The following is a 227,325-nucleotide window of genomic DNA, read 5'->3' on the forward strand; positions in this document are numbered from 1 at the left end:
TCTGGTTTATTGTCTGCATTGGCTCCTAAATCTAACATGTCAAACCCTTTGTCTGGTTCTCCCATGACAGGTAAAGTTGACATCAAACCGGGACGTTCCACATTTTTGATGCGGCCGACAATGAACAGACCCGCTGCTAATAGCGCTCCGGTGTTGCCTGCAGAAAAAATCGCATCGGCTTCCCCATTTTTAACTGCTTGCGCTGCTAAAACCATGGAAGCAGTTTTCTTACGACGGATTGCTTTAACTGGCTCATCGTCACTAGCAATTTTTTCATCGGTATGAATAATCGTAATGTTTTTTTCATCGGTGATGTATTTTTTTATTTCGGCTTCTTTTCCATATAATTGAAATTCAATGTCTGGGAAGTCTTGTTTGGCTAGCATAACCCCTTCAACAATTGCTTGTGGGGCGTTATCTCCACCCATTGCATCTACAGCAATTTTCATGAGTGATTCCCTCCTACTTTTTTGTTTCCTAACAAGTATAACATATTTTTTTCAAAGAAATACGCATTGGCTTTTACTTTCTGGCTTCAAAAATTACCTCTTCTAATCGAAAAATTGGGCTGCCTCATCTTGGGGTTTCACTCGATTGGCTAAGCCTTGATAAGCAGGATATTGCCACCATTCTTTCACTTGCCATAGGGCACTTGCTTCTTGGCGCGCAACTTCTAAAATGTTAAAGTCCGTCACGATATCTCCTACCGCAAATTGAGGCACCCCTGATTGCCGTGCACCGAACACTTCCCCAGGTCCGCGAAGTTCCAAATCACGCTCACTCAAGACAAAACCATTGGTGGTTTCTGTCATGATTTTCATACGCTCAACGCCCATTTCATTTTTCGGATTGGCTACTAAAATACAATAAGAAGCACTGGAGCCACGCCCAACACGGCCCCGTAACTGATGTAACTGTGCTAACCCAAACCGGTCCGCATCCATAATTAACATCACCGTGGCATTTGGTACATTCACGCCAACTTCAATAACGGTGGTAGAAACCAATAATTGCAGCTGATTGTCTTTGAACTCCTGCATAATGTCATCTTTTTCTTGGTTTTTCATTTTACCATGTAGTAATCCCACTTGATATCTTGGGGAATAAAAGCTTTGCATATGTTCAAAAATTTCTGTTGCGTTTTTCACATCTAAGGCTTCTGATTCTTCAATCAATGGACAAATAATATAGGCTTGATGTCCTCGAGCCAGCTCTTTTTCCATCCATTCTAAAACAGTATCTAACTGCGGCGGCCGAATCCAACGTGTTTCGATTGGAATCCGTCCAGCTGGCATTTCATCAATGATTGATACATCCATTTCGCCATAGGCTGTAATTGCTAACGTTCGAGGAATCGGAGTGGCCGTCATAAATAGAACATCTGGTTTTAAGCCTTTTTCTCTTAATATTTTTCTCTGATTCACACCAAAACGATGTTGCTCATCGGTGATTACCAAACCTAATTGATGAAAACAGACATCTTGTTGTATCAAAGCATGGGTCCCTACCACAATGTCAATCTCGCCATTGGCCAGTTCTTCGAGAATTAGACGACGTTCTTTCGTTTTGGTGGAACCTGTTAATAAGGCCGTTCGAACTTCTAATGGATCAAACAACTGCTGTAAGCTTTCCATGTGCTGTTGCGCTAAAATTTCAGTCGGAACCATTAACGCCCCTTGAAAGCCAGCGGTCATGGTGGCGTATAGCGCAATCGCAGCCACTACCGTTTTCCCACTCCCCACGTCACCTTGAAGCAATCGTTGCATATGCTTCGGACTTCGTAAGTCTCGACAAATTTCATTGGTCACTTTTTTTTGGGCGCCTGTCAATTCAAACGGCAGTCCTTGGGTGAACGTTTTTAAGCAATCCACATCATATTGAATGGCTAAGCCATTTTTTTCCGCTTTTTCTTGTTTCTTCAGTCCTTGCATTTTAAGTTGAAAAAGGAAAAACTCTTCAAAGACTACTCGCCGTTTGGCTTGATGGCTTTCTTCTGGATTACCGGGAAAATGCATCGCCCACATTGCTTCTTTTCTAGGCATCAAGCGGTACTTTTCTAATAAATCATTCGGTAAAATCTCTTCAATCAGTGAACCATACTCTTCAAAAGCAGTGCGGATTAACTGAACCAACGTGCTTTGGCGGACTTTTTTATTCACATGATAAATGGGGGCGAAATCTTCATTGTCTCCTTTAGAAGCTAAGATTTTCATGCCATTTAATGATTTTCTCTTGGCGTCCCACTTGCCATAAACAGCAATTTCTTCGGAAAGAACTACTTTGTCTTTTAAAAAAGGTTGGTTGAAGAAGGAAACATTAATGACCGCATGTTCCTGCATCATTCGAAACGTTAACCGGCTCTTTTTATAACCGTACCGACTAACGACTGCTTCCGAAACCACTAGCCCTTTTAGCGTAACTTTTTCCTGATCCTGAATCTCACTTAAATCCTTTTCTTGGATATCATCGTAGCGGAAGGGATAATACGTCAATAAGTCTTCAATTGTAGCAATCCCCAGTTCTTGTAAATTTTCAGCACGTTTTGGGCCAACACCGGGCAATACGCTGACTAAATCTGTGATGTCCATAAAATCCCCTCCTCATTAATATACGCAAAAAAATGGATCATTCATTAAATAGGCTGGTTCATTAGCCCTAACTAATGAACCAGCCTATTCGTTTTTATTTTTTCATCACGAAAACCTATTCTGCTGAGAATAAGTATGGATACACAGGTTGTCCACCTTCATGAAGTTCTGTTTCTAGTTCATCGTTTTCAGAAACTAAAATAGCGATTAGCTTTTCAGCTTCTTCAACCGAACCATCTTCGCCGACAATAATTGTCACGATTTCAGTGTCTTCATCGATCATGCGGTTCAACGTGTCTAATGATGCATTAAAACGATCTGCTTCAGAAACGACGATTTTACCATCAATCATTCCTAAGAAGTCATCTTTTTTAATTTCAACGTCATCAATGGTTGTGTCACGAACAGCTGTGGTTACTTGACCACTCACAACGCTGTCTAACATTTCCGTCATACTTGCTTTGTTTTCTTCTAATGATTGTTGATCATTGAAAGCTAACATTGCTGTCATTCCTTGAGAAATGGTTTTAGATGGAACAACCGCTACTGGTACATCGGCAACTTCTGCTGCTTGATCAGCCGCCATAAAGATGTTTTTGTTGTTTGGTAAGATAATGACTTGCTCTGCATTCACTTCTTTGACTGCTTTTAAAATATCTTCCGTACTTGGGTTCATTGTTTGGCCACCACTAATAATGTAGCTTGCACCTAAACTTCGGAATAATTCTTGAACGCCTTCACCGGCTGCAATAGCAATCACAGCAAACGGTACGCGAACTTTTTCAGTCAACGCTTCTTGCTGAGCATCGCGTTCAACTAACGTTTCATGTTGTAAACGCATATTGTCTACTTTTATTTTTACTAACGAACCAAATTTTTGGCCGTAGTTCATCACTTCACCTGGATGCTCAGTGTGTACGTGAACTTTGATAATTTCGTCATCGTTAACGACTAATAGAGAATCGCCTAATTCATTTAAGTAGTTTCTGAATGTTTCATAATCAAAAGCGCTGTCCACGGTTGGGCCTTCGCCGATACGAACCATAATTTCTGTACAATAGCCAAATTTAATGTCTTCTGTCGCAACGTGGCCACTAACACCACGATGATGTTCAGCATTAACCATTTCGTCCATTTCGGCAGGACTTGGTTCATACGTCTCAGTTGGTAAAAATTCACCACTAAGCGCTTCTAAAAATCCTTCATAGATAAATAGTAGTCCTTGACCCCCACTATCTACAACGCCGACTTCTTTTAGGACAGGTAATAAATCAGGTGTTTTCGCTAAGGCACGTTTAGCACCTGCTACAACAGCTGTCATAACTTCGATACAATCATCTGTTTCTTTCGCTTTACGTTCACCAGAACGCGCCGCTTCACGAGAAACAGTTAAGATTGTTCCTTCAACGGGTTTCATCACTGCTTTATACGCTGTTTCTACACCATGTGTAAAGGCAGCGGCCAAGTCTTTGGCATTTAATGTTGTAACCTCAGGAATTTGTTTTGAGAAGCCGCGGAATAATTGAGATAAAATAACCCCAGAGTTTCCACGAGCACCCATTAATAACCCTTTGGATAACGCACCTGCTAATTCTCCTACTTTTTCAGAGCGAGAATCGGCCACAGCCTTTGCACCACTGGTCATTGATAAGTTCATATTTGTTCCTGTATCACCATCGGGTACAGGGAAAACGTTTAATGAGTTGACATATTCTGCATTTGTGTGCAGACGAGTCGCACCTGCCTGGACCATTTCCTGGAACTGACCTGCGCTGATTTCTGTTACATTCACCTAAAAAATCCTCCTTCAGATTTACCGCTAACGGCAACACACGACTTCCTTGTGCAATTGCATCGTTGACAGTACACTACCTCTAATCCGGTAATACACGAACTCCTTGAACAAAAACGTTAACTGAATTCGCAGTGACACCTAATAATGTTTCAAGATTATATTTTACTTTTTCTTGGACGTTACGAGAAACTTCAGAAATTTTTGTACCATAACTAACAATCGTGTAGACATCCACTGCGATTCCGTTGTCTTCTTGACGAACAACGACACCACGTGAGTAATTCTCACGACGTAAAATATCGTTTAAGTTATCTTTAATTTGATTTTTGCTTGCCATTCCGACAATTCCGTAAATATCTGTCGCAGCTCCGCCAACTACTGTAGCGATCACATCATTGGTAATCTCAATGGTACCTGCGGGTGTTTGAATTTTTACAGCCATTGATGAAAGCCTCCTTATAAGAGCACATTCGCCCTATTTTCTTCCATAACATTTTATCATATCCAGCCTTTAATTAAAAGGAAGTTCGTCAGATATTTTCATTCTTCCACTTCTAAGTGAACATTCTAGCAAGATTTTAATTTACTCTTTTTGATTGCTAAAGTCAAATCATAGAAAAAAATCTTCTTGCAAATCAGTGCCTAATATGATAAATTAAGTTAGTATGAGCTGAATATTATCGCTCCAAGATCAAGGCAAAGGAGGAAACTTAAAATGGCAAAAGTATGTTACTTCACTGGTCGTAAGACTTCAAGTGGTAATAACCGTTCACATGCGATGAACTCAACAAAACGCACTGTGAAACCTAACTTACAAAAAGTTCGCGTATTAATCGATGGTAAACCTAAAAAAGTTTGGGTGTCAACTCGTGCTTTGAAATCTGGTAAAATCGAACGTGTTTAATAAACTTAAATAAGCAAAGCTGGACGTTCGTTGTTCGGCTTTTTTTATTGCATAAAAAAAGAGGTTGGACCTTCATCGCATTGATGAAGGTCCAACCTCTTTTTACTTGTCTTTACTTTGAATAACCGCAATCATCCCTGCATCGAAGGAAAAAGCAGCGGCTTCTTCGATAAATTCATTACTTGCATACGATGTTGGGTAAGGAACATCTTGATTGGTTAATAAATATTTACTGCGTCGTAGCGTCAAGTTTTCTACAGGCGTCAAACAGCAGTAGGCCAGATATTCTTTATCTGGCTCTTTCGGTACGATATACGAACCAGGGGCGTAATACTGGATGCTATTTTGACGATCGCATAGACGGATTTGACGAAGTACGCCTTGAAATCGTGGTTCAAAGGGTAACCAAAGATTGGCTAACAGGTGGTCAATTCTGCCCCCTGTCGCACCGATAATCGTCATCTCTGCTTGTGGAAATCGTTGTAAAGCTTCTTGAAGCGCTAATTGTGTGTCTGTATCATCTTTTTCAGCAGGTGCTTGAATGAGTGTTTCGGCAGTTTCTTGGACAAAATGGTATTCTTCTCGTGATAATGAATCAAAATCGCCCACCGCTAATTGTAACGGTAAATCGGCCTCTAATAAATGGAGACAGCCGCGATCAATACCTACGAAATAATCATACGTAGCTGGTTCAATGGTTGGCCAATCACTTGGATTGCCGCCAGCTACCAGTAAGACACGACTCATTTGTCTAGCACTGCTCTCAGTGCATCGATTCGTTCTTGAGGATTTTCAGCATTATAAATGTAGGAGCCTGCAACAAACACTTCCGCACCAGCTTCTTTACAGCGTGCGGCAGTTTCAGGAACAATCCCGCCATCGACTTCAATTTCATAGGTGTATCCTTTTGTTTCTTTCCATTCTTTTAATTGAGCAATTTTTTCTAGTGAGTTTTCAATAAATGATTGTCCGCCAAAGCCTGGATTGACAGTCATTACCAAGACTTGGTCTGCTAAGTCTAATACATTTTCAATCATCGAAAGTGGTGTCCCAGGATTGATGGTTACGCCAGCTTTCACACCCGCATTTTTAATCATTTGTAAGGCACGATGAATATGGGGTGTTGCTTCTTGATGGACGGTAATAATATCCGCACCGGCTTCCGCAAAGGCATTGATATAGTTTTCAGGTTGTACAATCATCAAATGAACATCCAATGGTAGTTTTGTCACTGGACGAATCGCTGAAACGATATTCGGTCCTAAGGTAATGTTGGGCACAAATTGACCGTCCATAACATCAACATGAATATAATCTGCTCCTAATTCTTCTACTAAACGGATATCTCTTTCTAAATTGGCAAAATCGGCACTTAAAATGGATGGTGCTAGTTTCATTTGGCTCGCTCCCTTTATATTTGCTATGATTTTTTCTTATAAACAGGTCGTCGATTCTCGATTTCCATTAAAAACTGTAAATAATTTTCGTAACGACTCGTCGCAATGGTTCCCGCTTCCACTTGACGTTTCACTTCACAACCAGGTTCTTTGTGGTGCATACATTCACGAAACTTACAGTGAGAGGCCGCGGCAACAAATTCAGGAAATTGCTTTGGTAATTCCACTGCTTCCATCTCCAAGAAATCGATGGCACTAAATCCTGGTGTATCAGCAACCAAACCGTCGTATAACGGAATCAATTCCACGTGACGGGTCGTATGCTTGCCCCGTCCTAAAGATTGGGAAATTTCCGCAGTTGCTAGTTGTAATTCTGGTGAAATTTGATTCAACAATGTTGATTTTCCAGCGCCTGATTGTCCCATAAAAACAGTCAACCGTTCTGGGAAAAAGCGTTCTAATTCTTTGGTGGCTTCTACGTCTTCCGAAGCGATCACCGCATAACCTAACGCTTCATAAATCTGTTTAATTTCAGTGACTTCTTGACGTTGCGGCTCATCTAATAGATCAACTTTCGTTAAATAAATAACTGGTTCTATATCCTTATACTCTAAGCTGACTAAGAAACGATCCAACAAATTAAACGAAAAATTTGGCGAAACCATACTCATGACAACCACACCTAGATCCACATTTGCAACAGGCGGGCGCACTAATTCATTTCGTCTTGGTAAAATTTCCAACACATAACCATCTGTTAAATTATCGCTTTCAAAAAGTACTTCATCTCCCACGAGTGGCGTAATTTTTCGATTACGAAAATTCCCTCGCGCTCTTGTTTGATATGTTTCTCCATCTGCGTATACATAATAAAAACCGCTTAACGCTTTTCTGATTTGACCTTTCAGATAAACCACTCCTAACTACTTTCGAATATACAGGATAGTGGCAGAGAAATCAAGGGAGCCTCTCGATTCTATTAATTAAAAAGAGCCTAGGACATAAGTCGAAATGACTTACCTTCCTAGACTTAAACCTTAAGATAAACTGCGGGACAGGAGCAGCTTCTTCTTATTGCTGAGAAACACTATTTGAAAAGCAAATAAATGTTAAACAGTACCTACTTGGTTCTTGAAGCTAAACGCTCCTGTCCCAACCTCTTGTCTTAATTACTCGTACTACTTTCACTAGTGGTGCTTTTTGAATCATTTGCTTTTGAATAATAAACCGTAACAGCGTCGCCTTTTTTGACTTTGCTGCCAGCGGATGGGCTAGTTCGTTCAACGACTTGGCCATCGCCAGAGCCAGATAATCCTTGTTCATTGATTTTAAGGCCAGCGTTATTGATGCTGTCTTCTGCAGCTTTTGGCGAATAACCTGAAATATCGGGAACAGTTACTGAGTCGCTGCCTTTGCTGACATGTAAAGTAATCGTGTCATTTTTCGGATCAACAGCGGTACCAGAAGCTGGTTCTTGACTAATCACGGTATCTTTTTCAACTTTGTCGCTTTCTTCGTCCACTCGTTTAATTTGAGATTCTGGGATACCTAAAGCAATTAAGCGACTTACCGCATTATCATAAGAAATTCCGCTATAATCAGAAAGTGTCACTTTGTCGCTACCTTTACTTACATATAATGTCACTTGACCATTTTTAGGTACTACGGTGCCCCCTGGTGCGGGGTCTTGCGTAATGACTAAACCTGGTTCTACCGTATCGCTTGCTTGGTCGACACGCGTAATTTGAGATTCAGAAATACCTAATTGTGCCAGTGCATTTACTGCATTTGTGTAAGAATAACCGGCGTAACTAGGCAAAGTAACCGCTTCTGGTCCTTCACTGACCGTTAAAGTGACGTTGTCTTTTTTCGGATCAACTTTTTTACCTGCAGCTGGTTTTTGTTTAATAATGTTATCTGTAGACACAGAATCACTGTATTCTTTTTTCGTTGTAATTTGGTCTTCTGAAAACCCTAGTTTTTTCAAGGCTTCGACAGCAGATTCATACGATTCCTTTGTATAATCGGCCATCTCAATTTTTTCTGTTCCAGAGCTGATATATAAAGTAACAGATCGGCCTTTTTTCACAGATGATTTTGCTTCGGGGTCTGTTTTGACCACCTTGCCTTCTTCAATCTTATCGTCGGGAATTTTTTTGGTTTCACTATCGACTTTCAGCCCGGCACTTTGTAGCGCTTGTGAAGCGGCCGCTTTCGTTTCATTTGTAACATCAGGAACTTCAACGTCTTTACCGCCCGACATTGCAAAGGCTAAGCCACCTATTGCTAAAGCAATTAATGCCGCAATTGCTAAGCCAATCCACAATTTTTTGCGGTTTTTCTTCGGTGGTTGTTCAGCTAAAATGTCATCTGCGATATCTTCTGGAACTTCGACAGGCGTTGTCTCTTCCGGTTCAGCGATGTCTTCGGGAATCGGAGTTAATACTTTCGTTTCTCCTAATAAAGCCGTTGGTTCCCACGCAGGTTCGTTTAAACGACTGGCTGACAAGGACGTGTATAAGTCTTCTGCCATCTCATTCGCTGTTTTGTAGCGATCGCTTGGGTCTTTTGCGGTTGCGTGACGAACCACATTTTCCAATGATTGAGGAATCCCTGGATCAAACATTTTGACAGAAGGAATTTCTTCTTGAAAATGTTTTAAGGCAATCGTTACGGCTGATTCACCATCAAACGGTACATTCCCCGTTAGCATTTCATAGAGAATAATTCCCACAGCGTAAATATCTGATTGGTTGGTCGCCATGCTTCCGCGCGCTTGTTCTGGCGATAAGTAATGCACCGAACCTAACATTGTGTTCGTTTGCGTAATTGACGTTTCTGACAAGGCAATCGCAATCCCAAAGTCAGTAATTTTGACTGTGCCGTGTTCGTCAATCAGAATGTTTTGCGGTTTTAAATCCCGGTGAATAATTCTATGTTCATGTGCCATTGCGACAGCAGATAAAATTTGTTGCGTAATGTCCACAACTGTGGAATAAGGAATTGGGAAATGCGTTTGGATGTAACGTTTTAAGTCCATTCCTTTCACATATTCCATGACTAAATACTGTAGTCCATCTTCTTCGCCTACATCGTACACACTGACGATATTCGGGTGAACCAGCTCAGTTGCGGCTAGTGCTTCACGCTGAAAACGTCGGATGGCGGCTTGATCGTTTTGGAAGTCAAAGCGCAAGACTTTTACTGCAACGTCTCGGTCTAAAATTAAATCGTGTGCTAAATAGACGTTGGCCATGCCGCCACTTCCGATGCTGCCAATAATGTGATATCGACCATTCAGCTTCTTGCCGATTTCTATCATTGGTTTTCCTCCTTCTGTTCGTCAAAGTGTATCACTAACACGGTAATGTTATCTAAACCACCCGCTTCATTTGCTTGAGCAACGAGTTGGCTCAATTTGGATTCTAAGGGATCTGACGTCTCTAAAATTTCTAAAATTTTTGTCTCAGGAACCATATTGGTTAAGCCGTCCGAACATAACAATAAATAGTCATTAGGCAGCCATTCATGATTGGTTACATCGACTTCGACAGTACCAGGCATTCCCAAAGAACGTGTTAGGACATTTTTTCGTGGATGATTTGCAGCCATCTCACGAGTAATCTCCCCTGATTTTACTAGTTCATTCACTAAGGAATGATCTTCTGTTAATTGTAACATGTGTTGGTCACGAACTAAATAAGCACGACTGTCCCCCACATTTGCTAAGACAAATGAATCCGGTAAAAGAATGGCACCAACCACGGTTGTCCCCATTCCTAAATACTCTGGTTTCGATTGTCCGCGTTCATAAATTTTTTCATTTTCCTTTTGAATTGCTTGAATTAACCACTGTGCAGATTTTTCAGCTGAGTCGACAGACGCATTGGACCAACTCTCACCTAAATTATTGACTGCCATTTGGCTAGCGACATCACCTGCTTGGTGGCCACCCATGCCATCTGCTAAAACAGCAAAGGTTATGTGTTGCTGGTTCTCAAAAACGTTGGCATAATCTTGGTTCGTATTTCTTTTGCGACCGACATCTGATTGAACGTTGATTTCCAAATTATTTCACCTCATTTGAACTAACTTTCCGCATACAGCAAATAAAGAAGCCATCTGTCATGTATTGATGGGGATACAGAACCAGTTCTTGCTCTTTTACTACTGCTTGGACGTTTTCATTTGCAACAATTTCAATTTTTTCAAATTCAGGGTGTTTGGCTAAAAAGGCTGCCACTACTTCCTGATTTTCTTCTGGCGTAATAGTACAAGTGCTATAGACCATTATACCCCATTGTTTTAGTGTTGGGGCAACACTTTCTAAGATTTCTAACTGAATTTTAGGTAAATTTTGAAAATCATTGGCCGTTTTATGATATTTAATGTCTGGTTTACGGCGCATTAGCCCTAAGCCTGAACATGGTGCATCAACTAAAATCCGATCAAAGGTTTCTGCGGGAAATTCTTCGGCCACTTGTCGCGCATCAAGCTTTTCTGCTTGGACGACATCCGCCACGTGGAGGCGTTGCGCATTTTCATTAATTAGCTTAATTTTGTGCGCATGAATATCTAAAGAAGTCACACGACCACCTGCTTCAGCCTCTAAAAAAGTTGCGATATGAGTCGTTTTGCCACCAGGAGCCGCACAAGCATCCAAAACACGATGATGCGGTTCAATTTGCATCGCTGGAGCCACGAGCATAGAGCTTTCATCTTGAATGGTTAAACAACCGTTAATAAACAGTTCACTGCCAGCTAAGTAGCCTTTTTCAGCGACAACACCATAAGGGGAAAGTTGACTTTCCTTCGCGGCAATCCCTGTTTCTTGTAATTCTTCCAGCGCTTCTTCTCGTGAAATAAACCGTGTGTTTACTCGGCCACTCGCATGACTTTTTTCAAATAATGACAAACCTAACTGCCGTGTTTCTTCTTCGCCTAATTGGGCAAGTAATTTTTCTGTTAACCAACGTGGCATGCTAATTTCCGTGGCTAAACGATCAACTGGATCGCTAATTGCGGCCAAACTAGGTGCTCCATTTCGTTGGAACGCCCGCAGCACGCCATTCACGAATTTACCAATCCCAGGATTGCCACGACGTTTGCCAATTTCAACCGCTTCATTAATGACTGCATGATCGGGCACTTTATCTAAATAAAGTAATTGATATAACGATAAAATCAATAAATTTTTCACCCAATTATCGACTTTTTGCGGTTTCTTAACAAATGGTGTTAAGTAGTATTCCAACAATAATTTGCGACTAATTGTGCCGTAGACAAGTTCTGTAAACAAGCGGCCATCTTTCTCGCTTAGTTCTGATTTTGTCATCATTTCATTAAGTAAAAGATTGGAGTACGCCCCACCTTTATCCACACGTTCGATGGTTTCTAAAGCAACGTATCGAACAGAACGTTTTAATTTCTTGGGGATTTTTTCAGCCATTTTTGTTAGTCCACCTTATCTTTTTCTGCGACATTTTGACCAACGCCATTTAAAAATTCTTGAATCGTTAATTGACCTTTACCTGCTGGTTGCAGGCGATCAATTTGAAGAACTGTCCCTTCGCCACAAGCAATCCATAGCGCTTTTTTACTACGTTGGATAATCGTTCCTGGGGCGCTGGTTGTTGTTTCAGTCAGTGGTGTCACTGCCCAAATTTTCCAGTTGGTCCCTTGATAGGTTGTGAACGCTGTTGGCCAAGGACGCATACCACGCACTTGGTTATCAATTGCCTCAGCAGTTTTTTGCCAGTCAATTCGTTCTTGTTCTCGAGTAATATTTGGTGAAAAAGTAGCCTCTTCTTCCACTTGTGGAATAGGCGTGATTTCGCCAGCAATTAGCTTAGGTAACGTCTCTAATAAAAGTTCTTTTCCTAGAATGCTTAATTTTTCAAACATGGTGCCTACATCGTCTTGTTTCGTAATCGGAATTGCACGTTGCGCTAAAATCGCGCCAGCATCCATTTTTTTCACCATTTCCATAATCGTGACGCCTGTTTCTTTTTCTCCTTCAATAATCGAGTAATGTACAGGTGCGCCGCCACGATATTTTGGTAAAAGTGAGGCATGGACATTAATCGCACCTAGTTTGGGCGCTTTTAAAATTTTCTCTGGTAAAAATTGTCCAAAGGCTGCTGTCACAATTAAATCTGGTGCTAAGTCAATCACTTTTTCCATTTCAGGAGAACCTGAAATTTTCTCTGGTTGTAAGACTAATAAGTTATGTTTTAAAGCTGCTTCTTTGACAGGCGTTGGGGTAATCACTTTTTTTCGGCCAACTGGTCGATCTGGTTGCGTGACAACCGCTTGAACGTCATAGCCTGCCTCGATTAAACTTTCTAAAATCGGAACAGAAAAGGCTGGTGTGCCCATAAATACAATTTTAGTCATCAAAATGTTCCTCCATATACGCTTCTAAATCTTCTGGTGCAATTTTCTCAATCATTTTGTCGATAAATAACTCGCCATTCAAATGATCAATTTCGTGTTGAAAAGCTCGAGCTAAATAGCCGTAAGCCGTAACTTCCATTTCTTCACCTTCACGGTCAAAATAACGGACAGTCACTTCATCTGCTCGTTCAACGGTTCCATATGTTTCTGGAATACTTAAACAGCCTTCCACATCAATACTGGTTCCTTTTTTTTCAATAATCACAGGATTAATTAGTTCAAAACGACCAGATTCTTCATCGATTTCAATCACTGCCATTTGCAAATTTTTCCCAATTTGCGGGGCTGCTAAGCCAATCCCATCATGGGCCAGCATTGTTTCATACATGTCCTCTAGTAACTGCACAATTTCATCGGTAATAATCGTCACAGGTTGAGCCTTCATTTTTAAGTGTTCGTTCGGGTGAATCACAACTGGATAGCGCATAAGTGCTCCTTTCAAAGCTGTATTTTTTAAATAAAATTCATGGGTTCTGCATCAATGGAAAGTTTTAAACCACGAGCCGTTGCTCGTTGTGTATCGGTTAAAATTTCTTTCAATAATGGTTGAAGCATTGGTTCTTGTTTATACTTGATAATCACTTGATAAAAGTACCGATTATTGACACGCATAATTGCGTTGGGCGTTGGTCCCAACAAAATAGCTTGCGGCGATAAGCCTTGTTTTAATTTCGTCGCAATTTGAAACATTTGTTTCGCTGCTTCGTTTTCTTCAGGATGGCTGGCCGTAATTTGGACCGTAAAATAGTACGGCGGATAATTCCCACGATGACGAATATACATTTCTCTTGTATAAAAATCTTCATAATCTTGGGCTTTTGCCAATTGTATCGCATAATGCTCGGGGTTAAAAGATTGAATGATGACTTCTCCCGGTTTTTCAGCGCGACCAGCGCGGCCGCTGACCTGTGTCAATAATTGGAAGGTCCGTTCACTGGAACGAAAATCGGGTAAATTCAAGGCGGTATCAGCATTTAAGACACCGACTAACGTCACATTTGGAAAGTCCAGTCCTTTGGCAATCATTTGTGTGCCTAATAAGATATCCGCTTGTCCTTCACCAAATGTTCGCAAAATCTTTTCATGCGCACCTTTGCGACGGGTCGTATCAACATCCATTCGGAGAATACGACTGTCTGGTAACAACGTTTGTAATTCTTCTTCTACTTTTTGTGTGCCTGTTCCGTAGTAACGAATTTTATCTTGGCCACAGTTAGGACAGCGATAAGGAATCCGCTCTTCATGCCCACAATAATGACATTTCATTGTTTTGCTATCCATATGCAAAGTTAAGGAAATATCACAATTCGGACACGGCAACACATAGCCACAATCGCGACACATCACAAATGACGAATAGCCACGGCGATTAAGCAGGAGAACACTTTGTTCGTTTTTCTCTAAGCGTTCTTGGAGTTTTTCTTGCAACGACATGGAAAAAGAAGAGACATTGCCATTTTCTACTTCTTGACGCATATCCACTACATCAATCGTGGGCAAGGTTGCCGCTTGATTGGCACGCTGTGTTAATCGTAACCGCTGATAAACGTTTTTTTGCGCACGAGCGCGTGATTCCAAGGATGGCGTGGCACTGCCTAAAACAACAGGGCAATGATGATACTCCGAACGCCAAATCGCTAAATCTCTCGCGTGGTAGCGGGGGGTTTCTTCTTGTTTATAACTTGCCTCGTGTTCTTCATCAATAATGATCACACCGATGTTTTCGATTGGCGCAAAAATGGCAGAACGCGCGCCAACCACCACTTCCGCTTCTCCTCGTTCAATCTTCCGCCACTCATCGTATTTTTCACCTTGCGATAAGCCACTATGCATTACAGCAACATGTTCGCCAAAGCGACTTTTAAAGCGTTGCACCATTTGTGGAGTTAAAGAAATTTCAGGAACAAGCATAATGGCTGTTTTGCCTTGGTTAAGAACTTCTGCAATGACCTGTAGATAAACTTCTGTTTTCCCGCTTCCTGTAATACCTTCCAATAAATAGGTTTGACTTTGCTGTTCTTGGACCGATTGTAAGATTGTTTCCACAGCCACCTGTTGTTCTGCGTTCAAAGATAACGCAGTCGTTTTTTCAAACGTCTGATTAGCAAACGGATCACGATACGCTTCTTTTTCAATGAACGTTAACCAGCCGTTTTTGGCCGCTTCATTTAAAAGCGCGGTACTGAAACCTAATTCTTTCATTTCCTTCACAGCGGTGACTTTTTCAGTGCCTAAGCGTTGTAAATAGTAAAGAAGTTGCTCTTTCTTCTTAGCTCCCTTGCGTAAACCCAAACGAATTTCCTCTAATTGTTCAAATTCCTTAGCGGCTTGAATGAAGCGGACCATTTTGACTTTATTTCTCGTCGTAACTTCGTAGCGAATATCGACTTTTTGCTGTTTACGCAACGCCATTAGTTGAGGCAAAAGCCCACGTTCTTGCGCTTGGTCCCACGAAATTTCCTCTAAACCATAAAATAACTGATCTTGTAATTCTTCAGAAAGCTCATCCGTTAAATAAATATATTTTTGGTAATCGGCACGCATTACGCTAGGCAACATGGTTTGCAAACAAGTGATTTTAAAAGCAAACGTTTTTTCCTTCATATAATCAGCTAAAGCCAACATTTCTGTATTTAAAACAGGTTTTAAATCCAACACCGCCACTAGTTCTTTCAACTGAACATTGGTTTCGTCAAGAACCGTTGCAGCCACTGGTTCAACGGCTAGAACAAACCCTTGAACATGCCGATTACCGTTACCAAAAGGCACTTCTACACGCATGCCGACAGCCAATTGCTCATTTAAATTTTCAGGAACTAAATAAGTGAATGGTTGATCGGTTTGCATCGTTGGTACATCCACAATAACTTTGGCTACTTTTTGCATGGTGCGTCCTCCTTTTTATGTAAATTCTCTTTGCCTATTGTACTAAAGATTGACTGATTTGTCTTGTGTGTCTCGTTGGCACCTTTCAGAATAAACGAAGAGAAAGCCTCTGAAATAGACAGACGGCTTTCTCCATTCGTTGACAATCATTCAATTAATTTTTTTCGTCACGTAAACGGTTTTCTAATTCTTTTTGTTCTTGTTCACGTTGGCGTTTGCGTTCTTCACGTTCAATGCGTAGACGTTCGCGTTTTTCTTCAGGATTTGGATCACTGATCACTGTTCCTGCTTCGATTTCTTCTAACGCACGACCCACACTTTTTACAGAATCAAAGGATTCAACGGTTGGTTGAACACCTTCATCTAATTCATGCGCACGTTTGCTTGCTAAAATAACCAAAGAATATTTTGAAGGGACTTCTTTTAACAATGAGTCAATTGACGGTTTTAACATCATAAGGCTACATCTCCTCTAACATTTTAATATATTTTCCAATTACACGGTCAACACGGAAGTGCTCACTCGCGATAATGTCTTTAATTCGTTGCACGGCTAAAGGAACTTCATCATTCACTACCGCATAATCATACAGCGCCATCATTTCGATTTCTTCTCTGGCCACAGCCATTCGTTCTTCAATCACAGACATTTCGTCTGTTCCGCGGCCAATAATTCTTGATTTTAATTCCGCTAAATCGGGAGGTGTCAAAAAGATAAATACGCCATCAGGCACTTTGTCTTTGACTTGTTTAGCCCCTTGGACTTCGATTTCTAAAAAGACGTCTTTGCCTTCATCTAGCGTCTGGTTAACATACGTTAATGGTGTCCCATAATAGTTACCAACATATTCCGCATATTCCAACATTTCTCCAGCTTCAATCATCGCTTCAAATTCTTCTCTTGAACGGAAATAGTAATCTACTCCATCCACTTCGCCTTCTCGCTGTTTCCGAGTGGTCATTGAGATTGAATATTGAAAATCATTTTCTTCACTGTCGAAAATAGCCTTTCTTACAGTCCCTTTCCCCACTCCTGAAGGACCTGACAATACGATTAATAACCCGCGCTCTGACATAACGACTTCCTTTCAAAACATAATTTCACAGTATTAGTTCTATTTTGCACTTTTTTTCTGCAATTTTCAAGACTTTCTTGGAGATTCACTGAAAAAATAACATTTCTTCTTTAATTTGGCTTTCATAACTTGTTCTTTTTTTAAACAAATTACCTAGAATTCCTATACAGGCAGCCATTTTTTAAGTAAAATGAAGTGATGACTCCTTTAGGATGAAAAAACGTGAATAAGAAAGGACTGAGAAACATCGCACGAATTAAACCATTTACATTGTTTCTGCTAGGCTTAGTTGTCAGTTGTGGGGCCTTTTTTGCCCAACCTACTGTGACTCACGCAGAAGAAGATATTACCGCAATTGCTAAAAAAATGGGAACGACCCTGAAAGCGGATGGCATTCCCAAAGCAGCCATCGTTGTTGATGCTGATTCTGGAGAAATTCTCTGGTCGCAGCAACCAGATTTAGCGTGGAATCCTGCCAGTATTGCCAAAGTGATGACCATGTACTTGGCCTTTGAAGCAATGGAGCAAGGAAAATTTACAATGGATACGACTGTGACTGCTACGCAAAAAGATGTCGATATTTCTAAAATATATGCCATTAGTAATAACAAAATTACGTTAGGTGTTGCTTATCCAGTCCGTGAACTGTTAAAAATGATTGCTGTCCCCTCTTCTAATGTGGCGACTCTCATGTTGGCAAACTTAATTTCAGGGAACCAGCCTACTGACTTTGTTCATTTAATGAATCAAAAAGCGGCTGAATTAGGGATGACAAATACTACCTATTACAACTGCAGTGGAGCGCAAGCAAGTGCCTTTAACGGCCTGTATCAAATGCAAGGAATTGACCCAAATGGCGATAACGTCTCTACAGCTAGAGATTTAGCTTCACTAACCTATCATTTTCTGAAAAATTATCCAGAAATTTTAGAAATCACCAATAAACCAGTGGTGAAAACAATGGTCGGCACGCCTTACGAGGAAACGTTTGAAGCGTACAATTATTCTTTACCAGGCGCTAAGTATGGTTATCAAGGCGTGGATGGTTTAAAAACAGGCTCTAGTCCAACAGGCGGCTTTAACTATATTGCGACTGTCAAACAAGGAGATTTCCGTTTAATTGAAGTCATTTTAGGCGTTGGTAATTGGCAAAACCAAGATGGTGAATACGAACGGCATGTGGCTGGGAATGCTTTGCTGGACTATGCCTATACGACATACGAACGCAAAAAACTTTTAGACAAAGGGCCACAAACCATTGATCATAAAAAAGTCACTTTGGCTAACGATTTATACGGTGTCATTCCCAAAGGCAGTCAGCCTACTTTTAAATTAGTAGCAGGGCAGGTGCAAGTCGACACGCCTTTGACATTGTTAAATAGTACTGTTCAAGCGCCTAAAGTGGCTTACCAAGAAGTTAAGCCAAAACAAACAACAGCTGAAGCTGCGGAAGAATCAAACGAACATTCTGGGGATACCACCGTTGCAGAACCGAATCATTTTATTCCCAAATCGATTGCCACAAGTGTTTTAGTCCTTTTCGGGCTGATTTTCTCAGTAATTACCCGTCAGCTTCAAAAACGTTTAGAACGTCAGAAAAAACACGGCAAAGAAAGCAGTAAAACTGCATCCATGCGGACAATCTTTTTAAGTGCCGCAGTTCTTTCTTTCCTATGCGCCGTTGGCTTGTTTCTTTTATTCTAATTAAAAAAATACCACCAAGCGTGAAATGCTTGGTGGTATTTTTTATAAGCCCATATTAGAAAGCGTATTGACCACGTTCATCAATTCATCGCGACGACGAACTTGTTTGTCGACAGGGCCGTCAACTTCTTTCACGTCAATGCGCACAACAAAGTGACGATTCAAAGTAACAAACGTGTCTTCGTTAATTTGGATATTTAACTCTGTTTCAGAATAGCTTGCACAAGCATCTTGCCAGACGTCAAATGGTTCTCTGTCTGAAGCGACTTCTGTTTTTACCACAGAACGACCACTTAATTCTTGAAAGGTTACATCATAAAATTTAGTCATTGCTTTCACCTCTGTCATTTATTCGTTACTTCTATATTATAGCGTTTTCTGGAAAAACACGAAACCATTTTCTCTATTCGACATTTTGAATTTGTTCCCGAATCTTTTCTAAGGTTGTTTTCATTTGAACGACACTATTTTTTATTTCAATTGGACTTGATTTCGAACCAATCGTATTGACTTCACGGTTCATTTCTTGAATTAAGAAATCTAGTTCTCGGCCCACTGGTTCTGTTTCGTCAAGCAACTGATGCAACTTATCAATATGGATATCCAAACGATCCAATTCTTCATGAATATCGCCTTTTTCCAATAAAATGGCCATTTCTGTTAATAAGCGTGTTTCATCCACTTGGCTCCCTAACCATTCGTTTAATTTCGCTTCAAAACGTTGACGGTATTCTTGTTCAAAAACACCCACAAACGCTTGCAGCTCTTGAATTGATTGGGTCAACACTGCTACATAGTCAAGCAGGACTTGTTTAATTTGCGTTCCTTCTTGCACACGGCTTTGGTCAAGACTAGCGATGGCTGCTTCAAATGCTTGAACAAGAAATGGTTCAAATGTCTGATCAGCAATTTCTGCTTCCACTATTTCGACAAAATCATTTTGCTTTAATAAATGGTTGACCGTGCTCCCTGCATCAAACGTTGCTTCCGGATAGTTTTCCTTTAAATGTTGATCTACCGAAGTTAATAATTGATCAATTAAGTCCCACTGCACGCGCACTTCTTTTTGATTGTTGCCGATTTTTTGGAGATTTACATAGACTTCCACACGCCCACGTTTTAACGTGCGTTTGATTACTTGCCGAATCACCAGTTCATAGGCATTCAGTTCCTTTGGCATACGCAACTGAATATCTAAAAACCGCTGGTTGACACTTTTGACTTCGATATCCAATTGATAATTTTCATTTTGAATGGTCTTTTTTCCAAATCCAGTCATACTTTTCATTGACAGGGTGCTCCTTTTACATGGATTTAATTGTTTTGCTTAATTCAGCAAATTCTTCGTTGGTTAAGGTGATGCCTTTACCCATTTTTTCGTGATCAGGGGCCCACTCACGCAAATCAAATTTTGGTGGACGACCATTCCAACTAATTAAATTCAATTCTTTACGCCAGCCACGAGCATTCTCAGATAACACAGCGACTTCTTCTAAAATTTCATATGAAAATTCTTCTTTCATAACATTCACTCCTTGTTAGTATTCCTTAGGTTATTGTACCATCTTTTCCTCGACACTTAAAATACACATCTTTTTTCTATCACCCTGTCTATATAAACATACGCAACTTTTTCAAAAAATCAGTAAAAAAAAGCGACAACTGCTCGTTTCAATCGTGTCAGTCACCGCTTCTCTGTCTATTCTTTTTCTGTATAAAGATCCACCACTTCAAAACTTTGGCAAACTAATAACATGTCGGGATAAAATTGTAACTGATAGGGGGACAGTTCTTCTTTAAAGAACCGCGCATGCTCTTCATACCAATAATCCAACGTCAAATCTCCTTCACCTTCCGCTTGCGCAAAAGATTCTGAGACCTTATTCATGGGCATAATTTCAACTTTGGTTGTTCGAATAATAGCCAGAGGTTGAGACTGACCATCTAAAATTATGTCGTATTGACCAGCTTTAGGGAGTTGTTCTTCTTCCATTTTATAAATATCTAAAGAAGAACATGTCGCTGTCTTACGACCAGAAACAACCAATTGACCCAAACGATTACCCATCTCAGAAGAGCCATCACCAAACATCCACACATCGGGCATCAACATATCTAATTCATGTTTATCTAAAAAGTTTTGCCAGAACACTTCTACATTTTTTAACATCCTTTGCTCTCCTTTTTATTTTTACTTCACGCAACCTTCTTTCACTAATTATACATAACTGATTGCTTTTCTCCTATACTATTTTTACAAAATGAAAACTAAAATAATGTCAGTAACATTTGGACAAAAAAAAGAGGACTAAGTAACAAAACTTAGCCCATCTTTTTATTTTGCTTGTCGTTCTTTGATTTTCGTGAGTAAAGATTGAACATGCTGGCGTGCCGAAGCTTCATCTTCTTGAAGCATCTTTTCTGATAAAATAAAGGAGCCGCCCACTGCTAATACTTCTTTTGCTTCCACATACTCTATAAAGTTTGTTTCATCAATCCCACCAGTTGGTAAAAATTGAACATCATAAAACGGACCGCTTAAACTTTTAATGGCTTTTAACCCGCCATAAATATCGGCTGGGAAAAATTTAACCACTCGTAAGCCATACGCCAGCGCTCGCTGAATCTCCCCAGGCGTAGCTGTTCCTGGAAAAATAGGCACCTCATTTGCCAGACAAAAATCAATGACTTCTGGAACAATCGCTGGTGAAACAATGAACTGTGCACCGTTCGCTACTGCCTCTTGGGCTTCTTTCAAGGTTCTAACAGTTCCTGCACCCACAATTAAATTCCCTGAAGCAGCAAGTTGTTTGATGGCAGGCAAGGCCAGCTGACTCCGAAAAGTGACTTCAATAAACGGTAATTCGTTTTCTACTAAGACTGATTCTACTTGTGGCAAATAGCGTAAATCTGTTGCAGTGTATAGTGGTAAAAGTTTGCATGTCGCTAATTGTTGATACAGTTGATTTTTTTCAACTTTTGTTTCCATTCTGTCACTTCCTATTTTGTTTGGCTTTGGTTGCTTCGTACAGTCCTTGAATATAGGTCAACCCCATTGCTCGATCATATAAACCATAACCAGGCATCGCTTTTTCATCCCAAATTGCCCGCCCATGGTCAGGGCGAATAACGCCTTCATACCCTACGTCTACCAGTGCTTGCATTAATTCCGCCATATCTAACGAACCAGCGACACTCGGATGCGCCGTTTCTTCAAAACGATGCTCGCCTAAATACTTCACATTGCGGAAATGAACAAAATTAATTCTGTGACCTATTTCACGAATCATAGTAGGCAAATCATTCGTCGGGTCCGCACCGAGGGAACCTGTACAAAATGTAATCCCATTTGCTGGTGAGTCCACTAAGGAAAGGATCCGTTTTAAATCTGCTAAATTTTTAGTGATTCTTGGCAAACCAAAAATTTCCCAAGGTGGATCATCAGGGTGAATCCCCATTTTGATATTTTCTTCTTCACAGACAGGAATCACACGTTCTAAAAAGTAGCGCAAATTTTCGACCAAATCTTCTTCCGTTACGCCGGCATACATGGCTTTCAATTCTTGAAATTGTTGCAAACGCTCCTCTTCCCAACCTGGTAACCGGAATCCTTTTGACTGACTGTGAATTAATTGATACATGTCTTCTGGCTGCATGTTCTCTACCACAGCTTGATCAAATAACAACGATAAGCTGCCATCTTCATTCTCATACGCCAAGTCCGTTTTAGCCCAACCAAAAATAGGCTTGAAACTATAGCACACTAAGGAAATTCCGCATTTCCCCAAGTTACGCAACGTCTGGCGATAATTATCAATATAGTGGTCTCGTTGATCCGTCCCCGCTTTAATGGCGTCATGAATAGCGACACTTTCAATTCCTAAAAGTGCTAATCCTTCTTGTTCCACCGATTGTTTAAGTGCCTGAATTTCGGCTACTGTCCAAACATCACCTGGTAGTTTATTTAACAAGGTACCGACAACGCCAGTAATTCCTGGAATCTGTCGAATATGTTTTAACGGAATGGCATCGCCTGCCGCTCCGTACCATCTAAATCCCCATTTCATTGCTTTCACCCTTTACTACATTCTTAAAAATCATCGTCCTCATCCTCTTCGTCCTCAAAGGAAGTCATAGAAATATCCCATGCTTGCACACTTTCTTTGCCTTGCGCAACAATCGCTTGCGCCGCTTCAGCAATCGGTGTGCCCAATAATTGATGGTTTATCGCTTCTAAGACCATTGGTAGGTTGGTACCACTCACCACAAAGATTTTCTTTTGTAGTGCTGGTTCGAGTTCGTTAATCACTAAAACTGCCTGATTGTAAGGACTCGCACTTAATAAGTCAACCATGACCAACACGCCATCCCCTTGTTGGACGTTCTCAATCGCTGTTTTAATTTGTCCGCCTAGTGCTTGGACATCGTCTCCACTATTTAGATTAACAGTTTCGATATTTTCGGTTGCGCCCATAATCACGGTAGCTGCGTCTTTCGCACCGTCACTTAGTGCACCGTGTGTAGCAATCACAATCCCTAACATAAAAGTTCCTCCTTCAATTCAGTGGCTTGAGTCATTACTTCAAACAGTCATGCAATGACTCAAGCGACTGGCCTTTTTATAAATTAAATTTGCCTAAAACCTCTTTTAAACTAGTTTTTGGTGCAGAAGGCGTTGCTTGGAAATAAATATCTTCTACGCCATACACCTCATGTAGTTCTTTTAATTTTTCAGCATCTTCTTTGTTTAAATAAACAGATTTGGTTACTAATAAATCTTTTTCTGGATTCTTCTGTGCAATACCGCCGATGTTTAACTCCTTCATAGGGACTCCGTGTTTTACTAAGTCATAAATTACAGAGACGGTTTTAGCGATTAAAATACAGTTGTACTCTTTGAATTGGTATTCATCCCAATAAAATTTGGCTTTTTCCGGCGTAATGACAATGGTTTTTTGTCCTGTCCGACTGCCTGCACTTTTGTATAAATCACGCATAAATTTATCCTTTGCCACCACTTCATCGACAACGAAAATGGAATTAACGCCACTTTTTTGGGACAAGGTCACCATCACTTGTCCATGAATTAATCGTTCATCTACTCTTGCTAAATTTACTACGCCCATCTGATTCACGTCCTTTTCTTTTTATAAAATACCGACTGTTGCTAAGACAATTAAAATACCTGTTAACCACAATAATGCTTGCGTAACTTTCAAGCCTTTTTTCGTATAGAACCAATACACGCCCATTACAACAGCTAGCGGTAAGAGTCCTGGGACAATCTGATCAAGGATATCTTGGACCACAAACTCACGGCCAGAAAGTTTAAATTGAAGAGTTGAAGAAACTTTGACATAATTACCAGCTAAAATCCCCATCATGAACAACCCTAAAACAGATAACATTTCAATGGCTTTTTGAATCCCCGCACTTTGCATTAAGCCTGTGGCATTCCGCCCCATTTTAAAGGATTGTCTCGCAAAAAACACGCCTAACAGTACTTGATAAAGGGCAAACGCGACAAAGGGGAAAATCGCACCTAATGCGCTACCTTGTTGCGCCCACGGCACCGCAATCGCAATAAAAATATATTGAACCGTACCTGAGTCAATCGCATCACCAATCCCAGCTAACGCGCCCATCAATCCAGCTTTGGTGTTATACATTAAATCATCTTGCATCATGATTTCGCGGCCTTCATGTTCTTCTTTGGCCCGCTCTTGTTCCATAGAAGCCATCAACCCAGTAATGACCCCGCCGCCCCAACTTAATTGCGTATTGAAAAACAGCAGTTGACGCATATAAGCGGCTTTTAATTGTTCATCGTCTTTATATAATTTCTTTAAAAGCGGCATCATTGCGTACAATAACGAAGGCGCCAAGTAACGTTCAAAGGAATGGGGAATTTCATTGGCAAAATGCCAACGGAGATAGGCTTTTGTAACATCTTTATTGGTAATTTCTTCTGGTGCTAAATTCGTTGTTTTCGGCACGACTTTTTCTGTTGTTTCCGTCATTTCAGTTCCTCCTTTTTCTTTTAAAACCCGTCATCGTAATCGTCATCATCATCAAAATCAGTGGTGGCACTGGCGGAACCAGCACTTTCTGCTACAGGTTTGCCTTTTTGGACTTGCACAAAAATTAACGCAATAATTACGCCAAAGATGGCATACGTTACCATGGTAATTTCCAATGACTTAAAGACGATACTCATGAAGTATGCAAGGAAAAAGAAAACCAAGAAATCTTTTCGACCAATGACATAGACCGTTGTCGCAATCCCAATTGCGGCTAAACCACCACCGACTACTTCTAACACGTGAATCACAACGGTTCCTTCTAATGCTTTAATAATATCGGCAATGACTGGTGCCCCTAAATAAAGAGCAAAAAAGACTAATGGAACGAATAAAATAAATGAGGCAATCGTTGGATACCAGATAATTGAGCGGGCAATTTTTTTAGAATTTAATTCAGCCACCGCACGATCGGTATACTTCCCTAAAAACGTGTTAATAAAGAAACGGAATTGATATAAATAACTTCCTAAAAGACCGACAGGAACCGCTACGGCGATAGCCGCTTCCGGCTTCAAATTCCCTAGCAACGCAACTGGCACAGCAATCGCTGCCGCAATTGATGGTTCTGCTGGCATAGAGCCACCTGGTGAAAAAACACCCATGTAAATCATTTGTAATGCTGCGGTGACAATCATCGCTTTCGGGACATCGCCCATCACTAAACCTGCTACTAACCCTGTCATTAAGGGCGAGAAACGCAACGTTAACGTTGCTCCTCCTCCAAGCCATCTGGACATAATTGCTGCCACCCAAAGCGCCATTATCAAACTTTGTAAAACACTTAACGTTTCCATAGTTCCTCCTTCTTATCCTTGGTTTTGGATATACTTTTCTAGCTCTTCAATCCCTTGACGTAAACGTTCTTCCGAAATCTCAATAGGAATTAAATGAACCTTTTCTTTTGAATCAATAAATTGAACCATTGCATCGAGTACTGCTTCTTCTGGGTAAAGGCCCATTTGTCGTAACGACATGGGCAAGTTTAGCTCTTGATAAAAGGGGATTAATGCGTCTATGATGGCCCACCTTTTTTCCAATGCTAATTGATAGAAGATGCCGTAAGCTACTTTTTCGCCGTGTAAATAGTCATGACTTTTGGATAAAAATTTACTCATAGCATCATGCATGGCGTGTGCTGCTGCATTGCGGGCGTATTTGTCACCGAAGCCGCCGACTAATCCGGAAACAGCGAAAACAATTTCTGAAAGATGGACAAATTCAGGCGTGAGTTTGCCCTCGTCCATCGCTGCTAAGGCTGCTTTTGAGTCCCGCATAATCGCTTCTTGCGAAAGCTTGGCGGTCGCTCCCGCTAATTGTAAAAAGGGTTCCCCTTGCAAATGGGCTTGGCGTAAAATGGTCTCTGATTCATACCATTTCGCTAACGTATCAGCTAAACCAGCGACAAAATAATCACGGGGCGCATCAAGAAGCAACTTAGGATCGGTGATTAAAAACGCAGCTTGGCGAAAGAAATGTTCCGTTTTGCCTTCGGCCGCGCCGTTTTCTTGATACATCACAGCTAACGGTGTCCACGGCGCACAGTTACTAGCCAAAGTGGGGACCAAGCCAAAATTCAGATTGTTTAAGTGGGCGCTGTAGCCCACTAAATCGGCTAACTTACCGCCGCCGACTCCCAGAAGAAAGTCAATCTGGTGTTCCTTTATTTGCTGTGAAATTTGTTCGGCTCCAAAATAACTACATTCTCCTGTGTAAGTGTGATAGAAGAATTGATACTCTGAATCTGCCAAGAATGGTAAAAATGGCTGAGCTTTTTCAAAGGATACGGTGCCATGCACCACCAAAATTCGTTGGGCGTGATATTCCTTGAAAAGTGACGGCACCGAAGCTAAGGCGCCTTCGTGGTAACGATAAAATTGCGGTCCAACTTTCACTTTTAAATCAGTTAACATGCTCCTCCTCCTTCTTAACTAACGTAACGACTGACTTCTTGCACTGCCCGTTGAGGTAAAATACCTTGCACCACGTCTTCCACATCTTGCACGCATTTTTCTCCCATCGCTTGCAGGCATTCCATGGTATAAGCGGAGGTGTGCGGCGTCATTACTACATTTTCAAACGCAAGATAAGGATGATTTTTCCGACCTGGTTCCTCTTCTAATACATCTGTCCCAAGCCCAGCAATTTTGCCCGATTGCAAGCCGGCAATCATGGCTTCTTCATCAATCAAGGCGCCTCGTGCGCTATTGGAAAGATAGACGCCGTCTTTCATCTTGGCAATTTCCGCCGAGCCAATCATATGATAACTTTCTTCAGTTAAATTGGCACATAAACAAATGATGTCTGCTGAAGCTAGCAACGTATCTAAGTCTACTTTTTTGGCTCCATAACTTTGCAGATAAGTGGCGGATTTATAGGGATCATATGCTAACACGTCACAGCGAAATCCGTTTCGTAACGTCTCCACGACACAACTTCCTGTGTTCCCAACACCAATGACACCCACAGTTTTGTTAAATAACGTCCGACCGACAAAATTCGCTCGTTTTTCCCATTGATCCGCTTTAACGCTGGCATCTGCAGCCACGGTTTGTCGTAAAACAGCTAGTAAATTTGTGACATTGTTTTCCGCCACGGCATCTCGTTCTACTAAAGCTGGGATGATGGAAACAATTGTGTCATGCTGTTTTGCAGCGTCTAAATCGATGTTGTTATACCCAATACCATGGCGAGAAATCAGCAATAATTCATCTTTATGTTCAAAAAATTCTTTCGTGAAAAATGGCGTCACGCTAGCAATAATAATCGTATATCCTTGTAAACGTTCCGCTAACTCTTTGCCACCAATTTCACTGTCGACTGTAAAATGCTTCACGGTGCCTATCTTTTCTAAGCGCGTTAAGTGTTCAGGAAAAATTTGACCAAAACTACTGGAATTCACTATGGCAATTTTTTGTTTTTTTAACATGACTAAACTCCTTTACTGACTTTTTACGACTTCATGCCCGCCAAATCCTTGTCTCAAAGAAGCGACCACTTTGTTTGAAAAATGATTTGCTAGCATACTTTCATTTCGAGTAAATAAGGACAACGCCGTAGTTGGGACGGGCATCTCCAAACGTAATGCTTCTTCAATCATCCATTTGGCTTCGCCATTTGCTGCAACTTTCCCTTCTAGATTGGCTAACGTAGGATTTTCCGCAAAAACCTCTTTCGCTAAGCCCATCAAGCGAGCTTCAATAATCGAGCCGTGATTCCACACATCGGCTACTTTCTCCAACGCAAAATCATATTCGGCAGCTTCTAATAAATTGAATCCTTCGCCCATGGCTTGCATCATGACGTACTCAATCCCGTTATGCACCATTTTCAAATAGTGACCAGCTCCTGATTTCCCAGCATAAAGATACCCTTGTTCACAAGCTAAATCTTCAAAAAATGGGGTTAACACTTTGACAGCTTCAGGCGCACCGCCAACCATTAAACACGCTCCTTCCCGCGCTCCTTTGATGCCACCAGAAGTACCACAATCAATAAAATAAATTCCTTTTTCCTTGGCAAGTTGAGCATTCGCGACACTATCATGAAAATTTGAATTGCCACTATCCACAATGATATCCTCTGGTGCTAATTGCTCTACCAATTCTGCCACTAATTGATTGGTAATCTGACCAGCGGGGGTACTTAAAAAAATCACCTTCCTTTTATTAAGCGCTTTCAATAATTCCGGCAACGAATCTACAACGGAAAGACCCTGTTCTCTAGCAGTCGCTCTTGCTTCCTTTGTTACATCAAAGCCAATAATGGGCCAGCCTTGTTCGTGAACATTTAATGCCATGTTCAAACCCATTTTCCCAAGTCCAATAAAGCCAATGTCCATTTTTCTTTCACCTGCCTCTTTTGATACTTCAATCATAAAGGATAAAAAAAATAATGTAAACGATTACACTAATTAAAAAATATTTTTTATTTTTTAGCAAAAATCTTGCCTACTCAAAAGGTAAAACGTTTTTATTTTTAAGGAGCTTTCATACAAAAAACACAAGTAAATCTCTTGGTATCACGTTCTTTTTACTGGCTACTTTCTTTAGTTGAGAGAAGTCTTTTCAAGACCCCTTCATTTTTCAGAAAAAAGATTATTTATTTTTTTTTGGCTTTTTTTAAAGAATTTCTTTTTTGTGGAGAAAAAGAGAAATTGTATTTGTCCTCTTTTTCCACTATAATCAGTCTATACCAACAATGAAAAGGCATTCATTTTATTTTAAAAAAATAAGATTGGAGGAACGTGTTAATGAAAAACCACTATTTGGATCAACGGATTCGGATCAAAAAACCGAATTTGAGCCTCACAGAAAAGAAAATTTCCGATTACTTTGTTCATTCTGAATCATTATTGACACAAATGACGTTAGAAAGTCTGGCCAACGAAATTGGCGTCTCCCAATCTTCCGTGTATCAATTTGTAAAAAAGATTGGCTATTCTGGGTTCCAAGAATTTAAAATTGATATCGCCAGAAATTCTAATTATCAGCCGACTTTTCAAAACGTCAATAGCGTGAATGGCGCCGATGATATTTCACCAGATGATGATAGTATTACCATTGCTAAAAAAGTCTTACAAGCCAATATTTATTCCCTCAGTAACGCCACACAGTTCTTAACAAAGGAGCTGTTAGATAACGTGTTGGCTTTGATGTACTCTGCCAAAACACTTCACTTTTTTGGGCAAGGCGGCTCCTCGATTGTGGCTTTTGATAGTTTCCATAAATTCATTCGGACCAACTATCGATGCAACTACATTTTTGATTACCACATGCAGTTAAGCTTTGTCACAAAATTAACCAGTGAAGATTGCGTGTTTATTTTTTCCCATTCAGGCAAAACCAAAGAATCAATCAACCTAGCACGACAAGTAAAAAAAACCAACGCAAAAATGATTACGTTAACCGGTAACAGCGGTTCAGAGTTGGCAGGCTTGTCCGATGAAGCAATTATTGTCGTCACCGAAGAAGGCTTGTTTCGTGCGGAATCCTTGGCTTCACGGATTAGTTACTTAACGGTAATGGATATTTTATATACAAATACGATGTATCACAATTTTGATCAAAATGCCGATTCCTTGAAAAAAATCCGTGATAACATTAGCACAACTAAGACCGATCCGCATTATTTGTCGTAAAGAAAAGTCTTGTTTGTTAGTAGTTGCTTCTGCTCCCACCCTTTATCATTTTTAAGCCTGGAACAAAAATCCAAAATGATTGATGTTCCAGGCTTTTCCTTTGAAGTTTTAATCCTTTGCTTTCTCAGTGCAACTACTCAGGATTTATATTTTTTATCCTTACGAACAGTATCATTAGAATCATCCAGATATCGACTACTCTGAAAAGTAGATTATACTCATACAGCCAAGTTGCTTGCGAACAGACAAGAAAGACTGAAAATATAATGGGTAGGCAAAATAACCTATCTTCTTTTTCCGTTATTGAAATAATTAATAGCGTTAATAAAAATAAAGGAATAAAGAGGAAGTGCATAACCATTTGAGTAACAACTATCGATACAGTAATCGTGTGCTTGTCAAATAGCTGAACTAGTATTGGATTAAACCAAACAATGGCGACTATTACTAACGAAAAATATTTAGTCACGCTTTCCAGCCTTATTACATACAACAATCCAAAGAAAATTAGTAAACTAATAATGATATCTTTATAAGTAAAAAAATGTTCATAATTCATAATTTTTTTCGTTTCATCTCCACTCAACTTGCTTAACTATTCAAGGTTTAGGTAAATCACGTTTCCCATTTTCTCACATGATCGTTCAAAGAAACAGAACGTTGTTTGGTGTTTTAAAACGTAAAAGTTGAGCAACATATCCTGTCTAAACATTTACTTGGCAGTTTATTTATAGAAAAATTGTTACTTTCCAAATTTTTGTATGCTTTTTAGAAATGAAACCAAGCTTATGTTTTAATGCTTCTTATGCAAATCATTAAAACGAAATCCCCCAAATTTCGCAACTCTTATCATTTCAGATTGTGATGTTCGTCCAATTAAAAAGTGATAGTACTTCTTAACGTATCGTTATTAAATTTTAAATTCAAAGGGGCTACTCTCTTTAATTTTGTTTCTGATTTTTTCTAAAAGTACTGTTATGTAAGTAATAAGTTCTATACTGGACTTGTAATAGAAAATAAATTTAATTCTTTACAAAAATTAGTATAAGAGAACCCCTTTTTTCATTCTACGACATCATTAGCTGACGATATATAGCAAATTACAAACTAAGTTAATGACGTAATCTTACTTTTTTCTTACTTTTTTCTGCCTGTATTTTTTTAAAAAATTCTTGCCTATCTTCTAATTTCCAAGTACCCTGTTCTGTTCTTTCATATATCCAAATTTTTGTACACCGACAGGCGTTACGAAACGAGGTATGTTGTTTCGCTTCTTTATCCTGAGCAAGATTTAAACAAGAACGAGGAATTGAGAATTCTGGATGATCATGATATAAGCCAATCCCTAAACCAATCTTAGGCGTACTGATTGTGTTCGTCATAGGAATTGTTCTTAATTGTCCGTCAGCGCCTATTCTGACCACATCTGTCTTTATGCTTTTAATGTATTTCAATACCTGAAGCTTATCTTTTACTTTTCTTGTACTTTCTACCCAACATTTTGAAAAGTTCAATTTATTTCTTTTAAAGTCTCTATAAAATTCAATAGCATACTTACTTTTCATTCTTGACTTAGAGGTTTCTCTTTCATTAATATCATAATAACTTATCCCAATTAAGTGCAGAATACTCTCTCTAGTAAAACAAACTTCTAATTTTTCTTGTTTACTTTTCACGTTTCTTTTATAGAAATAAACTATTTTTTTATTAACAACTTCTACATCTAAAATTTCTAAAACGGCAATAAGTTCATCAAATAAATCTTTACAACTTAAATCACTTGCCACTAATTCTGTTAATCGGAAAGTTTTAGTTACTTTAGCTTCACCCATTCCATCCCTCCTCTACGTTTTCATTTTGATAAAAAAAAAACAAACGTGCAAAAAGCACGTTTGTTGAAATATCTCATAAGAGGGTGCATTATTTTCAGCTTTCGCCTAGGCTCCTTCTAAGCCTTCGTACTTTAAATAAATATGCTGATAGTTTATCAACCCTCTGGCTACTAAATGTATCAGCCTCTAGATCCTTTGTTCATAACGACTTGAAACAGTCAGCTATGAATTGAGAAGTATCATTGGAGTGTCATGCACCGTGACACTGAAAGTAAGTTTTCGATGATTGGCTCTATCATCACTCCAGATAATCTGGTACCCTTTCAGGTGAGTTTTACCTCCAGAAATTCTATATGAGCCATAAGAATTTCTGACTTCTTTCATCCACATTATAGCTAAATCATAGCCTCTTGTCAAATAAAAGCAAACAATTGTTCTCTAAATTCAAACAAGATATCTATTCCCACTGAACAGAAAAAAGATTCACCAATTTTACCTTTGAACCTTTTTTCATTTATGCTTTTATCAAGCAATTTTTTTATATGGTTACATCGAACCTTTAAAAACATCTTTATTCTTAGCAAAATAATCAACACCAGAGTAAATGGTGAAAATCAAGCAGGCATATAGCATGATTTGATCTAGTGGTAGATGAAGTGCTGAAAATGGAATGTTGTTAATGAATAGTAAAATAATTGCAACCATTTGGGTAGCTGTTTTTACTTTTCCTGGCCAAGCTGCTGCCATTACTTCGCCATGTTCGACTAATAACAACCGTAAACCAGTTACTGCCAATTCACGACAAACAATAATTGCTACAATCCAAGCAGGTACTTTGCCTTGACCAACTAAGACGATAAAAGCGGTCATCACTAGCATTTTGTCCGCTAATGGGTCCGCAAATTTTCCGAAGTTCGTCACCAAGCCTTGTGCACGGGCAATTTTGCCATCCAACCAGTCTGTAAAACTAGCAACTGCAAAAATAATCGCGCCCACTAATTGGGTAACGGCTAACGTTGTGTCGCCAAAACTAATCGTTCCCCAGTCCATCGGCACCGACACAATAATAATAAAAATCGGAATCATAAATATTCTTAAAACTGTTAATTTATTTGGTAAATTCACTTCAATTGCCCCTTCCTTCTCCTGTTCTATTTTACGTTATCTTGCTGGCAGTGTCACGAAAAAAAGAAAAGAATCTGGAATAATTGCCGTTTGACCGTTTATTCAGAAATATTCTTGCCTTTTTTTAGAAAGAGCTGGTAATAGCCTAAACCTAAATTAATCATTCCAATCAATGTGATACTGTCTAAAAATTTAGAACCATAGATAAAGTAGAAATACAGTTGTAAGCCAACAATCAAGAAGCCCATGACCAACAGAGCGATTGAAAATATGGTGATAAGATTAAATTTTTTATTAACTATTTTAAGCATTGATAACCCCTTCTCTCTTGAATTATTATTGTCGTCTTTTTTAACTATTCGCTGTTAATTATACTTTATCATAGAAACGTTTGTAAAAAGAGCGCTGTTAATTATAAAAGAAAAGAATCTGGAATAATTGCCGTTTGACAGTTTATCCAGATTCTTCTTACACCATTTCTAACGATACGTAATCCCTAATGTAACATCCTTACGAATTAAAACTGGCGTTTTTTCCAGTGTTAAATCGGCGCCATCGACTTGAATGGCGACGTTATTTGAGGCGCCTAGAATCAGTGTTGCATTGGCGGCATTCGCAGGTAAAGCTGTTGTTTGGGTCTCTCCTGCTTGCAGGGTGTGTTGGTACGTATAGTTGCCATCGACCATCACGCCAATCCAGCAAGAGCCTTCAGTCCCTTTAAAGGTAATGTTGATTGGACTATTCGCATCTTTAACCGTTGCAGTTACTTGATTGTTGGCATCGCTCACCACAGCCACAGCTGTTTTCTTCTCTGGTTCGCTTGAAGAAGACGGCGGTGTACTACTTTGTGTGCTACTTTCTGGGGCTTGACTTGATTCTTTGGGTTTTTCCACACTGGCACTAGTTGCCGGTGTTTGAATAATCGGTTCGGCTTTTTGATCTTGCCACATAATGTACAGCACTACGACCGCAATGGCTAAACCAATTAACGAAAAGGCAATGGCTGGTAAGTTCCGCAGTAACCAACTGGATTGCTTTTCTTCGTCATGCAATTGCTTACGTGATCCTTCAAGCTCTTCATACACTGGCTTGGGTTCTTCGACAATTGCTGGTTCTTTGCCATCATAGATATCTACCAATTGATTGCCATCTAAGCCGACCGCACTTGCATATTGGCGGATAAACGCCCGCACATAAAAGGTGCCTGGTAAGGACTCAAAATCGTTTTGTTCAATAATTTCTAAATATCTTTTTTGAATTTTTGTCATTTGTTGCAGTTCATCAATTGAGATGTTCTTCTGCAATCTTGCTTCTTTTAGTGTTTCTCCAATATTTACGCTGGCCACTCGTCCATCTTCTCCAGTCTATTTTGTTAATTTATCGATTGTCTCATCAGTCTTTTTCAATTGCCAAGGAAAACATTCCCGTCCTTTAAGAATACCACAAAAGAAGCCAACTGAGGATAACAAAATTGAAAGATTTCAAAGATTTTTCTTTTTCTTAAACAGTTGGTTTATTGCTCGGTTTCTCCTTTAGGATACATGTAGAAACGGCTCAATCCTTCTTCACGAACAAAGGTCTCTGCTACTTGGCGGACGTCGGCTAATTGAATGCTTTCAATGACTTCAATCTTATCAAACAGCGTGGTTTCCCCAAACAATGATTGTGAAAATTGGTTGGCGATATACTCTAAAGAGTTTAAGGATTGGAAATATTTACCAATCATTTTTTTCTTCAATAAGGACAAATTTTCTTCCGTTAATTCTGGACTTGTTGTGGCAGATAATAAAATAGCTTCAATTCGTTCTGCTAAGACTTCTGGTTGCTCACTATCGCCGCCAATATCCGCAAAATGGAAACTGCGATCTAAATTAAAGTCATAACTAAAACTATCATCTAACAAGCCTTCATCATAAAGAGCCAAATAGTTTTGAGAGGTATTACCAAACAATAATTGTAACAACAAGTTCACGGTGACTTGATATTTCATTAAGTCACGACCCGTTGTTGGCACTTCATCTAAGCCTTTCAAGCCAACAAGCACTTTTGCCCGTGTGACTGCCATTTCAATGGCGCTCTCTTTGACAATGTCAGCAGCTGTTTCTTCAGGAAAATGCCGACGAATAGGTTGGGCGGCAGGAAACTCTTTCGCCGCTTGGTTTTCACGAATGAAGGCCATTAACGCTTCAGGGTCCATTTTCCCTACCACGAATAAGGTCATATTACTTGGATGATAAAACGTATTGTAGCATGTATACAAATCTTCTGCGGTAATCTCCGCAATACTTGCCACTGTGCCGGCAATATCAATATGCAATGGATGTTTCGGATAAAGGTTGCCTAAAATGCCAAAGAACAAGCGCCAGTTAGGATCATCTAAATACATTTGAATTTCTTGTCCAATGATGCCTTTTTCTTTTTCGACCGTTTCCTTCGTAAAATACGGCGATTGCACAAAATCAAGCAACGTTTCTAGATTTTGTGTCACTTGATCCGTCGTTGAAAACAAATAACTCGTCTTCGTAAAACTGGTAAAGGCATTCGCTGAAGCCCCTTGTTGCCCAAATTTTTGGAAGACATCGCCATCTTCTTTTTCAAACATTTTATGTTCTAAAAAGTGGGCGATTCCGTCAGGTACTTCAATCATTTCCTCTTGACCAATTGGCACGAACGTATTGTCAATGGAACCATAATCGGTCGTAAACAAGCCATACGTTTTTTGGAAATCATTTTTCGGTAATAGGTAAACCTTTAACCCATTCGCCAGTGTTTCTGTATACAATGTTTCTTTAATTTGTGCATAGTCTTTTTTAATCATTTTCCGTTTCTCCTTCCAAAAAGAAGATCGCTTGAAGTTCCAAGCGTTTGGCTACTTCTTGGATTTCTGGAATAGTCACGGCATTAATCCGCGCAATCCATTCCTCCGCCGTCAGCATCGTCTGCGGCATTAATTGGTTCAAGTATTCTTTTTCCAGCCACGCGCCTGCATTATCTAACGCTAAGATATACTGATTTTTTAGCATTGCTTTCGTTTGTTCAATTTCTAATTCGCTAATCTTACCTAAGCGAATATTTTCCAATTCTGTCGAAATCAAACGCAAGACCTGATTCCGATTTTTGCCATCGATCCCTGTTTGAACCGTCATGAAGCCACGGAAAGTGTCGATACTACTAGAAGCATAATACGCTAAATGCTCTTTTTCACGGACATTCATAAATAATTTAGAATGCGGGAAACCGCCAAAAATCCCATTAAACACTTGCAACGCAAAATAATAGCTATCGCCATAATAAATATCCGTGTTGTAAGCCAAGTTTAATTTTGATTGGGCTAACACCTCACGCTCGGTCCGCTCTTCAATCACGTTGCGAATTGGTTGATTGTAGAAAATCGCGGCTTTGCCTTCTTCACGAGGCGTAAACGGTAATTGCTTGAATAATGGCACTAACTCCGCCTCATTGACATCGCCTAAGACAAAAATATCCACTTGATCTTCCGCCAGCATTTTTTGATAATACGCTGCTAATGACGCCGCTGTTTCCTCAGCTAACGCCGCGACGGTCCCGAAACTAGGGATTTTTTGATCCTCTGATTGATTAAAATAGACACTTTGAAGCGCCAAAGAAGCATAGGTTTGCTTATCCTCCACAATACTTTCCAAGTACGCTTTCAAATTCTCTTTCTCCCGTTGGAAGGTTTCCGCCTCGAATTGGCCCGCTTGAATATTGGGGGCAAAAATAATTTCCTTCAAAAAGTCCACCGCTTCGGCGAGAACCTGACTATCCTGTAAATAATGATCATTGACAATGTTCATAGAAATATTAAACCAATGTTGATTGCCTTTTTTGGAAACGCCAATCCCGAAGCTGGCGCCGTAAAGTTCCGCCAAACGCTCACTTAACTTGACTTGATTCGGGTAATTCAAGCTGTTGGTTTCCATCAAACTGGACAACAGCGTTCTTTTTGTAATGGTTTCATGATTTAATCGTGTATTAAAGCGGACTAAAAGACGCACCGTTTTATATTTTTCTGTAGGAATGACGTGTAAATTCACGCCTTTAACTAATTGAACAGACATTGCCGCATCGCTCCTTCATTTGCTTCATCTTACCTAAAGAATGCTGTGAAATATATGTATCGCGTAAATTCTAAAGCATTTTTTAATGTTTTTTCCAATAGCTCCATTATAACACAGCTTCAGGTGCTTTCTGAATGATAAGAGTTTTTCAGTTCAAATTTTCAAGAAGATTCGGTATACTGTTTTTAAAGTGAGGAGGGAAAAAAGAATGATTAAAGAATTTAAAGAGTTTATCATGCGCGGGAGTGTCTTAGACCTAGCCGTTGGTGTTGTCATTGGTAGTGCGTTTACAGCGATTGTGACACAAGTGGTGGAAGGCTTGATTACCCCGTTAATTAGTCTGATTTTTGTCTTGACGACTGGGAAAAAGAGCGCCGACGATGCATTGGGTGCCCTTGTCTATAAAGTCGAAGGCGTTGAATTCAATATTGGTAGCGTGATTAGTGCACTTATTACATTTTTAATTACGGCCTTCGTCCTCTTCTTGATTGTCAAAGCGGCCAACAAAATGAAAAACCGTGGCAAAAAAGAAGAAGCGGCAGAAGAAGAAGTAGTACCAACGAGCGAAGATTACTTAAAAGAAATTCGCGACTTATTAGCGGCGCAAACACCGCCTGCTGAAACTGTCAAAACAGACAGCACCGTCACAGAGAAATAAGCAAAAAGTCATCCTAAAGGGATGACTTTTTTGTTTGGACTTACACAGATGGTCCTGCGACGAGGTTCCATGTGATACTGCCTGTGTAGGCCCCTGCTTTAATATTGTTGGCTGGTGTTGTGATGTTTAAAGACGTATTAAACAGTGAAAATTTCCATAATCCTTGGCCTTGACCAGCTGCTGCGTTGGCCATTAATTGGGCTTCCCCGCCTAAATCAAGGGTCCAATTTTGCGGAGCAGCCAGTTGTGGTCTGACTTCTGGCGCAGAGACGGCTGTCGTCAGAGCTACATAGCTATTGTTTGTTGCCTCGTATTCCAAATCAAGTTGAGTAATCAGCGCCACTTTAATGTTGCCTTGTAAGCTTTCAGTGCCTAATTTTAGGCCATTAGATTGGGCTGTTAAATGCCAGCCTTCTTTGCCGCCGCGTACGTCACCGACACCAATCATTTCTGTATGGCCGTTGACGGCCTCTGGGTCTCTTTGGTTAAGAATTGGTTTCGTTAAATCATCAGAAATTGATAATTTCCCAAAATTAAATTCGCGAGGAATAAACAGTAAATCAAAGTTACTGTTTGAGCCATTCGGGTCTGGATCAACGGTATTGGCATCGCCGTTGCCGTCTGGCAACGTGCCGCCTTCAAATGTTGCTGTGACTGGTGTATTCCCAGTGGTCACCGCTTGTGCTGAAAGAGGTGCTAAACTTGCGCCTACCACTGCGCTACCAACTAATAAACTTGCCATCATTTTCTTTTTCATTTGTGTTCTTCTCCTTTACGATTGAATGATTATTAGAGGGCAGACCAATAGCCGTTATCCGCTGATGGTCCGTCCTCTGTTCTTTTGTTGCTTGTGCTTAGATTGATGGTCCTGCGACGAGGTTCCATGTGATGTTGCCTGTGTAGGCACCTGCTTTAATTTGTTGGTAAGGTGTAGTAACTTCAAGATTCATGGTACGAATACGCGAATACCATATGCCTTGTCCTTTTCCTGAACCTGCTGTCGCAATTGCAATAGCATCCCCACTTAACGGAATATTCGTTCCCAAAAAATCAGGTGTAGTTGGATCGGCTTCATAATTAGCTAAACTTTCAGCATCATTTAAAAAGACATAGCTTTGTTTTGTTTCATCAAATTTTGAATAATATCCGTTTTGGCTAAAATTAATGTTTCCAGCTAAAGCTTCACTCCCATTAGCCAAAGTTGCTGAAGCTGTGACATGCCAACCTTCTTTCGTTCCTCTTACATCTCCGATTGCATAACTAAGATATTGTTGTGTAGAGCTAATATTTTGTAGGCTATCGCTAATTTTTGTGGTATTAAATGTAACTGTTTTCGGTATGCTTAGTAAGTCAAAATTAGTATTAGGTACTGCAGGGTCCTCGCTATCTAACGTCCCGCCTTCAAATCCAACCGTTACTGGTGTATTCCCTGTCGTTACGGCCTGTGCCGAAAGGGGTGCTAAACTCGCTCCAACGACTGCGCTACCAACCAATAAACTTGCCATCATTTTCTTTTTCATATTATGTACATCTCCTTTAACTGTTCTGAATTTCCAGAGCGCGCGGTTCTTTTTTCTGCGCTTCCGAAGCTATAGCCTTATTATACAAGAATCTGCCCTCTTCGTAATTTTAAATATTTAACAGCCATTCGTAAAAATTGATGATTCCTTTAAAACCAAGCGTTTCTCTTGATTTCAAGCTTTAATTTCAGCACTTTTTGATATTCACAAATGTTATTTAATGATTTTTTCGTCAAATTCGTTTAAAAAACAAGGAGAAAACGTCAAAAAGTAAGAGTTAGACCTCTACTTTTTGACGTTTTCTCCTAAAATCTTATACATTTACCGGCGGTTCTTGCGAAAAAACCGTCAATTTTCATTTAATGACAGCCGTTTTTGTATTTGTTCGTTACTAAGACTTACAATTTACGGCGACGAGCGAATTCCACAAACTTAAATTTGTTTAAGCGGTGACGAGATTCCGTATAGCCAAAACAGCGGGTATCTTCCAAGTTCATGATACTACGGACCACGACGACATGATTGCCTTCGACTTCACCAATCAGTTGCTTGTCCATCTCTGTGAGCGGTTCCACGGTAATCTCTTTCTGGGCATAACTAATCGCCAAGCCAAGGTCGTTTTCCAGATAATCGAAAATCGAATCTTCGGCACGGTGCTTCGGCAGTTCAGGGACAATCTCTTTAATCAAGTAATCAATATCTAAAATATCGACTTCCCCTTCAATCTCCCGTTGCCGAACTAAGCGCCACACAGGGGCCCCTTCCGTCCAGCCAGTCAACTGAGCCAAGTTGCGCTCCACAGGAATTTCTTCTAAGGAAACCACATGGGTATGACTTTCAATATGTTGCGTTTGTTGTAACTCCTTGTAACTGGTCACCCCTGAAATAGGAAAATTAAACTTTTTAAAGTTGAGCACAATCGAGCCTTTGCCTTGTTTTTTCTGAATGTAGCCAGCGTTAATCAGTAAATTCAAGGCTTTCCGAATTGTTTCACGGGAAACATTGTAAGTTTCCACTAATTGATTTTCACTAGGTAATAAATCGCCTGGCTGATAGTCGCCTTGGACAATTTGTTGTTCTAATTCTAAAAATATGTCATGAAACTTGTTCATGCCGATCCTCCTCTACCAACAATTTCTTTTCTAAAAGCATAGCATATTCCCTCCGAAAAACCTAGAGCTGGTCTGAAAAATCCCCCGCACTTTCTGCCCTGCTTACGCCACTGACTCCCCCAGCCAAACCACTGCTTGACCGCCTTTTTTCGGACCCAGCGCAGTCTGTTACAGCCCCCTTCTGGAAAACTTTTCCCAAGAATCTAGGGAAAATCCTTGTAATTCTGATTCGTTCATACTATACTGTAGTCAAACACAACATGTCTATACAAGTTTGCAAGGAGGCGCCAAACATGACCATTTTAGAATTAACATTCGCAACGAACCAACTAACGACGACTTTTTTTAACCATAAATTGGAACCGCTTCACCAAAAAACATTCCCTTTTGAAGCCTTGACTATCGAAGAAACGGTTCCTGAACTGTGCCAATTGATTTTGGCAGAGGCGGCACCGATTCTGGGGGGGATTGTGGCTGATTTCCCAGCGGACTTCTTTTCGCCAGAGGAAACGTTGGCGCTGGTTCCGCAAGCGGTGATTCAAGCATTCGCGGAACAGTTGAACACGCCACTTTTAACGGCAGCCGAACAAGCGGCGGCACCGAATCTGCTGGCAGCATTTGAAGAAAAACGGCAGTATCTGGCTTGGCATTTGGACTATTATGGCTACGTGCCTGGGAAAAATGAATATGCGGTGGAGTCCCTGTTAACTGTCGGCAATGGCTTTTTAGGCTTGCGCGGCACGACACCTGAGATGACGATTTCTGATGATCATTATCCAGCGACCTACATTGCGGGACTTTATAATACAGCGGCTTCGGAAGTTGCGGGTCAAGTAGTGGAAAATGAAGATTTCGTCAATGCTCCTGATAACCAACACATCGCTTTAAAAATTGGCGATGCCACTGACTGGTTAACGATTTCCCCAGACACGCTACAACAATTACATCGTCAATTGAACTTGAAAACGGGGTTGTTTGTCGCAGAAATGATTTTGAAAGATGCGGACAATCAGCAAATTAAATTAACGACGAAAAAAATCGCCAATATGGCGCAGCCGAATGACTATCATCTGCAATATACGTTTGAGCCGTTAAACTTTTCGGCCCCGATTACTTTGAAAACCGTCACGGATGGCAGTGTCTACAACTATAACGTGGCGCGGTATCGTAACTTAACAGCGAAACATTTTCAGGTGACAGCATTAAGTGCGCAGGAAAACAAAACCGTGATGGAGGTTTGTACCAATCAATCCAACTTAAGCGTCCGAGAAACGGCCTTGATAACCGGTGATTTTTTTGAAAAAGAGGCCATTATGATTCAAGAAGAAGCGGAAAAAATCGCCCAAGTGGTGACCGTGATGGCGCACCAAGGAACGCGCTATACGCTAGAAAAACAAGTCTTTGTGCAAGCCAGCCACGCCGAACAAAGTTGGCAGGTACCGTTTACGCCGAAGGACTCTTTTGCGGCCGCCGCTCAGGAAAGCGCCCGCGCTTGGCAAACCCTTTGGCAACAAGCCAACATTACCGTGACAGGCGATTTGATGTCTCAAAAACTTTTACGGATTCACAGTTATCACTTGCTGGCTTCGGCTTCGCCTTTTAGTAACCAAGCGCAAGCATTGGACGTCTCGATTACCGCCCGAGGCTTGCATGGTGAAGCGTATCGTGGACATATTTTCTGGGATGAAATTTTTATTTTACCTTTTTATATTCAACATTATCCTGACACAGCGAAACAATTGTTGCTGTATCGCTACCATCGATTAGAGAAGGCGAAGGAAAATGCGGCGGCCAGCCAGTATCGTGGTGCAATGTATCCGTGGCAATCAGGACGTGACGGGCGTGAAACCACGCAAAAACTTCACTTAAATCCGTTGAATGGACATTGGGGCGAAGATCATAGTATTCTGCAACGGCATGTGTCCCTAGCGATTGCTTACAATGCTTGGTTGTATTGGCATAGTACACAGGATCATGAATTTATGAAACAATATGGCGGCGAAATGTTGTTAGAAATCGCTCAATTTTGGAACAGCGCTGCGACGTTAGATGACGCAACAGGACGGTTCTTTATTGATAAAGTGATGGGACCTGATGAGTTTCACGAGGGCTATCCAGACCAAGCGGAAAGCGGCTTGAAAAACAACGCCTATACGAATTTGATGGTGGTTTGGCTATTCGAAGAATTAACCAACATTTTGGCACTTTTCTCTGAGGAAGAACAGGCACAACTTTTTGCCAAAACGCAGACCTCTTCGGCTGATCTAGCCCGCATGCAGCAAATTCAAAATTCACTGGAAATTGAAGTTAATTCTGACGGTATTATTGCGCAATATGAAGGGTATTTCGGCTTAAAAGAGATTGACTGGACAGCGATGAAAGAGAAATACGGCAATATTTACCGCATGGATCGAATTTTAAAAGCCGAAGGAGAATCTCCCGATGATTACAAAGTGGCGAAACAAGCCGACACGTTAATGTTGTTCTACAACTTAGACAAAACTCGGGTGGATCAAATTTTAGAAGATTTAGGGTATCAATTGCCTGCGGATTATTTGGAAAAAAATCTTTTGTATTATCTAAAACGGACGTCTCATGGTTCGACTTTGTCACGAATTGTTCATGCCCAATTGGCAGAAATGGCGCAATTCCATGAGCTATCTTGGCAACTTTATCAAGAAGCGTTGTATTCCGATTATCGTGACATTCAAGGTGGCACGACCGCTGAAGGGATTCATACAGGGGTCATGGCTGCGACGATCCACGTTACTTTAGCGACGTATGCAGGCGTTGACACGCGCCAGAACGAGTTATCAATTTGTCCAAACTTACCTGAACATTGGCAAGCGCTGGCCTTCCAGTTTATTCATCAAGGCGTGACGTATCAATTTTCATTAACACAAACCAGTGTCACGATTACAGCAGATAGAGACACACAATTATTGGTTCAGGGCGCGTTGATTCCGTTAACCGCCGAACGACCAAAAGAAGTACATTATCAATAAAGGAGCGAACCACAATGACGATTGGATTTATTTTTGATTTGGATGGTGTCATTACTGACACCGCCAAATTTCATTATCAAGCTTGGAAAGCGTTGGCCGATTCGCTAGGTATCCCCATTGACGAAACCTTCAACGAAACATTAAAAGGCATTAGTCGGATGGATTCCTTGGACCGTATTTTAGTCCATGGCCACCGCGAAAATGCGTTTACTCCAGCAGAAAAAGAAGCCTTAGCTCAGCAAAAAAATGACCACTACGTTCAATTATTAGAACAATTAACAACAGAAGATGTTTTACCTGGTGTCGTGCCATTGCTACAGCAAGCCCAAGCACGTCACATTCCCTGCGCCGTGGCTTCGGCTTCAAAAAACGCGCCCCTGATTTTGGAAAAATTAGGCGTGCGCGCGTACTTCGCCACAATTGTCGATCCCGACTCGTTAAGTAAAGGCAAACCTGATCCTGAAATCTTTTTAGCCGCCGCTGACAGTATTGGCGTGCTACCGCAAAACGCCATTGGCTTTGAAGATGCACAATCAGGCATTGACGGCTTGAAAGCCGCGGGCATCTATGCCGTCGGCTTGTCGGCCAGCCAACCCTTAATCGGAGCCGACATGCAAGTTTCTGAAATGACTGAACTAAGCGTTGATGCACTGCTCAATCGCTAAAGAATGACAAGAACCTTTAGCAGCAGGCACCTCTTTTCATCTACATTGTATCTATGCTAGAATGTAGATGAAAAGAGAGAGATGCGTCAACATACCTCTCTAGTGTAGAGCCGTTTGAGACGGTGACCAATTTAGTTATAAAAAATAACCGTACCGGTCAAAGTAGACGGTTATTTTTTATTGTCATTACACTCCATTATTGGATTAAAAAGGATTGAGTTGAACGTGGTTCTGTGGTAGACTTTTATTAGAAACAAGTAGATGTTTCTTGATGATCAGGCATCATAATAACTCAATACTGAAATCGGAAGTAATAGCCGATAGTTGGCGAGCAACAGAAAAACTCGATATAGAATTGGACGTAGAGCCAATAGTTGGTGAGCAACAGAAAAACCTGAATTATATTTGAAGTTTAAAGAAGGCAAGCTAAGCTTGGCTTCTTTATTTATAGGAGAAACTAATGATTGAGAAAAAAGATTTTGACACAATTAGAAAGGCGTTCTTAATTTATGACACCAACTTCAATAATCATATGTTCACTTATACATATCAACATCGGAAAACAAAGAAATTGTTAGAAATGAACGTTCAATTTGAAGCTGGGAATTTTATGCATTTATGCGGAGTTGACTATTATCAAATAGATAAACAAGGGAGCTGTAAATTTCGTTTTAAGGCTACTCAATTTTACAGAGCTTTAAAAAATAATAAAGTTTCACTGCGCGGGATTAAACCTAAAGATGATGGAACCACAGGCCAAAAATTACAAGTAATTCCTCTATTAGAAATGCTTATTTCTCCAGGTGTACGAATATGCGATGGAGGAAAATTTTATAATTTACAGTATGAAAAAGCAATTCGTTCAGGCAAAATGATTGTGGCGTTAACATGTAAAGAGAATAACAAAAAGTACGTTCCACAATCTTTATTATCGTTAATAAATCAGCCACGAAAGAGCCAATCGAAATCTTTAACTGAATCCCATGAAGTAATTAAGATAAGTAAGTCTGAGCTGAATAGCACCTCAGTAATTGAAGTTTACGATAAATTTTAACAAAAAAGCGGGCTAAACAGACTATAGGCAAAGAGAAAAAGCCCAGAGGTTTTTCTCCTCTTTAACAGCTTTTAGGATTTCACGGATTAACGCTAAATTTATTCGTACTTTTCGGGAAAATGCGCTATAATGAAAATGAAAAGAGAGATATGCTTCAACATACCTCTCTGATGTAGAGCCGTTTAAGACGGTGACTTTTTGAATTATTTAAAAATAACCGTACTCGGTCAAAGTTGACGGTTATTTTTTATTGTCATTTTTAACAGCTTTTTAGTTTCCAAGGACCAATACTTTACTATTAGCAACGAAGTTCACGGTCCTTTGTGCTTGTCTCCACGTTCATTTCTTTTGCTTATTGTTTAAATCCTACTAACGGAAAAATGAAATCAACGAATTTTATCCCCGCATAAAAACATAGGGCAAACATCAAAATCTTAATTAAGATTTTGACAATTGGTCGTTCAGTTATCTTTTTCATTTGTATACTCCTTTCCAATATTTTTAAAGCTCCAACCTTTTTAATCTTTTTGACATCTATATTTTATCTAATTATAATAAAACTCACAATAGAGGAAGCATCATTTTTTCATTTCCTTTTTATTCCTTGATTAGTAGTTCAATTTGTAAACATATCATTCTGACAAAATAGAAAAGGAGGTTGTTATAGTATCGAAACAAAATTATCTACAAAGAAAAAAACACTTCTTTATCTCCTGTTCACTTTTTTGACAGCCCTACCCAGCATAGAAGCATTAACCGGAATGAGCTTAATAGCTATAAAAAATAACGAAAAAGCCTTGATTATCTTTGATAGTGTACTATCTTTAATTATTATTATCGTGCTGTCAGTTTTCTATAAAAAAATAGTAAAGAAAAAAAAGCAAGCTATCTTTAAAAGTCTATTACTAGCTATTGGCATGTTCTTATTTTCTATTATTCTAAATTTACTTTTCTCACGCATTCCTACTCCAGAAAATCAACATTATATTAATGAAGTCCGAAATGTAGCACCTGTTTTAATGGCCCTTCATACTAGACTCTTTTCACCTATAATAGAAGAACTCCTGACTCGTGGCATTTTTATGAACTTATTTTTTATAAAAAACACCTCTCGAAGTGTCTTATGTAAAATATTTTTTTCTGGTCTTTTTTTTGGTCTTAGCCATGGACTATTACCATCAATTTCCATGCTTTTTTATTGTGGAATGGGCTGGGTTTTAGCCTCTACCTATTATTTCTGTAATAACAATCTCACGTATCCTCTTGCTATTCATTTGCTATTAAATAATTTATAATACACAAAAAACCCGCCCACATCAGAAAAATGATGTGGGCGGGTTTTATAATTATTTATTTTTTGTTTCAAATAACGGACTAACTGGTTTGTTTTCGTGGATACGTTTAATCGCATCTCCGATTAATTCACCAACGCTGACTTCGTCAATTTTAGCAATTTTACGATCATCAGATAGGTAAATAGAGTCTGTTACAACTAAGCGTTCAATTGCTGAATCTTCAATACGTTGTAAGGCTGGTCCTGATAAAACGGGATGTGTACAAGAAGCGTAAACGTCTTTTGCTCCGGCTTCTTTCAATGCGTTTGCAGCAAGAGAAATTGTCCCCGCTGTGTCAATCATGTCATCAATTAAGACACATGTTTTGCCTTCCACATGACCAATGATATTCATTACTTCTGCTACGTTCGCTTTTGGACGACGTTTGTCAATGATCGCAATTGGTGCTTTTAAGAATTCTGCCAATTTACGCGCACGCGTTACACCACCATGGTCAGGGGAAACAACAACGACGTCATCGCCTTGAATGCCGTGTTCGATGAAGTAATCGGCAATTAATGGTGCACCCATCAAATGATCCACTGGAATATCAAAGAATCCTTGAATTTGGACCGCATGTAAGTCCAATGTCAACATTCTTGTTGCACCAGCTTTTTCAATCATGTTTGCAACAAGTTTAGCAGTGATTGGTTCCCGGGCACGTGCTTTACGGTCTTGACGTGCATACCCATAATAAGGCATAACCACGTTAATTGTTTTAGCACTCGCACGTTTTAACGCATCAATCATGATTAATAGTTCCATTAAGTTATCGTTAACAGGGCTACTTGTTGATTGAATGACGTAAACATGTGCACCACGAATACTTTCTTCAATATTCACTTGAATTTCGCCATCACTAAATTGTGTTACAGAGCACTTTCCTAGCTCCACACCCACAGCATCCGCAATTTTTTCTGCTAAGGGACGATTAGAGTTCAAAGAAAAGATTTTCAATCTTGGATCAAAATAATGTTTCGACATTAGAACCTCCACTTTCTATTTCAGCCAATTCGTTAAAACTGAACAATACTTTCCTTCTAAAATAATAGTAGTCCTAGCCAAATAAATCAAGAGATTTTCTGTATTTCATACAAGATATTCATCAAAAGTCGCTTTCTTCTAACTATTTTATCGTATTTGTCTAAAAAATGAGGATTATTTGAATAAAGAAAGGTACTCGCCATAGCCTTCTTTTTCTAAATCTGCCACTGGCACAAATCTCAAAGCTGCCGCATTAATGCAATAACGTAAGCCACCTTCTTGGAGTGGGCCATCAGTGAAAACATGCCCTAAATGTGAATCCGCTTCTTGACTGCGAACTTCTACTCGGTGCATGCCGTGACTAAAATCAGCTTTTTCTTTGACGCCACGTTTTTCAATTGGTTTGGTAAAGGATGGCCAGCCGCAACCAGCATCGTATTTGTCCAGGGAGCTAAACAACGGTTCGCCACTAACAATGTCTACATAGATTCCGTCTTGGTAAAAGTCATCATATTCTCCTGAAAAAGGGCGTTCTGTTGCGTTTTCTTGTGTGACGGCATATTGAAGATCCGTCAAGGTTTGTTTTAATTCTTCTTCTGTTGGTTTTGTCATTCTGTCCACTCCTTTTCTTCTGTTCAATTTATTGGGTTCAATGATACCACGTTTGCCAAACAGGCACCTAATAGTTTGCATAGTAAAAGACAGTCCTTTCTCTTTTTGACGAATGAAAAGGACTGTCTTTTATTAGTTGAATTCTTTTAGCAGTCGAGCTACTTTGGCAATTGGTAAGCCCATAATGGCGTAATAATCGCCAGCGATTGCTTCAATTAGTAATGCTCCTTGTCCTTGGATACCATAAGCGCCTGCTTTGTCGGCATATTCTGCGGTGTCTAAGTAAGCATGGATTTCCGTGTCTGTCAGTGGATAAAACGTCACGGTTGAATGAACTGTCGCGGAGCGCTCTTTTTCCCCTTGTTTCAACGTCACACTTGTATACACGTCATGTGTTTTGCCACTTAGGAGGCGCAACATGCGATAACCGTCTTCCCGAGAAGTGGGTTTGCCGAGGATCTCTCCCGCCAATGCCACAATTGTATCGCAGCCAATGACTAGTGCTTCGGGGGATTGCTCTGCTATAGCCGCTGCTTTTTGGGCAGCCATTTGCGCCACATATTCTGCTGGTAAGCCGTCTTTGCCAACAGTTTCATCGATGTCGGCTGGTGCAATCGTAAAAGTTGGAACCACACGCTTTAATAACTCCTGACGGCGAGGAGATTGGGATGCTAAAATAATTTGCATAAATTGATGACGCCTCGTTTCTTTTTAATGGGGGTCTTGAATGCGTTTAAACATTCGTTCCATATCTGAATTCGTAAAATGAATCAGCACCGGACGTCCATGCGGACAATTAAACGGATTTTCGCACAAGGCTAAATCTTTTAATAGCACGCGTGCTTGTTGCTCATTGAGGTAATGATTGGCTTTGATGGATCGCTTACAGCTCATCATAATGGCAGTTGCTTCACGGAATTTTTTCACGCTGACCGAGCCAGTTGTTAGCAACATGTCAATCATCTCGCGAACAATGCTTTCCTCTTCGCCTGCAGGATACCAAGTTGGGTGCGCCCGCACAATGAAACTATTTTGTCCAAAGTCTTCCAAATGGATGCCAACTTCCGCAAGGGTTTCTTTCTGCTCTTTAATTTTCAAGGCATCGCTATTTGGATAATCAATAACGATTGGTACCAATAGTTCTTGTAAATCATCACTGACTTCGCCAATTTTTTCACGGAAGTACTCGTATTTAATTCGTTCTTGGGCAGCGTGTTGGTCGATAATAAACAGGCCATCTTTGCTTTGTGCGAATAAATAAGTTCCGTGCATTTGACCGAAGTATTCTAGCTCAGGAAAACGCTCTGTCGGTCGTTCTTCTTCCAACTTGTTCAGGGCTTGTTTCAGTTCTCTTTGACTCGCAGCGCTATTGGCATCGAATTCTGGGTGAAGTTTCATTTCTTCTTGGAAAACCTCGTCAGCAGCCTCTGATGAACGCAGAGAAGGTTCTGAATCAGGCACTTCAGTTATTTTCGTTTCTTCGGCTATTACCTGTTGCTCATTACTAGCTGTTTCCCAATGATTTGCGGAATCAGCAGCTGCCGAAGAGGTTTCGTAAGCTGACGTTTCTTCCGCTACACTCGTTGATTCTGGCACTGGCGGCGCAAATGGATCGTCCATTGGGTCCACTGCTCTTTCTGTCTGGTTGACAGCTTCAGGGGCGCTTGAGGCTGGTGTTTCGTCTGTCGCATGTTCCGCATAGAAGCGGCCTGTTGCGGGATTATAGCTTAAGCTGCCCGGTCGTTGTTTTACCGCAGGTTGTTCAGTCGATAAAGGAATTTCCATTTGTTCGGCTTTAGGTTCTGGCGGTAGTTTCTTTTTAAAACGCAAATTGTCTGCCGCATTGGGAATCAACTGTTCTTGGCTCAACACTTCTTGAATCGCCTGTTCAATTAATGCCATTAAATCTTTTTCTTTACTTAAACGAACTTCTTGCTTAGTAGGATGGACATTGACATCGACTAACAGCGGATCCATTTCAATTTCTAACACAGCAATTGGAAAACGCCCCACCATTAGTTTCGAACCATAGCCGGCTACAATTGCTTTATTTAACGCGAAATTTTTAATATAGCGACCATTGATAATCGTTGATAAATAGTTGCGGCTGGCCCGTGTGACTTCTGGCAATGAGACATACCCTGTCAAAGTAAAATCAAGGTCTTTTCCTTCAATTTTCAACATTTTCTTTGCGGTGCTAATGCCATAAATCCCCGCAATCGTTTGTTTTAAATCACCATTGCCTGTTGTACTCATCATTTTGTGGCCATCATGAACTAAGCGAAAAGCAACTTTAGGGTGGCTTAACGCCAGACGATTGACAATGTCACCGATATTGGCCAATTCCGTTTGGATCGTTTTGACGTATTTCAAACGAGCGGGCGTATTATAAAATAAATTAGAAACGGTCATTTTTGTGCCTTTACGGAGGGCTGCTGGTCGGTTTTCTTCGACCTTGCCCCCTTTTAGAATCACATAGCTGCCTTCTTCTTCCTCAGCTGTGGCAGTTTCGACAATCATTTCAGAAACTGAGGCAATACTTGGTAAGGCTTCGCCTCGGAACCCCAAGCTGCGAATTCGGAACAAATCATCTCTTGTATGAATTTTGCTTGTGGCATGGCGCTTGAAGGCATTCAGTACATCTTCTTTGGCAATTCCTTCACCATTATCAATAATTTGAATGGTTTTTAAGCCAGCTTCTTCAATAAAAATATCAATTTGAGTGCTTCCTGCATCCAGTGCATTTTCCACCAATTCTTTGACGACAGAAGCGGGACGTTCAACAACTTCACCAGCAGCAATCTGGTTGGCTAGTTGTTCGGATAGTTCTTGAATTTTCCCCATTTCACGACCTCCTAACCGGTTCGGTTCCTAATTAGATACGTTTTTGCAATTGATGAAGCATGTTTAACGCATCTAGTGGTGTCATTTCTAATAGATTCATTTTCTTCAATGTGTCAATGACACTTAATTCTTCTGTTGAAACTTCTTTAAATAATGAAAGTTGCTCGGTTTCTTCATGTACTTCTGAAACTTCTTCATGATGAACTGAAATTGGAATCGTTGTTTCTTCCGCTTCTAAAGCGGATAAAATGGTGGCTGCTCGTTCTAAAAGCGGGCTTGGTAAACCAGCGATTTTAGCAACATGTATCCCATAGCTCTTATCAGCAGGTCCTTCCATCATTTTATGAAGAAAGACCACTTCGCCATCTTTTTCGACAGCGCCCACGTGAATATTCTTCAAGCCTTTTAAGGTTTCATCTAGAACAGTTAGTTCATGATAATGTGTAGAGAATAGCGTTTTGGCTTGTACTTCACGATGGATATATTCAATGATGGCTTGCGCTAGCGCCATTCCATCATAGGTTGCCGTGCCGCGTCCTAATTCATCAAATAAAATTAGGCTGTTAGGCGTGGCGTGCCGCAGTGCTTGGTTGGCTTCCATCATTTCTACCATAAAGGTACTTTGCCCTGCAATTAGATCATCAGAGGCCCCAATCCGTGTAAAAATTTGATCGAAAATTGGCATTTCAGCACTTTCCGCTGGTACAAAACAGCCAATTTGCGCCATGACCACCGTCAAAGCCAATTGACGCATGTAGGTACTTTTCCCTGACATGTTTGGTCCAGTAATCAAGAGAATATCTGTTTCTGGGTTCATGCGGATACTGTTTGGAATGTATTCTTGATGCCCTAAAACTTTTTCCACGACTGGGTGTCGTCCTTCGACAATCGCCAAATTTTTCGTGTTACTTCTTAACGTTGGTCGAACGTATTGATACCGTTCACTAATTGTTGCAAAAGATTGTAAAACATCAACCGCACTAATGGTTTTAGCCAGTGTTTGCAACCGATCAATGTTCGTTTTCACTTGTTCTCTCACGGCCAAGAACAATTGATATTCTAGTTCAACTGATTTTTCTTCGGCTTCTAAGATTAAACGTTCTAATTCTTTTAGCTCTGGCGTAATAAAGCGCTCCGCATTAGCTAATGTTTGCTTACGCTCGTATTTTCCTTCTTCTAAATTCGCTAAATTTGACTTAGTGATTTCAATGAAATAACCAAAGACCCGATTGTAGCCAATCTTCAAGTTTTTAATCCCTGTTTCTTGGCGTTCTTTCGCTTCTAACTCCGCTAACCATTGCTTACCATTGCGCATGGCATCACGGTATTCATCTAATTGGTCGTTATAGCCGTCTTTAATAACCTTTCCTTCAGTAATTTGTAAAGGGGCTTCTTCATTAATCGCCGTCGCAATCAATGCCACTAAATCTTCAACAGGGTTTAAGTCGACTAACAAATCATCCCATTCCCCTTGATTGATCCCGACAATTAACTGTCGAATCGTTGGTACTTGTTCTAAAGAGGTCCGTAATTGAATTAAATCACGCCCATTCACACTGCCGAATGCCACGCGTCCTGCTAACCGCTCTAAATCATAAACGTTCGTCAATGCTGCTTGCAAATCCAAGCGTTCAAAATAGGCATTTAATAAGGATTGCACCATTTCTTGACGCGCCTTAATTTGACGTTCCTGAATCAGCGGACGATCCAACCATTGTTTTAATAAACGGCCGCCCATAGCTGTTTTCGTTTCATCTAATAGCCACAATAGAGTCCCTTTTTTCTGTCCTGTTCGAATCGACTGACTCAATTCTAAATTGAATTTAGAATAATGATCCATTTTCAAGAAATGATCTGGCTGATATTCCACAGCTTTCTGAATATGGGACAAGCTCCGCTTTTGGGTAACGGATAAATAAGATAATAATTTGCCTGTAATTTCAATTTCTAATGGATTAATCAGTTCATTGGTTAAAAAACTAAACTCGGCATTTTCTTCCACCGTTTCTTGTGTCGAAAAGATGATATTTAAACGTAAACTTAAGTTCTCTTTTAACGATTCAGGGATCCCTGAACCTAGGACCATTTCTTTTGTTTGCAACGCAGAAGCTTCGTTCAAAACGCCCTCTTCATCAGCCAAGACTGCTGTTTTTAATTCGCCTGTACTCAAATCTACATAGGCAAAACCGAACTGATTACCATCTGTTAGCACAGCGGTTAAGTAATTATTGTCTTTGGCTTCCAAGCCTTTACTATTCATCACCGTTCCTGGCGTTACCAACTGGACCACTTCTCGTTTGACCATGCCCTTGGTAGTCTTTGGATCTTCCACTTGCTCACAAATCGCTACTTTATAGCCTTGCTCAATCAACGTATCAATATAGCCTTGCGCGGCATGATAAGGAACGCCACACATAGGAATCGGATCATCCGCATTGCGGTTACGACTGGTTAACGTCAATTCTAAGATTTGCGCTGCATTGATAGCATCTTCATAAAATAATTCATAAAAATCACCTAAGCGATAAAATAAAAACGCATCCTTGTATTGGGCCTTAATGGATAAATATTGTTCCATCATGGGTGTATTTTTTGTCTTTTGTGGCATTTAATTCCCTTCCTTCTCTAGCTCTTCGTTCACGCGGTATTGAATGAGCGCCGTGACATGTTGGACTAAGTCATTGGCTTCGATCAGTTGTTCGCGGTAGGCTACAACGAGTGGGTGCTCATCAAATTCTTTTGTTTTCGCATCGGCTCGTTGAATGGCTTCTTTTTCAGCAGTTGGTTTGCCATAGTGAGCAAATTGAACCGCATCTTTTTGCGCAGCTTTAATTTCTTCCACTAATTCTGTCAGCTTTTTGTTTTTCTTTACCTTTTCTTCAATCGCTTGGTAGCGCTGAATGACTTCATCTTGTCCAATTAAATGTAACAATTTTTCTAATTCTTTATTACTTTGTGCATCTAAATTCAACGGCTCCATTTTTTTCACCTTCATCTTTCACCGGCACTTTTTCTATAAGAGCAGAAAAAGTTAACCTCTTAATTATCCGAGATTAACTTTTCTTCTATTATTCTTGAAACGGGCGATCTTCGCTAATCTGAATCGGCTCAATCATTTTCGCTTGGCCCGTTTGGTCATCAATCTCTAAAATACAGGCAGATAAAATTGTCCGCCCTGTTTCGACTACCTCAAAGCGCTTCGGCAATGCTGTCATAAACTTCTCAATAATCGGTTCACGCTTCATTCCTAAAATCCCATCATAAGGACCGGTCATACCGACATCACTTAAGAAGGCTGTCCCTTTCGGTAAAATCCGAGCGTCATTTGTTTGAACATGCGTATGTGTTCCAACAACGGCTGAAACTTGGCCATCTAAAAACCAGCTCATGGCTTGTTTTTCACTCGTCGTTTCGCCATGAAAATCCACAAAAATGAGCGGTGTCCGTTTGCGAGCGATAGCTACTAACTCGGCGGCTTTCTTGAAAGGATCTTCCAATGGCACCATAAATGTGCGGGCCTGTAAATTAATCACCGCTAGTTCCAATTGATTGACTTTCACAAAAACCATTCCTTGACCAGGCACATCTTCTGGAAAGTTCGCTGGACGAACCATTTTCTTCGCATCATCAATGAATTCAAAGATATCCTTGTTGTCCCACGTATGGTTACCCATCGTAACAACATCGACACCATCTTGCAAAAATTTCTTATAAATCTTGCCAGTAATTCCCCGACCAGATGCCGCATTTTCACCATTGGCAATGGTCACTTGTGGACGATATTTTTTCTTTAATTTAGGGACATACGTTGCTAAGGCTTCTCTTCCTAAAGAACCGACAACATCTCCTATAAATAATATACGCAAAAAGGTTCCTCTTCTCTTTTTAACATCTCTTGTTTATTATAGTTGTTTTCGCTTTGAAAAGAAAGTTTTGGTTTTAAAAGATTAAAAAAAGTGTCTCAACGAACAATCCTTGCAATTGTTCGTTGAGACACTACACGCGATACTTATTCGCTTTTTATTTTATTTCGCATAGTCTACGGCACGTGTTTCACGGATAACCGTTACTTTGATATGTCCTGGATAATCCAAGTCATCTTCAATTTTCTTCCGAATGTCTCGAACTAAACGAACAGATTCTAAATCAGAAATTTCTTCTGGTTTCACCATGACACGAACTTCACGTCCTGCTTGAACAGCAAAACTTGAATCAACGCCTTCAAAACTATTAGAAATATTTTCTAAGTTTTCTAAGCGGCGAATGTAGTTTTCTAACGATTCACTACGTGCACCTGGACGGGCTGCAGATAACGCATCTGCGGCTGCCACTAAAACAGAAATAACTGAGGTTGCTTCCACATCACCATGATGCGAGGCAATGGCATTAATAACTACTGAATTTTCTTTATATTTCGCAGCTAATTCTGCGCCAATCTCAACGTGAGAACCTTCAATTTCATGATCCAATGCTTTCCCAATATCATGTAGTAAACCTGCACGTTTGGCTAATTGAACATCTTCGCCTAATTCGGCGGCTAAAACGCCAGCTAGTTTTGCTACTTCGATTGAATGGTTCAAGACATTTTGACCATAACTTGTTCTGAAACGTAAACGGCCTAAAATTTTAATTAAATCAGGATGTAACGTATGAGCACCTACTTCAAAGGCTGCTTGTTCTCCGTATTCACGAATCCGTTCATCCATTTCTTTACGTGATTTTTCTACCATTTCTTCGATACGAGCGGGATGAATCCGACCATCTTGGATTAATTTTTCCAAGGTCATTCGAGCGATTTCTCGTCTGATTGGATCAAATCCGGATAACACAACCGCTTCTGGCGTATCATCAATGATTAAGTCAATCCCTGTTAATGTTTCCAATGTACGAATATTACGTCCTTCACGACCAATAATGCGACCTTTCATCTCATCATTTGGTAAAGTGACCACGGAAACAGTTGTTTCAGAAACAGAATCGGCGGCGCAACGTTGAATTGCTAGGGAAAGCAAGTTCTTCGCTTTGCGATCAGATTCTTCTTTGGCACGTTGTTCTGACTCCTTGACCATCAAGGTTAGTTCATGATTCAACTCTTCTTCTGTTGACTTCATAATAATCGATTTTGCTTCTTCTTTTGAAAGGGAAGCAATTCGTTCTAATTCTTGATGTTGCTGATTAATTAAGTTTTCTACTTCTTTTTCTCGCTCATCAATTAATTGCTGTCTAGCACCAAGTTTCTCTTCTTTTTCTTCCAGTGAGCCTTCACGTTTTTCAAGAGAGTCATCTTTACGATCCAACGTTTGTTCCCGTTGAATTAAACGATTTTCTTGAGATTTAAGTTCTAATCTGCTTTCTTTCAACTCACTTTCAATTTCTGAACGATACTTCTGGTTCTCTTCCTTAGCTTCTAGCAATGCTTCTTTTTTCAGTGTTTCTGATTCTTTCCGAGCGTTCTCGAGAATACTCGACGCTGAAATTTTTGCACCATTTATTGCTTTATCGTGACGTGACTTTGCAATAACAAATCCTAAACCAAGACCGACAATCAAACCGACGATAGCGAGGAGAATATTTAAAACCATATTTCCACCTCCATACTATCTTTTTGTTAATTCATATCTTGTAGTTTTTTGATAAACTAAAATCAATTATCAATATGCCTACTTGCATATTTGTGCATACACACAATTTTATTCTAATGTTTGTCGTGAAAGGTGTCAACTTAAAAAAGCCCTTTCTTTTGGAAAGGGCAGCAAATATTAGACAACGTCACATTTTTAGGTTTCCGCCGTCACGAATTGTTTAAATTTTAGAACAAACGCCGCATAGTCTGCTGTTTGACTAAGCTGCTTGATGTGGATGGGTTCGGACATGGACAACAGTCTATTTAACAATTTAGTTCTAAACAAAAAAAGACAACACCTGTCCTGTTCAGTAAGTGTTGTCTTTCTTCTTAACGAGTCGTATTCACTCGTTATCTATTCATCTAAGGGTAATTCTTCTTGACCTTCTGCTTCTTCTGTAATGGTTGAACCGTCACCGATGCCGTATGCATCACGGACCAATTTAGACACTTCTGCCATCATTTCAGGATGATCCGCCATGTATTGTTTGGCATTTTCACGGCCTTGGCCAATTCGTTCTTCTTTGTAGCCATACCAAGCACCACTTTTACTGATAAGGTCTTTTTCCACAGCCATATCTAGTAATTCGCCTTCTTGGGAAATACCTTGGCCATACATGATATCAACTTCTGCCACTTTAAATGGTGGCGCCACTTTGTTTTTAACGACTTTAATTTTTGTGCGGTTACCGACGATGTCTGTTCCTTGTTTTAACTGTTCTGCACGACGGACTTCTAGACGAACCGTTGCGTAGAATTTCAATGCACGTCCACCAGGAGTTGTTTCAGGATTTCCGAACATCACGCCAACTTTTTCACGAATTTGGTTAATGAAAATAGCAATTGTTTTTGTCTTATTAATTGAGCCTGATAATTTACGTAGTGCTTGAGACATTAGTCGAGCTTGTAAGCCGACATGGCTCGCTCCCATCTCACCATCAATCTCTGCACGAGGAACTAACGCAGCAACCGAGTCGATGACAACGATGTCAATCGCACCACTTGAAACTAAGGCATCGGCAATCTCTAAGCCTTGCTCGCCCGTATCTGGTTGAGATAAAAGTAATTCATCGATGTTAACGCCTAGTTTCTCCGCATATTGAGGATCCAATGCATGCTCAGCATCGATAAAAGCGGCTGTTCCACCATTTCGTTGCACTTCTGCAATTGCGTGTAAAGAAACAGTTGTTTTACCTGAACTCTCAGGACCATATACTTCAATAATTCGGCCACGTGGATACCCACCTACGCCCAATGCAACATCTAACGCTAAAGAACCACTAGGGATAGTTGAAATTTTTTGATCAGCTTTTTCGCCTAATTTCATAATAGAACCTTTCCCAAAGTTCTTTTCAATTTTTTTCAGTGCGGCATCTAAAGCCACTTTACGATCATCTGCCAATGGATAATCCTCCTTTAATTTATATAAACTTATTTTTCATTTCCTGTTAGTAGGTCTATCATATCTCTTTTGTACCAAAAAAGCAAGAAAAAACCGAACAAACATTCGCATATTTATTTTTTATTAATGATTCGGCGCCGCAAAAGATCTAATCCTCGCATAACCGCACTCTGTCTAATATAATTTCGGTCACGGTTAAAATGGAAACATTCTGCAACGGTTGGTTGGCCTTCTTCCGCCAGCCCAATCCAAACAGTGCCTGTCGGTTGACCTTCGAGTGGGTCACCAGCGACCCCAGTAAATGATAAACCATAGTTAGATTTAGCTAACTGACGCGCTTTCTCTGCCATTTCTTTGGCACACGCTTCACTTACCGTGCCATGTTCTTCTAAAAGTTCATGAGAAATTCCTAAAAAGTTCTCTTTTGTTTCTTGCGAATACGTCACGAAGCCTCCCTTAAAAATCTTCGAAGCACCCGCAATTTCCCCCAGTGTACTTTGGAATAGGCCAGCGGTGAGGCTCTCAGCAGCCGTAACGGTTTGTCCGTTTTGTAATAACAAATCCACTGTTACCTTGGCTAAACTATTGTCATCCCCATACCCATAAAAATAGTCTCCCACTTTAGCTAAAACCTTTTCTTCCGTCGCTGTTAATAATTCTTCGCCAGCTACTAAGTCTTTTGTTTTAACTGTTAAACGAAGTGTCACTTCATTAGGCTTAGCATAAGGCGCAATGGTTGGATTCGTTTGGTGCGCAATCAACGATTGAATCTCGGTCACCAGCTGGGATTCACCAATGCCATAAAAACGCAAGACTCTCGAAATCAATTGTTCTTCTTGTGGAAACGCATCAATCAATAAAGGTCGTGCCGCTTGTTGGAACATCGGAATTAATTCATTGGGTGGTCCTGGTAAGAGCAAATAGCTTGTTGTGCCTTCTGTTACAAAAGAACCAACCGCTAATCCTGTCGGGTTTTGAAGAACTTGTCCACCTTCGATGGCTAACACTTGTCGTAGATTATTTTCCGTCATTGGCCGCTTAGACTGTTGGAAAAACTGGTGCAAGCGGTTCAATCCTTCTTGATCTTCTACTAATGATTTATGGAGATGTTGTGCGACAACTTGCTTGGTTAAATCGTCTTCTGTAGGTCCTAGCCCTCCACAAAGGACAATTAAATCACTTCTTTGTTCTGCTTCTGTTAGTAGCGTTTCTAAGCGGCCGCCGTTATCACCAACAACGGTCTGATAGTAAACATCGATGCCTAGCGCAGCTAACTCTTCTGATAAAAAGGTGGCGTTGGTATTCACTACTTGTCCCAGTAATAACTCTGTTCCGACTGCAATGATCTCTGCTTTCATTGATTTCCCCTTCTCTAATAACATACGTAGTTAAACTCACTTTCCATTTTAGCACAACAAAATTTTTACAAAAGAATTTGAGCTCAGGAAATAATTTTTTTATCAGGAAATTTATTAATTATTACGAAAAAAATGTTCATTTTCTCACAATACATTGTATAATAACGTTATATCGAAAGGAGAGAAATGAATGAGTGTAGTATTAGTACTTTTGGGTCTATTAGGGTTACTTGTCAGCGGGGGACTGACTATCAAAGCATTAATTAAGAAACAACCGAAAAAACAATATGGCTATGCCGCGTTAGCAAGTGCCGCTCTATTTATTGGTGGGGTTGCCACGACAGATTCTTCCCCGACACTTTCACTTGATGCAGAGAGTGTTGAAACCGATGCCAATGGCTCAGCCACCATCAAAGGCGAATACGACGGCAACAGCAAACTAACGGCCAATGGCAAGGAAGTAAAAACGAAAGACAAAACGTTTGCTTACAAAGTAAAACTGTCCGATGAAAAAACGCAAAAAATCACTTTTGTTGCTGAGAAGAAAGATACCAAAGTTGAAAAATCAGTCGAAGTCACACCGTCAAAAGAATTTATTGCGAGCATCACAGATTCTGAGCAAGAATTGGCCAAAACAGAAAAAGCCTTAGCTTACGCTGAAAAACAACCTTCTCAGAAAAACTATGATGAAGCCGCAACCTTAGTATCTTCATTAAGTCAAGAATACGAGGAATACAATGATCGCCTTGAAAAAATCAAAGAAGCAGTACCTGTTGATGAAGCAGTTACAACTGCTGAAAAATCTAAAAGTAAAAGCGATTATCAAGCAGCTGAAAAATTAGTAGCTGCTGCCCCAGTTGGCAAAGAAGGATTTCAACAACGATTAACGACTGTTCAAACCGCTATCGCTGAAAAAGAAAAAAATGAACAATTAGTCGCCAGTGCAACTGCCGCTGTTGAAAAAGCTGAACAAGAACCAACCAATGAAGCTTACTATAATGAAGCGGTCAAACAAATTGACGCTTTAAACTCCCCAAATCAAGCTTTAACAAAACGGGTAGCCGTTGTTAAAACTCAATTAGATGCCCACAAAGAAAAACAACGAAAAGAAGCAGAAGCTCAGAAACTAGCCGCTGAAAAAGCGCAAAAAGAACAAGCCGAAGCGGCAGCAAAAGCGCAAGCTGAAGCAGAGGCGCAACAAGCCGCACAGGCGCCGGCGGAAGTCGAGACGGCTGCTGCGGAAGCACCAAGCGGTAACGCCTTAATTAAAGGGTCACGTAATGGAATTTATCATGTACCTGGAAGTAGATATTATAATAGAACTACGAATCCAGTAGCTTGGTTCTCTACTGTTGAAGAAGCAGAAGCAGCAGGATACCGAGCACCCAAACAGTAAATACATTAGCAATAATTAATCAAACAAGAAAATGGGGCCTCCGTTGTTTTAACGGAGGCCCCATTTTTCTTGTTTCTTTTATTGATACACACTAATTCGTTGATTTGGGTGTGCATTACTTTCCACTTCATCTAACATGGCAACGGCGTAGTCTGCGTAACTAATGTAGCTGTCACCTTGACTATTGGTTGTTAATTCTTCGCCAGCGACTTCATAATGGCCTGTCGCAGGACCATCAGCATCAAACATGGCTGCAGGACTAATATAGGTCCAGTGGATGTTTTGAGCTTCTTTCAATAAGTTTAAAGCTTCGCCCATCGCCGAAGCTAATGGCTGAATTTCTGCTGGGAATGATGGTGTATCTTTTAATTGAGTTGTGTGTTCTGGGTCCACATACAAGGTTCCAGCGCCCCCAACGACAAACAAGCGCGTTTTTTGATTGGTTAAAATCTCAATCAAATGCTGGGTAGATTTTGGGAAATCTTGCACATCAGGGAATCCTAAGGCACTAATTAATACATCAAACGCTTGAATATCTTCTGTTGTTAATTGATAAACATCTTTTTCAATGGTCGGTGTGCCATCTGTTATTTTTGAGGCATTACGAACGATGGCTGTCACGTCCATCCCGCGACGTTTAGCTTCTGCTAAAAGTAATTGTCCTTCTTTTCCTGTTGCTCCTAATACTGCTACTTTCATGTAAATCATCCTTTCATTTTTAAATAGAACTAAAATAGTTACATTTAATACTTTAAAAGTAGAGAGATTACTTATCTCTCTTAACTTCTATTTCATGAATCACATCTGCTAAGGTGATACTTTTCAATTCTTCTTCCATTTTTTGTTGCACTTTAGTAAATTCAGTTTCTAGTACCGATTGGATATTTGCCCCAACGGAACAGTTTGGATTAGGATTTTGATGAATATTGAAAATCTCTCGTTCCAATTCAACCGCTGTATAAATTTCATACAGTGAGATCTCTTCTGGTTTCTTTAATAAGGTATTTTTATTGGCTCCACGCATGGAATGAATCAAGCCGGCTTTTTTTAACTGGCTCATTAGTCGTCGAACAACGACTGGATTCGTATTCACGCTCGAAGCAATGTATTCAGAAGTCACTTGTTCTTGAGGACCTGTTTCAATCAAACTTAAAATATGAATCGCAACACTTAATTTCGTTGACATGGCCATGTCTAATCACTCCAAACTAAATGTAACGTTATTTATTACATTTACAGAATACGCTGTTTCGTTTTATTTGTCAATGAGAAACCTCTGACTATTCAAAATAAAAATCATTTGTTGAAACAACACGGGCCCCAAACGGCATTAACGCTAATTTCGCCAATTTAAAGGATTGTTGCCCAAACGGAATACCGATGATTGTCAGACAAAGCAACAAGCCACTAATACAATGCCCAATTGCTAATGGTAGTCCACTGATAATCAGCCAAATAATGTTTACCACCAAAGATACGCCGCTATCACTATACACGACTCGCTTTTTAAACGGCCAAAAGCTCAATCCCGCTAATTTGAAACATTGTAAACCAATCGGAATACCAATGATTGTAATGCACCAAATCACGCCTGCGAATAGCCACGATAAGCCACCAAAAAAGCCGCCAAAGATGAACCATAAAATATTGCCAAGTGTTTTCATTCTTGTTCCTCTACTTTCCTCATTAAAAATTATGCATGTGAGTAAGTATACCATGAAAGCTTCTTTTTGTTTCAAACAATATTGTAAGGTTGCTGACTCGTTAAAAGACGAAGACGGTGTTTCATGATACAATGAAGAAACTAACGATAAAGGAGTAGACTTCATGGACTTACATTTAACCGTTGATTTAAAAAAAACAAAGACACTCATTGATTTAGCCGATCAGGCCCACTTAATCATTGAACAAACAACTAAATTACCGAAAAAAGAGGCAGCGATTCTTTTCTTGCTAAGAGATAACCAACTAGTTGCTTTAGGACTTGCTGAAGAAAAAGCTACATATAAAGAAGTTTCTTTTGATCACTCGATTTTATTGAAACCGAATTGGGACACAGAACTTGCCTATTTAGCGCAAGCTTTCCTAGATGATGCGAAAGAAAGTGGTTTAACATTGGAAGCAACCCCAACGACAGTCAAAATTCCGAAAAGTGCGGTAGCGACAGTGACTAACTATAAAGAAACAGTCACCTTTATCTTGGAACGTTTTGGCTACTCTCTGTTTAAAAAACCGGCGCCGAAGAAAGCCAGACCAGCCAAAGCACGCCACAAATGGACAAAAGAAGTTAGCCAAATTCCTTTTTATATTGATACTCGACAAAGCAAAGCAACTGTTTTTTGGCAAAAGCGCAATGAAATGCTTATTAAAGCTGGCGCGACAATGATGCCAGAAGCCCCTTTAAATAAAGACGGGTCTGTCGGTTTCTCCGCTAGATTTGGTGAAAAACTTCGTGATGAACGCAAGGGCCAATTTAAAGACTTTGTCACAACGGAAGATATCATCTTAAAAAGCGTTAATGAAGTCGGCTTGTTTCTCTATTTTGCTGGAACAAACAGCTGGTTAGAGCTAGTTGATGAGAACGGCAAAACCTTAAATGAATGGACTGTGGTGGAATAAACCTTATAAAAAATGTCGCACCTGATTTTTATGATTCAGGCGCGACACTTTTTTAATTTAAATAACTTTTTGCTATCGCTTGATACTTATCAATCATATCTAAATAATTATCAATTTCGACATATTCGTCGACTTGGTGTGCAGTAGTGGTCACACCTGGTCCAAAGACAACGCAATCAAATGTATTGTCTGATTTAGTAAATTCAGCTAAGTCTGTGGTCCCAGCGCTTGTCACTAATGGTAATGGTTGATCAAATTGGGCTTGAATGGCTTGAATTAACGCAGAATCTTTCTCAGCTTTTACAGGAATTTTATTGTAATCAATCGTTAATTCTAACTGATGTTTTTCTTTTTTGTTCAATTCATCGACAATTTTTTGTAATAATGCAATGACTTGGTCGTTGCTGAATTCTGGAATTGAACGGATATTCCCTTGCAAGGCTGCTTGACCTGGAATACTGTTCACTTGTGTGCCACCTTTAATGACGGTTACATTGTGAATCGTTCGACCTAATTCAGGATTTTCATAGTTTGCTGTGACTTCCGCCATTTGTTGGTTTGCTTCTGTAATAAATTCGTTCAAATTATTAATCGCGTTAATGCCTTCTTCTGGCATCGAACTGTGGGCTTCTTTTCCGTGTGACACAACAGAATAGTTAATTGAACCCATGTGCGCATACATCAAGTTATAATTGGTTGGTTCTCCAATGACTAAGGCACTTAAATCATCCGCATAGCCTTTTTCAGTTAATTGGCCAGCACCTAGCTCACCGACTTCTTCACCAACTGTACCTAAAAATTTAACCGCTCCATTTAATGGAACTTCCTTTTCTTTTAATTCAATCATTGCTAAAACCATTGCGACTAAGCCGCTTTTCATGTCCGTTGCGCCACGGCCATACAATTTATTTCCTTCAATATGGGCCGCAAATGGCGGGAAAGTCCATTGACTTTCGTCCCCTTCAGAAACCACGTCCATGTGGCCACTAAACCCTAAGACTTTTTCTCGGTTTTCACCTAAATAAGCAACCAAACTACTACGATTTGGTGCATAAGAAACAAGTTCAGAAGGGATCTCATATTTTTTCAAAAGATTTTGTAAATAGATTGCCACTTCTTCTTCGTTTCCATTTACAGATTTAATTTTAACCACATCTTGTAAAATACTAATTTTTTCTGATTTTTCCATTGCCATTCGCCCTTTCTTGTTATGCTTAATTCTAGTGTACGCTTCTCTCAGTAAAACCGCAACTGACTTGGTTAGGTCAGCAAAAAACACGCGACAGTTTTAAGAAATGTCGCGTGTTTTTTACTGAGTTTATTTTAAATAATTAGGCGCTGCCAATTCATTCTCAATGACTTGATTAGGGATCACAAATTCAGGGGTGCCCATATAGTAAGGCGCAATCTCTCCTTGAGGAAACACAATCACTAATTGGTGTTTTTCATTGATATAGAAAGGTTGGTCCTTTTTAATTTTTTTGAAGGGTTGAACATCACTGGGGGCATCCTCTTTTTCGGACCAGTATATTTTATTGCTATCGTTCTTCATTTGGTCTGCTATTTGTTGTTTAATTTCACTACTAATGACATCAATGTAAAAATCATTTTTAAAAATTAAGGGGAGTGAAACGACAACATTGGCTCGTTTGTCGATGGTGTCATATTTCGTTGTCGTCGCAGAGCTGCCTTTAATTTCTGTGAAGGTTCGTTTGACCACTAGGAAGCGACGGTCGTCCACAACTTTTTCATAATCTCCAGTGACTGAAACACGAGAACCATCAAACAATTGCCCTTTGACTTGTTGAAATTCTGTTTGGGCTTCTTTCAAGTATTTTTTGTTGAGCGTGTCGGCTACTGAAGATTCTTGGGATGTTTGGATTTTAGGGACATCGATGTTTACTTCACTTTCCTGTTTTTTCGCTGTCAACGTTTTGATGGTGACTAATTGAACAATTTTATCTAACACAGGAATGTTGCGGGCTGCTTCACTAAAACCTGGAAACAAATTGACTGATAAGACAAAGCCACAAGCCACTACTAGACTACTTTGCAGTGAGCGGTTTCTAAAACGAAGCCAGGTGTACCGCTTTTTCTCTTTATGAAAACGCGCTTTGATTTCCGCTTGTAGATTCGTTGGCAACGGTTGTTGGCGGTATTCTTTTGAAAAGTTTTTAACAACACTTTTTACAAAATCTTCCATTATTTTTTCGCTTCCTTTCTTTTACTAATTCAATAGACTTCGGAGTTCATTCAAACTGCGGTACATCTTCGTTTTAATCGTGTTTTCGTTAATATCCAGGATCAAGGCGATTTCTTTTAGCGTAAATCCTTCAAAAAATTTTAATAGAATAATTTCACGATTGGGACTATCTAATTGATTAATAATTTCTTCAATTTCTAAAAAACTGCGTTGGGGATTATTTAAAAGGGCTAACACATGTTCATCTTTTTCAATATGAACAGCTTCTCGTTTCTTTTTACGCCAATAATCTGTCGCTACAGAAAGCAGAATTCGAAAGAACCACGCTTCAAAATCCTTAATATCGGGTCCTTTTTGGATGGCCTTCAGTGCCTTTTCAAAGCTTTCTTGAATCACATCCAAGGCATCTTCTTTCGAATGTGTATAGTTAAAGGCAATGCGATACATTTTTTCATATTTGGTATCCACAAGCGTTTCTAACGCGCGAATTTGTTTTTTTCTTTTCCAACCATCGAAAACCATCGATTTCTGGAACCTCCTTTCCTGTACACTTATATAGACGAATCACAAGCATAAAAAGTTTCAACTTTTTTATTATTTTTAATTTTTATATTCTAAAAGAAAAAGCGTGGTACAAAAATCACTTTGGATTTTTGCTTCACGCTCAAAATCTGATAAACGGCGGGAACAGAACCAGCTCCTTCGGAAATAAGCCGAAATTATCCAAAAATTAAAGAACAATTTCCGGAAATTTCTTCTTATTTCTCGGAGCTAAGCGGTGCTGTCCCGACCTTGTTTTCTTCTCCCGAGTGCGGTCTTAGTGCACTCAGCGTTTTAATAAAATGCGACCAATCAACAGGACGTGGTGGCGCTAACCAAATAATTTGAGTAATCTCAGGCCAATCGACAAAATGAATATCCGATAAAATTAATTGTACACTTTCATCTACATGTGCTTTGAAAATGATATTCCATTCCGTAATTTTTTCAATATTTTTTTGTATCATACGATTATAGGCTTCACCAAAGGAAAAGTCGACACACAATGTAATCGGAGCCAAAACTTTTTTCAATGGTAACGCATCCACCATTAACAACAGATACCGATAAAATAAAAACTGTCTGGCATCCCAAACAGCGGGATTCGTTTTTTGTTCTTGAATAAATTGTCGACTAGCAGAAAAATACTCTGTATACGTTTCTGCAAAGTAGGTTATATCCATTTTGCGATAACTATAGTTTGCTTCTATTGGAAAATGGAACAATTTAAAATGTACGATTGTTACTTTTTGTTCAAAACCTTGCAGGACTTCCTCAGAAAGCTGAAATTGTATTTTTAAATAGCTTAACAAGTCACGATTCAATTGTTGAATTTCTGCAAATCTTTGGCAAAGTGCTGCTGAAGCTACTTGAAGCCACTCTTCAGCAATTAAAAATAAGAGTAAATAATTGCCTTCGTTTGTTCGTTGTGGTTCTGGGATTTGAAGACTCTCTAACCAATCGAAAACATTCTGCTGATTGTCACCGGCTAATTGTTTTAACACTTGCGAATCTACTTTTTTCTCTACATAAAACTGTTGCTGCGTTCGTACTAAAGAAACCGCCAAAAAATGAAAACATTTAGCTTGTGCATAGCCTGCACGCTGATTAAGATGAACCTTCTCAGAAAAAAATAGCTCAAAGTTCCGAATCTGCTCTAAAACTTTTTTACCGTACAATGAAAAATCACGTTGGTATAATTGTAAAAAAACCAGTGTTGTTACTTCGCGTAAATTGGTTTCATTTCCCACTAAGTGAAATTCTTTATTAATTGTAATTTGATAATTTTCCAGCATTTTCTTTAATTCCTTGAACTCCTTATAAGCCAATGTGTGACTAACAAAGTGTTCTAAAGCAAACTCATTTACAGAATCAAAACGCTGAAAAAAGAAATCTTGAAACATAGCAAAACGTAACGACTCTTTAATATAGCAATCAATCAAAGTAGCGGAAGTTTCCGTTCCTGATTCATTAAGCGTTAAGAAAATACCATCGCTCACAATTTGAAAATCCTCTGATAAACCAAATTCAATAAAATCGGCATTTAATTCAGCGACCGTTTTGTTCACGATAAATTCAGATAATTCTAACTCCTGCATTACGGTTTCTTTTGACTCTGTTAACATCGGTGCATTTTCCAGTAACTGAAATAAGGCGATTTTTCTTTTATCCACTTTATTTAAAAACATCATCAATATCATAGACTTCTCTCACATCCATTTTTTTCCCATACAATCCATTTCCTGAAAGAAAGTACCCAACCGCTGCTAAATAGCTTTCAGATTCTTCATCGCCGCCTGCACCAAGTCCGTTAGGAAAGACAAAATCTTTATTCACTTGTAAGGGATGAGCCGTTGTTTCTTTTGTTTGTTTCTTTTTTTCTTTTGACATTGCCGGTTTCTCCACAGGTTTGTCTTTTTTCTTGGGTGAAGGCTTTTTTTCTTCAGAAGGAACCGTAGTTTTTTGATCTTCCGGAGGGGTCGGCGCAGGTTGTTCCGGTTCTGACTTTTCCTGAGGGGTGATTGATTCTGGTTTTGGTTGAATTTCTTCCGTTGGTTCTAAGGGATTATAAATAGGTGTCGCCAATGTTTGAATTGGTTCTATTTCGACAGCCGTAAAAATTAGCAAAGAACTAAATAAAAAAAGATACTTTTTTCTCATGGCTTCTCACTCTCTCTACCTCTACTTTATGGGAAGCAATTCCTTGTAAAAGTACCTTTACTTTTACAAGGAAAACCCTTTTTGTCAATAGATAGCCCTTTTTATTACTCAGATTGTTGTTCTTCCTCTTTTTTCTTTTTACGATACAAGAAGAAAATCAATAAGAGCAGCGCTAGAATGATGAATGCAATCAGTAGATACAACCACCAATTGGTTCCTTTAATGGTTACGTCTTTTTCATTTAATTCTTTAGCGACGTCCCCAGAAATAGTAAATTCTTTTGTAAATTCCCATTTGTACAGGTACCGTTCTTCACCATTGGCGCCTTTGACTTGATAGGTGCCCTTTTCATCTTTTACACCATAGGCCGTTGATTTCAAGACATATTTTCCTGGCGTTAATCGTTCCCCTTTTAAAGAAATTGGGTAACTAAAGTTAGAGTTTGGCGCCACTTGCATATCCTCAGTATCGGATTGGTAAAGCGTTTCGCCTCCTTTTGAAACAGTGTTGATTAAATGTAATTGGTTTAAGTAGGCCGCTTGTGGGTTTTGTAAAGAAACATTGATGACGTTTCGCGCGTTGACTTGGCCTGGTTTAACCCCTAGTAATTTTAAATCTGGTTGAACCTTTGTCTCATTTTGCTGAAGAATAATAGCCACAACATAGGAGTATTCATTATTAATAGCTAACCCTTTTGATTGATCCGCAGAAGTCGTGGTTTCTTTCTTTTTCTCTTTTAGTGTTATACCGCCAGCCATCACGCCATCAAAAGAATCTTTAGGCATTGTGATGGTTAAAGGTAAGGTCTTTTGGGAATGCTTCGGCAAGATGATTTCTTTCGGTGCTTCCACATAATCTTTTAAGTTAAAGCGTAAAGTTTTGTCAGGTTTGATCCCGTTTTGGCCATATTCTACTACGCCATTTAAATTTGTTGTCGCTGAGTTCACCGTATTTTCAATGGTAATGTCTTCATCTGTATCATTGCGTAACTGAATTTCTACGGTTTGTTTGGTACCAGGCGCCATTTTTAAGTCAAAGTAGGTTTTTGATTTATCCACTTGATTTTCGGGAATTGTTGGTGTAACCGCAAAATTAAATTCAGAAGCGTGCGCCTCCACGCCAATCCAGCCAAATAACATACAAGCGATTACCGTTGCATATACTTTCCATCTGTTCATATTCATTCTCCTATGTCTGTCATTCTTTGTTGTATTATAAGCACCAAAAGACCGAAAGATAAGCCAAAAATTTTTGACTTATATCCCGATCTTGCGTGTATGCTGTCGTTCTTAGTTTCCTGTGTTAGCAGGTGTATCTGTCAAAGTCCAAGTAAAAGTTGTCGTGTATTTTTTCGCATATTTTGTGGTTGAACCAGGTACTTCTAATGAAATACTTGTTTTAGCGGCATCTACACTATCGCCCCAGCTCATTAAGTACGTACCCGCACCTTCTTTATCGCCAGCAGCCATGACCACTGATTCAGCCCCAGTTGGGTTTAATTCAATCGTAGCTGGCGCTGTCGTTGGTTTTGCAGATTGTGAAGCTGAAACCACGCGTCCGTTGCTTAAAGTTACTTTGGCCGCTGTTAGTTCTTGATTGGCTTCAGTTTTGAATTGACCATTTTGTTTTACTTTTAGCGTCCAACCTGTTTCAGTCCCACGATTATCTGAGACTTGAACAAAGTTCGGGCCTTCTTGGTCGGCACCAGCATTATCTTTGTATTTTTGTGTTTCTGCATAGTAGGTCATATTTTTTGAGGTAATCGTTTGTTCCCCAAAAGATAAGCTAGATGCATAGTCAATGGATAACGGACCTGCTGTCCCTGGCTTAGGCCCTGTCGGATCAGTTGGATCAACTGGCGTAATTGGTTTATCTGGGTCTGGATTCGTCGGATCAACTGGATTCGTTGGGTTCGTATTTGGTGCAAATTGAATCGCTCCGTTTGTTTGGTATTCACCACCGTCGACTGCTAATGCACTCATTGGTACAAGTGCCAGTGCGCCTAAAGTTGTGGTTGCCATCAATGTCATTACTTTTGTCTTTTTCATTTATTTCCCTCCATTATTTACTGGTACATCTGAAAGTAGCCAAGTCAATGTTGTTTTATATTGTACTGCATCCTTAGGGGTTTTCCCGGGAACAGTTAGTGAGATTGCCCGTGTGATTGTGGCATTTACTTGCTGTCCTTGTTGATTTTTTTCGGTCACTTTTTCTGCTTGCCCCCACAGCGTGATCCACGTTCCGGCGCCGGTCTTTTCTGGGGCTTGCATGACAACAGTTTCTGCGCCCGCAGCATCTAATTGAATGTTTGCGGTAGCAGTTGGCGGCAATACGTCCGTCGCATTTGAGCGCACACTGGGCTCAGTAAAGGCGACGGTGGCGCCTGTTAATTCTTTGTGTAATGTTTCTGCATTACGAAATTGACCATTTTGTTTCACTTTTAAAACCCAGCCAGCATTGGTTCCCCGTAAATCACTTACTTGTACATAATTAGCAGTTGCTAATTCACTTGCTGAACCATCTGGATTTCTATAGGTTTGCGCTCTGGCAAAATACGTTTGATCCTTATTCGATATCTCATTACTCCCAAAATCCAAACTTGAGGCATAATCGATGGAAAGTGGACCAGGGGTACCTGGATTAGGTCCATCAGGATTCGTTGGATCGACTGGTCGAACTGGTTTTTCTGGATCGGGATTTTCTGGATTTACTGGATCCGTCCCATCTGTGCTTGGGGTAAAAACAATCGACTGTTCGCTATCAAAAACGACCGTCGCCGCTTCAGCAGGAACAGTGGCGCCAAGCAACATTGTTCCGAATAACAAGGAGTAGACGACTGTTTTTTTCATTTACTTAGCCTCCAACATTCGTTGGTACAGATTTCAATGTCCATGTTAAGGTCGTACGATATTCTTTTGCTAATTTAATCGCTTTACCTGGGACATTTAATTTCACGGCAGTAGCACCTTCTGTCGCATCTTTCCCAAAACGATAGACCCAAGTCCCCATTCCTTTGCCATCTTCTGCTTTGACTAATTCTACTTCTGTTCCAGGAACAAAGGTATGTGCTGCTGTTGGTGTTGGCGCGTATGCGGCATCAACAATCGATGTCACACCTGCATTGGCAATCGATAAAGCGGCCCCCACTAATTCTTCATTTTGGGCTGTTTTGAATTGCCCATTTTGTACAGCGCTTAACGTCCAGCCTTCTTGTGTCCCACGTTTATCCGTTACCTGAACATAGTTGGGACCTGTTGTTCCATCTTTAAATGTTTGAATTTGTGCGTAATAATCTTTCGTATCGGAAGTGATTTTTTGGGCGCCAAATTGAAAGCTTGAAGCATAGTCAATTGATAAGGGGCCTGCAGTCCCTGGTTTTGGTCCAGTTGGGTCAGTTGGATCTTCTGGTTCAACTTTTTCATCTGGATTGGTTGGGTTAACTGGCTTCGTTGGATCTGTATCTGGTTCAAATGTAATGGCGCCATTACTTGTATAGTTCACGTTAATGTCTTCCGCAAATGCTTGTTGTGTCGCTAGGACACCGCTAAATCCTACAATCCCTACTACTGCTAATACTGTTTTTTTCATCTTCTCTTCTCCTTTTAATAAATAATATGCCTATAGTGATAAGGCTGATTCCCAAATAAATAAATGGTGCTTGATTGGTGGTACCTGTCGCTGGTAATCTTCCTTGTCGCGATCCATATACGCCAGAAGAAAGGACGGATGAAGCGCCTCCGTCAGCTGGCTTGGTGGGTTCGGTCGTTGTGGAAGAATTACTAGTCGCTGTTGTCGACTCTTCTGTGGGATATTCATACGTTCCATAAAAGGAGACAACACCACTATTTTCATAAGCTGCTTCTCCAAACGCAGTGTCTGAATGACAGAAGCTGAAAAGACCTAAAAAACAACTAAGCAAAAGGTATTTTTTCATCTCACTTCTCTCCTCCTTGTTATGGTGCCATGACTAATGACCATGACAATGTCCCTTTGAATTCGCCAACTTTTTGTTTCTCGACTGGCACAGATAGTTTAAGTCCCCGTTGGTTTGCCGCACCCCAACCTTGGTTAATTGTATAACTACCTGAACCTGAGCCTTCATTTTCTGTAACAACCGTATCTCCTTTATTGAGTAAAAATTCTCCTTTGTCTGTAACCAATGACAAATCTTCCAATTGATCTGTGCCGTTCGTTAAGGGATTAGTTACCTGAACATTCAGTTTCCAAGGCGTACTTTCTGACCCGCGTGTGTCTTGAACGACTAAATCATCTGAAAGAGTTGGCCAGTAAACTTCTGGCTTGGCAGAAATTTTTTGTTTGCCAAAATCAATTGTTTTAGGTACTTTTTCTAACGTTAATTCACCTGAAATAGACACATTGACTTTTTTATTTAACGTTTCACCAGCTTCTGTAAATTGATAATTGGCTGGCACCGTTTTGGCTAATTCTTCTGGTTTCGCTTGCTGAATGGCTTGGAAGGTTGCGGCATCAAGACTTGGTGTTTGATTGGCCCGACCATCTGCGAAAATCACCGTTGCTTGTGTCCATTGTGCCAACTCGTCTGAATTCGTTAAGCCATTTGCTTCTTTTAATTTCAAATGCGCACTTGTCGCATACAAGGCAAACGAACGATCTTTGGCAAGGACACTTTCATTTTTCACAACAACTAAATGAACCGTTTTGTTTTGCAAATTATCTCCTGACGTCCCTGCTTCTAATTGAATATCATGTGTCCGCGATACAGTTTTTTCTGCTAACGGCGCTTGAATTTGTGGTAAATCCGTCTCTTTTAATGAGGTCTTGAAAAACGGCCGACCTTTTGCGCCGAGCATTTCCACTACCTTATCAACAGTTGTTAGCTGTGCTGCCTCATCTTCTGTGACAATCACCGATTGCCCCGAAAGTTCCACTTTATTTGAAAATTGAACTTTCACCTGATAACTGTAGTTCATATTCGTCGCTTTCCATGAAAGCGGGGTGGTATCTTTTTGCTCTGGAATTTGCTCTATCGCGCTCCCAACTTCACTAGACTTAACCGTTCCTTGGTGCAACCAAGAACCTGTTACTTCGTCAGGAAGGAAGCTTAGGGTTGGTGTTAAAGCACTTGAGGTCGGAATCATCAAACGTCCTTTTTGAACTTTTTGTCCAGCTACTTCGGTGCCCCACGCTTGTAAGGTTAATGGCGCATTGCCGGCTTTGACCTCTTTTACATCATGAGAAATAGTACCTGCACCTGCCACAATTCCAGGCGTTTCCACTTCGTAATCGATGATGGAGCCAGGAATTGCTATCCCATAGCCATTGGCGCCCTTGGTCACATCGTTATCGCCAATAAATGTTTTTCCAGTCGCTTTTTCAATCCCATGAAACGTTGTTGGCGTAAGTTTTGTAGCATTATTGACCGTTGGATTAATCGTCAAGACCTGATAGGCTTTGACATTTCCAAACCAAGTCCCTGTGCTATCCACCAAAGCAGTTGTATCTGTCGTTGGTTTAATCCATAAAAGTTCATCTTTTGTTGGATCGACAGCTTCAAAATCCGCAATGTTTACTTTACCTGTACCAGGAATTGTTTCTAATGTTGCATGATCCTGAACCGTTAGTTTGCTAGCTGAGATTAAATTGGCTGTGTTGGTGATCCCAATTCCAGCGTTTTTAGATAGATGAATTGATCCGAATTCATTGTAAGTCGTACTGTGGTTCGCGGCAGTAGCAGAAACGCCATTTTTGATGTTCCCACCATTAGCCATTAATTTAATGCCATTGGTGACATTTAATTCCGTAAAGTTGACAACGCCTAAGCCTGTCGCATTTAGTGGTTCTGTTTGATAGTTATTGGTGCCGTCAACGTTAGTCCCAAAGTTAAAGGCCACTTTATTTGAACTAGCATTCACAATTGCATTAGTGAAATTATCTGTTGATGAACCACCGGATAAACCGTTAATACTAACTGCACCTTGAACATTTGCGGTAACATCACGTAAGATTTTTCCGCCACTGATATTGGAATACTGTGTCGCATATAAATTTCCAATACTAGAACCCGCTGCTTGAATATTCATTGTAATCTTGCCGTTCTTGGTATACGCAGCATTGGTTCCACCATCACCGTAAATGCTGGCCCCATTTAGAGATTCCACACCTGTTTTAGTGAAAATATTTAAAGTAATTGTGTTTGATTCATCCGTTCCTAGTGTCGTATTTTGACCATAGGGCCGACCACCAGTAATGTAGGTATTACCAGGCAACTTAAACTCTCCGTTGTAATTTCTTAAATCAATTAAGAGTTTGGCATTTCCAAGAAGTGAGCCCGCATTGGTAATCCCACCTGAAAAACCGTTCGCGCCTGTCCGAGGAGTTCCTGAGAAATTTCCTCCGTAGATGCGATTGTCTGAATTACCAGTAATTGTATGGCCACCGCTTGCTCCATAAGAAGCACCCATCGAAGCATTAATTACTCCTTCATAAACCGTTACACCGACATTCCCAACATTTTTGGCATCATTCCAGCCACCGCCTGAAAGAAACCAATCGACTTGACCATTATTAACGATTGTTTGACCGTTTCCATAAACTCGAGCTGCTTGATAGCCTGTTCCTTCTAATGTGTCAGCAATCCCGCCATTCAATGTGTTAGAAGTATTGCCTTCAACGACACCTGAAAAAGAGCCACCATATGTCCAGCGAGCAATGGTATTATTTAAAACAGTCTTAGTATCTCCTTTTATATAGATATCCCAAGTATCATTACTAGCAGGATAGCCGCCGCCACCAACAATATCCCAACCTGAACTATACCCACGACTTTTATCGGTCGTTGAATAATCTAAGCTTGTCGGTTTTGCGCCTGAATAAGCCATACCATCGCCACCTAAGGACCCATCACCATTCGCTGTTCCCACTTCAATTGTTGTATTTCCTTCGATATAACCGCCGCGGCCAGCTGCAGTTGAGTAAATTGCACCATTATTAAACGAACCGCTGACTAATTTAGAAGAAATATTTCCAAAAACTTTAAAAGCTGCTGCTGATTTGGCTAATTCTGCTCTTTGTTGTGGTGTATAAGCATCATACGTTGCTTCATTTGAGGCCCCAATTTGACTCTTGTTAAATTTCGAAACATTGTTACCAGCACCGCCGTTAAAATCATTAATACCACCAGCGGAATTCGTTCCTGCTGTAACCACATTCGTAATATCTCCGATGATCGTTCCAGAATATTGGTTGCCTCCTTCAAAATCTGCACGACCCGCACTATACAACTGTGTATTTAAATTTGTAGTAATTCCATCAGTCGCACGATTCGTTCCTATATCGCCGCGGGAAGAGCCACCAATAAAACGTTGACCCGCTGTATACCAACGGCCATATCCAGAAATATCGTTTGTTACTTTTCCACCAATATTTCCGTATTGAACACCGCCATAATACGTACTTAATTGGAAACCTGTAGCAGCATTCGTAATCGCAACCTTTGTTGAGACGTTACCAGTAACATTCGCTGTGTTGGTTGCGTTGGTCCCATAACCGCCCCCATAAATTGAAGCAATTCTGCCACCAGAATCATTGACAACCAATGAAGTATTCCCAGTCACTGTCCCAATATTGGCGCCCCCACTTAATGTATTTAGTCCGCTCCGTGTATTGTTAATAACAATCGTAGGATTTCCAGCTAAATTACCACCATTTTGGTTTCCGCCATAGAAATTCCATGTCCCTGTACCTGTACTATTTACTGTTAAAGTTGGGTTTCCTGAAACATCTCCTGTATCCGTTCCACCGTATACGGTCAGACCGTTTCCACTAGAGCCGCCATTCAGGTTCAAACTGTAACCATTTAAATACATATTCGTACCTGTATAGTTTAGATTTCTCAAAGTGATGTTTGAGCCAAAATAGATATTTTGATTAAATCCTAACGTCTTAGAACCCGTTGGCGCCGTTTGATCCATACTAATCGGATCCGCGCTGTTTCCAGTAATCACTAAATGATTGACCTTACCTTGCAAGGCGTAAAAGGTCATATTACTTGCCGTAACGGTGTCAGGAATCACTTTAGCGGTGGTCGCCGCACTCGTCGTAATATTGTTTCCTATATAAAGAGTGAAATCGCCATTGTTCCCCTGTTGATACAAATCAAACAAGGCTTCTTTCAAGCCAGCCTCTGTCGATGCATATTCTTTGTACGCTGCTCCATCTCCTGCAGGACTTGGCACAACAATCACTTTTGTTTTATCTGCAGGAGCAATTGTGTCCGCAATGGACTGATCAATTGAAACAGCTCTGGCCATGCGTGTCAGTTTCTGTTTAAAGACAGCCGTAAGTTGTGTATCTTCTGAAAACTCTAATTGAAGAAGTTCTTCATTTGTATATGTTTTGCCTTGATAAGACCAGCCAACGAAAGTCGCATTTTCCTCACTATTCGCCCATTTTGGTAATTCTTCTGTCCGAAGTGGCTGATTTTTTTCTTTTACCACTTGATAACTTTTGGCATCATTTAGAAACAAAGCTTGATCCGTTGTTTCAAAGGTCAACGTGATTTGCTTCTGCTCTTCGCTTGGTTTTGTTTCTGTGGAAGAGGTGGTTACTTTTTCTGTGATAGCACTAGATTCAGTCATTGATGACTGTTCTGTAGAATGTGCGCTGCTTTCTTTTGTTGCTTCACTTGTACTGGTTTCTGCTGTTTTTGGCTGTGTCTGCGTACGTTCTGTTTGTTGCTCCCCTTCAATCGCCCACGCTGAAACAGATAAAAATGGTTGTACAAGTAAACAAGTTGCCAATAAAACAGCGATTTTCTTTTTCATTAACTTCATCACTCCTCCCTCGAAGTAAACTTTCCACAACCAACCTATGGCTCAAGTATACGAAGTTTTCTTCTGATTTTTTTAAAGATATTTTCTTAATTTCAAAAAAAAAATTTATTTTTTAATTTTCTTTTTGTTAACTAAACGAATTTTTTGCTGTTTTTGTAAGATAAAAATATTAATTTGTTCACAAAAATAACAAAAACGTTGTTTTTAACATTAAAATTAACAAACGAGTTCGTAGTATAGCACGGATTTTTTCTCATGTAAACATCATTAAATAAACATTTTTGTTTAATTTATACATATTTCTCAGCTGAAAAAATGACAAAAATAAATAAACAGAGGCCTTAGAAATATTTCTAAGGCCTCTGTTTATTTATACGTATTCACAAACTGGACTGTTTCTTGGTAACATTGTTTAGCTTCTTTTGTTTGATAGTCGAATTGATATTCGTGGGTGATCGTTGCTTTCTTATCTTTGAAAAAGAGAGCTGAAACTGGAACATTTAAAGTTTTTAACCGCTGAACCAAGGCTAGTCCTTGCTCTTGGAATGAAAAGCTATTGCCATCTGTTAGATACGTCGGGGGAAATTCTTTGGTGACTTTATCCACTAAACTCACTTCTTGCAGTTCTGCACTCGTCTGCCAGTCTTTAGTGCCGAGCAAGGACCAAGCCACTGTTTTAACGAAAAATTTCATAAAACGATTATCACTTTGTTGGTTGGCCATTTGTTTCAAATCCACCGGACCACAATACGAGAGCGTGCCTTTTAAATGGCTAGCCGGCAATGCTGCAGTCATCCCTAGTTCTTTGGCATAGTTGGCATTGGTTTGAACTGTTGCATATTGTAGAGCAATCTGTGCACCCGCACTGTCCCCGCCAATAAAAAGCTTAGATAAATCTAACATGGGATACGCTTGTTTCTTTTCTAATAAAAATTGAACAAGTTCATTGACCTGCTGGAGCTGGCTTGGATAAGGTGCGTCTGGTGCTAATTCATAATTCATTGAAATAAAGGCAACTGAGGAATCAGCCACTAAACGTGTCGCAAACTCTTTCATCCCAGACTTATCTCCTCCCACATAGCCACCACCATGGACCCATAAAACGACTGGTACCGCTTGTTTTGACGTTTGGGGATAATACAAATCAAAGGTATTCTTTTTTCTTGAAGAAGGGTATGTTTGATTTTCTTGCAATTGGACATTGGGCAATGCTTTATCATAGGAAGCTGAATCTTTTATTTCAACTTCGCCTGCGAATAACTGGTTGATGACCCAAGCGCCTGGCTTAGGGGATAATTGAAAGGCGAGAAACACGCCTAAGCAAATAACCACAATGATTCCTAACAACCAAAGGATAAAACGTACGATTTTTCTTTTCACTCTATTCACCTGCTTTAATTTGTAGCAAAATTATAGCATGTTTTTTAGCCAAAGCGTTTATTTTGAAACAGCTTTTTTAGAATTTGATGTACTTTTATCATTTGAAATGCTTTCTTAAAAGCTGTAAAATGAACAAAATGACTTTAACCTTTAGGAGGTTGCCAAATGAAAGCTCTGATTTCCATTGATTATACGAATGATTTTGTCGCCACAGACGGAAAACTAACCACTGGTGCCGCTGGGCAAGCCATTGAAACGGCCCTTGTTCAACAAACAAAGCACTATTTTGACAATGGCGATTTTGTGGTTTTTGCCATTGATGGGCATGACCCCCTAGATCGCTATCATCCTGAAAATAAACTTTTCCCGCCCCACAATGTCTTAGGAACTGACGGGCGTAATCTGTTTGGCTCGCTAGCTGATTTTTATCAAGCTCACAAAAATGAGGCAACCATTTATTGGATGGACAAACGGCACTATTCTGCTTTTAGTGGCACGGATTTGGACATTCGATTACGAGAACGAGGAATTACAGAGCTTTGTTTAACTGGTGTTTGTACAGATATTTGCGTGTTGCATACGGCTGTCGATGCCTATAATTTAGGCTATCAATTAATGATTCCTGAACGCGCCGTTGCTAGTTTTGATGAACAAGGACACGAATGGGCGTTACGCCACTTTAAACAAACTTTAGGAGCAACCATTCTATAAAAAGACTGGTCAATCCGACCTATCTATATTCAAAAAATCCTGTGAACAACGCAAAAGCCAACCTTACTATGGATAAGGTTGGCTTTTTTACACTCATTTTAACTCCGAGCCTACGGATTAGTGATAACTAGCATTCACAGAATAAGCAGAGACTGTTAGCTGATAGAAATTAGCTACTCATAAAAAGTGAGGAAGCCCACTTTTTTATAGACCAATGACCGTTGCAAAGAAAGGAACTACTAAAACAGTAACTACGCCAACCACTACGACAGAAATACTAGCCATAGCAGCCTCTGTTTCGCCCATTTCTATGCCAACTGCCACACCTAGGGCATGTCCGGCCGCACCTAAAGCTAAACCTTTGGCGATTGGATTGTTAATCTTAAACCATTTCAATGCAATTCGACCCAAGGCATAGGTTAGTACACCATTGAAGATTACAGTAAACGCCGTAATGGAAGCAATGCCGCCAACAGTTTGAGAAATAGGTACGGCAATCGCTGTTGTAGCTGCTTGTGGTAAGATTGAGGCCACTAAATGATTATCCATGCCAATCACTTTTCCTGCAAAATAAACAGCCACTAGCGAACCAAAAGAACCAATTGTTAACGCCGTTAAAATTTCTAACCAATATTTTTTCAACACGTCTCTCTTTTTATATAAAGGAATCGCAAACGCTACTGTCGCAGGCTCTAGAAAGAAGCTGATATATTTGCCACCTTCATTGTATTGCTCGTAACTAATTCCTGTTACTTTTAAAACGACAACGCCTAAAATCATCGCAACGAATAATGGCGTAAATAAGAAGAAACCTTTACTTTTTTTAAACAACCAAGTACCTATGCCAAATACAGCTAATGAAATAATAATGCCAACATACGGATTCATGCGCGAACCTCTCCTTTCGCTTTCTTCGTTGCTGCGGGTTCTTTTTCTTTTCGAGCATCTTTCATATGCAATAAAAAGGCGCCCGTCCAACCAGTTGTTGCTAGTAACGCTAATGTTGCTACTAAAATAACAAAAATAATTTGAACGCCAAATTGTTGCATAATCCCTAAAGAATTAACTAAGGAAATCCCTGAAGGAACAAATAAAAATGTAATAACCGTTGATAAGCTATTACCTAGCCCTTCCACTTGCTCCAATTTAACAACTTTTGTACATAAACCAATGAACAATAACACCATGCCAATTACTGAAGCAGGCATTGGTATTGGGGAAATGAACGCCAAGCCGTTGGCGATTAACATAATAATGGCAAAAACTGCTGCTTGTTGTAAAAATGAATATACTTTCTTTTCCATTCTTCTTCGCTCCCTTTTGTCTGTTTTCTATGGGTTAAGTATATAAAGAAAACGTTTTTTTAAGGGCTTTTTTTCATGAAATGCCAGAATTTCTTCACCAAATGCAAAAATCACCACTTGAAATGCATTCGACATTTCAAGTGGTGATTTTTTAACTTAAGCCAAGTTTTTCTTTAAATTCTTTGACGTATGAACGGCTAACAGGTACTTTTGAGCCGTTGGTTAAAATTACTTGCAACGTGTTATTAAACCACGGCTGAATTTCTTGAATTTTTGTTCGATTCAAGATGAAACTTCGATGCGTTTTAATAAAGAGCGTGGCAGGTAATTTTTGTTCGATACTGTTGAGGGTCCCTGTCATCTTGTAGACCTGTTGATCTACAAAAATGCTCAGTTGCCGTTCTTCGACAGAAACGAGGTAAATATCTTCTGGCGCCACAAGATAAATGCGGTCTTCCCCTTGAATAGGTATTGCTTCAGATTTTGGTCCTTTTTCGGCAGTGTTTTCTGGGACAGCTTGACCCATTTCTTTCGATGCTTTTTCAATGACTTGTGTTATTTTTTCTTCTTCAAAAGGTTTCAAAATATAATCTTTTGCATTCACTTGAAAGGCCTTTAACGCATATTGATCATAGGCGGTTGCAAAGACCAAGTAGGGCGCTTTTTTAAGATGGGTTAATTTTTCCGCTAAATCAAACCCGCTTTCATCGGTCAAATGAATATCTAAAAATAACAAATCTGGCTTTTGATCCATCATCTCTTCCATTGCCTCCGCCACAGAATCCGCTTCTGCAACGCTCGTCACTTGCGGATGTTGGGAAACAAGATAGCTCAATTCTTCTCGTGCTAAGGGCTCATCATCAACGATTAATACGTGCATCTAATTCCTCCTGTTCCATCGGGATTTCTAAATGAACATGGCTCCCGCCTGTCTCTAAATTTTCAATTAAAAAACAACCTTCTGATCCATAAAGGTTCGCCATTCTGCGGGACAAGTTTTCCAGTGCCGTGCCGGTGCCTTTTTCCGAAGTCACTGTCGTCTTTCCTAATAGCAAGCGGCGTTCTTCAGGAATCCCTTGCCCATTGTCATACACATCCACATGTAATTTGTGTTGTTTTGCTTTGACCACTACCCGGACTTGATTGTTCTCCTTCCGGCTGCCAAATGCATGCTTGATGGTATTTTCCACTAACACCTGAATCGCATACGGCGGTACTTTTTCTGAAGCAACCGCTTCTTCCACGTCAAATGTTACTTGATAACGATTCGGAAACCGTGCTTGTTCTAATGACAAATAGGCTTTTACTTGTTCTAGTTCTTGTGAAACTGGGATCGTAGTTTGCACGGCTCCCTGCAAGTTGCCTCGAAAGTATTTGCTTAATTGGAGCAATAGTTTCCGCGCTTTTTCACTGTCTTTCCGCATTAATGCGGAAATAGTATTGATGGCATTAAAGAAGAAATGCGGGTTCACTTGCGCTTGCAAGGATTTAATTTCAGCTTCTTTAAGTAATTTTGATTGTACTTCCGCTTCACCTAATTCAATTTGTGAAGAAAAGATTGTCCCAAGACCTTCTGCTAACTGCTCCTCGACATGCGTTAACTGCGCTGGATCTGTAAAGTACATTTTTAAGGTGCCAACAATTTGCTGATGGGAAAATAATGGAATCACAATCGCCGCTTGCAACGGACAATTAGGGTCCGAACAACCAACTTCTTCTTTGGCATGCGCGATGGTCATTCGGCCCGTCCGTAACACTTCCCGAGAAAGCTCCGTAATGACTTCTAGCTCTGGAATATGATGATCGCTTCCTGCGCCAACATGAGCTAAAATTTGATGACTGTTTGTCATGCTAATCGCACTGACTTTTGTATAATGCTTAATAATCTCCGCAACTTTTTTGCTGGAATTTTTATTGAGGCCTTCTCGAAAATATGGCAGTGTTTCCGCTGCTAATTCCAAAACATCGTGCGTCTGAACCGCTTTGGCCTGCTCTTCTTGTTTCAATGTCGTCGTTAGAATCGACATAAAAATGAACGTTCCTACGCTATTTAACAAAATCATCGGCAGCGCAATAAAACGAACCAACGTGGCCCCATCCGATAGATCACCGCTGAAAAAGAAAATAAAAATCATCTGAATCATTTCCATGCACGCTCCGACAATGGCAGAAAAGCCGGCAGACGGAAAAACAGTTTGCTTTGCCATGCGGCTCCCTAAAAAACCGGCAATTAAGCCAACAATTAAAGAAGCAGGCACATAAAAGAAACTATGCCCCCCGCCTTGAATAACCCGATGAAAGCCAGCAATTAAACCAACCGCACTGCCGACAATCGGACCACCCACTAATCCAGAAACGCCAATTACTAACGTACGCGTATTCGCAATGGAAGCATTGCTGCTTAAATAGGTTAGTAAATTATTGGGAACAATCTGATTCTTAGCGATTTCGATACCTGTAAAATTAGAAATAATAGCAAATAAACCAAAAATCAAAATCAACTGAACTTTTGAAGACATTTTTTCACGACTTAATAAAACACGCTTAAAATAAGGCACATTCACTAAAAGAAAGGCCAGTAAAATAATTAAGCCCACCCGTTCCATCATTAAAATAAATAATTCGACCACACCGGCACCTCCTTCCTATTAACTATACTATAAATCAAAGAAAAGAAAAAAATGAAGCTTCTCAAAAAAGAGGCTTCATTTTTTCTATTCATTAAAACGCAGGAATATTGGCGCCTTTAGAATTTTTCTTGATGTATTCAGCAACTTCTTTTGTTGTCATCGCTTCTTTTAAAACCTTGATTTTTTCGCTATCTTTTTCGCCTTTGCGTGTCACAACTTGCAATGCGTAATGTTTACTTGCTTCTTTATCTTCTAACAAGATCGCATCTTTCGTTGTTAAACCAGCAGGTTCTAAGTAGGCTGGGTAGCAGAACACCATAGCGATGTCTTTTTCATCATAGGCTTTAGCTAAATTCAGTAAATCAATGCTTTCAAAAGTGATGTTTTTAGGATTTTCCACGACATCTGCCACCGTGCCGTTAAAGCCGACACCTTCTTTTAATTTAATCACGCCGTTTGCATTTAAAATTGCTAAAGCACGACCTTCATTGGTTGGATCGCTAGGAATCCCCACTTTGGCATTTTCAGGTAAATCTTTCGCATCTTGGTATTCTTTTGAATAGAAACCACCAGCAAAATAATAAATCGGTTGCACAGCCACTAAATCAGCTTTTTTCTCTTTGTTAAACATTTCCATGAAGGGTTGATGTTGCGCAAAATTAGCATCCGCTTCGTCATGTTGCACGGCATCGTTGTAGGCAACATTGTCGCTCACTTCCATAATGTTAATTTTGTACCCTTTTTTCTCAGCTTCTTTCTTGGCAATCTCCAAGATATCTTTTGAAGATTCCAATTGCACGGCCACGGTAATCTCCTTGTCTTCTTTCTGATCTGCTTGTTTATTTCCCCCACAGGCAGCTAAAATAACTGTTGCAATAACAGCGAATGTTGCTAAATAAAACTTCTTCATTCTTTTGTCCTCCTACTTTCTTTTGTCTAGTTTTTGGGCAATGAAGTTCCCAAGCATTTGTAAAATGAAGACCAGTGCAATCATAATCACAATGGCAACATACATAATACCGTATTCATACCGTTGATACCCGACACGAACTGCAAAATCGCCAATCCCGCCGCCACCAACAACACCCATCACCGTGGAATATGAAACCATACTCACTGTCGTGGTTGTGTAAGCAAGGACCAATCCGCTACGTGCTTCCACCAATAAAAAGTGCCAAATGTATTGGACTTTCGAGGTGCCTAACGAATTAGCTAAAAAATAAATTTCTTCTGGAACATCCAACAGCACTTGTTCAACCAAGCGAGCAAAAATCGCGATCGCAACAATACTCAATGGCACAGATGAAGGAATTGGGCCAAACGCCTTTCCTAAAACAGAACGAGTAACTGGAATCAACGCAATCACAAATAATAAATAAGGAAACGAACGAATAACAGTTACAATGAAATTTAAAACCCAGTATAGCCAAGGTTGATGCCCTTTGACTTTCGGATTAGCCAAAAATAGTCCTAAGCCTAAAGGCAAGCCGACAAGCAAACAGATAGCCATCGAAATCGACATCATAATCCCTGTTTCTTTTAAGCCCACCAGCATAGATGGCCAATATTCGGCAAAGGTTTCTGAAAAAGTCATGGGCGCAAACTCCTTTCCACTTTTTCTAAATAGGAAAGCGGTTCTTCCTCATATTGCTGAGGATTATTCAGAAATTCGCCAATTAACTGACCTTTTTCCATCACTAAGATACGATTACATAAGCGCTTCACGGTTTCTAATTCGTGACTGACAAAGAAAATAGTCGGTCGGAATTCCTGATGCGTCTTATGTAATAGTCGAACGACACTTTCTGTATTTTCTTCATCTAATGAACTCGTTGCCTCGTCACATAATAACCATTTTGGATTACGGCTCAACGCTCGAGCAATAGAGACACGCTGTTTTTCCCCACCAGAAAGCTGAGCAGGATACGCTTCTGCCTTATGGGCCATATCAACAAACGTTAATAAACGCTCAATTTTTTCAGGCTGTTTCTCTTTTAAAAGTTTCAAAGGCAACGCAACATTATCATAAATTTTCAAATTTTCTAACAAATTGTAATGCTGAAACACCATCCCCATTTGTTGTTGCTGCTGGCGAACTTCTTTTTTAGAGAAGGTTTGAACATTTCTGCCATCAATGCGAATTTCCCCTTCACTCGGTTGTTCCATTAAATTCAACAAACGTAACAACGTGGACTTGCCAGAGCCACTTTTCCCAACAATCCCAACGATTTCTCCTGGTTGGACAGAAAAGTGAATATTTTTTAACGCGTGTGTCTCTTGATAGACTTTCGACACATTCACTAACTCAATCATGATTACCTCCTAAAGGCCGACAAACAAACTATAACAACTAAAAAAACTGTATAACAATTAAAGTAATTCTGTGAAACGATTTAAAAAAACTATTACGAATTAAAAAATAACACACGTTTCGAAAAACAGCGTTATATCAGAGATGTAACTACTTACATCATCTACTAAAACAGAAAAAAAAGCAACCTTTTTTTTTGTGAAAAAAACACTATCTGTTTTTTGTCTGTATTATTTTGTACAAATGAATTAAAAAATTCCTGTTTCTACAGCTATTTCCCTACGCTCCTCTAAAAAAAGACATTCTCAGAAACGAGGCATCCAAAAAGGGAAAAGCGCTCGTAACGATAATGTCTCTAATGGTTTACTTTTTAAAGACAACTGTTTCTTCGACAGTAATTCTTTCAGCCAATGATTGAATCACTGGACAGTTTGGGGAGACAAGCTTCAAACACCGTGTCGCCCGTTCTTGAAAGGCTTCTGGAACAGACACATAAAAGAGAATCGTCACCTGTTTTAATGGTTGTGCGCGTCTCTCTACTTCTCTTGAATACGTGACTTCTATTTTTTCAAACTCAAAGGGAATGTGCGAATTTTCCAAAACGGATTGATACACGTACCCCCCACAAGCGCCAATTGCCGAAACGAGCATTTGAACTGGCGAGTATCCCTCTTCTTTTGATAACACCCAGCGCGCTGTTTTCGTTTGTAATTCAAATTTTTCCACACCACGAATAATCGTCAAACGTTCTACCATTGCCATCTTCACTCCTTTTTACTCTTTCTTAAAAGATACTACAAAACAGCGCTAAAACAAACATTTCTAACTTCTCAACTTAGCAAGTCCTAAAAAAAACGAAATTCTCACTTGACAAACAACCCAACACCTGATAATATACTTCCGTTCAAATCGTAACCATTACGATTTAGATTTTATAAATCCAAAAAGAAAGGAAGTGCCTTATGGCTAAAAAATCAAAAATTGCTAAAGCAAAAAAACAACAAGCAATGATTGCAAAATATGCACCTATTCGCCAAGCCTTAAAAGAAGCTGGCGATTATGAAGGTCTTAGCAAATTGCCAAAAGATGCTCATCCAAGTCGCTTAAAACTCCGCGATCAAACAGATGGGCGCCCACGTGGCTACATGCGTAAATTTGGCATGTCTCGGATTCGTTTCCGTGAATTGGCTCACCAAGGCTTGATTCCTGGCGTCAAAAAAGCAAGCTGGTAACTCATTATTTCGATAAAGACAACTAGCGAGGACGGTCGCATTTGGGCTGACCTCGCAGCCCCCTTTATCTTTTATACGCAATTAAAAAAATCAAATTGGAGGACGGTACTATGCGCCAAACCATTACGTTAGCTTGCGCTGAAACTGGCGAGCGCCTTTACTTAACAAGTAAAAACAAACGAAATACACCAGAAAAATTACAGCTGAAAAAATATTCACCAAAATTACGGCGCCGCGCACTTTTCACTGAAGTCAAATAACAGGAGGAAAACTTGATGGGCATTCCAATCACCATTGTTTCTGGCTTTTTAGGCGCAGGAAAAACAACCTTAATTAACCATGCGCTTGCGCAGTCACCGTTTCCTAAAGAAGAAATTATTATTATTGAAAATGAATTTGGTCAAACAGGCGTTGACCACGCATTACTTTTACAAACCACGGAACGAATTATTCAATTAAATAACGGTTGCATGTGCTGCAGCTTACGAGGAGATCTTCTTGCCTCTTTATCAGCAATCTTAGAAGTGTACCAAGAAGAACAACAACCCATTGCCCAAGTCATTTTAGAAACAACGGGCATTGCTGATCCGCAACCAATCATTCAAACAATTTTAACGACCCCGCACATCAAAAATCATTTCTATATAGACAGTCTCTTAACGGTCGTTGATGGGCATCATTGGCAACAACAGCTTCAAGAAGCCGAAGCCATCAAACAACTGGCCTTAGCAGATCGCCTCTTTTTTTCTGTCAAGGAACCAGCAGACAGCACTCAGCTACCAACGTTCCAAGAAACCCTTCGTACCATTAATCCTTTTGCTGATATTTTATCCTTTCAAGCCAACGAGCCTCTTTTGGCTAGTGACTTTTTTCAATTAAATAAGTTTACGGCAACACTTACAGAACACGAAATGACTCATTCCCCGCATGAGCACGCCCATGAGCATCATCACCATACCTTTCACTCCCTTACGTTAACGGCGTCCTCAGCCCTCAACGAACCTCTTTTCACTCGTTGGCTTGATTGGTTAATGTATACACATCAGGAAAAGTTATACCGTTTCAAAGGGATTCTCGCCTTACAGGAGCATGACTTGGCCATTGCCATGCAAGGCGTCAACCAGCAAGTGGCCTTTCAAATGACGAATCAACCCCCTCAAGAAACGACAATTGTTCTGATTGGCAAAGAATTAGAGACAAAAAAAATCCAAGAAACCTTTCAAACCCTCAACAAAATAGCTACTCCGTAAATTAATTTTTTACGAAATGGAGGTCCTATATATAATGGAAAAAACTGACTTATCTAGCGCTTATCGTCGACTGAAAAGTCCCAACATCAAAACACGAAAACGCGCACTTAAAATCATTAAAGAACATAAGCGCAATAAACAAAAGAAAATTGCGTAATTCACTAAAGGAGCACACCTATGAAAAAATTTACTCTTCCCCTGTTAGCCGCCTTATCGCTAATTCTTTTCGGCGCTTGCGGCAGAACAAACACTTCTGATAAAACAGCTGACGGTAAAGAAAAACTTTCCATTGTCACGACTTTTTATCCTATGTACGATTTCACTAAAAATATTGTAGGCGATGAAGGAGACGTCAAATTGTTAATCCCTGCTGGTTCTGAACCCCACGATTATGAACCATCCGCCAAAGATATGGCTACCATCCATGATGCGGATGTTTTCGTTTACCACAATGAAAATATGGAATCTTGGGTACCAAAAGCTGCTAAAGGCTGGAAAAAAGGAGCCCCGAACGTCATTAAAGGTACCGAAAACATGGTCTTACTTCCTGGCAGTGACGAAGACGGACACGACCATGACCACGAACATGGCGAAGAAGGCCACCACCATGAATTAGATCCGCATACTTGGGTTTCGCCCCATCGTGCCATCCAAGAAGTTACAAACATCAAAGAACAATTAGTCAAACTTTACCCTAAAAAAGCCAAAACATTTGAAACAAACGCAGAAAAATACTTAACAAAATTAACAGCCTTAGACAAAGAGTTCCAAACAGCTTTGAAAGACGCTAAGCAAAAAAGTTTTGTTACCCAACATGCTGCATTTGGTTATCTTGCCTTAGATTACGGCTTAAAACAAGTGCCAATAGCTGGTTTAACACCTGAACAAGAGCCAACAGCAGGGCGCTTGGCAGAGTTGAAAAAATATGTCACAGACAACCAAATTCGCTATATTTATTTTGAAAAAAATGCCAACGATAAAATTGCTAAAACGTTAGCTGACGAAGCGAATGTTCAATTGGAAGTCCTAAACCCGCTAGAAAGTTTGACACAAAAACAAATGGACAATGGCGAAGATTATCTTTCTGTAATGAAAGAAAACTTAACTGCTTTGAAAAAAACAACAGATACAGCCGGGAAAGAGGTTCAGCCAGAAACCTCTGAAAAAACAGAAAAAACCGTGGCTAACGGCTATTTCAAAGACAGTGAGGTGGCTGAGAGAACACTGGCAGATTACGCTGGAAATTGGCAATCCGTCTATCCTTTATTAAAAGATGGCACATTAGACCAAGTCTTCGATTACAAAGCGAAACTGAAAAAAGATAAAACACCAGCCGAATACAAAACCTACTATGATGCCGGCTATCAAACTGATGTCGACCACATCAACATCACTGATTCCACCATTGAATTTCTGGTCAATGGCAAACCACAAAAATTCACCTATAAAGCAGCCGGTTATAAAATTTTAAACTATGCAAAAGGCAACCGTGGCGTCCGTTTCCTTTTTGAAACAGACGATGCCAATGCTGGGCGGTTTAAATACGTCCAATTTAGCGACCACAACATCGCACCAACGAAAGCCGCTCATTTCCACATCTTCTTCGGCGGCGATAGCCAAGAAAGTCTGTTCAATGAAATGGACAACTGGCCAACGTATTATCCAAACGACTTAAGCAAACAAGAAATTGCCCAAGAAATGATTGCGCATTAAGCATTCAAAAGAGAGGAGGTAGCATTAGCTAAAATGCTACCTCCTCTCTTTTTTTATTTAGTCAAGCACACCATGTTCTGCTTCAAACGTCGCTAACAACTGGCGCACTTCATCCGTTGATTTTGTATTCATTAATTGTGCTCTTAAATCACTGGCACCTGGAAAGCCTTTGACATAAATTTTGAAGAAGCGATGCAGCCCAACGATGGAGCGAGGCACCAATTCTGCATACTTGTCTTGCAAATCCAATTGTAAACGTAACAAGCCCAGTAATTCTTGTGGCGTATGTGTTTTGGGTTCTTTTTCAAAGGCATAAGGATTTTTAAAAATCCCCCGACCAATCATGATGCCATCTACACCATATTGTTCTGCTAATTCTAGGCCCTTTTGACGATCGGGAATATCCCCATTAATCGTAATTGTCGTTTGCGGTGCGACACGGTCCCGAATAGCCATAATTTGCGGAATGACCTCCCAATGGGCATCCACTTTGCTCATCTCTTTTCGTGTTCGCAAATGAATGGATAGATTCGCAATGTCTTGCTCTAATAAATGCGTGATCCACGCCTCCATTTCCGCCATTTCAGTAAACCCAATGCGTGTTTTGACACTAACAGGTAAGCCACCTGCTTTGGCAGCGTCAATCAATTCAGCCGCGACTTCTGGGCGCAAAATTAGCCCGCTGCCTTTTCCACGCTCAGCCACGTTAGGCACAGGACAGCCCATATTTATGTCTAACCCTTGAAAGCCCATCTCCGCTACGCCGATACTCATTTCACGGAAAAATTCCGGTTTATCCCCCCAAATATGTGCCACCATCGGCTGTTCATCTTCTGTAAAAACGAGGCGCCCGCGTACACTATCTTTTCCTTCAGGATGACAATAACTATCCGAATTAGTAAATTCTGTAAAAAACACATCTGGTGCCCCAGCTTCTTTCACGACATGACGAAAGACCACATCAGTGACATCTTCCATCGGTGCTAAAACAAAAAAGGGCTTTGGCAATGTTGCCCAAAAATTCTTGCTCATCTTCATATACTCCGTTTCTGATTTTTTCTTTATTTTCAACGACAATTGTCGACATATTCTGGTGCGAAACATTGCTATTATACAGGGAAATGCACGAAGAATCAAAAAAGGCATACTTAGAAACAAGAAAACTGTCTGAATCTGCTCGCTAGAATGAGTGATTCAGACAGTTTAATCTTTTTACGGCTTTAACTACGTAAGCCACGCCCTGTTTCTACAAGGTACCAACAAATGCCATATAAAACGACAATAAATAAGATTAAAATGGTCATAGAAATACCAATTGGCACATCTTGAACCCCTAGGAAACCGTAGCGGAACCCAGAAATCATGTAAACAATCGGATTAACTTTTGAGACAGCTTGCCAAAATGGCGGCAACATGGAAATGGCATAGAAAACCCCACCCAAATAGGTTAAAGGCTGTAACACAAAGGTTGGCACAATCGATACATCATCATAGGATTGCGCAAAAATACCATTTAACAAACCAGCTAAAGAAAAAAGAATCGCTGTCATCAATAAAGTCATGATGACCATCAGCCAAGAAACAACGTGCAATGGCACAAAAAATAGAGAAATGATGGTGACTAACGCACCGACCAAAATACTACGACCAACGCCCCCAATCACAAATCCCCAAATAATCACATGAGTTGGAACTGGCGCCACGAGAATTTCTTCGATATTTTTCTGGAATTTTTGTGAGAAAAAGGAAGATGAAACATTGGCGTACGAACTTGTAATGGCTGACATCATAATTAAACCTGGCACGATAAATTCCATATAAGAAAAACCGCCCATGTCGCCAATTCGCCCGCCAATCATTTTCCCGAAAATCACAAAATATAAGGACGTCGTAATTACTGGCGGTACCAGTGTTTGGACCCAAATCCGTAAATAACGGTTGGTTTCCTTCACAGCTAAACTTTTTAAAGCAGTAAAATACAGACTAAACATGTTGATCCTCCCTTTGGTACGTATCCTCGGTAATCTTCAAGAAGAGCTCTTCCAAACGGTTGGACTTATTCCGCATTGACAATACTTTGATTCCTTGTTGACTTAGCTGTTCAAACAAGTGATTGACTCCTTGGTTTCGTTCCACTTCCACCGCTAACGTTAACTCGTCCTCAAATACGCTTTGATAGCCTTCAATAACTGGCGCCTGCGTATAAGGTGCTAAATCAAAAATAAACGTTTCAAATTGTAATTTTGCTAACAAGTGCTTCATGCTGGTGTTTTCAATCAATTCACCAGACTGAATAATCCCAATGTTGCGACACAACATCTCAGCTTCTTCTAAGTAATGGGTCGTCAAAATAATCGTGGTTCCCTGCGCATTTAACTCTTGTAAAAAGGCCCACATTTCACGGCGCAATTCAATATCGACACCTGCAGTTGGTTCATCTAAAATCAATAACTTCGGCTCATGCATCAGCGCGCGAGCAATCATCAAGCGACGTTTCATTCCGCCAGAAAGCATTCGCGCCCGTTCGTTCCGTTTTTCCCATAAATTGGATTGTTTTAAATACTTTTCACTCCGTTTCATGGCTTCTTTACGAGACACCCCATAATAGCCCGCTTGATTGACCACAATCTGCTGGACCGTTTCAAACGGATTGAAGTTAAACTCCTGCGGAACTAACCCAATCTGTTGCTTCGCCCGCACCATCTCCGTATCTAAATCATACCCAAAAATTTTGACTTTCCCCGAAGTCTTATTAACTAACGAGGTCACAATCCCAATCGTCGTTGATTTTCCTGCGCCATTCGGTCCCAAAAGAGCATAAAAATCGCCTTCTTCGACTGTTAAATCAATCCCCCGCAACGCTTCAACACCTGAAGCGTACACTTTGCGTAAATCTTGTATCACAAGAGCATCAGTCATTCGTAACTCTCCTTAATGTATAAATATTCATGAATATTATTGTAACACTTCTCGATAAAAACGGGGGTTATTTTGATTAAATTTTACAGTTTTGCTTAGCTATTTTTCAACAACAAACTAGCCAACGATTAACGTGTTTATTTTGATTCAAAACTGTTTAAACAGTTTCAAGAGCGTTAAAACCCTTTCAAATCAAGGATTTAGAGTTCTCTTTTTTTGGCACAGAACTTGCTTTATATAAAAGTGAGGTGAAAAGAATGAAAAGAAAATTTTTAATTGCTAGTCACGGAAACTTAGCGAAAGGCTTCCAAAGTTCCTTGGATATTCTCGCAGACAAAGGAAAAGAGCTGGCGGTCATCAATGCCTATGTGACTCCTGAGGACTACACGCCAATTATTCAAACGTTTCTTCAGTCCCTTGGCGCAGAAGAACAAGCTATTATTTTAACAGATTTATATGGTGGTAGTGTCAATCAAAAAATTGTTCAAGAAGTCATGACGACAAAACCAGACAATGTTTTTATCATTTCCAATGCCAACTTAGCCATTGCCTTGTCGCTGATTTTCTTAAAAGAAGGCGAAAAGCTAACCAAAGAAGATATTCAAGCAGCAATTGCTGAAGCACAAATTCAATTCGTTGAATTAAACCCATCAAATGAAGAAGAAAACTTTTTTTAGGAGGAAATTAAAATGATTACACAAGTACGAGTAGACGACAGATTAATTCACGGCCAAGTAGCCGTAGTTTGGACCAAAGAATTGAATGCCCCCTTATTAGTTGTAGCGAATGATGAAGCAGCCAAAAACGAAGTAATGCAAATGACGTTAAAAATGGCGGTCCCTAATGGTATGAAACTATTAATTCGCTCAGTCGATGATGCGATTGATGTCTTCAATGATCCTCGGGGCAAAGACAAACGAATTTTTGTAATTGTGAACAGTGTAGCGGACGCTACTAAAATTGCGAAAAACGTGACAGATATTGAAAGTGTGAATGTTGCCAACGCTGGCCGCTTTGATAAATCAGATCCAGCCACCAAAACAATGGTTTTCCCAAGTGTCCAATTAAACCCTGAAGAGTTAGAAGCTGCCAAAGAATTAGCCAGTTTGACTCACGTGGAAAGCTATAACCAAGTCCTGCCAACCAACTCAAAATTAAGTCTAAAACAAGCCGTCAATTAAAAGGAGGAAATGAACAATGCTTATGCATGCAACAATGGCAGCCTTAGCTGTATTTATCTGTTTTGCTGGGAATTATTTAACTGGTCAAAGTATGATGGAACGTCCCTTAGTCGTTGGATTAGTCACAGGAATTTTAATGGGCGACATGAAAACAGGGGTCTTAATGGGGGCCTCTTTGGAAGCAATTTTCTTAGGAAATGTTAATATCGGTGGTGTTATCGCAGCGGAACCTGTAACTGCGACTACTTTAGCCACAACGTTTGCAATTATTTCAAATGTCGAACAAAAAGCCGCCATGACGTTAGCCGTACCAATTGGGATGTTAGCCGCTTTCGTGGTGATGTTTTTAAAAAATGTCTTTATGAATATCTTTGCTCCTTCTCTTGACAAAGCAGCACGTGAAGGCAACCAAAAAATGGTTGTGACACTGCATTACGGAACGTGGATTATTTATTATTTAATCATCGCTTCGATTTCATTTATCGGAATTTTAGCAGGAAGCGGGCCAGTAAATCTGTTTGTTGAAAGTATTCCACAAAATTTGATGAACGGCTTAAGCGCAGCTGGCGGACTTTTACCTGCCGTTGGGTTTGCTATGTTAATGAAACTGTTATGGGATAATAAATTAGCCGTCTTTTACATTTTAGGCTTTGTTTTAACCGCGTACCTACAATTACCAGCCGTTGCGGTAGCGGTCATCGGGACAGTAATTTGTGTCGTGAGTGCCCAACGGGATGTAGAATTTCGCGACATTCTAAAAAGAAAACCTGCGGCGTCTTCTGCGGTTGAAGGCAGCGCGAAAGAAATCGAAGAGGAGGACTTTTTCGCATGAAGTTAAAAGAGAATTTATCTAAAGAAGAGAAAAAAATGATGCGCTCTGTTTTCTGGCGTTCTTGGACGATGAACGCTAGCCGGACAGGAGCTACACAATACCACGCAGTGGGTGTCATGTACACTTTACTCCCAGTTATCAATCGTTTTTATAAAACCAAGGAAGAACGGGCCGAGGCATTGGTGCGTCACACCACTTGGTTCAATGCAACCATGCATATCAATAACTTCATCATGGGGCTCGTTGCTTCGATGGAAAAACAAAACAGTGAAGACGAAAATTTTGATGCTAGCTCTATTACAGCAGTTAAAGCCTCACTAATGGGGCCACTTTCAGGCATCGGTGATTCCTTCTTCTGGGGCATCTTGCGTGTCATTGCTGCCGGTATTGGGATTTCATTAGCCAGCACTGGTTCGCCATTAGGGGCGATTGTCTTCTTACTTTTATACAACGTTCCTGCGTTCCTGATTCACTATTATGCGTTGTATAGCGGCTATTCAATCGGTGAAAGTTTTATCCAAAAAATGTACGAATCAGGCGGAATGAAGATACTCACAAAAGTATCAAGTATGCTAGGCTTAATGATGATGGGCAGTATGACTGCTTCAAATGTAAAATTCAAAACGATTCTTGAAGTTTCCGTTAAAGGAAGCAAAGACGTAGTTAAAATCCAAGACTATTTGGATCAACTATTCGTCGGTATCGTACCATTAGCCGTGACGTTACTTGCTTTCTGGCTATTACGCAAAAAAGTCAATGTTAACGTAGTGATGTTTGGCATCATGTTCTTAGGCATCTTGCTAGGATTACTAGGCATCTGTTAAAATTGAAACAATAAACATTTAATTATTAAACACTTAGAGCCTGAGACAAAAATCCAAAGTGATTTTTATCTCAGGCTTAAAAGCTGATAAACGGCGGGAACAGAAGCAACCCCTGTCCCGACCTCTCTTTTGGAAGGACGATGAATCATGCGCTTGGAGACCTACCAACACTTAGTTGATATTTTAGAAACCAGCAACACCCCGATGAGCACACAAGAAATTGCCACAAAAATTCAATTAAGCCGCTCGGTAACCAGCTTATACTTAAATAAATTATTGGAAAAAGGTGAAGTCCAACAAACGGGAAAAAAACCCGTTTATTGGCAATTAACCCGTGCAACAACCCCCACTACCGATGTGTTTCGACAATACATCGGTAGCCAAGGCAGCGCCAAAAAAGCCATCGAACAATGCAAAGCCGCTATGTTGTATCCCCCATTGGGTATGCCTTTATTAATCCATGGAGCCAGTGGCGTCGGCAAAAGCTTTTTGGCAAAGCTGATTTATGAGTATCTGAAAAATGAACAAATCATTGGCCTGGAAAAATTCTACACCTTTAACTGTGCCGATTATGCCAATAATCCCGAATTGCTATCATCCATTCTCTTCGGCCATACCAAAGGCGCATTCACTGGGGCTGAATCAGAAAAACAAGGACTCTTGGCCCAAGCTAATAATTCCGTACTCTTTTTAGATGAAGTACATCGATTATCCAACGAAAACCAAGAAAAACTCTTTCAGTTTATGGATACAGGGACCTTCCGCCCTATTGGTGAAGAAGGAAAAATGGTGCATTCCAAGGTCCGGCTACTATTTGCGACCACCGAAAACCCGAAAAAAGTCTTATTACCAACCTTTTATCGCCGAATTTCCGTAATCGTCTCACTTCCGAACTTCAAAGAGCGCCCCATTCGAGAACGGATTGCGATTTTGAAAAACTTATTTCACCGAGAAGCGAAACGAATGACCAAAGACATCAACGTGGACGAAGAAATCTTTACGGCATTATTAGAAAATGACGAACCTGGCAACGTGGGAAGTTTATCCAACAAAGTGCAGCTCCTTTGCGCGTCGCAATTACGAAAAACTTTGCCCAATCAACCCGTCGTCATTGGCGATGCGACTCAACCAATGATTGCGATTCCTTTAGACAAAGAAGTGTTAGAAGAAGACACACTTTCTTCCGATATTTTCGCAACATTTGAAGCCTTATTTACAAAAGAAAAAACACTGGCCCACTTAAAAACTGAACTGACACAATTCATTAAATATTGTTTAGACGATGAAATAACCTTAGAAAATGATTATTTTTTACAAAACCTAGTCACGGAAGTCCAAACCAAAAACAAACTAATTATTAACCAACCTGAACAAACTGAAAAACCGATGAAAGATGTTGCCAAATTGCTGAAAATTTTACCGCCAACATTTAACGAAACAATGCTCCTTCCAGTCCAAGCACAGTTAAAAGAACACTATCCGCGAACGGTTTCCCTCGTGAAAAACTTAGTCAGTCCGCTGCCAGAAGAATACCGTTTCTTGACAGAGGTACTCTTATCTGTATTACTTAGCGGAGAAATTTCTGAAACGATTCCTTACCAAGCGCTCCTCGTGGCGCATGGTGAATCGACTGCCACAAGTATTCAAGCCGTTGCCAACAAATTATGTGGTACCTATATTTTCGATGCGATTAACATGCCCTTAACCTCCTCCGTCCGAGATATCGTCGCCGAAGTTAAAGACTGGCTTTCTCAGCGGGACACATCACAAGGCGTCATTATGCTCGTCGATATGGGTTCCCTGACACAACTTTATAAAAGTTTGAAACCGCAAATTCTTGGAGAACTCTTGGTGATCAATAACCTGACCACTGCCTATGCGTTGGAAATTGGTCATCAATTAATGAACGAACAACTTTTCTATGGTATTGCTAAAACCGCTGAAAAAAAATTTAAAACCGATGTACAGTACTTTGAAGGCTTTTCAGTGGAAAAAAATATCATTGTCTCTAGTATTTCAGGTCTGGATATTGCCAAGCAAATCAAACAAATCTGTCAAAAATACCTGTATACTGATATTAAAGTCATTACTCTAAAATACAAAGATTTGGTAAACACGTTAGACATTGCCAACGCCGAAGAAAATTATTTAAAAGAAACCTCGCTCATTTTGACGACGTCCTACTTAGACAATCATACGAATGTTGCTAGCGTGAATCTCTTAGACATGTTAGACGAAGATGCAGGAACCCAGTTGATGGAACCTTTCCAAAACTTGATGCATCCCAATAACATCGATAGCATGATTAACGAATTTGTTCACTTCTTCTCGAAAGAAGGCTTGTCAGAAAAACTAGAATTTCTAAATCCTGACGTCATTATTAAACAAGTCGAAAACGTTACAAAAAACATTGAAAAACGCTTCGACCTCACACTCAGCGGCAAAATGAAATTTAACTTAATGATGCACAACGCGCTCATGGTAGAGCGAACCATGCTCGGCGTTGAAGACTATGAAATCCCTGCTAACCTCGAGGAACTAACCATTAACCAAAAACCATTTTTCCAAAATGCTAAAAACATTTTCTATACCCTAGAACAGTTTTATCGAATAGAGATTTCCAACTGGGAACTCTATGTGATTTATGAAATTTTGTCTTCTCGGTGAGGGGGATGGGAAAAGCCACTTTCCAGAGGAAAGTGGCTTTTTTTAGTTTGTGTTCTGCGTTAAAAATTCATACATATTAGGTTCTACAGGGGTTTCTAAGGTAAAGTCTAATTTAACGACGCTTTTTTTCTTACCCTCTTTGTCTTGTTTTTCGACTTGTTGGATAGTTTCTTGAAGAGGGACTACTTCGCCTAGATAATAGAAATCTGTTTCGTTCTCTTTTTGATTATATTTCCGTTTCACAAATAAATGAAATTTATATTCCCCAGGATTCCGCAAAAGTTGAACTTCTGGCGAGCGTAGATTTCTAGGCGCTTTTGTATACCAATGGAATGTTCGTTCATCAATAAATTCATCCTCATAAGCAATACGTGCAGCTTTAAAATCTTTGCCTTTATCCAAAGTTACAAAAATAGCAAAATGATTATTACTGTTTGTATAGCCACCAATACTTTGTTCATTTTGATTAAAGTTCATATTTAATAATCGTAAAACATCTTTACGACGATATTTTTTGTATAAATTTAACGGTTGGGATAAATCATACTCCATAGATTTGTTAATCCCTGTATGGATTACATCTAACATCAAATTGATGAAATAAGAATTCTTTTTAAACTCTCTGAATTTTTCTGTTATTTGTAAACAATTTTCTTTCATCTTAAACATTTGTGATAACAAATAACGTTTTCTAATTGTTGATTCGTAAAAAGATAAATCTAAGACTTTAACAACAGATGCTAGAGTATCTGTCGTATACGTCAGGTTAAACGTATCAAACAGCGCTGTGATTTCCTCTAAAGATAACTGTTCTTTATCTGTCATTAAAAATTCTTCAATAACATAAAGTTCATGCGGGCGAATTCCTGATAGCAATTCTACAGAAACAAATTTTAGTGCACTGTTTTCTTCTTCACTTAATTTAGCTTCTGTTTCCCCAATCCTCTCCAAGAAATTATAGTATGTTTTTTCTTTACCTATAATCAACAATGGATCCACGCCATCTAACACTTGAAAATCATTCAGGTAAGGAACCCTATTCAACCGATTTTTCAACTTAAAATAACTAGCTTTTAGTTCTGACATCGCATCTAATTTAGCTTGATCAATTGATTTAAAGATACGTTCACGAGCAACTTTTTCAAAATTAATTGAAGATAAACCACTGATATACGTCACATCAATTGTATCGCGACGTAAACTATTCTTAGTTTGAGAACTATCTCCAGATAAAGCCATAGGAATCATATAGTTATTTTTATAATTACCAATAAAATCAATTACCGTAACAAATTCTTTTGATGGGTCTTTTCTTAGCCCCCGACCTAATTGCTGAATAAAAATAATACTAGATTGCGTATTTCGCAGCATAATTACTTGATTTACTTTAGGGATATCAATACCTTCATTAAAAATATCAACCGTGAAGATATAATGAATCTCTCCAGTATCTAAACGCTTAATTTCCTTTTCTCTTTTATCAAAATTATGGTCACCTGATAAATAAGCACTCGGAATTCCACGATCGTTAAACATCTCTGCTAACTGCCTTGCTTCGTCTTTACGACTACAAAACACCAAGCCTCGAGGACTATCTCCCGAATAACCATAATAGTTAATTTTTTTTATTAAAAAATCAACTCGTTCTTCCTGTAGCAAACGTTTTAAATCGGTTGTTTCATCAATGATTTCACCATCTTTTTCATAATCAGTTACGCCAAAATAATAAAATGGACAAAGCAGTTCTGCTTCTAAAGCGGCTTGCAAACGTATTTCATACGCTACCTTATAATCAAATAGCTCAAAGATATTAAAATTATCTGTTCTTTCAGGTGTAGCCGTCATTCCCAATAAAAACTTGGGATTGAAAAATTCAATGGCTTTAATATAAGATTTCGCTCCAGCTTTATGGACTTCATCAATCAAAATATAGTCAAACGCTGCTTTTCCTAAACGCTCTTGATATTCACTTTTAGATACTGTTTGAATTGTTCCAAATAGATATTTTGCATCAAAATTCTTAGAATTCCCTGATAAAACACCATAATCATCATCTTTTCCACCTAAAATCAATTTGAATGATTCTAATGCTTTCATTAAAATTAGCTCACTATGAACAATAAATAATACACGTTTAGGATTGAATTGCTGCACATCAAATGCTGCTAAATACGTTTTCCCTGTACCAGTTGCAGAAACAATCATTCCCTTAGTTGCGCCCATTTCTCTAAGCGCTTTTAACCTTCTAAGCGCTTCTTTCTGCATAGAGTTCGGCAAAATATATTGCGTATCTAAACACTCGTTTTCAGAAACATCTTGTACTAACATCTTTCTATTAACAATAGGATGATAATTTTTTTCAAATGCATCGACCCATTCTAGGGTTAACGACTGTGCCTCGTGCCATTCTTGAATGAGATGCTTTTGAATAGAAGAAACCATCTCGCCATTCTCTCTTGAAGTTAATCTAACATTCCACTCATAGTTAAGTTTCAAAGCAGACATTGTTAGGTTTGAACTACCAATAACGAAGCTTTGATAATCCTCCATCTCAAATAAATATCCTTTTGAATGAAAACCTTCTTTTTTAGAAACTCGTACTTCTACATTTGGAATATTCAACAATGCTCGAAATACGTGTGGATCATTAAAATTTAAGTATGTTGATGTTAAGATTTTTCCAGAGATTCCACGCAAAGCCAGATCAGCCAGTTGTGTTTTTATTGCATTTAAACCACTAGGTGTTATAAATGCGACGGCTATAAAAAAAGTCTTACAGCTTTTCAAATCTTTACTCAATGTATTCAATAAATAATCATGTTTTTTGGGATTGTTCACAATAAATTTAGGTGTAAGTTCGTCACCTAGAGCTTCCTTATTAATAAATGCCTTTTGTAACGCCAATTCTAAATTATCCATTTTGTTCAGTTCCCACACCTTTTTCTACTAATTTTTCCACAGTAGGAATATCAGCAGGCGCCCACTCAAGTTGGTTTAATTCATTTGGCGTTAGCCATTTAATTTGTAGATGTTCTGTCAACTGAGGTTCACCTGATTCTAAATAACAGATAAATGTAGTTAGATTAACGAAACCAAAATCATACTCATATCGACAAAAAGCATACTCTTCCTTGACGATCGTTACTTCTATTTTTAATTCTTCTTGCAATTCACGTTCAAGCGCTTGAACTTTCGTCTCACCATTCTCGATTTTTCCACCAGGAAATTCCCAAAGATTTGCTAATGCACGTTTAGGTCCTCTTTGACAACACAAAACTTTCCCGTTCTCCACTATGATTGCTCCTACTACGTGAATTTCTTTTTTCATATATTTTAACCCTCTAATCTAATTGATTTTGTTAGTTTTATTATATTTAGGATCGCATAAATAAGCTAGGGTTGCAATATTAGTGGCGTAAATTTCATTTATTATATTTGTTTTTTTGATTTACTATACTTTAATTACTTAATAACTCTTCAGTTTAAACATACTAATCTCTCAAAAAACCGCAACTTACTCCCTCCAAAACGCAAGAGAGAAAAAGTTAATAAAGAAATATCTCCCAAAAACGTATGATGAATTCAAAGAAAAAAGAAATAGCGGCGATCAAAATGAGGAAATCAACTAAAAAGAAATGTATCATTTGCGTAAGTGCGTTATTCGTAATGAGTATACTTGCTGAAATCGGAATCAATTATTCTATTGGTAAGCGAACATGTTCGCAACGACTCCAAATAATTAACGTTTTGAGAACTGTGAAGCTTTACGGGCTTTTTTAAGACCTAATTTTGTGACAGAGATTTTGAAATAGTTGAAGAATCCTTTAACAGCAACAGATTAAACAATTTTTCAAAATGAATTTCAGCACATTTTAAGACCATCATACCTCAAGACGTACCCAAAAATATGCGTGAATCAGAACAATAATAAAATAAAAATCAGAAGATATATTTCACGTTTTTATCGTTCATTTTTAGTAACTAAAACAGAGATTTAAAGAGTATCATACCTATATATTTATCTCAAATAGTCCGACAGAAGTTCTTTTTCTTTTTGTTTTCTAAGTGAATCTATCCTTGTTGTAATAACTAAAGCATGTGAAATATATTTTATACCTTCAAAAATATCAAGCAAGCTATTCAAGAAATTAATTTCTTTATCCAATAAAGGAACTAAACTACCTGTCCAACTATGTGTACGCATGGTTAAATATAATTTTTCAACAAAAGGAGCGTCAATATCTTTATCTTTGAGCAATTCGAATAACTGTAGTAATACCTCATCATCAAATATTTCAAGAGACAGATTGTACAAATTAACCAATCTATTCTCATCCTCAGTATCAAGCACTTCTGCTTTTACAAACTCTAAAGCACGTTCAGTATTTGCTTTGAATATTCCTTCCAAATATGGGTCTACTCCAACATAAATCACACGATTTTCTCGGATTAAAAAGTCTAAATACTTTCTAATCCCATCCTCTGCAACTTCGGATGTCCATATGCGCTCTAATTGAGCATCATATTTGGCAAAACTTAAACTTCCTCTTAAAGCATTTAGTTTCACAAGAAATAAATAAATAAAATTAATATCTTGCTCTTCTAATAAACTCTTGAAAATTTCTCCTGATTTATCAACTTCTTCACTACCTAAAATATCTAAATATATTTCTTTTAAATCTTTGTAGCCCACTATATTTATAATTCTTTTTGCAATATCTTCAAAAACATAATCAGGTATGAAAAATCGTCCCAATATTTTTCCTTCTCCAAGCTTATTCCTTAAAACATCTAAAATAGCTCTATCTTTTTCAATATAATTTTCAAAAGATAAAATATTAAAAGTATTTATTTTCTCATAATTTTTAAGTTCCTTTAAAAATAAGATAAGCTCTTGTATCCTATCTTTATTAATACTTTTACATGTTAACAGATTGGAAAGATACCATCTTTCATCAAGTTCTTTTTCAATGCTACTTAAAATATTTTTACCTTCTTCAAATGATAACTTTTCCATGTAAAAGTTAAAGTTGTAATACGAGAGAACGAAATCACTATTCAATAGAACTGTTAACATTTTCACTTTATCTTCTAAGTTCAATTTTAAGTACAATAAAAGTAGTGATTCTTCCAACTCATATTTATTTAGTAATTCATCTGACTGGTATTCCGCAAGTACATTAAACAACCATAACCAGTCATTAGAATGTTCGTCAAAAACTTCACTAAGATTTTTTATTCTTAATTTTTGAATCTTTTCATAGTCAAATTCCTCTGCCATATAATCTAGCCCATTAGATGAAAATATCTCATAAATTTTTTGCCTAATTGATGGTTCATATTCAAAGAATGGCTGAGATTTCAGTTTTAGCTTCTTTGCTTCTGAATTCAATTTGAATACTATCGCTTCTTGTCTAACACCTGGCTTACTCAAATCTTTAAAAAAAAGATTTTCTATACATTTTAAATCCGAACTAACTGTTTCTAAAAAACAGTTCTCCACTTCATAGACTGGATAATTAAATAATAGTTTATCTATATGGTTATTAACTTCTACATATTCCAAATTAAAAATTTCAAAGAGCATATAAAATATTTTTGTATGAAGTTCAATTAGGTAATCTCCATCAACTAATCTGTAGTGCCTAAAGCCCCCTGCTTGACCATAAGAAATTAACTTTTCCCCAGAAAACTCTAAAAATTTTTCAGCAATATTAACAATTAGCAATGCTGTCAACTCATTAATAGTTTCTTGTTTTGAGAAAATTTCAAAAATACAAAATCTTTTTTCTAGATAAGAATTCCGATCCTCTTCAATATCAAAATTCGATTTGATCGCTGAAAAAACTTCATAAACTTTATCCTGTCTCCTTCTTAAGTATTCCATAAGAAGTATACCAGCATCATTAAATCTTTCACCGCTTGACAATGAACAAAGAATCTCAATAATCGGATCATCGACTCGATTATTTCTTTTTTTCTCTTCAAATTCTTTTTGAGATATTTGATACTCACTAGGGTTAGCAGATTGTATCTTCTCGTTAACGTAGGCAAGTGCTTCAATAGGTATTAATACCCCGTATTGTGTTAGAAAACGTTCTTTATCCACATCTATAATACCTTCATTATAGACATACTTTATCTCAGCTGTTAAGTAATCTATCCAGTCATTTGAGGATTTAAAATTATTAACAAGTACAAGCATCTCAACAATCTCTTTTGCATTTTCAGGGAACAAACTGATGAAAAAGTCTCTTACTTTAAAAACTTTGTTATCTGCAATAAAATCTATTATCACAAAATCAGACAAACTTTGGTCACTGATCTTAGCCGCTTTATCTTGAAATATGTCACATAACTCTTTATCGTGTAATTGCCTTATTGCAAGTAAAAAGCTATCAAAATCTATTTTAAAAAATTTCAGCAATTCTCCCAAAGATTCTTTATCAGTCAAATTCAACTTATGTTTAAAACTCAAAATAAACAAACTGATTTTCTCATTTGGAGAAAGAGAATTTTCTTTGATAATTTGATTATAATAACTACCTAATACCTCTTTTTCATTATCAATAAATTCATACTTTTTTTCTTTCGTCATAATAGCTGCAATTACTGCTATTCTAGGATTATTATGAGATAATTTCATTATTTTTCTCAAGTTACTAGTAGAAACTTTATTTATACTGTTGATTAGTAACTCAATCTGTTTATCACTCATTAAAGTCACTTTTTGTATTTTTGTTTTAAAAGACTTTAACTGATTAATAATTCCTGAAAGTGCATAGTCTCTTACAGTAATAATAATTTTCAACTTCTGTTCATACTCTTCTAATCTCAACAAATTAACAATTGCATCGAAATTAGTGATCGTATTGGCATCATCTAAAAATAAGTAATTTACTTTATTGCTATCTAATGCATCCTTAACATCTTGATAAACAGGCATACTATTGCTTTTAACACAAATCACATTACTATTTAAAGGCAATCTTTTGCATATCTCAATAGCTAGCTTCGTTTTTCCCGTTCCAGATACTCCGGATAGTAAAAGAATCTGATAATCATTTAGGCCTTCTATCAATTCTTCAATTGTTTGTGTTTCATCAATATAAGAGGTATTTAGAGGAGCATTAGTTTTACTTTTATCATGAACGGAAATAAATTGTTCTATATTCCAAACTTGCTCCGTTGATTCTATTATTCCAAGAAATTCCTTTGTAATATCTTGATATTTAAACTGAAGAAGGTCGTGGGATAATGTGTCTATACCAATGAGAGTTAGCTCTATTGAACCAGCCAACTCTCTGAGCTCTTTATCTTTTGCTACAGTTAAATTAGAAGAGGTGTGACAACAAATTATTTCTTGAATATCTTTTTTGCTAATTTTTGTTTTTTCAATTGCTTCTTTAATATCTATCTCTAACTTAGCTGTAGAGTCTGCTCTCGTACCATACATAACTAAAACGTATCTATTAATTTGATTATCAAAGAAGTATGTATCAGGTATTCCTTTTGTTGTCTTATCAGTCCCCTCCATAGAACCTAGAGATACGATATTTCCCCAACTTCTTTTACGATAAAGATAACTATCACATAATTTTTGAAATTTTCCTCCCTCTAGTTGTTTGATTTCATTTTGAATTCTATTCAACCTTGACATTTTCCCCCTCCTAATCTATCTACATCAAAACTGCTACTGGAATAGCTCATAGTACTTCGTTTGTAACAACTTTCTATATCATTATATATTTTATTGTGTACTTTCCCTATAAAATATAGTTTATCATATTTTCATTGAACAGAAACCTTATAACATCAACTAAAAATTTGATTCATTTTACAGTTTGCCTACTTAAGTTACAGTTTTAATTTTTTTCTTCTTTTGCTAAACTCATTTTGAGGTGATGAATATGTATAAAAATAGACTGAAAGATTTAATGCTAGAAAGAAATATTAGTAACCACAAACTAGCAAAAGAAACTGCAATATCTCGGCAAGCTATTAGTAAGATTAAAAACAATGAATTTCATGATATTTCCGTTAATGTATTAACTGAGTTGTTAGAATATTTTGACGTATCTTTTGATGAATTTGGAACAATATATACCCGTGAAGAGTGCTTACAAGCATTCCTACCTAATAAAGGTTTTAATCATGAAAATTTGGATCTATTAGAATCTTTACTTTCTAAAAACCTTCATATTTCATGCAAGTATCATCCTTATTCGTCAAAACAATGCTTGAATATTTATTCCAAAGGATATTTCAAAAAGTTTTCTTTTTCAGGAAATATGCGAATCAATACTACTTTATATGGATTAACATTTGAGATAACAGATTTTGATTTATATAAAAAAAGTGAAAATTTTCACTTTGATGATTTCTATAATTTCTATAAAAAATTCATTATTCAACTAGAGAACTATGCTTTAATATTAGGATTTACTCAAATAGTTATAAATATCAACTCTTATACGGACAAAGATTTACAAACATACTTAGAGCCTAGAGCAGTAAATTTAAAAGATTTACAGTTTTTAGTAAATAATTACAAATATTCTAATAGAGAAAATGAATTAATTAAAACATCAATCATTAAGAATCGAGGTTACATAGAACATAGCAGCAATAATTCCTATCAAAAAATAAAATCTGAAAAAGAGAGGATAAATAATTATGTAGACTGCCTAAACCAGTTGACATTTTTTGAAAAAGAACAAAAACGTATTTCTATGTTTTCAGAAGGAAATATATATTCCAACCACGATACAAAAAAATTTATCAAACAACTAAATACAGAAATTATCCCCAAAGAAAAGCTCGAAAAGGATGTCAAAAGACGATGGGGGTGGTGATGTTCTCATTTTCTTTCATCTTTCTCTATGCTATACTAATCTCGGCAACTTGCCCCTAAGGGGGGGTGTAATATTGGATGAGCTTCTATCGTTAGTCATTGCGCCTATATTTGTAGGTATTGTTATTAAACTTTTTTCTCACTGGTTAGATGAGAACGACAATGACTAAAAGCAGGTTGCCTTCTAACTCACACATTCGTCGTCGCAATGAATGTAAAGAAAAACCACTCTATTCGCCGTAGAGTGGTTTTTGTGTAATATTGATAAAGCGACTATCGTTTCGCACCATCATAGTACCAAAAATAGAGTGAAAAAGCAACAATCCTATTTCATTAAACGTTTCAATAATATTTTACCATATTCTTTAATATACCTTGGAAGTAAGAAAAACAGCTTGCTACTCTTCTCATTTAATACAAAGCTATAAGTAAATATATTAATATAATCTATATTTTTTAGTCAAGTCTTCGTAATTTCATAACCTTGGATATATCATCAATCTCCAAAGCATCTGCAATACGTTCAATGTGTTCCAAATAGATTCTTTTTCGTTTGCCATTCGCAAGATTACTGAGATTAGATGGTTCAATACCTGACAATCTCGCTAGTTCTCTCAGAGACATATTTCTTTCAGCTAGTAAGTCATTAATCAATATTTCTACTTTAACCGATGTTTTTTCTTGACTCATAGTCATTTTCTCCTTTTCAACCGTTGTCTATATAAACATCGTATAGTAAACTATTTTTATAGTGTTGTTCGTATAGACATGCATTTTATAAAAAAGGAGTGTATTTATGAGTAAAGTAGAAAAAGCAAATTTCGTCAGTTCTATCCATGTATATAGAGCAATTCATCGCATGACTCAACAAGAACTTGCAGAAAAGGTCGGTGTTTCGAGACAAACCATTCTTCAATTAGAAAAAAACCGCTATAATCCTTCTTTATTATTAGCTTTTAGGATTGCTAAATTTTTCCATGTGAGGATTGAGGATATATTCGTTGTTAAGGAAAGTTAAACAGAAAAATAGGTAGGTGAACAAAATTAGAAAATTAACTAAAAAGAAATTTATCCTTGCATAAGTGCGTTTTTAGGAGGCGTATAATTTTGAAATCAGGATCAGTCATTTTATTGGTAATAAAGATAAGTGTGTAATCAGTCTATAAGACTTGTATACTGGTCTATAGCAGAAATAACACTGTAATTACTACAACAAAAAAAAGACACTTTCTCGCAACGAGAAAGTGTCTTTCAAAATGATAATTGAGTGGCACTCGATTTCCAAGGAAATCTTCGTCCCTGATTGTTTTCGTAAGCGAACATGTTCGCAACGACTCCAAATAATTAACGTTTTGAGAACTGTGAAGCTTTACGGGCTTTCTTAAGACCTGGTTTTTTACGTTCAACCATACGTGCGTCACGAGTAAGTAACCCAGCGCGTTTTAAAGCAGAACGGAAGTCAGGATCTACTTGTAACAATGCACGAGCGATTCCGTGACGGATAGCTCCTGATTGTCCAGCATAGCCACCACCGTTTACGTTTACGATTACATCGTAAGCGCCTTTTGTTTCAGTTACGCCAAATGGTTGGTTGATAACTTCACGCAAGTCAGCATGTGGAATATATTCTTCTACGTCTTTTTTGTTTACAGTAATTTTACCAGTACCTGGTACTAAGCGTACGCGGGCAACTGCATTTTTACGACGGCCTGTGCCGCTATATTGTACTTGTGCCAATGAATTTCCCTCCTTAAATTAAGTTCGTGATATCTAATACTTCTGGTTGTTGTGCAGCATGTGGATGCTCAGCTCCACCGTATACGTTCAATTTAGTAAATTGTTTACGTCCTAAAGTGTTTTTAGGTAGCATACCTTTTACAGAAGTTTCGATAAGACGGCGAGAGTTTTTGTCGCGTAATTCACCAGCTGTCACTGATTTTAATCCTCCAGGATACATTGAGTGACGGTAGTAAATTTTGTCTGTAGCTTTTTTACCTGTTAATTTTACTTTATCAGCGTTAATTACGATTACGAAATCTCCAGTATCCACATGTGGTGTGAATGTTGGTTTATTTTTACCACGTAGTACAGAAGCAACAACTGCTGATAGACGTCCTAAAGGAACATCTGTTGCATCTACTACGTACCATTTACGTTCTACTTCGCCAGCTTTGGCCATATATGTTGTACGCACGTTTCTTTCCTCCAATTTTGTTTTCGATGTTTGACATACACTTGAGTTTCCGGGGCTCATTGTGGGGCAAACAATACCATTTAATATTTTACCTTCAATCACTGATAAAGTCAATGTTTTTCTGCGCTTTCAGAAAATAGATTTTCACTTATTTTTTTGTGCCTTTTAAACAGAAAAAAACCGCCAACGTCAACGTCAGCGGCTTTGGGAGTTGTTTTAAATTATGCGTCAATACCAGGCGCTTTGCCAAGTTTGGCTTGTAACATCCAAATATTTTTTTCGATGTCTGTTTTGTTTGCGATGAAAATGTCTTGTGTGCAGTCGTCGCCTTCTTCACCAGAAACTTCGATTCCTTTTGCGTAAAGGTCTGCTAAGTAACGGTAGCCTGCTACTAATTTTTCCATACGTTCTGGAATGGTGCGGTCCCAGTTACCAATTTCATCTTCAATTTTTGTATTTTCTGCGAATTCACGCAATGTTGAGAATGGAGAGCCGTCCAATGTGATTAAACGTTCTGAAACAACATCTAATTGCTCATTGATTTGATCCATGTATTCATCCATTTGTGGGTGAAGTGTTAAAAATTCAGGTCCACGCATATACCAATGTGTTTGATGAATTACCACGGAAAATTGGCTTAAATCTGCAACGAGTTGGTTCAAAATTTCTTTTGTTTTTTCAAATTTCATTCTTTGTCATCCTCCTAAATATTATTTCTACACTCTTAGTGTAATATGAATTGTGAAAAAAGTACACTGAAAACCTTTCTTTTTTAAAATTATTATCAAATTATAATAATTACAATTAAGAATCTAATTAATTTCCTGAAATCGCTGTTTTTTCATCCGCAGTGACGACTTTTTGTTCCGCTTGAGTAAGGATCGTGTCGAGTGCCTCTGTCAACTGGTCAGTATCTTCTTTTCCTGTGACGAAAGCTAAAAAAAACTGATTCAGTCTCAGTTGCTCCGCTGCCGGCAAGTACCATTGTCCTTCTACTTGCTTAACCGTTAATGGCAGTTCAACTGGCTCATGGCTGACATTGATTTGTTGGATTTCTTTTTTTAAAACGGCTAACGTGTGCTGCATGTCTAGCGCTTGTGTTGCCTGTTGCGTTTGCTGAAGAAGAGCAGTGGTTGTATCTTCAATCGCCGTCACAAAATCTAAGCCCTTAATCTGAAAAGTGATTGTCGCTTGCCCATTCAATTCTTTCGTGGCTACTAGGTGATATGACGCTTTTTTCTTCACTTGAGCCAGTAATTCTGCGCTAAGCTTCTGGGCTTCAGTCTCGGTGACTTCAGCGTTCATTTCTTTTAAGCTATTGAAAAATTGCTTCTGGAACTGTTGACGGCTCGTCTGCAAATGCTCCGCTAAGACTTTCGGTTCACGAAAAGTTTGAGAGAATGTCGCTGGCTTTTCTTGATAAATAAAGTAATCTACCAACTGTTGCGCTGCTTTTTCGCCGGAACGAGACGGTGCACTGCAGCTTGCTAACGCCCCAATGAATAACAGAAATAGTGATAGTAGCTGCTTCTTCATTCCTCATCCTCATTTCCTCAAGTCTTCGTCTCTCTTCTAGTTAAGCAACTTCTCAGCCATTTGTCAAAGCTATTTACTATCAATTATTTGCGGAATTCTGCTAATTTTTGATAACTTTGTGCTAAAACTTGTTGGGTTTCTTGAAAAACAGGATACAGTTCTTGATAAACTAGCAATTGATCCGCTCGTGGCGTGACCGTTTCATGAATCAGCACCTGTTGCGCCGCTGCTTGTAAATTTGGTAACTGCCCTAAGCCTTGCCAACCTAGCAAAACAGCGCCTAATGCCGAAGCTTCGGTGCTATCAGTGAACGATAACGTTTCTCCCAGCACATCAGCCATAATTTGACGGAACACAGGGGAATCAGCAAAGCCGCCTGTCGCCCGAATCTCCTGAACGGGTCCACCGAGTTGTTTCAAATCTTCTAAAATGGTTTTTAAATTGAAACAGATGCCTTCCACCACCGCTCGAGCTAAATGTCCAGCATGGTGATTTTTGCGCAAGCCAATAAAACTTGCGCTCGCCTCTGCATTCCACAGCGGTGCTCGTTCACCAAGCAAATAAGGATGAAACAGTAAGCCATTTGCCCCAGCTGGCACGGTTGCAATTTTGGCCATAATTGGGTCATAGAGATTGGTCCCGTTTTGGATAGCTTGCTGACGTTCTTCTGCAAAAATCGTTTGGCTCGCCCAATCTAACGCAACTGCACCATTACTACTTGCGCCACCAATCACCCAGTGCTGTTCATCTAGAGCAAAACAAAATGTTTCACCTTGCGGATGCAAAAAAGGTTCTTCGACAATATACCGAAGTGCGCCGCTCGTACCAACGGTCAAAGTCGCTACACCCATTCCTAGCGCTCCCAAACCTAAATTAGACAACGGGCCATCCGCGCCACCAAGAACTAAAACCGTTTCCTCCTCAACACCAAGCATCTCTTGCCAAGAAGGCGCTAATGCTGGAAAAATGAACGTTGACGGGGCAACTTTTGGCAACTGTTCCTCCTCAATAGATAAATACGCTAAAATCGACGATTCCCATTGCCGCGTGTGAATATTAAATAAACCCATCCCCGAAGCACTACTATAATCTGTCCAGTATTCGCCAAAGAAACGGTAAAAAATGTAGTCCTTAATCCCAATAAACTTGGCCGCGCTCTGCGCAACGGCTGGCTGATTTTCCTGCAGCCAGCGAATCTTGTACAAAGGCGCCATTGGATGAACTGGCATGCCTGTCAATTGATAAAATAATTGGGCCGCTGGCGTTTCTTTTAACGCTTCCGCATAATCAGATGCTCGTGTGTCAGCCCAAGTAATCACTTGGGTCAATGGGCGTCCTTGCGCATCCATGGCAATTAAGCCATGCATCGCTGAAGCAAAAGAAATGAGCCCAATTGGTTGATTCTTCACTTGTTGTGTGACGGTTCGAATACAGTTCACCACAGCTTGGAACAGCGTTTCTGGGTCTTGCTCCGCCATTCCTTCAGTCTCTTGAATTAATGGATAACGCACATAGCTAGAAGCTACGACTGTGCCATTTGCTTGAAAAGCCACTGCTTTGGCTTGCGTAGTGCCAACGTCGACACCAATCGCTAATTTTTCCATTTGATTCCCTCATTTCTTGTTTCTTTTATTATTCCTAACAAAAAAAGATTTGTCTAGTCAAACGAAAAAGTTTAAAAAAAGCGTAGTTTATTTTTAAGGAGGTAACCTATGTTTTTCTTAAGTCTCTTTTTGATTGGTGCCTGTTTCGGTTCTTTTTTATGCTTAGTGGCGGAGCGCTTACCAGTAGGGCGTTCTTTGTGGTGGCCCCCTTCCCACTGTCAAGGTTGCCACCAGCCTCTACATCTCTATGAATTAATTCCAGTTGTTTCGATTTTGCTGCAGCGCTTTCGTTGTCGAAAGTGTCAACAGCCAGTAGCTAAGAGTTATCTTTTAGCAGAACTTGTCATGGGCGGCTTAACCGCAAGTTGTTTTTTTGCTGGCCTGACGATTGATGCTTTGATTCTCTGGTGGTGGCTGACGAGCGCTTTCATATTATCCTTGATTGATTACTGGTATTTAGTGGTTGAACCGAAGATTCTTTATCCTAGTTTTTTTGTGCTTTGCTTGCTGAAAATTGCGGGTCAGCATTCGTTTTACTTACTGACTGGTCTTTTTTGTTTTTGTTTTTTCCGAGCCGTCTTACATTATTTTCCGGAAGCCATGGGGCGAGGGGATCTTTTGTTACTGGGTTTGTGGGGCTGTTTTTTACAGGTACCTCAGTTGCTGATGCTACTATTTTTTGCCAGTAGTTATGGCCTAATCTATGGCTACAGCTGTAAATTTTTGGGGTATCCAGTTGAACAGACACTTCCCTTTGTCCCCTTTTTAAGTTTGGGCTTACTCACAATCAGTTGCTTATAGCAAAAAAAAAGCCGCAAGGAGCATGCTCCTTACGGCTTTTTAGGGTTTATTTATTGATGTTTTTCATCGCATCTTCAGCAGCCATTTGTGCTTCAATGTCTGAAATACTATAAACGTTTTCGCTAGCTACGCCAACTTCTTTTGGTTCCATGTTACGGTAACGAGCCATACCAGTACCAGCTGGGATGATTTTACCAATGATAACATTTTCTTTCAATCCAAGTAATGGATCTTTTTTGCCACGGATAGCAGCATCTGTTAACACGCGTGTTGTTTCTTGGAAGGATGCAGCAGATAAGAAGCTGTTTGTTTCCAATGACGCTTTGGTAATACCAAGTAAGACTGGACGACTAGTAGCAGGGACGCCACCAGCAACTAATGTGTCGTAGTTACGGTCTTTAAATTCTGCGATGTCCATTAATGTTCCTGGAAGGATTTCAGTGTCACCTGGATCCATTACGCGGATTTTACGTAACATTTGACGAACCATTACTTCGATATGTTTGTCGCCGATTTCTACCCCTTGCATACGGTAAACACGTTGTACTTCACGTAATAGGTAGTTTTCAACAGATAAAACATCACGAACTTGTAATAATTGTTTTGGATCAATTGAACCTTCTGTCAACGGTGCACCACGGTGGATGATGTCGCCTTCAGCAACTTTCATACGTGCAGTGTAAGGGACAGTATAGGTACGTGTATCTGTTTTTCCTTTGATGGTTACTTCTTTTTGACGTGTGGCAGGATCTTCAGAAATATCGATAACTTCACCGGTTACTTCTGTAATCACTGCTTGTCCTTTCGGATTACGTGCTTCAAAGATTTCTTGGATACGAGGTAAACCTTGAGTGATATCGTCACCGGCAACCCCACCAGTATGGAACGTACGCATGGTTAACTGTGTACCAGGTTCCCCGATAGATTGAGCGGCGATTGTACCAACTGCTTCTCCGACTTCAACGTCAGAACCAGTTGCCAAGTTACGTCCGTAACAGTGCTTACATACACCATGTTTTGTGTTACATGTAAAGACAGAACGGATGGTTACTTTTTCAATACCAGCGTCCACGATTTCTCTGGCAAGATCTTCAGTGATTAATTGATCCGCACCAATGATGATTGCACCAGTTTCTGGATGAACAACTGATTTACGTGTATAACGACCTAATAGACGTTCGTCTAATGGTTCGATAATTTCATTACCTTCACGAATTGCTTCGATTTCAAGACCACGGTCAGTGCCACAGTCGTCTTCACGAATGATTACGTCTTGGGCAACGTCAACTAAACGACGTGTTAAGTAACCTGAATCGGCTGTCTTCAAGGCCGTATCGGTCATCCCTTTACGAGCCCCGTGAGTTGAGATAAACATTTCTAAGACAGAAAGTCCTTCACGGAAGTTTGAGATGATTGGTAATTCCATGATTCGTCCATTCGGAGCGGCCATCAAACCACGCATACCAGCTAACTGTGTAAAGTTGGAGATGTTACCACGGGCTCCAGAGTCAGACATCATGAAGATTGGGTTACGAGCTTCCATACTTTCGATCAGTTTTTGTTGGATTTCGTCTTTGGCACCGTTCCAAACGCCGATTACACGTTCATAACGTTCGTCATCAGTAATTAAACCACGACGGAATTGTTTAGTAATTGTTTCAACTTGTTTGTGGGCAGCGTCAATGATTGCTTGTTTTTCATGAAGAACCATGATATCGGCAATCCCTACCGTCATCCCAGCATAAGTTGAGTGTTTGTAACCTAAGTCTTTCATGCGGTCAAGCATTTTAGAGGTTTCCGTAATGTGGAATCTCTTGAAGACTTCAGCAATGATATTTCCAAGATTTTTCTTCTTGAATGGTAAAACTAATTCTTGCTCTTTAATGTGTGCAGGAATGTCTGTACCAGCTTCTACGAAGTATTTATCTGGTGTTTGAACAGTTAAGTTATAGTCTGTTGGTTCGTTCAAGTAAGGGAACTCAACAGGCATGATTTCGTTAAAGATGATCTTACCAACTGTGGTGATTAAGATTCGTTCTTTTTGCCAATCAGTAAATGGTTTGTCACCTAAAAGTGTTGTTTGAACCCCAATCCGTGAGTGTAAATGTACGTAGCCATTTTGCCATGCTAAAACAGCTTCGTTCATGTCGCGGAAGATCATGCCTTCCCCTTCACGGCCTTCTTCTTCCATTGTTAGGTAGTAGTTACCTAAGACCATATCTTGAGATGGTGTAACAACTGGTTTACCATCTTTCGGGTTCAAGATATTTTGGGCAGCAAGCATTAACATACGAGCTTCTGCTTGTGCTTCTTCATTTAGAGGCACGTGAACCGCCATTTGGTCTCCATCGAAATCGGCATTGTAGGCTTCACATACTAATGGGTGAAGACGAATCGCACGACCTTCAACAAGAACAGGTTCGAAAGCTTGGATTCCTAATCTATGCAACGTAGGTGCCCGGTTAAGTAAAACTGGGTGTTCTTGGATAACTTCTTCTAAGATATCCCAAACTTCATCTTCGCCACGTTCGATTTTACGTTTCGCATTTTTAATGTTTGTCGCAATTTCACGTTGTACTAATTCACGCATTACAAATGGTTTGAATAATTCAATCGCCATTTCTTTTGGTAAACCACATTGGTACATTTTTAAGAACGGACCAACGACGATTACGGAACGACCAGAATAGTCAACACGTTTACCTAGTAAGTTTTGACGGAAACGACCTTGTTTCCCTTTCAACATGTGAGAAAGAGATTTCAATGGACGGTTACCTGGTCCAGTAACTGGACGGCCACGACGACCATTATCGATTAAAGCATCGACCGCTTCTTGTAACATCCGTTTTTCGTTTTGAACAATGATGCTTGGCGCATTTAAGTCTAATAAACGTTTTAGACGGTTGTTACGGTTGATAACACGGCGGTATAAGTCGTTTAAGTCACTTGTTGCAAAACGACCACCTTCCAATTGAACCATCGGACGTAAATCTGGTGGAATAACTGGGATAACATCCATTACCATCCAGCTTGGTTGGTTACCAGAAGCACGGAAGGCTTCTAAGATGTCTAAACGACGGATGGCACGTGTCCGTTTTTGACCAGAAGCTGTTTTTAATTCTTCTTTTAATTGCGCAACTTCGCCATCTAAATCGACGTTATCTAATAATTGTTTCACGGCTTCGGCACCCATAGCAGCTTTGAAGGCTTGGCCATATTGTTCACGTTTTTCACGATATTCGCGTTCCGTTAACAATTGTTTTTTCTCTAATGTTGTGTCACCTGGTTCGATGACAACGTATGAAGCAAAATAAATGACTTCTTCCAATGCACGAGGGCTCATGTCTAAAACAAGACCCATCCGAGATGGAATTCCTTTAAAGTACCAGATATGTGAAACTGGTGCGGCTAATTCAATATGTCCCATACGTTCACGACGTACTTTTGAACGAGTGACTTCAACGCCACAACGGTCACAGACAATACCTTTATAACGGATACGTTTATATTTACCACAAGCACATTCCCAGTCTTTGGTTGGACCAAAAATGCGTTCACAGAATAACCCTTCACGTTCGGGTTTTAATGTACGGTAGTTAATTGTTTCGGGTTTTTTAACTTCCCCATAAGACCAACTTCTGATCTTTTCTGGTGAAGCAAGCCCTATTTGCATACTTTCGAATTTATTTACATCGATCAAAAGGAATTCCCTCCATTTCCTTATTTAGAGAAGCTGAGTCAGCAACTTGTTAGCAAATGGCAAGCATCACTTGAAAGAAGGTCTGACGACACTTGGAACAAGTAATGGCTTGCGCAGTTGCAACAAAGTCGCAGTTGAATCAACTCATCAGAGTGGTAGCGACAAATTAGTCTCTGTCTTCGGCTGTTTCAATTTCTTGAACAACGTCTTGTGCTTCTTCTTTCACGACTGATTCTGCTTCTTTTTCCAGCTGTTTCGCTGATTGTTGTTCCGCAAATTTGGTTAGTGCGTCAACGGTGATTAAATCATCATCGTCATCGTCCATATCGCGTAACTCAATCTCAGCTTCCTCAATGTCCAAGACACGCATGTCTAAACCAAGTGATTGTAATTCTTTCACTAATACTCGGAATGATTCAGGCACACCTGGTTTTGGAATTGGTTCACCTTTAACGATGGCTTCGTATGTTTTCACACGTCCGACAACGTCATCAGATTTGTAAGTTAAGATTTCTTGTAATGTGTAAGCAGCACCGTAAGCTTCCAGTGCCCAAACTTCCATTTCCCCGAAACGTTGTCCACCGAATTGAGCTTTACCACCCAACGGTTGTTGCGTAACAAGAGAGTAAGGTCCGATTGAACGAGCATGCAATTTGTCATCAACCATGTGGGCTAATTTAATCATATACATGACACCAACGGAAATACGGTTATCAAATGGTTCACCTGTACGTCCATCGTAAAGAACTGTTTTAGCATCGCTAGCCATACCAGCTTCACGAACAGTTTCCCAAACGTCTTCATCGGTTGCCCCATCGAAAACAGGTGTTGCGACGTGAATGCCTAATTGGCGAGCAGCCATACCTAAGTGTAATTCAAGTACTTGTCCGATATTCATACGAGAAGGTACCCCTAATGGGTTCAACATGATATCAACAGGTGTTCCGTCAGGTAAGAATGGCATATCTTCTTCCGGCATAATACGGGAAACAACCCCTTTATTTCCGTGACGTCCCGCCATTTTATCTCCTTCGTGAATTTTACGTTTTTGAACGATATAGACACGAACTAACATGTTGACACCTGGTGATAATTCATCGCCAGCTTCACGAGTAAAGATTTTCACATCGTGAACGATACCGCCGCCACCGTGAGGTACACGGAGAGACGTGTCACGAACTTCGCGGGCTTTTTCCCCGAAGATTGCGTGTAATAAACGTTCTTCTGCAGATAATTCTGTGACCCCTTTAGGTGTGACTTTACCAACTAGTAAGTCGCCATCTTGAACTTCAGCACCAATGCGGATAATCCCCATTTCGTCTAAGTCTTTCAATGCGTCTTCCCCAACGTTTGGAATTTCACGGGTAATTTCTTCAGGTCCTAATTTTGTATCACGTGCTTCTGATTCATATTCTTCAATATGCACAGAAGTGTAAACATCGTCTTTAACTAAACGACGGCTCATGATAATGGCATCCTCGTAGTTGTAACCTTCCCATGTCATGAAGGCAACTAAGACGTTTTGCCCTAAAGCCATTTCGCCTTCTTCCATAGAAGGTCCATCCGCTAAAGTATCGCCTTTTTCAACTTTTTCACCTAAGTGAACAATTGGGCGTTGGTTGTAGCTTGTTCCTGAATTTGAACGACGGAATTTAGTAACCATATATTTGTCTAATGCGCCATTGTCGCGACGAACGCGAATTTCTTTTGCATCGACGAATTCTACGACACCGTCATGTTTACATAGTAAAGCAGCACCTGAGTCATGGGCTGATTTATATTCCATCCCTGTACCTACCCACGGAGAGCGTGGTTGAATTAACGGCACCGCTTGACGCTGCATGTTGGCACCCATCAAGGCACGGTTGGAGTCATCGTTTTCTAAGAAAGGAATACATGCTGTTGCGACTGCGACTACTTGTTTTGGTGAAACGTCCATGTAGTCAACTTTGTCTACGGCAACTTCTAAGTTTTCACTTTGTAGACGCGCCATAACAACATCATTGGCAAATGTGCCATCTTCATTTAAAAGTGAGTTCGCTTGCGCTACGATATAATGGTCTTCGATGTCTGCTGTTAAGTAATCTACTTGATCAGTAACACGGCCTGTCGCACGATCAACACGGCGATAAGGCGTTTCGATGAAACCAAATTTATTCACTTTTGCGTAACTAGATAAACTATTGATCAACCCGATATTTGGTCCCTCAGGCGTTTCAATTGGACACATACGACCATAGTGAGAGTAGTGAACGTCACGAACTTCATAACCGGCACGGTCACGAGTCAAACCACCAGGCCCTAAGGCTGATAGACGACGTTTATGGGTTAACTCACCTAATGGGTTTGTTTGGTCCATGAACTGTGATAACTGTGAAGAACCAAAGAATTCTTTGATACTTGCTACCACTGGACGGATGTTGATTAATTGTTGTGGTGTCAATGTTTCTGTGTCTTGAATAGACATTCTTTCACGAACCACACGTTCCATACGGGCTAAGCCAATACGGAATTGGTTTTGTAATAATTCACCTACTGAACGGATACGACGATTACCTAAGTGGTCGATGTCATCGACATTGCCGATATCTTCCATTAAGTTGAAGAAGTAGCTCATTGAAGCAACGATATCTGCTGGACGAACTGTTTTTACGCTGTCGTCTGGATAGCCGTTACCAATCACATTTACGATACGTTCAGGATCTTTTGGTGAAAGAACTTGAATCACTTGGATTGTCATTGGTTCAGTTACTACAGCATCTTCACTTGGATAGTAAGTTACGCTGTTTAAGCCGTTGTCAATGTATTCGCCTAATGTTTCCATGATTTGGTGTGTTAAAACCGTGCCTTTTTCGACAATGATTTCACCAGTTTCTGGATCAACTAGCGTTTCCGCTAAGGTTAAGTTTAATAGACGTGTTTTTAAGTCTAATTTTTTGTTAACTTTGTAGCGACCAACGTTTGCCAAATCATAACGTTTTGGATCAAAGAAACGTGCAGTTAACAAGCTACGTGAGCTATCTGCTGTTTTTGGTTCGCCTGGGCGAAGACGTTCATAAATGTCTTTCAAGCCTTCTTCTGTACGAGAATCACTTGCATTTTTGTGTAAATCTTTTTCAATTGTGTTGCGTAAGCTTTCGCTGTCGCCGAAAATTTCGAAGATGGTATCATCTGAACCGAAACCTAAAGCACGAACTAACACAGTTAAAGGAATTTTACGTGTGCGGTCAATCCGAACATAAGAAATGTCTTTCGCATCTGTTTCCATTTCTAACCATGCACCACGGTTAGGAATGACTGTTGAGCCAAAACCTTCTTTGCCGTTTTTGTCCACTTTTCCATGGAAGTAAACACCTGGAGAACGAACTAATTGGGAAACGATAACACGTTCTGCCCCGTTGATGATGAAGGTACCCATTTCTGTCATTAATGGGAAATCGCCGAAGAATACTTCTTGGGATTTAATTTCACCTGTTTCACGGTTGGTTAAACGTAATGTTACATGTAATGGCGCAGAATAGTTGGCATCATGTGCGCGGGCTTCTTCTACTGTGTACTTTGGTTCTTTTAATTCATAGTCAACAAATTCTAAGGATAAGTTTCCTTGGAAATCATCAATTGGTAAAATGTCTTCAAACATTTCACGAAGTCCCTCATCTAAAAACCATTGATAAGAGTCTGTTTGGATTTCAATTAAATTTGGTAATTCCAATACTTCACTGATACGTGCGAAACTTCTACGTTCGCGATGCTTTCCGTATTTTACTACGTGTCCAGCCAAGCTCTTCACCCCTCTAGTTATAAGTCTATCAAAACACCGATCCGAAAAATTACATTTACGTTACATATATTAAATATATGTAACAAAAAGCATTTTTTGCAGTTTTTAAGCAAAAAAAAACCAAAAATAGAACATGCTTCCGAAAAATTTTCTGGCGTTTCTACTTTTGTTTTCCTATAAAAAACCGGAACGGACAATATTTCGCTCCTGCTTCGTCACTTTCAGATAGTTTTTGCTCTATAGATTCTACTACCTTTGTCTAGAAAAGTCAAGGGTTTCTTTAAGGTTTTCTTTTTCATAAAAAGGAGTTTTTTTGTAAAGGGTTTTAATGAAAAAATGCGTAATAAATAATTACGCATTTTCCCCTATCTTCCTCTTCACACAAAAAAACGAATGCAAAGATGCATTCGTTTTTGACTAACCGCCACCTAATAAAAAGTCTAGGACATTCATGCCGCCGCTTGTTTGGCTGCGGTAAAGTTCGGTGTAGCCGCATTGGGTACAGCTAATTGTAATAAATTTTTTATTTTGAACATCAAAAATTTTCGCAAAGTTCCCACCTGTTGCTTGAAATTGGTCCGACACATAGTGCATGTTGCCACATTTCTCACAAACATATTGTTGCTTTTCCATTCCCCTCACTCCTTCTCAATAAAACAAGTATAGCAAACGCCTGCTTCATTTTCCTCCATCCTAAGATGGATTTTTTCACTAGTTGACCAAGCCTTTTCCTTTCCGCTACAATAAGCATAACGAATCGGAGGAAAAAATATGTCGACAAAAAGCCAAGTCCTAACTTTATTGATGAAACAAACGCCCGCATTCCTTTCGGGCGAAGAGATGGCACAACGTCTGTCCTTATCTCGCACAGCTATTTGGAAAGCGATTAATGAATTGAAAAAAGATGGCTATCAAATTACTAGCGTGCAAAACAAAGGGTATCGCCTTGAAAAATCAGATGTCCTTTCTGCAGAAGGCATTCAGTTGGCATTATGGCCACAAACACCGCCTTTAACAATTACCGTCCTAGAAACATCTGAATCTACCATGACCGATGCTAAGCGGGCGATTTTAGACCAGACGCCCGACAATACTTTGATTGTTGCTGACATGCAAGAAATGCCTCGGGGCAGGTTCGGCCGGCCGTTTTTCGCTACGCCAGGTAAAGGGATTTACATGAGCATGGTGCTTCAACCGAACCAAAATTTTGAAGAAATCGCTCAATATACTGTGATTATGGCCGTAGCGGTCGCTCGAGCAATGGATGCTCTGGCAGGCGTTCACACAGAAATTAAATGGGTCAACGATCTTTATTTAAATGGCAAAAAAGTTTGCGGGATTTTGTCTGAAGCCATGAGCAATGTGGAAACAGGGCAGATTTCTAATGTTATCATCGGCATGGGGATTAATTTTTCAATTACAGAAACCGAATTCCCTGAGGACATTCGGCAGAAAGTGACTTCCCTTTTCCCAGATGGTGAACCGACGGCGACGCGAAATGAATTAGTCGCCAACATTTGGAATCATTTTTACCAAATTTTAGACGAACGTTCAACGAAAGACTTTTTAGAAGAATACCGGCAACGCTCCTTTGTGATTGGCAAAGACGTCGCTTTTACCCAAAACGGGCAAGACTTCCGCGGCGTTGCGACAACCATTAATGGAAATGGGGAATTGATTGTCCAGTTGCCTGATGGCACGGCCAAAACATTGTCTTCTGGAGAAATTAGTTTGGACCAGATTGGTGAATGGCGTCGAGGATAAGTGGGGAAGTTTAGAAAAAAGCAAGAAAGCACCTGTCTAAATTTAAACAGATGCTTTCTTGCTCTTTAAAAATCAACTTCTTTTTGTGCTAACATTTCGCACAATTCTTTGGGGAAATTCGTATAGGGATTTTCATTGATTTTCATTTCTTCTAAAGGAGACAACCAGTTTTTATTCGTATTCTGAAAAGCAATAGCTACTTTTTCTTCAAGATACTTACATACTTCTGCGCCTTTAAAATTTCGATAACTGTCTTTTAAATGCAGAACTTTCTCTAATCTCCCATATAAATTTTCTCTAGTCATGTATCGATTGACTTCCTCAAAGTGAAGTAGTAACCAGAGTTCAAAGCATTCATTTGAAAAAATTGTCTTGATTTCAGGACGATGTCGTTGTGCACATCTTACCGCGTTTTCAATCGATTCTGTGGTTTGTTCGTCCTTGTCATACATAACATAAAACAAATCATAATTATCCCGCTCCGCTTTTCCCATACTCCGAATACAGGAAACGGCGTATTCGACCAACGCCTCTCCTTGACGTCTACATGTTTTTACTTTGAGTTTACTTTTAATATTGACTGCAGAATATTTTCGTTTAATCAATCTAAGGTAAGCTTCTTCTGTTTCTCCTTCGCAAAAAATCATGACATTTGGTTTTAATTTCTTTCCTTTTTTTACCCTTTTTATTTTTGGCATACCAACTTCTACTCCTTTACCTTCACTGCCTGAACGATTTCACTTCGATCAATATGAGGAACACCACCGAACAGACCATTTAAATAACGGCGATAATATGTGATATCTCCGCGACCTTTTTTTGGGTCTGCTTCAAAGTCATACAAAGCGTATAATTCGCTGGCGCCACGATAATTCTTATCTGTGAAGTAAATTTGATCCTTTCTCAATTGATTATCCATCAAATGAAGTTCATGGGAGGTCAAGATAAATTGTGTATTCGTCTCCATGGCATTGAACGCTTCTAACAATGTTCCTGACAACTCTTGATGAAATGCATCATCAAATTCATCAAAAACAAAAACTTTTTCTTCTGGATTAAATAAAATATTTAGCGCTAAGCCAATTAATTTTTTCGTCCCAGAAGATTCCAAATCATAATGAATACGTTCTTGTCCGACCACTTGATTCATTTCATCATATTGGTTATAAACAGAGTACAGCGAATACAGACTTTTCTTGACTCGACCAATTTCAATGGTCGGGTCTTTTTCTTGGATAATTCGTTCTAAAACAGCGGCTAATTTTTCTTGTTTCGAGTAATCTTCCTCTTTGTCTTTCACAGGAACCAGGTCAACCATGTTCATATCCGCAAGTTTCAAAAAGTTCAAGAATTTCTCTTTGTCTTTTTCATTGCTCAGCCGTTCAATATTCCGTAAAGACCCATCAAAAATAACTAACTGATTGGCAAACCAACGAACGACATTCGTAGCGTGCTGATCATTTTTTGATTCCAACGTATGGATAACTAACGAATTAGACTTAATTTGTGTTTGGTATTCTTGATATTTTTCTGGAAAAACGGAAGATTCCGCACCGTCTCTTTTAAAATAATAAACAAAATCATCCTGCGTTTTGTCATAAATCTCTAAAGATTCCTTAACTACTTCGCGCGCTGTGTTAGCTAACGAATAGCGATACAAGACACTGTCATTAATAAATTCAATGGTCATAACAGATGGGCTCTGTTTAGTGAGAGGGTCTAACGCAAAAGGTTCATATAATAAAGCATCATTAATCGAAGCTTGTTCTCTTAAAACTAATGTTTTTAATGCATTTAACCCACTCACTAAATTTGATTTTCCTGAACCATTTCCCCCAAAAACAATGGCACTCTTCAGTAACCTTAGTTTTTCTGGGTAATTTTTAGGTTTCACTTCGAAACGATTATTGACATACTTTCGTAAATACGCACCTGTTTGTAGGGAAAGTGTTTGTTCCTCTTTAAAAGATAGAAGATTTTTGACTGTAAAATTAACTAGCATGCTGTTCACCTCCTCGTTTTTTCATCTATTCTTTTATTATATCGTTAAAGACTGATACTGTAAAACGTTTTTCCGTTTTTAAAATAAATTTCTCGAAATAACGCTTTTCCCCCACACCTTTAAATTTATTTAAAAAACAATAAATTTTCTTAAACTTCATTGTGAGAACCGCTGCATAAATTCTATACTTCTAGCGTTAGATAAAATAACCTTGTTAGGTGAGGCTCCTATCCAAACATAGGCTATTGCGCAGAAATGTCGAAAGACACCAATGTGTAAAACAGGAATGGTCGAATTAAGGCTCTTCTAAAAATAGCTAAGAGAAATCTTTACGTTGGATAGTGCTAAAGCTCAGACGATGAGAACCGATTGGCTTGCTGTGTCCTGTTTAGTCACAAGCGCTTATTTACGATCGATGCTGGCTTAGTCTACTCTTTCAAGGGAAAAAGAAAGGGATTCTCATGCAAACATCGAATAAAAAATTTCCACTTTATGCCCTAACAACGCTTTGTTTTACTTTCCTCACTTTGTTAGTGGCGGCTAGTCCAAATTGGTTTCAACAAATGGACGAAGCTATCTATCACATCAAATGGCAATTAAATGCCCCACTTTTAACAGCGGTCAATCTGTTAGCAAAAACAGCCACGATTGGACCAATGCTGCTATTCTTCTTATTATTGATGGTATACCTTTTACGCAAAAAAGAAAAAATTCTAGCCTTGTGGGCTGTCAGTAACCTATTAGCTGTCGGCTTTTTAGGGAGCGTTTTTAAACATGTGGTGGGTCGGGCTCGACCAAACCTAGGCGCTTTAGCTGACCGGAGCTCTGCTAGCTTTCCCAGCGGACATTCATTATTAGCAATGGCACTAGTCTGTACGATTTTGATTATTTTGGCCTATCTTCATGTCGAAAAAACCAAAGGCATCAAAATTTTCTTACTCACTTATTTAGTTTTGATTGTGTTAGGTCGTTTAATCTTACGCGTTCATTATCCTAGTGATGTCATCGCTGGGATGCTCCTAAGTTATAGCTGGATCAACTTTTCATTTCAAATTGTTCAACGTTATTTGCCGGCACCTGAACCAGAGGAAGCAGAAGTACCGACACAACGCCGGTGCCGCCATTCTCGTAAAAGAAAAAGTTTATTCGTGGTCTTTAGTTTAACCCTTTTATTTTTAGGCACACTTTCTGTTTCGGCTTACGGCGTCAGCATGTATCGCAATTTGCAAAAAACGGCGAACACCATGTATAAACCAAGAAAATCTTCCACGAAGAGCCCCGATTTAGCCAAAGGTGAGCCGGTTAGTTTCTTAATTATGGGAATTGCGAATGACTCAAAACGCAAAACCGATTACCGCTCCAACGCCTTAATGGTGGTTACAGTGAATAATCAATTACAAAAAACTACCATCACCAGCATCCCGCGCGACTACTATGTGGAAATGGCTGGCACCAATGGCGAATACAATAAAATCAATGCGGCCCACGTTTTCGGTGGTGCCGATATGCAAATTAAAACGGTTGAAAATGTCTTGCACATCCCAATCAATCATTACTTTTCAATTGATATGGATGCTATGAAGGACCTTGGCGATGCGGTGGGCGGCGTCACTGTTGACAATGCCTTTGCTTTTGACGCTGAAGGGATTCATTATCCGAAAGGCAAACAGCATTTAGGTGGCTGGGAAGCTTTACAATACGCGCGCATGCGTTACGAAGACCCCGAAGGCGACTATGGTCGTCAACGCCGCCAACGAGAAGTTTTAATCGAATTAACCAACAAGCTACTTTCTTTTAACAGCTTGCTAAAATATCAAGAAATTCTGGACGTAATCGGCGAACATGGCGAAACCGACTTATCCTTTGACCAAATGATGGCAATGCTAAAAAAATACACCCCCGCACTAAAAACGATTGAAACCGATCAATTAAAAGGCTACGATTACACTGGCGATGGCGTGACAGGGATTGAAGGTATTTCTTATCAACTTGTGGAAGAGAGTGAACGCCAACGTGTCGAAAATGCCATCAAAGAACAAATGAACCTCTCTACAAAAGACACTGAACAATCGCAATAACGACTAAAAAGCAGCGCCCCTTAATGAAAGGGGCGCTGCTTAACTTTGCCTAGTTAGACGGTCATTTCAAAAATATTAATTTTTGTCACCGTTAGTAACGGCTCTACATCAGAGAGGTATGTTAGCGCATAGCTCTCTTTTCATTACCATTATAGTACAATTGCCTAAAAAATATATTGGAAACTAATTATTTTTTGTTTTACATAGTATACTCTAAGCGTAGAGAAGTTATGGCGGCGGCAAGCGCACAGGAACATGCGCTTTGCAACAAGAATCGCAACGTTAATCTTCGGAATCCTAAAAGCTGTTAAAGAAGACAAGAAAAAATAACCGTCTACTTTGACCAAGTACGGTTATTTTTAAATAATCCAAAAGGTCACCGTCTTAAACCTCTCTTTTCATTGCTATTATAGCACACTTACCTAAAAAAATATATTGAAAACTAATTATTTTTTAGCCCCACATGGTATAATGTATGTGTAGAGAAGTTATGGCGGTGGCTATCCAATCTGAAAGAGAGGTGATGCGTATGCACGTATTTCCGAAATTCACAGAAAGGAGAGGCCTTTTGTCAGCATATGAAACAATTCAGACAATTCTTGGGTTTGGTATGTTTACCATTGCTTTGATTGCGCTGATTGTGAAATTGCTTAAAAATGACAAGAAAAAATAACCGTCTACTTTGACCAAGCACGGTTATTTTTAAATAATAAAATTGGTCACCGTCTTAAACGGCTCTACATCAGAGAGATATGTTGGAAGCATATCTCTCTTTTCTTTATCATTATAGCACAACAACCCTAAAAAGACCATCAATAAAAAATGCCTGAGCCTCCTATTTCAAGGCTCGGGCATTTTTATTTTAGGGACCAGTCACCAAATTCCGAGTGACCGCAGCATTGTACTGTTGTCCTTTGGTTCCTTGGTTGGCTGGTACTTCTAATTTAATGTTCTCAAACGTAAAATCCAGTTGGTAGACGTCACTACCTGTGAACTGTTGGTTTGCGACAACACTGGTTGCCACATTATTCGCCGTTAAGCTCAAAGAACTAGTCTTACCAACTGCTTTGATTTGTTCGGTTGCTTCGTTATAATTTGTAAAACTTGAAACATTCGCTGGACCTAACAATAAACGAGTCGCTGTTGGCAGACTATCTGTGGTTGCTTTCGGTTGAGATAGTTGCGCTGTCATCTGCCAATTCGGTTGATTTTTCTTAATTCGCAAGTAAGGATTGCGTGTACCATTTTCGTAGTAATCGGCCGCTTTTTTCAAGCCTGATTGTTGCGTTTTACTAGCAATATTCATTTTTCCAAAATCAAAGGTTGGCACGCTGATAAAGCCTTCTGTTGGTGTAATTGTTCCTTGGGTTGTATCTGTCAGACGTACCGCATCCGCGGCGCTCACTGTCGCAAAATTTCCTGTAACATCAAGGGTTGCCGTCAAGCGTTGGTCTGATGTTCCTGAAATTTTGGTGCCAACAAGCGTCACGTTGGCTGTTTGACCTGCCGGTATTTCAAGACCTGTTAAGCTGATTCCTTCAGACCAAGTAGTCGCCGTTACTGGATAAATTTTCGGTGCTTGTCCGTCCAATTGGACAGAAAGTGACGTCGGCGTACCAATTCCTGCAGGCCAAGTAGTCGCTGGTTTCACTGTCAGCGTTTTAAGTGGTGCCAGGCTAGTATTTTTCAGTGTTGCCACCCAATCTACACTATCGTCATTATTCACGACACGGTTGGTGCTGGTCAAAGTTAAAGCAGCAGTCGGCGTTTCTTCTTCATAGACCGCCGTCATATCGTCATTATCATCAAAATCCACCAAATAATTAGGAGTAGCCGTTGTTTTTAAGGTCGTTGGCTTGGTGGTTCCTTTATACCAACCAACAAACTTATAGGTTTTTGCCCCAGCCGCATAAACGCTTGGTAAAGCTTTTGAAGCAGTATAAGTAAAAGGATCACTGGTGACTGTGACTTGATTCCCTTGCGTAAATCCTTGAGGTGGCGTGATTTTTGCGCCAGATTTATCTACAAAGTTTTCAGTCACTCGGCGATTGGTCGCATAGTAATAGATTGGCTTATTAGGATACATTTCTACGCCTGTTGGTGCCACGCTACTTCGAATTAACGTAGCTTTGTACAAACTAGAGAAACTTTGTGTAGGCTCTTCTTTCCAATGAAACTCAATTATTTTGTATTGATTGGCTTTGACTTTCGAAGCAGAAAAGTAAGGTGGTTGTGCCCCCTCAACATACAGATTACCACTAAACATATTCTCAACACGCCCTGCAACTGGATAATCTAGTCCTTGGTAGTTGGCAGGTTTGGTAAAAGAAATTTCTTGGTATTGTCTTGGAATCGTAATCAATGAATTTTTTGTTCCATAGAAATTCATCTGGGGAGTCAATACATATTCCTTTTGCGGGATCGTCAAAGTTTTAACGTTGCCTGTACTGTCGACAGCTGAAACATTACTTAAAACCGTACTCAGCCCATCGATTGTTTCAACAATATCAGTAGTCACCTGAAACCCTGTCGGCTGAAGCAATTGCCCATCTTCCCCAACAAAACCAAATGTCACCGTATTTCCGCCGTATTTAATTTCTTCGTAAACAACGGTTAAATCATCGTTATCGTCAAACGTTGTATCATACTCAGGCGTTCGACTCGTTTCCAACAACTCAGGCTTGGTTTTGCCTTTATACCAGCCTTTAAATCGGTATGCTTTATTGTTTAAAAAATAACTAAACGGCAATTCCTTTGCCAATTTAAAATGATAAGTATCACTGTCAATCACCGTTTGATTCCCTTGCGTGAAGCCTGTAGGCATCGGTACCTCAGCACCTGCTTCATCAACATAGTGTTCAGTGACGCGGCGGTTTTCTAAGAAATAGTACATCGTGTTATCGGTCGTGAAATAAGCTGGATAAATCTCGGTCGTCGCCATGTTTAAAGTTGCACTAAATCCCGTGTTGGTAACGTCAGGTTGCCAACTACTTCTGTACATACGATAGCTATGAGGCGTCGGTAAATTATATAAACTATAGCGAGTGCCATCCGTTGTTATCCGTTCATCTGCCTGACCACTAATATGCCTTAACAGCGTTGTCGCCAAAGGATAGGCGGTCGTTGAGCCAGTGTAGAATGAACCAGGTGTGACTGTTGGAATTTTATAGCGCTTGGGAATAGTCAACCGAAAATCGGTTACCCCAGAAGAAGCAACTTTAATTTTAGGTACATAGGTTAGTGTTTGGCTAGGAACGGTTAACTGTTTTAAATTGCCTACATTAGCGCCTGTAATAGCCCCCACCTTCTGGACCACCTTATCCTCGACAGTTGTTAAGTTCGCCTGAATGTCTACATTCGTTGGCGCAACAAGCGCCCCTTTTTCATCAACAAAGCCAAACTTATAGGTAACTTCTGGAATAGTAGTGGTCATTTCATCGACTTCATCATAAAAAACATATAAATTGTCGGCATTATCATAAGTGACATCGAACTCTGGCGTCAATGAGGTTTCTAACTTAACGGCTTTCGGGTCCGCTGGTCTTGCTGACCCTTTGTACCAGCCTTTAAACTGGAAATGACGATTCCCAGAAGAGTAACTTGCTGGAAACGCCTTTGGTGCTTTATAGTGAAAATTGTCTGAATCAACCACTGTTTTTGAAAGACTGGCATTATACCCTGTAGGATAGGCAGGTAAAGCGCTTGGTACCATGGTACTATAATAAATATTAACCCGTCTGTTGGGTACATAATAGTAAACCGTGTCATCCGTCGTATAATAAGCATTGACACCACTTGTCGTGGCCAGACTAAAGCCATAAGCAAACTTAGTCTTTGATACATCACTGTTCCAAGCAGTTGTAGTAAACTCGTATTGCTTCGGAATAGTTCTAGCCAACTTAAAGCGTATACCACTCTCATCTATTTCTGTTACTTCATTGTTTGGGACGCTAACTCTCTTAGATTGAGCGATTGGAAATGTCGTGCCTGTATGATAACTAGTGGGGGATATTTGAGGTAAATCATAGTAATCAGGTAAACGAATTTGACTATTCTGAACCCCCGAATACCCCGTATTTCCCGTACTATCATCATCAGCCAACATCACTGTCGGCACCGTCATTTCTTTAAGATTACCGACATTGCTTGTGACAACCTCACCAACTTTGCCAGAGGTGCCTTGCGCTTCAACCTTCATTACATCGCCAGTAATCGTGACTTTAGCGGGATCAATATAATTACCCGCTTCATCAATAAACGCTAATTTATACGTTTTGGCGGGAACAGCAACAGTACCTGCCCGATTTTCTCGTTTGCTCCCTTGCTGTGAGTCAGGCATAAGCGGAACAGGCTGATCCAGTTGAACGTTTTCAGAAACTTCTGCTACTGGCGGTTCTTCTGGTTGCGCTTCTGCCACCGTTGTTGTAATTGGTGGAATCACTGGTAGTCCTCGAAGAGGTGCTCCGCTCTCTGAACTTTCTGGTGGTGCATCAGTTTGCGGTTCTTCTTGTGGTTTTTCTTGAGTGATATTTGGTGCGTTTATGGTTTCAGCAACTGCTGGGATGCCATTTAATGAACTGATTAGTAAAGAACCACACAAAGCGATTGCAAATAAACGGTTTCTTTTTTGATTCATGCCATTCTCCTTTTTTATGTAACTTTTTATTGTTATTTTTATTGTCCTATGTATGATTTTTTGTATGATTTTCATTTTATCAAAAAAAGTCCCCGCTGAAATTTCAAATTTTGATACGACAACTTGATATTTTCAATGATTCCTTTCATACCAAGGAGGAGCGGCTGTATTTTGGTAAAAAACAGCCTGGAAATCAGTGGAATTCACCATTTTCTCTCTAATTTCTGCTGATTTTTCTTGATATTTATTGAAAAAAACTCAAAATGTTAGTAATAAGAACTAACATTTTGAGCTTTTCTTCTCTATTCTTAACAATTAGGGAACAGGAAAATCTTTTAAAGCTTAAAAATGACAATAAAAAATAACCGTCAACTTTGACTGAGTACGGTTATTTTTTGTAACTAAAAAGGTCACCGTCTTAAACGGCTCTACATCAGAGAGGTATGTTAGCGCATATCTCTCTTTTCATTATCATTATAGCACAATTTCCTAAAAAAATATATTGGAAACTAATTATTTTTTTGTTTCGCATGGTATAATCTATGTGTAGAGAAGTTATGGCGGTGGCTATCCAATCTGAAAGAGAGGTGATGCGTATGCACGTATTTCCGAAATTTAGAGAAAGGAGAGGCCTGTTGTCAGCATATGAAACAATTCAGACAATTCTTGGGTTTGGTATGTTTACCATTGCTTTGATTGCGCTGATTGTGAAATTGCTTAAAAATGACAATAAAAAATAACCGTCTACTTTGACCAAGTACGGTTATTTTTTGCAACTAAAAAGGTCACCGTCTTAAACGGCTCTACATCAGAGAGGTATGTTGAAGCATATCTCTCTTTTCCTTTTCATTATAGCACATTTTCCCGAAAAGTACGAATAAATTTATCGTTAATCTTCGGAATCCTAAAGGTTGTTAAAGAAGACAAGAAAAAATAACCGTTTACTTTGACCAGTACGGTTATTTTTAAATAATCCAAAAAGTCACCGTCTTAAACGGCTCTACACTAGAGAGGTATGTTACAGCATATCTCTCTTTTCATTGCTATTATAGCACAACGACCATCAAAAGACCATCAATAAAAATGCCCGAGCCTTAGAAAAATAAGAGGCTCGGGCATTTTTATTTTAGGGGCCAGTCACTAAATTCCACGTGACGGCGGCTTGGTATTGTTGGCCAGCCATACCTTGGTTGGCTGGCACTTCTAGTTTGATGTTAGCAAACGTGAAGTCCAACTGATAGACGTCACTGCCTGTGAACTGTTGGTTTGCGACCACCGCTGTTGCGGTATTGTCGGCGGTTAAAGTCACGGTGCTGGTCTTGCCAAGTGGTGTCCTGGTTTCTGTTGGTTGGTTGTAATCGGTAAAGCTGGCAGCAGTGGCCGTTCCTAGCAACAAGCGAGTCGTTGTTGGCAGGCTGTCTGTGGCTGATTTCGGTTGTGACAGCTGCGCCGTTAAACTCCAATTGGCTTGGCTAGTATTCAGGCGTAAATAAGGGTTGCGAATGCCATTGCCGTAGTAATCTGCGGCCTTCTTCAAACCATATTGTTGCTTACTTCCTGAAATTGCTAGTTTACCAAAATCAAATGTTGGCGTACTAATAAAGCCGTCGCCGTCAGGGCTCGTAATTTCTTGGTCTAAGTCTTTAATACGGACCGTATCTTTGGCAGTTAAGCTGCCAAAGTTGCCCGTTACTTCAACATCAGCGGTTAAAACTTGACCAGGTTGACCGGTCACGGTGGTTCCTAATATGTTCATTTTTAATTGACCGCCAGCTGGTAAAGGCTGATCCAACGTGATGGACACTCCTGCACCGGTCGTCCATTGTTCTTTGGTGACAGGAAAAGCTTTGGTGTTTTGACCCGTTCCTTGTACAAATATCGTGTTGGGTGCGCCGATGCCAGCCGCCCAAGTTGCCGTTGGCTTGATTTTAATGGTGGTTAACGGCGCTTCGCCTGTGTTCTTCAGTAGCGCCTCCCAGTAATCCATTGTGGCGCCATTTTCGATTATGTCAACGGCACCTGTTAACGTTAGTTCCGCGGTGGGAATCGCTTCTTGGTACACAGCGGTCATGTCGTCCTCATCATTAAAAGTTGGTGTAAAACTTGGGGTCGTTGTCGTCTTTAATGTTGCTGGCTTGGTTTTGCCTTTAAACCAGCCTTGGAAGATATAGGTTTTTTCACCAGCTTGGTAGATCTTCGGCAAAGCTTTTGCGACAGTGTAGACATAGTTTTCACTGTCCACCACTAGCTGATTTCCTTGTGTAAAGCCAGTTGGTGGCGTGATTTTTGCGCCACTTTCGTCTACAAAATGTTCAGTGACCCGCCGATTTTCTAAGTAATAATAAATGGTGCCATCAGGGGTCGATAAATTATAGTTGCCCCCAGCAGTTCCTGAATAGATACTCATTGAGTAAAGTGTCTTCGTGGGGTCCCACGTCCAGTAAGAACGGCGGGCAGTATAGCGTGTGGCACTTTTTTGGGTCAAGTTATACGCAGTGGTTCCCACTAAACTACTAACAATGTTGTCGGGGTTTTCGATGCCACGGCGCACTTCATTTGGTACTGGATACTTGGTTTTATCCCCTGTATACGCAGTAGTTGGTGAAATCGAAATCGTCTGGTAATACTTAGGAATTTCAACACTCACTTCTTGCGGGCCATAAGTTACGATTGTCCCATCGTCTGGGCGTGTGTAGACTTTTTGCGGGATGGCTAATTTCTTTAATTGACTTGCTGGCATATCGATTCCATCAATTGTGGGAAAAGTCGTCATTTCCCCTGTGGTTCCGTCACTTTCACCCATGGTCGCACTTAGCTTAAACTTGGCGGGATTAATCAAGTTTCCTTGCTCATCAACATAGCCGAACAAAGCTTCTCTCGCTGGCAACGTATAGGTTTTCATCACTGCTTCTTCATAGACCACATGCAAATCGTCATTGTCATCATAGGTCACCGCATAACTAGGCGTTTTGGTGGTTTCCAATGTGCTAGGTTTCGCATTCCCTTTGTACCAACCTTTAAATAAATACGTCTTCCCATCACTGCCTGTGTAACGTTCAGGCAAGGTGCCTTCTTGGGTAAAAGTAAAATCCTCCCCTGTCACAATGGTTTTCTTATCCTGCGTAAAACCTTCTGGCGCAGGAATCGCCCCGCCTGCGGGATTCTCAAATTTTTCCGTGACACGCCGCTTGGTTAAATAATAATACACAGGACCCGCTGTTCCTCGTCTTTGGTGCGAACTAGTTGGACCGCCGACATCTCCATAAAAATAGGTCAGTGCATACGTAACGCCTCCTGGTGCCGTAGCTACCGTATATTTAAACGTCTTTTTAGGACCAAACGTCAGCTTATTGGGCATTTTTTCATTGGTTAACTCTAATTCCGTCTCCGCATTGGCGCCCACATAGTTCGTCACTTTGCCCCCAACGTTCGCAAAAACCGTTGGCACTGGATATTGCGTAGTGTCTCCTGTATAAAACGTACTTGGTCGAATGTCCAGGCTTTGATACTCCTTAGGAATAGTAAACGACACTTCAGAAACGCCATAAATGTTACTTGGATCCCGATTGTTGGTATCATATTTAAAAGCTGGTGACGTTGGAATAGACAGTAACTTTCCGCCATTCACAGTGGTGGGCTCAAGGGGGGTTCGTTGTAATTTCTCTTCATAAAACGAAAACGAAGAAAGATTGACCGTCATCGTAATCCGGTCGGGATCAAACAACGTCCCGTCTTCCTCCACAAAGAAAAAGGGAATCTCGCGCCCTTCCACAGAAGAATAACCAATCGCTCGAGAAGCAATTCTTGCCGTTTCCTGTGGCGGCACTGTTTTCGCTTCACTAGCGACCGTTGCCTGTGACTCTTCGGTTGGCTGTGTCGTCTGGTTCGCTTCGTCACTAGACTGAGATGATGCTACTCCTTGCTCCGTCGCCCCAGTAATCGTTTCCGCTAACACAGTCACACCGACCACTGAATCCATGAACAAAGAACAACTTAACCCAACAACTAGCCATCTTTTCCAATTTACTCGCTTCATCTTGCTCCTTCTTTCTATGTAAAAATTCAATCTATAGTCTCTATAAAGTCCTTTCTTAATCAGTATCCTGTTATTATCGATACTGATAACTAGCATTTTTTTATTTATTTTACCAAAGAACACACCGCTTGAAATTTCAAATTTTGACATATTGAGTGCCGTTTTTTAGTGATTCCTATCCTTTCAAGGCTGAGCGCCTCTGTCCCCTTTGAAAACAAGTGTTATTTTAGCGAAAATCAAGGATTTAAACGCTCTTTTAACGAACTCCAACTATTTTTTTCTTAACTTTTAAACCAAAAAGCTCAAAATGTTAGTAATAACAACTAACATTTTGAGCTTTTCTCATGATAACTTAACTATTTTAAGGACCTGTAACTAGGTTCCATGTAACTGCGGCCTTGTATTGCTGCCCTTTAACACCTTGATTGGCTGGCACTTCAAGTTTGACATTATTGAAGGTGAAGTCCAACTGGTAAACATTACTACCTGTGAATTGCTTGTTGGCAATAATACTCGTCGCCGTGTTGTTGGCTGTTAAGCTAATGGCACTCGTGGTACCGACCGTATTTTTCAACTCGGTTGGTTGATTGTAATTGGTGAAGCTAGAGACAGGTGCCGCCCCTAATAATAAGCGGGTCGCTGTAGGCAAGCTGTCTGTCGCTGATTTTGGTTGTGACAGTTGCGCTGTTAAGCTCCAATTCGGTTGCGTTTTCTTAATTCGGACATACGGATTGCGGGTACCGTTACCGTAGTAATCCGCGGCTTGTTTCAAGCTGTGTTGTTGCTTAGTTCCTGCAACGCCCACTTGGCCGAAGTCGAAGGTTGGCACACTGATGAAGCCTTCGGTCGTTGGTGTGACTACTTCTTGATCATTTGGACGAATTCTCACGAAGTTATCCACTGCACTATCTTTAATACCACCAAATACTACAACTTCTGCTTTCAAAACAGTGTTTGGTTTCCCTGTTGCGCGCGTTGTGAAAGCAACTGAAACTTTTTTGCCGATAGGAACGGCATTTGGTAAAGAAACCCCATCTGTCCAAAGTGTACTATTTACTGGGATTGATTTTGTCGTTTCTCCTTCTGGTGTCACTTCCATAAAGGTCGGGATCGTCAGACCAGCTGACCAATTGGGCCCTTTTTTCAAGGTAAGATTCTGTAAGGGTGCTTTGCTGGTATTCGTGATCGTTGTTGTCCAGATTACATTGGTATTCGTATCGATCACTTCTTTTGGTCGAGTTAATGTGACACTAGCCGTTGGTATTTCTTCCTTATACATGGCGGTCATATCGTCATTGCCATCAAAGGTCGCATTGAACGTTGGTGTTGTGGTTTTGTTCAACGTACTTGGCTTAGTTTTCCCTTTATACCACCCTTGGAACGTATAAGTCTTGCCACCTGCAGTATACGTCGCTGGTAAAGCTTTCGCCGCTGTATACTTGAAGGTGTTACTAGTCATCGGTACTTGGTTACCTTGGGTGAAGCCTGTTGGTGCGGTAATTTTGGTACCGTTGGCATCAACGAAGTTTTCGGTGACTTTGCGATTGGTTAAATGATAGTAGATTGGCCCTTCGATTGTTTTATATCTAATATTTCCATCGCTTTCATCTAAACTATTAATACTTCTACTCATAATATTCGGATATTTAACACTAGAATCTATCGTCACATTTATCTCCCACGGTGTATAACTCCTATCTTCCCTCTGTGTTAAAGTTAAATTAGAAATAAGCCCTGCTTCAGTGAAAACATTATCTGGTGCAATCGTGCTAATTATTGCTAGTTTAGGCAATGGATAATTCGTCCCAATTTTCCCTGTTTTATCGTAAAGATTTAACGATTCATAATATTTAGGAAGCTTGATTGAGAAGTCAGAAAAGACATCTCCATTCCAGCCGGTTGTAGTAGGTCGCTCGATAGTTGTCGCAGGAAATATCACCTGTTTAAAATTACCTACCGTTGTACCACTCTGATTGGCAGCAATTGTTTTGTAAGAAACGCTTGGATCTACTCCTGCAGGTCGTCTAAAAGAAATCCCCGTATGATTGTACGTAATATTAATATCTGCAGGATTCGCTAACTTACCATCTTCACCAACAAAACCAAATTGGAATGTCTCTGCAGGAAAATCAAAGGCTCTTACTTCCTCATACACCACATTCAAATCGTCATTATCATCATAGGTTACTCCATAACTTGGCGCTTTCGTCGTTTTCAAAGGCTCGGTTTTGGTTTTGCCTTTGTACCAGCCTTTGAACTTGTAGGTCTTGCCGCCTGCTGTATAGGTGTCTGGTAAGGTGCCTGCTTGTTTGAAGGTGTATGGGTCACTGTTAATCACTGTTTGTTTGCCCTGCGTGAAACCTGTTGGTGCTGTGATTTTGGCACCGTTTGTGTCTACGAAGTTTTCGGTGACACGGCGGTTTTCTAAATAATAATAAACAGTTTTATCTGGGGTAGCTAAATTGTAATTTACTCCTACCATACCAGAGTAAACGCCCATTACGTATGGCGCCTTAGTCGTATCCCATTCCCAAAAATATAGGTGAGTGCGATATGATGTGTTATTGTTTTTGATTAAGTCATATATATTTGTACCAGGCTTTGAACTAACAATCGTACTTGGATTTTCAATCTCCTTTCTGACCTCATTTGCAAGTGGATATTTCGTTTTATCCCCTGTATAAGTTGCCGTTGGCGAGATTGAAATGGTGCGATAGTATTTTGGAATTTCATGTGTAACACCTCGTGTACCATACGTGGTATCATCTATAGGCTCTGGTAAGGTGTAGACTTTTTGTGGAATCGTTAATTTTTTAAGATTCGTTGTCGTTACATTGGTTCCTGTAATCGTTGGAAGCAGTGTCGTCTTGCCACTTTTCGTTGTTTCAGACATCGTTGCTTTCAATGTGAAATTAGCAGGATTGATTAAATTACCTTTTTCGTCTACATAGCCAAAAGTAATTTCTTTGCTAGGTAATGTATAGGTTTTGGTGACTACTTCCTCATACACCACATTCAAGTCATCATTCCCATCATACGTCACCGCATAACTTGGCGCTTTCGTTGTGGTCAAGGTACTTGGTTTGGTTTTCCCTTTGTACCAGCCTTTGAACTTGTAGGTCTTACCGCCTGTTGTGTAGGTATCTGGTAAGGTACCAGCTTGTTTGAAGGTGAAAGCATTGCTGGTCATTGGTGTTTTCTTATTTTGGGTAAACCCTGTTGGCGGTGTAATGGCTACGCCACTAGTATTTACGAACTTTTCGGTGACTTGTTTCCGTGTGACTACGTAATTGACTGTTTGTTGATACGTTGGTGTACCATCAAATCCTACTAGTATTACTATAGGGTTTGTACCATTACTAGCACTTGTGACTTGCAACAACTTTAATAGTTCTTCATGATTAGTCGTATTAGTCACTGAACTCAGAGAAAAGATATTTGCACTATTTTTAGAAAATTTATTCCCTCTTCCACCCACGCTCCAAAGACCCTGATTACCAAACTGTGGCGTCTCAGATACTTGCTGATTAATGTATGAAGTAGCTCTAATTGTACCTGTTGAAGCAGCAATATTATCAACATACTTTAACGTGTTATCAATCTTTAATTGTTCAATTGTGTATATGTTCAGATCGTAACCTGCTGGTAAATTTTTGAAAAAATCGTACGGCAAAGGAACTGCTGCATTGACAGCTACTCGATATTGCCCACCACCTGCATTAGAAGAAACAATTGGATATCTATCAGCGTATGCGCGCCATTGACTAGTTGCCGTGTGACGAGCTAATTTATAATACGTCCCTGATAACGTTAAGGTTTCATCAGTAAAGCCAAAGGTCATTCTCGGATAAATCACTTGATTATTCGGTACCCAACGTGGTGAAATGCTCTTTTGTAGGTCATTTTCACTACTATTTGCTGGTGATTCTGCTTGCGGTTCTTCTTTCTGCTCTTCTTTTGCTTCTGTTTCTGCTTGTTTCTCCGTTTCTTTCGTTTCTTCTTCCTGACTCGTGTCAGTCGTTACTTGACTATTTTCCGTGCTGGCTTTCGTTGTTTCTTCCTTCACGCTACTGGCTGGCGTCTCTGCCTTGGCACTACTTTCGGCGGTCGGACTACTTTCAATCGTCACGGTTTCCGCAACTGCCGTCACACCAGAAAAGGCGTTAATTACTAAAGAACTACACAAGCCAATGGTTGCTAATCGTTGCCACTTAGTTTGCTTCATGTCGTCCCTTCTTTCTATGTACGATTCCCGCCAAACCGATTAAGGCGAAGCCGAGAATGCTCAAATTTGCCTGACTCTTGCTCCCTGTACGAGGGAGCGTTGAGCCAGTTGTGGTGGTCTGTGTCGAACCACCACTTCGTTGATCTCCTTGCGGAGGACCAGCTGGTTCCTTGGGATCAGCAGCTGGCGCATCTGTTTTCGGTGGGGGATCTTTAGGAGCGGGTGTTCTCGGATTTTGGTAAAATTCAATCCCCACCGAACTAGAACCACCATCAGACGCTTCAACATTTATAAAAAAACTAGGAGAAGATAGTAGACACACAATCATTAAATAACGCTTTTTTTTCATTGAAAAACCTCCTTTTAACTCGCTAGCCTTTCTTGCCCTTTTACACAAGAAAGACAAAACAACCTTTTGTTACTCCTCTATAATAACAAAGAAACCCCCAGCAGAAATTGACGATTTTTTCGCACCCCATGCGAAAATTTTGAAGGTTCCTATTCTGACAAGGGTTACAACAGCTGTTATTTAATAATCGGCTCAAAAAAAGGGCGATTTCGGCAAATTTTTACCAAAATCCCCTGACAAAATTTTAAGATTCCGCTCTTTTTAACAAGAAAAGCTCAAAATGTTAGCAACGAATACTAACATTTTGAGCTTTGTTTGATTGTTTTGAAGTAGGCACCTGAAAAAAAACAGTATTTTTTTCGCCCAGCCCGCTATTTTTCCGCAAGACTAACCAAGTAAGGCGCTAATGAATAGCCCTAAGGCATAGGTGCCATTGAAAACCATTAAGTTCTTAATGGAATGACGGAAACTTTTTGGCTGCGGCAATTCTTGCTTAAACGTTTGAATATTTTTCCAAATGACAGGCAGAGTGGCAAACGTGATTAACACAGGCCATTGATAAATACCACTAATGAAGCCGAATAAAATCACCAGATAACCAGCTAACGCTAACACTTGAAACAGCACAATCCCCGCTGGGCGCCCAATATAATAGACTAATGTATAACGGTGGTTCTCAATATCCGTATCTAAGTCCCGTAAATTGTTGGCGAGCATGATGTTAGCAATCGAACAGACCAAGGGCAAGGACGCCACGACAATCGCAAGCACCGCCCAGAGATTGCCGTCTAAGCGAAAGGCGCCACTGGCGAAATCAACCGTTAAGTAAAACGGCGGCTGGTTAACCACGTTCAAGTAAACGGTTAAGACGAAGATGCCTAAGCCCATCGTGAAGCCACTGAAAATTTCCCCCAAGGGCATGCGGGATAACGGAATCGGTCCATACGTGTAGAAAATCCCGATGAAGCAGCAAATCCCGCCTAATACGAGGAAGAGCCAGCCTGTTTGAACCGTTAAGTAAGCACCCACAACGGCAGTGAAGGCAATCATGGCGAAAATCATGTTGCGGACCAGTTGTGGTGAAACGCCTGATTGTCCGATAATATTTTCTTCATATTTATAGACGTCAGATTTGGCTTTTTTGAAGTCCATGTAATTATTAATGGCGGTGGTGGCCATATCAAAGACCACCATGCCAATGAAGAAAACCAGCGTGTTGCCCCACTGAACTTCCCCGAAATAGGTCATTGAAAACAAGACCCCGATAATGAAGGGAAAGAGACTGGCTAGCTTCGTCTGAATTTCCACTACTTTTAAAAACACATTTAAAGACATTTTTAGTCGCTCCTTATTTCAAATCGGCCCGATTCCCCATCGTATAGCCAGAGTCTTTGCCGATTTCAAAGTTGCCTTCGATATCTTTGCTGATGTAGACTTTGTCGTCTTTTGTGACGAAAATGGCATCGGTTCCTTTCAGACTTTCGACATATTCTAGTCCTTTTTTGACGCCCATTGAGAAGACGGCTGTTGAGAGACCATCACCATCGATGGATTTGTCGGTGATAATGGTGACACCCGCGATGTCGTTATCAAACGGATAGCCAGTTTCACGATCGAAGAGATGGTGGTATGTTTTGCCATCGACTTTTAAGTAGCGTTCATAAATTCCTGATGTGACTAAGGTTTTGTTGCTTTCTTTGACTTGACCTAAGACTGTGTTGCGGGCTTTATTCGGATCTTGAATGCCGACTGTCCAGTCCATGTCTTTGCCACGTGGGCTGTGTCCTAAGACGTAAACATTCCCGCCTAAATCGACGATAGCGGTGGTGACGCCGTTGTCTTTGAGGACTTTCACGACTTCGTCGGTGATGAAGCCTTTGGCAATTGCGCCTAAATCCAATTGCATGCCTTTTTCTTCAAGGTAAACGGTTTGCTCTTTGTCGTTGAATTTGACTTTCGTGTAATCGACAAGTTTCAAGGCTTGATCAATTTCGGCTTGGCTTGGTTTGCGGGCATCATCGAAGCCAATGTGCCACATAGAGGTGATTGGGCCAATTGCCATGTCAAAGCCGCCGCGGGAGTCTTTGCTGTATTCATAGGCTTTTTTCAACAAAGGATACAAGTCATCTGAGACTTTGACTGGTTTCACGCCTGCTTCTTGGTTGATTTCATCAATTTCTGAACCTGGTTGGTTGACGGTGATTTTATCGCCTAGTTCTTTGACACGGGCAAAGGCTTTCGGTAAGACGTCTTCTTTGCCATCATCGTAGATGCGAATTTGAACGTAGGTACCAAGCATTGTTTGACGGTCAGAGTATGGTTCTGTATTAATTTTCGCTTCTGGTTTTGAGGAACAAGCAGCTGCCACAAACAGCACTGCTAGAACACTCACCATGAGCAGAAGTTTCTTTTTCATAGGATTCCCTCTTCTTTCCTTCTTTAATTAAAAAATAAGTTCTCTTGCATAGTAGCCTTTTTTGGAAAAAATGAAAAGTCTTTCTCTTGGAAATTCACAAATTTCTGTGAAAAAATTTGTGAAATGATGGACAGAACTAGCGAAGAAAAAGGGGCGGGAAAGTCAGCTAACCGACTTTTTCCCAACCCCTCAATGGTGTCAAGTACTTGCTGAAAAGCATTTCAGGAACTACTTCACGATTCATTTATTATTACTTATTTTGTTACGATGTTGTCAACAACGATTTCAGTTGTGTCGCCTTTTTCAGCAGCGTTCACTAATTGTTGTGCGTAGTTGATGAATGAATGTGTGCTGTGTGTTGCACCAGTTACTACTTCAACACCTGCAGGTGATCCGTCTTCTTCGCCCATTGCTTTAACAAATTCTTTGTTTAATGTTTCGATATATTCTTTTGGTCCAACGCCAGCAACGTCTTTCATTTTGCTTTCGTATTCAGTGTCATCTTTTTTAGATTTGCCGTCAGCGTTCACGTTATCGTAGTTAGATTCAGTCACTTTACCATCTTTCACAGTCATTGAGAATGTTGTGTGGTAGCCGTTTGAGTCATTTTTTTCTTTCAATGAGTACGTACCATCTTTCAATGTTGCCCCATTGTCGATTTCGATTGTGTCTGTGTTACCAGCTTGTGCTGCTTGGATTAATTGTTGTGCGTAGTTTTGGAATGATTCAGATGAATGAGTCGCACCAGTTACTACTTCCACACCGCTTGCGCTTTGTGCTTTAACAAAAGAATCGTTTAATTGTTTGATGTATTCTTTTGGTCCAACACCAGATTTTGCTTTCATGCTTTCTTCATACTTAGTGTCTTCTGTTTTAGACTTGCCGTCAGCATTGATGTTGTCATATTTAGATTCAGTGATTTTGCCGTCTTTTACAGTCATTTCAAAGACTGCACGGTAACCATTTTTTTCATTTTTTTCTTCTAATTTATACGTACCATCTTTTAAATCGCCACCGGCAACTTTTTTCGCTGGTGCTGATGATTCCGTTGATTTTTTCGTTTCTGAAGATGCTGCGCTAGAAGAGTTCGTTGTGTTGTCTTTCTTGTCTGCACCACATGCTGCTAATACTAAACTTGATAATGCAATTGCCGCAAAACCTTTAACAAATTTATTCACTTTCATTGATAGTCACCTTTTCTTTCATGATTTTCACAAACATCAAAAGTTTGTGATACATTACACATTATAATGGTTTTAAAAACGTTGTCAAGACCATCCCCTAAAAATATTTACATTTCGGTCTTTTTTTCATCAAAAACTCATCGTTGGAGTAAATTTGTTGACAATTAAAATTTATATTAGACAAATTCGTGAAATACTTATATAATGTTAGTCGATTGTGTACTTATTAATCATTATCACTATTTTACTACTTACAATATTAAGGAGCGGATTGTCAATGACAAAGCAAAATATTGTCGTTGTAGGTGCTGGGTATGCTGGCGTTTCAGCTACTAAATTTCTAGCAAAGAAATTTAAAAAAGATACGGACGTAACAATCACATTGATTGATCGCCATTCTTACCACACTATGATGACCGAATTGCATGAAGTAGCAGGCGGACGTGTTGAACCAGAAGCAATTCAATACGACTTACAACGTTTGTTCTCACGCAAGAAAAACGTAAAATTGGTAACAGATACTGTTACTGGAATCGACAAAGAAAACAAAGTTGTGAAAACTTTAGCAGGTTCTTATCCATTTGACCAGTTAATTCTGGGTATGGGTGGCGAACCAAACGACTTTGGAACACCAGGCGTGAAAGAAAATGGTTTCACCTTATGGTCATTTGATGATGCAGTGAAAATTCGTCATCACATTGAAGCAACCGTTGCTAAAGCAGCCATCGAACCAGATGCTGAAGTACGCAAAGCAATGTTAACATTCGTTGTCTGTGGTTCTGGTTTTACTGGGATCGAAATGGTCGGCGAATTAATCGACTGGAAAGATCGTTTAGCGAAAGATGCCAAAATTGATCCAGACGAAATTACATTAATGGTTGTTGAAGCAATGCCAACCATCTTAAACATGTTATCTCGTAACGATGCTGCCAAAGCAGAACGTTATCTAGAAAAGAAAAATGTTCAATTATTATTGAACTCACCAATCGTTGAAGTTGCAGCAGATCACATTAAATTAAAAGATGGTTCTGAAGTACCAACGCATACGTTAATCTGGACAGCTGGTGTGAAAGCAACTTCTGATGCCGCTGACTTTGGTTTAGAAGCAGCACGTGGTAGTCGTTTAGTTGCGAATGAATACATGCAAGCAAAAGGTTACGAAGACAAAAACATTTATATCATTGGTGACTTGGTTTATTACGAAGAAACACCAAACACACCAACTCCTCAAATCGTTCAAGCAGCTGAACAAACAGGTCATACTGCGGCTGCCAACATCGTTGCAGATATTAAAGGCGGCGAAAAACACGCCTTTAAAGGAAACTACCAAGGATTCATGGTTTCCATCGGCGCGAAATGGGGCGTTGCCAACTTATTCGATAAAATTCATTTGAGTGGTTTCTTAGCCATCATTATGAAACATATCGTTAACTTGAAATACTTCTTTGATATTCGTTCTGGTTACTACATGTTCCAATACATTATGCACGAAATCTTCCATATTAAAGATGATCGTTCTGTTGCTCGCGGACATACGTCTCGTTACGGCAATGTCTTGTGGAGTGTTCCGCTACGTGTCTTCTATGGTATGGTTTGGTTAGTCGAATCAATGAAGAAAATTGTCGGCAACGGCGATTACTTGAAACCAAGCACTTGGTTTGGTGACGGTTCTTGGTTCACAGATAAAGTCGTTTTCCCATTCCCTTGGTTACAAGAACAAGTAACAACAGGTGCTTCTCAAGCAACTGAAACAGCAACAACTGCTGCAAGTGGTGCGGCGGATGCGGCGGCAAGCGGTGGTGCCGATGCGGCAACACAAGCAGCGCACTTTGGTTTAAGCTACGCTTACGGCGAAACACCAATGCAAGTGTTTGATCACATGCCTAAATGGTTCGAAAGCGTAATGAAATTTATGATGCCAAACCAAGAAGTTGCTTTGTTCATGCAAAAATTCATGACAATCGTTGAAGTATGTATTGCTTTAGCATTGATTGCTGGTTTATTCACTTGGTTATCAAGTGCTGCTACAATTGGTTTAACAATTGCCTTCTGTTTATCTGGCATGTTCTATTGGGTAAATATCTGGTTTATCTTTGTCGCTTTTGCTTTGATGAACGGTTCAGGCCGTGCTGTCGGTTTAGACCGCTGGGTAATTCCATGGATTCAACGCAAACTTGGTAAAGCGTGGTATGGTACCCCGAAAGCTAGATACGGCGGTAAGTAAGCAATCGATAATCGATTGACAACTACGAGCAAAAGCTGAGACACATGTCTCCAGCTGACTATCATAGGATTTAGTATGTGGGACAGCAGTCAAGCATGACTTTTGTCCCACATATTTTCTTTTATATAATATGGTGGCTCAACTGGAAAAGAATACTTCTTTTCCGTTCATTATGTTATGATAGACAAGAAAAAAACACCAAAGGAGAGAGAAGAAAATGACGATCAAAGAATTCATTAAGAAAAGTCGCTTGAAAACATGGGACGTTATTATTATTGCTGTTTTAGTTCTTGGTTCTTTTCTGCCCCTTGTTGTTTTTGCCATGCAAAACCGTGGTCAAGAAGCGGCTACGTATCAAGCAGTCTTGAAAGTAGACAACAAAGTAATCAAAGTCTTTGACTTAAAAAAGGACGGCCCGCATTATACATATAAATACGAAGCAAAAGACGGTGATTACAACCTGATTGAAGTAGATGGTGATCGTATCCGCGTGAAGGAAGCCAACTGTGCTGACTTAGTGGATGTTCGGCGAGGCTGGATTTCCAAACCTGGTGAAACCCCGATTGCCTGTCTACCCCACAATTTGTTTATCACCGTGGAAGCTTCTGATGGGAGTGAAGACGGTAGCTTAATTTATTAAGCACGACAACTATGAGCAAATTACACAAGAATATTTATATTGCTATGCTCGTTGCCCAAGGGGTCATTATTGGTTTAATCGAAAATATGATTCCTTACCCTTTCGCATTTGCTCCTGGGGCAAAGCTCGGTCTAGCAAATTTAATTACCATTATTGCGATTTTCACCATGCGTAAGCGTGATAGTTTTTTCCTAGTCTGTTTACGTTTGATTTTAACGACATTACTGGGCGGCACACTTTCGACCTTTTTCTATAGTGCCAGTGGTGCCTTATTAAGTTATTTCGGCATGTTGCTTGTCAAGCAGCTGGGGCCAAAACGGGTCAGCATTATTGGGATTAGTGCCGTTGGTGGTTTCTTACACAACGTTGGTCAGTTGCTAACGACCTCTTTCTTTGCTCATTCGTGGGCGCCGATGCTGTACTTGCCATTTTTATCTCTGTTTGGGTTACTTTCGGGGATTGCCATTGGGATTGCCGCTAATTATTTACTACAACATGTCCAGACGTTACGAAAATTCCAACTGAATTATGAACAAACAACGAAACATAAGTGGAGTCAATTTTTCTAATTGAAAACCTGTCCGCCACAATTAAAGGAGTCATCTTATGAATATACATCCTATGTGGAATACCTATCCTACGTTATCAAAAGAATTAACAACTACTCTTCGCTTGATGGAACAAGCGGTTCAAATCGATAATCAAGAAATTCAAGCTGCTGTCCATGACATGATTCATTCTGGCGGCAAATTGCTACGTCCAGCCTACCAACTGTTGTTCTCTTATTTTGGTGAACAGCGGGACCCTAAAAAGGCGACAGCGTTAGCGGCTTCCATTGAATTACTGCATACCGCCACGTTAGTTCACGACGATATTGTCGACGAAGCCGATACGCGTCGTGGCTTGCCAACATTGCGTTCGCGCTTTGGCAATAGCACAGCCGTGTATACAGGCGATTATCTTTTTGTTTGCTGTTTCAAGCTCTTATCTGATTATTCTTCTTCATTAAAAAGCATTCAATTAAATTCGCGCAGTATGGAAAAAGTCCTGACTGGTGAGCTTGGTCAAATGGACAATCGCTATAATTTCGAGGTAACGATTGACCAATATTTAAAAAATATTTCTGGGAAAACAGCGGAACTGTTTGCGCTAAGTTGTTTTGTCGGTGCCTATGAAAGTGGCACCTCCCAACGTTTTGCCAAACGTTGTGGTGAAATCGGCGAAAATATCGGACTGGCTTTTCAAATTATTGATGATATTTTGGACTATACACAAACTGCTGATGCTATCGGCAAACCCGTCTTAGAAGACGTACGTCAAGGCGTGTATTCTTTGCCCTTGATTTATGCACTTGAAGCCAATCGTGAAGTCTTGTTGCCACTTTTAATGAAAAAAGAAGCCTTGACCGATGAAGAAACACAGGAAATTTATCGTCTTGTCCATGAACTAGGTGGCGTAGAAAAGGCCCAACAATTAGCCACTCATTACACAGAAAAAGCGCTGAAAGAAATCAGCAAACTTCCTGAAACAAAGGCCCAAGCGAAAGAACAATTGTATGAAATTACACAAACGATTTTGACAAGAGAAAATTAAAGAAGCCGCTAAATCCTATTGAGGATTTAGCGGCTAGCTTTTTAGGTGATACCTTGCTATAATAAATACGAAGAGAGCGTACTAGACATACGCTCTCTGGTAGACCGTTTAAGACGGTAGCTTGATTTTAATACGGAAATAAACCCGTCAATCTTCGCTAAAGGTTATGACGGGTTTATTTTTTGTCGTTTTTATTACTGATTTTGACAATTAATGTTGCGAAAGCAATCGCAAGCATCAATGCTTCAAAGACAGTCACTGCTATTCCTTTCTAGGGAAAGAGCAAACAAGCAAAAACATTGGCAGTCCCCCTTTTTTGAGAAATTGCCACCGTCATAAACTTCCTACTTGTGTAGTATAACACATTTGTACTTTGTTAGAAGGCGCTCTCTTTAAAAAAGTAGGAGCCCCAGAGAGATCTATAAAAAAGTGTCCAATTATCTATTAATAGATCTTTGGACACTTTTTTCTTATTAAACAAAGGTTTTATTCTGGCGCATCTTCCAGAGACCATCGCAATACTCCACTATACCTTCCGACTGGATCAGAAGGAAAAATCGTCAACTGAAGTTGTTTGGTCAAATTAGCGGTAGCGTTGCCGCTTCCTTGCAAAATAGGTTGGCTATCTGCATTAATTAGAACACGCTGATTCTTCTCACCATAACTTATTCTTTTGTCGAGTAACTCACCGCTTTCGTTCTTTAACGGTTGTTCTTCTTTTACTTTAATTGTCCACCGACTTTTATCAAGTTTGCTTGTATCTTCAATGCGGATTTCTTTATTTGTAATAGAAGAAATCATTGTCTCTGTTGCGGGAATTTCATTCACACCAAAATTAATTGTATCAGGTAAAATGAGCTTGGGCCCAGCTTCTTTTTGAAGAGTCCGACTGTCTTTTTCTGACTCTTGATTGTTCTTATCTTTTATATAAAAGAAAACCTCTCGATTCAACCAATGTTCAGGAAAAGTATACGTAACTTTATCAACAACCGATTCTGGCGCATCTACATATTTTTTTAATTCTTTTTCTTCCGTGCCACACTTCGCTATTAAAGTTATATTGGTTGATGGATCATGAGAAAATGAAAAAGTAACTTCTCGCTGATTTGTAAAACGTGAGACCAATAGCGGATTTTCTTCATCCATCAATTTGAATTGTAATAACTTCTTTTCACGATAACGATGAATAATTGTTTGCTCCTCTGGAAGAAACATTCCTTGATCTTGTTGGGTCTTAATTGGTTCATAGCCAGCTATTTTGGGATACTGATTAGACAAGTCAAAAGGCGTGGTTAAAATCCCTTCTTTTGTGACTGGTTCATGAATAGCATTATCTTGTTCATTTAAAAACACAGCCGTTGCTTTCCCCACATAATTCACACTGGATGTAGCAGTCGTTTCCTCTAAATTTTCTCCATCTAAAAGAGTTCTTGCACTAAACGGCAAGTCTAATTTTCCATTTGAAATGAGCGCCGTATCGACTGGATTTTGAGTCCCTTGCCATTTCAAGTAAACTTTATATTGTAATACGGTATCGTAGAGACGACTATCTGACAGATTTTTTGTCATAATTTGGACATTTTCACCATCTGTTTGGCTAGTAAATAAATCCGTTAAATCTTCTCCTTTAAAGTCTGTAACTAAGACTTTGTCAAATTGATATTGCTTTGTTTGATTTACTTGGTTCAGGTTAACGTTTACAACCATTTGACTAGGTTTTGTCCACTGATCAATATTGGGAATGGTCTGTTGCACATTTAAACAAACAGCCGTCTCTGCATTTTCAAAATAAGTATCCATTGCGTAGGCTGGTGGAAATTCTGGTTTTGCCAAAAAATCCGTAAAGTAAACAATGGATGACGGCGTTGTGTCATTGTTGTGGACTACAAACGTAACAGTAGAAATACTTTTGGTCGTCATTTCAAAACGCTGGCGAGGGTCCCGCCAAGGTACCCCTGCAGTAACGTTTTTTAGATATAACCAATAATCATCGTCTCCGCCATCCCACGTATCGTAAAGAATATGTGTAGGATTTTCCGCATATAAGGCATCAATTATCGTTCCAGGGTTTTTATAGCCAACATATTTGTTTGAATTTAACCCATAGTAATTAAATGCTGTTTTTATCGTTAAGGGCTGACCATAATTATCAACAAAATCATAGGTAACCAGCATTTCGCCTTTAATCGTAATTCCTAAAAAATAGCTTTCAGTAAAACTAATTGATCCTCCATCCAAATTACTTTTATTCCGTTGTAATGTAACTAATAAATTAACTGCTTTTCCTTCATAGAACCCCACATTTTTTACTAATGCTTTACTTTTATTTGTCGTTCGACTAACTGCCATGTAGTTTGAATACACTTCGCCTTCAATTGGTTCGACGGATGTATTTTCGCCGTAATGCATAATAAATGTGTTTGCCGCTGGTGTAATCGATTGATTTGCCCAATGGAAATAGCCCAGTTCTGTTAATGGTCTAGGAGCAGCCTCTACTTTTTCAACTCCTAAAAAGATTCCTCCAACTATCCACAATAAAATCAATAAATAGTTATGTTTTTTCAATTGAGATTACAACCTCCTTACTTTTACTTGTAAAAAATAAAATAAATATTAAATAACAATTGATATTATTTGAAGATCCAAAGACAATTGTAATAGAATTTCTATGCTGTATCTACTCTAAAATATTTCTTAAAAATACCTAAAAAACGAAAGCTTATTTAGCAATCGACTTTCCCGTTTCAACTTAGCATAATAAACACGATAAACCTGAAGAGGTCAGGACAGAACCAATTAGTTCCGAAGGCGTTGGTTCTGTTTCTGCCGTTTATTAGGTTGCGAACGTTTAAGACGTCATCTTTAATTATAATCAACCTTCGGTAAAAGTTATGACAGGTTTATTTTTTATTACTGATTTTAGCAATAGACTAAACAGACCGACCATCAAAAAAGATGGTCGGTCTGTTTAGTCTATTGGTCTACCTTTACTCCTTCTCCGACAATGCTCGCCAGACATCAAATGTTTGTTTTAAGCCTTGGACATTATGAACACGTAAAATTTCTACGCCTTGTTGTGCTGCATACAAGGAAGCAGCGGCTGAACCAAAATCACGGTTGGCTGGTTCTGGTTCGTTCGTTAAAGCGCCAATGGTTCGTTTGCGAGAAACGCCGTATAGTAACGGATAATCTTGGTAGCGAAAGGCGTTAGGATCTTTTAACAGTTGAAGGTTTTCTGCGACAGTTTTATGAAAGCCGATCCCTGGATCGAAACAAATTTTTTCTAAGGAAAGGCCGTATTTTTGGCATTGTTCAATTTTTTCTGTATAAAATTGGTGTAACTCTTCTTTTAAAGAAAGAGATTGGCGTTTTCTAGAATGCATAATCACAACTTGGATTTCAGGATATTGCGCGAGGACTTCTGCCATCCCCGGAGTGTCTAATCCTTTGATGTCATTAATCATTGTGGCGCCAGCTTGGATCGCGGCTTCCGCTACTTCGGGATAGTAGGTGTCCACAGAAATCGGCGCTAGAGAAGTCTCACGTATTTTTTTTATTAACGGTAATACTCGGTCTGCCTCAACTTGTGGAGAAACTTCTTCGTAGCCAGGACGTGTGGATTGGCCGCCAATGTCTAAAATATCGGCCCCCGCTTCTAGTAAATGAAGCGCATGTTGATAGGCCACGTCGACCGTTGTGTAGCTACCGCCATCAGAAAAAGAGTCGGGGGTCGTGTTGACAATCCCCATAATTTGGTAATTCTTTTTTAAATCAATCATTGTCACATTGCTCCTTTATCTGCTGAATCATCTTTCGTAAAGCCCGTATTCTAGGACTTATCTTCATTCGTTCACTCGTGGACAACTCCGCTAAGGTTTTGCCTCGGTCTGGTAAATAAATAATCGGATCAAAGCCATAACCGCCTGTACCGCGCGGTTCAACTAATTCACCAGTCAAAGTGGCTTCCGTTTGCAACAGTTTGTCGTCATTGAGTACATAGACCAACGTGGCTGATAAGGTTAACTCTCGGGTCGACTGTTGCCCTTCAAATAAGTGCAACAGTTCGCGGTTCTGTTCTTCCGGATTGGCTGAATGGAAAAAGCGGCTTGTATGAATACCTAATAAATCAGGAAAAGCAGTTAACGTTAAGCCGCCATCATCACCTAACACTGGGCGGCCAATTAATTGTTGGAAAAAGCGAGCTTTTAGATAAGCATTTTCAGCATACGTAGTGCCAGTTTCTGCAGGTTGTTCTTGACTGGTTGTATACTTTCGATAAGAGACAAGTCGAATAGCGGGGTCCTTAAGTCCTGATTGCATTTCTTTTAACTTACCTTGGTTATTCGTGCCAACAATGATTTCCATTTTCTAACGTATCTCCATTAAAAATTGATTTTTCCACTCTTGTTCTTTAAATAGTCCGGTAAATTGAAATGTTTTGGTGCTACTTTGTGGTGTTTTCACGCCGCGCATCGTCATACACATATGTTCCGCTTCAATGGCTACTGCAATGCCTTTGACGGGAATATTTTCTTGGAGTTTGCGGGCAATTGTCACTGTTAAATCTTCTTGAACTGTGGGACGTTTGGCACAATGTTCTACTAATCTTGGTAACTTGCTTAGTCCCAATACTTTGCCACCTTCTGGCAGATAAGCGACATGTACTTTTCCATAAAATGGCAATAAATGGTGTTCACACATTGAATAAAAGGCAATATCTTTTACTAGAACCATTTCGCCTTCATTTAAGCTATCAAATAATTTATAATCGTCAAATTCAGGTTCGGTTAATCCACTAAAAACTTCTGCATACATTTTAGCTACGCGTTTGGGTGTATCAATGAGTCCTGCCCGTTGAGTATCTTCCCCCACTGCTTCTAAGATTGTGGTAACTGCCTGCTCAATTTGCGCTTGTTTTTCCTGCTCCATCTCTACCATTCCTTTTCGCTTACTCGCACTTCTTCTTGATTGCCACTGCGCTGAATCCACGTAGCTATTGGCGCGCCCAATAGTTGTTCCTCTGCGTAAACATCACTTAAGGGAATCAAAACAAATGACCGTTTTGTTAATTCTTGATGAGGAACTTGTAAGTGGGGCAACGTGACTGACTGCCCCCCTAATAATAAAATATCAATATCAATAATCCGCGGACCCCAGTGAATTAATTTTTTACGTTTCATTGCTTGCTCAATCCCTTGGGTAACAGCCAATAACTCTTCAGCGGTATAGCTAGTATCAATCTTCAATACGGCGTTCAAAAAATCATCTTGGTCTGTATAGCCGTAAGGATCCGTTTCATAAAGTTTTGAAGAAGCCACGACCTGAATCTGCGGGTCTTCGTTTAAATAATTGCGGGCTTTCACTAAATTTGCGTATGGATCGCCGACGTTACTACCTAATGCTACATAGCCAATCATCTATACTTCTCGCTCCATTTCAATTTCAATATTGTCAAAAAGCCCGGGCATCGGCACACTATATTTTCTAATTTTAATGATAATTTTGTTCAATTGTTCTTGATAATCTGCGGAAATATCATCTAAAATAGCACTCGCTAAACCTTCGATTAAATCGTACGAGTGATTGTTTACTCGTTGGGCAATCAATTCATTCACTTCGGCATAATTGACAGTTTGAGTGACATCATCTGTTCGCCCTGCCTCAGCTAACGACAACTGCATTTCAAGGTCGATTTCTACTTGCTGTCCTAGACGTTTTTCTTCTGCCAAAACACCATTTTTTGTGAAAAATTTCAAGTTGTTGATTCTAATTTTATCCATCCTCTAACTCCCTACCCTCTGTTTTGCTGATTTTTTTAATCATAGCATATTTCTTGGAAAAGTCAGTAGTTAAAAGATGGAAAAGTGGTTATTGGTATGATATAAAAAATTACTTTTTACGAATCAAATAGTATAACTCGTGTATTCAAAAAAGAGCGTTGCATCAGCAACGCTCTTTTTTGGGGTTTATTCGCCTTTTATCGCATTGTTACAAATTCTTCTGAGCCTGTTGGATGAATCGCAACAGTATTATCAAAATCAGCTTTGGTCGCGCCCATTTTAATAGCGACTGCAAAGCCTTGTAGCATTTCGTCAACACCGATGCCGATGCCATGCAAACCGACAATTTTTTCTTCTTTGCCGACACAGATTAATTTCATGTCGCATTTTTGACGGTATTCTCCTAAAGCAAAATACATTGGTGTAAAGCTAGAGCGATAGATTTTCACTTGGTCTTCACCATATTCTTCAAGCGCTGCTTTTTCCGTCAAGCCAATTGTCGCAACTGGTGGATGGGTAAAGACCACCGTTGGCACCAAGTTATAATCCAGATATAAATCGGTTTGTCCGTTAAATAAGCGTTCAGACAGGCGCCGACCAGCGGCAATCGCGACTGGCGTTAAGTCGATTTTACCAATGACATCGCCGACTGCGTAGATGCCATTTTGCGTGGTATTTTGGAATTTATCTACTTTGACGTAGCCTTTTTCATCAAGGGCTACTTTCGTATTTTCTAAGCCTAATTGATCCGTGTTCGGCTGACGGCCTGTCCCGAAAATCACGGCATCTGTCGTGATTGATTCACCATTTTCAAATGTAATAACGTACTCATTCTGCGCCGTTTTTTCAATTTTAGCTGGTGTTGCATTCGGATGAATTTGCATGCCCATTTCTTGATAGCGTTCTACGACTTTTTCAGAAAGCATGTCATCAAAGCTTCGTAATGGTCGTTCATGACGGAAGGCCCAATGTGTTTCTGCGCCTAAGCCATGTAAGGTTCCTGCTAATTCGGCTGCGATGTAACCCGCACCGACAAAGACCACACGTTTTGGCATTTCTTCTAACGCAAAGAAGCCGTTTGAATCTAAGGCATATTCTTCTCCTGGAATACCTAGTTTTTTCGGACGACCACCTGTCGCGATTAAAATGTGCGGCGCCGTATATTCTGTCCCATTGACTTCAATTGTTTGCTCCCCAGTAAACGTAGCGTAACCATGGATACGTTCAATGTTGTTACTGTCTAAACCACGATTATACGCACCATGTAAGAAGTCAATATATTTTTCACGATTTTCAACTAATTGTTTAAAGCTAAAATTTTTGATTTCAACATCAAACCCGTAGCCTGCTGTGTCTCTTTCCATCATTTCCATCATGCTGCTGGCTTGCCACATGACTTTTTTAGGCACACAACCAACGTTGACACAGGTCCCACCAATTTCGTTGCCCTCAATTAAAAGGACGTTAGCTCCGTGCATTCCTGCGCGGTTAGCAGAAGCAATCCCGCCACTACCGCCACCAATAACAATATAATCATAGGTTTTCATTTATTCTGGCTCCCTTTCAATTTGAACTTTCTCCCTTATTATCGCAAAAAATAGCAAAAAAAGACAGTCGTATTACTTACTTTTGTTTAGTTTTCTGCTGCTTCTGTTTCATGGATTCGTTCCGTAAAAGCACTGGGGGAAAGGAATTCAATCGTAGCATTGTCGAAGGGAATTCCTAAATCTTCTTTCGTTACGTTTGGGTTCATTGTAATGACGTAAAGTGTTTTGCCTAAGGAAAGTGCAATCCCAATTTCTAAATAACTTAGTCGGTCAAAGTCACCATTAATAAAAACGTAGGTTGCTTCGTGAAGATACCGTTTTATCACTTCAATATCTGTAAACATTCCGGTTTGAACACAATCTGCTAACCCGAAGCCCACTGCACCCATACAGCCATGCTCATCTTCAAACAGCTGAGGATCTACCAAAAGGTCCGTTTGAATACGAGGGTTTTGACCAATTTGGTAGGCGAATAATTTAGCCATAGTTATTCCTCTTTCTTTTTGATTACTCGTTAGAACGTAATAATTCAAGAACAATTTCTGTTTTGTCCTGCTCCGTTTGAATAGCTGTTCCTAATATCTTTTCTATTTCTTCTTTAGGTAATTTAAAAGCTTGATTTAGTTGACTTGCAGGAATGACTTGGTGCTCTAAAATCATGTGGTAAACTTTTTGGAAAACTTCTGGCTGTTCGATAGTCAGTTGTTCATCGTAAGGCTCTTTCGTTTTCCATTTATTTTTAGCAATTCTTTTATTTAAATAGAGACGTTGATCATCATTAATTAACGCTAATGTGTATGTTTTTTGAATCATTGATTGAAGAGAAACTTTCCAATACTTTTTCAAATCAATATAGTATTCTAACGAAATAGACAAGAGCGAATCAGAAAAAGCCGCTGAAGGAAGGAGAAAATGCGCAGCAAATAGATTTGCTTGATACTCAATAATGTTCTTTAATTCTGTTTGCGAATACTCATGAATACTTTCAACACCGTTGTGTAATAAAATATGTCCTAGTTCATGCGCCACGTTAAAACGACGACGGACAGCAGATTCATGATTATCTGTGAGCATAATAAACGGCCGACCAATCATCCAACGCGAAACCGCATCTAGTGTTGGATTGGACATGTTGGCTTCTGAAATAATCACACCATTTTGTTCAGCCAACTGAATGAGATTAGGGACTGGCGAAATCAAGTCTAAGCCCCAAATTTTCCGTAATTCCTCAGCCTTTTTCACAATTTCTTCTTCTGTGATTTCATAAATACTCTTTTCAATTAATTCTGGTAAACAAACTTTGGGAAAGTTCACATATGTTGCTAATACTTTATACACTTCTTGCACATATTTTAACCGCTCTTTTTGCATATCTCTTACTTTCTTCGTTGCCGCACTTCGGCTTCTAAAAAAAGTTGCGCCTGAATACAATTCAAATGTATCTGCTGAAAAGAAACTACGGGGAAATTGTAAAACAGAAATTAGTTTTAATATGCTATCTGCTTTAGGAATTGTTTTTCCCGATTCGTAATTCGAAATCATTTGCCTAGATAGCTCTGCTTTTTCGGCTAATTCTTTCATTGTTAATCCTCGTGCAATGCGAGCCGAAGTTAATTGCTTTGGATTAAAAATCAACCTCTCGTTCATTTTCTAGTCCTCTCCTTATCAGTTCGTCAGCGGTTGACGTAAAAGTCAAATGTAGGTCCTTACGAACTTCCTCTGGATTTTTTAAAAGAACTGGTGCCTGCGTAATATCAATTTGGTCAATCCAACGACCAACTCCAATATCTGGTAACCCTAATCGAACAAAACGTAATTGATGATTCGATCCGCCATAAGTTAGTAATAAGAATGGCGGTTGATTGGCATCATAATACTCATTTAAATCTTCTGGTTTGTCAAATAAATTATACTGCTTATTTAATAAGCTCCCACGATTTCTAAATAATGCCTTTTTAGGAACTGAAGCTTCTGATAAAACTTTCGCTGGCGTTAAAATTGCGCCTTTGGTTTCAATCATTAAGTACGTATGGCCATTGACATATCGACTACTAGCTTTGTCAGCTATTTCATGTGGGATTGCTGATGAAGTTAACACTTGTTTTAAACCAACATCAACCAATCCATGCCGAACGTGTCCCCAAACTTTTTTCATTTCTGCTCGTTGAAAAATAGATTCTCTTTCTGTTAGCTCCATTAAGTAGCGATATGCTTCTCTTATGCTTAACGATAAAACACCAACCATTCGTGCATCACAATTTCTTTTTAAATGTTCTTTTAAAATACTCATTATTTTCTCTCCTTTTTTCATAACACCCCAACAACATACCATGTTAACATTTTGCCTTTTCTAAAAAAATATGTCAACACAAAAAAATGAACTTAGGAAGGTAAGTCATTTCGACTTACCTTCCTAACTCTGAATTTTAAAATAAACGGCGAGACAGATATAGCTTCTTCTGTACTCTTCAGGATAAAACTTCAATCGACAGCCCTAGCCCGACCTCATATTTCAAATAACTCTTCTTATAACTTTTGCTTTGCACTGGTCCTCAATACATATTCCCAACCACTTTTACTCGTAAGCGGGTTGCATTTTCTGGATGATAGGCGAGTGGTGTTTCTTCCACCTCGACTAACTCGATTGTGCCAGGGACTGCACCCGCAAGTTCAGCTTGTTGGACGGCTTTTTCTTGGGCATCAGTCAACGCCGCGTCTCGTTGGATTTTTGAATAAACATAAATTTGTTCGTATTGTCCGCTAATCTGAGCGATAGAGGCACCGATGGCATTCGCCACTGCTCCGTTTTCGTTGCGAATTAGCGCTTTAACGCCTGTCAATTCTTCGGGGATGATAATACTCCCACCACCAACTAAAACGACCGTCACGTCTGCGGAACTGGTCTTCATGCGATCAATCGCTTCACTGACCAATTCGCCAATTTTTTGGTACACTTTTTCCGCAAACGCTTGGTCTAAATGAGCCACTTTGCTAGGATCACCAACTTGGGCATGGCCTAAGCGAACCGCAATATCAGTGGTCGTTAATTGTGTGCCGCCAAAAACAAGGGCCTCTTGTGTAATACGGTAGCCGACACTGTCGGGGCCAACTGTCACAGAACCATCTGGTTGTTCACGCACTAGACTGCCACCGCCGACACCAATTGACACGATATCTGGCATTCTAAAATTGGTCCGTACCCCGCCAACATCAACGGCCAGTGAAGATTCTCTTGGAAAGCCATCCACTAACACGCCAATGTCGGACGTTGTGCCACCAACATCTAAAACAACCGCATCTTTCAAGCCAGCTAAGTATGAAGCGCCACGAATACTATTGGTTGGTCCACAAGCAATGGTTAAAATAGGAAACTGTTTGGCATACGTTAACGACATTAACGTACCATCATTTTGACATAAGTACACTTGGGCATGATGAATTTTTTCTTGTTCTAAGGCTTGTTCAAAGCCTTCGCTGGTCACTTTAATTACTTTGTGCAACGCAGCATTCAAAATTGTCGCATTTTCCCGTTCAATTAAACCGACAGACCCAATCATTGAGGAGCAAGATACAGGAACATCTGCCCCTAACACTTCCTTCGCAAGCGCTTGAACAAACAATTCTTGGTCATTTTTTAAAGAAGAAAAAACGCCAATTACTGCGATTGCCTCTACTTCTCCTCGCCAAGACGCCAAAATCCCACGTAATTCTTCTTCGTCCAGTGCAGTCAATGGTTGTCCATCATATTCGTAGCCGCCATGTGCTAAAGCATACGTTTCTGAAAGAGTAGCCACTAAATCCTTGGGCCAAGCTGTGTAAGGCAAGACCGAAGCGGTTGCTGGATAGCCCAAACGAAGGACCCCAACTTTTGCTAATTTTTTTCGCTCAACAATGGCATTCGTACATTGGGTCGTGCCCAACATTGCATGTGTGACTTTGGTTGGGTCCACTGCTGATTCTGCCAAGACTTTATTTAAGGCACCGGCAATCCCTGTTTGAATATCATCGGTTGTTGGAACTTTCACTGAATGAATCAAGTTTAATTGATGATCTAAAATAACAGCATCTGTATTTGTGCCGCCGACATCGATACCGATTTTATACATTTATTTGTCCTCCTTCGCTACTAAGTTTTCTAGTGGTTGATAATCCATTTCGTAGCCGAAATACCGAGGACCCACTGTTTCGATACCTTTTTTCGTTCGCCAAGCGGCATTCGCTTTCAAGCCCATTACTTGGACACGTTTGCCGTATTTCAAGCTTTCTGTTGTCACAGGCGTTAAAGTTTCTAAATCTACCATACAAATCAAATCAGGCGTCATCGCAATCACCTGACCATCTTTCTCGGCAATTAAATTTTCATTTTGAAAATGGACGACTGCTTCTGAACCAGCATCACTGTTTAAGCCACTCAATTTGACACGTCCCAAATTGAAGCCACCTTTTACTTCTCGTTCCACATCTAGAATTTTTCCTTGGAACAATTCAAAGCCATCCGTAACTTCTACTAATGCTTGGCGTTTTTCTTGTTCATCTGCATAGGTACCTCGAATCACTTTGCCAATTTCTTCTGATAATGTCACGATGTTGTGAATACCATAGTCTTGTAATTGTTTGCCTGTCGCGGGATAAATGCTCACTAAAGCACTGGCGCCCATTTCAACCGTTTGAACACGAGCAAGACGTTCTGTCCAAGTATTATCAATCGTTTCCATAATGCCAATATTTCCTTTTTCATCAGTAATTGCCATAGGGGTCGCTGACATCCCATTCAAATGGAACGTTACCATAGGCAATTCTGGAAAGGCCCGACCCATACCATCACAATCCACCAAGGGAATGCCTAGCTTCGCTGCAACAACAATTGGAATCATTGAATTGACGCCCCCAGCTTCCATTGGAAAGGTCCCCGCAATCGTTTCTTGGTCTAAATATTTTCCTAACTTCTCAAAGACACGGACGAATTCGTCGCCTTTGGGAAATTTTTCAATTGCGACAGATGGGGCACCCATCATTGCGGCTGGTAGGAAAAAATCCTCCGCAGCTATCTCTTCTGGAGAAACCAGTTTGACAGGGCCGTTTTCTTCGATGGCGGACAAAGCCATCATTTTACCAATATAGGGATCACCGCCACCTCCTGTCCCTAAAAACGCTGCTCCTGTGGCTATATTCTCAATTGCTTCTGCATCTAAATAACGCATTCTCCGACACTCCTCTTCTTCATTCCATTTCTAATGATTCGGTGTTCGTCTGTTGACGTTTTGCACCGAAATAATAAATAACAAACGATAAAACAATGCCAATTAGCGGTTGGTTAGGCAATTGAGGGGCATTGGGAAAGAAACTCATAATCACCGGAATGCCCCCCACTGCAGCACCAATTAGCCATGAAAAAACACCTAATTTATTCACGCCAGGCGTTGGCTGCCATTTGGTTCGATCGCCTTTGTTAATCAACCAATAGGCAGCAATCATTACACCAGCCACAGGTGGCACCATCGCAGAAAGGACGGACATAATCGGCGTAAAGTAATTTAAAATCCCCACAACTGCTAATAAGGTTCCAATCGCGCCGGCCGCACCGACAGCGACTTTTTCTTTTTCTTTTGGAATATCAAAGACATTAATCAAGGCCAGTCCGCCAGAAAAAGCATTCACGGCATTCGTGGTCCAAGTTGCTAAAATTAGCGCAATAATTCCTAAAACTGGAAAACCGAGATTCATAAAAACTTCCGTGATATCTGCGGTGTTCGATGCAATGGTCAAGACCGCACCAACGCCAATCATCAACAAGCCTGTCGGTAAAATCCCTAAGGTGGCCGCTTTGACCACATCTTTACGAGAAGAAACATATTGAGAGTAATCTCCAGCAATTACTGCGCCTAATGCAAAAGAACCGACAGTCATTGAAAGACCTGACATAAAGCTTCCTGCTGTTTGAGGGGTATATTGACTAACAGCCGCCCAACCGTTGTTTCTTAACGAAGCCACCAAGCCATAAAGACAAACCAGAACTAACACAGGAACCGCAAAATAATTCAGAATTTTCAATATTTTTATGCCATAAAGAGCCGAAATAAGCATGATAATTCCCCAGATTAAGGAAGAAAGCGACACAGGTAAATCAATGCCGTAAATTTTTAAAAAGTTTGTGAAGGCGCCGCCGCTGACATTGGCTTGCAAACCAAACCAACCTAAGCAAGCAATCGCTAGAATAATAGAAATGATCTTTTGCGAACCTTGAATGCCAAACACTTGAGAAGCGACTTTGACAGAAGGTTCTTGTAAGTCGGAACTTTGAATTCCTTGTAAAATCATTAAAATAACAATAATACCGTAACCAATAAATCCTGTTAACAAAGCTTCCCATAAAGGCATGCCTGCAACTAACGTTCCTCCAATAATTAATCCTGGCACGCTAATCATTGCGCCCGCCCAAACAAATGCTAAGCTAAGCCACGATTGTTGTTGCTCGTTTTTTAATTTCATTCTCATTCCTCCTTAATTATTTTTTCAATTATAACGAAAAATCAGTCATAGGTCTTTTTCAAATTAAAAAAAATATCGAGGAAGTTTTGGCTTAAAATAAAAAATAGACAAGAACCTGGAACAAAAATCACTTTGGATTTTTGTCCCAGGCTTAAAAATTGATAAACGGCGGAAACAGAGGCAACACTACGCGTTGCTTCGATCTCAACAACTTCTAAGATGTTTTCTCGACATGCGTCTCGTCACAGTACAGCCTTCAAAAGAGCTACAGCTCTAAGAGTTGCGATGTTTCACTGTGAAGCACGAACAGATGAAATCATCGTACCTACTTGGTGAAGGTCCTTCGGAACTTACAAGGATAAAACTGTGACGAGCCTTTGGCGAGAAAACAATAAGCCGAAATTGTTGAGAATCACGAAGAACGTAGTGATTCGATGATGAACAATACCTACTTGGTCTCCAAAAATTAAAGAACACCGGGTAGGTATCATGCAACATCAACTCGTACCTCGTTGTGTTTTATGACAATTTTCGGAAATTCCTTCTTATTGCTGAGAAACACTATTTGCAAAGCAAATAGATGACATCTGCGATTACTCGATGTATTTGAGCCTTTGAGAGTGTTGAACAGTACCTACGTGGTTCTCGGAGTTAAACACTTCTGTCCCGACCTCTGTCTGCTTTTTTCATTCATTCGTGACCAAGCGATATAAGATCATCGCCAAATAGACTTCATAGGCTTCGGCGGCGTTAGTCATATCATAGCCGAGCGCTTCATTAATTTTACTGATACGATATTTGACCGTATTTTTATGAACAAATAGGCGTTCGCCGCATTCATTAAAATCACTACTTGCATCTAGTAAAAACGTTCCTAATGTCATTAACTGCTCTGATTCTTTTAAGAGAGGTTGGATAACTGCTAAGCGTTGTTGGATTGCTTCTTCTCCTGCTTGGAGACACGTCATCATTTGTTGAACTGTACGAATTTCCGCGATTGATAACACTTTTCTTTGTGGATAGACACGCTTTAAAAACGGCGCGACTTGATTAGCGGTTTGGTAGCTGACACGCACTTCAGTCGTGTTACGAACTTTCGGACAAAGGATGATTTCACCTAAATAATCCTGATAGTCTGTGGCTTGCAAGTATTCTTTACTAATCGTGGCTTCAGGCTGTTTGTGTAAATAATTACCTAAGAGAACAATCAGATAATTTTCTGTTTGCTGGACAATCGTTGTTTGGTAATAGTAACGTAGGAAATCTTTCAAATCTTGCTGAATAGCGTGGATTTCTTGTCCTTGTTGCCAAATGGGCAAAAGCCACATCGTTTCGACAGAAGAAATATCAATCATTAATTTTTTGGCTAATTGGTACATCTTATCACTTTCATCGTTAATGATTGCTTGGACTAAGGCATACTCACTGACTTCGTCATAGTTTTTCCCCCATAAATTCAGAGCCATCTGAACAACTTCCACCGCTTGATTCATCTCAAAAGAGGTTAACTGCTCTTCTTCTCGAATGAAGTAAAGCTTCAATGTTTGTCCATCTTTCTGAGGAAGTTTTTGCGAGGTAATGAAGTAGGTCGTTTCTCCCAGCGCTACTTTCTCTTGTGATTGATAAAGTAACTTGGTTAAGGGCAATTTCGTGCTTCGCGGCCAATTGATGGTGCTGATGATTTCATTGGTATATGTGGTTAACGCAATATTGACTTTTAAAAAATCGGATAGGATTTTCAAGGTCATTTCCACACTGCGGTTTTGTTCAGGCAAAAGGGAAACTTTTTCCAAGAGGTCCGTTGCAAAAGAAGCCATTTTATTTTTATTGACTAACAATTTCATGACTTCATAAATGACTTCGTTGTAGCGTAATGTGGGATCATTTTTAGGCATTTGGATTAAAATGAAACCTAAAGAATCCGCTAATTGAATCACTTCCTCTGCAACTTTCGGTACGATAATCCCAACGTAGTACAAGATTAGGCCTACTTCGCCTAATTCATGGAGATGCCGAATCGTTTCGCATTGCTTCACCACATCATGACGAATGGCACAAAATGAACCAATCAAAATTTCGCCAGCATGGTATTCATTTGTTTTGTGAAGTTTTTCCGAAAACAAAGACATATCAGAGACTTCTAAAAAAGAAAGAGAAGCAACAGATGTGTCCAATTGGTTTTTACCAGAAAGTACCGTTGCTTCTCGCAAAGACGGTAATTTTAATAAATCATTCACGCGGACACTCATAATTACTCCTCCTTTTGGCTGGTTTATTTTTTCTTACGAATCATATCGCCGACTGCAACAGGTTGCGTCACTTCCATTGTTAATAACATCATGGGATTAGGTGCCCGATCGATCGCTTCACCGTCTTCATTATACATCTCTTTAACGGTTTGGTGGAAATGGGTAAACCCAGGACCATAAAATTCAATTTCATCGCCGACACTGAAAAGGTTCCGTTGACGAATCGTTGCGACTTGCGTCTTTTCATTGTACGCAATCACTTCACCAACAAATTTATATTGCGGAATTTTACGACGTTCGCCGAATAATTGTTCATTTTCACTTGGTGTATTGTAATAAAAACCAGTTGCTAATTCACGTTGTGCTACTTTCCATAATTCATCAATCCACTCTTGTTGGCAGACATAGTTTTCAGGGTCTTCCATGTAAGAATCGACGGCTTTTTTATACACATTAGCGACTGTCGAAACATAGTGAATGGATTTCATGCGGCCTTCAATTTTAAAACTATCGACACCATTTTCAATTAATTCTGGAATATGTTCAATCATAGACATATCTACGGCGCTCATTGAAAACTCTTCTTCAACTTCCCCTTCGCTGGTTTTGCTCCGACGTTCTGTCCCAAAAGGCATATCAAATAACTCGTATTTCCAACGACAAGATTGAGAGCAACCGCCACGATTGGCATCCCGCATCGACATATGGTTGGATAAAGTACAACGTCCTGAATATGAAATACACATTGCTCCATGAATAAAGGCTTCAATTTCAATGTCCGTATTTTCACGAATCGCTGCAACTTCCTCCATTGAAACTTCGCGCGCTAAAACCACACGTTCTAAGCCTTCATTTTTCCAAAATTCTAATGTTTCATAGTTGGTTGCTGAAGCTTGTGTCGATAAATGGATGGGTAAACCTGGTGCTTCTGTCGCACAAATTTCGATTAAAGCTGGATCGGAAACAATCACAGCTGAAATTCCGATGTCTCGCAATTCTCTGAAAAACGCTCCTGCCCCTTCCTGGTTTCCTTCATGAGTGACCATATTGGCAGCGACATAAACTTTCGCATTATGTTCGCGGGCAAAGGCTACGCCTTCCGCCATTTCTTCTGGCGTGAAATTTCCTGCGCGGCTACGCAGACCGTAGGCATTCCCTCCGATATAAACGGCATCGGCACCGTAACGAATTGCGACTTTTAGTTTTTCTAGCGTCCCGGCTGGAGCCAACACCTCGGGACGCTTCAATGTTCGTTCTGTCATTACTTTCATGTTCTTCTTCCCCTTAAATGAATCAATTTATTTTATTGCATCGGCACTCAAATCAAAGAAACCATTGTCTAAGCCACGACCTGTTGGATGTAATTTTTCAATTTCAGCTGTTGCATGAGCTGCTTGATCTTCTGACCAAGTTCCCGCTTCAAGTGCTGCTTTCGCTTCAGCAAATAAGCGAGCAATCGCGACAAAATTTTCACCTGGCGTGTAAAGGCCATCGAGCTTCCATGTACGATAGTGATGGTCATACAAGTTTGTTAACTCATTCATCAAGTTCACATCGTTATTGGCAAAAATATGCGTACCATGACTATCTTCATAAATGGAATAGTGGGTTTCTGGTTTTTTGGGTTCAGAAATAAACAGCCCTTCGTCTTTCGTAACCCCTTTGTCGTTCTTTGTGTAATTGTAGTAATTTTGAATTAATGGGCGTTTCGATTGATGAATACAGGTCGCCCCATAGACAAGAATTTCAGCTGGAACTGCTAAGTTTTCTTCCATTGCGACCATTTCTTCAAAAGGTACTTCCCGAGCTAGGACAGCTCCGATGGCTCCTCGTTTACTCCAAAAATTGATTTGACGTGAGCTCGTTACCAAGGTTTCGCCATCATAAACGTAAGGAATTTCTAATCCATCTCGTTGCATAATAAACACAATACCCGGATCACCCAAAGTAATTTTATCGACGTTGATTTCTTTTAAAAATGTCAGATACTCTGGGACTAATTTCATTTTTTCAGGGTGCATAATGCCATTTACTGCAACTAGCACTTGTTTGCCCATTTCATGTGCACGTTTCACAATCTCGCGTTGTTCATCTCGTGTAAAAGATACGGGCAAACGTAACCCGAATGTTTCTTCTCCAATATATAATGTATCCACACCTGTTGCGAGTAATTCTACAGCCTGCTCAACAGATTCTGCAGTTGCAATCAGTTCAATCATAAATATAGCCTCCTTCTTTATGACCGTTTAATAGTATCATACGTTCACAAACTTTAAAAGAGCCTATCTGTATTAAACGTACATTTTTCACAATGTTTCCGAAAAAATTTTGGTAGAAAAGCGCCATCCGCTTACCTACCAAATGCTCTTTTTTTAATTACTGGTCATCTGTTCTTTGGTCACTCGTTCAAGTGATATTTTCGTTCATAAAACGTTACTACAACGGTGAATAGCCACGCTGCTGCTAAGCCTAACAAGCTGCCTAAAACAATCCCCAAAAAGCGGAATTGAATCAACGTTATCACGTACTGCTGACGAACGAGCAATGAAAGCATCAGAGCCATAGGCGTTGTGAAAAATTGCGCCAATCCATAATTACGACGAATAAAATACTCAACGGTCACAAATAAGATTGTAATCACGACAATCGATTCAAAAGTTGTCAAAGCTAAATTAAGCAGAAAAGCGGAAATAACCAATCCAATCGTTGTGCCAAAAATTCGCTGAATATTTCGCTGCTTAATCGCACGTAAATTGTCTCCTTGTAGAATGGATGCACAGGAAACGACTAACCAATACGGATTTTGTAAATGTAAACTTTCGCTGATATATACAGCAAAAAATAAAACAAAGCTATAATATATGCTATCTAATGGCGCTTCTGGATGCTGATAAATTCGTTCCCGTAATGATCGCTTAGCTAGCGGGACACTGATTTCCTTCTCTGTAAAATGCAACACTAGTGCAAACAAAATGGAAAAGCCAATGCCTAATAACATACAGCCACTCATGAACGGAATTTTTGCTAGCGGAATGCTCGTACTGGCACCCATCGCTGTCACCATCACACCAAAGAAGGCCCCTGGTTTTGAAATATCGTAGACTTCAAAGAAAAAGCGGCCACCAAAACCAACCAGTGCAACAACAATGGGAATAAGCCATGCAATATGGGTCGATAACATGCCTAACAAATTTCCTAAAAAAAGGTAACTACCGACCACAGATAAACGAGTCATTAACTGTTTTAATGGTAGCGGCTGATAATATAAAAAAGTAAAAATACCTAACGAGCCAAAGCTTGAAATCAATAATTGATGATTGATATAGCCCAAAAAAAGAATGCTGAACATAACCAAGCCAGCAAACACTAGTCGAAAAGGATTATCCTTTGGACGTTGATAATGTAGTAATTCTCGAAAAAAAGATTGTTCCATTCCATCACCCCTCCTTATTAACGTAGCACAGAAAAATCAATCTGGCAATTCTCAAAAAGAAATCGCCACTGGAAAATAGAAAAAGGAGCGTGGGACAAAAATCACTTTGGATTTTTGCTCCACGCTCAAAAACTGATACACGGCGAGAACAGAAGCAACCCCTTCGGAAATAAGCCGAAATTCTCCAAAAATTAAAGAACAATTTTCGGAAATTCCTTCTTATTTCTCGGAGTTAAACACTTCTGTCCCGACCTCCTTTGCATCTCATCTATACAGTTTGTAATTCTTTCGCTTCTGTCTTTGGTGCTTTTGGTGCCCGCACATTTAACGTAATTTTGCCTTTGCTAGCGCCTAAAGTTACTTTATCCCCTAACTGAATTTGACCAGAAAGAAGGGCTTCACTTAAACGATCTTCCACTTCTTTTTGCAAGGCCCGACGAATTGGACGTGCGCCATATTCTGGATCAAACCCGACTTTACCAATAACTTCAATTGCAGCTGGTGTGATTTTCACTTTAACCTCTTGTTCGGCCATCCGTTTCACGACAGATTGACTCATAATTTTTACGATTTCATGAATTTCCTCTTGTTTCAAGGAATGGAATACAACCGTTTCATCAATTCGGTTTAAGAATTCTGGACGGAAGGCTTTTTTCAATTCTTCCATGATTCGTTTTTGCATTAATTCATGATTTTTAGAAATGTCTTTCACATTGAAGCCAACATGTTTTTCTTCACGAATCGCTGTTGCCCCTAAATTGGAGGTCATGATTAAAATCGTGTTACGAAAATCGACTTTTCGTCCTTTGGCATCCGTTAAATGGCCATCATCTAAGACTTGTAATAAAATATTAAAGACATCTGGATGGGCTTTTTCTACTTCATCTAGCAAAATAACGGAATAAGGACGTTGACGAATTTTTTCAGTTAGTTGACCGCCTTCTTCGTAGCCGACATAACCTGGAGGAGAACCGATTAAACGGCTAGTACTGTATTTTTCCATAAACTCAGACATGTCCACGCGAATCAAAGCTTCTTCGCTGCCAAACATCGCTTCGGCTAAGGCTTTGGCAAGTTCTGTTTTCCCAACCCCTGTTGGTCCTAAGAACATGAAGGAACCAATCGGTCTTGCTGGGTCTTTCAAGCCACTACGCGCACGACGGATAGCGCGTGAAACAGCTTCAACTGCTTCATTTTGGCCAACGACCCGTTGATGTAAAATGGTTTCTAATTCCATCAATCGTTCGCTTTCTTTCTTCTCTAGCTGCTGCAAAGGAACGCCTGTCCATTGTGAAACAACCCCAGCCACGTCTTCTTCTGTTACTTGTGTACTGTAACCAGACAGACTTTTTTCTTTCACTGCAATCAATTCTTCTAGTTTTTCCATCACTTGTTTTTCTTTTTGACGAATCCGAGCAGCACTTTCAAATGATTGGTTTTGAATGGCCTCTTCTTTTTCCGTAATTAATTGAGAAATTTCGGTACGCAATTCATTAATTTCTGAAGGTTGATCTGCCTTATCTAAACGAACTTTTGCTGCAGATTCGTCCATTAAATCAATTGCTTTATCTGGTAATTGGCGGTCATTTAAATAGCGAATCGATAATTGAACCGCTGCATGTAGAGCTTCATCTGTAATTTCTACGCCATGATGTTTTTCATAGCGGGAACGCAAGCCTTTTAGAATTTCTTCTGCTTCTTCTGGGGTTGGTTCTGCTACTTGAATACGGGCAAAACGACGTTCCAAAGCGGCATCTTTTTCAATATATTTTTGGTATTCATCCAGAGTTGTCGCACCAATTGTTTGCAACTCGCCACGTGCTAAAGCAGGTTTTAAAATATTTGAAGCATCAATCGCCCCTTCTGCACCGCCAGCACCGATCAAGGTATGCAATTCGTCAATAAATAAAATGACTTGTCCATCTTGATAGATTTCATCGACAACTTTTTTCAAGCGATCTTCGAACTCACCTCGATATTTGGTTCCAGCAACCAAGGCACCCATGTCTAGCATCATTAAACGTTTGCCTTGCATATCTTCAGGGACTTCTCGGTTGACAATTTTCTGGGCTAACCCTTCTGCTATCGCTGTTTTCCCAACACCTGGTTCACCGACTAAGACAGGATTGTTTTTGGTACGGCGACTCAAAATTTGAATCAAACGACGGACTTCGGTACCGCGACCAACTACTGGATCCAAGCTTTGTTCTCGTGCTAACTTGGTTAAATCTCTTGCTAAAGAATCCAATGTTGGCGTCCCTTGTGGCGCATTTTTATTTTGACCATTCCGACGACGTTGTGCGCCATTGGGTTCGGAAACGCCCATTTTTTTCAATAATAATTGACGCATTTTGGATAAGCTTAATCCTAAATTCACTAAAATTCTAGACGCTAAAATTTCTTCGTCTCTTAACAAGCCTAATAATAAATGCTCGGTACCAATCTTTTGAGCCCCTAAGCGCTTCGCTTCATCTCCAGCACAGGCAAAGATTTGTTTGGCTCTTGGTGAATAAGGTAAGTATAAGTTGTTATTTCCCATTGGACTTTGCATGGTGCCATAGCCACTTAAATGCTCAATTTCTTCACGGATGTCTTCTGTGTCAGTATTCAATTGTCGTAATGTTTTTCCGGCAATCCCATTTGGTTCTAAAACGAGTGCTAATAATAAATGTTCAGAACCGACGGATTGGTGACGAAAATACTTCGCTTCTTCTTGGGCAATCGCCAGTACGGCTTTCGCACTTTCTGTAAATAGTTCATCCATAGTTATTCCTCCTCATAGCTCAAGCGCTCTAAAAATGAACGCATTATTTGAGCTCTTAGAAAATCTTCGTGATTCCCCAGACCATTCAATGTGCTTTTACTTAAAGCAGCTAGCATTAAATTGCCTTCCTTTTTCGTAATCACTTCTTCTTCATACAATGTTTGAATAAATGTTAGCGCATCTTTTTCTGTTAAGGTTGCGCCAATCAATTGATCCATTTGTTTTAGTAATTGATCGTTATCTGAAATTTGTACTTTGACAATGCGAATATAGCCGCCTCCACCACGTTTACTTTCAACTGCGTAGCCTCGTTGGATGGTAAAACGTGTATTAATTACATAGTTAATTTGTGAAGGAACGCAATTAAATAAATTAGCCATTTCCGCCCGACGGATTTCAATTTTATTACTTTCTTCTAAAATCTTTTTTAAATAAGCCTCGATTAAATCTGACGTATTTTGATTACTCATAGTCTTCCATCCTTCTTCTCTCTTGACTAATATTGACCATTATTATATCGAACTTTGCCTATTAAATAAAGAGGAACGCTTTGACTTTAATAAAAAAATGCAAAACAGGAGGAGCAACCTCAGTCAAACTGACTTAAGTTCCCCTCCTAAAAATGAAAATATGTTATTGAATCACAGAGGCTGAGACAAAAGTGTTTAGCTCCAAGAAATAAGAAGAAATTTCCGAAAATTGTTCTTTAATTTTTGGAGAATTTCGGCTTATTTCCGAAGGAGTTGCTTTTGTTCAGCTGATTATCTTAATGTCTCACAAAAGCGATTCTTCGCCATAGGCTTGATCCAAGGCTTGTTGAATATCTTCGATAATAGATGTTGGCTCTTCCAAACCAACGTACATGCGAATGTGCGCTGGCGACAAGCCTCTTTTCTGAACAGCCGCCAAGTTATTGCCTTTGAATACAGGCAAGGCCAAACTTTCAAAGCCACCCCAACTGACCCCAATTGTGACCAGCGTCAATGCGTTCACAAATGTTTTCAAACGTTCAAAATCGGTATCTTTTAAATCAATCGCAAACAATGAGCCATAACCTGTCAAATATTTTTCTGCTAACGCTTGTTGTTGTTGATTTCCTACAAAAGGATGATATAAGCGACTAATTCGCGGATCCTTTTGCAAAGCCAACAGCACCGTTTGGATGGCTTGAGACTGATGCGCCAACCGAACGGGCATGGTACGAATACCTCGTAACGCTAACCAAGAATTGAAGGGACTATTGACTGCGCCTAATGCTTGATGACCATGTTCAAAAATTTGATCTACAAGCGCTGCTTTGCCAATGACAGCCCCCGCTACAATATCCGAATGACCACCAATATATTTGGAACAAGAATGAATCACCAGGTCCACATTATGGCATAAAGGATGCTGAAATAACGGTGACGCCCACGTGTTATCAATGACAGTGTATGCGCCAATTTTTTGTGCTAACGCAGTTATTTTTTCTAAATCTAGCAGTTCAAACTTTTGTGAGGACGGACTTTCAAAGTAAATGACTTTGGTGTTTTCCTGAACAAATTGAAAAAGTTCTTCTGTTTCTGCAACGTCTACTTTGGTCAAGGATACGCCAAATTTCTCTAAATATTGCACAAACGAAACAGATTCTCCATAAATTGTATTGACCATTAAAACATGATCACCTTGTTGGAGCAACGTAAACAGCGTTGCCGAAATAGCGCCCATTCCTGAGGCAAAAACTTTACATTTTTCTCCACGTTCCAAACGAGCAATTTTTTTCTCTAAAATTTCTGTTGTGGGGTTGGTGCCACGTGTGTAAACATAATTATTTTTTTCATCTATACTCGCTGCCATAAATTCTTCGTAAGTTGGAAAATAAAAGGAAGAGGTTTGAACCAACTCGGGCACCATCGGATGATACATTTTTTCCATTCCTTTTTCCACTTCACAGCAAATATTTTCATCATTCTCAACATGCATTTCCTTCACTCCTCTTTCTCTACAATGTTTCTGGTACTTCATGGGCTTCTTCTTTTTGATATTGTCGATCTAAGGCTTTTACAAATGGATAATAAATAACGACACTAGCGGCAACAGCTAAAACTTGCGTCACTGCACCTTGCCATTTTCCCACTAAAAAGCCCGAAAACAGAAAGGGCGTAGCCCATGGTGCTTGAATGTTTGTAAACATTGGCATGAACCCAATTTTCATTGACAGAAAGGCAATCAAGACCGATACAATCGGCGCGACCGCAATCGGAATCAATAATAAAGGGTTAAAAATAACTGGGAGTCCAAAAATCAAGGGTTCATTAATGTTGAAAAATGCTGGAACAAACGAAATTTTCGACATGGCTTTCATTCTAGATGAATGTCCGACGATGGCCATTGCAATAGCCAAGCCAATCGTGCAACCAGCGCCTCCAATTGTAGCAAATTGATCGAGCATTTGGACCGTGCCAAAGTTGCCACTTTGAGCAGTTAATTGTCCTAATTCCGCTAAGCTTTGGTTTTTGTCTGCATTCGCATATAAAATAGGATATAGCATGGAATTGATGACAGTTGGATGAATCCCGAACCACCAGAACAGTCCATTTAAGCCAGCCACAATAATAATTGCAAAAGGGGTTCCGATTAAACCTTGCAGTGGCGCTTGAATCACCGCATAAATTAATTGTGGGAAGGAATCCGCAAACGAAAGCCCAATCCCATTAATCAATAAAGCCACCGCTACCACAAAAATCCCAGGAATCAATGCACTAAAAGCTTGGCTCACCATAGAAGGCACGCTGTCAGGCATTTTGATGACTAATTTTTTCTTAATACAGAAACGAGTCAACTCAACCGAAAGAATTGACATAATAATGGCCGTAATCACCCCTTGCGTTCCTAACCAATCAAACGATAAAACTTTCGTCACAACTTCGCCTGATTCAGTGGTCACCGTTTTCGGTAAAACGACTACGTAAGCAACAATTCCTAAAATTAATGAAGTTAAACGATCCATTTCGTAACTTTCCGCCAATTTATAGGACATCGTCCCGGCAAAAATAATTCCCATCATGTTGAAAGTTGCTCGATAAGCGGGTGAAATCATATCCGCCCAACCTGCACCGAAAATTCCAGCCATAAAATCGCCATACCCTGCTACTGGAAAATCTGTAATCAACATAAAAATCGATCCAATAATTGTTAACGGCATAATCGCAAAAAAACCATTTCTTAAGGCTTGAAAATAACGTAAACTTGTAATCCTTGAAACTTTAGGCACTACGGCTTGCTCCACCCAGTTTGTTAACTTATCCATTTCACTTCTCTCCTTAATCCTTTGTGATATCCTCATCATAAAGAAACCGCTTTCTTATGTAAATACGACTAACTAATTCTGTAACTATGTTTCATAATTCATACGCTTAAGGTATACTGAAAGCGAAACAAAGTACCACAGAGAGGTGAACCCATTGAATCTAATCGAATGTTTAGAACAAAAAGAACGCTATACATATAACGAAGGGCTAATTATTGATTTTATTTTATCTCATACTGAACGAGTCCTGCATATGTCGATTTATGAACTAGCAGAAGCCACCAACTCTTCAACTTCCACGATTGTTCGTTTGTGTAAAAAAACAGAGACTAGCGGTTTCAAAGAATTTAAAATCCGCTTGTCCCGCGACTTAGAAATTCACTACCAAGCAATCCGGAATGTTGATGCGAATATGCCTTTTTTAGCGCAAGATTCTGATTTACTAATTGCCAAGAAAATTGCGCAGTTAACGACTGAAACTGTTCAATCCACCCAACAGTTATTAACCGAGGCCATGTTAAATAAAAGCATTGATTTACTTTTAACCGCTGAAAATATTTTAGCAGTGGGTGTCAGTAACTCCTACATTCGCTTAACGGATTTTCAAACAAAGTTATTACGCATTCAGCTATTTATCCATTTAATCCCTTATCAAGCTGAACAATTTTATTTAGCCATCAATGCCACCAAAAATGACGTAGCCATCCTCGTCTCTTACAGTGGTAACACTGCAGAAATCGTAAATGAAGCACGGATTTTTGCAGAAGGAGGCACCCCGATTATTGCCATTACTTCAGACTTGAACAGCCAATTAGCTAAATACGCCACAGTGATTTTGCCCATTCCTAACGTTGAACATGCAGATTTCAAAGTCTCAACCTTTTCCTCTCAACTAGCCATCGAATATATTCTCAATGTCCTTTATTCCTGTATTTTTAGTCGCAATTTCGATAAGAATTACACATCACAAAAAAATACACCTACTTCGATACTTAAATTTTAAACAAAACAAAAAAACAGTACTGATGATCAGTACTGTTTTTCACAATCGGGAAGACAGGATTCGAACCTGCGACCCCTTGGTCCCAAACCAAGTGCTCTACCAAGCTGAGCTACTTCCCGGGCTATGAAGTTAAAGTAATAAAAAAAGACTATCGAATTAAAAAGAAACTCACGTGCACCTTTTTAAAACTTAGTCAATCACTCAACTATGCACCCAAAGGGAGTCGAACCCCTAACCTTTTGATTCGTAGTCAAACACTCTATCCAGTTGAGCTATGGGTGCTAAATATAAAACAATGCCGAGGACCGGAATCGAACCGGTACGGTGATCACTCACCGCAGGATTTTAAGTCCTGTGCGTCTGCCAGTTCCGCCACCCCGGCGTAATGAATTGGCTAAGCGGAAAACGGGGTTCGAACCCGCGACCCCCACCTTGGCAAGGTGGTGCTCTACCACTGAGCTATTTCCGCAAAATGGTGCCGGCTAAAGGACTTGAACCCTCGACCCTCTGATTACAAATCAGATGCTCTACCAACTGAGCTAAGCCGGCTAAATATGCGGGTGAAGGGACTTGAACCCCCACGCCTTGCGGCGCTAGATCCTAAATCTAGTGCGTCTGCCAATTCCGCCACACCCGCAAATGAAATATGAATATGAGCCGTACAGGGCTCGAACCTGTGACCCTCTGATTAAAAGTCAGATGCTCTACCAACTGAGCTAACGGCTCAAAAAATGGAGGTTAACGGGATCGAACCGCTGACCCCCTGCTTGTAAGGCAGGTGCTCTCCCAGCTGAGCTAAACCTCCAAAAACAACAATTCGCGTGGCGACGTCCTACTCTCACAAAGGGAAACCCTTCACTACAATCGGCGCTAAGAAGCTTAACTTCTGTGTTCGGCATGGGAACAGGTGTATCCTTCTCGCTATCGCCACCACACTGGGTGTTGTTTCTTATTGAGTTGAATCTTCATTCACTCAAAACTGGATTGAAGTTTGAATCAAAATAACCAAGTTGCTTTTACTTATCCATTCTTTGGTTAAGTCCTCGACCGATTAGTATTGGTCCGCTCCAACTATCACTAGCCTTCCACTTCCAACCTATCTACCTGATCATCTCTCAGGGGTCTTACTTTCTTAAAGAAATGGGAAATCTCATCTTGAGGTGGGCTTCACACTTAGATGCTTTCAGCGTTTATCCCTTCCCTACATAGCTACCCAGCAATGCCCTTGGCAGAACAACTGGTACACCAGCGGTAAGTCCATCCCGGTCCTCTCGTACTAAGGACAGCTCCTCTCAAATTTCCAACGCCCGCGACGGATAGGGACCGAACTGTCTCACGACGTTCTGAACCCAGCTCGCGTGCCGCTTTAATGGGCGAACAGCCCAACCCTTGGGACCGACTACAGCCCCAGGATGCGACGAGCCGACATCGAGGTGCCAAACCTCCCCGTCGATGTGGACTCTTGGGGGAGATAAGCCTGTTATCCCCAGGGTAGCTTTTATCCGTTGAGCGATGGCCCTTCCATGCGGAACCACCGGATCACTAAGCCCGACTTTCGTCCCTGCTCGACTTGTAGGTCTCGCAGTCAAGCTCCCTTCTGCCTTTACACTCTTCGAATGATTTCCAACCATTCTGAGGGAACCTTTGGGCGCCTCCGTTACCTTTTAGGAGGCGACCGCCCCAGTCAAACTGCCCATCTGACACTGTCTCCCACCACGATTAGTGGTGCGGGTTAGAGGGTTCATAACACAAGGGTAGTATCCCACCAGCGCCTCCTCCGAAACTAGCGTTCCGGTCTCATCGGCTCCTACCTATCCTGTACATGTGGTACAAACACTCAATATCAAACTACAGTAAAGCTCCATGGGGTCTTTCCGTCCTGTCGCGGGTAACCTGCATCTTCACAGGTACTAAAATTTCACCGAGTCTCTCGTTGAGACAGTGCCCAAATCGTTACGCCTTTCGTGCGGGTCGGAACTTACCCGACAAGGAATTTCGCTACCTTAGGACCGTTATAGTTACGGCCGCCGTTTACTGGGGCTTCAATTCTGAGCTTCGCCGAAGCTAACCCATCCTCTTAACCTTCCAGCACCGGGCAGGCGTCAGCCCCTATACTTCATCTTACGATTTTGCAGAGACCTGTGTTTTTGATAAACAGTCGCTTGGGCCTATTCACTGCGGCTGACCGAAGTCAGCACCCCTTCTCCCGAAGTTACGGGGTCATTTTGCCGAGTTCCTTAACGAGAGTTCGCTCGCTCACCTTAGGATACTCTCCTCGACTACCTGTGTCGGTTTACGGTACGGGCAGTTGTTTTCTCACTAGAAGCTTTTCTTGGCAGTGTGACATCAGGAACTTCGCTACTATTATTTCGCTCCCCGTCACAACTTGTCCTTAAAGAGTAAAGCATTTAACTCTACTCAAGACTCATTGCTTGGACATGCACTTCCAATCGCATGCATTCCTTAGCCTACTGCGTCCCTCCATTGCTCAAACAAAAACAACTGGTACAGGAATATCAACCTGTTGTCCATCGCCTACGCCTATCGGCCTCGGCTTAGGTCCCGACTAACCCTGGGCGGACGAGCCTTCCCCAGGAAACCTTAGTCATACGGTGGACAGGATTCTCACCTGTCTTTCGCTACTCATACCGGCATTCTCACTTCTAAGCGCTCCAGCCGTCCTCACGATCGACCTTCAACGCCCTTAGAACGCTCTCCTACCACTACACCTAATGGTGTAGTCCACAGCTTCGGTAATATGTTTAGCCCCGGTACATTTTCGGCGCAGGGTCACTCGACTAGTGAGCTATTACGCACTCTTTAAATGGTGGCTGCTTCTAAGCCAACATCCTAGTTGTCTGTGCAACCCCACATCCTTTTCCACTTAACATATATTTTGGGACCTTAGCTGGTGGTCTGGGCTGTTTCCCTTTCGACTACGGATCTTATCACTCGCAGTCTGACTCCCGGATATAAATGAATGGCATTCGGAGTTTATCTGAATTCGGTAACCCGAGATGGGCCCCTAGTCCAAACAGTGCTCTACCTCCATCATTCTCAATTCCGAGGCTAGCCCTAAAGCTATTTCGGAGAGAACCAGCTATCTCCAAGTTCGTTTGGAATTTCTCCGCTACCCACACCTCATCCCCGCACTTTTCAACGTACGTGGGTTCGGTCCTCCAGTGCGTTTTACCGCACCTTCAACCTGGACATGGGTAGATCACATGGTTTCGGGTCTACGACTACATACTCATTCGCCCTATTCAGACTCGCTTTCGCTGCGGCTCCGTCTCTTCGACTTAACCTCGCATGCAATCGTAACTCGCCGGTTCATTCTACAAAAGGCACGCCATCACTCATTAACGAGCTTTGACTTGTTGTAGGCACACGGTTTCAGGATCTATTTCACTCCCCTTCCGGGGTGCTTTTCACCTTTCCCTCACGGTACTGGTTCACTATCGGTCACTAGGGAGTATTTAGCCTTGCGGGATGGTCCCCGCGGATTCCGACGGAATTTCTCGTGTTCCGCCGTACTCAGGATCCTCCTAGGTGTTGTCAGCATTTCGTCTACGGGGCTTTCACCCTCTTTAGCGGAATTTTCCAAATCCTTCAACTATACTAACAGACTACCATATTGGAGTCCTACAACCCCAACAAGCAAGCTTGTTGGTTTGGGCTCTTCCCGTTTCGCTCGCCGCTACTCAGGGAATCGAATTTTCTTTCTCTTCCTGCAGGTACTAAGATGTTTCAGTTCTCTGCGTCTACCTCTAATCAGCTATGTATTCACTGAAAAGTAATATCCTATAAAAGATATTGGGTTCCCCCATTCGGAAATCTCTGGATCATAGCTTACTTACAGCTCCCCAAAGCATATCGGTGTTAGTCCCGTCCTTCATCGGCTCCTAGTGCCAAGGCATCCACCGTGCGCCCTTATTCACTTAACCTTATCAACCTTACGGTTGGGTCTTGATCACTTCTTCTAGCGATAGAAGGTTAATCAATAAATAAGCAATTGAACTTATTAAAAAACTCATTCAACGCGGTGTTCTCGGTTTGTTTTGATTCTTTTTACTTCAATATCCAGTTTTCAATGAACGAATGTTTTGAGAGTAGACCTCTCAAAACTGAACAAAGTAAAGACGAAATGTGTATTTCCGTAATATTCCTTAGAAAGGAGGTGATCCAGCCGCACCTTCCGATACGGCTACCTTGTTACGACTTCACCCCAATCATCTATCCCACCTTAGGCGGCTGGCTCCAAAAAGGTTACCTCACCGACTTCGGGTGTTACAAACTCTCGTGGTGTGACGGGCGGTGTGTACAAGGCCCGGGAACGTATTCACCGCGGCGTGCTGATCCGCGATTACTAGCGATTCCGGCTTCATGCAGGCGAGTTGCAGCCTGCAATCCGAACTGAGAGAAGCTTTAAGAGATTTGCATGACCTCGCGGTCTAGCGACTCGTTGTACTTCCCATTGTAGCACGTGTGTAGCCCAGGTCATAAGGGGCATGATGATTTGACGTCATCCCCACCTTCCTCCGGTTTGTCACCGGCAGTCTCGCTAGAGTGCCCAACTAAATGATGGCAACTAACAATAAGGGTTGCGCTCGTTGCGGGACTTAACCCAACATCTCACGACACGAGCTGACGACAACCATGCACCACCTGTCACTTTGTCCCCGAAGGGAAAGCTCTATCTCTAGAGTGGTCAAAGGATGTCAAGACCTGGTAAGGTTCTTCGCGTTGCTTCGAATTAAACCACATGCTCCACCGCTTGTGCGGGCCCCCGTCAATTCCTTTGAGTTTCAACCTTGCGGTCGTACTCCCCAGGCGGAGTGCTTAATGCGTTTGCTGCAGCACTGAAGGGCGGAAACCCTCCAACACTTAGCACTCATCGTTTACGGCGTGGACTACCAGGGTATCTAATCCTGTTTGCTCCCCACGCTTTCGAGCCTCAGCGTCAGTTACAGACCAGAGAGCCGCCTTCGCCACTGGTGTTCCTCCATATATCTACGCATTTCACCGCTACACATGGAATTCCACTCTCCTCTTCTGCACTCAAGTCTCCCAGTTTCCAATGACCCTCCCCGGTTGAGCCGGGGGCTTTCACATCAGACTTAAGAAACCGCCTGCGCTCGCTTTACGCCCAATAAATCCGGACAACGCTTGCCACCTACGTATTACCGCGGCTGCTGGCACGTAGTTAGCCGTGGCTTTCTGGTTAGATACCGTCAGGGGACGTTCAGTTACTAACGTCCTTGTTCTTCTCTAACAACAGAGTTTTACGATCCGAAAACCTTCTTCACTCACGCGGCGTTGCTCGGTCAGACTTTCGTCCATTGCCGAAGATTCCCTACTGCTGCCTCCCGTAGGAGTCTGGGCCGTGTCTCAGTCCCAGTGTGGCCGATCACCCTCTCAGGTCGGCTATGCATCGTGGCCTTGGTGAGCCGTTACCTCACCAACTAGCTAATGCACCGCGGGTCCATCCATCAGCGACACCCGAAAGCGCCTTTCACTCTTATGCCATGCGGCATAAACTGTTATGCGGTATTAGCACCTGTTTCCAAGTGTTATCCCCCTCTGATGGGTAGGTTACCCACGTGTTACTCACCCGTCCGCCACTCCTCTTTCCAATTGAGTGCAAGCACTCGGGAGGAAAGAAGCGTTCGACTTGCATGTATTAGGCACGCCGCCAGCGTTCGTCCTGAGCCAGGATCAAACTCTCATAATAAAAGTTAGAACAATCTTACGATTGTTAAGCTCAATTTGTTTGCTAGCATATTGCTTGCTTGTTAAAAATGTTTGTTGTCTTGAATTGAATCAAGACGCCCTACACATTTGGTTCGTCTATTCTTTGTTCAGTTTTCAAAGGTCTACGTTACCTCGCAGCAACTTTTATATCATAACAAACTTCCGTTTGAATGTCAAGAACTTTTTTAAAAAAGTTTTTTTAAGTTGTTTTGCTTGGTTGTTGTTGTCTGTTGTGACAACTTCTATATCTTATCATCTCGTTTGTTATTTGTCAACAACTTTTTTTATTGTTTTTTCAAACTTTTTTCGAGAGATTTGAAATCAAGAATTGTTATTTAATTATTGATTTCTGAATCGCTCAGCTGTGTGACTCGCCTTGCGACATGTAATAATATACCAAGATTTCAAGCATTGGTCAATCATTATTTTCACTTTTTTTAAACTTTTTTTCAATACCGATTATTATGATTGGTATAGGTATTTTCGTTCGTTTTTTACCCCCTTTCATCCTTTTTTGGCTATAGTTTATTAACTTTTAGCAAAATCTTCTAAATTTATCGTAATATATCAAGGATTTTGTCCTTTTTAGCAATTATTTGTTAAAATATGGAAAAGAGATTTTTTATATATGGAGGAAATGAACGCTTATGAAAATTTTAGTTGCAGATGATGATAAAGAAATTGTAGAACTATTGAGTATTTATATTCATAATGAAGGATACGAAGTCGTGAAAGCTTATGATGGAAAAGAAGCGTTATCCAAATTGCACACAACACCAGATATCGATTTATTAATCTTGGACATTATGATGCCAATCATGGATGGAATGGAAGTAGTGAAAGAACTTCGAAAAGAATCGCAAATTCCAATTATTATGTTAACAGCAAAAACAACCGATATGGATAAAATCAAAGGCTTAGTTGCTGGTGCAGACGATTATGTCACCAAGCCTTTTAATCCTTTAGAAGTAATGGCTCGGGTAAAGTCTATTTTACGTAGAAGCCAAATGCAATTAACCAAAGAAGAACCCGATGAATTAGAAGTCGGCCCATTAATGATTAATAAGGACTCTCACGAAGTCAAAACAATAGAAGGAAAAGAAATTCAATTAACCGCTCTTGAGTTTGGTATCCTCTATCTATTAGCTAGTCATCCAAATCGTGTGTTTAGTGCGGATGAAATTTTTGAGCGTGTGTGGCAACAAGAAAGTATTGTTTCTGCTAAAACCGTGATGGTTCACGTCAGTCATTTAAGAGATAAGATTGAAGAAGCAACTGGTGGAGAAAAAGTCATTCAAACAGTGTGGGGAGTTGGATATAAGATCGATGCTCGTTAAACCTAAAAAGATTGAAAAACAAAAACGAATTACCTTAACTTCTAAAGAAATCAGCGAGTTATTAGCAGAAGCAATTGTGACAATTGTTTTATTACTACTATTAAATGTCTCAATTATGTTCCTTTTAGGACAACTACTTAGTGAAAACTCGCCCTTAGCTGGTGTCATCTGGGCCACTAAGGATGCGGTCGCTAAAGAATTAAATACTGATTTGTTTTGGAGCTGGAATAAATTTGTCTTACCCATTTTCTTTTTAGTAGATGCAGCTGTTCTCTATTGGCGCTTAATTCGTCGCTACCATCAAATGCAATTGCGTCATATTATCAGTGAGTTACATTACATCGCTGATGGTAATTACAATCACCGCATTCCGTTTGAATTAAGTGGTGATTTAGCAAAAGTCGTGACGAGTATTAACGGTCTGGTGGATAGTACTGTCGCAGCCATTGAAGATGAACGGCGAATTGAAAAATCAAAAGATGAATTAATTACGAATGTCAGTCATGATATTCGGACACCGTTAACTTCTATTATTGGTTATCTGGGATTGATTGAAGATCGTCAATTTCATAGCCAAGAAGATTTACTGAAATATACGCATACCGCTTACGTCAAAGCGAAACAAATGAAATTATTAGTTGATGATCTTTTTGAATATACAAAAGTCCGTCAACCAAGTGTACCGATTCATACGACGACTTTTGATATGGCACAATTAATTGAACAGCTTGCTGCCGATTTTGAATTGGAAGCGAAAAAGATTAATATGCAAATCCAAGTAAAAGCCAATCCAGCTTCTTTAATGATGGAAGGCGATACGGAAAAACTAGTCCGAGTCTTTAACAACCTTCTTTCAAACGCTTTGAAATATGGCAAAGGTGGCCATCATATTGTAATGGAAGTAGACAAAGTCGGCACCGAAGCAATTATTGCTGTTCGCAATGATGGACCAGCTATCCCTAAACATTCTTTAGATCAGTTGTTTGACCGCTTCTATCGTGTCGAAGAATCCCGATCACAAGAAACGGGGGGTACTGGTTTAGGTCTGGCTATTGCACAAAGTATTGTCGCTTTACATGGTGGATATATTTATGCGAAGTCTGATCAAAAGTGGACTTCCTTTATTATTCATCTACCCTTACAGCGTACCAACAAGAAATCAGAGAGTTAATTGACATCCCTGAACTTTTTCGGTATTCTATAGAAAAGAGAAAACTAAGAGAAAAAGTATTTATGGCACTGAATTCCAGAGAGTTTGCGGGGGTGCGAGCAAACATTCATCTATAAAGAAGTCCGTCTCTTCCAGGTGTCCAGCGAAATAAGTTGGAACGGTCTGCAGCCGTTATCTGCAAATCAAGGGCAGTAACATTACTGAACTTGGGTGGTACCGCGAGATTTCCAGTCATTTCGTCCCAAGAATATTTATTTTTGGGGTGAGATGGCTTTTTTGTTGTTTTCTACAACAGTTATTATTGATTATGTACTAATTTTAAGGAGGAAAAAATATGTTAGATGTAAAAATGATGCGTCAAAATTTTGACGAAGTAAAAGCAAAGCTACAAACCCGTGGCGTGAAAGAAGAAATCTTAGTGGAATTTCTGCGTTTAGATGAAAGTCGCCGTGATTTATTAGTCAAAGTCGAAGAAATGAAAAAATACCGGAATGATGTGTCTGCTGAAATTGCTCAATTAAAACGAAACAAAGAAGATGCAACGGCCAAAATCGCGGAAATGAAAGAAGTCGGCGGCAATATTAAAGCATTAGATGCAGAAATTAACGCTATTGACGAAGAGCTACGTGGGATCACAACTACTTTACCGAATTTGCCAGATGATTCTGTGCCTGTTGGTGCTGGTGAAGAAGAAAATGTAGAAGTACGTCGTTGGAGTGAACCAAGAACTTTTGCTTTTGAACCAAAACCACACTGGGAAGTCGCTGAAAACTTAGGCATTCTAGATTTTGAACGTGGTGCCAAAGTAGCTGGTAGCCGTTTTGTTTATTACAAAGGCTTAGGTGCACGCTTAGAACGTGCGTTATACAACTTCATGTTAGATTTACATGTTTATGAACATGGCTATACAGAAATGATTACGCCTTATATCGTTAATGACACCGCCATGTTCGGGACTGGCCAATTTCCTAAATTTAAAGAAGATGTCTTCCAATTACAAGATACGGATTTAACGTTAATTCCAACTGCGGAAGTCCCTTTAACCAATTACTACAACAATGAAATTTTAGATGGCAAGGATTTACCGATTTACTTTACGGCCTTGAGCCCTTCTTTCCGTTCTGAAGCTGGTAGCGCTGGTCGTGACACACGAGGATTAATTCGTTTACACCAATTTAATAAAGTCGAAATGGTTAAATTTAGTGATGCAGAGCATTCTTATGAGGAATTAGAAAAAATGACGAATAATGCCGAAGAAATTCTGCAAAAACTGGGATTACCTTACCGTGTCATGGCTCTTTCAACAGGTGACATGGGCTTCTCAGCTGCGAAAACTTATGACTTGGAAGTTTGGATTCCTGCTCAAGAGACGTACCGTGAAATCAGTTCATGCTCAAACTGTGAAGATTTCCAAGCGCGCCGTGCGATGATTCGTTACCGTGATGAAAATGATAAAGTCCAATATGCGCATACACTCAATGGTTCTGGTTTAGCCGTAGGACGGACAGTCGCTGCTATTTTAGAAAACTACCAAAACGAAGATGGCTCTGTAACTGTACCAGAAGTCCTAGTTCCTTACATGGGTAACCTAACAGTTATTAAATAAAGGGAAGATGAAGGTCGTTGTCTGATATCAGATAACGGCTTTTATTCTATAGGAAAAGGAGCCTGTAACAAAAATCACTTTGGATTTTTGTTACAGGCTTAAAAATTGATAAACGGCGGAAACAGAAGCAAATCCTTCATTCTACAGAAAAAGAGGCAGACGTCGAAATGACGTCTTCCTCTTTTAAATTTCAAAAAAATCAGCTTTTATTTTATTGAACAGAATAGTTTGGTGCTTCTTTTGTGATTTGAACGTCATGTGGATGTGATTCTTTCAATCCGTTACCACTCATTTGAACAAATTGTGCTTCTTCACGCAACGCTTTCAGGTCTGCTGCACCGACGTAACCCATCCCTGATTTCAAGCCACCGATTAATTGGAAGACAATATCAGAAACGCTTCCTTTGTAAGCAACACGTCCTTCGATTCCTTCTGGCACTAATTTGTTTGCTTCATTGACACTTCCTTGGAAGTAACGATCACTTGATCCTTTTTCCATTGCACCTAATGAGCCCATGCCACGGTAAGTTTTGAAACGACGGCCTTGATAAATTTCAAATTCGCCTGGAGATTCATCTGTACCTGCTAACATACTTCCTAGCATTACAGCATGTCCACCAGCAGCTAAGGCTTTCACGATATCACCAGAATATTTAATACCGCCATCAGCGATAATTGCTTTACCATATTCTCTAGCTACAGAAGCAGCATCATAAATCGCTGTTAATTGAGGAACACCAACACCAGCAACGACACGTGTTGTACAAATTGAACCAGGTCCAATACCAACTTTGACAACGTCAACGCCGACATCATACAATGCTTTGGTTGCTTCAGCAGTGGCAACATTACCAGCAATTAATGTTGCTTCAGGGAACGTTTCACGAATTTCTTTAATTTTGCGAATAACGCCGGCACTATGGCCATGTGCAGTATCGATGACAATCGCATCCGCACCTGCTTCTAATAATGCTTCCGCACGTTCGAACGTATCACTAGTGACACCGACTGCTGCCGCCACAAGTAAACGACCGTGTTCATCTTTGGCAGCATTTGGGAATTCAATCACTTTTTCAATGTCTTTAATTGTAATTAAGCCACTTAAGCGACCTGCTTCATCAACGATTGGTAATTTTTCGATTTTATGTTTTTGTAAGATTTTTTCTGCATCTTTTAAAGATGTGCCAACTGGCGCAGTGACTAAATGATCTTTTGTCATGACTTCTTCGATTTTGATTTGGTAGTCCGTTACAAAACGCATATCACGGTTTGTAATAATTCCGACTAATTTACGGTTTTCCATTGTTTCTACAATTGGCACACCGCTAATACGGTAACGACTCATTAATTCTTCTGCATCCGCTACTAAGTTTGTTGGTGTTAGAAAGAATGGATCAATGATAACGCCGCTTTCAGAACGTTTGACTTTACGTACTTCGTCTGCTTGTTGGGCGACAGTCATATTTTTATGTACGACACCTAGTCCACCTTGACGAGCCATCGCAATTGCCATATTACTATCTGTAACAGTATCCATACTGGCACTCATCAATGGAATATTTAACTTGATATTTTTAGCTAATTGTACACTCATGTCTACATCATTTGGTAAGACATGGCTTTCTGCAGGGATTAATAGCACATCATCAAATGTAAGACCTTTTTTCGCAAATTTTGTTTCCCAATTTGACATTTTTTTGTCCACTCCTCGACTTAATTTTATATATGAAAATAACAGATAATACTAAGGAAGTCAACTAGATTTGTTTAAATAATCAATGAGGAATAAAGGACAAAACGCCAAAATCGGTTTGTCCTTTATTCAACTCTTCCTAATTAAGGTCCTACTTTCATCGTTGTTCTTTTATCTTGTGTTTCTTTTTTTGTTGTAAAAATCGGCTAAATCCAAAACCACCAACAGAAAGTAAGGTAATCATTGTCCCTATTTTTTGCACTTTTGTTCTTTGGTAACGGATGTCGACATGTCCTGTACCAGATAAAGAAAGAGCGGTTAAGCCTCCTTGATTGGTTAGGCTCATTTTTTTAGCGCCCGTTTGGTTTTTCATTTGAATCGTGGCTTGATAGCCTAAGTAATAAATAAAAGGAACGGTCACCTTCGCTGATTGATTCACCACTTGGTAGTCAAATGAAATTTTCCCATAAGGCATTCTAACATTTGTAATGGTTACTTGTTCTGCCGAATAATCAAGTGGTCGTTTTTTCTGTTTCAATAATTCCTGATAATTGATTTCATCTGGCAAATATTCATGGCCCGCACCGATATAAAAAGGCGCTGGCTGCTCATACTCAGCTTTTGTTAACAGGCGGCCTTGTTGTGACTGAATACTTTGATATTGATAAATGCCCAAATTGCTGATGGCAAGGAAAACCAACAAAGCCACGGTCCAAGATTTACGGAAAACGCCCCATTCGTCTTGTGCAATGAAAAAAGCGAGCATTACAGAAAGAATCCCTAAAAACCGCCAAGGAAACTGAATTGTATTTAAAGGCGTGTGGTTCAGCCAGTGCCAAGGAAAAAGCGTGGTAACCATCAATAAGAGTACCAGCGTCAAACCAATAAACCGTTTGTTCTGAATTTTTTTGCTGGCAAGCGAAACCACTGCTACAACAAGCCCCACAAACAAAAGGGTTCCTAGATTCGCTGTTTTCGCGTGAAAAACACTGCTCTTTAAACTATTAATGAAAAGAGAAACAATAGGATAACTTCTTTCGGAAATATAAGTGAGTGGATTGGACGTAACTTTAAACACTTGATTTTTCATTTGTTCAGCAACTGGTAAAAGATAAAAGGCCAGCCAAAGCAGCGTCAAACCTGCAGCCTTCGCTAATGCCAACAGGACCTCCTTTTTAAAAAACTGCTGCCAATAAAACAGAATGTATAACCCAATCCAAATAGAAACCATTTCAATAGAAATAAAGTGAGCCAACCCAATCCCAGTCATCGCCAGCGTTAACAACGGCCAACATTTCGTGGTTCCCTTTCGTAATAAAAACAGGCTCGCTAAGACCAACGGAAAAAAACTTAGCGCCAAAAATTCTCCTAACGCTTGGCGATTAAACAAGTCTTGCATGCGGTAAATAGATAAGCCATACAAAATGGCAAAGAGATAGCTTCTTTTTTTAGAGAGCGCCATTAATCGGCCTGCATAATAAGTAAGACTAAATGTTGCCAAGTTTACCGCAAAAACAAAAATCGCCATACTAGCGACAAAGGAAATCCCCAGAACACGCAAAAGCGCAGGTAAATAAAGATACGCATCTGGATAAAACAAACTAGAGGCATAGCCATAGCCTCCCAAGAAAAAATAATTGATTTTAGGAAACCAGTCGTTGTTTTTAATTGCTAATGCGAGACCTTCCACCCGATTTTGATGAAAGCGGAAATCACTTGCTCGTAAAAAATTCTCTTGAAAATAGACAAAATAGAGAGAAAGTCCACTTAATAAGAGAAAACTAATAAAAATGAGTAGCCGGTCGTGTTGACGGCACCAAGACTTCACTTGTTGTCCCATAAGAGGCTCCTTTCTTTAGCAAACTTCTGAAAACAGAAGCCTGGGACACTAGTTTTTTCGACTAATCCCCCAGGCTTTAACTGTTAAAACGCTCTATTGAGAGAGCGACTTTGCTTGTTGCAGTTTCTGCGTCAGCCGAGCGCATTCACAATTGAGCGCGCGCCGTTTATTGACGTGTCATGAAACTACCTTGAATATTGTATTTTTTCTTGAAGAAATAGCGTGCTACAAAGGCTAACGCACCGATTACTAAAGCAATCATCGGATCTAAGATGGGATTGATCACTGGTGGTAGCATCGCTGAACCAGCGAAAACTGCAATCCACAAGAACATCCCACCAAATAGAATGGCGGTCGTTTTTAACCAACCAGGACGTTTGCTTTTGTCGCCACCTTGACGATCAAAACGGTAAACATATTTGTGCATTAGATAGAAAACATAACCCCCAGCCATCGCACCTAAGATATATGTGGTTAATCCGAGAGGTTGTGCGGTTCCTTTTGAAAATAGAGACATCGCCGCTAACATGATTGTTAATAAACCAAGTAATAGTAAGGTATTGTCGAGCCAAATCATCCAGCCCGCTGGTTCTTTGACTTCTGCTGGTTTATTTAAAATTGCTTCCGTCCGTTCTGAAACAGTGCCAAATAACTGACGGGCTGTTTTGCCTGTTTTTTGACCGGCTACTAATTCTGGCAAAATACCGTGTAGAGCCAATGCTAGCTCTTCTTCAGATAAATTAGCCGCTTTTAATGATTTTTTTAAGTCAAAAATGTATTGTTCATTTCTTTTAGTCAAATTCTGTTCTAATTGACGATTCTCAGCCACGATTGCTCGTAATGCTTCTGCTTCCATAGTTGTATCCTCCTCACCCTCATGTAGAGGGAACCTCTTTCTAAACGGCTGAATGGCCTTAAATATGTGGGCTTATCCCAAAACAAATTGCTTGTTGGGCACATTTTTTTAAACGTTAAAACGGAACAACATAACATCGCCATCTTGAACGACGTAGTCTTTTCCTTCTAAACGAACACGGCCCGCTTCTTTGGCAGCTTGCATATTGCCATATTTATCTAGGTCTTCATAAGAAACTGTTTCCGCACGAATGAAGCCTCGTTCAAAGTCACTGTGGATAATCCCAGCTGCTTGAGGTGCCTTGATTCCCTTACGGAACGTCCATGCACGAACTTCTTGTTCACCAGCTGTAAAGTAGGTAGCTAAGCCTAACAAATCGTACGCCGCACGAATCAATTGATCTAAGCCAGATTGTTCAATGCCCATTGCTTCTAAAAATTCAGCCTTGTCTTCTTCAGAATCCAATTCAGCAATTTCTTCTTCTGCTCGCGCACTAACTACGATTACTTCCGCATTTTCACTGGTTGCAAAATTACGAACTTGTTGTACATACTCGTTGTTGTCTGGATCCGCCACTTCATCTTCTGAAACATTTGCTACATAAAGGACCGGCTTTGTGGTTAATAAGAAAAGAGATTTAACAATTTTCTCTTCTTCTGGCGTAAATTCAATCGTACGAGCAGATAAACCTTCTTCTAAAACTGGTTTAATTTTGTCTAAAACAGCTAATTCTTCCACCGCTTCTTTATCTTTTGCTTTCGCCATTTTTGCCACGCGAGTATAGCGTTTATTGATTGAATCTAAATCTGCTAAAATTAGCTCTAAATTAATTGTATCAATGTCTGCTAAAGGATCAACGAAATCCGCATCCCGATTTTGTTCACGCATGATATTTTCGTCATCAAAACAACGAACCACGTGACAGATTGCATCTACTTGACGAATGTGACTTAAAAACTGATTTCCCAGCCCTTCTCCTTTGCTGGCACCTTTAACAATTCCGGCGATGTCTGTAAATTCAAACGTTGTGGGAACTGTTTTTTTCGGTTTTACTAGTTCTGTCAAGCGTTGTAAACGGGCATCTGGTACTTCAACCATGCCGACGTTCGGATCAATCGTTGCAAAGGGATAATTTGCAGCTTCTGCTCCTGCTTTTGTAATTGCGTTAAATAGGGTCGATTTACCAACGTTTGGTAAGCCGACAATTCCAGCTGTTAGTGCCATTTGTTTTCCACTCTTTCTCTCAGTCTATTCTCTTTTCTATTAGAGGCATCAAAGCATTAGTCTGCTTTTTTCTCGATTACTTTTTTTAATTTTTTAGTAAAATCACGACGCGGCATCATGACAATATGCCCGCAATTCGTGCACTTGATTTTGATATCAGCGCCCATGCGAATGATTTGCCAACGATTTGCTTGGCAAGCATGCGGCTTTTTCATTTCGACAATATCGCCTAAATCATACATGTTCCAAGCCTTCTTTCTTCTCTTACTTATATAAAAATACCATGATTACAATACCATTTTTTAACGAAACTAGCAAAAGGATTTGTGACTTTCTGTCTTACTTTCTCACTTTGCTTTTTATTCCTCGTCAAAATGAATATCTAAAATATCTAAAATTCTAGCCAAATCCGAAGAGGACAAGTACTCAATTTCAATTTTTCCTTTGCCTTCTTTTTCTTGAATCGCTACGGTTGTCCCAAATTTATCCATTAAGCGGTCTTCACTTTCTCGAATATAAATGGGTTTTTCTTTGATGGCTTTTTTCGCTTTTTTGCCCTTTTTGCCTTGTGTTTCGTTTAATTCAGCGACAAGTTGTTCTAATTGTCGAACCGTTAAATTGTCTTTAATACAACGATTAGCTAATGGCAATAGCTGTTCTTTGTTCTTCAAGCCTAATAACGTCCGTGCTTGACCCATTGACATGCTTTGTTTTTGAACCATTGCTTTGACCGCATCTGGTAAAGTTAGCAACCGTAAATAATTGGCAATATACGGGCGACTTTTTCCCAAACGTTCTGCGACTTCCGCTTGTGTAAATTTCAAATTTTTCATTAGCATTTCATAGGCTTCTGCTTCTTCTAGCGGATTTAAATCTTCCCTTTGTAAGTTTTCCAAAACAGCAACTTGCATCATGGATTCTTCATCAAATTCGCGAATAATTGCGGGAATTTTTTCTTTGCCGGCTAATTTAGAAGCCCGGAACCGACGCTCACCTGCAATAATTTCATAGCCTTTAACTGCCGATTTACGAACAATAATCGGTTGAAACACACCGGAATGTAGAATCGAGTTTGCAAGTTCTTGTAAAGAGGTTTCATCAAATGTTTTCCGCGGTTGGTAAGGATTGGGACGAAGTTCGTTTAATAGAATTTCTGTCACTTGTTCGTTCTTAACGTCGACATCTTCTAGCTTTGCGATATCTTGAAACAAGGCATCGATGCCTCTGCCTAAACCTTTGCCTTTATTCATTCTCCAACACTTCCTTTGCTAGTGCTTGATACACTTCGGCACCTTTTGAGCGAATATCATAGTCAATGATTGGTAAACCATGACTTGGTGCTTCGGATAAACGGACATTTCTTGGAATAATCGTGTCATAGACTTTTTCACGGAAATATTTACGGACTTCTTCAACGACTTCGGCACCTAAATTGGTCCGAGCATCGTACATGGTTAACAAGACCCCTTCAATTTTCAATTCAGGGTTAAAATGTTTTTGAACCAAGCGAATCGTATTTAGCAATTGACTCAAGCCTTCTAATGCGTAATATTCACATTGAACAGGAATTAGAATCGAATCACTTGCTGTAAAAGCATTGATTGTTAAATGCCCTAGAGAAGGCGGGCAATCAATTAAAACGAAATCATACATGTCTCTTACTTCATCAATTGCTAATTTCAAGCGCGATTCTCGAGCCATCATTGAAGTTAATTCAATTTCAGCGCCTGCTAATTGAATAGTTGCAGGGACAATATCTAAATTTTCACGGCTGGTATGTTGAACCACGCTAGTGATTGGTTCTTCATTTACAAGGACATCATACACATCGTGTGCGACATCTGGTTTAGGGACACCCATGCCACTGGTAGCATTTCCTTGTGCATCAATGTCGATCAGTAAGACTTTTTTGCCTAAGTTTGCTAAACATGCGCCTAAATTTACAGTGGTCGTTGTTTTACCAACGCCGCCTTTTTGGTTCGCTACAGAAATAATTCGTGTCATGTGTGTGCCTCCATCTTATTTAATCGGTTGTTTATTTGGTAATCCAGGTTTTCTGGGATATTTTTTAGGGGTTTCTTTTTTCTTTTGAATCACGACAATGTGGCGTTCGTCTGCCGTAATCGGCAAAGTAAAACCAACTTCTTTTTGAAATTGACCGCCTAATGTAGCGATTGCAGGTTTTGCTTCATTAATTTCTTCTTCACTTTTCGATGCTTTTAAGGCTAAAAAATAGCCTTCTCTTTTAACTAAGGGTAAACACAGTTCACTTAAAACATTTAATCGTGCAACTGCTCGCGCTGTAACGTAATCAAATGCGCCACGAAATTCTGCTTTTTGACCAAATGTTTCTGCACGATCATGATACAAAGAAACATTAGCCAAACCTAGTTGATTCACCAACTCTGTTAGGAAAGTAATTCGTTTATTTAAAGAGTCAACAATTGTGACATTTAATGAAGGAAAAACAATTTTCAAAGGAATACTTGGAAATCCTGCGCCTGCGCCAACATCACAAATGGCTTTGTCACTGGCAAAGTCTTCAAAGAATGCCAACGAAACAGAATCATAGAAATGTTTCAAATAAACTTCTTTTTCTTCTGTAATGGCTGTTAAATTCATTTTTTCATTCCATTCTACTAATAAATGGAAATATTGGTCAAATTGTGTCATCTGTTGGTCTGTCAATTCAATGCCTTTTGCGGCTAATAGTTGTCTAAATTCTTCGGGTAGCATAAAGACTCCTTCCTTTTTTGTGAAACAGAAAAATGTTTCACAATCATCTTTTCCTACTTTAACGCAAATAGCAATTTCTTGCAATGCTTTTCGGAAGATTTTTGCCTGAATGATAAAAGAAAAACCCGCCTTTTTATGTAGTAAAAAGTCTCTAGCCACGGGCCAAAATGTTCAATTGGCGGCAACGAAAACCGCCTTTCTCTAAGAGTAAAACAAGCCAATGTTTCATGTGAAACATTGGCTTGTTTTACTTACTATAATCATCGCACTTTATTTGTCGTTCTCTGCGGTAGTCGTATTCTTGGATACGGGGACTTAACCAACCTTTTTTGGCTGTTTTTCGTAATTGATGATCAAATCTCCCTGGTGGTGAACTATCTAGTAATTCATGGGTACGATTATTCCGATTTGCATAATTAAACGATTCACCATTCAAGACTTTTTCCTGGTATTCACTGTTTTTGGCCGCTTGATAATAGGCTGGATTACTAATTAATCTGCCTCGCCAGTCCTCAACTAACACATCCCACTGGGTTACAAAGGTCCCTTCTTCATTCAAAATAAACTCACTGTGAAAATTAGGCGTCAATCGTTTCTTATTAATTAAAGAATAAGATGCCCCCTCAGGGTATTTGTTGTGCAAACGAGCAGAGCTTTTTTTCAGCTTCCGCCCGCCCATCCCTTGCGGCTTGGCCGCAAAAACATAGCGTTTTAATGCCTGTTCATCGGTGTCCCCTTCTTGTTTAAAAAAATCGCGGATATACGTGATATTTTGACGATCAATATACATTCTTAATTGATGTATCTTTTTCGCTTTCTCTTGATTAAAGCTCCCAAGAAGACCTAACGGATAGGCTTTTTGAACTGTTTTTGCCAACAAATCCCAAAACGTCGCATGCGGTGCAACCGCCTTCGAGAAACGATAAGGTCCTACTAATTGCAACATGCCATGCTGATCCAACACTGCACCTAATTGCCATAACAGTAACGAGAGCTTTTCTTGCGGACGATAAGCCGAAAAGCGAAATAATCGCTCATACGCTGAAGAGCCCACTTCTTCCACTTCAGAAAACAGTTCCGCAACTGCTGTTTTCGCTTGCTCAAGTGGCAAGAAACGCGTGTCTTTTATGGCGCTTTCCACTAAACCATAAACAGCTTGGCGGTCCCAACCAGCGTCAATCGCCGCCTCTACACCAGCACTCATTGCTTGTTGTAATTCTTGCCAACGTCCCATCTTCTCGCCGCCTTTTTCTATATACTTCTTCTATAATGATAATCCTTTCCCCGCAAAATGCCAACTACTTTAACGCAAAAAAACAACCCGCTCTTTGGGGAAGGGCGGGCGGAGGAGTTAAAAAATGAAAAAGTGTTTTGTTAGGGTTTTGTTTATCGGGTATGTTTAAATAATAGCCGTTAAATGTGAAGAAACTATGGTAAAAATGCGCCTTCTTTTCAACAAAATTTCGAAAAAGTCTCTTCAGAAATTAAGATTTTTTTGCGAAGTTGCCCGCTGGCCACTCCCGTTCAACATATTATATATTTAATATTCATAAAATCATAAAAGAAATATACACAATAATGAATATTTATTCAACGGTTAATAATCCAACAAAAAAGAGCATGGGACAAAAATCACTTTGGATTTTTGCTCCACGCTCAAAAACTGATAAACGGCGGGAACAGAAGCAACTCCTTCGGAAATAAGCCGAAATTCTCCAAAAATTATAGAACAATTTTCGGAAATTCCTTCTTATTTCTCGGAGTTAAACACTTCTATCCCGACCTCTTTCAACTAAATTAAATGATTTTCTCTTAAAATATCACCAATATACGTATCCTCAAATTTCTTCACAAAGTGTTCAACCATTTTGCGTTCCACGAACGGCATATCCATTTCTGTTAATTTTTTCTTGTCAGATAAATAATAAACAGAGTTTGCTAAGACGCGCAAGTCGTATGCAGAAGCAAACACTTCTGGTACTCCGCGTTCAACCTCTAGCAATTGATAAACAGCTTCCATCGCTGTCCGTACAGAATACTCTGTTGTAAACACCGTATCTCGTTCAGTATCTGCGAAGTTCCCAATGAAAGCAAGATTTTTAGAGCCGTTTGGTACAACTAATGGTCGATCGCCTGGTTCTCTTAACATAAAGTAAGAAGTGATAAACGGCATATAAACCGGAATAGTGGTAGCCGATTCTTCTGAAATACGTTCAATTTCCCCTTCTGGGACCCCTAAATGATAAAGTAACTCTTGCGTAATTTCTTGGCCTGTACATTGTTCGATTGGTTTTTTGATATAATTTCCTGGTTTATTAGAAAGTAATCCATATACCCAAGTTATAGATTGTTGATCATTTTGTTCTTTAAAATGCGGTTGTCTATGCATAGCAAAACTCATCATCCAATTAGAGTCTTTGATAGTAATAATACCACCTGTGACAATTTTTCCTGTGCGTAATTTACGATGTGTTAACCGAGAAAGATACGGTTCAATATCGAAATTTTCCCACGTAATCGTTGCTGAGACAAACCAACTTTCATCTGGTAAATTTTCACAGAAAACTTCTGGGTGCCCAAATTCTGGGGATTGTTTTGCTAAGTTTTTCCAGAGATTCCAACTTCCCCCTAGTTCATGAGTAATTGGTGCTGGTGTATGATGATCTCCTTGCGTCGAACTTTCAGTAATTGAGCCATTCGTTACGAAGACTAAATCATTTTCAGTTAAAGGAATTTCTTTGGTTTTGCCCGCTTGTGTCAGCAATAATCGCCGAGCAACTTTAGTAGCTCCTTTGATGTCGACTTGGATATCATTGATCGTTGTTTCATATTGAAAGTCTACCCCTTGATTGGTTAAAAAGCTTAGTAATGGTTTCACTAACGATTCGTATTGATTGTATTTGGTAAACTTCAAGGCTGTAAAGTCAGGCAAACCTTTGATGTGGTGGATAAAGCGCATGATATAGCGGCGCATTTCAATGGCAGAGTGCCATTTTTCAAAAGCAAACATTGAACACCAATAGATCCAAAAGTTGGATTCAAAAAATTCTTCGCCGAAAACATCTTCAATTTTTTTGCCAATTAATTGATCTTCAGAAGTCATAAATAAATCAACGATTTCTTTTTGTGCTTTTTTGGATAAAGTAAATTGTCCATCATCGGGGACACGTTCGCCACGGTTATGAATAATGCGGCAATTTGAAGAATTCGGATCATCTAAATCTAACCGGTAAAACTCATCTAGGACAGAGGCATCTTCTACTTCTAATGATGGTACCGAACGAAATAGATCCCACAAACACTCGAAATGGTTTTCCATTTCGCGTCCGCCGCGAGTGACAAAGCCATCATGGGGAATAAATTTACCATCTAAAGAACCGCCAGACAGCGTGAGTTCTTCAAAAATGTGAATATTTTCGCCCTTCATTTGACCGTCACGAATTAAGAAAACAGCCGTTGCTAAACCTGCTAGGCCACCACCAACGATATAGGCACTCTTGTCATCTACACCTTTTGGTTTTCTTGGTCGAGCAAATGCTTCATAATTTCCATTTGTGTATCTCATTCTCGTTTCCTCCTATCATTTGATACCCTCATCATACTGCTACCAAAAAAAATACCCAAAAGATAACCCTTTTTTTTAAGAAATTCTTTGACAAATAAAGAAAATTGTCTAATTTTTAAGCAAGTGAATAATCGTAGATGTTTCATGTGAAACAAAAAAAGAACGAGAAGAAAAATGGCCGCTTTTTCTTCTCGTTCTTTTTATTCTAATTCGTTTACCGTTTCTACTCCAAAAACAGCAACCCAATCTTCCTGAAAATCAGTTACTGCTTTTTGAATGGCGGGCATTGCCAAGCCTTGTGTCACGAGTTCTGGTGCGATAGTGACCGCTTGCGCCCCCATTTGACAGGCTTGATTAATTTGTGCCACGTTTTTAAAACTAGCAGCTAAGATCTTACTCTTTGCGTTCGTCCGTTTAATTTCTGCAGCTAAATGCTCAATAACCTTTTGAGAATCAATTGTTAAATTCTCCATCCTATTATAATAAGGCGCTAAATAATCTGCACCTGCCGCAATCGCTAGATAACCTTGAAATTCTGTATAAATAGCGGTTGCTGTTATCCGATAATTTGCCTGCTTTAGTTGTTTGATGGCTGCCAAGCCTGCTTCATTGACTGGGATTTTAATGAATGTTTCTTGGCCTAATTGTTGTACAATGGTTTGGGCATCTTCTAGCATCTCTTCTGTCGTTTGACCGACCACTTGGACGTGCAAACTCGCTTGTCCAATCGTTTTTTTGATTTCTTTCATCTGCGCAAAGAAGTCAATTTTTCCTGCTTGTTTAACAATACTGGGATTAGACGTCACGCCTGCCAGTGGTAAAATTTTCTGATACTTTCGAATAGCCTCAAGATTAATTGTATCTAGCATAAATTCCATCTTTTACGTTCCTCCCTTAAACGATAATTATAGAATAGTGATTGTTGTACCAACAGTTATTTCAGGAATAGCTTTTTCTTCAACATATAATGTACCTGGTAATTCAGGTGTTGTTGCGCCATCAAATTTAATAGTAATGTGACCCAATGTGTCTAAATTAGTTAATACTACCTCGCCTACAGCGGTAATCTGGTAAGTTTGTTCATCAATCACTAACGTTTGCTTGTCCGTAATCGCTTCTGTGACTGGCTGAACCTCAATGTTATAACAATAATCTGCTAAAGCATCTGGTGCATCTTTTCCAAATAAGATGACCATTTTTTCTTCTTTAAATAATTCGGCTTCTGGTCCAATAGACTGAACCTTTGTTGTAAATACTGACATTTCCCATCCTCCAAAAAAATTTTTTAACTATACAATCCAAAACTTGCTAACCAAGCAACTAGTACTCGAGGGGCACCATTTAAGAAACGAGAATATAAAACAGAAGGGACCCCGACTTCAACGGTTTCAGCTTCAGCTTCTTCCAAGCCTAAGCCCACGGGAATAAAGTCGCACGCGTTTTGTGTATTAATAGCAAACAATGCTGGTAAGGCTAGTTGTGGCGGAATGTTGCCTTTCCCAATTTCCACACCAATTAACGTACCAATTACTTGGCTGATTACTGCTCCAGGACCTAATAAAGGAGAAAGAAACGGCAGAGAACAAATAAAACCAATAATTGTTAACCCCACAATGTTTCCTGCCAATGGCGCCATGATATTGGCAAAAAATTCACCAATTCCTGAACCTTGAATCACACCAATTAATAAAGAAACAAATGCCATAAACGGAATCACTGTGTTGATCATCGTTTGTACGCCTTCACGGGCTGATTGGTTGAATGTCGCTACAACTTTTCCTGCACCCATACCAATTTTCGCAACAAAACTTTGTTGTTCCGCTTTTTGTTCAGTAATTTTTTTACTTGTATCATATTTAAATTCTGTTTTTTTCGAGGTGGGCTTTTCTGTATCAGCAGCAGCTTCTTCTGATGTCAATGTAATCTGTTTCGGGCCTACAGCGGAAACATAAATTGTCTCATTAATGTATTGTGCTAAGGGACCACTTTTGCCAGTTGGAACAACGTTAATAGTAGGAATTCCTTTTTTAGGATAAATTCCGCAACGAAGAGTGCCTCCACAATCAATAATGGCTAATGCGATTTCATCATCTGGAATCGATGTCTTAAAACCATTGACCGCTTCCATTCCTGTCAATTCTACGATTTTATCAACGATTGCGGGTTTCTCGCCGCCACCTGTAATGTAAATAAATTTATGTTTTTCTTCTGTCGGTGTAATCACTAAGGGCCCACCATAACCGCCATTTCCTTTAACTACCTTAATACTATTGTACGTCATCTCACCTTGCTCCTTTCTAATCCACAGCAATCTCTACTGTTTTACTAAGGGTAATTCCTTGTTGTTTGCAAACATAGGCGGTAGTGAAATCGGTAACCCAACCGCCAATAAAATTCATTAATATCCCTACAAACATATAGCGAATCGCTAGGTCCATCGAATTTAGTCCTAACGTATCAATCCCTTGCGCAATCCCTAACCAAACGAACAATTCACCAGGATTAATATGAGGGAAAACCCCATTACTGGTATGACAAAATTGCGCTTGTGCAGCATAATAGCTAGGTTTATAGTATTCTGGTAAAAATCGTGCCATCGTAAAGGACATTGGATTGCCTAACATAAAAGCGGATAAAAAAGGCAGCACTAAATACCGCGTAACAGGATTTTTGGCAGAAAGTTTGGCTACTTTGGTTACTCTTTCTTCTCCTAGAAAAGCAATTAAAGTATTCATAGCTACCATTAACATCAAAACAACAGGTACGATGCCTGTCATCCAAGAAATAAATGTTTCTGCTCCTGTTTGGAAAAGGTGCATAAATCCTTCCGCAAATTTTGTAATATAAGACATTACTCGACACTTCCTTTCAATTTTGTTTGTACTTTATTTTTCCATAATTGCCATTGAATTTTGGCTCCATTAAGCGGCGTTAATGGTTGTGTTTCTTGATAATTGCCAAGCTCAACACGTAAGTAAATTTCTCGTGCATTTTCCATCGCTTGTTGGGTTAATTTATTTTCCTTTTGTACGAGTGGATGGTAATGATCCATATAATGAATATCCTCGTTCACGTACTGAGGTAAGGGATGAAATTTAGCTAGAACGGTGACACCTTGCATCTTTCTAGCGGCTAAGATTTTCCCTTGCGAATCCACAGCAAACAAGATAATCGTGCCTGCTTTTAACTTCCCTGCACGTCGACCAATCGCGACTTTCCCTAATTGTCGCAATTCTTGGTAGTTTTGATTAAAGTGTTTAATCTGTTTCATTCCCATAGCTATCTGAACGAAGTAAGCTGTTAAAAAAAGCGCCCCGAATACGTAGATAAAACTCATATGATAATCCCCTTCCTTTGCATCCACTCTTTAACCGCTAAAACATCTCGTTGCTTCCGTAACTCATTACGTAAACGTTCGTCTCCTGCGATTGTAAACAAGCGGTCATATAGTTGTAGTAACTCTGCTTCAACAGTGGCCGTCAGCTCTTCTGGAATACCCAACAGCAAAATAACATCAACTTTACCTTCTGGTGTAACCAGTGATTCTTCAAAAACCCCAATCGATAAAATAATCGTTGGTAAGGCTTGATTAATTGTATGGGGAAAGGCAATCCCCGATTCAAAAATAGTTGTTTGTTGATCTTCTCTAGTAAAAATTCGTTCGATAAATTGGGGATCTACTAATTTTTCTGCTTCTAAATCAGCAACCATTTTCTGGATATTCGCTCGGTAACCTTGAGTATTCTCTAATAATTGATAGGTCATATGAATATTTTGAGATTCCACGGAACGAATTTCTTTTGCTCTCTGCCACTCATTTCTGAGCCAAGTATCGTTAAATAAATTAGTTAAATGGATCATCGGTGTTTGTGGTCGAATATTTTTTAAGGGAATGGTTGTAAAAATAGCAAAATATTGATTCAATTCTCTTCTCTCTGCCTCTTCTTCAGAAAAATGGGCAATCTGGACGTCTGGACCCAAAACTTTTTCCAATTGCCGCTGAATGATCAAGGCCGTTCCATGACCTGTACTGCAGATTACAGCGATTTCTTTTTTGGCTCCCGCTTCATAGTTCCCTCTCAATGCTAGTTCAAAATACAAAGCGAGATACCCAAATTCAACCGTCGGCACACAACGATTTAACAAACGGCCCAATTCTTGCAAGCCAATCTTGGCTAATTCATAGGCCAAAGGATATTGTCGTTCAATTTCTCCGTAAAATAAATCGTGACACTCCACATGAAAAACGAGTCGATTCATCACGTTTCTTAAATGATCTTTCATTTCTGAAAACAAGAAGTCCTCATCAAATTCAACAACAACTGAATGATGAATTTTTTTCATCATTTTTTGAAAATAGTCAGCTAAGAGTCCTTCATCAGCCAATAAAGAATTACGAATATGGTTTGTGTTGATGTTAAAAGGAAAGCTGATAAAGGAACGTTCCCATTGGCTTAACGTTACATTATAGGTTATTTCCAAGTGATACATCAGTTCTTCAATCTGCTCGTTATGACGAACATAATCAACATATTCTGGTGGTAGTTCCGTAATGAGTTTTCCAGCTAAAACACGCTGCAAAACAATTGAAACCACTCTTCGTAAAAGAAAACTATCTTGTTTCGCTAGTCTTGTTTCTTTGATTATTTTTTGTATCATTTGTTTGGTAGTTTCATGAAGAAACTGTTCTTCAAAATATTCTTGGACGTAATTCACATGAAGTAAGCGTAAATCAAACTCTTTTCCTTCTAAATGAATGCCACGGTTTGGCGTGCCTACAACCGCAACCTGCCAAGGAGCAATCAGCTCTTTCATGCGCTTAATGTCTTTATTAACTGTGCCGCGACTAACGGCGAGTTCTTCGGATAAATCATAAGTTGAAATAAATTGATCTTCTTCTATTAATCGTTTGATAATGTAGGAAACACGCTTGCTTGAAGAATTAAAATCAGATTCCCTTTTTAGCCGTCCAGACAAAACCTCTTCAAAACCTTCAAAGTTATTGATTTCTAACTGAAAGAGATTTTCCTTCTGAATAATTTGGGCGATACCGATTAATTCATCATTCAATGTATCAATGTTTTTACGAACTGTTTGAGGACTTGCGGCTAATTTCTCTTGCAATTCCTGTAAGCTCATTCCTTTGTGATCAACTAGTAATTTTATTACTTGGTACCATCTATTTACTAGCGTCATTTAGTTTTCCCACCTCTATCCTCTTGTTTTACCTCCAGCTACGTTTGTGGTGATGCCTGTAATATAGCTTGAACGGTCTGATAAATAATAGCATACTAAGTCAGCGACTTCATGGAGTTTTCCGCTACGACCTAATGGAATCGTACTTGTTTTTGAATAACCTGCTCGCAATTGCTCAACAGAAATATTTCGTGTATAAGCCAATGCTTCTTCGTATGCTAAAGTGCGCAAGCCCGTTTCTTCCATAATACCTGGCGCAATCCCCACGACACGGACGTTTGATTTTCCTAACTCTTTAGCCCATGAACGTGTATAACTGCTGACCGCTGCTTTCGTTGCAGCGTAAGCACTTTGCCCTTCGGAGCCTTCTAATCCAGCTTCTGAAGACATATTAATAATGACACCTGCTTGTTTTTGTACAAGAATCCGGCCCACTGCTTGGCTCATTAGGTAGAGCCCTTTTTGATTGATGGCTACAATTTTGTCGAATACCTCATCCGATAATTCATAAGGCCCATGAGGATGATTTTTATCCACCAATAGACGTGGAATATTGATGCCGGCATTGTTTACTAGGCCATCTACGGTTCCAAATTTTTCAACCACTTGAGCGACACCTGCTTCTACTTCTGCTCGAGAAGTTACATCGACTTTCACAAAGAGTAAATGCTCATGTTGCGTTTCTGATGCTGAAATATCAAAATTAGCGACATAGACCTCTTGTGCTAACAAGCTTTCAACAATGCTGTGACCAATACCAGATGAGCCTCCTGTAACAATCACTACTTTTCCTTTAATTCCTAACCAATCTGTCATTTGTTCCACTCCTATCATTTGTTTGCGCTTTCAGTATAGGTCAGTTTGTGAAATTATTTAAGACAGTCTTTTTTTGTAGTTTAGAAAAAAGAGTAGACTAATTCAAAACAAAAAAGCAGTTGCTTCTTCACAATCAATCATCCGTGAAGAAGCAACTGCTTCAAATTTTTATTATCCTTGCACTTTCGCGATTTTTCCTTGTTCGATGTAGACCATCAAAATGCTAATGTCAGCGGGGTTCACACCGCTGATACGGCTTGCTTGGGCAATCGTTTCTGGTTGGATTTTTTGTAGTTTTTGTTTTGCTTCTGTCGCCAAGCCGTTAATCGCTTGGTAATCAATGTTTTCTGGAATGCGTTTTGCTTCCATGCGTTTTAGTTTCTCAACTTTTTCCATGGCTTTTTTAATGTAGCCTTCGTACTTGATTTGAATTTCTACTTGTTCAATTACTTTCGGATCGAGCGCCTCTTCAGGTGCGGGAATAAATTGAGCGACTTCTTGATAACTGATTTCTGGGCGTTTCAGAAAATCTCTAGCTAAAATACCATCTTTTAAGCCAGCAGCGCCTTTAGTTTCCAAAAATGCTTGCACTTCTTTGGTTGGTTTAATCCGATGTTTGCCTAAGCGGGCAATTTCCGCTTCAACAGCCGCTTTTTTGACTAGATAGGCGGCATATTGTTCTTCTTTGACTAAGCCAATTTCATGACCCATTTCTGTTAAACGTAAGTCCGCATTGTCATGTCGTAAAATCAAACGATACTCCGCACGTGACGTTAATAAGCGATAAGGTTCGTTAGTGCCTTTTGTAACTAAATCGTCAATCATGACGCCAATATAGCCATCACTACGTTTTAAAACAAGAGGCTCTTTGCCTTGAATTTTCAATGCAGCATTAATTCCTGCCATCAAGCCTTGACCCGCAGCTTCTTCGTAGCCACTAGTTCCGTTCGTTTGACCTGCTGTATAAAGATTTTCAATGACCTTTGTTTCTAATGTTGGGCGTAATTGGTGAGGGACTACCACATCGTATTCAATGGCGTAACCTGTACGCATCATTTCTACTTTTTCTAATCCTTCAATAGAATGAAGCATTTCTGTTTGGACATCTTCTGGTAAAGAAGTAGATAAGCCTTGGACGTAAACTTCTTCGGTATTCAACCCTTCTGGTTCCAAGAACAATTGGTGTCTTGGTTTGTCTGCAAAACGAACAATTTTGTCCTCGATGGATGGACAATACCGAGCGCCCACACCTTCCACAATCCCAGTAAACATTGGGGCGCGGTGTAGATTTTTTTGAATAATTTCATGCGTTGTTTCATTCGTATAAGTTAACCAACAAGGCTCTTGGTTTTGATTGTAGGCACTATCTGGCGTGCTGTAACTAAAGTGGTTGGGTTCTTTATCGCCTGGTTGTTCCTCTGTCACAGAATAATCAATCGTACTTGATTTTACTCGTGGCGGCGTTCCTGTTTTAAAGCGATCGATTTCTAAACCTAATTCTTTTAAATGATTGGCTAAACCAACGGAAGGTTGCGAATTGTTTGGTCCTGATGAATATTTTAATTCACCAATAATAATTTCGCCACGCAAGGCAGTACCGGCAGTAATCACCACTGCTTGACTACGGTATGCGGCACCTGTTGAAGTTACAACACCACGACAAACGCCATCTTCCACGATTAATTCTTCAACAATCCCTTGACGAAGGGTTAAATTTTCTTCTTTTTCAATGGTATGTTTCATTTCTGTCGCATAGGCATGTTTGTCAGCTTGCGCGCGCAACGCACGCACTGCTGGACCTTTACCAGTATTTAGCATCCGCATTTGGATGTAGGTTTTATCAATGTTTTTACCCATTTCGCCGCCTAATGCATCGATTTCTCGGACAACGACTCCTTTGGCAGGTCCACCAACAGAAGGGTTACATGGCATAAAAGCAACCATATCTAAATTAATCGTTAAAAGTAACGTTTTAACGCCCATTCGTGCGGCTGCTAAGGCTGCTTCAGAGCCAGCATGTCCAGCACCGACGACAATAACATCATATGATTCTGCTTGATATTGATTCATAAAAAATTCCTCTCTTGTCTTATTTTCCTAAACAAAATTGACTAAATAACTGTGTAATTAATTCATCTTGGACACTATCGCCGACGATTTCCCCTAAATAATCCCAACAACGGGTCATATCAATTTGAACTAAATCGACTGGCATACCTGCTTCGATGCCGTTAATCACTTCTTGTAACGAAAGCGCTGCTTGATCCAGCAAAGCAATATGACGTGTATTAGAAATATAGGTAGCATCTTTTTCGCCTGTTTGGCCGCCAAAGAAAAGATCAGCAATTTTCGCTTCTAACTGGTCTAAGCCTGTGTTTGACAACACCGAAACGGATAAAATTTCTTCTGCAGGGACTAATTCTTGTAATTCGTTAGGATCCAGTTTTGTCGGTAAGTCCATTTTATTTAAAAGAATAACGCGTTTTAAGCCTTTCGTTGCTTCCAACAGTTGACGATCTTCCTCTGTCAATTCTTCGCTTTGATTTAAGACTAACAAAATTAAATCCGAATCTGCTAACGCTTTGCGGCTACGTTCGACACCAATTCGTTCCACAATGTCTTCTGTTTCGCGAATCCCCGCTGTATCAATTAATTTTAAAGGAACGCCGCGAACGTTAACGTATTCTTCAATGACATCACGTGTCGTTCCAGCAATATCTGTAACGATAGCTTTTTCTTCTCGTAACAGATGGTTTAACAAACTGGATTTCCCGACATTTGGTCGGCCAATAATTGCTGTACTTAGGCCTTCTCGCAAAATTTTTCCTTGTTTAGCGGTCGTTAATAATTGTTGAATCTGCGCTTTCACAAATTCGGCTTTTTCTAAAAGTAATTTCGTGGTTAATTCTTCGACATCATCATACTCTGGATAATCGATATTAACTTCTACTTGTGCTAAAGTATTTAAAATTTCTTGTCTTAATGAACGAATTAACGTCGACAAGTTACCATCCAATTGGTTCAATGCAACATTCATCGCTTTATCCGTTTTGGCACGGATTAAGTCCATCACTGCTTCTGCTTGTGAAAGATCCATTCGGCCATTTAGAAAAGCACGTTTTGTAAATTCCCCAGGTTCGGCCATTCGTGCGCCTTCACGTAACAGTAATTGCAATAATTGGTTCACCACGACAATGCCGCCATGACAGTTAATTTCTACCACGTCTTCTCGTGTAAATGTTTTCGGTGCCCGCATCACAGAAAGCATGACTTCATCAATCAATTGATCGTTTTGCGGATCAACAATATGACCATAATGAATCGTGTGCGTGGGGACTTTAGCTAAATCTTTAGTGCCTGACCGATAAACTTTGTTTGCAATAGCAACTGCTTGCTCGCCACTTAAACGAACAATACTAATCGCACCTTCACCTGGCGGCGTAGAAATCGCCGCAATTGTATCAAATTCCATTGTAGCTGATTGCATAATTAGCTTCCTTTCTTCATAACAACAAAAAAAGCGCCCACTCCTCCTGCATTAAAAAATTCAGGTTGGATTTAGCACTTTCACTGCTTGTTCCTTCGATTTTCTGAAAATAGAATAGCACATTTTATTCTATTTGGCAATTTTTCTTCATTAAATGGAACGAGAAAACGTATCATTGAGTGGGGAATTCTCAACAATACGTTTTCTCATCTATAGGAATTAAAGGAGAGAGCTAGTTTTTACGTTTGCGTTTGATGATTCCCATGCTCGCAAGGAGTGCGACAAAGGCGCCAAACAAACTTGTTGTCACGGCTGAAGACTCTTTTTCACCTGTGCTAGGTAAGTAGCCTGTTTTCCCGTGATTTCCAGTGCCATAACTGATGGTACTTAGTTTAGGGTGGTAGCCACTACCATTTGTACCGAGGCCATTGCCTAGTGAACCTAAGCCAGAACCTGTTGTGCCTAAACCAGAACCTCCATTTGGATTTGAACCTGTGTTTGAACCATTCCCATTATTCCCGCCAGTTGCGCCATTGTTTCCTGTATTGCCGCCTGTATTGCCGTTATTTCCGCCAGTGTTACCATTGCCTCCTCCAGGATTCGTTGGGTCGGCTGGCGTCATGAAGGTTGTAGCCGTACTGTAATGTCCTGCGCCATCGGTAGCTGTCGCAAGTAAACTTTGTTGAGCAGTCGCTTGTCCCGCTGTTAATTGGATAGCGAAGTTGCCTTCAGCATCGGTGGCACCTACAGCAATCACACTTCTTAATAGTCGGTTACTAATTTGAATGATTCGGTTTGGTTCAGCTGTTCCTTTGATGAGGTAGCCGGCTTTAGACGTTCCTAAAACTGAAGAAACAGTTGGTGCCGCAATTTTAATCTCTGGTTCTCCCGTAATATCGGCTGGCGTCATAAATGTGGTTTTAGGACTCACATTTCCTTGTGTATCTGTGGTTAGTGCGGTTAACGTTTCTTTTTCTGTTGCTAACCCTGCTGCAATATGAACGGAGAAGGTACCTCCAGTAGTTGTATTGCCACTTGCCAATAATTGTTCACTGCTATTGTAAAATTGAACCGTGACATTTGGATCAGCAGTTCCAGTGACTGTATAGCCATTGGCTTTGTTTCCTTCAACCTTCGTAATAGTTGGCGCCGCTAAAACAACATCCGCTGGAATAACGGCTGTAGCTGGTTGACTTTCATTACCTGCGCCATCTTTGCTAATAATCGTAATCGTTTCTCCTGGTGTCACTACGCCAGCTGGTAGAGTCACCGTATATTGGCCGGTTTCGTTAGCAGTTGTAGCAGCAATGATGGTTCCGTCTGCGTCACGGACATCAATAGTGGTTTTTGGCTCCGCCGTTCCAGTGATTTCGTAACCTTTACTAGAATTTCCGGTAATAGAATCAATGGTTGGTGTGGCTAAGTCGACTGGTGTAGTTGCTGTAGCTGGCTGACTTTCTTTTCCTGTTGCATTTTTCGCTACGACAGTTATTGTTTCGTTAGCTGAGGCCTTCCCTGGCTCTAAAGTCACTGTGTATTTGCCATCAGTTCCAGTAGTTGCCATGCCAAGGACTGTGCCATCGGCGTCACGCACCTCAACTGTTGTACCAACTTCTGCTGCTCCTACTACTTGATAGCCGTTTGTCGTGCTACCAGTGATTTTGTCAACAGTAGGTGTCGCGACTGGTGCATCTGGATCAGCAGGTGTTTTGAAAGCAGTCGGATTACTTTCTTTCCCAGCAGCATCTTTCGCAATGGCAGTTAAGGCTTCGTTAGCTGTTGCTGTGCCCGTCGGAAGAGTGATTGTAAATGCGCCAGCACCATCAGTCGTTCCCGTAGCAATAACTAAACCTGCTTCATTGTGAATCTCAATGGTGACATTTGGCTCTGCCGTGCCGGTTACTTGATACCCAGTGGCAGTTGTTCCTGTAACAGTCGTCACAGTTGGTGCTGCTACGGTTGCATCTTCAGGGACCGTCACTTCCGTTGGTTGACTTTCATTGCCGTCACCGTCTTTTCCAACAACTGTTAATGTATCACCAGGATTAGCGGCTCCCGCTGGAAGGTCCACAGTAAAGTTTCCTTGATCATCCGTTGTCGTTGTACCAATAATTGTTCCATCTGGGTTCCGTACTTCAATGGTGGTATTAGGGTCCGCCGTCCCAGTGATTTCATAACCAGTTGTTGAATCTCCAGTAATGTCACCAATTGTTGGTGTGGTAACATCAGCGGGTGTCATAGCTGTAGTTGGTTGACTCTCAAGTCCAGTATCATTTTTAGCAACTACATTCACTGTTTGTTTAGCTGTTGCTTTTCCTGAAGCTAACGTCACAGTATATTGGCCAGTCGGTCCAGTTGTTGCGGTGCCTAAAACTGTTCCGTCTGTTGCACGAACTTCAATGGTGGTGCCAAGTTCAGCGGTACCTGTCACTTGATATCCTTGTGTTGTATTCCCAGTAACTTTGTCGACACTTGGCGGTGCCACTACTTCATCTGCTGGTGTTTGGAAGGTTGTCGGTGTACTTGTATTGCCAGCAGGATCTTTGGCTAACGCTGTCAATGTTTCATTCGCATTTGCCGTCCCAGCTGGAAGGTTCACAGCAAAGGAACCAGTCCCATCGGCAGTCCCTGTTGCAATCACGTTCCCATCTGCATCACGAATTTCGATGGTAGCATTCGGATCAGCGGTGCCTGTCACCTGATAACCAGCAACTGAATTACCTGTTACTCCTGTTACAGTTGGTGCTGTAACCGTGGCATCAGCAGGAACAAGGACTTCAGTCGGTTGACTTTCATTTCCCGCGTTATCCTTTCCAATCACTGTTAACGTATCCCCAGGATTGGTCGTTCCCGTTGGTAGCGTTACAGTAAAATCACCATTCGCATCAGAGGTACCTGTACCAATGACTGCCCCAGATGGATCACGAACTTCGATTGTTGTGTTAGGGTCTGCTGTTCCTGTAATTTCATAACCCGAACCAGAGTTGCCTGTGATGTTATCAACTGTTGGTGCAGTGACATCAGCTGGTGTTGTCGCCGTTGCTGGTTGACTTTCCGTGCCACTAGCGTTTTTCGCTACAACGCTCAGCGTTTGATTTGCTGTTGCTGTTCCTGAATCTAAAGTCACTGTATATTTTCCGTCAGTTCCAGTTGTTGCAGTACCAAGGACCGTGCCAGCTGCATCGCGAACCTCAATGGTGGTGCCAACTTCAGCAGTCCCTTTGACCTCATAGCCTTTTGTTGTACTACCTGTTACAGTCTCAACAATTGGCGTCGCCACGGGCGTATTAGGATCCGCTGGCGTTTGGAACGTTGTTGGCGTACTTTCTGTACCGCTGGCGTTTTTCGCTACGGCGGTTAACGTTTCATTCGCACCTGCTTCACCTGCGGGAATGGTAACTGTAAATGCCCCTGTCCCATCAGCAGTACCTGTACCTATCACGGCACCTCCTGCATTTCGGATCTCAACCGTGGCATTGGCATCGGCAGTTCCTTTAACTTCGTAACCTGCTGTTGAATTACCTGTCACTCCTGTGATTGTTGGTGCGGTTACGGTTGCTTCATCCGCTGGTGTTTGGAACGTTGTTGGCGTACTTTCTGTGCCGCTGGCGTTTTTCGCTACGGCGGTTAACGTTTCATTGGCACCTGCTTCACCTGCGGGAACGGTAACTGTAAACGCTCCTGTCCCATCAGCGGTACCTGTGCCTATTACGGTGCCTCCTGCATTTCGGATTTCAACCGTGGCATTGGCATCGGCAGTTCCTTTAACTTCGTAACCTGCTGTTGAATTACCTGTTACTCCTGTGATTGTTGGTGCGGTTACTTCACTAGTAGTGCCTGCAGCAAAATAAATGTTGGATACACCGTCTGCTGTTGCTAATAAATTAACGTCTAAAAGATCTGTTTGAACGACTGTTCCTACAAAACGAGCATCTAAATTATTGGATAAATTTTGAGGTGTTGAAACGGTAGTTGGTAAAGTAACCGTGGTTGTGCCTAGTAAAGAAGCATCCACTAACTCATTTACGCCTGAACCACCAACCGCTAATAAAGGCAAAGCACCTGAAACAGCCACGTTTACCGTGCCTTTGACAGGAAGCAAGGCTGCATTTATAGCTGCGGCGACAAGATTACTTGGGATACTGGTACCTTTTGCCTCCAAAGCTTGAACTGCCGCATTCAAATCTTGTAAGATGTTTGAAACATTTTGGGCTAAAACTAACCCTAAACCATCACTAATCGGTGCACTAATGTATGAGCCGTCAGCTGCTAACGTTTCCGGAGCTGTAAATGAAGCAGCACCTAAGTTTTCAATGTTATTAACTAATTCCAATTGACGATTCACTTCCGTCAAATCAATATCAACACCAGTTAAATTCCCTAACGCCCCACTGGTAATTTGAGTAATCACATTGGTTAAATCATTGGCTGCATTCAAAACGGCAGTCAAAAAAGTAACTTTTGAAAGATCAATCGTGACATTGGTATTGATTGCTGCGCTGCCTGCTGCAGCTACATTTCCTCTTAACTCAGGAGGAACCACTAACACCGCTTGTTTTTGTCCACTAAACACAGCGGAAGCATCTGCTAAAGCGCCACCAGAAACCGTGAAATTAACTGGTTGATTTTGGTTTGCGGCTGTCCAACGATTACTCGTTGAAGTGCCACTGTCATTATTTGACGTAACATTTGATAATAGTTCGATATCCAAGACCGCTGCTGATGCACTGATTGTGCCAGAGGTAACAGCTATACTTACAGGGATTGCTAATGACGTAAATAATAAACCACTTGATATTGCTAAATTAAGCATCTTGCGTTTTGTCCATTTTTTATGCTGACTTTTCCGATTAAAATCCTCAACAATTTTCTTTTTCATCTGATCGTCCCTCTTTTCTTTAAAATAAACGATAAATACCAAGATCATTAGCTTCCCCTAGTTGTTCATCTCCCCCTTTAGCGATTTAAATGGATTTAACACCTGCAGTTTAGTACATTTCTTCAGCTTTTCAAAATATAATGCTGTGAATTTTTATATAAAAATTCATTTGATAACAAGCATCCTGGATATGTTAAAAAACTCACTAATTCATTAGTGAGTTATTATACAATGAGAGGAAAATGAGGAAGTTTATACGTTCCTCCCCAATCATTAAAGATAAATAAATTATTTTATTATAACTTATCGTTTGATAAATCGATAATTAAATAACGGAAAATTTTTTTATTTTTTTGAGAAATTCCACTATTATTTTTTCTACTACTTTGACTGTTTTTATCAATTTTATAGACATAAGTTATAAAAACTTTACATCAAAAAAATGACTCTAATCTATAACAATTTTTTCTGTTTTTAAGATTTTTTTATGAAATTTTTTATATTAAAAAAATTTCATAAAAAAAGGCGACAGCCGTTTTTGAACGAATGCCGCCTTTTAGATAAACAAAAACCTGATTCTAAAAGAATCAGGTTTAGGAAAAGCAAATCAAGATTCGCTTCAACTGTTTATCATCGTATTTGTATACTCTGATAAGAATGATTTCGTAATAAAATATACTGTGTTTCGTGGTATTTGTCAATCGCTTTCTTGAATTCTCTTGAGACCTTTCCATAGGCATATAAGGTCAAAATAACTGACCAAATCAGCGTTGTAACTATCTTTTTAATTAAGGCGTCAGCCAATTTAATTTCATTAGTTTATCTAAAAACACCACCAAAATTAAAGCATCTGCACTGCCACCAATACTCCAATTTTTTTCTTTGAATAAGTGATTCAATCTTTCTAAGCAAAGGGTTCCCCGTAACGTTTGTGTCCCCCCTAAAGCAAAATATTCCTGGATTAACGGTTGATATACTTCAAAAATTTGGACATTTTGACTTCGTTTAATCAAATTCGTATCCTCAACATAGAGCGATAAATAAAGGAGCGTATCAATGAGTTTTTGTTGTTGTGTGCCTTGATGTTTTTGATAATAAGGCACTCCCTGTTCAAAGACAGCGGGATAACCTTGTTGCGCCTCACCACGGATTCCAGTCAAGCCATGCTGAACAAATAGTCGTTCACCCCAAGTTAGTTTTTCTAGCTCATTCGTAGCGAGGTTTTCAAAGTCAGCCAATAAGTCTTGCGTCATTGTTTGAAGCGTTTGTTGAAACAATTGTAAGGTGCAAGGGGTCTCCCAAATCATTAGACGACCACAGACAGCTAAAAAAATACCTAGAGAAAAAATTGCTCCTTTATGTGTATTGATACCTTCTGTTGCCTCAAACATCGCTCGTTCTGCTTCTAAACCAACTTGTCGAATCGTGCGAAATGTTGCCTCAATCGGCAAATGACGTAGCTCTGTCCCAGCTTGAACGAAGGTTTCAAAATAAGGAGTCAAAACCACACTACTTTCTAAAAAAGTGAAAACATCCATATCTTGATGGGCGCCTGCATCGACTGGATCCACCAAGCCTGGTTTATTTAAACAGGTCACTTCATAGAGTAGTGCCAATTGTGCTTGCTGCGCTAATTTACTCCTTGCTTGCTTTGTCATTGCCTTTTACGTCCCTTCTTCTGCCGTGGTCTTTTCTTGTTTTATATAGTCTAGTACAGCATTAAAAACCGTGTCAACTACGCCGCCATCAAATACATTAGGTATGAATTTTTCTACTGTGGGTTCTGAAATCATAGCGGCCAAGCTTCGTGCTACTGTCATTTGCAAACCGACATCGACTTTTCTGCCTTTCGCTGCCAATAACCCTTTAAAAAGACCTGGAAAAACTAAAATGTTGTTCACTTGATTCGGATATTTGGAAGAACCAGTTGCTAATAAACGGACGCCATTGGCTTGGGCGAGGGCTGGTTCAATTTCTGGTTTAGGATTTGCTAAAGCAAAGATAATTGGGTCTTGGTTCATTGATTTAATCAGGGCTGGCGTTAGCACATCCGCTTCTGATAAGCCTAAAAAAACATCCTGATTGACGACAGCGGTGGCTAAATCTTTGTTTTCTACTGATGGTTTTATTACCTGTCGAAGCAAAGCACGTTGGTAAGGATTCAATGTCGGGTCTTCTTCTCTTAAAACACCTTGGCGATCTACTAAGGTGAGATGCGTAATTCCCGCTTGAATACATAACTTAGCGGTCGCTACACCAGAAGCACCAACTCCGTTAATCACCACACGCAATTCATTTAAAGGTTTTCCTTTAATTTTGGCTGCGTTGATTAGCCCAGCTAAAACGACAATGGCTGTGCCTTCTTGGTCATCATGATACACAGGAATGTTCAAACGTTGTTGAAGTTTTTCTTCAATTTCAAAACATTTTGGTGCAGAAATATCTTCTAAATGGATTCCTGCAAAACTATTTTGTAAATTTTCAATTGTTTGAACCATCTCGTCCACTGATTTTTGTTCCAGTGCTAAAGGAATACCATCGACCCCCGCCAAATTTTTATAAAGTAAAGCTTTGCCTTCAACAATTGGCAAGCCCGCTTGCGTGCCCATATTGCCGAGACCCAGAACAGCTGATCCATCTGTAATAACCGCAATTAACTTACCACTAATGGTCCACTCGCGCGCTAATTCATGATTTTGGGCAATCATTAAACTCAATTCTGCGACACCAGGTGTATACATTTTGGCTAAATCATGATGGTTTAACACCGCTTCTGTTGCTTCAAGACTTAGCACACCAATATTTTTTTGATGAATTGCTAGAACTTCTTCTAACACATTGTCACTTCCTTTCACGGGCTGCCTTTTTTCTATTTGATGAAGCAAGGGTTTGAACAACCGTTATCGTCGCTCAAACCCTTGCTTCTTTATACATTTGCGGAGCACTTGCCCGTTCTATTCTGGCAAGTCAAGTTTGACTGTCACTTTCTGTAACGGTACATCGTAAAAAGGATCTTCACGACGTCCTAAAAAGTCTTTTCCTTGTTGCGGGAACATCGCATATAATAGGACATCCTCTTCAGATTTTGCATATTGTTGGATTTCCTTTTCTAAACTATGCAACTCTGGTTTCAATAAATCCGCTGGTCGACAAGTGATTACCTCTTCATCCCCAATGATTTTTTGCTTAATCTCTTCTGCGATAGGTGCTGGTGATTTGCCATATTCTCCGCGCACATAATCTTTGATTTCATTCGGTATTAAGGAATATCTTTCCCCAGAAATCACATTCATTAAGGCTTGTGTTCCAACCATTTGTGAAAGCGGCGTAACTAGTGGTGGATACCCTAAATCTGCTCTTACTTTAGGTACTTCAGCTAAAACTTCTTCATATTTGTCTTGTAAACCTTGCTCCGTTAATTGACTTAATAAGTTTGATAACATACCACCAGGCACTTGATAAATCAAGGTTTTCGGTTCCGTATCTTTAACTTTAGGGTTTAAAATGCCTTCACTTCTAAAGCGATCACGAATCGGATTGAAATAGTCAGCAATCTCTGTTACTTTTTCCATATTTAAACCTGTTTCAAAGCCTAAATCTTCTAACGCAATGGCTACAGATTCTGTGGCTGGTTGACTCGTACCGCCAGCGAAAGAAGAGATAGCTGTATCGATGATATCCGCACCTGCTTCAGCAACTTTTAAATAGGTCATCTCAGAAATACCACTAGTCGCATGCGTATGCACCTCTAAAGGTAAATCAATGGCATCTTTCATTTTGCTCACTAATTCAAAACCAGTTTGTGGCGTCAAAACGCCTGCCATATCCTTAATACAAATGGAATCCGCTCCTGTTTGACTTAATTCTTTGGCTAATTTTACAAAGTAATCGATGGTATGAATTTCACTCGTAGTATAAGAAATCGCTGCTTGACAGTGTCCGCCAGCTTCTTTTGTTGTTTGAATTGCTGTTTGTAAATTACGGACATCATTCAAGGCATCGAAAATACGAATAATATCAATCCCATTTTCAACTGATTTTTCGACAAAGGCCCGCACCACATCATCAGCGTAATGACGATATCCTAGTAAATTTTGTCCTCGTAATAACATTTGAAGTTTGGTATTTTTAACTTCTTTGCGAATTTGGCGAAGACGTTCCCAAGGATCCTCGTTTAAATAGCGGACACAGGAATCAAACGTTGCCCCGCCCCACATTTCTAATGCATGAAATCCTGCCTCGTCCATTGTTTTAATAATCGGCAGCATATCTGAGGTTGGCATCCGTGTTGCAATTAAACTTTGTTGTCCATCCCGTAGCACCGTTTCTGTAAAACGAATTTTTTTACTCACTTGGCTGCTCCTTTCGTGTCAAAATTATTTCTGTTATTTTTTCTTGCATTGCTTCAAGACTGTGACGTCGATTTCGTCCACAGACTTTCGCCACTTCTTGGCAAATAAAACAGCGCCGTGGTGGCAAGCCTAAATCTCCTCGATGAAGGCTTTTTAGCTCCTCATTTCCCCATAAAACATCTAGGTCCACTAAACGACCATAAGGATGTGTTTCTTCAATTTTGACCATTCTTTGTTTTAATTCTTGTGGGGCTAACGAAACCGCCAAATAATATTCAGGACCTGTTTTTTCATTCCGGTAAAAATTAACAATCGGTACTTGATCCAGCAATTGTTGCTCGACTTCGTCAATTACTTCTAAAAAAACAGCCGTTAAGGTGGGCGAATTTTTTACTTCTCCAGGAATATTCATTGTGGCAGATAAGAGACTAGCTTCTGGTGCTGTTTCTAACAACTCCTTCTGTGTGGCAGCTCTTTGTTCGCGAGCATCCAACATCTCTAAAAGTGTTACTTTTTCCCCATTAAACATTGCGTACCACATCAATTAGACTACCATCTCGGTATTCAATTAACGCAACGACTTTGTCTCCATATTTAATTGGTTCCGGGGTGCCAACAATGTTGTAGGCTTTGTCTTTCAACTCTTCTAACGTAAACTGAGGAACATCTAAGGTTTTAAAACAATCAATTAAGTCTGTTCTTTTTGGATTGATTGCAATGCCGACTTCTGTTACTACGACATCGACACTCGTACCTGGTGTAACGACTGTATTTACTTGCTCAACGATTGTTGGAATCCGTCCACGAACAAGTGGTGCAATCACTAGACTCATTTTACAAGCCATACTTGTATCGGAATGTCCGCCAGAAGCACCACGGATGACACCATCTGAACCAGTAATGACATTTACATTAAAATCTGTGTCCACTTCTAAAGCAGATAAAATAGCTGTGTCTAATTGATTAATAACCGCCCCTTTGCTAAGAGGTGAGGCATACATATTGGCATCAATTTCATAATGATTGGCATTTTCCCCTAAAGAAATAGCTGATGGATGATCAAAGTCTTGGACGTCAATAATTTTTTCTACTAAGCCTTCTTCCAAAAGTTCCACCATTGCATTCGTAATTCCGCCTAAAGCGAAACTTGCTTTAATGCCATCTTTAAGCATTTGTTCTCTCATGAACCGCGTAACTGCTAGTGAAGAGCCACCTGTTCCTGTTTGGAATGAGAAGCCTTCTTTGTAGTAAGGAGAATGTGTAATTATTTTTGCGGCATATTCAGCAATCAATAATTCTTTAGGATTCTTTGTAAAACGTGTCGCGCCTTTGGCAATTCCATCTGGATCACCAATTGCATCAATTTCTACCACATAATCAACATCTGTTTGTGGAATACTGATAGGGGTATTAGGATATGGTACTAATGTGTCAGTAATGATGACCACTTGATCCGCATATTTTGCATCGACCATCGCATATCCAAGAGAACCACAGGTAGCTTTTCCTTTGGTTCCATTCGCATTTCCATAAGCGTCTGAACTTGGTGCACCTAAGAAAGCTACATCAATATGGATATCGCCTGCTGCTACTGCCCGTGCCCGGCCACCATGTGAACGAATCACCACAGGATTTTCCATGATACCTGCTGAAATAGCGGCTCCTACTTTATCTCTCAAACCAGAAGAAGTAATGTTGGTGACTACTCCATTTTTAATGTGTTCAATCAGAGGTTCATGAACATTTGCAATTGAACTAGGTGCAATCGAAATGTTTTTCAGCCCCATGGCGGCAATCTCGGCTAAAACTAAATTCATCACATAGTCTCCTTCACGGAAATGGTGATGGAAAGAGATGGTCATGCCATCTTTCAACCCTGTTTTTTCAATTGCTTCACGAATACTTCCTAAAAGTTTTGTCTCCCGAGGTTTCACTGGTTTAATTGCTCGGCTCGCTTCTTGATAAGCACCAATGTGTGCTAATTCTCCTTCATAAATGCCGTATTGCTCTGCATAAGATTGAGGAATGTCTTTGCCTACTTTATTTACTACCATGTCTATATTTCCTCCTCGGTAATTAATTTAGCCGCCAATGCTAACGCAATGACCCGTTCAGCTCGTTCAACAATTGGTTTATCAACCATTTTTCCATTTACGGAGATAACACCGGAACCTTTTGCTTCGGCTTCCCGAATGCCCCAGATTACTTCCTTAGCATTCTGGATTTCTTTTTCTGTTGGCGCATAAATAGTATTAACTAATGGGATTTGACGAGGGTTAATCACCGATTTTCCATCGAAACCTAGCTGTTTAATCAAACGAACTTCGGCTTCAAAGCCTTCCGTATTGTCTACATCTGAATAGACCGTATCAATAGCCGCAATCCCAGCTGCTCGAGCGGCATGTAAAATCATGCTACGAGCAAAGAATAGTTCTTGGCCATCTGGATGGCGCCGTGTTTTCATATTGGTAACATAGTCTTCGGCGCCTAACGCGATGCCAATCAAGCGAGTTGAACTTTTGGCAATCGCGGGCGCATTTAGAACACCTTCGGCCGATTCGATGGCAGCCATCATTTTCGTTGTTCCTACGGGAATGTCATTTTGCTGTTCTACTTCTGTAATGACTGCCTCGACATCAATGATATCTTGGGCTGTTTCTGTTTTTGGTAAACGAATCACATCGACACCAGCTAAGACCATTGCTTCAATATCTTCTGCACCACCAGCATCTAAAGCATTGATCCGAACAACAATTTCAATATTGCCATAATCGAAAGTTTTCAAAGCAGAATGGACTAAAACACGGGCAGAGTCTTTTTCTTTTAATGAAACTGCATCTTCTAAATCAAACATGATTGAATCTGCCCCATACAAAGGTGCATCTCTTAGCATTGCCGCGTTCGCTCCAGGGACAAACATCATTGTTCTTCTTAAACGTTCCATGAGTCCAACTCCTTCCAATCATACGTTTCTTTTTCAGCGCCTCGATGTAAAACTGTAATCATCCGAGCTTTGATTGTACAATCTAATGCCCCTTTATCAATCGCCTTGACCGCAACGCCTTGGACATCTAAATGTTCCAAAGTTGTCGTAATCACCTGACGAATTTGATTGCCAAATTGTTTTTCGACACTACTTTCTAATTCAATGGTATTTTCTGTTGATTCAATGGGTTGGACGGTAATCATAATATCACTTGATTCTACTGTCCCTGCAGTAGCATTTTTGATAATCTTCACTTTCTTCACCTCATTAGTTTCTTGTGTTCTACTAAGTATTGATAACTTGTTGCTGGTAAAAACTTCTTGAGTGTCTCTTTGTCGCCTTCAGCCATCGCTTTGCGAACTTTCGTCGCACTAATCAGCTCTCCATCACTCGCTAATCGCGGGACAATGGTTAGCGTTATCGTTTGTCCGAAAACTTGTTGCATTGCTTGATTGTAGACAGCGGTCACTTCTGAATAAGGCTCTTCTCCCACATAACGTTGCTGAATTTCAAGTATTGGCGCAATTCTTTCTTTAAATAACGTTGCATCAAGCGTTGCTTGAATTGCAGCTACCTCTAATGGCGCTTTTTCTTTCAAAAAATAGGTAGGAAAAGTCGCAGACGAAACTAAGTAATCTTCTGTAGATAGGACTGTCACATTGGGTAAATGGGCGACCCCTTTTTGCACCATTGCGAAACGTGCTTCTTTTGAAAATAGCGATTTATCTTCAGATAAAACAAACACATAAACGTGCGGACTTTCTTGGGCTGCTTTTTCGACTAAGTACTGATGGCCTTTCGTAAAAGGATTTGCATTCATGACAATGCTACTGGCTGGCCCTGCTTTTTTATGCTGTGTCAGGTAACCAAGATAATCGGCAAAATCTGGTTTGCCTTGCTCCATAAATAGCACCTCTTGATTCGCAACCACTTTTTGAAAGCCTAGCGACTGAAAAATTTGTTCATTTTTTGGTTTTGTATACAAAAAACTGTGTAATTGGTTTTCTTCTCTCAGTTTTTCAAGTAGATGAACCACCAATTGGGTTAACAAATTTTCAGATTGATATTTTTTACAAACGGCCACGCACTTAATCGTTTTGCCTGAAAGCGAGCCAGAGGCGATTAATGCTGTGTCATCATATATGCCAACGGTGTAATCAAGTGCTTCTGTCGTTTGCAATTCGGCTTTTTCCATTAATTCGCGCCAAGCTTGATAAGCTTTTTTATCTTTTTGCAACCAGATTCTTTTCATTGTATATACGCTGCTCACAGCAATAACCTCCTTTATTTTTTAATTGGAAATAATTTTGTTAGTAATTTAGATGCTAGATAAATGATAAATAAAACAACGAAAACGCCGCCCCAACCAAAACCTAACAGTTCAAAAGCAATTTTTAAATCTTCCATGTTAACAGACATGTATTCGTTCTCCTTTCCGTCCTATGTTAAAAAGGCTAATAGTAAGCCACCAGCAATTACAGAAGCGATTTGTCCTGAAACGTTGGCACCAGCAGCATGCATTAAAATAAAGTTTTGTGGGTCTTCATCTGTAGCCATTTTTTGAATGACCCGACTAGACATTGGGAAAGCGGAAATACCTGCAGCACCAATCATTGGATTGATTTTTTCTTTTCTAAATAAATTCAAGAATTTAGCAAAAAGTACGCCGCCGACTGAGTCCATAATAAAGGCGACTAACCCTAAGCCAATAACCATCAACGTATCGACTTTTAAGAACTCTGCATAGTTCATGCTAACGGAAATAGATAGTCCTAGCAAGATACTAATAATATTCACCAATTCATTTTGAGCTGTAATGGATAAACGATCCAAAACGCCACATTCTCTTAATAAGTTCCCAAACATTAAGAAACCAACTAATGGTAATGACACCGGCGCAATTAACCCTGCGACAATCGTAATAACAACCGGGAAAAGAATTTTCGCTGTTTGAGAAACTTCACCGGCCCGATAAGTCATACGGATCCGACGTTCGGCTTTCGTCGTCACTGCTTTAATCGCTACTGGTTGAATAATCGGAACTAACGCCATGTAGGAGTAAGCGGCAACCATTATGGCCCCCATGTATTTTGAATGTAAGGTATTTGCTACGAAAATAGACGTTGGGCCATCAGCGGCACCAATAATCCCAATCGAAGCAGCATCGTTTAAATCAAAACCTAATAAAACAGCCATAATAACTGTAAAGAAAATCCCAAACTGTGCAGCGGCACCAAACATCAACATAAACGGATTTTGTAACAATGGCCCGAAATCAATCATTGCCCCAATCCCAATAAATAATAATAACGGGAATAATTCTGTTTTTATTCCAAAATCAAAAAGAACATTAAACGGACCTGGCTCGCCGCCAGCGCTCAATACGCCGGAATTGGGAAAGTTCACTAAAATCGTTCCTAAACCCATCGGCACTAAAAGTGTTGGTTCATACTCTTTTTTTATTCCTAAATACATTAATAGTCCACCAATCAGCATCATCACAATGCGTCCTGGTTCTTGGCCCATTCCTATAACACCTTGAATCAGTGTCTCCACACAAATCACTTCCTCTTCTTAAATTAATTCTAGTTAATTGTTATCAATGGTTCCCCTGGATTCACAATTTGGCCTTGGGTAACATGAATTCCTGTTACCGTACCTGCTTTTCCTGCAACGATTTCATTTTCCATCTTCATTGCTTCTAAAATTAACAATGGTTGGTTCTCAGACACCGTATCACCAACATTGACTAATACTTTTAACACAGTTCCTGGCATTGGCGCAGGCATTGCATCTGCTCCTGCTGGGGCGGCTGGCTGTGCTGCTGGCGCTGGAGCTTCTTCAACAGCAGGGGCTGGTGTTTCTGTCGTAGCAACTGGCGCTGTTGGTTGTGGCGCAACAGGTGCTGGTTGTGGGACGCCACCGATTTCTTCCATCTCGACTAAATATTCTTTCCCATCAATTGAAATTTTAAATTTGCGTAACATAATGATCCTCCTCAAGGTTTTGTTTTGAAATTCTTTTGACAACTAGCTGAGACTCTTCTGAAAGCTCTGCAGCTATACTGGCTGCAATAATGGCAACTTCTTTTGCTTCTGGATTTCGTTTTGCGATTTTTTTGATAACAAAACGACTTTCTGGAAACTCTCCTGCTGCGATGGCAGTGGCCACAATACTTACCAATTGATATTCTTTTGGCTCAGCAGGAATATATGCTGGTATATCTATCCATCGCTTTTCCAAGTTATCCGCTTCACGTTGGATAACGCTTTCATTAATCTCGGTATCCTGTGTGTGTTGCTCTTTCTTGAATAAGGACTTAAATAGGCCCATATTGTCTCTCCTTTCACTAATTCTTGGTATACGTTCATTATAGAAAAAACCGTTAAAAAACCTAGTGAAAACACTAGCTCAGATTGTTCTTTTATTGTTTATTTTGTGAAAAAAACTCTGTAAACATTGGTATATAAGCATTTATCAGCCGTTAAGATTCTATTAATATTATATTAAGTTATTAATAAGAATTTGATTGTTGAATTGTTTTTTTGATGTTCTTTTTGTTTTAGGCTATTTATTCTCTGCGAAAGTTTGTATATTCTCACACTATAGACAAACACAAAAAATATTTTTTGTTGTAAACCAGAATACTGTGAAACATTTCTCATGGCTATTCTTTTTTATTAACACCGGTTGTTAACGCTTACAAAAAAGTTCTAAAAAAGAAAGGAAGAAAAACATGTTACTCACTATTTTAGCTTATGGTATGATTATCATCTTTATGTATGTAATCATGAAAAAGAAATTGTCACCGTTTACATCTTTAGTAATTATTCCTCTTATTTTTACTTTGATTGCAATTGCAACTGGAGTAGCGAGTCCGCCACCTGGTGCTGACGGTGTTGTCCCTGAAGTCAACATTGGAAATTTCGTCTTAGATGGGATTTCAACTACTTCAAAAACTGGTATTATGTTATTATTTGCCATTCTTTACTTCTCTATTATGTTGGATGCTGGTTTGTTTGACCCAATCACTAAAAAAATGATTTACTTTGCTAAAGGCGATCCAATGAAAGTCTTGATGGCTACTGCGGTAGTTGCTGCTGCTGTTTCCTTAAACGGAGATGGAACAACCACGACCTTGATTTGCTGTTCTGCGTTTATTCCCATCTACAAAAAACTTAATATGAAATTGATGAATTTAGGTGTGCTTGTTATCTTACAAAACACCATTATGAACTTATTACCTTGGGGCGGTCCAACAGCTCGTGCCATGGCCGTACTAGAAGTTGATGCCGACATTCTTTCTTATTTAGCACCTGGTATGATTTTATCTGTATTGTATGTTATCTTCTTTGTTGCTTATCGCATGGGGAAAAAAGAACGTGCTCGCTTAGGCGTGACAACGCTTACTGATAAAGAATTGGAAGAAATGACTATTGTTAACGACCCAGAATTATTAGAAATTCGTCGTCCAAAGAATTTTGCGTTCAATGGTATTTTAACGATTGTCTTAATCGGTTGGTTAGTCCTAAGTTCATTCGTTGGTCAATTAGGTTTGCCTTCGTGGATTGAAATGCCACCGTTATTATTGTTCCTAGTTGGTACTTGTATCGCTTTAATGATTAACTATCCAAAATTAAAAGATCAAAGCAGCCGCATCAGTGCAAATGCTGGTGATGCTGTGCAAGTAGTTATCTTAGTTTTTGCTGCTGGCGTCTTCATGGGCTTATTCCAAGGTTCTGGTATGGCCAATGCCTTAGCAAATAGCTTTGTTAATATTATTCCAAAACAATTAGCCGGCGCTTGGGGCTTAGTGATTGCGTTCATTTCAGCACCAGGAACATTCTTTATTTCAAACGATGGTTTCTATTTCGGTGTCTTACCAGTCCTAGCAGAAGCTGGACGTTCTTATGGATTTGACAATATGTCTATGGCTTTAGCTTCCTTAATGGGGCAAGCGTTCCACTTATTAAGTCCATTAGTGGCATTTATTTACTTGCTATTACGTTTAACTGGTTTAGATATGGGCCAATGGCAAAAAGAATCGGCAAAATATGCCTTAGGAATTTTCGTTATTTTCGTTGTTACAATTGTTGCTTTAGGTCACATGCCTTTATTTATTCCACAAAATTAAACGTCGTCGCTGAAACCGTAGGAGTACCTTTTCTCCTCGGTTTTCTTTTCATTTTGTCTTTTCTTGCGTTATATTTTCATTTTTAATATTATATTTATTATCTATAAAAATAACCTATAGGGAGGTGCCTCATATGAATCCAACGGTTGAAGCAGTAAAACGGAACTTAGATTTAACTAGCAGTAAACCTCTAAAAATTTGTACCTATGAAGCCTTTAAAAAAACCATTATTTTAGGGGATATTCCTGCAGGTGAACGGATTAACGAAAAAGAATTTTCCGAGCAATTAAACATTAGTCGGACGCCCATTCGCTTTGCTTTACAAGAATTAGTTAAAGAACAATTGGTGGAACATATACCTATGGTGGGTATCGTGGTTAAAGGGATCAGTATGAAAGATGCTTATGAAATTTATGATATTCGTAAATCTTTGGACACTTTAGCAACCATTAAAGCCATGGAACTCATGACACCAGAAGATTTTGATGAATTGGAAGCCTTACTTCTCGAAGGAGAACAATACAATAAAAATAACCAAGTAGATGACTTACTACAGAACTTTTCAGATTTTAATTCCTTTATTTATACTAAGAGTCAGATGCTACGTTTAAAAAAAATTGTGACTGATCTCCATGCTTACTTAATCTATTTCAGAGATATTGCGATTCGTGCCTCAGAACGTCGTAGTATTGCCCTAGAAGAACATTGGTTAATTTTCCGCGGAATGAAAACAAAGAATATTGACCAGATCACACTTTTAACCCATGAACATCTAAATCGTTCGCTTCAATTTATTTTGAAAGAAATGGAACGTCGGCAAATTGAATAAGCAAAAAAGACCTGCAGTCGCTCGTGCAACTGCAGGTCTTTTTTCATTTTTTTTGTACGCAACCATCTGGCGTAAAGGTATAACCAATGCCCCAAACGGTCCGAAGGTAACAAGGTTCTTTCGGGTTTTCTTCTAATTTACTTCGTAAACGATTAATAAAAACCATAATCGTATTCGCATCGACATCCCCAGTACCCCAAACACTGCTGTAAATTTGTTCTTTAGAAAATACTTGCTCGGGATTCTCCAGAAAAAATTGAATTAATTGAACTTCTTTCGAAGACAATGAAATAGGTAAATCCTTTTTAAATAGTTGATAACGACCATAATCAAAACGGAAATCGCCTACCTGTAGCTCTTCTTTTTTATAAACATTCAATTGTTTTCGAATCATTCGAGCTCGATTCAACGAAGCAATCACCTGAGCCTTAAAAACATTCAAGGAAAAAGGTTTCGTTATATAACTATCCACACCCATTTCCAAGGCTGCAATGATATCCTCTTCTTCTTTTTTGCTACTAAAAAAGATAATTGGCACCAGTGGATATTTCTCTCTAATCATTTGGACTAAGTAGTAACCATCGCTGTCATGTTCCAAGTTATCATCTAAAATGAACAAATCAAAGGTAACTCTGGACACGATATCTTTTGTTTTTTCAATTGATTCACTTTGGTAAATAAGAATACCTGTTGATTGTAATGCTTTCCAAATCAAGCGACGAACTGCTGCATCATCATCTACAACCAGTATTTTCTCCGTACGCATACCTGTTGCTCCCCCTACGTCTCTTTACAAAACTTTTTCATTTGAATTTACTACTGGAGTAATTACTGATTATCATAACATAAAAAAAGAAACGGAGACGGCTAAAAAATCATTTAACAAAGAAACGTTGGCAACTATTCAGTCCCTGCTGAGAGTTGCCAACGTTTCTTTGTTTGTTTAAAAATACTTCTTAACTGGTTCAACCACTAAATACCGATAAGGTTCATCCCCTTCAGAATGGGTTTTGATTTGCTCATCTTTACTTAGCGTGTGATGAATTTGTTTTCTTTCAAAAGCCGGCATTGGTTCCAAGAAGACTGGCCGCCCAGTACGTTTGGCTTTTTCCGCGGTGCGTTTCGCTAAACGTTCCAAAATTTCATGACGTTTTTCACGATAATTTCCGACATTCACAACAATCGATAGCTTATTGCTTGCAATGCGGTGAATAAAGACTTGCGCTAAATACTGTAACGCATTTAACACTTTTCCGTGTTTTCCAATTAAGATACCTTGTTTTTCTGTTTCTAAATGGAAGATAATATTGCCATTCTCGCGCGCTATGCGAACCATGGCAGGGGCGTTCAGTTCATTTGAAATATTCGTTAAATACATCGCTAATTCAATAATAGCAGCTTCGTCTTCCAGATTTTCTAAAGAATGTGTTGATTCCTCTGAGAGACTAGGAATTGCTTCGGTTAATTCCTCAACTGCTTCTTCCACTGCTGTTGCTTCATCGGCAACAACAATATCTTCCACTGTTTCTTCGACCGCTTCTGTGACTTGCTCACTAATCGTTGGTTCCATTGAAATTTGGGCAAGTTTTTTTCCTAGACCTAAAAATCCTTTTTTTCCTTCGTCTAACACATCAATTGTAACATCCTCTTTGGTTAAACCAAGTGCTTGTAAGCCTTTCTGCGTTGCTTCTTCGATTGTATTTCCTTCATAAATCGGCATCTGAACGACCTCCTTTATTTTTTCTTCCCTTTTTTCTTAGGACTTTTTGCTCGTTCAAGCGCTCGCTCCCGTGCTTTGGCTTGACGTGCTGCTTCCTCCCGCTCTTTACGGATTTTGAATGGATTGTTTAATAACAATGTTTGCCCTGTTTGGAAGGCATTTGAGACCACCCAGTAAAGAGATAAACTGCTGGCTAATGAAATCCCCATAAAGAAGATCATCGCTGGCATAACGTAATTCATAATTTTTAGTGAGGCATTTGTTTCTAGTTGGCTCATACTTGAAAGATACGTACTAGCAAACGTAAAGACAGCCGCTAAAATCGGTAAAATTAAATACGGATCCGGCTTATCGAGGCTTAACCACAAGAACGTTCCTTCTTTTAACTCAGGCACGCGTGAAATGGCTTGATACAAAGCCATCATAATTGGTAGTTGAACCAACAGTGGTAAACAGCCAATGTAAGGATTCACATTATTCTCTGCATACAAACGTTGCTGTTCTTCTCGGAATAAGCGTTGTGTTTCAGGATCTTTTGAAGAGTATTTTTGTTGCAAGGCCTTTAATTGCGGTTGCAACTCTTGTGTTTTACGCATACTCTTCGTTTGGAAATGCATCAACGGCAATAAAATAATCCGGATGACTAACGTAAATAGGATAATCCCAATTCCGACACTGCCGCCTAATGATAGGAACTTAATCGCTTGGGCAAAATAATAAACAATGTATCGATCCCAAATTCCTGTACTACTTTCACTTACGGGCGCGGTTCCGCAGGCGGATAAAACAAAAACTAAGGTCACTAACCCAGCCATTAATAATAAGCGCTTATACTTCTTCACTACTCAATTCCCTCTCTTACATCTAATATTTTAGCTAAATTTAACACATGTGTTAAATTAGCTTTCACTTCTTCAGACGATAACTTTTCCAATCCTGGACGTGCAATCACGATAAAATCAATTTCTGGAGAGATACGGTCTTTTAATTGAAATAAACTCGCGCGGATTTTCCGCTTCACAGCATTTCTTGTGACCGCGTTTCCAATTTTCTTCCCAACAGAAATCCCCACTCGAAAATGGGCTTGTTGTGGTTTCTCTAAAACGTACACCACGAAACGACGATTTGCACAAGATTGTTTTTTATTAAACACCTGTTGAAATTCTTTTTCTTTCTTGACACGGTAGGACTTTTTCATCGGCATCCCTTTGTTTCTATATTTTTTTACTTCTTAATAATAATAGCATATTTCCGCTCTTTTTTAGTAGCCTTTTCTATAGAATCCTGCTTTCTTTTATTGAAAACAGAAAAAGAACCCTTAGTTATCTTCACATCTTCCAAAAAATTATGGAGATAACTAAGGGTTCTTAGAAATTGACTGTTTAAAAGACCAGACCATCATTAAGCAGAAATAACTTTTCTACCTTTACGACGACGGCTTGCTAATACGCGACGGCCATTTTTAGTGCTCATACGTTTACGGAATCCGTGAACTTTTTGGCGTTTACGTTTGTTTGGTTGATACGTTCTTTTCATGCAATTACACCTCCTGAAATTGTAACTATCCATCAATATATAGACATACTTTGATAGTATAACGAGTAATGGGGTCTTTTGTCAATAAAATTTAAGAAATATTTCCTGAGAAAGATTCGTTTCAATTATCCACAAATTAAATTTTCCTGTGAGTAGCTTGTGGATAGTTTTCCACATTTTTTTCTGTTCACAGCCATTTTTCCACTAGTTTTACACAAAAAAACAGCCTGTTAAAAAGTTTTGCACAGGTGTTTTTTCAGCTGTTGATAAGTTCTTGAAACATGATTGTGTCAAGCTTAATTATTCTCAACTTTTTGTGGATAACTCATTCAACAACCACTTTCTTCCGCAAGTGTCGACACCCTGTGGAAAACTTTTTTCACCCTTGTGTACTTTTTTTCCACATTGAACAATTGCTTGTGGAAAAAGTTTTAAAAAAATGCTAAAATCGACTATGCTCATTCTTTTAAGTTATCCACATTTTTTAGATAACCAAAATTTAAACATATAGGAGGTCACTGT

General features: G+C 39.9%; 194 protein-coding genes, 8 tRNA genes, 3 rRNA genes, 1 riboswitch and 1 other annotated feature (1 of these 207 running past the window's edge). Of the genes, 40 read left to right on the top strand and 165 right to left on the bottom strand.

What is annotated here, in order from left to right:
• The 4 genes from plsX to IGL32_RS12120 all read right to left on the bottom strand — a co-directional run.
• On the bottom strand, positions 1 to 449 hold the 5' end (the start) of the coding sequence (gene plsX / locus IGL32_RS12105; protein ID WP_002395966.1) for a phosphate acyltransferase PlsX. 553 nt of this gene lie to the left of the window's left edge; 449 of the gene's 1,002 nt are visible here — the first part of the coding sequence; the start codon lies at positions 447 to 449; the stop codon falls past the left edge of the window.
• Between the two features lie 102 nt (positions 450 to 551).
• Positions 552 to 2,588: an ATP-dependent DNA helicase RecG gene (gene recG / locus IGL32_RS12110; RefSeq protein ID WP_153853915.1), complete on the bottom strand. Its 2,037-nt coding sequence runs from the start codon at positions 2,586 to 2,588 to the stop codon at positions 552 to 554.
• A gap of 115 nt (positions 2,589 to 2,703) precedes the next feature.
• Positions 2,704 to 4,380, bottom strand: a complete 1,677-nt coding sequence (locus IGL32_RS12115) for a DAK2 domain-containing protein (protein ID WP_002354936.1) — start codon at positions 4,378 to 4,380, stop codon at positions 2,704 to 2,706.
• An 82-nt stretch (positions 4,381 to 4,462) separates the two neighbouring features.
• The gene (locus tag IGL32_RS12120; protein WP_002354933.1) at positions 4,463 to 4,825 is read right to left on the bottom strand and encodes an Asp23/Gls24 family envelope stress response protein; all 363 of its coding nucleotides are present in this window, start codon (positions 4,823 to 4,825) and stop codon (positions 4,463 to 4,465) included.
• Between the two features lie 273 nt (positions 4,826 to 5,098).
• Here IGL32_RS12120 and rpmB point away from each other — a divergent pair, with 273 nt between their 5' ends.
• Positions 5,099 to 5,287, top strand: coding sequence for a 50S ribosomal protein L28 (gene rpmB / locus IGL32_RS12125; RefSeq protein ID WP_002354928.1), 189 nt, complete (start codon positions 5,099 to 5,101; stop codon positions 5,285 to 5,287).
• Positions 5,288 to 5,389: 102 nt separating this feature from the next.
• On the opposite strand, the gene IGL32_RS12130 is transcribed toward rpmB, so the two are convergent.
• The 11 genes from IGL32_RS12130 to gmk form a co-directional block, all read right to left on the bottom strand.
• Entirely contained in the window at positions 5,390 to 6,034 is a 645-nt protein-coding gene (locus IGL32_RS12130; protein ID WP_002361010.1) for a thiamine diphosphokinase, read from the bottom strand.
• Positions 6,031 to 6,684, bottom strand: coding sequence for a ribulose-phosphate 3-epimerase (rpe, locus tag IGL32_RS12135; RefSeq protein ID WP_002354925.1), 654 nt, complete (start codon positions 6,682 to 6,684; stop codon positions 6,031 to 6,033). The genes IGL32_RS12130 and rpe overlap by 4 nt, the downstream gene beginning before the upstream one ends.
• Before the next feature lie 23 nt (positions 6,685 to 6,707).
• Positions 6,708 to 7,601: a ribosome small subunit-dependent GTPase A gene (rsgA, locus tag IGL32_RS12140; RefSeq protein WP_002359046.1), complete on the bottom strand. Its 894-nt coding sequence runs from the start codon at positions 7,599 to 7,601 to the stop codon at positions 6,708 to 6,710.
• A gap of 248 nt (positions 7,602 to 7,849) precedes the next feature.
• Positions 7,850 to 10,006, bottom strand: a complete 2,157-nt coding sequence (ireK, locus tag IGL32_RS12145) for a serine/threonine protein kinase IreK (protein WP_010824012.1) — start codon at positions 10,004 to 10,006, stop codon at positions 7,850 to 7,852.
• Positions 10,003 to 10,752 carry a Stp1/IreP family PP2C-type Ser/Thr phosphatase gene (locus tag IGL32_RS12150; protein ID WP_002354922.1) on the bottom strand — a complete coding sequence of 250 codons (750 nt, stop codon included), beginning with the start codon at positions 10,750 to 10,752 and terminating at the stop codon, positions 10,003 to 10,005. The genes ireK and IGL32_RS12150 overlap by 4 nt, the downstream gene beginning before the upstream one ends.
• A 1-nt stretch (position 10,753) precedes the next feature.
• Complete coding sequence (gene rsmB, locus IGL32_RS12155) at positions 10,754 to 12,133, bottom strand: 16S rRNA (cytosine(967)-C(5))-methyltransferase RsmB (protein WP_002354921.1); 1,380 nt, start codon at positions 12,131 to 12,133, stop codon at positions 10,754 to 10,756.
• A 5-nt stretch (positions 12,134 to 12,138) separates the two neighbouring features.
• On the bottom strand, positions 12,139 to 13,080 hold the full coding sequence (gene fmt / locus IGL32_RS12160; RefSeq protein ID WP_002368448.1) for a methionyl-tRNA formyltransferase: 942 nt from the start codon (positions 13,078 to 13,080) through the stop codon (positions 12,139 to 12,141).
• Positions 13,073 to 13,567: a peptide deformylase gene (gene def, locus IGL32_RS12165; protein ID WP_002371656.1), complete on the bottom strand. Its 495-nt coding sequence runs from the start codon at positions 13,565 to 13,567 to the stop codon at positions 13,073 to 13,075. Before def ends, fmt begins: the two co-directional genes overlap by 8 nt.
• Before the next feature lie 26 nt (positions 13,568 to 13,593).
• The gene (gene priA, locus IGL32_RS12170) at positions 13,594 to 16,026 is read right to left on the bottom strand and encodes a primosomal protein N' (protein ID WP_430600048.1); all 2,433 of its coding nucleotides are present in this window, start codon (positions 16,024 to 16,026) and stop codon (positions 13,594 to 13,596) included.
• A 154-nt stretch (positions 16,027 to 16,180) separates the two neighbouring features.
• On the bottom strand, positions 16,181 to 16,483 hold the full coding sequence (gene rpoZ, locus IGL32_RS12175; RefSeq protein WP_002354916.1) for a DNA-directed RNA polymerase subunit omega: 303 nt from the start codon (positions 16,481 to 16,483) through the stop codon (positions 16,181 to 16,183).
• 4 nt (positions 16,484 to 16,487) lie between these two features.
• Positions 16,488 to 17,102: a guanylate kinase gene (gene gmk, locus IGL32_RS12180; RefSeq protein WP_002354915.1), complete on the bottom strand. Its 615-nt coding sequence runs from the start codon at positions 17,100 to 17,102 to the stop codon at positions 16,488 to 16,490.
• A gap of 222 nt (positions 17,103 to 17,324) precedes the next feature.
• On the opposite strand from gmk, the gene IGL32_RS12185 reads away from it, so the two are divergent.
• Positions 17,325 to 18,806, top strand: a complete 1,482-nt coding sequence (locus IGL32_RS12185; RefSeq protein WP_002403258.1) for a DUF1958 domain-containing protein — start codon at positions 17,325 to 17,327, stop codon at positions 18,804 to 18,806.
• 42 nt (positions 18,807 to 18,848) lie between these two features.
• Here IGL32_RS12185 and IGL32_RS12190 read toward each other — a convergent pair whose 3' ends face one another.
• The 13 genes from IGL32_RS12190 to gnd form a co-directional block, all read right to left on the bottom strand.
• Positions 18,849 to 19,154 carry a hypothetical protein gene (locus IGL32_RS12190; protein ID WP_002383233.1) on the bottom strand — a complete coding sequence of 102 codons (306 nt, stop codon included), beginning with the start codon at positions 19,152 to 19,154 and terminating at the stop codon, positions 18,849 to 18,851.
• 55 nt (positions 19,155 to 19,209) lie between these two features.
• Positions 19,210 to 20,094 (bottom strand): YicC/YloC family endoribonuclease, encoded by an 885-nt coding sequence (locus IGL32_RS12195; protein ID WP_010707001.1) that lies wholly within the window; start codon positions 20,092 to 20,094, stop codon positions 19,210 to 19,212.
• A gap of 16 nt (positions 20,095 to 20,110) precedes the next feature.
• A complete protein-coding gene (locus tag IGL32_RS12200; protein WP_002381076.1) occupies positions 20,111 to 20,329 on the bottom strand; it encodes a YdbC family protein in 219 nt (72 codons plus the stop codon).
• A gap of 176 nt (positions 20,330 to 20,505) precedes the next feature.
• Positions 20,506 to 20,976 carry an ASCH domain-containing protein gene (locus tag IGL32_RS12205; protein ID WP_010713713.1) on the bottom strand — a complete coding sequence of 157 codons (471 nt, stop codon included), beginning with the start codon at positions 20,974 to 20,976 and terminating at the stop codon, positions 20,506 to 20,508.
• 165 nt (positions 20,977 to 21,141) lie between these two features.
• A complete protein-coding gene (locus IGL32_RS12210; protein WP_002354907.1) occupies positions 21,142 to 21,795 on the bottom strand; it encodes a bifunctional 4-hydroxy-2-oxoglutarate aldolase/2-dehydro-3-deoxy-phosphogluconate aldolase in 654 nt (217 codons plus the stop codon).
• A 4-nt stretch (positions 21,796 to 21,799) separates the two neighbouring features.
• Entirely contained in the window at positions 21,800 to 22,873 is a 1,074-nt protein-coding gene (uxuA, locus tag IGL32_RS12215; protein WP_002388613.1) for a mannonate dehydratase, read from the bottom strand.
• Positions 22,874 to 22,896: 23 nt separating this feature from the next.
• Entirely contained in the window at positions 22,897 to 23,349 is a 453-nt protein-coding gene (locus IGL32_RS12220) for a PTS sugar transporter subunit IIA (RefSeq protein ID WP_002354905.1), read from the bottom strand.
• Between the two features lie 76 nt (positions 23,350 to 23,425).
• Complete coding sequence (locus tag IGL32_RS12225) at positions 23,426 to 23,932, bottom strand: PTS system mannose/fructose/N-acetylgalactosamine-transporter subunit IIB (protein ID WP_002354904.1); 507 nt, start codon at positions 23,930 to 23,932, stop codon at positions 23,426 to 23,428.
• Positions 23,933 to 23,953: 21 nt separating this feature from the next.
• Positions 23,954 to 24,826, bottom strand: coding sequence for a PTS system mannose/fructose/sorbose family transporter subunit IID (locus IGL32_RS12230; RefSeq protein ID WP_002354903.1), 873 nt, complete (start codon positions 24,824 to 24,826; stop codon positions 23,954 to 23,956).
• Positions 24,827 to 24,846: 20 nt separating this feature from the next.
• Entirely contained in the window at positions 24,847 to 25,683 is an 837-nt protein-coding gene (locus tag IGL32_RS12235) for a PTS mannose/fructose/sorbose/N-acetylgalactosamine transporter subunit IIC (RefSeq protein WP_002354902.1), read from the bottom strand.
• A gap of 12 nt (positions 25,684 to 25,695) precedes the next feature.
• Entirely contained in the window at positions 25,696 to 26,799 is a 1,104-nt protein-coding gene (locus IGL32_RS12240; protein WP_156210185.1) for an iron-containing alcohol dehydrogenase family protein, read from the bottom strand.
• A gap of 14 nt (positions 26,800 to 26,813) precedes the next feature.
• Positions 26,814 to 27,815: a D-isomer specific 2-hydroxyacid dehydrogenase family protein gene (locus tag IGL32_RS12245; RefSeq protein ID WP_002375530.1), complete on the bottom strand. Its 1,002-nt coding sequence runs from the start codon at positions 27,813 to 27,815 to the stop codon at positions 26,814 to 26,816.
• A gap of 12 nt (positions 27,816 to 27,827) precedes the next feature.
• Complete coding sequence (gnd, locus tag IGL32_RS12250) at positions 27,828 to 28,763, bottom strand: phosphogluconate dehydrogenase (NAD(+)-dependent, decarboxylating) (protein WP_002378979.1); 936 nt, start codon at positions 28,761 to 28,763, stop codon at positions 27,828 to 27,830.
• Positions 28,764 to 29,138: 375 nt separating this feature from the next.
• Between gnd and IGL32_RS12255 the strand changes: the two genes are divergently transcribed.
• Positions 29,139 to 30,026, top strand: coding sequence for a MurR/RpiR family transcriptional regulator (locus tag IGL32_RS12255; RefSeq protein ID WP_002383224.1), 888 nt, complete (start codon positions 29,139 to 29,141; stop codon positions 30,024 to 30,026).
• Between the two features lie 1,112 nt (positions 30,027 to 31,138).
• On the opposite strand, the gene IGL32_RS12260 is transcribed toward IGL32_RS12255, so the two are convergent.
• From IGL32_RS12260 to yfmF, 6 genes are all read right to left on the bottom strand, one after another.
• A complete protein-coding gene (locus tag IGL32_RS12260; RefSeq protein ID WP_156210184.1) occupies positions 31,139 to 31,858 on the bottom strand; it encodes a PBECR4 domain-containing protein in 720 nt (239 codons plus the stop codon).
• A gap of 546 nt (positions 31,859 to 32,404) precedes the next feature.
• A complete protein-coding gene (pgsA, locus tag IGL32_RS12265; protein WP_002365382.1) occupies positions 32,405 to 32,983 on the bottom strand; it encodes a CDP-diacylglycerol--glycerol-3-phosphate 3-phosphatidyltransferase in 579 nt (192 codons plus the stop codon).
• Between the two features lie 98 nt (positions 32,984 to 33,081).
• Positions 33,082 to 33,294 (bottom strand): hypothetical protein, encoded by a 213-nt coding sequence (locus IGL32_RS12270; RefSeq protein ID WP_002359021.1) that lies wholly within the window; start codon positions 33,292 to 33,294, stop codon positions 33,082 to 33,084.
• 168 nt (positions 33,295 to 33,462) lie between these two features.
• Entirely contained in the window at positions 33,463 to 34,329 is an 867-nt protein-coding gene (locus IGL32_RS12275; RefSeq protein ID WP_002359020.1) for a RodZ domain-containing protein, read from the bottom strand.
• Positions 34,330 to 34,496: 167 nt separating this feature from the next.
• Complete coding sequence (yfmH, locus tag IGL32_RS12280) at positions 34,497 to 35,801, bottom strand: EF-P 5-aminopentanol modification-associated protein YfmH (protein ID WP_002378981.1); 1,305 nt, start codon at positions 35,799 to 35,801, stop codon at positions 34,497 to 34,499.
• Positions 35,794 to 37,062, bottom strand: a complete 1,269-nt coding sequence (gene yfmF, locus IGL32_RS12285; protein WP_016622583.1) for an EF-P 5-aminopentanol modification-associated protein YfmF — start codon at positions 37,060 to 37,062, stop codon at positions 35,794 to 35,796. Before yfmF ends, yfmH begins: the two co-directional genes overlap by 8 nt.
• A gap of 208 nt (positions 37,063 to 37,270) precedes the next feature.
• Between yfmF and mscL the strand changes: the two genes are divergently transcribed.
• Positions 37,271 to 37,720, top strand: coding sequence for a large conductance mechanosensitive channel protein MscL (mscL, locus tag IGL32_RS12290; protein ID WP_002359018.1), 450 nt, complete (start codon positions 37,271 to 37,273; stop codon positions 37,718 to 37,720).
• A gap of 40 nt (positions 37,721 to 37,760) precedes the next feature.
• Here mscL and IGL32_RS12295 read toward each other — a convergent pair whose 3' ends face one another.
• The 3 genes from IGL32_RS12295 to treR form a co-directional block, all read right to left on the bottom strand.
• Complete coding sequence (locus tag IGL32_RS12295; protein ID WP_430600050.1) at positions 37,761 to 38,477, bottom strand: WxL domain-containing protein; 717 nt, start codon at positions 38,475 to 38,477, stop codon at positions 37,761 to 37,763.
• A gap of 97 nt (positions 38,478 to 38,574) precedes the next feature.
• Entirely contained in the window at positions 38,575 to 39,240 is a 666-nt protein-coding gene (locus tag IGL32_RS12300) for a WxL domain-containing protein (RefSeq protein ID WP_156210183.1), read from the bottom strand.
• 398 nt (positions 39,241 to 39,638) lie between these two features.
• Positions 39,639 to 40,352 (bottom strand): trehalose operon repressor, encoded by a 714-nt coding sequence (treR, locus tag IGL32_RS12305; RefSeq protein WP_002354877.1) that lies wholly within the window; start codon positions 40,350 to 40,352, stop codon positions 39,639 to 39,641.
• Between the two features lie 260 nt (positions 40,353 to 40,612).
• Between treR and IGL32_RS12310 the strand changes: the two genes are divergently transcribed.
• The 3 genes from IGL32_RS12310 (at position 40,613) to IGL32_RS12320 (ending at position 45,076) form a co-directional block, all read left to right on the top strand.
• Entirely contained in the window at positions 40,613 to 43,357 is a 2,745-nt protein-coding gene (locus IGL32_RS12310; protein WP_156210182.1) for a glycoside hydrolase family 65 protein, read from the top strand.
• Between the two features lie 14 nt (positions 43,358 to 43,371).
• Positions 43,372 to 44,022 (top strand): beta-phosphoglucomutase, encoded by a 651-nt coding sequence (pgmB, locus tag IGL32_RS12315; protein WP_002387394.1) that lies wholly within the window; start codon positions 43,372 to 43,374, stop codon positions 44,020 to 44,022.
• A gap of 460 nt (positions 44,023 to 44,482) precedes the next feature.
• On the top strand, positions 44,483 to 45,076 hold the full coding sequence (locus IGL32_RS12320; RefSeq protein ID WP_002385181.1) for a PBECR4 domain-containing protein: 594 nt from the start codon (positions 44,483 to 44,485) through the stop codon (positions 45,074 to 45,076).
• A gap of 352 nt (positions 45,077 to 45,428) precedes the next feature.
• Here the strand turns inward: IGL32_RS12320 and IGL32_RS12325 are convergent, their stop codons facing one another.
• Entirely contained in the window at positions 45,429 to 45,554 is a 126-nt protein-coding gene (locus IGL32_RS12325; protein ID WP_002383214.1) for a hypothetical protein, read from the bottom strand.
• 283 nt (positions 45,555 to 45,837) lie between these two features.
• Here IGL32_RS12325 and IGL32_RS12330 point away from each other — a divergent pair, with 283 nt between their 5' ends.
• Positions 45,838 to 46,371, top strand: coding sequence for a CPBP family intramembrane glutamic endopeptidase (locus IGL32_RS12330; protein WP_002385180.1), 534 nt, complete (start codon positions 45,838 to 45,840; stop codon positions 46,369 to 46,371).
• A gap of 51 nt (positions 46,372 to 46,422) precedes the next feature.
• On the opposite strand, the gene IGL32_RS12335 is transcribed toward IGL32_RS12330, so the two are convergent.
• The 10 genes from IGL32_RS12335 to IGL32_RS12380 form a co-directional block, all read right to left on the bottom strand.
• Positions 46,423 to 47,394 carry a ribose-phosphate diphosphokinase gene (locus IGL32_RS12335; protein ID WP_002381060.1) on the bottom strand — a complete coding sequence of 324 codons (972 nt, stop codon included), beginning with the start codon at positions 47,392 to 47,394 and terminating at the stop codon, positions 46,423 to 46,425.
• A gap of 174 nt (positions 47,395 to 47,568) precedes the next feature.
• Entirely contained in the window at positions 47,569 to 48,006 is a 438-nt protein-coding gene (gene msrB, locus IGL32_RS12340; protein WP_002354871.1) for a peptide-methionine (R)-S-oxide reductase MsrB, read from the bottom strand.
• A 132-nt stretch (positions 48,007 to 48,138) separates the two neighbouring features.
• Positions 48,139 to 48,693 (bottom strand): Maf family protein, encoded by a 555-nt coding sequence (locus tag IGL32_RS12345; protein WP_002354869.1) that lies wholly within the window; start codon positions 48,691 to 48,693, stop codon positions 48,139 to 48,141.
• A gap of 24 nt (positions 48,694 to 48,717) precedes the next feature.
• The gene (gene mutL / locus IGL32_RS12350) at positions 48,718 to 50,850 is read right to left on the bottom strand and encodes a DNA mismatch repair endonuclease MutL (RefSeq protein WP_002378991.1); all 2,133 of its coding nucleotides are present in this window, start codon (positions 50,848 to 50,850) and stop codon (positions 48,718 to 48,720) included.
• A gap of 31 nt (positions 50,851 to 50,881) precedes the next feature.
• The gene (gene mutS / locus IGL32_RS12355; protein ID WP_002378992.1) at positions 50,882 to 53,458 is read right to left on the bottom strand and encodes a DNA mismatch repair protein MutS; all 2,577 of its coding nucleotides are present in this window, start codon (positions 53,456 to 53,458) and stop codon (positions 50,882 to 50,884) included.
• Positions 53,459 to 53,845: a RicAFT regulatory complex protein RicA family protein gene (locus IGL32_RS12360; RefSeq protein ID WP_002359008.1), complete on the bottom strand. Its 387-nt coding sequence runs from the start codon at positions 53,843 to 53,845 to the stop codon at positions 53,459 to 53,461.
• A gap of 73 nt (positions 53,846 to 53,918) precedes the next feature.
• On the bottom strand, positions 53,919 to 54,716 hold the full coding sequence (locus tag IGL32_RS12365; RefSeq protein WP_002354864.1) for a TIGR00282 family metallophosphoesterase: 798 nt from the start codon (positions 54,714 to 54,716) through the stop codon (positions 53,919 to 53,921).
• A 159-nt stretch (positions 54,717 to 54,875) separates the two neighbouring features.
• Complete coding sequence (rny, locus tag IGL32_RS12370) at positions 54,876 to 56,432, bottom strand: ribonuclease Y (protein WP_002354863.1); 1,557 nt, start codon at positions 56,430 to 56,432, stop codon at positions 54,876 to 54,878.
• A gap of 396 nt (positions 56,433 to 56,828) precedes the next feature.
• Positions 56,829 to 57,875, bottom strand: coding sequence for a recombinase RecA (gene recA, locus IGL32_RS12375; protein ID WP_002354860.1), 1,047 nt, complete (start codon positions 57,873 to 57,875; stop codon positions 56,829 to 56,831).
• Positions 57,876 to 57,988: 113 nt separating this feature from the next.
• The gene (locus IGL32_RS12380) at positions 57,989 to 59,233 is read right to left on the bottom strand and encodes a competence/damage-inducible protein A (protein ID WP_002365395.1); all 1,245 of its coding nucleotides are present in this window, start codon (positions 59,231 to 59,233) and stop codon (positions 57,989 to 57,991) included.
• Positions 59,234 to 59,423: 190 nt separating this feature from the next.
• On the opposite strand from IGL32_RS12380, the gene IGL32_RS12385 reads away from it, so the two are divergent.
• Positions 59,424 to 60,629: a hypothetical protein gene (locus tag IGL32_RS12385; protein ID WP_002367468.1), complete on the top strand. Its 1,206-nt coding sequence runs from the start codon at positions 59,424 to 59,426 to the stop codon at positions 60,627 to 60,629.
• A gap of 78 nt (positions 60,630 to 60,707) precedes the next feature.
• Here the strand turns inward: IGL32_RS12385 and IGL32_RS12390 are convergent, their stop codons facing one another.
• From IGL32_RS12390 to IGL32_RS12400, 3 genes are all read right to left on the bottom strand, one after another.
• Positions 60,708 to 61,337 carry an NAD(P)-dependent oxidoreductase gene (locus IGL32_RS12390; RefSeq protein ID WP_002365397.1) on the bottom strand — a complete coding sequence of 210 codons (630 nt, stop codon included), beginning with the start codon at positions 61,335 to 61,337 and terminating at the stop codon, positions 60,708 to 60,710.
• A gap of 58 nt (positions 61,338 to 61,395) precedes the next feature.
• Positions 61,396 to 61,821, bottom strand: a complete 426-nt coding sequence (locus tag IGL32_RS12395) for an Rrf2 family transcriptional regulator (RefSeq protein WP_002383201.1) — start codon at positions 61,819 to 61,821, stop codon at positions 61,396 to 61,398.
• 88 nt (positions 61,822 to 61,909) lie between these two features.
• Positions 61,910 to 62,293, bottom strand: coding sequence for a YccF domain-containing protein (locus IGL32_RS12400; RefSeq protein WP_002358999.1), 384 nt, complete (start codon positions 62,291 to 62,293; stop codon positions 61,910 to 61,912).
• Positions 62,294 to 62,456: 163 nt separating this feature from the next.
• On the opposite strand from IGL32_RS12400, the gene IGL32_RS12405 reads away from it, so the two are divergent.
• Complete coding sequence (locus tag IGL32_RS12405) at positions 62,457 to 63,248, top strand: hypothetical protein (RefSeq protein ID WP_156210181.1); 792 nt, start codon at positions 62,457 to 62,459, stop codon at positions 63,246 to 63,248.
• A gap of 52 nt (positions 63,249 to 63,300) precedes the next feature.
• On the opposite strand, the gene IGL32_RS12410 is transcribed toward IGL32_RS12405, so the two are convergent.
• From IGL32_RS12410 to IGL32_RS12455, 10 genes are all read right to left on the bottom strand, one after another.
• The gene (locus IGL32_RS12410; protein ID WP_002367472.1) at positions 63,301 to 64,437 is read right to left on the bottom strand and encodes an ArgE/DapE family deacylase; all 1,137 of its coding nucleotides are present in this window, start codon (positions 64,435 to 64,437) and stop codon (positions 63,301 to 63,303) included.
• Between the two features lie 129 nt (positions 64,438 to 64,566).
• Positions 64,567 to 65,451 (bottom strand): RsiV family protein, encoded by an 885-nt coding sequence (locus IGL32_RS12415; RefSeq protein ID WP_002367473.1) that lies wholly within the window; start codon positions 65,449 to 65,451, stop codon positions 64,567 to 64,569.
• 24 nt (positions 65,452 to 65,475) lie between these two features.
• Positions 65,476 to 65,973 (bottom strand): RNA polymerase sigma factor, encoded by a 498-nt coding sequence (locus tag IGL32_RS12420; RefSeq protein ID WP_002354845.1) that lies wholly within the window; start codon positions 65,971 to 65,973, stop codon positions 65,476 to 65,478.
• 236 nt (positions 65,974 to 66,209) lie between these two features.
• Positions 66,210 to 67,691, bottom strand: a complete 1,482-nt coding sequence (locus IGL32_RS12425; RefSeq protein ID WP_002367474.1) for a helix-turn-helix domain-containing protein — start codon at positions 67,689 to 67,691, stop codon at positions 66,210 to 66,212.
• Positions 67,666 to 68,151: a hypothetical protein gene (locus IGL32_RS12430; RefSeq protein WP_002354843.1), complete on the bottom strand. Its 486-nt coding sequence runs from the start codon at positions 68,149 to 68,151 to the stop codon at positions 67,666 to 67,668. Before IGL32_RS12430 ends, IGL32_RS12425 begins: the two co-directional genes overlap by 26 nt.
• A gap of 104 nt (positions 68,152 to 68,255) precedes the next feature.
• On the bottom strand, positions 68,256 to 69,335 hold the full coding sequence (locus IGL32_RS12435) for a DUF916 and DUF3324 domain-containing protein (protein ID WP_002378996.1): 1,080 nt from the start codon (positions 69,333 to 69,335) through the stop codon (positions 68,256 to 68,258).
• 105 nt (positions 69,336 to 69,440) lie between these two features.
• A complete protein-coding gene (locus IGL32_RS12440; protein WP_002383195.1) occupies positions 69,441 to 70,199 on the bottom strand; it encodes a WxL domain-containing protein in 759 nt (252 codons plus the stop codon).
• Positions 70,200 to 71,000, bottom strand: a complete 801-nt coding sequence (locus tag IGL32_RS12445) for a WxL domain-containing protein (RefSeq protein WP_002386238.1) — start codon at positions 70,998 to 71,000, stop codon at positions 70,200 to 70,202. It lies immediately after the preceding gene.
• 4 nt (positions 71,001 to 71,004) lie between these two features.
• A complete protein-coding gene (locus IGL32_RS12450) occupies positions 71,005 to 71,739 on the bottom strand; it encodes a WxL domain-containing protein (protein ID WP_002365407.1) in 735 nt (244 codons plus the stop codon).
• Complete coding sequence (locus IGL32_RS12455) at positions 71,696 to 71,794, bottom strand: hypothetical protein (RefSeq protein ID WP_229201436.1); 99 nt, start codon at positions 71,792 to 71,794, stop codon at positions 71,696 to 71,698. The genes IGL32_RS12450 and IGL32_RS12455 overlap by 44 nt, the downstream gene beginning before the upstream one ends.
• Before the next feature lie 22 nt (positions 71,795 to 71,816).
• Between IGL32_RS12455 and IGL32_RS12460 the strand changes: the two genes are divergently transcribed.
• Positions 71,817 to 71,978: a hypothetical protein gene (locus IGL32_RS12460; RefSeq protein ID WP_002389451.1), complete on the top strand. Its 162-nt coding sequence runs from the start codon at positions 71,817 to 71,819 to the stop codon at positions 71,976 to 71,978.
• A 126-nt stretch (positions 71,979 to 72,104) separates the two neighbouring features.
• Here the strand turns inward: IGL32_RS12460 and IGL32_RS12465 are convergent, their stop codons facing one another.
• Positions 72,105 to 76,964: a hypothetical protein gene (locus IGL32_RS12465; protein ID WP_029739097.1), complete on the bottom strand. Its 4,860-nt coding sequence runs from the start codon at positions 76,962 to 76,964 to the stop codon at positions 72,105 to 72,107.
• A gap of 366 nt (positions 76,965 to 77,330) precedes the next feature.
• Complete coding sequence (locus IGL32_RS12470) at positions 77,331 to 78,344, bottom strand: alpha/beta hydrolase (protein ID WP_002367479.1); 1,014 nt, start codon at positions 78,342 to 78,344, stop codon at positions 77,331 to 77,333.
• 165 nt (positions 78,345 to 78,509) lie between these two features.
• Here IGL32_RS12470 and IGL32_RS12475 point away from each other — a divergent pair, with 165 nt between their 5' ends.
• A complete protein-coding gene (locus IGL32_RS12475) occupies positions 78,510 to 79,055 on the top strand; it encodes a cysteine hydrolase family protein (protein WP_002360970.1) in 546 nt (181 codons plus the stop codon).
• Positions 79,056 to 79,259: 204 nt separating this feature from the next.
• Here IGL32_RS12475 and lrgB read toward each other — a convergent pair whose 3' ends face one another.
• The 8 genes from lrgB to IGL32_RS12515 form a co-directional block, all read right to left on the bottom strand.
• The gene (gene lrgB / locus IGL32_RS12480; RefSeq protein WP_002365411.1) at positions 79,260 to 79,943 is read right to left on the bottom strand and encodes an antiholin-like protein LrgB; all 684 of its coding nucleotides are present in this window, start codon (positions 79,941 to 79,943) and stop codon (positions 79,260 to 79,262) included.
• Positions 79,940 to 80,359 carry an antiholin-like murein hydrolase modulator LrgA gene (gene lrgA, locus IGL32_RS12485; protein ID WP_002367481.1) on the bottom strand — a complete coding sequence of 140 codons (420 nt, stop codon included), beginning with the start codon at positions 80,357 to 80,359 and terminating at the stop codon, positions 79,940 to 79,942. Before lrgA ends, lrgB begins: the two co-directional genes overlap by 4 nt.
• 151 nt (positions 80,360 to 80,510) lie before the next feature.
• Positions 80,511 to 81,239, bottom strand: coding sequence for a LytR/AlgR family response regulator transcription factor (locus IGL32_RS12490; protein WP_002367483.1), 729 nt, complete (start codon positions 81,237 to 81,239; stop codon positions 80,511 to 80,513).
• The gene (locus IGL32_RS12495) at positions 81,220 to 82,989 is read right to left on the bottom strand and encodes a sensor histidine kinase (RefSeq protein WP_002354827.1); all 1,770 of its coding nucleotides are present in this window, start codon (positions 82,987 to 82,989) and stop codon (positions 81,220 to 81,222) included. Before IGL32_RS12495 ends, IGL32_RS12490 begins: the two co-directional genes overlap by 20 nt.
• Positions 82,990 to 83,080: 91 nt before the next feature.
• Entirely contained in the window at positions 83,081 to 83,899 is an 819-nt protein-coding gene (locus IGL32_RS12500) for a MetQ/NlpA family ABC transporter substrate-binding protein (RefSeq protein WP_002387408.1), read from the bottom strand.
• Positions 83,900 to 83,911: 12 nt separating this feature from the next.
• Positions 83,912 to 84,583 (bottom strand): methionine ABC transporter permease, encoded by a 672-nt coding sequence (locus IGL32_RS12505; RefSeq protein WP_002368484.1) that lies wholly within the window; start codon positions 84,581 to 84,583, stop codon positions 83,912 to 83,914.
• Positions 84,580 to 85,302 carry a methionine ABC transporter ATP-binding protein gene (locus tag IGL32_RS12510; RefSeq protein WP_002354824.1) on the bottom strand — a complete coding sequence of 241 codons (723 nt, stop codon included), beginning with the start codon at positions 85,300 to 85,302 and terminating at the stop codon, positions 84,580 to 84,582. Before IGL32_RS12510 ends, IGL32_RS12505 begins: the two co-directional genes overlap by 4 nt.
• 361 nt (positions 85,303 to 85,663) lie before the next feature.
• On the bottom strand, positions 85,664 to 86,062 hold the full coding sequence (locus IGL32_RS12515) for an OsmC family protein (RefSeq protein ID WP_010706969.1): 399 nt from the start codon (positions 86,060 to 86,062) through the stop codon (positions 85,664 to 85,666).
• 200 nt (positions 86,063 to 86,262) lie between these two features.
• On the opposite strand from IGL32_RS12515, the gene rpsN reads away from it, so the two are divergent.
• The 5 genes from rpsN (at position 86,263) to IGL32_RS12540 (ending at position 89,495) form a co-directional block, all read left to right on the top strand.
• A complete protein-coding gene (gene rpsN / locus IGL32_RS12520) occupies positions 86,263 to 86,532 on the top strand; it encodes a 30S ribosomal protein S14 (protein WP_002354822.1) in 270 nt (89 codons plus the stop codon).
• A 110-nt stretch (positions 86,533 to 86,642) separates the two neighbouring features.
• Positions 86,643 to 86,792 (top strand): 50S ribosomal protein L33, encoded by a 150-nt coding sequence (gene rpmG, locus IGL32_RS12525; RefSeq protein ID WP_002354818.1) that lies wholly within the window; start codon positions 86,643 to 86,645, stop codon positions 86,790 to 86,792.
• A gap of 15 nt (positions 86,793 to 86,807) precedes the next feature.
• Positions 86,808 to 87,782 (top strand): CobW family GTP-binding protein, encoded by a 975-nt coding sequence (locus IGL32_RS12530; RefSeq protein ID WP_002367488.1) that lies wholly within the window; start codon positions 86,808 to 86,810, stop codon positions 87,780 to 87,782.
• A 34-nt stretch (positions 87,783 to 87,816) separates the two neighbouring features.
• Complete coding sequence (locus IGL32_RS12535) at positions 87,817 to 87,939, top strand: putative metal homeostasis protein (protein WP_002383181.1); 123 nt, start codon at positions 87,817 to 87,819, stop codon at positions 87,937 to 87,939.
• 20 nt (positions 87,940 to 87,959) lie between these two features.
• A complete protein-coding gene (locus tag IGL32_RS12540) occupies positions 87,960 to 89,495 on the top strand; it encodes a zinc ABC transporter substrate-binding protein AdcA (RefSeq protein ID WP_010824040.1) in 1,536 nt (511 codons plus the stop codon).
• A gap of 57 nt (positions 89,496 to 89,552) precedes the next feature.
• Here IGL32_RS12540 and IGL32_RS12545 read toward each other — a convergent pair whose 3' ends face one another.
• The 3 genes from IGL32_RS12545 to IGL32_RS12555 form a co-directional block, all read right to left on the bottom strand.
• Positions 89,553 to 90,527, bottom strand: coding sequence for a tRNA dihydrouridine synthase (locus IGL32_RS12545; RefSeq protein WP_002413934.1), 975 nt, complete (start codon positions 90,525 to 90,527; stop codon positions 89,553 to 89,555).
• Positions 90,528 to 90,715: 188 nt separating this feature from the next.
• Positions 90,716 to 91,486 (bottom strand): ABC transporter permease, encoded by a 771-nt coding sequence (locus IGL32_RS12550; RefSeq protein ID WP_002354811.1) that lies wholly within the window; start codon positions 91,484 to 91,486, stop codon positions 90,716 to 90,718.
• The gene (locus tag IGL32_RS12555; RefSeq protein WP_002354809.1) at positions 91,479 to 92,414 is read right to left on the bottom strand and encodes an ABC transporter ATP-binding protein; all 936 of its coding nucleotides are present in this window, start codon (positions 92,412 to 92,414) and stop codon (positions 91,479 to 91,481) included. Before IGL32_RS12555 ends, IGL32_RS12550 begins: the two co-directional genes overlap by 8 nt.
• Positions 92,415 to 92,671: 257 nt before the next feature.
• On the opposite strand from IGL32_RS12555, the gene IGL32_RS12560 reads away from it, so the two are divergent.
• From IGL32_RS12560 to IGL32_RS12580, 5 genes are all read left to right on the top strand, one after another.
• Entirely contained in the window at positions 92,672 to 93,091 is a 420-nt protein-coding gene (locus IGL32_RS12560; protein ID WP_002354802.1) for a PTS sugar transporter subunit IIA, read from the top strand.
• Between the two features lie 12 nt (positions 93,092 to 93,103).
• The gene (locus tag IGL32_RS12565) at positions 93,104 to 93,595 is read left to right on the top strand and encodes a PTS system mannose/fructose/N-acetylgalactosamine-transporter subunit IIB (RefSeq protein ID WP_002354800.1); all 492 of its coding nucleotides are present in this window, start codon (positions 93,104 to 93,106) and stop codon (positions 93,593 to 93,595) included.
• A gap of 16 nt (positions 93,596 to 93,611) precedes the next feature.
• Complete coding sequence (locus tag IGL32_RS12570; protein ID WP_002365419.1) at positions 93,612 to 94,427, top strand: PTS mannose/fructose/sorbose/N-acetylgalactosamine transporter subunit IIC; 816 nt, start codon at positions 93,612 to 93,614, stop codon at positions 94,425 to 94,427.
• On the top strand, positions 94,424 to 95,251 hold the full coding sequence (locus IGL32_RS12575) for a PTS system mannose/fructose/sorbose family transporter subunit IID (RefSeq protein ID WP_002354796.1): 828 nt from the start codon (positions 94,424 to 94,426) through the stop codon (positions 95,249 to 95,251). Before IGL32_RS12570 ends, IGL32_RS12575 begins: the two co-directional genes overlap by 4 nt.
• 147 nt (positions 95,252 to 95,398) lie before the next feature.
• Positions 95,399 to 97,918 (top strand): sigma 54-interacting transcriptional regulator, encoded by a 2,520-nt coding sequence (locus IGL32_RS12580; protein WP_002358978.1) that lies wholly within the window; start codon positions 95,399 to 95,401, stop codon positions 97,916 to 97,918.
• A 42-nt stretch (positions 97,919 to 97,960) separates the two neighbouring features.
• Here the strand turns inward: IGL32_RS12580 and IGL32_RS12585 are convergent, their stop codons facing one another.
• The 3 genes from IGL32_RS12585 to IGL32_RS12595 all read right to left on the bottom strand — a co-directional run bounded on the left by IGL32_RS12585 (position 97,961) and on the right by IGL32_RS12595 (position 105,578).
• Positions 97,961 to 100,837, bottom strand: coding sequence for a DUF3427 domain-containing protein (locus tag IGL32_RS12585; RefSeq protein ID WP_156210178.1), 2,877 nt, complete (start codon positions 100,835 to 100,837; stop codon positions 97,961 to 97,963).
• Entirely contained in the window at positions 100,830 to 101,246 is a 417-nt protein-coding gene (locus IGL32_RS12590; protein ID WP_010820348.1) for a (deoxy)nucleoside triphosphate pyrophosphohydrolase, read from the bottom strand. The genes IGL32_RS12585 and IGL32_RS12590 overlap by 8 nt, the downstream gene beginning before the upstream one ends.
• A gap of 690 nt (positions 101,247 to 101,936) precedes the next feature.
• Positions 101,937 to 105,578, bottom strand: a complete 3,642-nt coding sequence (locus IGL32_RS12595) for a hypothetical protein (protein WP_010820349.1) — start codon at positions 105,576 to 105,578, stop codon at positions 101,937 to 101,939.
• A 250-nt stretch (positions 105,579 to 105,828) separates the two neighbouring features.
• Between IGL32_RS12595 and IGL32_RS12600 the strand changes: the two genes are divergently transcribed.
• Entirely contained in the window at positions 105,829 to 106,773 is a 945-nt protein-coding gene (locus IGL32_RS12600; RefSeq protein WP_010820350.1) for a helix-turn-helix domain-containing protein, read from the top strand.
• Positions 106,748 to 106,942 carry a type I toxin-antitoxin system Fst family toxin gene (locus IGL32_RS12605; protein WP_430600052.1) on the top strand — a complete coding sequence of 65 codons (195 nt, stop codon included), beginning with the start codon at positions 106,748 to 106,750 and terminating at the stop codon, positions 106,940 to 106,942. Before IGL32_RS12600 ends, IGL32_RS12605 begins: the two co-directional genes overlap by 26 nt.
• A 286-nt stretch (positions 106,943 to 107,228) precedes the next feature.
• Here IGL32_RS12605 and IGL32_RS12610 read toward each other — a convergent pair whose 3' ends face one another.
• Positions 107,229 to 107,468 carry a helix-turn-helix domain-containing protein gene (locus IGL32_RS12610; RefSeq protein WP_414736195.1) on the bottom strand — a complete coding sequence of 80 codons (240 nt, stop codon included), beginning with the start codon at positions 107,466 to 107,468 and terminating at the stop codon, positions 107,229 to 107,231.
• 100 nt (positions 107,469 to 107,568) lie between these two features.
• On the opposite strand from IGL32_RS12610, the gene IGL32_RS12615 reads away from it, so the two are divergent.
• On the top strand, positions 107,569 to 107,790 hold the full coding sequence (locus tag IGL32_RS12615; protein ID WP_086318123.1) for a helix-turn-helix transcriptional regulator: 222 nt from the start codon (positions 107,569 to 107,571) through the stop codon (positions 107,788 to 107,790).
• 326 nt (positions 107,791 to 108,116) lie between these two features.
• Here the strand turns inward: IGL32_RS12615 and rpsI are convergent, their stop codons facing one another.
• The 5 genes from rpsI to IGL32_RS12640 all read right to left on the bottom strand — a co-directional run bounded on the left by rpsI (position 108,117) and on the right by IGL32_RS12640 (position 112,106).
• Positions 108,117 to 108,509, bottom strand: coding sequence for a 30S ribosomal protein S9 (gene rpsI / locus IGL32_RS12620; RefSeq protein WP_002354786.1), 393 nt, complete (start codon positions 108,507 to 108,509; stop codon positions 108,117 to 108,119).
• A gap of 13 nt (positions 108,510 to 108,522) precedes the next feature.
• Complete coding sequence (gene rplM, locus IGL32_RS12625) at positions 108,523 to 108,951, bottom strand: 50S ribosomal protein L13 (RefSeq protein ID WP_048670019.1); 429 nt, start codon at positions 108,949 to 108,951, stop codon at positions 108,523 to 108,525.
• Between the two features lie 236 nt (positions 108,952 to 109,187).
• Positions 109,188 to 109,655 (bottom strand): Dps family protein, encoded by a 468-nt coding sequence (locus tag IGL32_RS12630; protein WP_002354782.1) that lies wholly within the window; start codon positions 109,653 to 109,655, stop codon positions 109,188 to 109,190.
• Positions 109,656 to 109,782: 127 nt separating this feature from the next.
• A complete protein-coding gene (locus tag IGL32_RS12635; protein WP_156210173.1) occupies positions 109,783 to 110,502 on the bottom strand; it encodes a DUF5105 domain-containing protein in 720 nt (239 codons plus the stop codon).
• A gap of 83 nt (positions 110,503 to 110,585) precedes the next feature.
• Positions 110,586 to 112,106: a gluconokinase gene (locus IGL32_RS12640; RefSeq protein ID WP_002396789.1), complete on the bottom strand. Its 1,521-nt coding sequence runs from the start codon at positions 112,104 to 112,106 to the stop codon at positions 110,586 to 110,588.
• A 108-nt stretch (positions 112,107 to 112,214) separates the two neighbouring features.
• Between IGL32_RS12640 and IGL32_RS12645 the strand changes: the two genes are divergently transcribed.
• Positions 112,215 to 112,907, top strand: coding sequence for a prepilin peptidase (locus IGL32_RS12645; RefSeq protein WP_002354778.1), 693 nt, complete (start codon positions 112,215 to 112,217; stop codon positions 112,905 to 112,907).
• 46 nt (positions 112,908 to 112,953) lie between these two features.
• Here the strand turns inward: IGL32_RS12645 and rpoC are convergent, their stop codons facing one another.
• The 3 genes from rpoC to IGL32_RS12660 all read right to left on the bottom strand — a co-directional run bounded on the left by rpoC (position 112,954) and on the right by IGL32_RS12660 (position 121,021).
• Positions 112,954 to 116,607, bottom strand: coding sequence for a DNA-directed RNA polymerase subunit beta' (gene rpoC / locus IGL32_RS12650; protein ID WP_002354777.1), 3,654 nt, complete (start codon positions 116,605 to 116,607; stop codon positions 112,954 to 112,956).
• Between the two features lie 166 nt (positions 116,608 to 116,773).
• Entirely contained in the window at positions 116,774 to 120,388 is a 3,615-nt protein-coding gene (gene rpoB / locus IGL32_RS12655; RefSeq protein WP_002389470.1) for a DNA-directed RNA polymerase subunit beta, read from the bottom strand.
• A gap of 417 nt (positions 120,389 to 120,805) precedes the next feature.
• Positions 120,806 to 121,021, bottom strand: coding sequence for a zinc ribbon domain-containing protein (locus IGL32_RS12660; RefSeq protein ID WP_002354768.1), 216 nt, complete (start codon positions 121,019 to 121,021; stop codon positions 120,806 to 120,808).
• Positions 121,022 to 121,159: 138 nt separating this feature from the next.
• Here IGL32_RS12660 and IGL32_RS12665 point away from each other — a divergent pair, with 138 nt between their 5' ends.
• Positions 121,160 to 122,152 carry a biotin--[acetyl-CoA-carboxylase] ligase gene (locus tag IGL32_RS12665; protein WP_002358973.1) on the top strand — a complete coding sequence of 331 codons (993 nt, stop codon included), beginning with the start codon at positions 121,160 to 121,162 and terminating at the stop codon, positions 122,150 to 122,152.
• 65 nt (positions 122,153 to 122,217) lie between these two features.
• On the opposite strand, the gene IGL32_RS12670 is transcribed toward IGL32_RS12665, so the two are convergent.
• Positions 122,218 to 122,850: an RloB family protein gene (locus IGL32_RS12670; RefSeq protein WP_002358972.1), complete on the bottom strand. Its 633-nt coding sequence runs from the start codon at positions 122,848 to 122,850 to the stop codon at positions 122,218 to 122,220.
• Positions 122,851 to 122,858: 8 nt separating this feature from the next.
• Positions 122,859 to 124,154, bottom strand: a complete 1,296-nt coding sequence (locus tag IGL32_RS12675) for an AAA family ATPase (RefSeq protein WP_002379013.1) — start codon at positions 124,152 to 124,154, stop codon at positions 122,859 to 122,861.
• A gap of 203 nt (positions 124,155 to 124,357) precedes the next feature.
• Positions 124,358 to 124,524: riboswitch (M-box (ykoK) riboswitch) on the top strand.
• 91 nt (positions 124,525 to 124,615) lie between these two features.
• Here IGL32_RS12675 and IGL32_RS12680 point away from each other — a divergent pair.
• Together IGL32_RS12680 and pepG1 (IGL32_RS12685) are read left to right on the top strand one after the other, a co-directional pair.
• Positions 124,616 to 126,232: a phosphatase PAP2/LCP family protein gene (locus IGL32_RS12680; RefSeq protein ID WP_156210172.1), complete on the top strand. Its 1,617-nt coding sequence runs from the start codon at positions 124,616 to 124,618 to the stop codon at positions 126,230 to 126,232.
• Between the two features lie 529 nt (positions 126,233 to 126,761).
• Positions 126,762 to 126,905: a type I toxin-antitoxin system toxin PepG1 gene (gene pepG1, locus IGL32_RS12685; protein WP_277813408.1), complete on the top strand. Its 144-nt coding sequence runs from the start codon at positions 126,762 to 126,764 to the stop codon at positions 126,903 to 126,905.
• A gap of 189 nt (positions 126,906 to 127,094) precedes the next feature.
• On the opposite strand, the gene IGL32_RS12690 is transcribed toward pepG1 (IGL32_RS12685), so the two are convergent.
• Positions 127,095 to 130,868 (bottom strand): WxL domain-containing protein, encoded by a 3,774-nt coding sequence (locus IGL32_RS12690; RefSeq protein WP_156210171.1) that lies wholly within the window; start codon positions 130,866 to 130,868, stop codon positions 127,095 to 127,097.
• Positions 130,869 to 131,464: 596 nt separating this feature from the next.
• Here IGL32_RS12690 and pepG1 (IGL32_RS12695) point away from each other — a divergent pair.
• The gene (gene pepG1 / locus IGL32_RS12695; protein WP_277813275.1) at positions 131,465 to 131,608 is read left to right on the top strand and encodes a type I toxin-antitoxin system toxin PepG1; all 144 of its coding nucleotides are present in this window, start codon (positions 131,465 to 131,467) and stop codon (positions 131,606 to 131,608) included.
• A 386-nt stretch (positions 131,609 to 131,994) separates the two neighbouring features.
• Here pepG1 (IGL32_RS12695) and IGL32_RS12700 read toward each other — a convergent pair whose 3' ends face one another.
• The 6 genes from IGL32_RS12700 to pplA all read right to left on the bottom strand — a co-directional run bounded on the left by IGL32_RS12700 (position 131,995) and on the right by pplA (position 143,078).
• Positions 131,995 to 135,054 (bottom strand): WxL domain-containing protein, encoded by a 3,060-nt coding sequence (locus tag IGL32_RS12700; RefSeq protein WP_167591393.1) that lies wholly within the window; start codon positions 135,052 to 135,054, stop codon positions 131,995 to 131,997.
• Between the two features lie 211 nt (positions 135,055 to 135,265).
• Entirely contained in the window at positions 135,266 to 139,129 is a 3,864-nt protein-coding gene (locus IGL32_RS12705; protein WP_156210170.1) for a WxL domain-containing protein, read from the bottom strand.
• Positions 139,116 to 139,478 (bottom strand): LPXTG cell wall anchor domain-containing protein, encoded by a 363-nt coding sequence (locus IGL32_RS12710; RefSeq protein ID WP_002368511.1) that lies wholly within the window; start codon positions 139,476 to 139,478, stop codon positions 139,116 to 139,118. The genes IGL32_RS12705 and IGL32_RS12710 overlap by 14 nt, the downstream gene beginning before the upstream one ends.
• Positions 139,479 to 139,865: 387 nt before the next feature.
• Positions 139,866 to 140,813, bottom strand: coding sequence for a 1,4-dihydroxy-2-naphthoate polyprenyltransferase (gene menA, locus IGL32_RS12715; protein WP_002398519.1), 948 nt, complete (start codon positions 140,811 to 140,813; stop codon positions 139,866 to 139,868).
• Between the two features lie 13 nt (positions 140,814 to 140,826).
• Positions 140,827 to 141,894 (bottom strand): FAD:protein FMN transferase, encoded by a 1,068-nt coding sequence (locus IGL32_RS12720; RefSeq protein ID WP_002354751.1) that lies wholly within the window; start codon positions 141,892 to 141,894, stop codon positions 140,827 to 140,829.
• 254 nt (positions 141,895 to 142,148) lie between these two features.
• Positions 142,149 to 143,078 carry an extracellular electron transfer flavoprotein PplA gene (gene pplA, locus IGL32_RS12725; RefSeq protein ID WP_002378870.1) on the bottom strand — a complete coding sequence of 310 codons (930 nt, stop codon included), beginning with the start codon at positions 143,076 to 143,078 and terminating at the stop codon, positions 142,149 to 142,151.
• Positions 143,079 to 143,355: 277 nt separating this feature from the next.
• On the opposite strand from pplA, the gene IGL32_RS12730 reads away from it, so the two are divergent.
• The 4 genes from IGL32_RS12730 to IGL32_RS12745 all read left to right on the top strand — a co-directional run bounded on the left by IGL32_RS12730 (position 143,356) and on the right by IGL32_RS12745 (position 147,535).
• Positions 143,356 to 145,302 (top strand): NAD(P)/FAD-dependent oxidoreductase, encoded by a 1,947-nt coding sequence (locus IGL32_RS12730; RefSeq protein ID WP_002354747.1) that lies wholly within the window; start codon positions 143,356 to 143,358, stop codon positions 145,300 to 145,302.
• 217 nt (positions 145,303 to 145,519) lie between these two features.
• Positions 145,520 to 145,942 (top strand): NusG domain II-containing protein, encoded by a 423-nt coding sequence (locus IGL32_RS12735; protein ID WP_002358956.1) that lies wholly within the window; start codon positions 145,520 to 145,522, stop codon positions 145,940 to 145,942.
• 11 nt (positions 145,943 to 145,953) lie between these two features.
• Complete coding sequence (locus IGL32_RS12740; protein ID WP_002354743.1) at positions 145,954 to 146,511, top strand: Gx transporter family protein; 558 nt, start codon at positions 145,954 to 145,956, stop codon at positions 146,509 to 146,511.
• Between the two features lie 37 nt (positions 146,512 to 146,548).
• Positions 146,549 to 147,535: a polyprenyl synthetase family protein gene (locus IGL32_RS12745; RefSeq protein WP_002358954.1), complete on the top strand. Its 987-nt coding sequence runs from the start codon at positions 146,549 to 146,551 to the stop codon at positions 147,533 to 147,535.
• Between the two features lie 486 nt (positions 147,536 to 148,021).
• On the opposite strand, the gene IGL32_RS12750 is transcribed toward IGL32_RS12745, so the two are convergent.
• The 22 genes from IGL32_RS12750 to IGL32_RS12855 form a co-directional block, all read right to left on the bottom strand.
• Positions 148,022 to 150,070, bottom strand: coding sequence for a hypothetical protein (locus IGL32_RS12750; protein WP_104866497.1), 2,049 nt, complete (start codon positions 150,068 to 150,070; stop codon positions 148,022 to 148,024).
• 452 nt (positions 150,071 to 150,522) lie between these two features.
• The gene (gene folP / locus IGL32_RS12755) at positions 150,523 to 151,314 is read right to left on the bottom strand and encodes a dihydropteroate synthase (protein ID WP_002386219.1); all 792 of its coding nucleotides are present in this window, start codon (positions 151,312 to 151,314) and stop codon (positions 150,523 to 150,525) included.
• Positions 151,307 to 151,900 (bottom strand): non-canonical purine NTP pyrophosphatase, encoded by a 594-nt coding sequence (locus IGL32_RS12760; protein ID WP_002379022.1) that lies wholly within the window; start codon positions 151,898 to 151,900, stop codon positions 151,307 to 151,309. The genes folP and IGL32_RS12760 overlap by 8 nt, the downstream gene beginning before the upstream one ends.
• Before the next feature lie 3 nt (positions 151,901 to 151,903).
• Entirely contained in the window at positions 151,904 to 152,473 is a 570-nt protein-coding gene (gene folE, locus IGL32_RS12765; protein WP_002383148.1) for a GTP cyclohydrolase I FolE, read from the bottom strand.
• Positions 152,467 to 152,952: a 2-amino-4-hydroxy-6-hydroxymethyldihydropteridine diphosphokinase gene (gene folK, locus IGL32_RS12770; RefSeq protein WP_002354734.1), complete on the bottom strand. Its 486-nt coding sequence runs from the start codon at positions 152,950 to 152,952 to the stop codon at positions 152,467 to 152,469. The genes folE and folK overlap by 7 nt, the downstream gene beginning before the upstream one ends.
• Entirely contained in the window at positions 152,953 to 153,315 is a 363-nt protein-coding gene (gene folB / locus IGL32_RS12775) for a dihydroneopterin aldolase (protein ID WP_002354733.1), read from the bottom strand. It lies immediately after the preceding gene.
• Positions 153,316 to 153,512: 197 nt separating this feature from the next.
• Positions 153,513 to 154,862, bottom strand: coding sequence for a glutathione-disulfide reductase (gene gor / locus IGL32_RS12780; protein WP_002354732.1), 1,350 nt, complete (start codon positions 154,860 to 154,862; stop codon positions 153,513 to 153,515).
• Between the two features lie 86 nt (positions 154,863 to 154,948).
• On the bottom strand, positions 154,949 to 155,347 hold the full coding sequence (locus IGL32_RS12785; RefSeq protein ID WP_002358946.1) for a hypothetical protein: 399 nt from the start codon (positions 155,345 to 155,347) through the stop codon (positions 154,949 to 154,951).
• Between the two features lie 22 nt (positions 155,348 to 155,369).
• Complete coding sequence (locus IGL32_RS12790; protein WP_002370166.1) at positions 155,370 to 156,509, bottom strand: helix-turn-helix domain-containing protein; 1,140 nt, start codon at positions 156,507 to 156,509, stop codon at positions 155,370 to 155,372.
• Positions 156,487 to 157,152 carry a hypothetical protein gene (locus IGL32_RS12795; protein WP_002354729.1) on the bottom strand — a complete coding sequence of 222 codons (666 nt, stop codon included), beginning with the start codon at positions 157,150 to 157,152 and terminating at the stop codon, positions 156,487 to 156,489. Before IGL32_RS12795 ends, IGL32_RS12790 begins: the two co-directional genes overlap by 23 nt.
• 262 nt (positions 157,153 to 157,414) lie before the next feature.
• Positions 157,415 to 158,968 (bottom strand): hydantoinase/oxoprolinase N-terminal domain-containing protein, encoded by a 1,554-nt coding sequence (locus IGL32_RS12800; RefSeq protein WP_002360919.1) that lies wholly within the window; start codon positions 158,966 to 158,968, stop codon positions 157,415 to 157,417.
• Entirely contained in the window at positions 158,969 to 160,063 is a 1,095-nt protein-coding gene (locus IGL32_RS12805; RefSeq protein WP_002354727.1) for a DUF917 domain-containing protein, read from the bottom strand.
• 19 nt (positions 160,064 to 160,082) lie between these two features.
• Positions 160,083 to 161,357 carry a cytosine permease gene (locus IGL32_RS12810; RefSeq protein WP_002381011.1) on the bottom strand — a complete coding sequence of 425 codons (1,275 nt, stop codon included), beginning with the start codon at positions 161,355 to 161,357 and terminating at the stop codon, positions 160,083 to 160,085.
• Positions 161,358 to 161,392: 35 nt separating this feature from the next.
• Positions 161,393 to 161,572, bottom strand: coding sequence for a hypothetical protein (locus IGL32_RS12815; protein WP_223302471.1), 180 nt, complete (start codon positions 161,570 to 161,572; stop codon positions 161,393 to 161,395).
• Positions 161,573 to 162,037: 465 nt separating this feature from the next.
• Entirely contained in the window at positions 162,038 to 163,600 is a 1,563-nt protein-coding gene (locus tag IGL32_RS12820) for a PucR family transcriptional regulator (RefSeq protein WP_002387602.1), read from the bottom strand.
• Between the two features lie 23 nt (positions 163,601 to 163,623).
• Positions 163,624 to 164,871, bottom strand: coding sequence for a peptidase U32 family protein (locus tag IGL32_RS12825; protein WP_002368523.1), 1,248 nt, complete (start codon positions 164,869 to 164,871; stop codon positions 163,624 to 163,626).
• Between the two features lie 27 nt (positions 164,872 to 164,898).
• Positions 164,899 to 165,819 (bottom strand): peptidase U32 family protein, encoded by a 921-nt coding sequence (locus tag IGL32_RS12830; RefSeq protein ID WP_002354722.1) that lies wholly within the window; start codon positions 165,817 to 165,819, stop codon positions 164,899 to 164,901.
• Between the two features lie 179 nt (positions 165,820 to 165,998).
• Complete coding sequence (locus tag IGL32_RS12835; RefSeq protein WP_002379024.1) at positions 165,999 to 167,033, bottom strand: FUSC family protein; 1,035 nt, start codon at positions 167,031 to 167,033, stop codon at positions 165,999 to 166,001.
• Between the two features lie 268 nt (positions 167,034 to 167,301).
• The gene (locus tag IGL32_RS12840) at positions 167,302 to 169,797 is read right to left on the bottom strand and encodes an ATP-dependent Clp protease ATP-binding subunit (protein ID WP_156210168.1); all 2,496 of its coding nucleotides are present in this window, start codon (positions 169,795 to 169,797) and stop codon (positions 167,302 to 167,304) included.
• 2 nt (positions 169,798 to 169,799) lie between these two features.
• Positions 169,800 to 170,267 (bottom strand): CtsR family transcriptional regulator, encoded by a 468-nt coding sequence (locus IGL32_RS12845; RefSeq protein WP_002354715.1) that lies wholly within the window; start codon positions 170,265 to 170,267, stop codon positions 169,800 to 169,802.
• Between the two features lie 304 nt (positions 170,268 to 170,571).
• The gene (locus IGL32_RS12850; protein WP_002387604.1) at positions 170,572 to 171,801 is read right to left on the bottom strand and encodes an aminotransferase class I/II-fold pyridoxal phosphate-dependent enzyme; all 1,230 of its coding nucleotides are present in this window, start codon (positions 171,799 to 171,801) and stop codon (positions 170,572 to 170,574) included.
• On the bottom strand, positions 171,779 to 173,086 hold the full coding sequence (locus IGL32_RS12855; RefSeq protein ID WP_002391542.1) for a PTS sugar transporter subunit IIC: 1,308 nt from the start codon (positions 173,084 to 173,086) through the stop codon (positions 171,779 to 171,781). The genes IGL32_RS12850 and IGL32_RS12855 overlap by 23 nt, the downstream gene beginning before the upstream one ends.
• Positions 173,087 to 173,231: 145 nt before the next feature.
• Between IGL32_RS12855 and IGL32_RS12860 the strand changes: the two genes are divergently transcribed.
• The gene (locus IGL32_RS12860; RefSeq protein ID WP_002354705.1) at positions 173,232 to 174,089 is read left to right on the top strand and encodes a MurR/RpiR family transcriptional regulator; all 858 of its coding nucleotides are present in this window, start codon (positions 173,232 to 173,234) and stop codon (positions 174,087 to 174,089) included.
• Positions 174,090 to 174,134: 45 nt separating this feature from the next.
• Here the strand turns inward: IGL32_RS12860 and IGL32_RS12865 are convergent.
• From IGL32_RS12865 to IGL32_RS12915, 11 genes are all read right to left on the bottom strand, one after another.
• Positions 174,135 to 174,208 (bottom strand) — tRNA-Pro (locus IGL32_RS12865).
• An 89-nt stretch (positions 174,209 to 174,297) separates the two neighbouring features.
• Positions 174,298 to 174,371: transfer RNA gene (locus IGL32_RS12870), tRNA-Arg, on the bottom strand.
• 14 nt (positions 174,372 to 174,385) lie between these two features.
• Positions 174,386 to 174,471 (bottom strand) — tRNA-Leu (locus IGL32_RS12875).
• A 15-nt stretch (positions 174,472 to 174,486) separates the two neighbouring features.
• Positions 174,487 to 174,558, bottom strand: a tRNA-Gly gene (locus IGL32_RS12880).
• 4 nt (positions 174,559 to 174,562) lie between these two features.
• A tRNA-Thr gene (locus IGL32_RS12885) sits at positions 174,563 to 174,638 on the bottom strand.
• A gap of 6 nt (positions 174,639 to 174,644) precedes the next feature.
• A tRNA-Leu gene (locus tag IGL32_RS12890) sits at positions 174,645 to 174,726 on the bottom strand.
• A 16-nt stretch (positions 174,727 to 174,742) separates the two neighbouring features.
• Positions 174,743 to 174,815: transfer RNA gene (locus IGL32_RS12895), tRNA-Lys, on the bottom strand.
• Between the two features lie 6 nt (positions 174,816 to 174,821).
• A tRNA-Val gene (locus IGL32_RS12900) sits at positions 174,822 to 174,894 on the bottom strand.
• Between the two features lie 14 nt (positions 174,895 to 174,908).
• Positions 174,909 to 175,024: ribosomal RNA gene (rrf, locus tag IGL32_RS12905) — 5S ribosomal RNA — on the bottom strand.
• A gap of 96 nt (positions 175,025 to 175,120) precedes the next feature.
• Positions 175,121 to 178,033: ribosomal RNA gene (locus IGL32_RS12910) — 23S ribosomal RNA — on the bottom strand.
• A gap of 226 nt (positions 178,034 to 178,259) precedes the next feature.
• Positions 178,260 to 179,820, bottom strand: a 16S ribosomal RNA gene (locus IGL32_RS12915).
• Together the 16S, 23S and 5S rRNA genes with 8 tRNA genes alongside form the textbook arrangement of a ribosomal RNA operon.
• Before the next feature lie 667 nt (positions 179,821 to 180,487).
• Here IGL32_RS12915 and IGL32_RS12920 point away from each other — a divergent pair.
• From IGL32_RS12920 to serS, 3 genes are all read left to right on the top strand, one after another.
• On the top strand, positions 180,488 to 181,177 hold the full coding sequence (locus IGL32_RS12920; RefSeq protein ID WP_002355963.1) for a response regulator transcription factor: 690 nt from the start codon (positions 180,488 to 180,490) through the stop codon (positions 181,175 to 181,177).
• Positions 181,167 to 182,348: a sensor histidine kinase gene (locus IGL32_RS12925; RefSeq protein ID WP_002363566.1), complete on the top strand. Its 1,182-nt coding sequence runs from the start codon at positions 181,167 to 181,169 to the stop codon at positions 182,346 to 182,348. The genes IGL32_RS12920 and IGL32_RS12925 overlap by 11 nt, the downstream gene beginning before the upstream one ends.
• 40 nt (positions 182,349 to 182,388) lie before the next feature.
• Positions 182,389 to 182,595, top strand: a binding site (T-box leader).
• An 87-nt stretch (positions 182,596 to 182,682) separates the two neighbouring features.
• Complete coding sequence (serS, locus tag IGL32_RS12930; RefSeq protein ID WP_002355965.1) at positions 182,683 to 183,954, top strand: serine--tRNA ligase; 1,272 nt, start codon at positions 182,683 to 182,685, stop codon at positions 183,952 to 183,954.
• A gap of 211 nt (positions 183,955 to 184,165) precedes the next feature.
• Here serS and guaB read toward each other — a convergent pair whose 3' ends face one another.
• From guaB to IGL32_RS13090, 32 genes are all read right to left on the bottom strand, one after another.
• Positions 184,166 to 185,647, bottom strand: a complete 1,482-nt coding sequence (gene guaB, locus IGL32_RS12935; RefSeq protein WP_002355966.1) for an IMP dehydrogenase — start codon at positions 185,645 to 185,647, stop codon at positions 184,166 to 184,168.
• 157 nt (positions 185,648 to 185,804) lie between these two features.
• A complete protein-coding gene (locus tag IGL32_RS12940; protein WP_002387419.1) occupies positions 185,805 to 187,487 on the bottom strand; it encodes a 6-pyruvoyl-tetrahydropterin synthase-related protein in 1,683 nt (560 codons plus the stop codon).
• 166 nt (positions 187,488 to 187,653) lie between these two features.
• Positions 187,654 to 188,343, bottom strand: coding sequence for a DUF1129 domain-containing protein (locus IGL32_RS12945; protein ID WP_002363563.1), 690 nt, complete (start codon positions 188,341 to 188,343; stop codon positions 187,654 to 187,656).
• 108 nt (positions 188,344 to 188,451) lie between these two features.
• Positions 188,452 to 189,567, bottom strand: a complete 1,116-nt coding sequence (gene ychF, locus IGL32_RS12950) for a redox-regulated ATPase YchF (protein ID WP_002355971.1) — start codon at positions 189,565 to 189,567, stop codon at positions 188,452 to 188,454.
• Between the two features lie 56 nt (positions 189,568 to 189,623).
• A complete protein-coding gene (locus tag IGL32_RS12955; RefSeq protein ID WP_002355974.1) occupies positions 189,624 to 189,809 on the bottom strand; it encodes a DUF951 domain-containing protein in 186 nt (61 codons plus the stop codon).
• Positions 189,810 to 189,926: 117 nt separating this feature from the next.
• Positions 189,927 to 190,817 (bottom strand): ParB/RepB/Spo0J family partition protein, encoded by an 891-nt coding sequence (locus IGL32_RS12960; RefSeq protein WP_156210209.1) that lies wholly within the window; start codon positions 190,815 to 190,817, stop codon positions 189,927 to 189,929.
• Positions 190,810 to 191,571, bottom strand: coding sequence for a ParA family protein (locus tag IGL32_RS12965; protein ID WP_002355976.1), 762 nt, complete (start codon positions 191,569 to 191,571; stop codon positions 190,810 to 190,812). The genes IGL32_RS12960 and IGL32_RS12965 overlap by 8 nt, the downstream gene beginning before the upstream one ends.
• Before the next feature lie 15 nt (positions 191,572 to 191,586).
• Positions 191,587 to 192,303, bottom strand: coding sequence for a 16S rRNA (guanine(527)-N(7))-methyltransferase RsmG (gene rsmG, locus IGL32_RS12970; protein ID WP_010716707.1), 717 nt, complete (start codon positions 192,301 to 192,303; stop codon positions 191,587 to 191,589).
• A gap of 247 nt (positions 192,304 to 192,550) precedes the next feature.
• Positions 192,551 to 193,537 carry a DUF3114 domain-containing protein gene (locus IGL32_RS12975; RefSeq protein ID WP_002397736.1) on the bottom strand — a complete coding sequence of 329 codons (987 nt, stop codon included), beginning with the start codon at positions 193,535 to 193,537 and terminating at the stop codon, positions 192,551 to 192,553.
• A gap of 558 nt (positions 193,538 to 194,095) precedes the next feature.
• The gene (locus IGL32_RS12980; protein ID WP_002361446.1) at positions 194,096 to 195,868 is read right to left on the bottom strand and encodes an oleate hydratase; all 1,773 of its coding nucleotides are present in this window, start codon (positions 195,866 to 195,868) and stop codon (positions 194,096 to 194,098) included.
• A 200-nt stretch (positions 195,869 to 196,068) separates the two neighbouring features.
• Positions 196,069 to 196,746, bottom strand: a complete 678-nt coding sequence (locus IGL32_RS12985; RefSeq protein ID WP_002368741.1) for a fructose-6-phosphate aldolase — start codon at positions 196,744 to 196,746, stop codon at positions 196,069 to 196,071.
• A 27-nt stretch (positions 196,747 to 196,773) separates the two neighbouring features.
• Positions 196,774 to 197,130, bottom strand: a complete 357-nt coding sequence (locus tag IGL32_RS12990) for a PTS glucitol/sorbitol transporter subunit IIA (RefSeq protein ID WP_002355981.1) — start codon at positions 197,128 to 197,130, stop codon at positions 196,774 to 196,776.
• Positions 197,131 to 197,153: 23 nt separating this feature from the next.
• Complete coding sequence (srlE, locus tag IGL32_RS12995) at positions 197,154 to 198,149, bottom strand: PTS glucitol/sorbitol transporter subunit IIB (protein ID WP_002355982.1); 996 nt, start codon at positions 198,147 to 198,149, stop codon at positions 197,154 to 197,156.
• Positions 198,150 to 198,165: 16 nt separating this feature from the next.
• Complete coding sequence (gene srlA / locus IGL32_RS13000; RefSeq protein ID WP_002355983.1) at positions 198,166 to 198,720, bottom strand: PTS glucitol/sorbitol transporter subunit IIC; 555 nt, start codon at positions 198,718 to 198,720, stop codon at positions 198,166 to 198,168.
• Positions 198,720 to 199,205 (bottom strand): transcriptional regulator GutM, encoded by a 486-nt coding sequence (locus IGL32_RS13005; protein WP_002355985.1) that lies wholly within the window; start codon positions 199,203 to 199,205, stop codon positions 198,720 to 198,722. The genes srlA and IGL32_RS13005 overlap by 1 nt, the downstream gene beginning before the upstream one ends.
• Positions 199,202 to 201,064 carry a BglG family transcription antiterminator gene (locus IGL32_RS13010; RefSeq protein ID WP_002364610.1) on the bottom strand — a complete coding sequence of 621 codons (1,863 nt, stop codon included), beginning with the start codon at positions 201,062 to 201,064 and terminating at the stop codon, positions 199,202 to 199,204. Before IGL32_RS13010 ends, IGL32_RS13005 begins: the two co-directional genes overlap by 4 nt.
• Before the next feature lie 15 nt (positions 201,065 to 201,079).
• Complete coding sequence (locus IGL32_RS13015) at positions 201,080 to 201,880, bottom strand: SDR family oxidoreductase (protein WP_002379285.1); 801 nt, start codon at positions 201,878 to 201,880, stop codon at positions 201,080 to 201,082.
• A gap of 171 nt (positions 201,881 to 202,051) precedes the next feature.
• A complete protein-coding gene (gene mnmG, locus IGL32_RS13020; RefSeq protein ID WP_002355988.1) occupies positions 202,052 to 203,950 on the bottom strand; it encodes a tRNA uridine-5-carboxymethylaminomethyl(34) synthesis enzyme MnmG in 1,899 nt (632 codons plus the stop codon).
• Between the two features lie 19 nt (positions 203,951 to 203,969).
• Positions 203,970 to 205,367, bottom strand: coding sequence for a tRNA uridine-5-carboxymethylaminomethyl(34) synthesis GTPase MnmE (mnmE, locus tag IGL32_RS13025; RefSeq protein ID WP_002379284.1), 1,398 nt, complete (start codon positions 205,365 to 205,367; stop codon positions 203,970 to 203,972).
• A 232-nt stretch (positions 205,368 to 205,599) separates the two neighbouring features.
• The gene (locus IGL32_RS13030; RefSeq protein WP_025192487.1) at positions 205,600 to 210,294 is read right to left on the bottom strand and encodes an Ig-like domain-containing protein; all 4,695 of its coding nucleotides are present in this window, start codon (positions 210,292 to 210,294) and stop codon (positions 205,600 to 205,602) included.
• 740 nt (positions 210,295 to 211,034) lie between these two features.
• The gene (gene citG / locus IGL32_RS13035; RefSeq protein ID WP_002379282.1) at positions 211,035 to 211,904 is read right to left on the bottom strand and encodes a triphosphoribosyl-dephospho-CoA synthase CitG; all 870 of its coding nucleotides are present in this window, start codon (positions 211,902 to 211,904) and stop codon (positions 211,035 to 211,037) included.
• A 6-nt stretch (positions 211,905 to 211,910) separates the two neighbouring features.
• On the bottom strand, positions 211,911 to 213,083 hold the full coding sequence (locus IGL32_RS13040; RefSeq protein WP_202569318.1) for an NAD(P)-dependent malic enzyme: 1,173 nt from the start codon (positions 213,081 to 213,083) through the stop codon (positions 211,911 to 211,913).
• A 117-nt stretch (positions 213,084 to 213,200) separates the two neighbouring features.
• A complete protein-coding gene (locus tag IGL32_RS13045; RefSeq protein ID WP_002355994.1) occupies positions 213,201 to 214,598 on the bottom strand; it encodes an oxaloacetate decarboxylase subunit alpha in 1,398 nt (465 codons plus the stop codon).
• On the bottom strand, positions 214,591 to 215,127 hold the full coding sequence (gene citX / locus IGL32_RS13050; protein WP_002381329.1) for a citrate lyase holo-[acyl-carrier protein] synthase: 537 nt from the start codon (positions 215,125 to 215,127) through the stop codon (positions 214,591 to 214,593). Before citX ends, IGL32_RS13045 begins: the two co-directional genes overlap by 8 nt.
• Entirely contained in the window at positions 215,120 to 216,652 is a 1,533-nt protein-coding gene (citF, locus tag IGL32_RS13055) for a citrate lyase subunit alpha (protein ID WP_002367543.1), read from the bottom strand. The genes citX and citF overlap by 8 nt, the downstream gene beginning before the upstream one ends.
• A 2-nt stretch (positions 216,653 to 216,654) precedes the next feature.
• Entirely contained in the window at positions 216,655 to 217,542 is an 888-nt protein-coding gene (citE, locus tag IGL32_RS13060; RefSeq protein WP_002355998.1) for a citrate (pro-3S)-lyase subunit beta, read from the bottom strand.
• On the bottom strand, positions 217,530 to 217,838 hold the full coding sequence (citD, locus tag IGL32_RS13065) for a citrate lyase acyl carrier protein (protein ID WP_002355999.1): 309 nt from the start codon (positions 217,836 to 217,838) through the stop codon (positions 217,530 to 217,532). Before citD ends, citE begins: the two co-directional genes overlap by 13 nt.
• Positions 217,839 to 217,843: 5 nt before the next feature.
• Positions 217,844 to 218,836, bottom strand: coding sequence for a [citrate (pro-3S)-lyase] ligase (gene citC, locus IGL32_RS13070; RefSeq protein ID WP_002378671.1), 993 nt, complete (start codon positions 218,834 to 218,836; stop codon positions 217,844 to 217,846).
• A gap of 32 nt (positions 218,837 to 218,868) precedes the next feature.
• On the bottom strand, positions 218,869 to 219,003 hold the full coding sequence (locus IGL32_RS13075; RefSeq protein WP_002356001.1) for an OadG-related small transporter subunit: 135 nt from the start codon (positions 219,001 to 219,003) through the stop codon (positions 218,869 to 218,871).
• Positions 219,004 to 219,024: 21 nt separating this feature from the next.
• Positions 219,025 to 220,140, bottom strand: coding sequence for a sodium ion-translocating decarboxylase subunit beta (locus tag IGL32_RS13080; protein WP_002383526.1), 1,116 nt, complete (start codon positions 220,138 to 220,140; stop codon positions 219,025 to 219,027).
• A 29-nt stretch (positions 220,141 to 220,169) separates the two neighbouring features.
• Entirely contained in the window at positions 220,170 to 220,571 is a 402-nt protein-coding gene (locus IGL32_RS13085) for an acetyl-CoA carboxylase biotin carboxyl carrier protein subunit (protein WP_002363547.1), read from the bottom strand.
• Positions 220,555 to 220,917: a hypothetical protein gene (locus tag IGL32_RS13090; protein WP_002356004.1), complete on the bottom strand. Its 363-nt coding sequence runs from the start codon at positions 220,915 to 220,917 to the stop codon at positions 220,555 to 220,557. The genes IGL32_RS13085 and IGL32_RS13090 overlap by 17 nt, the downstream gene beginning before the upstream one ends.
• A 403-nt stretch (positions 220,918 to 221,320) precedes the next feature.
• Here IGL32_RS13090 and IGL32_RS13095 point away from each other — a divergent pair, with 403 nt between their 5' ends.
• Together IGL32_RS13095 and IGL32_RS13100 are read left to right on the top strand one after the other, a co-directional pair.
• Positions 221,321 to 222,718: a CitMHS family transporter gene (locus IGL32_RS13095; protein ID WP_002356005.1), complete on the top strand. Its 1,398-nt coding sequence runs from the start codon at positions 221,321 to 221,323 to the stop codon at positions 222,716 to 222,718.
• A gap of 133 nt (positions 222,719 to 222,851) precedes the next feature.
• The gene (locus IGL32_RS13100; protein ID WP_002356006.1) at positions 222,852 to 223,547 is read left to right on the top strand and encodes a GntR family transcriptional regulator; all 696 of its coding nucleotides are present in this window, start codon (positions 222,852 to 222,854) and stop codon (positions 223,545 to 223,547) included.
• Positions 223,548 to 223,590: 43 nt separating this feature from the next.
• Here IGL32_RS13100 and IGL32_RS13105 read toward each other — a convergent pair whose 3' ends face one another.
• The 5 genes from IGL32_RS13105 to rpmH all read right to left on the bottom strand — a co-directional run bounded on the left by IGL32_RS13105 (position 223,591) and on the right by rpmH (position 226,803).
• On the bottom strand, positions 223,591 to 224,313 hold the full coding sequence (locus tag IGL32_RS13105) for a response regulator transcription factor (RefSeq protein WP_002363545.1): 723 nt from the start codon (positions 224,311 to 224,313) through the stop codon (positions 223,591 to 223,593).
• 177 nt (positions 224,314 to 224,490) lie between these two features.
• Positions 224,491 to 225,267 carry an RNA-binding cell elongation regulator Jag/EloR gene (gene jag, locus IGL32_RS13110; protein WP_002387430.1) on the bottom strand — a complete coding sequence of 259 codons (777 nt, stop codon included), beginning with the start codon at positions 225,265 to 225,267 and terminating at the stop codon, positions 224,491 to 224,493.
• 14 nt (positions 225,268 to 225,281) lie between these two features.
• Complete coding sequence (locus IGL32_RS13115; RefSeq protein ID WP_002356010.1) at positions 225,282 to 226,109, bottom strand: YidC/Oxa1 family membrane protein insertase; 828 nt, start codon at positions 226,107 to 226,109, stop codon at positions 225,282 to 225,284.
• The gene (rnpA, locus tag IGL32_RS13120; protein ID WP_002356011.1) at positions 226,109 to 226,465 is read right to left on the bottom strand and encodes a ribonuclease P protein component; all 357 of its coding nucleotides are present in this window, start codon (positions 226,463 to 226,465) and stop codon (positions 226,109 to 226,111) included. The genes IGL32_RS13115 and rnpA overlap by 1 nt, the downstream gene beginning before the upstream one ends.
• Positions 226,466 to 226,668: 203 nt before the next feature.
• A complete protein-coding gene (rpmH, locus tag IGL32_RS13125; RefSeq protein WP_002356012.1) occupies positions 226,669 to 226,803 on the bottom strand; it encodes a 50S ribosomal protein L34 in 135 nt (44 codons plus the stop codon).
• Positions 226,804 to 227,325: the final 522 nt, after the last annotated feature.

The sequence above is a fragment of the Enterococcus sp. AZ035 genome, assembly GCF_050548325.1.
GTDB lineage: Bacteria > Bacillota > Bacilli > Lactobacillales > Enterococcaceae > Enterococcus > Enterococcus faecalis.

Coding starts and splice junctions, on each gene's coding strand:
- recG (WP_153853915.1), bottom strand. CDS start 2,588: ATGGACATCACAGATTTAGTCAGCGTATTGCCCGGTGTTGGCCCAAAA.
- IGL32_RS12120 (WP_002354933.1), bottom strand. CDS start 4,825: ATGGCTGTAAAAATTCAAACACCCGCAGGTACCATTGAGATTACCAAT.
- rpmB (WP_002354928.1), top strand. CDS start 5,099: ATGGCAAAAGTATGTTACTTCACTGGTCGTAAGACTTCAAGTGGTAAT.
- IGL32_RS12130 (WP_002361010.1), bottom strand. CDS start 6,034: ATGAGTCGTGTCTTACTGGTAGCTGGCGGCAATCCAAGTGATTGGCCA.
- rpe (WP_002354925.1), bottom strand. CDS start 6,684: ATGAAACTAGCACCATCCATTTTAAGTGCCGATTTTGCCAATTTAGAA.
- ireK (WP_010824012.1), bottom strand. CDS start 10,006: ATGATAGAAATCGGCAAGAAGCTGAATGGTCGATATCACATTATTGGC.
- rsmB (WP_002354921.1), bottom strand. CDS start 12,133: ATGGCTGAAAAAATCCCCAAGAAATTAAAACGTTCTGTTCGATACGTT.
- fmt (WP_002368448.1), bottom strand. CDS start 13,080: ATGACTAAAATTGTATTTATGGGCACACCAGCCTTTTCTGTTCCGATT.
- def (WP_002371656.1), bottom strand. CDS start 13,567: ATGCGCTATCCAGTTGTGATTCACCCGAACGAACACTTAAAAATGAAG.
- priA (WP_430600048.1), bottom strand. CDS start 16,026: ATGCAAAAAGTAGCCAAAGTTATTGTGGATGTACCAACGATGCAAACC.
- rpoZ (WP_002354916.1), bottom strand. CDS start 16,483: ATGATGTTAAAACCGTCAATTGACTCATTGTTAAAAGAAGTCCCTTCA.
- gmk (WP_002354915.1), bottom strand. CDS start 17,102: ATGTCAGAGCGCGGGTTATTAATCGTATTGTCAGGTCCTTCAGGAGTG.
- IGL32_RS12190 (WP_002383233.1), bottom strand. CDS start 19,154: ATGACAGAGGTGAAAGCAATGACTAAATTTTATGATGTAACCTTTCAA.
- IGL32_RS12195 (WP_010707001.1), bottom strand. CDS start 20,094: ATGAAAAGTATGACTGGATTTGGAAAAAAGACCATTCAAAATGAAAAT.
- IGL32_RS12200 (WP_002381076.1), bottom strand. CDS start 20,329: ATGAAAGAAGAATTTTCATATGAAATTTTAGAAGAAGTCGCTGTGTTA.
- IGL32_RS12205 (WP_010713713.1), bottom strand. CDS start 20,976: ATGTTAAAAAATGTAGAAGTGTTCTGGCAAAACTTTTTAGATAAACAT.
- IGL32_RS12210 (WP_002354907.1), bottom strand. CDS start 21,795: ATGGAAACAAAAGTTGAAAAAAATCAACTGTATCAACAATTAGCGACA.
- uxuA (WP_002388613.1), bottom strand. CDS start 22,873: ATGAAATGGGGATTTAGATGGTACGGAGCGGCAGGCGATGCCATTCCG.
- IGL32_RS12220 (WP_002354905.1), bottom strand. CDS start 23,349: ATGTTAGGGATTGTGATTGCTACACACGGTGCACTAAGTGACGGTGCG.
- IGL32_RS12225 (WP_002354904.1), bottom strand. CDS start 23,932: ATGGGCGTAGTAAATTTAGCAAGAGTAGATGAACGATTAATTCATGGA.
- IGL32_RS12230 (WP_002354903.1), bottom strand. CDS start 24,826: ATGACGGAAACAACAGAAAAAGTCGTGCCGAAAACAACGAATTTAGCA.
- IGL32_RS12235 (WP_002354902.1), bottom strand. CDS start 25,683: ATGGAAACGTTAAGTGTTTTACAAAGTTTGATAATGGCGCTTTGGGTG.
- IGL32_RS12240 (WP_156210185.1), bottom strand. CDS start 26,799: ATGTTAACTGATTTAAAAGTGAAAGTTGGACCGCAATTTTATCGTTAC.
- IGL32_RS12245 (WP_002375530.1), bottom strand. CDS start 27,815: ATGTTAAAAAAACAAAAAATTGCCATAGTGAATTCCAGTAGTTTTGGT.
- gnd (WP_002378979.1), bottom strand. CDS start 28,763: ATGATTGAAGTATCAAAAGAGGCAGGTGAAAGAAAAATGGACATTGGC.
- IGL32_RS12255 (WP_002383224.1), top strand. CDS start 29,139: ATGAAAAACCACTATTTGGATCAACGGATTCGGATCAAAAAACCGAAT.
- IGL32_RS12260 (WP_156210184.1), bottom strand. CDS start 31,858: ATGGGTGAAGCTAAAGTAACTAAAACTTTCCGATTAACAGAATTAGTG.
- IGL32_RS12270 (WP_002359021.1), bottom strand. CDS start 33,294: ATGCTTAAAATAGTTAATAAAAAATTTAATCTTATCACCATATTTTCA.
- yfmH (WP_002378981.1), bottom strand. CDS start 35,801: ATGATTAAAAAAGACTATGCACAAATTAAAGAAACATTGTATACAGAA.
- yfmF (WP_016622583.1), bottom strand. CDS start 37,062: ATGTCTGTTCAATTAGTTAAAGGCGTGAATTTACACGTCATTCCTACA.
- mscL (WP_002359018.1), top strand. CDS start 37,271: ATGATTAAAGAATTTAAAGAGTTTATCATGCGCGGGAGTGTCTTAGAC.
- IGL32_RS12295 (WP_430600050.1), bottom strand. CDS start 38,477: ATGAAAAAGAAAATGATGGCAAGTTTATTAGTTGGTAGCGCAGTGGTA.
- IGL32_RS12300 (WP_156210183.1), bottom strand. CDS start 39,240: ATGAAAAAGAAAATGATGGCAAGTTTATTGGTTGGTAGCGCAGTCGTT.
- treR (WP_002354877.1), bottom strand. CDS start 40,352: ATGAACAAGTTTCATGACATATTTTTAGAATTAGAACAACAAATTGTC.
- IGL32_RS12310 (WP_156210182.1), top strand. CDS start 40,613: ATGTCTATACAAGTTTGCAAGGAGGCGCCAAACATGACCATTTTAGAA.
- pgmB (WP_002387394.1), top strand. CDS start 43,372: ATGACGATTGGATTTATTTTTGATTTGGATGGTGTCATTACTGACACC.
- IGL32_RS12320 (WP_002385181.1), top strand. CDS start 44,483: ATGATTGAGAAAAAAGATTTTGACACAATTAGAAAGGCGTTCTTAATT.
- IGL32_RS12325 (WP_002383214.1), bottom strand. CDS start 45,554: ATGAAAAAGATAACTGAACGACCAATTGTCAAAATCTTAATTAAGATT.
- IGL32_RS12330 (WP_002385180.1), top strand. CDS start 45,838: ATGAGCTTAATAGCTATAAAAAATAACGAAAAAGCCTTGATTATCTTT.
- IGL32_RS12335 (WP_002381060.1), bottom strand. CDS start 47,394: ATGTCGAAACATTATTTTGATCCAAGATTGAAAATCTTTTCTTTGAAC.
- msrB (WP_002354871.1), bottom strand. CDS start 48,006: ATGACAAAACCAACAGAAGAAGAATTAAAACAAACCTTGACGGATCTT.
- IGL32_RS12345 (WP_002354869.1), bottom strand. CDS start 48,693: ATGCAAATTATTTTAGCATCCCAATCTCCTCGCCGTCAGGAGTTATTA.
- mutL (WP_002378991.1), bottom strand. CDS start 50,850: ATGGGGAAAATTCAAGAACTATCCGAACAACTAGCCAACCAGATTGCT.
- mutS (WP_002378992.1), bottom strand. CDS start 53,458: ATGCCACAAAAGACAAAAAATACACCCATGATGGAACAATATTTATCC.
- IGL32_RS12360 (WP_002359008.1), bottom strand. CDS start 53,845: ATGAAGGTGAAAAAAATGGAGCCGTTGAATTTAGATGCACAAAGTAAT.
- rny (WP_002354863.1), bottom strand. CDS start 56,432: ATGGTTTTAAATATTCTCCTCGCTATCGTCGGTTTGATTGTCGGTCTT.
- IGL32_RS12380 (WP_002365395.1), bottom strand. CDS start 59,233: ATGAAAGCAGAGATCATTGCAGTCGGAACAGAGTTATTACTGGGACAA.
- IGL32_RS12385 (WP_002367468.1), top strand. CDS start 59,424: ATGAGTGTAGTATTAGTACTTTTGGGTCTATTAGGGTTACTTGTCAGC.
- IGL32_RS12390 (WP_002365397.1), bottom strand. CDS start 61,337: ATGATTTACATGAAAGTAGCAGTATTAGGAGCAACAGGAAAAGAAGGA.
- IGL32_RS12395 (WP_002383201.1), bottom strand. CDS start 61,821: ATGGCCATGTCAACGAAATTAAGTGTTGCGATTCATATTTTAAGTTTG.
- IGL32_RS12400 (WP_002358999.1), bottom strand. CDS start 62,293: ATGAAAACACTTGGCAATATTTTATGGTTCATCTTTGGCGGCTTTTTT.
- IGL32_RS12405 (WP_156210181.1), top strand. CDS start 62,457: ATGGACTTACATTTAACCGTTGATTTAAAAAAAACAAAGACACTCATT.
- IGL32_RS12410 (WP_002367472.1), bottom strand. CDS start 64,437: ATGGAAAAATCAGAAAAAATTAGTATTTTACAAGATGTGGTTAAAATT.
- IGL32_RS12415 (WP_002367473.1), bottom strand. CDS start 65,451: ATGGAAGATTTTGTAAAAAGTGTTGTTAAAAACTTTTCAAAAGAATAC.
- IGL32_RS12420 (WP_002354845.1), bottom strand. CDS start 65,973: ATGGTTTTCGATGGTTGGAAAAGAAAAAAACAAATTCGCGCGTTAGAA.
- IGL32_RS12425 (WP_002367474.1), bottom strand. CDS start 67,691: ATGATATTGATGATGTTTTTAAATAAAGTGGATAAAAGAAAAATCGCC.
- IGL32_RS12430 (WP_002354843.1), bottom strand. CDS start 68,151: ATGAGAAAAAAGTATCTTTTTTTATTTAGTTCTTTGCTAATTTTTACG.
- IGL32_RS12435 (WP_002378996.1), bottom strand. CDS start 69,335: ATGAATATGAACAGATGGAAAGTATATGCAACGGTAATCGCTTGTATG.
- IGL32_RS12440 (WP_002383195.1), bottom strand. CDS start 70,199: ATGAAAAAGACAAAAGTAATGACATTGATGGCAACCACAACTTTAGGC.
- IGL32_RS12445 (WP_002386238.1), bottom strand. CDS start 71,000: ATGAAAAAAACAGTCGTCTACTCCTTGTTATTCGGAACAATGTTGCTT.
- IGL32_RS12450 (WP_002365407.1), bottom strand. CDS start 71,739: ATGAAAAAAACAGTATTAGCAGTAGTAGGGATTGTAGGATTTAGCGGT.
- IGL32_RS12465 (WP_029739097.1), bottom strand. CDS start 76,964: ATGAAGTTAATGAAAAAGAAAATCGCTGTTTTATTGGCAACTTGTTTA.
- IGL32_RS12475 (WP_002360970.1), top strand. CDS start 78,510: ATGAAAGCTCTGATTTCCATTGATTATACGAATGATTTTGTCGCCACA.
- lrgB (WP_002365411.1), bottom strand. CDS start 79,943: ATGAATCCGTATGTTGGCATTATTATTTCATTAGCTGTATTTGGCATA.
- lrgA (WP_002367481.1), bottom strand. CDS start 80,359: ATGGAAAAGAAAGTATATTCATTTTTACAACAAGCAGCAGTTTTTGCC.
- IGL32_RS12490 (WP_002367483.1), bottom strand. CDS start 81,239: ATGCACGTATTAATCGTTGATGATGAGCCCTTAGCACGAGAAGAATTG.
- IGL32_RS12500 (WP_002387408.1), bottom strand. CDS start 83,899: ATGAAGAAGTTTTATTTAGCAACATTCGCTGTTATTGCAACAGTTATT.
- IGL32_RS12505 (WP_002368484.1), bottom strand. CDS start 84,583: ATGACTTTTTCAGAAACCTTTGCCGAATATTGGCCATCTATGCTGGTG.
- IGL32_RS12510 (WP_002354824.1), bottom strand. CDS start 85,302: ATGATTGAGTTAGTGAATGTGTCGAAAGTCTATCAAGAGACACACGCG.
- IGL32_RS12515 (WP_010706969.1), bottom strand. CDS start 86,062: ATGGCAATGGTAGAACGTTTGACGATTATTCGTGGTGTGGAAAAATTT.
- rpsN (WP_002354822.1), top strand. CDS start 86,263: ATGGCTAAAAAATCAAAAATTGCTAAAGCAAAAAAACAACAAGCAATG.
- rpmG (WP_002354818.1), top strand. CDS start 86,643: ATGCGCCAAACCATTACGTTAGCTTGCGCTGAAACTGGCGAGCGCCTT.
- IGL32_RS12530 (WP_002367488.1), top strand. CDS start 86,808: ATGGGCATTCCAATCACCATTGTTTCTGGCTTTTTAGGCGCAGGAAAA.
- IGL32_RS12535 (WP_002383181.1), top strand. CDS start 87,817: ATGGAAAAAACTGACTTATCTAGCGCTTATCGTCGACTGAAAAGTCCC.
- IGL32_RS12540 (WP_010824040.1), top strand. CDS start 87,960: ATGAAAAAATTTACTCTTCCCCTGTTAGCCGCCTTATCGCTAATTCTT.
- IGL32_RS12545 (WP_002413934.1), bottom strand. CDS start 90,527: ATGAGCAAGAATTTTTGGGCAACATTGCCAAAGCCCTTTTTTGTTTTA.
- IGL32_RS12550 (WP_002354811.1), bottom strand. CDS start 91,486: ATGTTTAGTCTGTATTTTACTGCTTTAAAAAGTTTAGCTGTGAAGGAA.
- IGL32_RS12555 (WP_002354809.1), bottom strand. CDS start 92,414: ATGACTGATGCTCTTGTGATACAAGATTTACGCAAAGTGTACGCTTCA.
- IGL32_RS12560 (WP_002354802.1), top strand. CDS start 92,672: ATGAAAAGAAAATTTTTAATTGCTAGTCACGGAAACTTAGCGAAAGGC.
- IGL32_RS12565 (WP_002354800.1), top strand. CDS start 93,104: ATGATTACACAAGTACGAGTAGACGACAGATTAATTCACGGCCAAGTA.
- IGL32_RS12570 (WP_002365419.1), top strand. CDS start 93,612: ATGCTTATGCATGCAACAATGGCAGCCTTAGCTGTATTTATCTGTTTT.
- IGL32_RS12575 (WP_002354796.1), top strand. CDS start 94,424: ATGAAGTTAAAAGAGAATTTATCTAAAGAAGAGAAAAAAATGATGCGC.
- IGL32_RS12580 (WP_002358978.1), top strand. CDS start 95,399: ATGCGCTTGGAGACCTACCAACACTTAGTTGATATTTTAGAAACCAGC.
- IGL32_RS12585 (WP_156210178.1), bottom strand. CDS start 100,837: ATGGATAATTTAGAATTGGCGTTACAAAAGGCATTTATTAATAAGGAA.
- IGL32_RS12590 (WP_010820348.1), bottom strand. CDS start 101,246: ATGAAAAAAGAAATTCACGTAGTAGGAGCAATCATAGTGGAGAACGGG.
- IGL32_RS12595 (WP_010820349.1), bottom strand. CDS start 105,578: ATGTCAAGGTTGAATAGAATTCAAAATGAAATCAAACAACTAGAGGGA.
- IGL32_RS12600 (WP_010820350.1), top strand. CDS start 105,829: ATGTATAAAAATAGACTGAAAGATTTAATGCTAGAAAGAAATATTAGT.
- IGL32_RS12605 (WP_430600052.1), top strand. CDS start 106,748: ATGTCAAAAGACGATGGGGGTGGTGATGTTCTCATTTTCTTTCATCTT.
- IGL32_RS12610 (WP_414736195.1), bottom strand. CDS start 107,468: ATGACTATGAGTCAAGAAAAAACATCGGTTAAAGTAGAAATATTGATT.
- IGL32_RS12615 (WP_086318123.1), top strand. CDS start 107,569: ATGAGTAAAGTAGAAAAAGCAAATTTCGTCAGTTCTATCCATGTATAT.
- rplM (WP_048670019.1), bottom strand. CDS start 108,951: ATGGCCAAAGCTGGCGAAGTAGAACGTAAATGGTACGTAGTAGATGCA.
- IGL32_RS12630 (WP_002354782.1), bottom strand. CDS start 109,655: ATGAAATTTGAAAAAACAAAAGAAATTTTGAACCAACTCGTTGCAGAT.
- IGL32_RS12635 (WP_156210173.1), bottom strand. CDS start 110,502: ATGAAGAAGCAGCTACTATCACTATTTCTGTTATTCATTGGGGCGTTA.
- IGL32_RS12640 (WP_002396789.1), bottom strand. CDS start 112,106: ATGGAAAAATTAGCGATTGGTGTCGACGTTGGCACTACGCAAGCCAAA.
- IGL32_RS12645 (WP_002354778.1), top strand. CDS start 112,215: ATGTTTTTCTTAAGTCTCTTTTTGATTGGTGCCTGTTTCGGTTCTTTT.
- IGL32_RS12660 (WP_002354768.1), bottom strand. CDS start 121,021: ATGGAAAAGCAACAATATGTTTGTGAGAAATGTGGCAACATGCACTAT.
- IGL32_RS12665 (WP_002358973.1), top strand. CDS start 121,160: ATGTCGACAAAAAGCCAAGTCCTAACTTTATTGATGAAACAAACGCCC.
- IGL32_RS12670 (WP_002358972.1), bottom strand. CDS start 122,850: ATGCCAAAAATAAAAAGGGTAAAAAAAGGAAAGAAATTAAAACCAAAT.
- IGL32_RS12675 (WP_002379013.1), bottom strand. CDS start 124,154: ATGCTAGTTAATTTTACAGTCAAAAATCTTCTATCTTTTAAAGAGGAA.
- IGL32_RS12680 (WP_156210172.1), top strand. CDS start 124,616: ATGCAAACATCGAATAAAAAATTTCCACTTTATGCCCTAACAACGCTT.
- pepG1 (WP_277813408.1), top strand. CDS start 126,762: ATGCACGTATTTCCGAAATTCACAGAAAGGAGAGGCCTTTTGTCAGCA.
- IGL32_RS12690 (WP_156210171.1), bottom strand. CDS start 130,868: ATGAATCAAAAAAGAAACCGTTTATTTGCAATCGCTTTGTGTGGTTCT.
- pepG1 (WP_277813275.1), top strand. CDS start 131,465: ATGCACGTATTTCCGAAATTTAGAGAAAGGAGAGGCCTGTTGTCAGCA.
- IGL32_RS12700 (WP_167591393.1), bottom strand. CDS start 135,054: ATGTCAAAATTTGAAATTTCAAGCGGTGTGTTCTTTGGTAAAATAAAT.
- IGL32_RS12705 (WP_156210170.1), bottom strand. CDS start 139,129: ATGAAGCAAACTAAGTGGCAACGATTAGCAACCATTGGCTTGTGTAGT.
- IGL32_RS12710 (WP_002368511.1), bottom strand. CDS start 139,478: ATGAAAAAAAAGCGTTATTTAATGATTGTGTGTCTACTATCTTCTCCT.
- menA (WP_002398519.1), bottom strand. CDS start 140,813: ATGTCTTTAAATGTGTTTTTAAAAGTAGTGGAAATTCAGACGAAGCTA.
- IGL32_RS12720 (WP_002354751.1), bottom strand. CDS start 141,894: ATGAAAAAGAAACTTCTGCTCATGGTGAGTGTTCTAGCAGTGCTGTTT.
- pplA (WP_002378870.1), bottom strand. CDS start 143,078: ATGAAAGTGAATAAATTTGTTAAAGGTTTTGCGGCAATTGCATTATCA.
- IGL32_RS12730 (WP_002354747.1), top strand. CDS start 143,356: ATGACAAAGCAAAATATTGTCGTTGTAGGTGCTGGGTATGCTGGCGTT.
- IGL32_RS12735 (WP_002358956.1), top strand. CDS start 145,520: ATGACGATCAAAGAATTCATTAAGAAAAGTCGCTTGAAAACATGGGAC.
- IGL32_RS12740 (WP_002354743.1), top strand. CDS start 145,954: ATGAGCAAATTACACAAGAATATTTATATTGCTATGCTCGTTGCCCAA.
- IGL32_RS12745 (WP_002358954.1), top strand. CDS start 146,549: ATGAATATACATCCTATGTGGAATACCTATCCTACGTTATCAAAAGAA.
- folP (WP_002386219.1), bottom strand. CDS start 151,314: ATGATTGATTTAAAAAAGAATTACCAAATTATGGGGATTGTCAACACG.
- IGL32_RS12760 (WP_002379022.1), bottom strand. CDS start 151,900: ATGGAAATCATTGTTGGCACGAATAACCAAGGTAAGTTAAAAGAAATG.
- folE (WP_002383148.1), bottom strand. CDS start 152,473: ATGGTAGAGATGGAGCAGGAAAAACAAGCGCAAATTGAGCAGGCAGTT.
- folK (WP_002354734.1), bottom strand. CDS start 152,952: ATGATTGGCTATGTAGCATTAGGTAGTAACGTCGGCGATCCATACGCA.
- folB (WP_002354733.1), bottom strand. CDS start 153,315: ATGGATAAAATTAGAATCAACAACTTGAAATTTTTCACAAAAAATGGT.
- gor (WP_002354732.1), bottom strand. CDS start 154,862: ATGAAAACCTATGATTATATTGTTATTGGTGGCGGTAGTGGCGGGATT.
- IGL32_RS12785 (WP_002358946.1), bottom strand. CDS start 155,347: ATGGCTAAATTATTCGCCTACCAAATTGGTCAAAACCCTCGTATTCAA.
- IGL32_RS12790 (WP_002370166.1), bottom strand. CDS start 156,509: ATGAACGAGAGGTTGATTTTTAATCCAAAGCAATTAACTTCGGCTCGC.
- IGL32_RS12795 (WP_002354729.1), bottom strand. CDS start 157,152: ATGAGTATTTTAAAAGAACATTTAAAAAGAAATTGTGATGCACGAATG.
- IGL32_RS12800 (WP_002360919.1), bottom strand. CDS start 158,968: ATGTATAAAATCGGTATCGATGTCGGCGGCACAAATACAGATGCTGTT.
- IGL32_RS12805 (WP_002354727.1), bottom strand. CDS start 160,063: ATGCGTTATTTAGATGCAGAAGCAATTGAGAATATAGCCACAGGAGCA.
- IGL32_RS12810 (WP_002381011.1), bottom strand. CDS start 161,357: ATGAGAATGAAATTAAAAAACGAGCAACAACAATCGTGGCTTAGCTTA.
- IGL32_RS12820 (WP_002387602.1), bottom strand. CDS start 163,600: ATGAGTGTCCGCGTGAATGATTTATTAAAATTACCGTCTTTGCGAGAA.
- IGL32_RS12825 (WP_002368523.1), bottom strand. CDS start 164,871: ATGAAAGTAATGACAGAACGAACATTGAAGCGTCCCGAGGTGTTGGCT.
- IGL32_RS12830 (WP_002354722.1), bottom strand. CDS start 165,819: ATGATTGAACTGATTGCAACTGCAGAATCTGTTGAGCAGGCTGTAGAA.
- IGL32_RS12835 (WP_002379024.1), bottom strand. CDS start 167,033: ATGGAACAATCTTTTTTTCGAGAATTACTACATTATCAACGTCCAAAG.
- IGL32_RS12840 (WP_156210168.1), bottom strand. CDS start 169,797: ATGGATGAACTATTTACAGAAAGTGCGAAAGCCGTACTGGCGATTGCC.
- IGL32_RS12845 (WP_002354715.1), bottom strand. CDS start 170,267: ATGAGTAATCAAAATACGTCAGATTTAATCGAGGCTTATTTAAAAAAG.
- IGL32_RS12850 (WP_002387604.1), bottom strand. CDS start 171,801: ATGAAGTACCAGAAACATTGTAGAGAAAGAGGAGTGAAGGAAATGCAT.
- IGL32_RS12855 (WP_002391542.1), bottom strand. CDS start 173,086: ATGGATAAGTTAACAAACTGGGTGGAGCAAGCCGTAGTGCCTAAAGTT.
- IGL32_RS12920 (WP_002355963.1), top strand. CDS start 180,488: ATGAAAATTTTAGTTGCAGATGATGATAAAGAAATTGTAGAACTATTG.
- IGL32_RS12925 (WP_002363566.1), top strand. CDS start 181,167: ATGCTCGTTAAACCTAAAAAGATTGAAAAACAAAAACGAATTACCTTA.
- serS (WP_002355965.1), top strand. CDS start 182,683: ATGTTAGATGTAAAAATGATGCGTCAAAATTTTGACGAAGTAAAAGCA.
- guaB (WP_002355966.1), bottom strand. CDS start 185,647: ATGTCAAATTGGGAAACAAAATTTGCGAAAAAAGGTCTTACATTTGAT.
- IGL32_RS12940 (WP_002387419.1), bottom strand. CDS start 187,487: ATGGGACAACAAGTGAAGTCTTGGTGCCGTCAACACGACCGGCTACTC.
- IGL32_RS12945 (WP_002363563.1), bottom strand. CDS start 188,343: ATGGAAGCAGAAGCATTACGAGCAATCGTGGCTGAGAATCGTCAATTA.
- ychF (WP_002355971.1), bottom strand. CDS start 189,567: ATGGCACTAACAGCTGGAATTGTCGGCTTACCAAACGTTGGTAAATCG.
- IGL32_RS12955 (WP_002355974.1), bottom strand. CDS start 189,809: ATGTATGATTTAGGCGATATTGTCGAAATGAAAAAGCCGCATGCTTGC.
- IGL32_RS12960 (WP_156210209.1), bottom strand. CDS start 190,817: ATGAATAAAGGCAAAGGTTTAGGCAGAGGCATCGATGCCTTGTTTCAA.
- IGL32_RS12965 (WP_002355976.1), bottom strand. CDS start 191,571: ATGACACGAATTATTTCTGTAGCGAACCAAAAAGGCGGCGTTGGTAAA.
- rsmG (WP_010716707.1), bottom strand. CDS start 192,303: ATGCTACCCGAAGAATTTAGACAACTATTAGCCGCAAAAGGCATTGAA.
- IGL32_RS12975 (WP_002397736.1), bottom strand. CDS start 193,537: ATGGGACGTTGGCAAGAATTACAACAAGCAATGAGTGCTGGTGTAGAG.
- IGL32_RS12980 (WP_002361446.1), bottom strand. CDS start 195,868: ATGAGATACACAAATGGAAATTATGAAGCATTTGCTCGACCAAGAAAA.
- IGL32_RS12985 (WP_002368741.1), bottom strand. CDS start 196,746: ATGGAATTTATGCTAGATACAATTAATCTTGAGGCTATTCGAAAGTAT.
- IGL32_RS12990 (WP_002355981.1), bottom strand. CDS start 197,130: ATGTCAGTATTTACAACAAAGGTTCAGTCTATTGGACCAGAAGCCGAA.
- srlE (WP_002355982.1), bottom strand. CDS start 198,149: ATGACGTACAATAGTATTAAGGTAGTTAAAGGAAATGGCGGTTATGGT.
- srlA (WP_002355983.1), bottom strand. CDS start 198,720: ATGTCTTATATTACAAAATTTGCGGAAGGATTTATGCACCTTTTCCAA.
- IGL32_RS13005 (WP_002355985.1), bottom strand. CDS start 199,205: ATGAGTTTTATCTACGTATTCGGGGCGCTTTTTTTAACAGCTTACTTC.
- IGL32_RS13010 (WP_002364610.1), bottom strand. CDS start 201,064: ATGACGCTAGTAAATAGATGGTACCAAGTAATAAAATTACTAGTTGAT.
- IGL32_RS13015 (WP_002379285.1), bottom strand. CDS start 201,880: ATGACAGATTGGTTAGGAATTAAAGGAAAAGTAGTGATTGTTACAGGA.
- mnmG (WP_002355988.1), bottom strand. CDS start 203,950: ATGAATCAATATCAAGCAGAATCATATGATGTTATTGTCGTCGGTGCT.
- mnmE (WP_002379284.1), bottom strand. CDS start 205,367: ATGCAATCAGCTACAATGGAATTTGATACAATTGCGGCGATTTCTACG.
- IGL32_RS13030 (WP_025192487.1), bottom strand. CDS start 210,294: ATGATCTTGGTATTTATCGTTTATTTTAAAGAAAAGAGGGACGATCAG.
- citG (WP_002379282.1), bottom strand. CDS start 211,904: ATGACAAAGCAAGCAAGGAGTAAATTAGCGCAGCAAGCACAATTGGCA.
- citX (WP_002381329.1), bottom strand. CDS start 215,127: ATGTTTAATGGGGAAAAAGTAACACTTTTAGAGATGTTGGATGCTCGC.
- citF (WP_002367543.1), bottom strand. CDS start 216,652: ATGGTAGTAAATAAAGTAGGCAAAGACATTCCTCAATCTTATGCAGAG.
- citE (WP_002355998.1), bottom strand. CDS start 217,542: ATGGAACGTTTAAGAAGAACAATGATGTTTGTCCCTGGAGCGAACGCG.
- citC (WP_002378671.1), bottom strand. CDS start 218,836: ATGAAAAGAATCTGGTTGCAAAAAGATAAAAAAGCTTATCAAGCTTGG.
- IGL32_RS13075 (WP_002356001.1), bottom strand. CDS start 219,003: ATGTCTGTTAACATGGAAGATTTAAAAATTGCTTTTGAACTGTTAGGT.
- IGL32_RS13085 (WP_002363547.1), bottom strand. CDS start 220,571: ATGTTACGCAAATTTAAAATTTCAATTGATGGGAAAGAATATTTAGTC.
- IGL32_RS13090 (WP_002356004.1), bottom strand. CDS start 220,917: ATGGGCCTATTTAAGTCCTTATTCAAGAAAGAGCAACACACACAGGAT.
- IGL32_RS13095 (WP_002356005.1), top strand. CDS start 221,321: ATGTTACTCACTATTTTAGCTTATGGTATGATTATCATCTTTATGTAT.
- IGL32_RS13100 (WP_002356006.1), top strand. CDS start 222,852: ATGAATCCAACGGTTGAAGCAGTAAAACGGAACTTAGATTTAACTAGC.
- IGL32_RS13105 (WP_002363545.1), bottom strand. CDS start 224,313: ATGCGTACGGAGAAAATACTGGTTGTAGATGATGATGCAGCAGTTCGT.
- jag (WP_002387430.1), bottom strand. CDS start 225,267: ATGCCGATTTATGAAGGAAATACAATCGAAGAAGCAACGCAGAAAGGC.
- rnpA (WP_002356011.1), bottom strand. CDS start 226,465: ATGAAAAAGTCCTACCGTGTCAAGAAAGAAAAAGAATTTCAACAGGTG.
- rpmH (WP_002356012.1), bottom strand. CDS start 226,803: ATGAAAAGAACGTATCAACCAAACAAACGTAAACGCCAAAAAGTTCAC.